Raw genomic sequence first — 230,686 nt, forward strand, 5'->3', positions numbered from 1 at the left:
CAGGAGCGTCTCAGCGGCCGCGGAATTGCCTTGCGCGAGAGCGCTCTCCAAAGCCGTGGGCCCACCATCCCCATCAGTGAACTCCAACGCCGCACCATGCTGCACGAGCAGCTCGATCAGGCGGGGCGAGCCGTGATCGATGACCACTCCATCATGGCCGGGGACTTGTCGGGCCCAGCTCAAAGAAGGATTATCGGAATCCTGGATTTATAACTTTCGGAATCCTTGAATCCATAATTTGACGCAGCGACCTCCAGAGGGAACCCACCCGAACGCGTACGGACGTTGGGAGATGCCCCCTGCTCCAACAGCCATGCGGCTAGTGCTTCGTCCCGGAACGAGCAAGCCGAATACAGCGCTGTGTGCCCCAGGTCATCGACCTGATCGATCGAAACACCGCACATCAGCAACCGTTCCACGCCATCGCGCGAGTAGATCATCTCGATGCAGTCGTCCGGTAGGGTCACATGGGCGCCAGCGTCTAAAAGCTGACGTATGACCTCGCGCGGCGCGTTCATCAACGCGCGCCTCAGCGCTGAGTCGCCAGCCTCGGTACGGGCATGGAGGTCGATCCCGCGACTCAATAGCCATCCAATGCATTTGCGGGGCGCAGGACTTGAAGACGGCATACAGGAAACCGCCTCGTGCAGGGCGGTAGCCCCGTCCTGGCTTCGCCATGCCAGCCCATTCCAGCGCTCCAACCATTGCTTCAGCGCCCTGACATTGTCCTCGGCCAGCACAAGCGACAACTCAAACTGCGGATCTGGGGGAGAGAGAGTCACTCCATCCTCTATCATCTCAACACAGAGGCGAGTTAGACCTAGGCGTGCAGCGTCTACCAAGAGTTCTGGACCACGATTTGCTTTGTTAAGGCAACTACGCCACTTCGCTTCAACCATGGCACATTGAATAACACATAGCGTCGAGGGGTCGCCGCTCATCCTTGCGCGAATTTCGGCGTCGTCAACGCTATATCCATCATCGCTCACGTCATCATCGACATATTTGACGTAAAGAACATCAGCACCTAGTTCAATGAGCCTGGTGCACATGTCAGCGTAGCCACGATAGGCTGCAACCATCAGCGCTGTCGTTTTGCGCGAGTCCAGCATGTTTACACTCACGGGAATCGACAGCAGCCGCCAAGCTTCGGCAATATCCTCAGCACGAAGGGCTTGGATGAGATCGCTGCTGCCAGCTAGACGATCGGACATGTCTATCCTTTCCGTGAGGATGCGGGATCCTCGATCCGCGCAGTCGGCGCGATTGTACAAACTTCATTGCAGCCAGCGCGCTGCCCGTTGTCACTCGCCTCTCCGCGATTCCGGCCACAAGCTCACAACTTGAGCACGTGGCCGTTCGCACAATTTCCTGGCCGACTTCAACGTAGACTCGGGTCTGAATTTTGCAGAGGTGCCGCCGTGGCATGGAAGACGGTCGTTGGATGGTTGTGGAGTGGAACCAAACTTACCGCCAGGGGAGCGACAGGGCTGGCCTATCAGGCCAAAAAGGTGGTGGTAGAAAACAAGGACCCCATCGCAACCGTGGTGGATGTCGGAGTAAGCATCGCCGGGCATGCCACAAAAGCGGGCGGAAAGGTAATCAGATCTGCCGCCGGGGCCACCGCTGGCTATGCGCATGCGGGCTGCTCGTTCAAAATTAGCCCACTCAGGAAGGCTACCTCACGGCGCCTTTGCTGATGATCGTTCGGTTTCGACTTGTGCTGGGTGATGGCCTCGCGTGCGTGATTGGGATGAAGCGAGCGCAGCATTCTCCATAAATGCAGGGAGTCTCCCACTCACGTTTGGAATTTCATCGCAGCGCCTGTCCCCACTGAGCCACGTCCCGTTCCCATGGCGCGCACGACGCCAGCGCCGGAGAAAAGGAGGCCGACGACCAAGGCCGCTCCGGTGACCACATTGAGTCCGGGTATGGAAAGCGCCAAGGTCAGCAGTGCTAGCTTGCCGGCTTTCAATCCGGTGGCGCGCGCGAGCAATTGCTTGAAGCGCTGCAAGCTGATGTCACCGTGCCTGTAGCGCTGCCAGAGTCCCCAAGTCACCAAGGCAATCGATGCTGCAGTGAGCGCCGGAAAGTAGTTCCACAAGCTGTCTTCATCGGTCGCTTCAATCAGCCTGTCGACGACGTCTTCGGTCTTCGCCGTCAACGCCTCGTTGTCCAGGCCCGAAGTTCGCACGCCCATCGCACTAGCCAGCTCATCGGTGACCACGATGTCGCCATCGGGATGCGCGTCCATCCAACTGCGAACATAGGCTTCGTTGTCAGTCGCCTTCAACTGGGCCTCCCAGCGCGCGCCCGTTTCCGTATCAACGAATTGCACGTCATAGCTGGGGTGATTGGTGTCCGTGAAAAGCGAGGCGTAAACGGCATCGCCGTCCTCGTTCTCCAGGCGTACGAACTCCATCTCGTGCAGAACACCCTTTGTGTTGCTCACGACGCCTTGAATCTGCCCATCATCCATCCGGGCCAGCCACTCGCCCAACCCGTGGGGCGAGTCTCCCGCTTGCGGATGGGCCCGCATCATCGCTGCGATGGTGGCCTGCTCCGATTCGGAAAAACTGGGATCCACCTCGAACGCGAGCTTGGAGGCCACCGCCAGAATGGCTGCCTCATCGAAGTTGCGGCGAACGTATTGGACGGCAGGTGCCGCTCGGCCATTACTTGCCATGGTGATCCTTGATTTCGCTCGTCCTGGCCTTGCCTTGGCGTTCACCCTCCTTCTTCGCCTCTGACCATGCTCGCTTGAGTTCGTCGGGCGACAGCTTTCGTCCCTGGACTTGATGGATGAAGTAGAGATCCATGACCTTGCCTATGGCGAATGTCAGTCCGAAGACGACGGGAATGGTCGCCACTCCTCCGAAAATGGGGAAGAAGATCTTGGCCGCGGCGATGCCCAATTGCTGGGCAATCATGCCCGCCCCTACGACGCCCATGATCTCCTTGATAATCGCGGAAGCCTCTTTCTCACTGAGTCGCAGGCCACGGATCGCCGAGATGCGCGTTCCCATGAATGCTTGTAGCGGCGTCAGGATGAAGATGTCAGCGAATGGAATTGGCTGCACCGCCACGCCGGCACAGACGGTCGAAAAGATGACGATGATCTGCGAGACCTTTTGATCGTTGGTTAGATCAGTGCGGTTCTCGATATCCATCACCTCGCGCTGGAGGCGAGCTTTGGCCGTTGCGAAAAAGCCATTGTCGGAGGTCACTGCAGCTTCTCCTCAATAGCTTCATGGCCTGTTCGAAGCGTACCAGCGGAAACCAACAGCGCTGCCGATCGAGAATTCGCGCTTGGGCGGCAGCTTCTCAAGGCGCACGCTCCCATTGTGGAGCGCAGGCAACTATGTCACATCGAGCGTCTCGAGCCGGCCTTAACGGCTATGAAAAGCGCACTGGTTCTGCTCGCTGACGCCATGCTTCTTGGCTACCTCCGGAACAGGGTGCTTGTGCGCTTCGCGGCAAAACGTGACCATCTGTTCTTCAGGGGATCGGGACTTTCGCACACGCGCCTCGTTTGAGGCGGGCGCTGTCCTCTCAACTTTCAACCGGCCGGGGGATCGGCCAGCCGGTCACGCGGTCGGCACCTGCTCATGCTTCGTCGATTGCAGGAAGCTCCAAAAGTGGGGAGCAGATGCGTGAGGACGCCTCACGCAAGACCGCTTCGGCTCGGGGCCAACGAACAAGACTGATCGTCCGCAGCAATCCACACATGTCCGAACCCTTGAAGTATCGGCCCTCGTCCTCTCCCTGCTGCTTGTGCCCGGTGATCTCTCGCCGCAGCACTTGCGGCGCGTCAGCGCGAATCAGTGCTGTTACCACCGAGTGTCGAAGAGAGTGGAACACCACATCTTTCGCTCCGAGTCGTAGCTCACGCCGATATCGACAGAATTTCTTCGTGATGGTTTGACCAAACTTTCCGTCTGCGCCCGATGGAGAAAGTTCGGAGAACACCAACGCGTCACGGTTCTGCGAAGGATTTCCGAGCCAGTCAAGAAAACCGATCTCAGCAACGAACGGATGCACAGGCACCTGACGCCGGGACTTCTCGTTCTTAAGCTGGCACCGCCGCGCAAACCACGCCTGCACCGCACCCGCGCCCCGACTACCGCGCAGTTGACTCACCTGGCTGACACGATCGCGAATCGCGTGTGCCGGCATCTGGCGCGCAAAGGCTGGCTCCAAGGCGAGGAGGAGTCCGTCTTCCTGACCGACAACGCTGGCGGCGACGACAGCATGGACGCGCTGCGGATGAGTTCGATCACCTACCGCATCGCCACCGGCGCGCAGACCGGACGCAAAGTCGTCACCCTGCAAACACTGCCCGGCGACGCCAGTCTGCTGGAAGGCGGTGCCGGCCAGGTCGGCGGATTCTCGCTGCATGCCGGCGTTGCTGCCGAAGCGCACGAGAGCCAGAAGTTGGAAAAGCTGTGTCGGTACATCAAGCGCCTTAGCTTCGGGCGCGATAGTCACCAGCCTCAGGCGCATCGAATGTCTGCTTTATGGATCCAATTCGTCGAGAGCCATGACTGACCGTTATTGGCCGAGGCTGTGTGAAAACTCCCCCCGGAAATTGCGGCTGATCAAGAAGTGATCAAAACGGCCCGCGTACGCGAGTTCCAGGGCGCTCAGACCAAGTGACCGGTCTAGAAATTCACGTATGAGGCGATACTCACTAAGCGTCTGGAGTTTTCACCCAGCCTCGGCCGAAAACGGACATGGATCCCGCGCGCGATCAGCACCGCCGCCAGGATCACCGCAAATGGTCAAGACGGCCCGATTTTTCACCCCCGAAGGCAAGGCGCGTAGGCCAACCACCAGCGCAATTCCAAAGGAAACTCGGCGAATTTTTTTTGGGTGCCGGGCGATTAGGGATGCTTATCGGGGGTAGGGCAGACGTGCGCTGCTCCATTCTGCCGACGGTTGAAGCCGCTTAGACTTCGGTGCGTGTCGCACTAACTTGTACTGGCCAGCGCCTCTCGCCAGTGTGGTTCGGAGACGATGCGCAACGGCACACCGGCCTCACGTAGCTCCACCGCAGCTTCAATCTTTCGGCCGTAAGAGGAATGTCGCCAAGCCTGCGATCCGATCTCGCCGATCACCAGAAAGTTAACCTTTTTGGACACGCTGCTAGCGGCACTCGCTTGCCGGGATTCGAGTGCATCGATCACTTGGCGTCGATTGCCGAACGCAAACGTCCCGGTCACCACGAAGACTGATCCTGCGAAATGGATCGCTGGCGTCGGCTGACACAATGGCAACGCCGACGCCAGGCTGGGCGATGCATGGGCGAAGTCCCTTTGTTCGCCCCCCACCAGATTGACCAACGTCGAGAGCAAGTCTTGTTCTTCGTGTTCGTCGAAAACACCATCGGCCAGTGCACTTTGGAGCTGTCGATAGACGATATCGAACGGAAACGCGTTGGCATGAATGGCGTTGCGCTCAATCCAATCTTTGAGGAACTGAGCTTCCATGGCGCTGACCACACCATCGGACAACATCCCCCGACACAGCCCCACCAATTCGTCCGCGGCGCGGTCTTGCTGCTGCTTCAATGTGAAGCGGCTCGGCGGGTCTTGTCGTACCCGTTCCTCTGGAGCGATTCGTCCGGTTTTGTTGAACATGGCGTTCTCCGCAGCTGCTGCTGATTCAGTGACACCTCAGTACTACCTCCAACGACGTCGACGGCGCACTAAAGGTCGCGCCGCCGTCTCGGCCGATTCCTTGTCCTTGCATGGCATACATACGCGGCCGTGGCCCCCTTCGCCGGATTTCAGCCCCGGATCGAAGAAGGCGTCTAATCGCTGGATTTTGCCGCAACGACTACACGCCTTGAGCTCTCTGCTCGCGAGCCCCGCCGCTTGTTCGAGCACCTGGTTGACCGCTTTCGACGTGGGCTCACCCGCGGCAACTTCAATTAGGGCAGTGAGTCGATCAGACAACGTCGTCACTGGGTCCTTGCCGAGATTGAAGCGGTTGACCCGCAAGAAACGATAACCGTAGCTCTCCAATGTCAGTTGCCGCTCGATGTCGGCCTCGACCAAATAGCGTTGATGGTTGCCGATATGGACCTGCTTGCCTTTCTGGAAGTGATGCTCAAAGCCGTCGTATTCGATGACCACATGGACCGGGCCCTTGGTGGACTGGAAGGTCAGCAAGAAGTCGACGCGCCAATCCGGATGAACATACGTGGGGTCGAGTTGACGCAGATACTCACCTACCGGGAACTGGGGCAAGATCTCGACTTCCTCGGGATGCATCTGAACAAACTCGGTGTTTTGCAGCCACCCCAGAAGTTTCGCTTCCATCGGACTGGCAGGGTCCGTCTGATCGGCACGCACATCCTTCGAGCGGAGCACGTTGAGATAGTGATTCAGGGCTTGGCCAATGGCGCCCTTGTATGTGGAAATGGGCATCGAGTGGACGAACCAGATCATTTCCTGGGCGCGACTGAAGCCGACGTTGAGGCGCTGTACCTTCAGCTTTTCCTCGACCGACTGGGCAGGGTCGGTGAGTGAAACCGGGAAGATGTAGTTGAGCGCGTCGTTGCCCGGCGTGGCCACCAACGAATAGAAGATGATGCTTCGCTCTTCGCCCTGGCAGGAGTCAAAGGTCATGATCTTCAGCCGCAACTTGTCTTCGAAATCCCGACCGCGGGTGTGGTTGAAGAGCAGCTTCGTCAGCAGTGTTTGTTGCTCTCGAAAGGGCGTGATGACACCCACTGTCGGCGGACGTGTCTCATCAACCAATTCCAACAACCGCTCAAGAACAAAATCAGCCTCGGCCGCGTTACTGGTTCGGCTGGTTGCGCGATCGCCGACGGCCACTTGGTCGAAGCAGATGACTTCGTTCAGCGGCACACTGCGAATCTTGATGGCTTGAAGTTGGTGGTTGTAGAACGTCGACGACGAGTAGCCAATGAGCTCGGGATAAGATCGAAAGTGCTTGCGCAGCGTGACCGAGTACGACGCGGCCATGCTGCAAAATTCGAGGATCGATCGTTTGACGTCGAACATTGCCAGACGTTGCAGCGCAGCGGCCTGTCGGGTGACGTTCTGTTCAAAGTATTGAACAAGGTCTGCCCGATATTTGTCGTTGAGCTCGTTGCTGGCATTGGATGATTTGACGTTCGAGAATTGTTTGCTATCGCCAAGCACGACGATGGTCTTGGCTCGCAGCAGCGCCGGGAGCGCTTGGGCGACGGAGACTTGGGACGCTTCGTCGATGATCACCACGTCGAACAAGTCCGGCGCTAGCGGCATGAATTCACCGAATTCGCGGATGCTCGCAATGATTACGGGGAATGAAGTTCGGATGTTCTCGAATTTCTCTTCCGGAAATTTTTGGCGCCGACTGATGACCGCGGCGAGTGCCTTGGCATCTGCACGATGGTTGTCCATAAAGTCGACCAGGCGCCTGTCAACGTGAGCGTTCATCACGGACGTGTTCAGGCGTTCTAGGTGAGTCTTGCTTCCCACGTAGTCGTACTTTGGCGCTTGGTCGAACACCCTACGGGTTGAAAGCCAGCGCCGAAGAAACTGGATGGACAGCGTCCACAATCGCGCGTCGTCCTTCGACTCTTGCAACAGGGCGGCAACGATTTCGGGATCGAGGCGCCGTAGCAGTGTGAGCGCTTTCAGCGCGGCGCACGCAGCTCCACTGGCTACCCGTCGCTGGGCCAGTACGGCATACGCCTCGGAGAACGTCGGACCGACGCCCGCTGTTTCGAGACTCGTGCGCAGAACGTTGGCTGACTCAACCAGCGCACTCAGCAACGCGCCATGCTGTTTCAAAAATGCCGGAGAGGTCGCCGGCAGCGCGTTGAGTTGTTGGTCCAAGACACGGACTGCGCCACCTCGGAATAGGTAGCCGATCACGGGCATCCGCAGCTGTTCAAAACTAACCAGGAGACCGGAGAGGTGGAGCACCTGGGATGCGTCCAATCGCTCAAACTTGGAGAACGCGCTCGTGTCGCGGCCTTCGGAAAACTCATATAGACACGCGTCCCGGCGTACGCGCGTCCATAGCGATTCCGGCGTAAAGTCGGCCGTCTCGAACAGACCGGCCAAGTATACTTCGAGCGCCTCCAGGTCTCCCGCCAGCGCATCGAGTTGCGGCAGAAAGCTGGTATCCGCATGCCGTTGCACACAAGCCATCACGGCAGGGGACAGACTCCCCAAGGTCATCTCGTCGTGGTGCATGGCCTGCAAGTCGACAAGGGCCAAACTGCCGAGAGTCGCAACGGTGCCCTCGATGGCTTGCTTGAGGTGGTCTTTGGTGTCCTGACGTTCGGCTTGGAGTACGGGATCTCCAGCTTTCATCGCACGGGCATAGGCGCTGATCTGGCTCACCGCCTGATTCGATGTGAGGCGCTTGAAATTGGCATTCTGCTGACCGAGGCGGAGAATCGGATTGGGGAAGTCGCGTTCATGCCGGACTCGGCTCATGGCTTCCGACAACTTGGATTGAACGACATCCAACGCCTCGGTCTTGTCGGAAAGCACGAGGCAAGAACGTTGGTTGAAAGCGCAGTCTGCCGCCACAGCAACGATTGTGTGGGACTTTCCGGTGCCAGGCGGGCCCTCCACAACGATTATGCGGCCTTGCGGATTCTTTGTCGCGAGCAAGATCTTGCGCTGCTCTTCGTTAAGCGGAATCGGTGAGTCGAAAACGACTCGATCGACCAGCGGCATTTCCTCCCACGCCGCGGCCACCGACGCTCCAATGCTCACGGGGTTGTCAGTCAAGATTCCGCCGACCAATTTGTGAAAGAGATCGACAATCGCCGATCCGCCGGTCTTTGCCTGATTGATGATCTCTTCGTAGTCGTTGATCAAAGACTCGTCGGATCGCTCGTACGCCGCAAGGTACAACGCACTCGACATGGTCACCCGCGCGGTCGAGGCATCCGGAGAATTCGTAGAGAGCTCGATCTTCCCTGGAAGGTCGACGGCGTTAGCGACTAATCGAAACAGACCACGCGCCACTTCGAACAGGCTTTGTTCGGGTGTGAGGTAGGTAATGCGTTCCCGAATGGGCGCGACCCATGAGCGCTCTTGGGCGGTCGCCAGCTCTTGAAGTACGAAATCAATCGCAGGGCGATTCGCAAACAGCGGGCTTGGCAACAACTTCAACACGTACCCGACCCCTTCGGGAGAGCGTTGTACTTCGACGGGAAGGAAGAACAGCGGATACGTCGCGTTGGCGAATTTCAACGAGCCGACATACAAATAAAGTTGCAGACCGTCAGACGTCGCAACGTAGGTCTCCAGGTCACGGAATTCCTGAAAGGCATCGGCAGCGACGAAACCTTCAAAAAAGGACAAGAGGGCAGCGCGAACCGATTCAAGCGTCAGGAACTCCGTCGACGCTTGACGAACCGGTCCAGGGTCTTGCGTTGCCAAGTACCGTGCCAAGACTTCAGGCAACACGCGATCCAAGCCATCAGCGACGCGCGCAACTAGGTCCGACTCTGCGGCGTACAGCGTGTCCATCACTGAGTACGATTGCTGCGTGAGCGGCCCATCTAGATGGGCGATTAGCGGGCGCACCAACAGTTCGCCGATATCGGAGGCCAGATCGGCGCGAAGGGCGTCTACCCACTTCTCGGGGTTTGTCACCGCCTTCGCAAATGTGGCGGTAGCGCGGTCGATCAGCCCTTGTCGTACAGCGAAGACGCTCGACTCTGGAATCACCGCCACTTGCTCTTCGATGACTCGCTTCAACGTGGGGCTGATTGGTCGTGTGTATCGTCGAGGCTGCATGGCCAGCGACAAGTCGCTTGAGGTCGGCTTACTCAGCAGCTTCCAGATCTCCTTTTGAAGTTCGGGATAACTCCCGACGCGCATGCCTGCCCGGAACCCCGAGTCCGATTGAAGGACGACCCGGCGTCGCGGTGACTGCTGGCGTTTGAAGTCCGATTCAAGGAAGTCGCGGAAATACTGAGAGACGCGAAGCGCGATTTCGCGGAGCGTTGTGGCCTCCATAGGTCAGCCCCACTCCCGCTGGCACGTAGTGGGTGGCCAAGCGGAGGAGCGATTGTGCATGGACGATTCGCGACAGCGGGATATCACTGGTTTCCGAACTCCTCGAAAATGCCCGGTGGTTCTATGAGCGTGGGCAGAATGCTAGAGAACATCCCAATCCGCGCCCGCTCCTGTGGCTCCCGAAACGACTCTGCATCCGTCGCTTTACTTCGAGGCATCTACTGTACTGGCTTCGTCGACCGAGGGCAGAAGCAAGGCCCTCCAGGTCAATTTTCAGCGAGCGTCAACAAGCCGGTGCGAAGTTTCGACAATGCGTCGCTCACGGACTGCTCCAACCGTCGCCTGGCACCCGACGCCGAAGCGTTCACCGACGGCCTCGGCTGCTTCCGCCGCTTCGCCGACACCGGACACGCGCACAACGTCAGCGAGACCGCAGGCGGCCGCGCTGCGACCGAGGTGAAGGGGGCGCGCTGGGTCAATATCGTGCTCGCGGACGTAAAACGATCGATCGGCGGCAGCTACCACGCGTTCAAGCAAGCCAAGTAGGCACGCAGCTATCTCGGCGAAGCCGCCTACCGATTCAACCGCCGCTTTCGACTGCCCGAACTCGGGCCTTGATTGCTGCATGCCATGATCGTCTGCAATCCATGTCCAGAGCGGCTTCTGCGTCAGGCAAGCAACTTTTCTGGTTGAGGGATGGCGCTGATCAGGAAATATTTTCGCCGACTGATCATTAAGTTCCACAGTCTGCTGAAACTATTACAACTCTTGTTGCTTCATTGCCATTGTTATAATGATAAATGTGTTCAAATTTTACTCCGTTTTTCATGAGTGCCGCTAACACTGGCGAAGAGCAGGATTTCTGTTTGACAGTGGGGTATAGGTCTGAACGTAACTCATCGGCACTAAAAGCCGATCCGGAGTGACTCAGAATAACGTAGTAAAATATTAGCCTTTTCCCCGCCCCAATAAACGTCTTGTCGAGCCTGGTCACACTGTCAACCATCATAGGAAGTTGCTTATTGAGCAAATCGGAAGTTTGAGCTAGCGCTTTCTCAATTTCATCGTCGGTTATGTTGACTTGCGCACTGTGAGGCGCAGAATTCATGAGTTTAAGAACACTGAGTGCCGCAATGGCCAATAAGAAAAGGACAATAGATAGCAATTTGCTCATATCAGCACATCCCCGCGGCCATGATACCAACTGTGTAATTTTCAATATGAAATCATTGTTGGTGCTTCCACTTACTATGAATAACAATGCTGTTAGCCATTTGCTGAAACAACGGAAAATATGCTTTGTACCAAACTTGCAATTCTTCAACTGGTTTTCTTGCGCTTTCGCCGACACTGCAACTAAAAAATATCAATTTATTGTCGAAATATGTGATGTATGTAATTTCAATGCTCCGAATTCTAATTCCTGCTGTATCTATTTCGTGGAAAAAGTTAACCCAGGCCGCCGGTTGTCCATCGATAGTAGTCTTTGCGCCCGAAATGAACTTGCCGCCATCTGGGGTGAAATCTCTCAGGCCAAGCGGATCAAAGAGTTCATCTACATCTTGTGGGGTTACGGTCGTGCCGACGGGAATACCTTTGATGACCAAATTGCATAGCTCGAACCCCCTGCCACCTTCACTCGTGACTTGGTAGAGAGTATTCGGCCGCTTTCCATCGGCACCGCCCCAGCTAGCTGGGTAATCGAAGCTGACCTCAACTCCGACTGCCTTCGGATTACCAACCGATGTGTAGGAAGCACGTTTTTCGCTCATAAACTCTTTCCAAGAAACTGGCTGAGCGAATGCGCTATAGGAAACAACTATGCTCATCAAGGCAGCGAGGTTACATAGTTTCATTTGCTATTCTTCCGTAAGTAATCGATCAACCATCGAGCAACATGGGCGGGCAAATTCAACAGTGAAGTGCGCAAACTCAACGACTCGAGTGAGTTGCTTCTCATTCCATTGGAACGGAGCGGATGCTGCGGCACTTGGCACACTCTCATGACCTCGTTAGTCGTTGTACTTCAGAGTTGAACCAGCGGCCTTCCCTCCGCGAACCATGACATGGTCGTCTTTGGTCCCAGTACCAAAGCTAAGCCGTATTGATACTGAAAAATGCGTGAGTCAACCGAAGCAGATGTGAAAGCGCTTACTCGGCTTTTAGCTAGGTCAATTCCTGAAGAATCTCGCTTCAGCTCTATCACGAGCAAGTTGTCTTCTGGCATAAGAAGGCCTCGGCGATGAATCGTGATGTCAGGCCGTACTTTGCCCGACTCAGCATCCATCGTCTTGGAGTCTTCTGATCCACCCTGCCTGTTGTACTCGCAGTCGACGTTCCAGTTCGGAAACGATTGTTCAAAGTAGACCGCCAAACGATGTGCCATCGACCATTCCGAAGCGCCAAGCACCACAAGCGCTCGATCACGGGCATGAAACCGATCGACCGCGTCCCAAACAGCCGCCTCAACCACTGAAAAATCAACTCGTCTCGCCATGGCCGGATACTCAAGGTAGGCAGTGCAACGATATTGCAGGTTTGTGCTCCGTCAAGTAAAGACGTCCCCAGCCCCCGAGATTAGCCACTCTTATTTCTTCTCCTGCTTCACCACGCGCACATGCAGTTCCTGGAGCTGGTTCTGGGCGACGAAGGAGGGGGCGCTGGCGGTTTTCGGGAAGGCGATGACGTCGCGGATCGAATCGGTGCCGACCATCAGGGCGGCGATGCGGTCGAGGCCGAAGGCGATGCCGCCGTGCGGCGGGGCGCCGAACTTGAGGGCGTCGAGCAGGAAACCGAACTTCAGTTCCGCTTCCTCCGCGCTGATGCCGAGCAGATCGACCACCGCGCTCTGCATGTCCGGGCGGTGGATACGGATGGAACCGCCGCCGATCTCGTTGCCGTTGAGCACGCAGTCGTGGCCACGCGACACCGAGTCGGCCGCGTTCGGTTTCAGGTCGGCGACGTCGTCGATCTTCGGCGCGGTGAACGTGTGATGCCGCGCGACGTAGCGCTAGTCGTCGGCGTCGTATTCGAACATCGGGAAGTCTTTGACCCACAACGGCGCCCAACGATTCGCGACCAGGCCCATCTCCTTCGCGACCGACGAATCTTCTGAAGAGTGTGGCGGCACAGAACAGTTGCGTTGACGCATCCTCGACACTCCACTTTGAAGCGGCGCGTGTCGCTCTCTTCACCGCCTTGTTGTGGATCCGGCTGTCTGTTCCAGCGCCCGATCAGATTGTGCTTTCTACGAGCGATCAACTTATCCTTTTCGCCACACGACCGCCGGCTCGTCGCAAGGTCAAGTCTTCGTAACTGCACCAAACCAGTGCCTAACGGCTACTTGAGCAAGCGCGCTGCAGGATTGTCTTCCGCCGCGCCCGATTGGAAATAGCCGATCACGCTCGCTACCGATCGGTGCTCCGTCATCGCCATCACGGCAGCCAAAGCGACTCCTTGTTTGCCGGCCTCTGTAACGAATCCAGACCGCAAGCTGTGACCACCAAAATCACCTTCGAGCCCGGCGAGCAGCGCCCGCCGCTGCACGATGCGCGCAACCGCCGCTGGCGCGAGGGCAGGGCCCAATCGATTTTTCCAAACCCGCCGAAAGATCGCCCCCTCCTTGATACCCGATGCGTCTAGCCATGCGGTCAGTGCATTCGCACTCCGTCCAATCACCGGCTTGTCGGGCGTAGATGTCGCGCTGACGCCGGCCTGCTGTGTCTTGCTGTGTTCCAGGCGATACACGTAGCTGTCTGGCGCGGTTCGTCGCAAGTCCTGCATATCCGCTGCCGCAATCTCGCTTCGACGGCGTCCGCCGCTTGCGAATCCAAAGCACAGCAACGCGCGATCGCGCACGCCCTCGAGCGACTCGTCGCACGTTGCCAGCATCGCTTCGAGACCGGTGCGCGCTATGGCCGTTTTCTTGGCAGGGCGTTCGCCGCGTTTGACTGAAGCACGACGCGCTCGACTGAGAACGGTTCGCACCGTCGGCAGCTCGCATGGATTCGGCAGGCGCTTGAGACGATGCGCCGTCGAGAGCACAACGATTCGATGAGACACAGTCGAGAGCTTTAGTGGACCGAGTTTTGCCTTGAGGCCAGCGGCCACGAGTGCTGCGTCGACGTCAGCGGGAAGCTCCCAGGTCAATCCCGCTTTGCCGCGACGCACGATGTGGTCGACGAGGAACTGGATCACCGCAGCCTCTGAAAGGGGCAGGGCGAGATCGACGCCGTAGCGCGCTTGGTGCCATCCCGCCCAGTAGCGCAGCGCGCTGCCGTAGCTACGCGTCGTATTTGCGGCGGCTGCCTCCGCGAGCAGTTCGCGCACAGCGGTCGCCGCCTGGTGCGCCAGTTGCGTCGGCAGCAACACGTGGACCGCGGGCAGGGCATCGGTGGAAGTGTTCTGTTTTCGTTTCATACTATGTAGTATTTACTACGTAATAGGGCAGATACCCGCGATAATCATCCATTATCGTCGGTACGAAGTCCATAGGGCAGGGCGCTCGCAAGGAGACGAAAAATGGCCAGAACTGGCGTCACGCAAGAACAGATCAACGCCACTGCTGACGCACTGCTGCGCGCCGGCGAACGACCGACGATCGAGCGCGTTCGCGCCGAGCTCGGCACAGGCTCCCCAAACACGCTGATTCGCATGCTGGATGTGTATTGGAGCGAACTCGGCACGCGACTCGCCCGCGTCGAAAGCAAGCTGGCGCTACCGGACGCGCCGGCCGACGTGGCCGCTGCCGCGTCGAAACTCTGGGAGCTCGCGCTGGCGGCCGCCGAGGCACAAGCCAAAACGCATCTGGCCGAATCATCAGAGCAACTCGAACAGGCTCGGGCTGACCTCGACGCCGATCGTGCCGCCTTCGCTGCCCACCAGCAGCGCCTGGAAGCGAGTGGCCGCCGACGCGGCGCACGCTTTGACCCTGGCTGAAGCTCGACTCGCGGAGCATCAGACGCTGGTGGAAAACCAGCGTTTGTATCTAACCGACCTCACGCGCCAGCGCGATGACCTGACCGAGCGCGTGCTAGCGCTCACGCAATCGAATGCGGAGGCGCTGACCCGTTTGAACCAACAAGAGCTGGCGGCTTCGGCCGAGCGTGACGTCGCGACCGCCCACATCAGGGCGACTGAAGATCGAGCCTACTCGGAGGTGGATCGTGCGCGTGAGGAAGCCAAGGCGCTGCGCACACAGGTCGGACACCTGCAGCGCGAACATACCCAAATGGGCACCCAGCTCGCGCGCCAGAAGGAAGAATCCGTGGCGGCCAAGCACCAGCTAGAGCGCGCTTTGGCCAGGCTGCAGGCGCGCAACGAAGTGCTCGAAGAACAACTAAAGCGGGGCACTCAAGAACCGTCGTCCAAGCCGCGGACTACACCGAAGCACACGGCCGCTTCGAAGCCTCGCGCTGCAACGAAAAAACGCTCGTCCTGACGCAACGTGCATCCAGATAGGCGGTGTGAGACCCGCGGGTGTCGCTTCAGCCGCCAGCGCGCGCGATGAGCTGCAGCGAGTGCCAGCCGTTCAATAGCAGCTGCACGAATCTCCGGGGAGAGTTCCGCAGGCAGTCCCGCACCCGATTGGATTCTAGAGCCGGCGCGAGCTCTGCCCGACCATTTTTCTGTTGATCGTGCCTGCGACGGCACTGCCGAGAAATGTCTGCGGTGAACACGCGTTGCCGTCAACGGTGCGCTCGCCGAGCAACGCGTGTTTACGCTGAACAAATTGGCCTGAACACGTTGAATCCGTTGGGTGAGGCGAGAGACCATCGGCGTAAGAGCATGATTGGATGCTCTTAGCGTGACCGCCTAGGACGCAACAAGAATGGGCTTTTCGATTGGAGGGCACGGTGCCAAACGAGCTTGAACGACTACTCGACCTGGCATGCCGGGAACCGGGTTACGCACCGGATTTTTATCGGTGCGTCCTGGCCAGCGAGATCTACGCGCTCATTCCGACCGTGGGCCACGGCATGGACGAAGGCAAACTGCGCTTCGTGATGTGGCGCGGAGCGGATGGCCACGACGTCATTCCGTATTTCACATCTGAAGCGGCAGTGACGCGTGCGATCAAGCCAGGCTGGCAAGCGATCAAACTCAGAGGTCAGAAGCTCTTCGAAGCGACGCGCGGGGCGACTGTCGTGCTGAATCCCAACGAATCGGCGAGCTGCAGGTTGTCGCCAGGCGAGGTCGCCTTGTTGCTGGATACGGGGGCGATTTCCTCTCCGGAGCGAGAGACGTCGACGGGCGATCGCGTGCGCGCATTTCACGCAGTGGCGACTCCACCGACCGCAACGCTCCAGTCCCTGTCGATTCTCTTTTCTCGGCACCCGTCGGTGCATCGAGCGTATTTGGCCTACTGTTTTCCGCCAGACGATCCAGATGCGTGCTGCTATCTAATTGTCGTCCGAATGGACGATCGGGACACGGAGCGATTGGTTCGAGAAAGCGCGCAAGTCATGCAGGACGTGCCGCCGGACCTAGGCATGGATCTGATCACGTGCTTCGACGACGCCAGCGATCTGCTGCGACTGTTCGCAACCTTCGGACCGCCGTTCTACGACCAGGGCTGGGGCAGCCGCATCGTCGCGCCAGAGAGTGCGCGCCCGATTTGAGGCACTTCGCAATGTACGTGCGTAAGACCGTGCGGTAGCCAGTCGTTCTCTATTGCGCAGACCATTGGCACCGCGGAGACCCTTCAAATTGCCGGCAGCTTGTCGGCACCATGACTGAATCAGGGCAGTTTTTCTGGCGAGATTCGAATTCCGGGCGATTGTTGGAGTCAGAAAAGGTGTTTCTTGTCTGCGGCAGGGGCGATTGCTCGTAGGCAGACAACAAAGTGGACTTGGTCGGCCCATAAGGATGGAGTGTCTGAATGCCTTCTGTTGCGAGGTATGGATACAGGATCGGGTTCCTTGATGGTTGTGTATTACGCCGACGACTAGGCCCCCAGAACTCCGGTGCGGGAATAAATTAACGGCGGCGCGATAAATTATCGCCGGCGCGATAATTGGCGATAATTCAGCAAGTCATTGATTATACGTCTGATGACGATCGCTCCGTGGCTCTCCAATTTCGCCATTCTTGGCGCCTGACCGGTTCAATGAGCCATTTGGGCGGGAAAGCGGCAGGTTGGGATCAGCATCGGATCCGCGAGACATGAAATTGGCTAATGCGCCAGGAACTGCCGCATTCAGTTCGGGAGAAGCGACGAATTCACTTCGGAGCGCTCATCAGTGGCAGAGATGGTCCGCAATCCGTGCGGGATGACACGGGGCCTTGAACTCGTCAGTTCGGGAACGCGAGCCGAAGTGCGCGACGTGAATTCGTCAGTTGGTGGCTCCGCGCTCCGAACTGACGCAATTGCTTCCAGGGAAGTGACGGATTCACTTCGGAGCACTCAGTTGCCCAGAACTCGTGCTTCGGACTGTTCAATCATGCCCAGACTCGTCCCCATTGCGTTCACGCCAGCTCAGAATCATCTACCGGCGTTGAACGGTGCGCAAACTGGTCCGCATCAGTTGCGCAGACTATCCGCCGGCATTGCCCAGAGTTGTCTGCGGTGAACACCTCCTGTTGACGGCTGAAAGTGATCAGGGCACCTTATTGATCATGGCCACGAGCAAGGTCGAACTGCCAGAACCGATCCAACGCCTGGTTCGAGGTTTGGCCGACCGTTGGGACCTCAACCCGCGGCTACTCGCGGCAGAACTTGTCGCTGACCCAGATCCGGATGAGGTCGAGCGTCGAATCGAGGTTCTGGGCACTCTGGCAATCCGTTCCTATGCGATTGATCACGCGTTGGGGACCACTGATACCGCGCGGCAAGTCTGGGCCGACGCCTCACCAGATTGGTCGACTGAGTCTCTGAAGTCTCTCCTCGGAACCGGTCATTCGGAAAGCGTGTTGGACAGCGCTGACGACTTTCTGTTCGAAATGAGTGAGTGGATCGAGGGCATTCGATTACCTGGGATTCCGATTGAGCAATCGCTGGAAGCGTTTGTTGCTCGCGTTTTTCCCGCGCCGCCAAGCAACGACTCTTGAAATGCGGGGCATTGAATTTCCCCGTTGATCCCGCGAATTGGTCAGGTAGGGACGTGAAGAGGACAACGGAGGACATCGCGCCGCCAACTGGAACCGGTGCCAAAACTTTGGCCGGTGAACGTAACGGGCAGATTGTTCTCGGACCAAGCGCTTCGATTGCTCGGGATGGCGCGGCTATTTTGGCGATCAGTCACTCATGGAACGTAAGACTTGGCGACCGAACCCCATGGCCCGGCATTTCTGGCGTGGATGGCCCGCATTCTCGGCAGAGTTGGCCCGGATGACCTGACGGACGGCAACCATTGAAGCGCGTCCGCGATGGACCGTGTTGACGCGGATCATCTGCGCCGCCTTCTAAAACGGTGAGAATGTATATTATGTCTATTCAAAGAAGGCTAAGTCCGGGTCTTTGCATCAGCTACGATCTCCCGCAGCCTTGTCTTTGGGGTTCAAGGCGACATTCCGATCATCCATGCCCGCGTGCCGTGCATTGGGCCGCTCGTCGGTCCGACCGGGTTCGAAGGCCGTTTCTGTCTTTGGGGGACATATGCAAGATGCACGCGTGCAGATCGACGGTTCGTCGGATCACTTGATTCGTCCATTGGCGAGCAGCCGATTGACCCAACTCGCGCGCCGCGCAACCTGCATGGTCGCGACCTTGCTGTTCGCCACGGCGGCCTCCGCCCAGGTCAACGTCATCGCCACGGGCGGCACCGGGGCGGCGTCGTACACGACGATCAAGGGCGCGTTCGATGCCATCAATGCCGGCACGCACTCCGGCACGATCGCCATCGGCCTGTCCGGCGACACCACCGAAACCGCACCAGCGGTCCTGAACGCCAGTGGCGCCGGCGCGGCGTCCTACGCGACGATCAGCATCTCGCCCAGCGGCGGCGCGGCACGCACCATCAGTGGTGCCATCGCCGCCGGCAGTCCGCTGATCGACTTCAACGGCGCCGACAACGTCACCATCGACGGCCTGAACACCGGCGGCAATTCGCTGACCCTCGCCAACACCACGGTTTCGGCAACCAGCGGCACGTCCACGATCCGCTTCATCGGCGGCGCAACCAACAATGTCGTCACCAACGCCAACATCCAGGGCTCTGCCAGCGCTTCGGTCGCGACCAACGGCGCCACGATCTTCTTCAGCACCGATGCGGTGACCGCGAACGGCAACGACAACAACACGATCTCGAACAACAACATCGGCCCTGCGGGCGCCAACCTGCCGAGCAAGGCCATCCTGGGCAACGGCTCGACCACGACCACGGCGATCGGCAACAGTGGCATTGTCATCAGCAACAACAACATCTTCGATTACTTCGGCGCGGCCGTCACCAGTTCCGGCATCGCGACCAACGGCGGCTGCAACACCTGGTCGATCACGAACAATCGCCTGTACCAGACCGGCACGCGAACCTGGACCACGGGCGCGCTGCACGCGGGCATCGATATTCGCAGCGCCACAGCAACCAGCGGTGCGCAAGGCTTCACGATCACCGGCAACACCATCGGATTCGCCTCGAACACCCAGACCGGCACCTACACGCTGACCGGTGCCGGCACCGGCGCGAAGTTCCTCGGCATCCTGTTCAACGGCAGCGTCGCCGGCGCCACGACCAACGTGAACAACAACACGGTGGCCGCCGTCAGCATGACCGGCGTCACCGGTTTGGGCACCACCACGGCCAGTCCGTTTACCGGCATTCTGCTGCAGGAAGGCAACATCATCTCCAACGGCAACACCATCGGCAGCCAGTCGCTGGCGGGTTCCCTCACCTTCTCGACCACGACGACTTCGGGGACGGAGATCTACGGCATCCACAACTTCACGTCGAACGCGTGGACGTCGAACAACAATACGGTCGGCGGCATCTCGGTCACCAACCTCGGCGCTTCGGGCACCGTCCTGCTGATCGGCATCCGCGCGTTCACCGGCACGACCGTCACCTGGAACGCCACCGGCAACACGGTCGGCGGCAGCGTCGCGAACTCGATGCAGCTGAACGCGACCGGCGCCGCCTCGCAGGTGCTGGGCATGTTCACCAGCAACGCCCCCGCGGTGCTGACCTCGAACACCGTGCGCAACCTGACCAACAACATCGGCACCGGCACAACCACCACGGCGTCGGTGATCGGCATTTCGATCACCAGCGGCACGCCGAATTCCACGCTCACGCAGAACACCATCTCGAACCTGACCAATACCAACGCTGCGGCAGCCGCGGTCGTCACCGGCATCCAGTTCAACGGCGCCACTGCGAACCTGGTCGCGCGCAACCAGATCTACGGCATTTCCGCAGCGACAAGCAGCGCGGCCGCCGAGATCAACGGCATCCGCATCGCCGGCGGCACCACCACCTACCGCAACAACATGATCGCGATCGGTGCCGGCACCAACAACGCCATCGGCACCGGCTCCACCACCGGCGGCGTCAACGGCATCTTCGAAGCCGGTGGCACCAATGCCATCGTGCACAACAGCGTCTACATCGGTGGTGCACCGACGGCCGGCGTCGGTCCGTCCTACGCCTTCGCCAGCACGCAGACGGCCGTGACGCGCAGCCTGCGTGACAACATCCTGTTCAACGCGCGCAGCAACGCCGGCGCCACCGGCAAGAACTACGTCGTGCGTGTCGCGGGCACGGCGCCAAACCCGGCTGGCCTGACCAGCAACAACAACCTCCTGCTCGCCAACGGTACGGGCAGCGTCTTCGGTTTCTTCAATTCGCTGGACGTCGCCAACCTCGTCGACTGGCGCGGCGTGACCGGCCAGGACCTGGCCAGTTTCGCGCTCGATCCGCAGTTCGTCGCGCCCGCAGCGGCCACGCCCGACCTGCACATCCATCCGACCAACCCGACTCCGGCCGAAGCCAATGGCTTCGACGTCGGCGTGACCGACGACTTCGATGGCCAGACGCGCGCCGGCCTGACACCGACCGACATCGGCGCCGACGCCGGCAACTTCAACGGGGTCGACCTGGCCGCGCCGGTCATCGCCTACACGCCGTTCGGCAACACCACGCTGACCACGAATCGCACGCTGTCGGTCACGCTGACCGATGTCGGCGGCGTCGCCACCGGCGGACTCGCGCCGCGGATCTACTATCGCAAGAACGCCGGTGCCTACAGTTCGCAGGCCTGCAGCCTGGCCAGCGGCACGGTCAACAACGGCACCTGGAATTGCGTCATCAACAACGCCGATCTCGGCGGCGTCGTCACGACCGATTCGGTGTCGTACTACGTGGTGGCGCAGGACCTCAACGGCAACCTCGCCTCCAACCCGGGCGGCGTGGTCGCCAGCGACGTCAACACGATCACGACGCCACCGGCATCGCCGAACACCTATCTCATCGCGCCGTCCGTGTCGGGCACGATTCCGGTCGGCACCGGCGAGACGATTACCTCGTTGACCAATGCCGGCGGCCTGTTCCAGACGCTGAATGGCTCGGTCGCCACCGGCAACATCGTGGTCGACATCACCAGTGACCTGACGCTCGAAACCGGCACCCATGCGCTGAACAGCCTGAGCGAGGACGGTGTCGGCAACTACACGATCACAATCCGCCCGACAGGCGCGGCGCGCGTCATCTCGGGCTCGTTCAACGGCGCGCTGATCCGCTTCAACGGCGCCAACCGCGTGACGGTCGACGGCTCGATCGGCGGCGCCGGCACCGACCGCAGCCTGACCTTCCAGAACAACAGCGTCACCTCGCCTTCCGTTGTCCTGTTCGGCTCGGTCGGCGCGACGCCGATCACCGACGGCGTGCTGAAGAACAGCATCGTCATCAACGGCGCGAATACCAGCAGTGCCGTCGTGATCTCCGACGCCACGACGCTCGGCAACGCCGGACGGTTCTCGAACATCACGATCCAGAACAACGACATTCGGCGCGCGTTCGTCGGCGTATTCGCCACCGGCGGCACGACGCCGCAAGGCGGCGCCAATCTCACGTACACCCAGAACACCCTCAACAGCACCGGGGCGAACGCGATCCGCGACGTCGGCCTGTACATGCAAGGCGTCAATGGCGCGACGATCTCGCAGAACACCGTCGCCAACATCGACAAGGTCAACGACGAAAACGATACCGGCATCTGGCTGGCCACCGGCACGGCGAACGCCACCGTGTCGGCGAACACCGTCAGCGGCATCGGCTATACCGGCACGGGTGCGTTCGGCGCGATCGGCATCAATGTCACCTCCAGCGTGGCCAGTGCCAATGTCGTGGTCACCGACAACATCGTGTCCGACATCTCCAGCAACGGCGGCTCTACCGGTTCGCTGGCGCGCGGCATCGGGGTCGGCGGCGCAACCTCCGACCTGACGATCGAGAAGAACGACGTGCAGGGCATCATCAACACCAGCACGGGCACCTTCCCCGCCTACGGCATCGACGTCGCTGGCGGCAACAACATCACGGTGCGCAACAACTTCGTCGGCAATGTCAGCTTCAACATGACCGGCGGCGCCGCATTCTCGACCCAGTTCGGCGTGTTCGGCATCCGCGTTGCGGCGGGCACCGGTCATCGCATCTACAACAACTCGGTGAATCTGTACGGCGCCCTGCCCGGCACCGCGGCAAACAGCCTGCTGACCGCAGCGTTCGGGCTGGTCGCGACGACGTCGACCGGCGTTGACGTGCGCGACAACCTCTTTGCCAACAACATCACCGGCGGCGGGACCTCGATCGCGCACGTGGCGGTGTATCTGCCGACAGGTGGCACTTCGGCCATGAACCTGACCTGGAACAACAACGCCTACTTCTCCGGCACCGATGTCGCGCGACAGGGCGTGGGCCAGGCAGGCACCACGGCAGGGACCAACTTCTTCACCACCCTCCCCGCCCTGGCGGCCTACACCGGCACACTGTCCGCTGCCGGCACCAACGACAATGCCTCGCAGGCCGCGACGGCTGCCGTGCCTTTCGTCAGCGCGACCGACCTGCATCTGCAGTCGAGCAGTCCGCTGGCCACGGCGGGTGTCCCGCTGCCGGGCGTGACCATCGACATCGACGACGAGGTGCGCTCCGCGACGGCTCCCTCGATTGGTGCCGATGAAGTCGTCACCGACCTCGGCATCACCAAGACCGACGGCGTGACCACGGCGACGCCGGGTGGCAGCGTCACCTACACCATCACCGCGAGCAACGCCGGTCCGGGCAGCACGACGGCAACGGTCGCGGATACTTTCCCGGCCACGCTGACCTGCACCTGGACCTGCGTCGGTGCCGGCGGCGGCACCTGCACCGCGTCGGGCTCGGGCAACATCAACGACCCGGTCAACCTGCCGGTGGGCGGGAGCGTGACCTACACCGCGTCCTGCACGATTTCCGCAGCGGCCACCGGCTCGCTGGCGAACACCGCCACGGTCACCGGCGCGATCGGCGATCCGAACACGGCGAACAACTCGGCCACGGACACCGACACGCTGTCGGCACAAGCCGACCTCGGCATCACCAAGACCGACGGCGTGACCACGGCGACGCCGGGCGGCAGTGTGACCTACACGATCACGGCGTCGAACGCCGGTCCGAGCAATGCGCCCGGCAGCACCGTCGCCGACACCTTCCCGGCCGCGCTGACCTGCACCTGGACTTGCGTGGGCGCCGGCGGCGGTACCTGCACGGCGTCGGGCTCGGGCAACCTCAACGACACCGTGAATCTGCCTGCGGGCGGCAGCGTGACCTACACGGCGAGCTGCGCGATCTCGGCCGCAGCGACGGGTTCGCTGAGCAACACCGCGACGGTCGCGACGGCCGGCGGCGTGACCGATCCGACGCCAGGCAACAACTCGGCGACGGACACCGACACGCTGACGGCACAGGCGAACGTCGGCATCACCAAGACCGACGGCGTCACCACGGTGACCGCGGGCGGCTCGACCACGTACACGATCAGCGCCTCGAATGCCGGCCCGAGCAACACGCTCGCGACCGTCGCCGACACCTTCCCGGCCGCGCTGACCTGCACCTGGACCTGCGCCGGTGCCGGTGGCGGCAGCTGCACGGCCTCGGGCGCAGGGAACATCAACGACGCGGTGACCCTGCCAACGGGCGGCAGCGTGACCTACACCGCCAGTTGCGCGATCTCGGCGGCAGCGGCGGGCACGCTCAGCAACACCGCGACGGTCACCTCCGCAGCCGTCGACCCGGTGCCTGGCAACAATTCGGCCACTGACGTCGACACGTTGAGCCAGAGCGCCGACCTCGGCATTACCAAGACCGACGGTGTGACCACGGCGACGCCAGGCGGCAGCGTGACCTACACCATCACCGCCTCGAATGCCGGCCCGAGCAACGCCCCGGGCAGCACCGTCGCCGATACGTTCCCGGCCTCGCTGACCTGCACCTGGACCTGCGTGGGCGCCGGCGGCGGCACCTGCACCGCGTCGGGTTCGGGCAATCTCAACGACACCGTGAATCTGCCCGTGGGCGCCAGCGTGACCTACACGGCGAGCTGCAGCATCTCGGCGAGCGCGACGGGTTCACTGAGCAACACCGCGACGGTCGCGACGGCCGGCGGTGTCACGGATCCGACGCCAGGCAATAACTCGGCCACGGACACCGACACACTGGGCGCCAGCGCCGATCTGTCGATCACCAAGACCGACGGCGTGACCACAGCGACCCCGGGCGGCAACGTGACCTACACGATCACGGCGTCGAATGCCGGCCCAAGCACGGCGACGGGCGCGACCGTCGCGGATACGTTCCCGGCCTCGCTGACCTGTACCTGGACCTGCGTCGGCGCCGGCGGCGGCACCTGCACGGCCTCGGGCTCGGGCAATCTCAGCGACACCGTGAACCTGCCCGTGGGCGGCAGCGTGACCTACACCGCGAGCTGCGCCATCTCCGCAGCGGCGTCGGGATCGCTGAGCAACACGGCCACCGTGGCCGAACCTGCCGGTGTGACGGACTCGAATCCGGCGAACAACTCGGCCACCGACACCGACACCCTGACCGGCAGCGCCGATCTGTCGATCACCAAGACCGACGGCGTGACCACAGCGACACCGGGCGGCAACGTGACCTACACGATCACGGCGTCGAATGCCGGCCCAAGCACGGCGACGGGCGGACCGTCGGGATACGTTCCCGGCCTCGCTGACCTTCGACCTGCGTGGGCGCCGGCGGCGCACCTGCACTCGGGCTCGGGCAACCTCAGCGACACCGTGAACCTGCCGGCGGGCGGCAGCGTGACCTACACGGCGACCTGCGGCATCTCGGCTGCGGCGTCGGGATCGCTCAGCAACACGGCCACCGTGGCCGCTCCGGCGGGCGTTTCGGATCCGAACCCGGCGAACAACTCGGCCACCGACACCGACACCCTGACCGGCAGCGCCGATCTGTCGATCACCAAGACCGACGGTGTGGCGACGGTGACGGCAGGCGGCACGACCACGTACACGATCACGGCCAGCAACGCCGGACCCAGCAACGTCATCGGTGCCACCGTCGCAGATGCTTATCCGGCCACATTGACGTGCACCTGGACCTGCGTGGGCGCTGGCGGTGCCACCTGCACGGCTTCGGGCTCGGGCAACCTCGGCGACACCGTGAACCTGCCGGCGGGCGGCAGCGTGACCTACACCGCGACCTGCGGCATCTCGGCAGCGGCGTCGGGATCGCTCAGCAACACGGCCACCGTGGCCGCACCGGCCGGTGTGACGGACTCGAATCCGGCGAACAACTCGGCCACCGACAGCGACACCGTGCAACCGGGTGCGAGCGTGAGTGCCAGCAAGACGGTCGCCGGAACGTTCGCAGCGGGCGGCTCGGTCAGCTACACGATCGTGCTCACCAACACTGGCATCGGCACGCAGGCCGACAACGCCGGTCCCGAGTTCACCGACGTGCTGCCGACCGGCCTCACGCTGAGCTCGGCCACGGCGACCTCGGGCACGGCGGTCGCGACCCTCGCCACCAATACCGTGACCTGGAACGGCAGCATCGCCGCCGGCGCCAGCGTCACGATCACGATCGACGCGACCATCGACACCAACGCGACCGGCACCATCGTCAACCAGGGCACGATCGCCTTCGACGGCAACGGCGACAACACCAACGAAAGCACCGGCGTCACCGACGATCCTTCGATCGGCGGTACGGGTGACGGGACGGGCTTCGCCGTGGTCGCCGCACTCGACGACAACGTGCCGGTTCCGACCCTCGGTCGCTTCGGCCTGCTGCTGCTCGCGCTCGGCATGATCGTCCTGGTCGGCTGGCGCACCCGCGGCCACCGATTCGGCTGAAGCGCAGGACCCAAGAATCAAGGGCGGCGATGACCTCGCCGCCCTTCTTTTTGCCATCGCCGCGACTGTCAGCGCTCGCCGCGTTCGCGCACCTTGCGGCGCTCGGCCGCTTGCTCGTCGCGGTCCTCGTCCTTGTCGTTCGCGTCGTCGTCATCGTCGCGCGCATCCTTCCGGGATTCGGCCGGCGTTTCGCGCGGCGCCGGATCGGCGCGACGGGTGTTGCGCTCGAGTTGTTCGGCGGCATTCGAACGGGGTCGCTCGGCAGGTTGTTCCTCGACCGGGCGCCGTTCGATGCGCTGGCGCTCGATCCGGTCCGCATCGTCGCGACGCTGTTGCTCGATCCGGTCCGATGCTTCGCGCCGCTGCTGCTCCAGACGTTCCTGCTCGTCCCGACGCTGCTGCTCCAGTCGACGCTGTGATTCAGTGCGCTCACGGTCGATGCGGTCCGTTTCCGGTTGCTGGACGTCGACCTGCGACGCCTCGTCGCGGCCTCGCGCTCGATCGGCACGGCGGTCGCGGGCCGGCGGGCGTTCCGGTTCGATCGACGGCGCTGTCGTCGGCGCTGGTGCCGGCGTCGACATCGGCGCGGTGCGGTCCAGCGGCGGCAAGGATGCCGGACGGCCGGCGCCGCCCTCTTGCGCGCGCCGCGTAGCCGCATCGCGGGCGTTCACCACCCGCCCCTGCTCACCGATGACGCGGACATTGCGCGCGTTGTGCGTGTCGCGTGACGGCGACGGTGCCACCACCGCGGGCGCCGGCACGACGCCGGGGGATCGCTGCAACACACGTTCGCGGCTGCTGAAGGGCTGGACCACCGGCGGAGGCGCCTCGCGCACGAACACCTCGCGCTGGAACACGTCACGCTGCGGTTGCTTGCGCGCGGCCGTGTCGCTGCCGAGCACGCTGCGCAAGTTCGGCGTGACCGCCGCGAGTTGCGACAACTGGGCACGTGCCGAGGCCGTACGATCGATACGCAGATGCGCATCGCGCACCGATCGCGCGTTGCCGAACACATCTCCCGGCACCACGGTGAAGGCGTCGTCGACGTTGCGGTGGGCATAGTTCAGACCGCTGAAATCGACGCGACCGCGGTCATAACTGTCGTAGACGCGATTCAGGATGGCGCGTTCGATCGCGGTGTTGTGGTCGTTCACGCGACGGAAATAGTCGCGACTGGCCCGGTACGGCGGCACATAGACATCGCGCGGACCCAGCGGGAACCAGCCGACCGGGGAACTGCTGCCACGCGAGAACGACAGGCTCCAGTCGCGGCCACCGAGGAACACGACCAGCGCCGGCGCATACACCGGGCGTACCTGGCGCGGACCCGGGATCCAGCCCCAGCGATTCGAGATCAGCACCCATCGCCCATAATGCGACGGGGCGAATCCCCACGGCGCATCGTCGATCCAGGTCCAGCCCCAGGGTTCCATCCACACCCAATGACCATCGCGATAGGGTGCCCAGCCACGCGCCACGCGCGTCGGGAACCAGACATTGCCGTACTGGCGCACCGAGCTCCAGCGGCCATGCTCGTCGAGGTCGAGAAAGCCGATCATGTCGTCATCGACGTAGCGCAGCGATGCCGACCGTTCGATGCGGCGATCGCGCTCCTGGCAATACGCGTCGAAATCGTCCATGCGCGGCAGGCCGAACAGTTCGTAGTCGCGCAGGCGGCTGTCGTGGAAACGCACGGTATCGCCGCTGCGGAGCGGAAACGATGCACGATCGCCATAGGCGTCGCCCGCCCCCCGCCAGACCACGATGGTGGTGCTGCCGCGGCGCTCGTCGACGTCGATGCGATAACGGCCGGCCTCAGTGATCGTGAACGCGAGCAGCGGCGTCGCCACTTCGATCAGTTCGTCGCGATACAGGCGTCGCACATTGAGGTTGATGGCGCCCTGCGACAACCGGATCTGCGTAAAGTCGTCCCCGAGATCGAGCAATTCGATCCCGGTGAATTCGTCGATACGAACAGCGGCGCTGCCGACTTGCAACTCGGCCCGGGCACGCCCGTCGGCCCACAGGCGATCGCCCCGCGACAGGGGTCGGTTGCGCTCGACGTACAACCAGCGGTCTTCTCCGGCCGGAGCGAAGCTGACCTCGCCCTCGGCATCACTGAGTCGGGCAACGCGCCCGGGCGGATCGAAGTCGTAGGCATGCGCGAACGGCACGAGGCCGATCAGCAGCAACCAGGATCCGAGGATGAACAGCCAACGCGATGGGTTCGACATGAGCAGCTCCCTGATGACTTGCCCGAGCGGCCCGGCGTCCGGATGAACGTCGGCGCTTCGATTTCAGAGTATCGGTGCCGCGATGAATCGGACCTGTGACGCGATGACCAGAAGGATGGCGGCTCAAGCAGCGTTCAGGCTGATCACCTCGATCCGCCATCGAAGCGGTGACCGTGCAGGCTGCGCGGCCAAGCGCGACGAGCATGTAGCGCATCGGCATGGCCCGATTTTCCGGCGCCTTGCGTAATCCGGTACATCGATCCCAACGCCGAGGCCATGAATGTCTCCGAATATCCGCCGTGTTGTCGCTCGCTTCGGCGCAGCGCTCGCCTTCGGCGCGCCGCTCGCCGTCTTGGCCGCCGACCACGGCGTCCTGTTCCGCTTCGAATCCGGCCTGTCGCCCAAACAGATGGGCGCGCAAACGCGGCACGCCGTCTCGGTCAGCCGAGCGCACGCGTCGAATGCGATCGGGCCGGGGCTCGGGATCGAGGTGCCGATGCCGGACGGTCGATCCCGACATTTCGAATACCGCCATCACGAAGCCGCGATCGACGGCAACTGGACGTGGTTCGGACGCTCCGACGAGGGCCTGGATACCGTGCTCACGTTCGGTGAGCGCGCGGTATTCGGACGAATCGATCGCGGCGACCGCGAAGCGTTGCAACTGACCACCGACCACGGTCGCGTCTGGCTGGTCGAGACCGATCCGGCGCGACATGCCCCGGACCAGACGCTGCGTCTCGACGACGACGTGCAGATCCCACCCGGGCACGGCGAGCGCGAAGTGACGGCCTGGACGGCGCTCGAGTCTCCAGCCGAGACCTCGGCAAAGGGGACGGCGCTGGTCGATGTGGTGATCGGCTTCACGGCGGGTCTGGCGACCAAATATGGCGGCCCCTCGGAGGCGACGACCCGCCTGGTGAATCTGGTGGCCTTGAGCAATGCCGGACTGGGCAACAGCCTGGTGAATTCGCGCCTGCGCCTGGTGCATGCCCTGCAGGTCTACTACACCGACGACAACAGCAACCTGCAGGCACTGGAGGCTTTGACGGGGGTCAGCTGCAATCCGACTTGCACGCCGCAATCGGTGCCGGCCGCCCTGCTTCCATTGCGCTCGGCGCGCGACACCTACGGCGGTGATCTGGTGGCGCTGGTACGCCCGAACCGAGCGCCGCAACAGCAGAATTGTGGCCGCGCCTGGTTGCTGGGCGGCGGCGGTTTCAGCATCGACAACAGCGACTCGCCCTATGCCTATGCCGTCGTCAGCGATGGCGTCGACTTGAATGAAAACAGCGGGTTCAGCGAGCTCTGCAACGACCACGCGCTGGCCCACGAACTCGGGCACACGCTCGGCCAGCAGCACAACGTCAACGACAGCGGTGGCAACTCGGGAACGCATGCCTACAGCTATGGGTATCGCGAAGCGAGTTCGACCGGCTTCTACACGATCATGGCCTATCGACTCGCCAACAGCAGCCAGTTCTCGATCAATCACTTCGGCAGCCCGAACGTCAGCTATTCCGGCCGGCCCACCGGTACCGCCGGCGCGGACAACGCACGCAGCCTGAACCTGACGATGCCGCTGGTCGCCCAGTTCCGGGCCAGCGTCGTATCGGAAATCGACCTGTTCGCCGACGGCTTCGAAACCCCGCCCTGAACGACGGTGGCTTGTGCAATGTGTGCCCCGGGCCGGACTCGAACCGGCATGGCTTGTGGCCGAGGGATTTTAAGTCCCTTGCGTCTACCGGTTTCGCCACCGGGGCATGTCGGGAACATTGTCGCGGCGATTGCGCCCACAAAAAAGCCCGCCATTGCGGGCGGGCTTCATGTTGGAGGCCTGGGTCGGAATCGAACCGGCGTACGCGGCTTTGCAGGCCGCTACATGACCACTCTGCCACCAGGCCGGCGGCTCCGGTGCAGGCATTGCTGCACGCACCGGCCCTCTAAACAACAAAACCCCGGTTGCCCGAGGTTTCGCTTGGATCTGGAGCGGGAAACGAGACTCGAACTCGCGACCCCGACCTTGGCAAGGTCGTGCTCTACCAACTGAGCTATTCCCGCTGGGAAGCCGCGCATCTTAACGGCAAAAATTTCGCTGTCAACACCCGATCAATCGTCGCGCGCGCGAATCACCGGCCATGCCGCGCGCATGTAGATCGCCGCCGACCAGATGGTGAGAATCGCCGCTGCAAACAGCAGCCATTGCCCGATTTCGTAGATTGCGATGCCGAGAATCGGTTCGCGCCACAACAGGAACGAGATCGCGACCATCTGCACAATGGTCTTGAACTTGCCGATGCCGGCCACGCTCACGTGCTTGCGCTCGCCGATCTCGGCCATCCATTCGCGCAATGCCGATATCGTGATCTCGCGGCCGACGATGACCGCACAGACGATGGCCATCAGCGGGCTCGGATCGGCCTGCACGATCAGGAACAGGGTGACGGTGACCGTGAGCTTGTCGGCGACCGGATCGAGGAAGGCGCCGAAGGCCGACATCTGCCCGAAACGGCGCGCGATCCAGCCATCCAGCCAGTCGGTGATCGCACCTACCGCGAACATCAACGCAGCGATGATGTGCGCACCCTTGAAGTCGAGATAGAAGGTGCCGACCAGAATCGGCACCAGCGCGATGCGGAACAAGGTCAGCAGATTGGGAATGGTCAGCTTCATGCCGTCCGGCCACAGTTCATGTCATCGATGCAGGTGCGCATAAATCCGTTCCGCGAGTGCACTGTCTATCCCCTTCACTTGCATCAATTCTTCCACACCGGCGCCGGCAATACCCTGCAAGCCGCCAAATTGTTTGAGCAAGGCACTGCGCCGGCGCGCGCCGATGCCTTCGATCTCGTCGAGCACGCTGCCGGTGCGCGCCTTTTCGCGGCGGCCGCGATGACCGCTGATTGCGAACCGATGCGCTTCGTCGCGCACGGCTTGCAAGGCCAGCAAGCCACCGTTGTCGGCGCGTGGCTGCAAGATGCGGCCGGAATCGGCCAACACCAGCTCCTCGAATCCGGGCTTGCGATCCGGACCTTTCGAAATGCCGACGACATTGACGCCTTCGATGCCGAGTTCACGCAGGGCTTCAAGCGCCTTGCCAACCTGCCCGGCGCCGCCATCGATCAGCAACAGGTCGGGCAGATCGGTCTGTTCGTCGACCAGACGCTGGAAGCGTCGCGAGATCGCCTGGTGCATCGCGGCGTAGTCGTCGCCCGGGGTCACGTCGCGGATGTTGAAGCGCCGGTACAGGGATTTCTGCGCGCCGGCCTCGGTGGCGACCACGCAGGAAGCGACCGTGCCCTCGCCCATCGTGTGACTGATGTCGAAACATTCGATGCGTCCCGGCGCTTCCGCGAGACCCAGCAAGGGCACCAGCGCCTGCCAGCGCTCGCGCTGCATGGCATCGGATCCGAGGCGTGTACCCAGCGCGATGTCGGCGTTGCGCAACGCCAGTTCGACCAGTTTGACGCGTTCGCCGCGTTGCGGTCGCAGCAACTCGATCTTGCGCCCCGCCCTGGCCGAGAGCGCGTCGACGATCAGGTCGGCCTGGTCGATGTCATGGCTGAGGATCAGCGTCCGCGGTGCCGGTAGTTCGGCATAGTGCTGCGACACGAAGGCTTCGAGCACCTCGGCGGGACCGGCGTTTTCGCTGGCACGCAACATCCAGTGGCGACTGCCGAGACTGGTGCCGTCGCGGAAAAACAGCGCCTGCACGCAGGCCTGGCCATCGCGCACGACGCAGGCGACCACGTCCGCGTCCTGTTCGTTGCCGGTCACGAACTGCTTGGCCTGCATTTGGCGCAGGCGCGCGATCTCGTCGCGCAATTCGGCGGCGCGCTCGAAGGCGAGATCGGCACTCGCCTGCTCCATCGATTTCACCAACTCGTCGATCACGTCGGTCGAGCGACCTTCCAGGAACATCACCGCGTGGCGCACGTCGCGGGCGTAATCGGCCGGCGACACCAGACCGACGCAGGGACCGGTGCAGCGCTTGATCTGGTATTGCAGGCAGGGCCGCGAACGATTCTGGAAGAAGCTGTCGACACAGTTGCGGAGGCGGAACAGCTTCTGCAAACGGTTGATGCTGTCGCGCACGGCGACCGTACTCGGATACGGGCCGAAGTAGCGCCCACGGGCCTTGCGCGCGCCGCGGTGAAAGGCGATGCGAGGAAATTCCTGACCGCTGATGAAGATCGAGGGATAGCCCTTGCTGTCCTTCAGCATCACGTTGTAGCGCGGGTTCAGCGACTTGATCAGCTCGTTTTCGAGGATCAGCGCCTCGGACTCGGTGCGCACCACGGTCACTTCGATCGCTGCGATCTGCGCCACCATCGCCGCGATCCGCGGTTCCAGCTGCGGTCGCGCGAAATAGCTGCCGACACGCTTCTTCAGGCTCTTGGCCTTGCCGACATACAGCAAGGCACCGCCGGCATCGAGCATCCGGTAGACCCCCGGCGCGGCGGTCAGCTCGCGCGCAAAGGCGCGGCCGTCGAAGCCCGACTGCGCCAGCGTCATCGATTCACTCGCCGATCGGCAAACGCGTCACCTGACCGTTGCTGGTGTCGATGCGCACGACTTCGTGGGCAGCCGTATTGGCCACGAACAGCTTGCCGGGCAGACTGGCGATGCCGGACGGCTGGTGGAACTTGTAGGCCAGATTGATCGACTTCACGCCGCCACCGCGCAACGACACCCGCCTTGAGCTTGTCGTTGTAGGTATCGACCAGCCACAGGATCTGGCCATTGGCATCGGCCGCGATGTCCATCGGATATTGCAGGCGGACCTGGGCCGGTGCCCCATCGACATCGCCGAATTCGTAGAGGCCGGCGCCAACCAGAGTCTGGACGCGACCATCGCTGCGCACGGCCCGGATCGCCGAACCATCGGCATCGACGACGTACAACACCTGGTTCACGTAGGCGAGCCCGGTCGGCTTGGCAAAGGTCGCGAACATGCCGTCGCCGTCATCGCGACCGATCTTGCCGGTGCCGCTATAGAGATTCAGGCGCTTGCGGTTCAAGTCCAGCGCCCAGATCTGGTGCTGGCCGGCCATTGCGATCAACAGCTTTTCGCCGGCCGCGACCAGATCCCAAGGCGAATTCAAGGCGACCTGGCGCGGCTCGTTGTATTCCTGGGTCGCGGGATGGCCATGGACACCGGTCCCGGCCACGGTATCCACTTCACCGGTGATCATGTGCACGCGCCGCACACAATGGTTGCCGCGGTCGGCGACGTACAGCATGTCCTTGATCAGGGCCATGCCTTGCGGATCGTTGAATGCAGAGTCACCGAACTTGCCGTCCAGATAGCCGGTGGTACCGGTCCCGATCTGGCGGATGACGCGGCCATCGTGATTGCATTCGAGGATCCGGTTGTGCCCGGAATCGGCGACGAACAGGGCCGATTCCGTCAGCAACAACTTGCTCGGGAAATTGAGCGCGGTGCGCGGCTCCGGGCGGCTCACCGGCTGCATCGGTTCGTAGAAGCGGATGTCCCGGTTCGCGGCGTCGTCGAGCAGGCTGCTGACCAGGGACTCGAGTTGTGGTCGATGCCCCTCGCCGGCCACGATGCCGGCAACGCGACCCTCAGCATCGAGCACGGCCACCGAAGGCCAGGCCTGGATGCCGAATTGTCGCCACGCCACCCAGTCGGCGTCGTTCGCGACCGGATGACGGATGTACAAGCGGTTCACCGCCTTGAGCACGTTCGCCGCCTGCCGCTCGTGGTCGTATTTCGGCGTGTGGATGCCGATCACGCTCAGGCCATCGTGATGCTTGGCTTCGACCGCACGCAGTTCCTGCAGCATGTGCAGGGAATTCACGTTCGCGGCGTTGAAGAAATGCAGCAAGACCACGCGCCCGCGCAACTTGTCGAGCGCGGGCGCCTGCTGCACGTTCAGCCATTGCAGGGTCGGCGGCAGCTCGGGGGCGATCGGGTTGGCGGCCATGGGCTACTCCGGGAACGTCAGATCGGATTATGCAGGTGCTGGAGCTGTTTGGTCAGTCCCGCGACGCCTTCACGGATCAAGGCAAAGCTGCGTTCGAAGTCGGCGCGGCCGCCGGTGTAGGGATCGGGCACTTCGCCCTGGACCTGACCCGCAAACGACATCAGCAGGCGCACCCGGCCCCAGGCATGGGCCGGCGCAAACTGGCGCAAGTCGGCGATGTTGCGACGGTCCATGGCAATGACCAGCTCCGCGCCATCGATGTCGGCGCGGGTCACTTGGCGGGCACGATGCGCGCCGAGGTCCAGTCCGAAATCGGCAGCCAGGGCGATCGAACGGGCATCGGCCGGGCGACCGGCATGGAAGTCGAGCGTGCCGGCCGAGTCGATCCGCACCCGCTGCGCCAGACCCGCTTCCGCAAAGGCGCGTTCGGCTTCGATCGCCGCCAAGGGCGATCGGCAGATGTTTCCCATGCAGACAAATAGTATTTTAATCATCAAGTTGAATAGATAATTTAATGTTCTTTCTCTTGCCGGAGCAAGGCTTCGACCCGGGCCAGGTCAGCCTCGGTATCGACGCCTGCCGGGAACGCCTCCGGCGCCAGCGCGACCGCGATGCGCTCGCCGGCTTCCAGCACGCGCAGTTGCTCCAGCGACTCGATCCGCTCGAGCACGCCGGTCGGCATCGCGACATAACGACGCAGGAAACCGGCCCGGTAACCGTAGATGCCGATATGCCGCAGGAAGACGACACCCACCGGCAAGCGAGCGCGCTCGACGGCAAAGGCATCGCGGGCCCAAGGCATCGGCGCGCGGCTGAAATACAGCGCATCGCCATTCGTGGCCCGTACCAGCTTCACGCAATTCGGCGAAAACAGCTCATCGACGTCGAGCACCGGTGTCGCCAGGGTCGCCATCGGCGCCGTGCTCGTTGCCAGGGTCTCGGCGACGGCGCGGATGCCGCTGACCGGCGCCAGCGGCTCATCCCCTTGCAGATTCACGACGATGTGCTGGTCCGGCCAGCGCAATTGCTGCGCGACTTCAGCCAGGCGGTCGGTCCCGGACGGGTGCTCGGCGCGGGTCATGCACACGATGGCACCGCTGCCCTGCACGGCTGCCGCGATGCGCGCATCGTCGGTCGCCACCACCACCTCGGCCGCCCCGGCGGCGAGCGCCCGGTCCACCACATGCGCGATCATCGGCCGCCCGTTCAACAATCGCAGCGGCTTGCCCGGCAGGCGACTGGCGCCAAAGCGGGCGGGAATGGCGACGGAGAACGCGATGGTCATGCAGGCGCCTTGAATGCGTGAAGTCGGCGATGGATCAGATCAGCGAATTCGGGCGGCAGTTCGACGTCGATCGGTACCCCCAGATGCGGCCGTCGGCGTGCGGCGCACATTTGCCGGCGTCCTTCTCGGTGATGAACACCGGCCGATCATCGTCGAACCGGAGTTCGCTGCCGTCGAAGGGGTGGTGGTCAGGATATGGATGCGCATCGACCGACAGACCGTGGCTGCGCAACAAGTCGAAGAATCGGCGCGGATTGCCGATGCCGGCGACGGCGTGCACGTGCTGCCCGGCAAACGCGGACAGCGGCTTGGCGTGGGCGAGGTCGCGCAGTGACAGCACGCGTTCGGCGCGCACTTGCATCGCATAGGCACCCTCGCGCTGACCGCCATTCATGACCACGGCATCGACCCGCTGCAACCGCTCGACCGGTTCGCGCAGTGGCCCGGCCGGCAACAGCCGGCCATTGCCGAAGCCGCGCTGACCGTCGATCAGTGCGATCTCGAAATCGCGGGCCAGCGACCAGTGCTGCAGGCCGTCGTCGCTGATCAGCACATCGACGCCGTCGCGCTCGATCAACAGGCGCGCCGCGACGGCACGGCGTCGACCGATCGCGACCGGGCAGCCGGTGGCATGCGCCAACCAGACGGGTTCGTCGCCGAATTCGGCGGGTTCGGCACCCGGCGGCAGTCGCTGCGCATTGCTGGCCGCGGCGCCGTAACCACGGGTGATGATCCCGGGCTGCCAGCCGCGCTGACGCAATTCATTGGCCAGCCAAGCCACCAGCGGCGTCTTGCCGGTGCCGCCAGCCGTGAGATTGCCGACGATGATGACCGGAACGGCCAGGCGAGTGGATCGACGCACTCCGAGCGAATAGGCCCAGCGCCGCAGCCCGAAGACAGTGCGATACAGCCGCTCGCCGAATTCAGCCCACCAAGGCACCGCCACGCCCTCGTACCAGATGCCATTCAGGCGCGCCTCGACGCGCGCACGCAGGCTCATCCCGCGTCCTCGCTGTCGCGGAATTGCAGGCGATGCAGACGCGCGTAGGCGCCGTCGCGGGCGATCAGTTCGGTGTGCGTACCGGCCTCCTGCACGCGTCCGCCATCCAGCACGATCACCTGGTCGGCATGCTCGATGGTCGACAGGCGGTGCGCGATGACGATGGCGGTGCGTTCGGCGAGGATGCGGTCGAGCGCTTCCTGGATCAGGCGCTCGCTTTCCGAATCCAGCGCCGAGGTGGCTTCGTCGAGGATCAGGATCGGCGCGTTCTTCAGGATCGCGCGGGCGATCGCGATGCGCTGGCGCTGGCCGCCGGACAGCAGCACGCCGCGGTCACCGATGCGGGTGTCGAAGCCGTCCGGCAGCGTGTCGATGAATTCGAGCGCGTTCGCGGCACGAGCGGCGGCGATGATGTCGTCGCGGCTGGCGCCGGCGAGTGCACCGAACGCGATGTTCGCGGCAATGCTGTCGTCGAACAGCACGACATTCTGGCTGACCACGGCGATCTGGCGGCGCAATTCATCCAGCCGGTAATCGGCCAATGCGACGCCATCGAGCAGGATCCGTCCGGACTGTGCTTCGTAGAATCGCGGCAGCAATTTCGCCAGGGTGCTCTTGCCGCTGCCGGACCGGCCGACGATGGCCGTGGTGGTGCCGGGCGCGACGCGAAAACTGACGCCGTCCAGCGCACGCCCCTTGCCGCCGGCATATTCGAACGTGACCTGATCGAACACCAGCTCGCCGCGCGCGCGCGCGATGCGGTGCGTCCCGCGATCGACTTCGGCCTCGGCGTCAAGCACGGCGAACACTGACTCGGCGGCCGCAATGCCGCGCTGGATCATGCTTTGCACGTTGGTGATCTTCTTCAACGACGGCAGCATCGCCATCATCGCGCTGATCAGGGCCATGAAGCTGCCGGCGGTCATGCCGTCGCGCACGGCCTCGCGACTCGCGACAAAGACGATCGCGGCCAATGCGCAGGCCGCGAGCAACTGCACCAGCGACGAACTCATGGCCTGGGTCGCAATGACCTTCAGGTTCAGGCGGTAATTGCGCTGCGCCAGTTCGGCGATGCGGGCGCGCTCGACCGGTTGCGCGCCATAGATCTTGATCGCCTCCTGCCCCGCCAAGGCCTGTTCGGCACGATGCGAGAACTGGGCGAAGGCGTCCTGGAGTGTCGTGTTGATGCGCCGGTAGCGCTTGCCGACGGTGGCGACGATCAGCGCGATCAGGGGCACCATGAAGAACATCGTCACTGTCAGCTTGACGCTGTTGTGCAGCATCACGCCGAGCAGGAACAGGATCGTCAGGGCATCGGTCAGCACGATCTTCACCGCTTCGGCGGCGGCGTAGGCGAGCTGCTCGGTGTTGTAGGTCAGACGCGAAATCTGCGCGGCCGGCGCCTCGCGGTCGAACCAGCTGGACGGCATCCGCAGCGACTTCTCGATCAGGTGATCGCGCATGTCGCGGACCACGCCGCGGCCGATACGGGCCATCGCGACATCGGCGGTGAAAGTCGCAAGGCCGCGGACGAGGAAGATCGCGACGATCACGCCCGGCAGCCAGCGCACCACCTTCAGATCGTGGTTCACGAAGGTGCCGTCGATCAACGGCTGCATCAGCCAGGTGAATGCCCCCGCCGCAGCCGCTTCGAACAGCATGCCGATCAACGCGATCAGCGCGATCGGCCAGTACGCCTTCGAGAAACCGAGCAGCCGGCGATACAGCGCCGCGGTGCTCAGACGCGCAGGCGGGATGGCGGGGTCCATGGCTTACTTGGCTTCGGCTTTCGCGGGCACGGTCGCGATCGACAGGCGCGCGAAACCGAGTTGCCCGAGCGCATCCATCGCGGTGACCACGGCCTGATGCGGCGTGCGGCCATCGGCCCGGAGCGTGACCGGGCGTTCACGGTCTTCACCGGCCTCCTGAACGATCGCGTCCTTCAGCGTCGCCAGGCTCGGATTGATCACCTCGTTGGCCCCGATGAAGAAGCGCCCCTCGCGGTCGACCAGGATCTCCAGGGCCTTTTGCGCGGCGGTGGTTTCCTTGCTGCCGGCTTCGGGCAGCGCGACCTTCATCAGCGAACGATGCTCGAAGGTCGCGGTCATCACGAAGAACATCAGCAGCGTCAGCATCACGTCGATCAGCGAGATCACGTTGATCTCGAACTCGTCGTTGGCCGATGCGGAACGCGCGATCCTCACTTCGCGGCTCTCCGTGCCGCTGCGACCTGCACCGGCACCTCGGCCTCGATCACGTCGATCAGCGCCACCACTTCCTTTTCCAGCGCGATGCCGAGCCCGGCGACTTTCGCGCGCAAATGGCGATGGAAGACATAGGCCGGAATCGCGACGCAGAGACCGGCTGCGGTGCAGACCAGGGCCTCGCCGATGCCGCCGGCCATCTGGTTGGCATCGCCGATCCCCGAATTCAGGATCGAGAGAAACATGCGGATCAGGCCGATCACCGTGCCGAGCAGGCCGAGCAGCGGCGAGATCAGCGCAATCGTGCCGAGCGTATTCAGGAATTTCTCCATGTCGTGCATGACATGGCGACCGGCGTCCTCAACGCGTTCCTTGATCGCCTCGCGACCGAGATGGCGTGCGCGCAGCGCTGCGGCGAAAACGCTGCCGAGCGGCGAGGTATCCGCCAGGGCCTTCAGATGTTCGTCATCGAGGCGACGATGCTGGGCCCAGTTGCGCACTTCACCCGGCAGGTTCGGCGGCAGGATTTCCTTGCGACGCAGCGACCAGAACCGTTCCAGCACGATGGCCAGGGTCAATACCGCCGCGATTCCGATCGGAATCATCGCCTTGCCACCCGCAACCAGAAGCTCCCACACGCGCCCTACTCCCGAAGTCCAAAAAACCGGTGGATTCTAACAGCGTGCAGCGTGATTACCGCGATCCCGGCAAGGATTGATCGCTGCCCCGCTCCCGCCAAAACACATCGCTGTCGTCGCGGGCCGCACGGATGAGGTGGCCATCGCGATCGAAGCGGACCGTGACGGCGCCGTCGATCGCGGTGTCGGCGACACGCGTCCCTGCGGCCGTCCAGCGTGCACTGACGTCGGGCGCAGGATGTCCGAAACGATTGCGCCAGCCGCGCGAAAACACGACCGTCTCGGCCGATGTTGCGGCGACGAATTCGGGCGACGACGAGTGCTTGCTGCCATGGTGGGCAGCGATCACGACATCGACATCGATGGCCAGCGGCTGATCGCGCGCCAGACGCTGCTCGATCACCGCGCCGATATCGCCCGGCAGCAATGCGCTGCCGCTATCGGAGGCGACCCGCAGCACGCAGGAATTGTCGTTGTCGAGATCAGGAAAATACGGCGGCGGATGCAAGACCTCGAAGCGCACGCCGTCCCAGGTCCAGTGCTGGCCGGCTTCGCAACGCGGTGCCGGGTCGGCCTCGTTGCCGATGCTTTCGAGCGCATCGGGAAATGCCTGCTTCACCGACTCGCGGCCGCCGGCATGGTCGTCGTCGAGGTGGCTGATCATCAGCCGATCCAGTTCGCGTACCGCAAGCGCGTGCAGGCTGGGAACGACCACGGCGTCACCGAGGTCGAAGTCCGCCGACACTCGCGCACCGGCGTCGTAGAGCAATGCGTGTTCACGCGTCCGCACCAGGGTCGACAAGCCCTGGCCGACATCGAAGACGACCAGCTCGAATTCGCCGTCGGCCAGTTCATCGCGCTGCGGCCACAGCAAGGGCAGCATCAGCAGCACCCCGGCCCAGCGCAAGGGCACACCGCGCGGCAACAAGGCCCAGGCCGCGCCGATCACGGCCAGCACCATCGCCCACCATCCGAACTGGGCGAACTGCCATTGCGCCCACGGCGATGTGGCGGCCGCACCGAGACCCAACCACAGCGGTTCCAGCAAGGCCGCAGCCACGGCATAGAGGCCGCTCCAGCCGCTGATCGCGTCGAGCAGCATCGCCAGCAGGAGCAGGGGCACGATCACGAAGGTGATCCACGGCACGGCGACCAGATTCGCCGCGAAGCCGATGACGCTGGTCTGCGCGAACCACCATGCCCCGATCGGCAACAAGCCGACGCTCATCGCGACCTGGGCACGCCAGAGCCCGCCGAACGAGGCCTCGGACCCGCTCATCGCCCAGATCAGGAAAGCGACACCGACGAAGCTCAACCAGAATCCGGCGCCGAGCAGACTCAACGGATCGATCGCGACGATCACGAAGGCCGCGATCAGAACCGCATCGACGCTGCGGATCCGGCGTCGCAACAGAGTGGCGGACAGCGCTACCGCGATCATCAGCAAGGTTCGCACGACCGGCACGCCGAAGCCGGCCAACAGTGCATAGGCGGTCGCGGTGATCAGCGCACCCACCGCCATCGCCTGGGGTCGCGGCCAACGCAGGCCTAGCCGCGGAAACAGCCGATACAGCAACGCGAACCACCAGGCCCCGAACGCGGCGACGAGACCGACATGCAGGCCCGAGATCGCGACCAGATGACCGGTTCCGGTAGCACGCAGCACGTCCCAGTCGTCGTCGCGCAATCCCCGCACGTCGCCGATCGCCAGCGCACGCAACAGTGACGCGATGGTCGGATCCGCGACTCGGGCATCGATCCGTTCGGCGATGCGCCCGCGCAGTCGATCGAGCCCGCCCACGCGCGACGAGACCACCTCGCCGGTCCGCACGTAGCCCACCGCCGCAATGCGTTCGGTCAGCGCGTGCCGCTCGGAGTCGAAGCCGCCGGGATTGACCAGACCGCGCGGGTGCCGTGGTCGCACGGTGGCCTCGATGAGGTCGCCAGGATTCAGATCCGGTGCGGGCGCATACCAGTTCAGGCGCAGGTTCGCCCCGACGTGCAGGACGTCGGAGCGGACGACCCGGGCCTCGAAGCGAATCTGGCGCTCGCGTTGTTCCGGCAGCCCGATCACTTCGATTTGCATTGGCACGTCGCGACCATCGTGGGCGGCAGGCAGCCGCTGCTGCAAGGCCGCGTCCGCATTGATCCACAACCATGCGCCACCGAACAGGGCCGCCGCGACCGGCACGAGCCATCGCACGCGAAGCACCAGCGCAAGGCAGGCCACGCCGCCGAGCGCGAGCGCCCATGCCATCGAAGGCAACGCCGGCACGACACAGGCCACGACCGCACCGATCAGGAAGCCGGGCGCGATTCGCGACAGGTTCAACATCGATCGCTCAGCGCGAGACCAGCTGGCCGCCGCGCAGTTCGAGCACGCGGTCCATGCGTGACGCCAGTTCTTGCGAATGCGTGACGATGACAATGGCGGTGCCGAGGTCGCGCTTCAGTTCCAGCAACATGCCGCAGATCGCATCGGCGTTGCCGGCATCGAGATTGCCGGTCGGCTCGTCGGCCAGCACGCATTTCGGCGTCGTCACCAGGGCACGTGCGATCGCGGCACGCTGGCGTTCGCCGCCCGACAATTCGCCCGGCTTGTGCTCGACGCGCGCGCCCAGACCGACCCGGTCGAGAATCTGTTGCGCCGCCGCGCGCGCCGCCGCCACCGCGACACCGCGGATCAGCAGCGGCATCGCGACATTCTCGAGTGCGGTGAATTCCGGCAAGAGGTGATGGAACTGGTAGACGAATCCCAGCGCTTCATTGCGCAGGCGACCGCGTGCCGAGTCGTTGAGAGCATTCATGCGCTGGCCGGCAACGGTGATCTCGCCGCGATCCGGCACATCCAGGCCGCCGAGCAGGTGCAGCAAGGTGCTCTTGCCCGCACCGGAAGCACCCATGATGGCGATGGCTTCGCCGGCACGCACGGCGAAATCGATATCGGCGAACACCGGCGTTTCGACGCGGGTTTCGCGATATGTCTTGGCGACGCCGCGGGCGGCGAGCACGATGTCGTTGGACGCGTTCATTCGTAGCGCAGGGCCTCGACCGGATGCGTGCGCGCGGCCCGCCAGGCGGGATACAGGGTGGCGATCAGGCAAAGCACGAAGGCCAGGCCGACGATGCTGCCGACATCGTCCCAGCGCAGGTCGGACGGCAGGTCGCTGATGTAATAGATATCCGCCGGCATCAACTCGAAACCGAAGATCGATTCGAGGAAACGCATCACCCGGGTGACATTGTCGGCCAGCAGCACGCCACCGATCGTGCCGAGCGCGATGCCGACCAGTCCGATGATCGTGCCCTGCACCACGAACACGCCCATCACCGAACGCGGACTCAGCCCCAGCGTGCGCAGGATCGCGATGTCGCTTTGCTTGTCGGTCACCAGCATGACCAGGGACGAGACCAGGTTGAAGGCCGCCACCGCGACGATCAACGACAGAATGATGAACATCACGGTCTTCTCGGTCTGCACGGCGCGGAAAAAATTCGCGTGCTCGCGGGTCCAGTCGCGTACCCGGTAAAAGCCGCCGAGCTGGTCGGCGAGATCGGCCGCGACCGCCTTCGCCTTGAACATGTCGTCGAGCTTGAGCCGCACCCCGGTGACCTTGTCGCCCATCCGGAACAACTTGGCGGCGTCAGCCATATGGATCACCGCCATGCCGCGATCGTATTCCTGCATGCCGGCCTCGAAAATGCCGACGACCTTGAAACGACGCATCTGCGGCAACACGCCCGCCGGCGTCGCCCGCACTTGCGGTGCATAGACGAGCACGTCGCCGCCGAGTTCGGCACCCGCCCAGAGCGCCAGTTCACGTCCGAGCACGATGCCGTATTCGCCCGGCTTCAACGCGTCCCAGGACCCTTCGACGACACGATCGGCAATCTCGCTGACCTCGCGCTCCCGGGTCGGATCGACACCGCGCAGGATCGCGCCACTGACACGTCCGCCCTGCAGCATCGCCTCGCGTTCGATGTAGGGCGCCGCACCGATCACATGCGGCACGGTTTTCGCCTTGGCCAGCGCGGCTTCCCATTCGTCCAGCCCGTCGCCGACACCGGCCACGGTCGCATGCGACACCATGCCGAGAATGCGCGCCCGCAATTCGCCTTCGAACCCGTTCATCACCGAAATCACCGTGATCAACGCCGTCACCCCAAGTGCAATGCCCAGCATCGACACCATCGAGATGAAGGAAATGAAGTGATTCCGGCGTTTGGCGCGCGTGTAGCGCAGGCCGATGAACAGCTCTAGGGGTCGGAACATGCAGGGACTTCGTGGCAGGCCGGCAGTGTAGCGGTGCGGTGTGAACGCTCAATAGCCGCGCGCTGTTCAGTGCGACACGCCGGTTCGAGCCAGCCACACCCGCAATTGCCGGCGCGTCTCGGGTGAGATCGAATCCGGCCAGAGCGCGACGTCGATGCGCTGGCCGGATTCGCTTCGGAAATGCAGCGCGATCACGAAACCGAGGTCATGGCTGCTGTTCAGGGCTACGCGATGCTCGGTCGCACCGAGGCGAACCAGCCAATGGCCGTCGGCCAGGCGCGTGCAGCGTGGTGTCGGGGCCGTGGTCAGCGTGCGCAAAGTCATCGCCGTCGCGATCGCCATCCCTGTGGCGAGTCCGATTTTTGGGCCATACGGCATGCCGCTGGACGCGACCGCTCCCACTGCAAGCACGCCGATCACGAACGCAAGGGTCCGCGCGTGACGCGACGGTCGCGGCTCAAACGAGAGGCTTGGCGCGGATTTCATCGACCAGCGCCTTCAGATCGGTCCGTTCGCAGTCGTAGTAGCCGAGGATCCAGCGCTGCAGTTCGCGATCTTCGCAGGCGAGCACGGCCTCGAATCGGTCCAATGCGGCTTCGTCGGCGGTGCCGGCATGCTCGTCCAGCCAGCGTTCGAGCAGACGATCAAGTTCACGCGTGCCGCGCCGGCAATGCCAGCGCATGCGTTTGAGACGAATCGGATCGACCACGATGGCCAGGTCAGAGCGTGCGGCGCGCGACCATCAGCTTCTTGATCTCCGCGATCGCCTTGGCCGGGTTCAGTCCCTTCGGGCAAGTTTTCGCGCAGTTCATGATGGTATGGCAGCGATACAGCCGGAACGGGTCTTCGAGATTGTCGAGACGGTCACCGGTGTCTTCGTCCCGCGAGTCGATGATCCAGCGGTAGGCCTGCAGCAGCACCGCCGGGCCAAGATAGCGGTCGCCGTTCCACCAGTAACTCGGACACGAGGTCGAGCAGCAGGCGCAGAGGATGCATTCGTACAGGCCGTCGAGTCGGGCGCGGTCGTCCTTCGACTGCAGGCGCTCCTTGTCCGGCGGCGGCGCGCTCTGGGTGCGAATCCAGGGGCGGATAGACGCATACTGGGCATAGAAGTGGGTCAGGTCCGGCACCAGATCCTTGATCACCGGCATGTGCGGCAGCGGATAGATCTTGACCTCGCCGGAGCCGCATTCGTCGATCGACTTCGTGCAGGCGAGCGTGTTGGTGCCGTCGATGTTCATCGCGCAGGAACCGCAGATGCCTTCGCGACAGGAACGACGGAAGGTCAGCGTCGGGTCGATCTCGTTCTTGATCTTGATCAGCGCGTCGAGCACCATCGGGCCACAGTTGCCCACGTCGACATCGTAGGTATCGGTGCGCGGGTTGGCCCCGTCATCCGGACTCCAGCGATAGACCTTGAACTTGCGCACCTGCTTGGCACCCGCCTTCGCGGCATGGTGCTTGCCAGCCGTGACCTTGGAATTCTTGGGAAGCGTAAATTCGGCCATGACGGACCTCAATGCTGATCAGGGTGCTGGCCGGCGAGATTGCGCGCCCAGCCACCGGTGAAGACGAAACGGGGGAAAGTGACGAACTGCTCGGTGAAGATGCGGCCGATCACGTCGAGCGGACCATCGAACGGAATCGGCGCCTCGGCTTCACGCCTGTGGACGATTCCCTGCAGGAGAAACGCAACCGCCGAGACGCCGAGCATCACGGCGGCCTGCACGAACAGCCCGAGCGAGAGCAGACGCAGCGACGACAGCACGCCGGCGATGAAGGCCGGCACCGTGAGGAAATGCACGACGAGACTCAAACGATCGCGGTGGTTGCGCTCGTAGGTCGCCCATTGCCATGCGATGAGTCCGCCGGGACGAGACATCGCGACCTCAGTACTTGCGTTCTTTCGGCGGGATCGGATCGACGCCGCCGAGCGTGTTCATGTGCACCGGTCGATAGTCGAACGAGCAATCACCGCGTTCGCTGACGTTGACGAGCGTGTGCTTCATCCAGTTCACGTCGTCGCGGGTCGCGAAATCTTCGCGGGCATGCGCACCTCGACTTTCGGTGCGGTGTTCGGCCGAGTAGATCGTCGCGACCGCCTGGCCCAGCAAATTCTGCAGTTCCAGCGTCTCGACCAGATCCGAGTTCCAGACCATCGAACGATCCGAAACCTTGACGTCAGCGAACGAGGCGAACACCTCACTCATCCTGGTGCAGCCGTTCTTCAGCGATTCACCGGTGCGAAACACCGCGGCATCGCGCTGCATGGTGCGCTGCATGGCCATGCGGATATCGGCGGTGCTGGTGCCGCCGTTCGCATGGCGCAGGCGATCAAAGTTCGACAACGATGCGTCGAGCGAGTCGCCCGGCAATTCCTTGTGGGTGGCTCCGGCGGTCACGACGTCGCCGCAGCGATTCGCGACGGCACGGCCGAACACGACCAGGTCGAGCAGCGAATTCGAACCGAGGCGGTTCGCGCCATGCACCGACACGCAAGCGGCTTCGCCGATCGCGAACAGGCCAGGCACGACTGCGTCCGGGTTGCCGCCCTGCTTGGTCACGACTTCGCCGTGATAGTTGGTCGGGATGCCGCCCATGTTGTAGTGCACGGTCGGGATGACCGGGATCGGTTCCTTGGTCACGTCGACACCGGCAAAGATGCGCGCCGATTCGGCGATGCCGGGCAGCTTCTCGTGGATGGTCGCGGCGCCGAGATGTTCGAGGTGCAGGTGGATGTGGTCACTCTCGGCACCGACGCCGCGACCCTCGCGGATTTCCATGGTCATGCAGCGACTGACCATGTCGCGTGGCGCCAGGTCTTTCACGCTGGGCGCGTAACGCTCCATGAAGCGCTCACCCTTCGAATTGGTCAGGTACCCGCCTTCGCCACGCACGCCTTCGGTGATCAGGCAGCCGGCGCCGTAGATGCCGGTCGGATGGAACTGCACGAACTCCATGTCCTGCAGCGGCAAGCCGGCGCGCAGCACCATGCCGCCGCCGTCGCCGGTGCAGGTGTGCGCCGACGTCGCCGAGAAATAGGCGCGGCCATAGCCGCCGGTCGCGAGAATCACGGCATGGGCACGGAACACGTGCAACGTGCCCTCGGCCAGATCCCAGGCGATCACGCCACGGCAGACGCCGTTGTCCATGATCAGATCCAGCGCGAAATACTCGATGTAGAAGCGCGCATCGTGCTTCAGCGACTGCTGGTAGAGCGTGTGCAGGATGGCATGGCCGGTGCGGTCGGCTGCGGCACAGGTGCGCTGCGCCGGCGGGCCTTCGCCGAATTTCGTGGTCATGCCGCCGAACGGACGCTGATAAATCTTGCCGGCTTCGGTGCGCGAGAACGGCACGCCGTAGTGTTCGAGTTCGATGACGGCCGGAATCGCTTCGCGGCACATGTATTCGATCGCGTCCTGGTCACCGAGCCAGTCGGAGCCCTTCACGGTGTCGTACAAGTGCCAGCGCCAGTCGTCCGCGCCCATGTTCGCGAGCGCCGCCGACATGCCGCCCTGCGCGGCCACGGTATGCGAGCGCGTCGGGAATACCTTGGTGATGCAGGCCGTGCTCAGACCTTTGGCGGCGAGCCCCATCGTCGCGCGCAAGCCGGCGCCGCCGGCCCCGACGACAACGGCGTCGTACTTGTGATGAACGATCTTGTAGGCGTCCTTCGCCATGTCAGCCTCCAACGGCGATGCGCACGACCGCGAGGGAGGTCGCGAGTGCGGCAAGGAATGCGATCAACCGGACCATGGTCAGCAACGTGACTTCGACCCAGCGGGTATGGATGTAGTCCTCGATCACCACTTGAACCCCGAGCAGCGCGTGATAAAGCGCCGCCAGAACAAGCGCGAGCAAGAGGAATGCGTTCAGGGGCTGTGCCAGCCAGACCCGTGCGTCGGCGTAATCGGCAGCCAGCAGCGGCAACGCACAGAGCATGAACCAGATCGACAGCGGCGCCAGCAACACGGCGGTGCCCCGTTGCATCCACCAATGCGAGGTGCCGTCTTTCGCGGAACCCAGGCCGCGCGCTTGACCCAGTGGAGTACGCAGGCTCATCGCCCACCCCCGAGCAAGGACAGCACGCCCGCCGTGGCGATTACCGCGAATGCGACCACGGCATAGCCACTGGCGTAGGCCGACTTGAGGTCGAACCCCTTGCCTGCGTCCCAGAACAGATGGCGGATGCCATTGCCGAGGTGGTAACAGAGCGCGAACACCGACGTGGCGGCAACGACCTTGCCAACGACGCCATGCGTGAAGGCGGAATACAGCGCGTGGTCGTCCGGGCCGCTGGCCAGCGCCAGCGTCCACCCTATCAGTACGATGACGCCGAGGCACAGGAACAAGCCGGTGAGGCGGTGCAGGATCGACAGCACGCTGGTCAATTGCGGTCGGTAATATGGCCCGATCATGTAGGGCGACAACGGCCGTTGCACGCGCATCGGTAACTCCTGTTCGGAATGAAGGTGGCCTAGAAGTCGATGCAGCGCCCGTCCTTTTCCCAATCGCCGTAACGCGTCGGTTCGGGGCCTTTGCGGCCACCGATTTCAACCGGCGAAATCGGCTGCGGCGGCGCGTTGGGCGCGGCCGGGTCGACGGGAATGGGTTTGGAGAGGGTCTGTTCGTTCATGGCGAAGCCTCAGGAGTTTATTGCCCCGGGGGCGTCAGGGACAAGGTTCGCGAGAGCTTCGTCCACTACGCGTCCACGCGATGTGCAGGCACAATGACGAGATGGAACGCAAAGATTTGTTCGATGTCGTGCAGGTCCGGGGCATTGACGCCCTGCCCTTTTTGCACAGTCAATGTGCTGCCGACCTGATGCCGCTGGCGGATGGCCAGCTGCGCTGGAGCGCGCTGCTGAGCCCGCAGGGGCGCGTCCAGTTCGTGGTCGCGGTGATTCGTGAAAGCAGCGACGCCTGGTGGCTGCTCGTGCCCTTCGAACGTGGCAACGCGCTGGTCGCAACCCTGCGACGCTTCGTGTTTCGACGCAAGGTCGCGATCGAGATCAATGTCGACAAGGCCGTTTTGGCGACCGAAACCGGCCTGGACACAGGCATCGATGGCATCCGACTGTCACTGGTCGATCGCGGATCGGCACCAGCGGCCCTCACTCGGGACGCCCTCGATCGATTCATCAGCGCCGGGTTATCCCTGATCGATGAGGCCGCGGCTGACCGCCACCTGGCCCACTCGCTGCGGCTGGAACGGTTTGACGCGTACAGCGTGAAGAAGGGCTGCTATCCGGGGCAGGAAATCGTCGCCCGCACGCATTTCCTCGGCCGCAACAAGCGGGTATTGGTTCGACTGGCGGCTGATCCGGTGGTCGTTTGGCACAGTGGCGACAAGGTGTACGTCGACGGCACGGAGATCGGCGAAATCGCCTGCGCGGGTCGGGTCGGGGCACTGGCGGTGTTGACGCAGCCTGTCGAGCCTGGCCACAGCCTCCAGCTCGGCACGGATAGGCTGGTCGTCATGGTCGCGGACGTGATCGCGGGCGCAAGCTAGAAAGAGATACAAAGCGTTGCTTTAGTGCGTTGGCAGTATTGGGAATTGGTGCTATAGCAGCAGCAACAGGAGGGAGGCTCCATGAATCGAGTGTTGCGCAAGGGCATGCAGGTGGCGCTGGCGGCGCTGTTCGGGATCTCGGCAACTCAAGGCGCCAGCGCTGCGGAATACAAGCTGCTGGTCGAGCCGAGTTACAACGTGCAGCGTGCGGTCGAGGTCTATCAGCCGCTGGCCGCATATCTGAGCAAGGCCACGGGCCACAAGATCACGCTGGTCACGTCCCGCAACTACCACTTCTTCTGGCGCGACGTCCGCCAGAATGCGCCGATCGACTTCATGTTCGCCGAAGCGCACTTCACCGACTTCCGCGCCAAGCGGTTCCAGTTCGAGCCGATTGCGCGCACCGTCGAGAACACCAGCTACACCCTGCTCGGCAGTGACCAGTTGACCAACACCACGCTGAACGGGCTGATCGGCAAGGGCATCGTGACCATGCCTTCGCCGAGCATGGGTTTCGCGATGCTGCTGCAGCTGTTTCCGGATCCGGTGCGCCAGCCTAATCTGATGTCGACCGCGCAGAGTTGGCGTGATGGCGTCGAGATCGTGTTTGCCGGTGAGGCCGATGCCGCGATCGTTCCGACCTGGCTCAAGGACCAGTACCCGAACCTGATTCCGATCGCGACCTCGACCGAGTTCCCCGGTGCGGCGATCTCGGCCGCGCCCACCGTGCCGCCGGAAGCCAAGCAGGCCGTGAAAGACGCCTTGCTCAAGCTGCACGAAGACCAGGGCGCCTATGAAGTCCTGTCGGAACTGGGCGTGACGCAATTCATCGAAGCCACCGGCGCTGACTACGACGGCGACGAGAAGGTCCTCGAAGGGTTCTTCGGTTACAAGTGATTGGCGACGAGAAGCCCTCATGGAAGGCGCCGAAGGGCGCCTTCATCGTTTGAGCCGGTCAACTTGCGACGGCCTGCAAACCAAAACGCGAATGGCCGGACTGCTCCAGATAGTCGAGCCACTTCGCAAAGAATGCGTTCATCTGCAATCGATGCCGAAACACCGTGGCCGCCGGCGCGCTGCGTCCGAGCACGTCTTCCAGACGCGCGCCGAAATAGCAGGCAGTCACTTCCGCAAGACGTGCATCGCTGAACAGTCGCACGTGCGCCGACGGGTCAGGCTGCCCGGTCAACTCGTCGACCAATTCATAGCTGATGCGCAACTCGGTGGTGAACGGCGCGCGTTCCAGAATGTCGACGACCACCGGCAATCCTGCCGTGCCGGCCGAGCGATACCGCCCCAGCGCCAGTGCCCGCGGACCGAACATGCGCGTGAGTTGCCAGTAATTGGCGCCATACAAGCCCATCAAATAGCCGAAGCGGCTGGGGCGTTGAAGGACGGGGTGCAATGCGCTCGGAGTCATGCAGTCGATGTTAGCGATTCGCATCGTTCCGACCAGCCTGCACAGATGCGCAGATGCGGCGTATAGTGGTTACCCGCGTCAGAACAGGTGCCGCTCGATACCGAGCGCCGACAGCACCTTGCTCGCGATCTCCTCGATCGAGGTGTGCGTGGTGCTCAGCACCGGCAGCCGCTCCCGGCGGAACATCTTCTCGGCTTCGGTGACTTCGCGCCGACATTGCTCCAGCGTCGCGTAACGACTCCCCGGTTTGCGTGCTTCGCGCACCTGCTGCAGGCGCAGCGGGTCGATCGTGAGCGCGAACAGCTTGTGTCGGTGCATCGTCAGGCGACGCGGCAAGTCACCGGTCTCGAGATCATCCGGTGTCAGCGGGAAATTGGCGGCCCTGATGCCGAAATGCAGCGCCATGAACAAGCAGGTCGGTGTCTTGCCCGAGCGCGACACGCCGACCAGGATGACGTCGGCGTCGTTGTAGTTGAAGTCGATGCCGTCATCATGCGTCAGCGCATAGTTGGTCGCATTGATGCGCGCCTCGTACTGTGCGAAATCGACCAGCCCATGGGCCTTGCCGACCCGTGGCTGGCGCTTGGTGCCGAGCTCCTGCTCCAGCGGCGCGATGAAGGGTGCGAACACATCCATCATCAATGCACCGCTGTCGGAAAGGATGCGCGTGAGGTCGGGGTCGACCACCGTGTTCACGACCACCGGTCGCAGGCCCGACTCGAGTCCCGCCAGACGCACGCGCTCGGCGGCCTCCAGCGCCTTGTCGACCGAATCGACAAAAGGGATGCGCATCGTCTCGAATTCGACACTTTCGAACTGCGTGAGCACCGAATGCCCGATGGTTTCCGCCGTGATGCCGGTGCCATCGGAGATGTAGAAGATCCTGCGCGCCATCGAATTGCCCCATCTGCGAGACGCCGAGGATACGCAATGCAGGGCGGCGTCGTGCATGCAAGCTTGCCGGTCCGGATTCAATGGCCGAAAATCAGCGCTTCGCGGCGCCCCGCCCTTGCTTCCGGAGAATTCCATGACCGACCAGGTGCTCTGGCTCGATCGTTTGCGTCTGTCCGATCTCGCACAAGTGGGCGGCAAGAATGCCTCGCTGGGCGAAATGATCGGCCATCTCACGGCACTCGGTGTCTCCGTCCCCGGCGGTTTCGCGACCACGGCCGATGCGTTCCGTGAATTCATCGAGCAGAGCGGTCTCAAGCAACGCATTTTCGACAAGCTGGCCAGCCTCGACATCGAGGACGTCGACGCGCTCTCCAGGGCCGGCACCGAAATTCGTGGCTGGGTCATCGACACGGCACTCACGCCGCGCCTCGATGCGGCGGTCCGCGCAGCGTATGACCAGCTCTGTGCCGACAACGGCGACACCGTCAGTGTCGCAGTGCGTTCGTCGGCCACGGCCGAAGACTTGCCGGATGCCTCGTTCGCAGGGCAACAGGAGACCTTCCTCAACGTCGTCGGCATCGAGGACGTGCTGCATCGGATCAGGGAAGTCTTCGCGTCCCTCTACAACGACCGTGCGATTGCCTATCGGGTGCATCATGGCTTCAAGCATGAGGACGTGTTTCTCTCGGCCGGCGTGCAGCTGATGGTCCGCTCCGACGTGGGCGCCTCGGGCGTGCTGTTCACGCTCGACACCGAGTCCGGCTTTCGCGACGCCGTGTTCGTGACCGCGAGTTACGGCCTCGGCGAAACCGTCGTCCAGGGCGCCGTCAATCCGGACGAGTTCTACGTCTACAAGCCCACGCTGCGCGCAGGCAAACCGGCCATCCTGCGTCGTCAGCTCGGCTCGAAGCAGATTCGCATGGTCTATTCGAATGCAGCGGGCGAACGCGTGCGGACCGAAGCCACGCCGCAGGAATTGCAGAACCGCTTCTCGATCTCCGATGCCGATGTGCACGAATTGTCGAAGCAGGCGCTGGTGATCGAGCAGCACTACGGCCGTCCGATGGATGTGGAGTGGGCAAAGGACGGCATCACCGGAAAACTCTTCATCGTCCAGGCGCGTCCGGAAACGGTGAAGTCGCGTGGCCGCGCCACTCAGCTCGAGCGCTTCCACCTGAGCGGCAAGGGCCCGGTGCTGTGCGAAGGCCGCTCGATCGGCCACAAGATCGGTGCCGGCAAGGCGCGCGTGATCCGCTCGATCACCGAAATGAACAAGCTGCAGCCGGGCGACGTGCTGGTGGCCGACATGACCGACCCGGACTGGGAACCGATCATGAAACGTGCCTCGGCGATCGTGACCAATCGCGGCGGCCGCACCTGTCATGCCGCGATCATCGCGCGAGAACTGGGCGTGCCGGCCGTGGTCGGCTGCGGCAATGCACTCGACACCATCCCGGACGGCCACGACGTCACCGTGTCCTGCGCCGAGGGCGATACCGGTTTCATCTACGACGGCCAACTCGCCTTCGAACGCATCACCGCCGATCTCGAACAGATGCCGCCGGCACCGTTGAAGATCATGATGAATGTCGCGAATCCCGAGCGCGCCTTCGACTTCGCGCAGTTGCCGAATGCCGGCGTCGGTTTGGCACGTCTCGAAATGATCATCAACAGCCACATCGGCGTGCATCCGAAGGCCTTGTTGAACTACGCGCAGCAGGACGCAGCGACCAGGAAGCTGATCGACGCGCGCATGGCCGGTTATGCCGATCCGGTGCAGTTCTACGTCGACCGCCTCGCCGAGGGCATCGCGACACTGACCGCGGCGTTCGCGCCGAATCCGGTGATCGTGCGCTTGTCCGACTTCAAGTCGAACGAATATGCCAACCTGATCGGCGGCAAGCGCTACGAGCCGCACGAAGAAAATCCGATGATCGGCTATCGCGGCGCGAGTCGCTACGTCTCGGCCGACTTCGCCGACTGCTTCGCGCTGGAATGCCGCGCGGTGAAGAAGGTGCGCGAAGAGATGGGCCTGGACAATGCCTGGGTCATGATTCCGTTCGTGCGCACGGTCGACGAGGCACGGCGTGTGGTCGAGGTACTGGCGAAGAACGGCCTCGAACGCGGCAAGGACGGGCTCAAGCTGATCATGATGTGCGAGCTGCCTTCGAATGCCCTGCTCGCCGACCAGTTCCTCGACCACTTCGACGGCTTCTCGATCGGTTCGAACGACCTGACCCAGCTGACACTCGGGCTGGACCGCGATTCCGCACTGATCGCCGACTTGTTCGACGAGCGCAACGATGCGGTGAAAGCGCTCCTGTCGATGGCGATCCAGGCCTGTCGCGCACGCGGCAAATACATCGGCATCTGCGGTCAGGGTCCAAGCGACCACCCCGACCTCGCCGAATGGCTGATGGACCAGGGCATCGAATCGGTATCGCTGAATCCGGACACGGTGGTCGATACCTGGTTGCGCCTGGCCAAGCATCGCAAGGCCTGACGGATCCATGACGGTCGTGTCGCAGGCGCCGCGCATCAGCATCGTGATGACGGCGCGTGAACGCCATGGCCTGAGTTTGCGTTCGATCGACAGCATCTTCGCGAATACGTCATTGCCGTTTCGCCTGATCTATCTCGACGTGCAGTCACCACCGGCGCTGCGGGCTTCGTTGCGGGCGATGGCCGATGATGGACGGATCGAACTGCACAGCTACGACGAACCGCTGTGGCCGCAAGTGGCACGGCAACGCATCGCGCCAGGCCTGACCGGCGAATACATTGTCTTCATCGACAATGATGTCGTGGTCGAATCCGGATGGCTGGAGGCACTGGTGCGCTGTGCCGACGACACGCAGGCGGGCATGGTCGCCCCCCTGTACTTGTGGAGCGACGGCATCGCCAAGCCCAGGATCCACATGGCCGGCGGTCGGATCGTCGAACATCGCGAGTCCTCCGGCCGGGTATTGGATGAATCCCACCATCTGCTGAATGCCGACCCCGAGACCGAATGGGCCACGATGCGTCGCCGGCCCTGCGACTTTGCCGAATTCCACTGCATGCTGGTCCGGCGCGACCTGCTCGGGGACGGGCAACTGCTGGACCCCGCGATCCGTTGCGTCCACGAACACATCGACGTCGCGCTCGCTGTGCGCGAGCGCGGCGCCACGGTGTGGTTCGAACCGGCGGCGATCGTGACGTACCTGGCCTTCGCGCCCTTCACGCTGGATGACTTGCCGATGCTGCGGGCACGCTGGGACGCCTTCGAAGGCGAAGCCAGCATCGCTGCATTTGCCCGGAAATGGAGCGTCATCGACGACGAACGCTCGTTCGGTGGCGTACGCATGTTCCTCGCCCGGCACGTCGCTCGTATCGATCCGATTCGCCCGGACGTTCGAGACCGTGGCGTCCAGCGTGAACCCATGCAGGCGCATGAACTGGCGCAAACTCGCTCTGCCCTGCTCGACCTCGCCCAGCAGCACGGCTATGCCGACAGCGACCTGCGCACGCTGTCCGATGCCTGTGCGCGCGCGCAATTGCTGATGAATGCCGGCTATCGCCCCTGCGGCAGGCCCTTCCTCAATCATCTGATCGGCACCGCCAGCGTGCTCGTCCGCTACGGCTTTCGGATCGAGGTCGTCGCTGCCGGGGTGCTGCATGCCGCCTATACGCATTGCCCGCCAATCAATGCGGGCCCGCAAGCTGCGATCGCGCAGGTCGAGGCCTTGCTGGGTGGCCGCGACCACAGGGTGGAGCGCCTGGTGCACGATTACACGCTGCGCGACACCTCGCCCGAGTCGTTCGAACTGCCCGATCCTGGCGCGATGACCACCCACGAGGCCGACCTCCTGATGCTGGTCGCTGCCAACGAGGTCGATATGCATCTGAGCGGCGAGATCCGCTACTCGGGGCGCACCGATGCCCTGGCTCCGGCCTTGCTGGATCGGATCACCTCGGTGGCGCAGCGTCTTGGCGCGCCAGGGTTGGCCGATACCCTGCACCGTTCGTGGTCGGATCCGCAACCGGTCGACCTTGCCTGGCAGACAGGCGGACGCATCAGCTATCGCATTGGCGGGGGAACCCCGGCGCCATCGAGCATGATCAGTCCGTTGCCGCGCTTGCTGGCCGAACGCGCACGCGGCGAACGCTCGCCCGGTTGACGGGCCTGCGCTTCGCCGCTACGATTCGAACGCCTGTTTGAAGCGTTCGAGCGAGCCGCGCGAATCGTCTTCCAGGCCCCGCGTTCCCTCTGTCGTCCAGGCGCTGCTCCGTGATCAATCCCCACTTTTCGACCAAAGAACGCATCCTCAGTGCGGCCGAAGATCTGTTCGCCAAGTCCGGATTCGCCGGCGCCTCGCTGCGTCAGGTGACGTCGGCCGCCAACGTCAATCTGGCCGCGGTGAACTACCACTTCGGATCCAAGGAAAACCTGATCAACGAGTTGTTCAAGCGTCGCCTCGACGATCTCACCGGTGCGCGCATGGCTGCGCTCGACAAGGTCAAGAGCGCTCGCCAGCCCACGCTCGAAGCGGTCCTCGAAGCGTTCGTGCAGCCGGCCTTGTCGCTGGCCTCCGATCGTGGCGGTGGATCGTCTTTCGTGCGCCTGCTGGCGCGTGCCTTTGCCGAGCATGACCAGCGCCTGCGCCGGTTCGTGTCCGACAACTATGGCCACGTGCTGAAAGAATTCGCCAAGGTGATCGCGCACCTGCTGCCGCATCTGTCGAAGGACGCGCTGTATTGGCGCCTCGACTTCGTCAGCGGTGCGCTGACCTACGCCATGTCCGACTTCGGCATGATCAAGAAGCCGGCCGGCATCAGCGACGAGCAGCACCGTCGCACCGCTGCCGAACATTTCGTCCGCTTTGCAGCCGCAGGGCTGCGGGCACCGTGATTCCCTCCCCCACCGGAAATCCCCATGACTGACGCAACGCTCCGAATCCGCCGGGCTGCCGTGCTCGGCGCCGGCGTGATGGGCGCGCAGATTGCTGCGCACCTCGCCAATGCCAATGTCGAAGTCCTGCTGTTCGACCTGCCTGCCAAGGAGGGCGATCCGAACGGCATCGTCACCAAGGCGATCGCCAACCTCGGCAAGCTCAGCCCGACGCCGTTGGCGGTGAAATCGAAGGCCGGCGAGATCACCGCCGCGAACTACGACCAGCACCTGCCGCTGCTGGCACATTGCGACCTGGTGATCGAAGCGATCGCCGAACGCATGGACTGGAAGCACGACCTGTATCGCAAGATCGTGCCGCACCTGAAAGATGACGCGGTCATCGCCAGCAATACCTCGGGCCTGCCGATCCACAAGCTCGCCGAAGGACTGCCGGCCGAACGCCACGAGCGCTTCTGCGGCGTGCATTTCTTCAATCCGCCGCGCTACATGCACCTGGTCGAGCTGATCCCGATCCGTGCAACCTCACCGGCCATTCTCGAAGCGCTGGAATCCTTCCTGACGACGACGCTCGGCAAGGGCGTAGTGCGCGCCAAGGACACCCCGAACTTCATCGGCAACCGCATCGGCGTGTTCTCGATGCTGGCGACGATGTACCACACCGAGAAATTCGGTCTCGGCTTCGATGTCGTCGACGCGCTCACCGGGCCGGCCATCGGGCGTCCGAAGTCGGCGACCTATCGCACCGCCGACGTGGTCGGACTCGACACCATGGCGCATGTGATCAAGACCATGGCCGACACCCTGCCCGAAGACCCGTGGCATGCGCATTTCACGGCGCCGTCGTGGTTGAAGGCGCTGATCGAGAAAGGCGCGCTCGGCCAAAAGGCCGGGGCCGGCATCTTCAAGAAGGTCGGCAAAGACATCCAGATGATCGACCTGGCGCAAGCTGCCTATGTCGCGCAGACCGGCAAGGTCGTGCCCGAGGTCGAAGCGATCCTGAAGATCAAGAATCCGGCCGAAAAACTCTCGGCACTGCGCAACTCGGCGGAGCCGCAGGCCCAGTTCCTGTGGGCCTGTTTCCGCGACCTGTTCCACTACACCTCGTTTCATCTGGAGGCGATCGCCGACAACGCCCGCGATGTCGACTTCGCGATCCGCTGGGGTTATGGCTGGACGCAGGGCCCGTTCGAAACCTGGCAGGCTGCAGGCTGGAAGCAGATCGCGGAATGGATCCAGGCCGACATCGATGCCGGCAAGGCCATGTCGAGCGCGGCGCTGCCGAAGTGGGTGGTCGATCCGACCCGCGCCGGCGTGCATGCCTCGCATGGTTCGTATGCGCCGCGCGACAACACTTACCGGTCGCGCAGCAAGGCCCCGGTCTATCAGCGCCAATTGTTCCCGGACCCGCTGCTGGGCGAATTGCCGCATCCGGGCACGACCGTGTTCGACACCGCCGACGCGCGCATGTGGCATCAGGGCGACGATATCGCCATCCTGAGCTTCAAGAGCAAGATGAACACCATCGGCAGCGGCGTGATCGATGCGATCCAGCGTGCCGTGGACGAGGCCGAACGTGGCTTCAAGGGCCTCGTGATCTGGCAGCACGGCGAGCCCTTCAGTGCCGGTGCCGACCTGACCGGTGCCATGGGTGCGCTGCAGGCCGGCAAGCTGGCCGAGTTCGACGCGATGATCGATCGCTTCCAGCAGACCTCGATGCGCGTCAAGCAGTCGCTGGTCCCGGTGGTCTGCGCGGTGCGCGGCATGGCGCTTGGCGGTGGCTGCGAGCTGCAGATGCATTCGGCGCGTACGGTCGCAGCGCTGGAGAGCTACATCGGACTGGTTGAAGCAGGCGTCGGCCTGATTCCCGGTGGTGGCGGACTCAAGGAACTTGCCCTGCGCAGCGCACTGAAAGCCGAGGGCGGCGATGTCTTCCCGTTCTTGCAGCGTGCGTTCCAGGCCGTCGCCATGGCGACGGTGTCGGGTTCGGCACTTGAAGCCAAGGAGTTGGGACTGTTGCGGGCATCGGACGTGATCGTGTTCAACAGCCACGAACTGCTGTATGTCGCCAAGAACGAGGCGCGAGCGTTGGCCGAGTCGGGTTATCGCCCGCCGCTGCCGGCGCGTGCGATCCCGGTCGCCGGGGACACCGGCACTGCGTCGCTGCGCATGATGCTGGTCAACATGCTCGAGGGCCGCTTCATCTCCGAGCACGACGCCGAGATCGGCCGCCGCATCGCCGACACGCTCTGCGGCGGCGAAATCGAACGCGGGTCCGCGGTCGACGAGCAGTGGCTGCTCGACCTCGAGCGCAAGCACTTCGTCGCGCTGGCGCAGATGCCGAAAACGCAGGAACGCATCCTGCACACGCTGAAGACCGGCAAGCCGCTGCGCAACTGATCAGGCATTCGGAGAATCCCATGTCCAAGCAAGTCCAGGATTGCTACATCGTTGCCACAAACCGCACTGCGGTCGGCAAGGCGCCGCGCGGCGTGTTCAAGAACACCCGCCCGGATGACCTGCTCGCGCACAGCCTGCGCGGCATACTCGATCCGCTGCCGCAACTCGACCGCTCGCGCATCGACGACATCATCGTCGGCTGCGCCATGCCGGAAGCCGAGCAAGGCATGAACATCGCCCGTATCGGCATGCTGCTGGCCGGTCTGCCGAACACGATCGGCGCGATGACCATCAACCGATTCTGTTCCTCGGGCGTGCAGGCCGTCGCGCTCGCCGCCGATCGCATCCGGCTCGGCGAAGCCGACCTGATGATCGGTGCCGGCACCGAGTCGATGAGCATGATCCCGATGATGGGCCACAAGATCGCGATGAACCCGGCGGTCTTCCAGAACGAGAACATCGCGATTGCCTACGGCATGGGCATTACCGCCGAAAAAGTTGCGGAACAATGGAAGATCACTCGCGACGCGCAGGACCAGTTCGCATTGGCCAGCCACCAGAAGGCGGCGGCCGCGATCGCGGCGGGAGAATTCGCGTCCGAAATCCTGCCCTACGAAATCGATGACCGCCTGCCCGACCTCGACAAGCGCGACGTACGCATCGTCCGCAAGATCATCAAGCAGGACGAAGGTCCGCGTGCCGACACCACGCTGGAAGCGCTCGCTGGCCTGAAGACCGTGTTCCGCGCCGGCGGCTCGGTCACGGCCGGCAACAGCTCGCAGATGTCGGATGGCGCTGGCGCGGTGTTGCTCGCGAGTGAGAGCGCGATCAAGGAATTCAACCTGACGCCGCTCGCCCGCTTCGTTTCGTTCGCGGTGGCCGGCGTACCGCCGGAAATCATGGGCATCGGTCCGAAGGCGGCGATTCCGAAGGCCTGCAAGCAGGCCGGCATTTCGCAGAACGATCTCGACTGGATCGAACTCAACGAAGCCTTCGCGGCCCAGGCGCTGGCGGTGATCCACGACCTCGGCCTCGATCCGGCGAAGATCAACCCGCTCGGTGGCGCGATCGCGCTCGGTCATCCGCTCGGTGCCACCGGTGCCATTCGCGTGGCCACGCTGGTGCATGGCCTGCAGCGCCGTCAGCAGAAATACGGCATGGTGACCATGTGCATCGGTACCGGCATGGGTGCGGCCGGCATTTTCGAGCGGGTCTGATCAGCCCTCGCGCCAGTCCTTGAGCGCATCGCGGCCCTGGTACCACCAATACGTGGCCTGGGCCGCAAGAAACCCGAACGGCTTGCCCGCCCAGGGCAATCCGTAGGGTTGGAAATCGGCGAGCGCCGAGCGATCACCGCAGAGTGCTGCAGCGACGACTTCGCCCGCAGCGGTCGTGGTGGCCAGTCCATGTCCACCGAACGCCTGCGCGTACCAGAGAGCCGGCTCCAGCTCGCCGATCTGCGGCATCTCGTGTTTCGCGTAACTCATCAGGCCGCTCCACGCAAACTCGATCGGGGCGTCCGGAAGTTGCGGGAAGACGCGAGCGATGTCCTGCTGCAGCAGGTGCGCCACTTGATGCGGCGCGCGATCACGGATGGAGATGCGCCCACCCCAGAGCAGGCGCGTATCGGCCAGCGGCCGGTAGTAGTCGAACGCGAAGCGGGAGTCGTACACCGCGGCCCGTGTCCCCGGAAACAGTGCGGCGAGGCGATCGCCGAGGGGTGCCGTCGCGACCACGTAGGTCGCGATCGGCAGGATCGAACGATCGATGGCCGAACGCAGTCCGGCCAGATAGCCGCCGCAACAGAGAACGACGCGCTCGCAATGGAGCGCCACGCCGTCGGCCGTGCGCAGGCGCCAGCCTTGCCCGCCGCGCTGCAGTTCGACAATGCGCGTGCGCTCCGCGACCCGACCACCACCCTCCACCACCGAGTGTGCAAGCCCGCGCGCATACTTCAACGGATGCAGATGCAGGGCGTTGCGTTCGAACAGGGCCGCGCTGTAGCGCGGCGAGTCCAGCATGCCCCGCAATGCGGCACCTGCGATCCATTCCCATTCGGTATCGAAGTGCTGCTTCAACAAGGTGGCGCGATCTCGCAGCACGCGCTCGTCGCGGAACCAGTTGGTCCACAACACGCCTTCATCGACCACGTCGCAATCGATCGCGTGCTCGCGCAAGCGGCGACGGATCAAGTCCACCGCCGTGATCGAGCGCGCATAGACACGCCGGGCCGCCGCCGGGCCGAGTTGGGCGAGCAGGCTGCCCTCGCCCAACGAATAGCCGCCGAACACGAAACCGCCATTGCGTCCCGAGGCACCGAAACCGACCTGTTCCGCTTCGACCACCAGAACGTCGCTGTCGCCGCGGTCGATCAGGCCTCGTGCGGTCGCCAGCCCGGCGTAGCCACCGCCGATCACGATGGTGCGGGCGTGCTGATCGCGATCGATGGCGGCGTGCCCGGAAGCGACCCCGGCACTGGCCTGGTAATAGGTGCGAACACGCTGGTCGGAGGATTGCAGCATCTGGTCGGCTCGGGAGTCTTGGCGCGGCCCTGCATTCTGCGATACTCCGGCGGTCACGTCAGCGAGATCGCACCGATGGCCAAGGCCAAGCTCGATGTTCCGACCCTGATGACCGTCGTTCTGGCGGGTGCTCTGCTTGCCGGTGCGGCCGCCTACATCGCGAAACTGGGCGCCGGTGCCGAACAGGACCTGCCCGCCTTCTTCGCGCAACTGCGCTGGATCCTGCTGGCGACGTCGGGAATTGCCTTCGTGGTGTCCTTCCTGCTGGCGCGACGTCTGGACGAACTCGCCGCCCAGACCGAGCAACAACGTCGCTATCCGCCCGAGGGCCTGGCTGCATTGCCGGATGGCGTGTCCGACCCTTGTGTCGGCGAACCGGCCCTGATGGTGGCAGCGCAACTGCGCGGTTATTCGCTATTGGTGCTGTGTCTCGGCATTGCCGCCGGACTCGCCGGGCTGTTGTTCGCGGTCCGCCTCTGAGGCCTTGCGCGCGCGCTCGCGCAGCAAGTGGCAGCGCAGCAGATCGGATCGCAACGCCGGCAGCACACTCGCCGCGATCGGCGCCGACAACATCGATTGTGCATAACCGCGCGGTTCGGCCTCGGCATCGATACTCAGCGATGTCGCGGCGCGACCGAGCAGCATCGCCGAACGGGCGTAGCCATAACCGAGCTGCTTGTCGCCACGACGAAAATCCGGGGCAATCAGTTCGCCCTCATCGAAACGAAGCCCCTGGGCACCGAGGCGTTCGCTGAATTGAGCCGGCACCGGACCATCCTCGCGTTCGATGACGCCACCGATATTGAGCACGATCTGATAGCCGCCGTCATCGCGACTCAGCACGAGGCTGAGCTCCGCGCCGTCGAAGGCCGGATCGGCGAATGCGAAACGCTGCGGCGGGCTCTCGCAGCGCATCGGCACGGGTGCATCGCGCTGCGACGGCAGGCTGCGCAGCGGACCGGACTCGGGTGCATCCGGCGACCTCAATCCATCCCTGCATTCGCGGCCCTGGAATACCCATTGCCCGTTCGCGTCCTGACAACGGTAGACGCGGGTCTGCGTGCTGGCATCGGTCACCGCCACCATCGCCACGAACGCCACGAGCATCTTCAGACTGCGCATGGCCGGAGCATGCGATATTCCGTCGCGTCCGCCTAGTCGTGGAGTCCCGCATGCCGGCTTTCATCCTCTCGTTTCTTGCACAACTGCGATTCCGCACCCTGTTCCTGGTCACGGCGACGATGTTCGTCACTGATCTGCTGATTCCCGACCTGATCCCGTTCGTCGACGAACTACTGCTCGGCGCCATGACCCTGCTGTTCTCCGCATGGAAGCGCCGCCGCGAACCGATCGCGAATGCGCCGCCGCCGCTGCCGCATGCGCCTGATCGATAGCCATTGCCATCTCGATGCAACGGAGTTCGACGGCGACCGCGACGCGGTGATCGCCCGTGCCGCAGCGACCGGCGTGGTCGCTCAAATCATCCCGGCGGTCGCCGCATCGACGTTTGCTTCGCTGGCGGATCTATGTCGAGGCCGGCGCGATCTGTTCGCCGCCTATGGCCTGCACCCGATGTACCTCGACCAGCATGGCGATGCCGATGTGGCCAGGGTGCGCGCCACGATCCTGCGCGAGGGTGCGGTCGCCGTGGGCGAATGCGGCCTCGATTTCTTCGTCGACGGCCTCGATCCGGAACGCCAGCGCCTGTTGTTCGATGCGCAACTGCGGCTGGCGCGCGAATTCGATTTGCCGCTGATCCTGCACGCGCGGCGTGCAGTCGACGAGGTGATCCTGCGTCTGCGCCGCATCGGTGGACTGCGCGGCGTCGTGCACAGCTTCAGCGGCAGTGCCGAACAAGCGCGACAGCTGTTCCAGCTCGGATTCCATCTCGGCATCGGCGGTCCGGTGACCTACGATCGTGCACAGCGACTGCGCGGCCTTGTTGCGACCATGCCGATCGAGCATCTGCTGCTCGAATCCGATGCACCGGACCAGCCCAACGCCAGCGCCCGCGGCGCGCGCAACGAGCCCGCGACGATCGTCGAGGTGGCCGAGGTGATTGCGCGGCTGCGCGGGGTCGACGTGGCCACGATCGCGGCGGCGACCAGCAGCAATGCGATCCGCCTTTTCCGGCTCGATCAGGCCGACGTCGCTGCCTGAGGTTTTTCCGCGAGCAGCCGATCCAGCGCGCGCCCGACCATGGCCATCGCGAAACCGGCCGTCACGTGCATCGCCGCACCCAACCCGCCACCGCAGTCGAGCTTTCCGGCATCGCCCACTTCCGGACGCAGGCCGCAGACCGTGCCATCTGCTTGCGGATAGCGCACGTTTTCCAGCGAATACACCGCCTGCACGCCGAAGTACCGTTTGGGACCGCGCGGAAAATTGAACTCGTCGCGCAGCTTCTTGCTGATCAATGCGAGCATGGCGTCATGTTCGGTCTTGGACAGGTCGCGCACGATGATCTTGGTCGAATCGATGCGCCCACCGGCCGAGCCCGAGACGATCATGGGGATCTTGCGACGACGACAGAACGCGATCATCTCGACCTTGACGCGGAAGGCATCGCAGCAGTCCAGCACCAGGTCGTAGCCGCGGCCGAGTTGTTCTGCCAACGTCGATGGCGTCACGAAAGCAGCTTCGGCCTGGATCTTCAGTTGCGGTGAAATCTTCTGCAACCGATCGCGCAGGGACTCGACCTTGAGCTTGCCGAACTCGCCCTCAAGCGCGTGCAACTGCCGGTTGGTGTTCGATACGCAGATCTCGTCGGCATCGAACAGCGTCAACCTGCCGACGCCGCTGCGCGCCAAGGCTTCCGCAACCCAAGAGCCGACGCCGCCGACACCGATGACGGCAACATGCTGATTCTGCAATCGTGCAACGGCGCCACGGCCGTAGAGGCGGTCGATGCCGGCAAATCGGGAGACGTGGTCCATGGAGTCGGGGCGGTTTCGGGGCGCGCAGCATAGCGGCAGCGGGTTCCGGCACGATGCGCTGGCCCAGTGACGACGGCGACGCTAGGCTTGGAGCACGAATGCGTCTGCTCAGCGCGACCGCAGACCCGCCAAGGATGCCCCGATGAAACTGTTCTCGATGTTCTCCCGCCCGGCCTGGGAAAGTGCCGATGCCGACAAGCGCGCGCGCGCCGTCGCGACCGTGGTTGATGGCGTTCTGATCGAACGCCTGCCCGACATCGCCCGTCATGATGCCGATGCCAAGGTCCGCCTCGCGGCTGTCAAGCGGATCGACGACCTGTCCCTACTGGGTGACCGGGCCCGTCTCGACCTGTCGCCCGACGTGCGTGATGCCGCCGGTGCGCGCCTGCGTCACCTGCTGCTCGATCCGAAAGTCACGCTGGAATCGCGAATTCGAATTGTGCGGGTGACGGAAAACAACACGCTGCTGGAGCTGATCGCAACGGAGGCGACCGAAGCCGATCTGCGCTCGTGCGCACTGGAACGCATTCGCCGCGTGCCCTTCTTGGCCGACCGGTGTGTCAAGGATCCGGATGCGCGGCTGCGTCTGAGCTTGCTGGATCGCATCGACGACGCGGCGCAACTCGAACGCATCGCCGAACGGGCCCGCAAGACCGACAAGCAATTGTCTCGACTCGCCCGCGAACGACTGCAGGCGGCCCTGCTGGCAGCCGGAGACACGGCCGCGATCGAGGCTCGGGCGAGCGACATCTGCGTGCAACTGGATGCACTGCTGCGTACCCGTGGCCTGGATGCAGCCGAGCGATTGGCGCAGATCGAATCCGACTGGGCGCGGTTGTCGATCCCGCCCGAAGCGGCGATCGCGCGGCGCTATCGTGGTCTGGTCGACACCTTGCAGCACATGCTGAACCCGCCGCCGAAGCCCGAACTGCCGCCGGCGCCGGTCATTCCGGCACCCGTGATCGATGAGGCCGAAGCCACCCCCGCGACCCTCGTGACCGCAGTGCCCGATCCCGCCATCGCCACCGCGAAAGCCGCTGCGGCGGCGGCGCATGAGGCCGAGCAGGCCCAGCGCCGCCAGTGGCGCGAACGCACGCATGCGGCGATCCAGCACTACGCCGCCGCATTGGACGCCGGCAAGTTCGCCGATGCGCGCGCCGCACGCGCGGTTCTGCAGCAGATCGAGACCGAGTGGCCGAAGTCGCATTGGGACGAGGCTCGGCGCTATGCCGACCTCGATGCCCAGTACGCCAAGCTCGAACACTGGCAGCAGTGGTCGTCCCGCGACCAGAAGAAGCGCCTGTGCGAGGCCGCCGAAGCCTTGATCGGCAGCGGGCTGCATCCGGATGCGTTGATCACGCGGGTCCGCGAACTGCAGGGCGAATGGGACCGTCTGCTGACTAGTGACGGCGCAACCGATGCCAACGATGGTTTGACGCGCCGCTTCCGTGCGCTGATCCATCAATCGGTGGCACCGGCTCGCCCGTATCTCGAGAAGCGCAAGGAATTGCGCAGCGAGAAGGGCCGTGCCGTCGCCGAATTCCTCGATGCTGCCGAAGCGGCCTTGGCCGATACCGAATTGCCGCTGCAACAATTGTTGGAATGGCGCAGCAAGTTCAACGAGGCCGGCGCGCAGATCGCCGATTTGGTCGGCAGTGATCGGCGTGACGCCGGGCTGCGTCGCAAGCGTCTCGCCGATGCAGTGCATGCGCGTATCGAGGCTTTCAACAGCGGTGCTGCCGAGGCCAAACAGAAGCTCATCGCGCAAGTGCGCCGCCAACTCGCGAATGCCGATGCCCGCGAACAGGTGAATATTGCCAAGTCGGTGATGCCGCAGTGGAAGTCGCTGCCACGCGGACAGCGCAAGACCGAAGACGCGCTATGGAACGAATTGCGCGCCCTGATCGACCCGGTGTTCGAACGCGAGCGCGACGAAGGCCAGCGCGTACGCGACGAGCGCAATGCACAGCAGCAAGCGGTGGTGCAGGTATTGGCAGAGCTCGACGCGCTCGCTGAAGCTGAACTCGTTGCAGATGCGCTGCGCCATCAGGCCAACGACTTGCGCCAGCGCTTTCAGGGCATCGAAGGCCGCAGTCGCGACGATGATCTTTCGTTCGATCGCGCGATGGCGAAGATTGAACGTCGCATCGCTGCGTTGCGTGCGGATCACGTGCGCGCACAACGTCTGCGACTGCGCGAGCAATCGGCACAACTGGCCGTGATCGAGCAACGCATCGTCGCCGAGTCCGATCTTGCCGATACGGAAACGGCGCTTTCGGCGTTGCGCGAGCAGGGCTTGGGCGCTGAACTCACGGCACGCTTCGATGCCGCTCGTTCCGCCTGCAGCAATGCAGATCGCCGCGCGGCATTGCGTGATGCGCTCGCCGATCAGGCCGCCATCGCCGACCTCGCGATCCGTGCCGAATTTGCAGCGGGCCTGCCGTCTCCGGACGCTTGGCGCGAACATCGCCGAGCCCACCAGATGGCGCGCCTGGCCGACAAGCTCGGCGGCGGTGCGGCCTTCAAGGCGGGCGATGAAAGCACCTCCCTTTGGCGCGAATGGCTGGCGCTTGCCGGCAGTGGCAGCCCCGACCGTGCCGACTTCGACGCGCGGATCGATGCCGCACTGACACAGTTGTTCGGCTCGAATTGAGTGATCGGCGATGCGCATCCGTACTGCGGCGGCGCAGCATCGAAAACACTTGTCAGGATGTGATCTCGCACCGTAGTTTCGGCTGGCACCGAGTGAGTCGGTGATCCAACACCAAACAGGGGATTCGAGAATGAAGCATCTGAGTGCGATTGCGCTGGGTACGAGCTTGCTTGCCGCTGCCGTCGGTCAGGCAGTGGCCGCGAATGGTCCTTCGTCGCTGCGCGTGGACATGGCGCCGGTCATGGACAAGGCCGCGGGCGACTACTTGGGTTCGGTCCGTTTCACGATGAGCAATCCGACCGACAAGGCGGTACGCATCCTGAAGTGGCAGACCCCGTTCTTCGGCGTCGACGCCAACCTGTTCTCGATCAACGTCGGCGGCGAAAAGGTCGCCTATACCGGCCGCATGATCAAGCGCGGCGAACCCGCCGCTCGCGACTACATGACCCTGCGCCCGGGTGAATCGCGCTCGGTTGAACTCGATCTGTCCGCTTTCTACGACTTCGCGAAGACCGGCCAGTACGAAGTCCGCTACGACGAATTCCTGTTCGACAACGTCGGCCAGGCGAAGCGCGTGAACACCACGCCGACCGTCATGTGGGTCGACGGCAACGATCAGTTCCTGGCCCAGGACGCCGGCATGGATCCGTATGCCGGCCTCGGCGTGAAAGCGATCGGCGTGACCCCGAGCTTCACCAAGTGCACGACTACCCAGCAATCGCAGATCGTCACGGCGCTCAACGCCGCGGACAGCTATGCGGGCAATGCCAAGTCCTATTTTGGCTCGCATTCGGCGACCAATATCTCGGCGCGCTACACCACGTGGTTCGGCGCGGTGAATGCAACCCGCTACACCACCGGCAAGAACCACTTCGACGCCATCCAGGCTGCGTTCGCGACCAAGCCGATCACCGTCGACTGTGGCTGCAAGAAGACCTATTACGCCTATGTTTATCCGACCCAGCCCTACAAGATCTATGTCTGCAAGGCGTTCTGGTCGGCTCCGGTCACCGGCACCGATTCACGCGCAGGGACGCTGATCCATGAAATGAGCCACTTCAACGTCGTCGCCGGCACGGACGATCACGTCTATGGCCAGTCGGGCGCCAAGAGTCTTGCGATCAGCAATCCGGACAATGCGCTCGACAACGCCGACAACCACGAGTACTTCTCGGAAAATACGCCCGCACAAAATTGATGTATGTGCGCGTCGAAGCAATGAACAAGAAGCCCGGCACTGGCCGGGCTTCTTGTTTTCGTCCTTTTGACAGACGAAAAAAAACACCGGGATTGCTCCCGGTGTTTCTTGATTCAACCCGTTGGGGCTGGGATCAGACCGGCGTGACCTGATCGGCCTGCAGGCCCTTCTGGCCCTGCACGACCTTGAAGGTGACCTTCTGGCCTTCCTGCAGGGTCTTGAAACCCGTGCCCTGGATGGCGCGAAAATGAACGAACACGTCCGGGCCGCTGTCGCGGGCGATGAAGCCGAAGCCCTTGGCTTCGTTGAACCACTTGACGGTACCAACCTGACGATCTGCTGACATTGCGAAAACTCCAATCAATTATTTAGACCAGGCGATCAAAAGGATCACCGACTTGCTGGAAATGCCCAAAACCGAGGGCGATTCGTCATGCAGATCATCGATCAGACTAGGCGAAGCGGCCGCTGGGGATGCTTTTTCAAGACACCCGAACAAACACAGCACGGGCACCCTAACAGAAATATTCGGGTTTGTGGCGGCATGGCCCAAAATCCCTGGAGATGGTTCATTCGCGCGCCGCATCGGCCACCGCGCCCGGCCCCCTTTTCAGATTCGACGATACGGCGCACCATCGGCCTCCCGACCGAGCGGAGGTTTCCATGGCAAGCGGCTTGTTGAAGGACTTGAAACTGGCGATGCGCGAGATCTTTTCGAGCGGCAAGATCGACGAGAACCAGCAGGTGTCGTTGCAGGTGGTGTTCGGCCTGCTCGGCTATCTGGCGCGCGCCGACAGCATCGTGACCGACGACGAAGCGGCCTTCCTGAACAACCTGATGGATGACATGGACCTGTCGTTGTCGGCGCGCAAGATCGCGGTCGACGCGATGAATCGCGGCAAGGCGCGACAAATCGATATCGCCGTGGAACTGGAGCGTTTCCTGTCGGTGCATCCGGCCGGTTCGCCCGAGGTCGGGCGACTGTACGAAACGCTGCTGAATCTTGCCGGATCGGATGGCCGCGTGCGTCCGCGCGAAAAAGAGTTCCTGGAGCAAGTCACCGCGGGCCTGGGCTTCACGCCGGACATCCTCGATTCGCGCCTCGACGCGATGGCACGTCGCCCCGTTGCATGACCGGCGGACGTCCCGACCTGGCTTTGCAGCAACTGGCGGCCAGTACGGCGCTGGCCGCGCGCTTCTACAGTGATACGTCGGTCATCGCGGTGGAACGCGACCACATCTTTGCGCGCAGCTGGCAGCTGATCGCCGGCGACTCGCAATTGTCGGGTGCAGGTGATCATGTCATCGCCGAGATCGCCGACGTGCCGGTCTTGATCGTTCGCGGCAACGACGGCGAACTGCGCGGCTTCATCAATATCTGCAAGCACCGTGCAGGCCCGATCGCCACCTGCGACGGCCGCGCCGCGAAGGTGCTGCGTTGTCGTTACCACGGCTGGACCTACGGCCTCGACGGCGTCCTCAAGGCGGCCACCGAAATGCAGGACGCCGCCGACTTCGAGGTTGGCACGATCCGCCTCACCCCGATTGCCGTGGCGACCTGGCGCGGACTGGTCTTCGCCGCCCTCGATCCGGTCATGTCCCTCGCGGAACTGCTGGCCGGGACCGAACGACATCTCGGTGACCGCGATTTCTCGCACTACCAGTTCGAACGCAAGGTGTCGTACCCGGTGCCCTGCAACTGGAAGGTGTATGCCGACAATTACCTCGAGGGCTACCACGTCCCGCACGTGCATCCGGAGTTGAACAAGCTGCTGGACTACCGCAGCTACATCACGGAAACCGACCGCTGGCATTCACTGCAATACAGTCCGATGGAAGGTGCCGGCAACTTCTATGGCGACGGCATCGCGTTGTATTTCTATCTCTGGCCGAATCTGATGCTGAACATCCTGCCGGATCGCCTGCAGACCAATCGCATCATTCCGGTCGCCATCGATCAATGCCGGGTCGACTTCGATTTCTTCTACCCGCCCGGTGCGACGCCGGAAGCGATCGCCTTGCGCGAGCGGGACCAGCGCTTCAGCGACGAGGTCCAGGCCGAAGACGCCGACATCTGCGAGCGCGTGCAGCGGGCGTTGACCTGCGGCCGCTATCAGCCCGGCCGACTCAATCCCAAACGCGAGAATGCCGTCTTCCATTTCCAGGAACAGTTGCGCCACGCCTATCGCGACGCGGGCCTGTCCTGATGGCGGACGCAGCGCCTGCGCGCGTGATGGGTTTCTGGTCGGCGGTCGCGCTGGTCGTCGGCAGCATGATCGGCTCGGGTGTCTTCCTGCTGCCGGCGAACCTGGCACCTTACGGCGCGGCGAGCCTGCTCGGCTGGGGCATCAGCCTCTGCGGCGCCATCCTGCTGGCGCTCGTCTATGCGCAATGGGCGCGCGAGGATCCGCTGCCGGGCGGCAGCTTCGCCTACACGCGCGTGACCTTCGGCGACACGCCGGGGTTCTTCGTGGCCTGGAGCAACTGGATCTGCATCTGGGCCGGCAATGCCGCGCTCGCCGTCGCCTGTGCCGGATGCATCAGCGCATTGGTGCCGGCGGTCGCGCAGTCACGACTGCTGTCCGCCGCGATCGCGTTGGCCGCGCTGTGGATCGCCACGCTGACCAACCTCGCCGGCGTGCGCGAATCGGCACGGGCACAGGTCGTGCTGACGGTACTGAAACTGGTGCCGATCGCATTGTTCGCGTTCGTGGCGGTGTTCTTCGTCGACACCGCGAACTACCACCCCTTCTTGCCGGAAGGCGGCGACCTGTTCGAGATCGCCTGGGGCGGCGCGGCGATCACGTTGTGGGCATTCCTCGGCCTGGAAGCATCGACGATCGCAAGCGCCTCCATCCGCGATCCCGAAAAGAACGTGGCGCGCGCCACGGTCGTCGGTACCTTGATTGCCGGGTTTCTGACCATGCTGGCCTGCACCGTTGTGCTCGGTGTCTTGCCGCGAACTCAGATCGCGCAGTCGCCGGCACCGATGGCCGAAGCCGCCGCGCACCTGTTCGGTGCGCCAGCAGGCGTCTTGCTGGCCATCACTGCAGCGGTCGCCAGTTACGGCGCACTGAACGGCTGGGTCATGCTGATGGGTGAACTGCCAGCACAGGCTGCCCAGGCCGGGTTGTTCCCGCGCTCGCTCGGCCTGCGCGACGGCAATGGCACGCCGCGACGCATGTTGCTGGTCGGCACCGTGCTCGGAAGTGTGCTGATCGTCGCGAACTACAGTCGCAGCCTCGTCAAGCTGTTCGAATTCTCGATTCTGTTGTCGACCGCGACCTCGCTCCTGCCCTATGCCGCGGCCAGTGCCAGTGCCCTGCTTCGATCACGACGCTGGCGCAGCCATTCGCCGATGAACCTGATCATCGCGGGCCTGGCGCTGGGTTACAGTCTGTTCGCATTGGCAGGCACGGGCCGCGAGGCCTTGTTCTGGGGCGCGGTGCTGCTGGCGGCGGGTATTCCGGTATCGATGTACGTGCGCATCCGGAAGCGCGGACTGGTCGCGCCGCACTGACATCCATTAACCTTCTGTCACGTCGTTCGAATCACGTGTTCCGGGAGTGTTCGTGTCCAAGTCGCTCGAAAGTTGGCCGTGGTGGGCCAAGTTGCTCATTGTCGTTGTCGGCCTTGCCGGTTTCGCCTATGTCCGTGTGCGCGGCGTCGCGTCCGATGCCATGCAATCGCTGAACCTGGTGGGCTGGGCCAGTTTCGACAGCACCTATGTCGACTGGAATGGCGACATTGGCGCCAAGAACGTTCGCATCTGGCCCTGGGATGGCGATCCGGACACCGACGCCATTACCGCCGAGCGTTTCGTGATCGACACCCCGGGATGGGGCTGGATGCTCAAATCGGCGTTTTCGTTCGGCGGATCGAGCAGCTTGCTGAAGAATCGCGCCGCGCGCTGGGCCGCCAGAGCAGCGGAAAAAGCCAACGAAGGTTCGCCGCTGGAAGACATCCCGGCGATGCCGCGCATCCACGCCCGACTCGAAAACGTGGTGTTCTCGGATTACGCCCAACAGTACATGTGGGAAGACCACGTGCATGGCCTCGCCAGCGGCTCGGTGTTCGAGAGCGAGGGGTGCGGACAGGACCAGTATTGGTCGGAGGGCGAACTGGTCGGCACGATGGACCTGCGCAGTCCCGGCGTGAATTTCGAACTCGACCTCAACGCAACGGGCAGCGAAACCATTTCGATGCGGGTCTCGCTCGATGCGCCCGGCCGTTCCGCCTGGCGCTATGACGCCAATTGGCTGGCGCCCCACGAGGGCAACCTGGTGCTGATCGACTGGGAACAAGCCAAGCTGCGCGACGAACAGTGGACGGTGCAGGACGATGGTTTCGTCGCCGCCCGCAATGCCTACTGTGCCGAACGCGATCACCTGACCGAAGCGCAATTCGTCGAGCAGCACATCGACTACCTGCAGCGCCGGCTGCTGAACTGGGGCCTGTTCGCGAACCCCGCCACGGTCGAGCAGTACCGTCGTTTCGTGTCGACCGGCGGCAATACCCTGACCTGGTCGGCCAAGCCGATCGATCCGGTGGCGCTGGACAAGCTCTACAGTTTCTCGGCCACCGACATGCTGTGGATGCTCAACGCGAACCTCCGCGTGAACGACGAGGCCGCCGCCCCCTTCAAGCTGCATGTCGTCGCTGCCTTGCCGTATCCCGAAACGGAGGACATCGAGTCCGCTCCGCAGATGCGCCAGATCGTCGCGCAAACCCTGGCCTCACTGCCGGCGGACATGCAATCGGCACCCGCCGTCGCGGCCATGGAAACCCCGAATCCCGCGGTGCCGACGATGGTCGTCAGCGCCGAGTCGACCCTGATCGGCGTCGACGGTCAGGTACCGACGGCCGACAAGCCGGTGATCGAGGACGTGAGCTTCGATGACCTCGCCTACATGGTCGGTGAACGCGTGATCATCCGCACCCACTTGCGCTCGACGCGCGACGGCGAGCTCAAGTCATTCAACCGGGCGGGCATCCGGGTTTCATTGCGGAATCGTCCCGGGATGGAGCTGGAAATTCCACGTTCGACCGTGGCCTCGGCGCAAGTCGTATGGACGAAATCGCAGACTGCCGCTGCGGCCGCCGCAGCAGGCAGTCAGTAAGGCCGCAATCAGCGCAGCACGGCGTCCAGATCCTTCTCGATCTTCTCGGGCGTGTCGGTGGGCGCATATCGCTTGACGACGTTGCCGGACTTGTCGACCAGGAACTTGCTGAAATTCCACTTGATCGCGTCGATGCCGAGGAATCCGGATTTCTCGGACTTGAGCCATTGCCACAACGGATGGGCATTCGCGCCGTTCACGTCGACCTTCGCGAACATCGGGAAGCTGACGTCGTAGGTCAGCGAGCAGAAGTTCTTGATCTCGTCCTCGTTGCCCGGTTCCTGGTGACCAAACTGGTCGCAGGGAAAGCCGAGCACCACCAGTCCTTGATCGCGATGCTTGCGATACATCGCTTCCAGTCCGGTGTATTGCGGGGTGAAGCCGCATTTCGAGGCGACGTTCACCAGCAGCATCGCCTTGCCCTTGTAGGTCGACAGCGGCACGTCCTTGCCGTCGATATCTTTCGCGCTGAAATCGTAGATGCTGCTCATTGGATGCTCCGGTTGATTACGCCACGACCACGGGAATCTTGCCGATCTTCGCCTGCCATTCGCGCGGCCCGGTCTCGTGCACCGAGGTGCCCTTCGCATCCACCGCGACCGTGACCGGCATGTCCTGCACGGTGAATTCGTAGATCGCCTCCATGCCGAGGTCGGCGAAGGCAAGCACCTTCGAGGCCTTGATCGCCTTCGACACCAGATAGGCCGCGCCGCCGACCGCCATCAGGTAGACCGCGCCGTTGTCCTTGATCGCACTGATCGCGGTCGGGCCGCGCTCGGACTTGCCGACCATGCCGAGCAGGCCGGTGGCTTCGAGCAACTGGCGCGTGAACTTGTCCATGCGTGTGGCCGTGGTCGGGCCGGCGGGGCCGACGACTTCGTCGCGCACCGGATCAACCGGGCCGACGTAGTAGATGAAGCGGTTGCGGAAGTCGACCGGCATCGGTTCGCCGCGATTCAGCATGTCGATCAGGCGCTTGTGGGCAGCGTCGCGGCCGGTCAGCAGCTTGCCGTTGAGCAGGATGGTCTCGCCCGGCTGCCAGGTCGCGACTTCCTCCCGGGTGATCGTGTCGAGGTTCACTCGGCGCGCGTTCTGCGGGCTGTAGGTGAGCTTCGGCCAGGCATCGAGCGAGGGCGGATCGAGCATCACCGGTCCCGAACCGTCGAGCGTGAAGTGGGCATGTCGCGTGGCCGCACAATTCGGAATCATCGCCACCGGCAGATTGGCCGCATGCGTCGGATAATCCTTGACCTTGATGTCGAGCACGGTGGTTAGACCACCGAGGCCCTGGGCGCCGATGCCGAGTGCATTGACCTTCTCGTACAACTCGATGCGCAGCTCTTCGGCGCGATTGCTCGGCCCGCGCGCGATCAGGTCCTGGATGTCGATCGGCTCCATCAGCGATTCTTTCGCGAGCAGCATCGCCTTTTCGGCGGTACCGCCGATGCCGATGCCGAGCATGCCCGGCGGGCACCAGCCGGCTCCCATGGTCGGCACTGTCTTCAGCACCCAGTCGACAATGGAGTCGGACGGATTCAGCATCGCGAACTTCGACTTGGCTTCGGAACCGCCGCCCTTCGCGGCGACGATCACGTCCACGGTGTCGCCGGGCACGATCTTGACGTTGATGACGGCCGGCGTGTTGTCCTTGGTGTTGCTGCGCTTGCCCGCAGGATCGGCCAGCACCGAGGCGCGCAGCTTGTTGTCCGGATGGTTGTAGGCGCGGCGCACGCCCTCGTTGACCATGTCCTCGACCGACAGCGTGGCGTTCCAGCGCACGTTCATGCCGACTTCCAGGAACACGGTGACGATGCCGGTGTCCTGGCAGATCGGCCGATGGCCTTCGGCGCACATGCGCGAGTTGATCAGGATCTGCGCGATCGCATCCTTCGCCGCCGCGGATTCCTCGCGTTCATACGCCTTCGCGAGATTCTCGATGTAGTCGACCGGGTGGTAGTAGCTGATGTACTGCAGCGCGTCGGCGACGGACTGGATGAAGTCTTCCTGCTGGATCGTGGCCACGGGACTCGGTTCGGCTTGGGGAAAGCTGCGATTTTACGCCCGCGGCCGCGATGCAGCCATGCCGACGCTGCGCCGAAACGTCACAATGGCCGCCATCAGGAATTCGCCATGCAGGTGCAGGTCCAATGAAAACGATGCTGATCGTCTGGCATTCTCAGACCGGCGGCACGGCGCAGATGGTCGAGGCGTTGGCCGAGGGGGCGCGCAGCGTCGAAGGCGTACGAGTGCGCGCGTTGCGGGCGATCGATTCGACTGCGGACGTTGCGCTGGCGGCGGACGCCTTCGTGTTCGCGACGCCGGAATGCCTGGCGATGCTGTCCGGGCAACTCAAGGATTTCTTCGACCGCAGCTATTACGACCTGCTCGATCGCGTGAACGGTCGGCCTTACGCGGTCATGGTCTGCGCCGGCTCGGACGGATCGAATGCGGTGCGCCAGATCGAGCGCATCGCGACCGGCTTGCGGCTGCGCAAGGTGGCGGACGCCCTCATCGTGAACACCGCGGCGCAAACGCCGGAGCGCATCCTCGCACCGAAGCACATCGCCGAATCCGAACTCGCGCGCTGTCGTGAACTCGGTGCGCTGGTCGCGAACGGCCTTCAGCTCGGCCTGTTCTGATCGCTGCAGACGCGATTGCGTCCGCCGTTCTTGGCCACATACAGACCCGCGTCGGTGCGGCGCATCAATGAATCGCGATGTTCACCGGGTTGCCATTCCGACACACCGGCGCTGAAGCTGACCCGCAGCCAGTCGGCCAGATCCGCGTAGTCGGTGCCCACCACGCGTTCACGCAGCAGCTCGACGCTGTTCAACGCACCGGCGAGTGATGTTTCCGGGAGCAGGACCGCGAACTCCTCGCCACCGATCCGCGCAACCAGATCACTGGCGCGGAAGTGTTCGACCAGGATCGCCGCAATGCGCACGAGCACGGCATCGCCGAGTGCATGGCCACCGCCGTCGTTGATGCGCTTGAAATGATCGAGATCGATCAGGGCCAGGCTGAGCGGATGCCGATAGCGCTGCGCGCGCTCGATCTCGGCCGCGATGCGCTCGTCGAAATGGCGCCGGTTGGCGAGCCCGGTCAGTGCGTCTTCCCGGCTTTGCCGTTCAAGCAGTCGACCCTTGCTGCGCAGTTCGACCAGCAGACGCTCGCGTTCGGCCGCCGCCTGCTCCAATGCGGCGGTGCGCTCCGCCACCAGCTCCTCGAGGCGCCCGCGATACTCGTCGAGCTCCTGGAAGGTGAGCGCGTCGGCGATTACCGGCGCCAGATCCTCGGCAATCGCCAACAATGCATTCTTGTCGGTATCCGAATAGGCATTCGCTTCGGCATGCTGGATGCTCACCACGCCCAGCACCTCCCGGCCTTGCAGGATCGGCACCATCAGGATCGAACCGGGACGCTCGTCCGGCGCAATCACGGCATGACGCCTCAGTTCCTCGGCCGCCGTTTCCCAGCGATCGATCAGCACCGGTTGGCGGTGGCGAACGACATAGCCGGCCAGGCCCTTCGCGACCGGGTAACGCCGTCGCGGCAGGCGCTCGCCATCGACCAGTTCGAGCACGGCATCCAGTTCGCCACGTTCGGCATCATGCAGCGCGACGAAGGCGATGCGGTACTGGAAGAGCATGGCGATCCGCGACAACAGGCGTTCTGCGACCTCCTCGATGCGACGGCTGCCGGACAGCGCCTGGCGTGTCGCAGAAGCGGCATCGAGTGCCGTCACGCGGGTCTGTACCTGCTGGCGCGCAGTGACGACCGCATGCAGACTGACCGCTGTCAGCACCAGAAACAGCGTCGACAGCAGCAGCGTGACCGCATCGGTTTGCACATAGATCAGCGCCGCCAGCACCCCGAGCGGCACGAACAATTCGTCCGTGGTCAGATAACTCCAGGTCAGCAGCCGGCGCACGTTGCGACCATCGAGATGGAAGAACAGCGCCATCATCGCCGAGTTCACCAGCTGCATCGCGATCGACGCCAGCAGGATCGCGAGCGCCCCGCGCCCGTCCAGCGCGCGCAAGGGCACGGCGCCGCCCGTCTTGACGTACACCCAGCCCGCCGCGAGCGTGATCAGCGCCAGCATGCAGGCGTTGTGGATGGCGCGCAGCAGGCCGAAATGCAGGGATCCCTGGCGATAACGGTGGTTGATGAACGGCCAGATCAGCCCGGGCAAGGCATTCAGCGCGGCCGCGACCGGCAACGGGAACAACAGGATCGCGGCAATCTGCGGCACGCGCTCCATCGAGGTCATGCCCATCGACGGCACCGGAAAACCGTATTGCCACACGATCAACTGCAGGAGGATGAACCCGGCCACGACCGGCGCGCTTGGCCATTCCGACTGCCAGGGCCAGGACTGGCTCGCAAGCGCCGCGGTGATCGCGACCAGCGCGAGGTTGTAGAGCCACAACCGGCCGTTCTTCGAGCGCATGCCCGATTCTAGGCACGAAATCTGACACCGCAAGCGATGTTTGAAGCATTCCGCTGCGTGCGGCCGCAGATTACGCTCAGCACACATGTCCGCGGCCACGCCCACGCAGATCGAACTCGTCGATGCCTTCGGCGCCGGGATCTATCTGCTGATGCTGATCACCCATGCCGATCTCTGGTGGCATCGCCGCGGTCGAAGCTCACACTTCTGGCTGGCGACCTCGGCCATGGGTGCGCTGATTGTCAATCTCAGCGGCGCGGTGGTCCGCCGTGCCGGAGGCGACGTCCATCACGGGATCAGTGCCCTGAACATGCTGGGCATCGCGCTCGCATTGGTCAGCCTGTTCGAGTTGGCGCAATCGATCGCTGGGCAGCGGAGTACCCGCCTCGTCCGGATCCTGCAGATCGGGACGTTGCTTCCTGCCCTCGCCACCCTTGCGCTCGGGCCAAGCGGCCTGGATGCCGTCCTCTACGTGATGAGTCTCCTCTTCCTCATCGCCGCGATGATCCGGTCCATCCGGTTTGCGCGATCGGGCGACTCCGAATCGCGCGCGCTGGCCATCGGCCTGACCCTGCTGCTGGTGACGCTGATCTACGACATGCTTTCCGAACTCAAATGGATCGCACGGATCGACGGTACACCGGTGCTGGGTTTCAGCATCCTGTTCATCACCGCAGCACGCGCGCTCAGCCTGAGATACGACCGCGAGCATCGCGAACTGGTGGGCCTGCGTGGCGAACTGGAATCCCGCGTGCAGCGGCGCACGCGCGAACTCGAAGCGGCGAACCGGCAGCTGGACGCGCTGTCGCGCACCGACCCGCTGACCGGCCTCGCCAACCGGCGCAGTTTCATCGCGACGGCCACAGAACGGATCCAGAGTGCGCCTTCCGCCTTGCTCATGATCGACATCGACCACTTCAAGCGGATCAACGACAACCACGGTCATGAGGTTGGCGACGGCGCCCTGTGCGCCGTGGCGCGCGCGCTGACGCAAGGCGTGAGCGACGCCGGCTTGCTTGCTCGATGGGGCGGCGAGGAGTTCATCGTCCTCCTGCCGGAACCGGGCGCCGCCGCCATGGCCGACGCATTGCGCCTTGGCGTCGAGCAGATCGCATTGCGTTCTCATGGCATCGATCTAGCGATCACGGCCTCGTTCGGGCTGGTGCGTTGCGGAACCGGTCGTGACCTCGACGAGCGCATCGCCGCCGCCGATCGCGCGCTGTATCAGGCGAAGCAACAGGGTCGCAACCGCGTGGTCGTCGCGACCGATTGAAGGCCCGTGTCCGCATGGATCGGGATTCCGCGTTCCGTGTATCGTCGCCCTGTTTCCCCGGACTCCCGCATGCACCCGCCCAAACGTTCCTACTTCGCCTACATCTCGGCCCTGCTCGGCGTGCTGTCGCTGATCGGCGTGCTCTGTTTCCATTTTCCGGAACTGCTGACCAGCAAGGAATTCCGCAACGCCTACACCGAGGACTTCGCACGCAACCTGATGCTGGTGGGGCTGATCGCGGCCTTCCTGCTCGGCACGCTGGCGATCCTGCGTGGCCGCAACCGGCGTGTGGCGATGCTCGGGGTCGGCACCGCGACCCTGGCGGTCCTGCTCGGCGGCAGCGATGTGCAATTCAACGCGATCGGCCAGACGCCTTACTCGCTCGGCCTCGACTGGTTCGTGATCTCGCTGTTCTTCTCGGCCCTGGTGTTCGTCCCGATCGAACAGTTCCTCGGCGCACGGGCGCAGTCGCCGCTGCGACCGGAATGGCGCACCGACATCGGCTACTTCTTCCTCACCCATGTGCTGGTGCAATTCATCCTGATCCTGGTCACCGCATCGACCACGCAAATCGCGGCATTGGCGCAATTCCCCGGCCTGCAACAGACCATTCAGTCGTGGCCGGTGTGGCTGCAATTCCTGTGCGCGGTGTTCTTCGCCGATCTCGCCCAGGCCACGCTGCACCGCGCGTATCACAACATTCCATGGCTCTGGCGCTTCCACGCCGTGCACCACTCCTCCGAACACATGGACTGGCTGGCCGGCTCGCGCATCCATCTGGTCGAGGTCGTGCTGACCCGCTCGGCCGTGCTGGCACCGCTGATCGTGCTCGGCTTTTCGGCGTCGGCGCTGAATGCCTACGTGATCCTGGTCGGCCTGCAGGCCGTGCTGGCACATGCCAACCTCGGGCTTCGCTTCGGCTTACTCGAATACCTGATCGTGTTGCCGCGCTATCACCACTGGCACCACGTGCGCGACAAAGCCTATGTCGACGTGAATTACGCCATCCACCTGCCCCTGATCGACATGCTCATGGGCACCTTCAAATTGCCGCCGCAGGGTGAATGGCCTCAGGAATACGGCGTGCTCAAGCCTGAGACCGTGCCCGAAGGCATCCTCAAGCAGCAGTGGATGCCGTTCTCGCGGCGCAAGGTCTGGCGGAACACGCCGACACCCTGAATGCGCCTGCTGCGGGCATACTCGCGGCAGGATCACGAGGACCCGCAATGACGGCACTCTGGCAGCTGAGCGCGACCGAATGGCGTGACCGACTCGCGCGTGGCGAGGTGTCGGCGCGCGAATCGGTGGATGCCCAGATCGAACGCATCGAGGCGGTGAATCCGGCGATCAATGCGCTCGTCGTATCGTGTTTCGACCAGGCCCGCGCGGAAGCCGATGCCGCCGATGCGAAACGTGCGCGCGGTGAAACGCTCGGGCCGTTGCACGGACTCCCGGTGAGCATCAAGGAATGCCTCGCGCTCCAAGGCACCGCGGCGACCGGCGGACTGACCACACGCAAGGCCCTGATCGATACCGTCGACGACCCGCATGTCGCGCGACTGCGTGCCGCCGGCGGCATCGTGCTCGGCAAGACCAATGTGCCGCAGCTGATGTCCTTCGTGGAAACCGAGAATCCGCTCTACGGACTCACCCGCAATCCCTGGCACCACGATCGCGCCTGCGGTGGTTCGACCGGCGGCGAAGGCGCCCTGATCGCCGCCGGAGGGTCGCCGCTCGGATTGGGCACCGACATCGGCGGCAGCATCCGCGTCCCCGCGGCCTTCTGCGGCATCTTCGGCTTGAAGCCGGGCAGCGGGCGCGCGAACGACGCCTGCGGCATCGGCTTCTCGAAAGGCCAGCGCGCCATCATTTCCCAGGCCGGTGTACTGGCGCGCAGCAGCGCCGATGTCGAGCTCGGCACCCGCATCGTGTTCGGCGAGTTCGATGCGCACCGCGCCGGCCCGCCGTACGCGCCGCTCGCCCCTGCACGCGACATCGACTGCGCTGCCTTGCGCGTCGCCCTGATTGAAGACGACGGCGTGTTTCCGATCCATGCCGCGGGCCGGCGAGCAGTGCGCGAAGCCGCGGCGCAATTGCGCGCAGCGGGGGTGACCGTCGACCAGTGGATGCCCCCGCCGCTGATCCAGGCGCAGGAAATCTTCTTCCACCTGCTGTCCAGCGACCGCGGGGCCGAAATTCGTCGACAGCTGGTTGGATCGCCGGTCGATCCGCGCATCGCTCGGCTGCGCTTCTTCGCCTCGCGCGGACGCTGGTTCAACGCCGCGATGGCGTCGTTGCTGCGGGCATTCGGTCAAATCAGCGCCGCCGACATGTTGACCTGCTTCGGCCAGGGCGATACCGATCACTACTGGCGCACGATCATGCGCCAACAGGCCTTCGAACAGCGCTTCGACTCGATGCTGCATGCCGCGGGTTTCGACGCGGTGCTGATGCCGGCTTTCGGCACGCCGCCCTACCGGCATGGCCAGGCCATCGATCTCGGCGTCGCCGGTACCTATTCGTCCTTGTGGAACGTGCTCGGATGGCCGGCCGGCATCGTGCCGGTCACCCGCATTCGCGAGGATGAGACGGCCAGCCGCGCGTCGACGCGCGACCGGGCCGTGCAGGCCGCGGTCGAATGCGAGCGCGATGCCACCGGATTGCCGGTCGCCGTGCAGATCGCCGCTCCGGCTTGGCAGGAAGCGCGCGTCCTGGCACTGATGCAGGCACTCGAAGCACGCGTGCGCAACACGCCGGAATTCCCGCTGACCCCGGTCACGCCGGTCGTTGCGCTCGGCTAGGCTTGCGTCTCTGTTCGCAATCAAGACGACCATGATCCCCAACCTCGGCACTTCCGGCATCGCGCATGCCATCCAGCTGGCCGTCGCGCCGGTGTTCCTGCTGACCGGCGTGTCGGCCCTGCTCGGCGTCCTGGCCAGTCGCCTGGCGCGCATCGTCGATCGGGCGCGCCGTCTCGAGGGATTTGCGGATGGTGACGACGCGAAATCGGCGCGTGCTCGCAGCGAACTGCGGGTGATCGCGCAGCGCGGGCGGGTGGTCAGCTGGGCGATCGCGCTCGGTACGGTGACGGCCTTGCTGATCGCCGCGGTGATTGCGCTCATGTTCATCGGCGCGTTCTTCGGATTCGATGCGTCGGTGCCGGTGGCCCTGCTGTTCATTGCGGCGATGCTGTCGATGATCGCCGCACTGGCCCTGTTCCTGCGCGAAGTCTTTCTCGCCACCGCGACCTTGCGTTTCTCCGGCGCGACCTTCCATGAATTGAGCCGGGGTGCACGTCGGGATGCGTCCCGCGATTGATCGGGATCAGGCGCGGCATCGGCACCGGCGCTAGCATCCGGTCAATCAGGGAGCTGCCATGACCCGCACCGACACCATCGGCGATATCGCCACCGCGCTTGAACGCATTCTCGAACGTTGTCCGAAGGACATCGTCGCCGCGATCCCGCTGGGTCTCGGCAAGCCGAACCGCCTGCTGAACGCGATCTACGCGGTCGTGCGCCGTGACCCGTCGCGCTCGCTCAAGCTGTTCACGGCCTTGTCGCTGGCGCGTCCGCAGCCGAAACCGGGGCTGAAAGCACGCTTCGCGCAACCCTTCATCGACCGCCATTTCGGCGCCGACTATCCCGATCTCGACTACGTGCTGGACCAGCGTGCCGGGCGACTGCCGGCGAACGTGTCGATCCACGAATTCTATTTCCAGTCCGGCGCGTGGCTCGGCAACGACACGGCGCAGCGCCACTACGCCAGCATCAACTACACCCACGTCGCGCGCGACATGGCCGCACGCCAGCCGACCCTGCTGGTGCAGATGGTCGCGCGGCGCGGCGATCGCCTGAGCCTGTCCTGCAATCCCGATGTCACGCTGGAACTGATCGAGCGCATGGCCGCGAACGGACAGCCGCGTCCTTACGTGGTGGCCGTTGTGCACCCGGATCTGCCCTTCCTCGGCAACGACGCCGAAGTCGGCCTCGATTTCGCCGACCTGCTGGTCGAAGACCCCGCCGACTCGCACCGTCTGTTTGCCCTTGCCGCGCGAACCGGTGCTGCCGAGCGAACATGCGATCGGTCTGCATGCCGCCAGCCTGGTCAAGGACGGCGGCACCCTGCAGATCGGCATCGGCGCGTTGTCGGATGCGATCGTGCATGGCCTGCTCTGGCGTGAACGCGATCCTGCCGCATTCGCACACACCGTCCGTGCACTGAGCAGCCTGCGCAGCCCGGACCTCGGCATCGAATGCGGACGCTTCGAACGCGGCCTGTACGGCGCCAGCGAAATGGTCATGGACGGCTTCATGCACCTGCGCAAGGCCGGCATCCTGCGTCGTGAAGTGTTCGATGACCTCGGTCTGCAGCGGCTGATGAACGCCGGCTGCGTCGGCCCGGTCGCGGACGCCTCCACGCTCGATCGCTTCATCGAGGCCGGGCTGGTATCGATGCCGCTGGATCGGCCCTCGCTGCGCTGGCTGCAGAAGTTCGGCCTGGTCGACCCGACGGTGGAACTGGTCGACGGCGAATTGCGCTGGCCGGACGGCATGCGCAGCGGCGCCGACCTGTGCGATCGCGGTGCAAGGCGCATGCTGGTCGAACACATCGAAGGCAAGTCGCTCGTCGGAGGTCGCTATCTGCACGGCGCGTTCTGGCTCGGCAGCCGCTTGCTGCAGGACTGGCTGCGCGAGCTCGACGGCGCCGACTACACCGGCCTGTGCATGACCCGCGTCGCGCACATCAACCAGTTGTATGGCGGACGCGAATCGCTCGACATCGCACAACGGCACGACCCGCGCTTCTTCAACACCTGCATGATGGCGACCGTGTTCGGCGCGGCGGTGTCAGATGGTCTGGCCGATGGTCAGGTCGTGAGCGGTGTCGGCGGCCAGTACAACTTCGTCGCGATGGCGCACGAAATCCCGAATGGCCGCAGCGCGCTGATGTTGCGTGCGGTTCGCGACAACGCCCAGGGGCCGCAGTCGAACATCGTCTGGCACTACGGCTACACCACCATTCCGCGGCATCTGCGCGATCTGGTCGTGACCGAATACGGCATCGCCGACCTGCGCGGCGCCACCGACGAGGAATGCGTGCAGCGCATGCTCGCGGTCTGCGACGCGCGCTTCGTCGATGCATTGATCGCGAAGGCCAAGGCGGCCGGCAAGCTGTCGCGCGACTACACCCTGCCCGACGCCGCGCGGGCGAACACGCCGCAGGGCCTGCAGGATCGCCTGAAGGCCAGCGGCGCACTCGCCCACCTGCCGCGCTGGCCGTTCGGCTGCGATTTCGACGAACGCGAGCTGCGCCTGATCGGTGCGCTGAAGCAGCTCAAGGCCAACACCGCCACGCGTGGCGGCAAGCTGCGCACGCTGGCGAAGGCGGTAATGCGTGGTGCGCCACGGGTCGAACAGCACAACGATTTGCAACGCATGCAGCTGGACGCGCCGGCCAACCTCGGCGAACGCATCGAGGCACGGCTGCTGTGCCTGGCGCTGGACGAGACGGACGCGATGAAGCGCGTTTGACTGCCGTCAATCCACGCCGTCGGTCATCCCCTAGAATGCCCCCTGACCCATTGCGCGGCGCCCGCCGCGAAGCCCGAGCATGTCCCCATCTGCCTTCATCAGCGAGCGCGTGCTCGACGTGCGTCATTGGACCGACGCGTATTTCAGTTTCACCGTGACCCGCGACGACGGTTTCCGCTTCGACAACGGCCAGTTCGTGATGATCGGCCTGATGGTCAACGGCAAGCCGCTGATGCGCGCGTATTCGATCGCCAGCGCCAACTGGGAGGAGCAGCTCGAGTTCTTCTCGATCAAGGTGCAGGACGGCCCGCTGACGTCGCGGCTGCAGCACATCCAGCCCGGCGACGAGGTGATGCTGTCGCGCAAGCCGACCGGCACCTTGCTGATCAGCGACGTGCATCCGGGGCGCAATCTGTATCTGCTGGCGACCGGCACCGGACTGGCACCGTTCCTGTCGATCCTCAAGGACCCGGAAACCTACGAGCGCTACGAACGCGTGATCCTGATGCATGGCGTGCGCAATGCCGAAGACCTGGCCTATCGCGACTATCTGGAACGCGAGATGCCGCGCCATGAATTCCTCGGCGACATCATTCGGCAGAAGTTCTGCTACTACCCGGCGGTGAGCCGCGAGCCGTTCCAGCACCACGGCCGCATCACCACGCTGTTCGACAACGGCCAGTGCCAGTCCGACCTCGGCATCGAGCCGCTGGACCCGAAACACGACCGCGCCATGATCTGCGGCAGCCCGCAAATGCTCGCCGACTTCCGCAAGATCCTCGACACCCGCGGCTTCACCGCCGCCCCGCGCATCGGCACCGCCGGCGAATACGTGTTCGAGCGGGCGTTCGTTGACAAGTAATTCAACGGACGGCCCTCGGTCATGCTGCAGTGATTCAAGGCGCGCGTGCGGTACTCGCGGCGGCAAAACGTGCGCAGGCTGCGGGCAAGCCGCTCGATCGTTTGCGCGCCTGGGCGGTCGCGCTCGCCGAACGCCGCGGCTTCAACAAGGCGGCAGTCGGCCTTGCGAACAAAATGGTGCGCATCATCTGGGCGACGTGGCACCACGCACGCAGCTTCGATGCCGACTAAGGCAAACGCTTCGATCAGGAGATCGCGATGACCAGCGCCTGATCGATACCCGCAGTCAACGCAACACACCCTTTCACCACAGAGCGGCACGTCAACGGATCGATCAGATCAACCTCATCACCAGCGGCTCGGCCGCGGTGTGGCAAGGCCGATAACTATGTCGGACCCTCGAGGTCGCTTGAACGATAGGCCCCACACCTGCGGATTCCATGATGTCCCGGCGGATGATCCCGCCACTTCGAGGACGGATAGACGCTTGCACCGATCCACCCGTGATGAAGCAGAACAGGATCAATCAGGTTGACGTAGGGGAGGAGTCCATAGACGCATAGTTAGGCGTGCTGAATCGGAGCGAGTTGTTGCGATCGAACGCGGCGTGGAACCTCATCCAGTATGGACTTGTAGAGAGCGCTATCGGCGGTTCTTGGGTCAAGCCCTTCAGCAAGAAAGACTGTGTCGGTGTACTTTTGAGGAGATTGCGGAGGGCATGTGGTGAGGCGGGCCTTCCATAGGGGGGAAAGGCAAAAACCGTAGACCACGCAAAGCTTCTCCAGCAGCAGGTTGGCTGCGAAGCGTCCGCTGCTTGAGTGGTTAGAAAGGTCGGGCCTACCAGATCGAATCATCATTTGCCCATTTGGCAAGTACGCCAGCTCGGGATTGGAGGAGCGGACCGAGTTTTGGCCAATGCTCAGGAGTACCGATCGAGATATTGGGATGAGGAATCCCGCGCAGCATGTGGCGAGACCTCAGTCCACCGCTACCGATGAAACCAATGCCTGCCGGGTCGGACTCTGCCTCAGACCAGGGAATGAAATCGGTCGGAGATCTCGCAGTAGGCCAGCTTCATCACCCCGTTGGCTCTCGATGGCCCAAATCGATACGTATGGTGCGACATGCCAAGCCGGCCATTCTCCAATTCGGCCGTGAGGAACCTGCTCTTTGGAAAGGTATGACTCAACCTCTTGGCGGCGATCCATGCACCACCGCTCTTCAAGCTCTGGATCGTCGTATTTGAGAGGCAAGTGGACCTTTCTAACAACAATTATCCGACCAAAGAGTCGGGATATTGGCGCGAGTCTGGCTTTGCTTGCGGATAGGGGTCAAGGAACTTCCTCAGTGCGTGCAGATGCGCGGCGAGGCGCGAGGGAGCGATGGTGGGATCCGGTTGCTGCGTCGGGATAAGGACTATTCCAAACAAAACGCCGGGATAACGCGTCACCCGCAGTCATCGAAGGTACTCGACATCCGCGACGGCCTCCCCCGCGTGAACGAGAGGGAGGCCGGGGCGTTGGAATGACTCAGAAGCGTGCGGTGAATTCGACGCCCCAGAGGCGGGGTTCGTTGACGAAGCCGGTGAGGTTGTTGAAGTCGATGGCGCCGACCAGTTCTTCGGCGTCGGTGATGTTGCGGCCGAACAGGGCGACTTCCTTGTTGCCGTATTCCCAGTTGTAGCCGACGCGCAGACCGCCTTCGACCAAGGCATCGCCGTGGAACTCGGCGGACTCGTACAGGAAGAAGTTGACCTCGTCGCGATACGCCCAGTCGGTGAACACGAACCACTCGGCCCCATCGCCGGCCGGAATGCCGTATCGCGCGGTCAGGTTGCCGATCCACTTCGGCGCGTTCGGCAGCGAGTTGCCATCGATCGAGACGGTGCCGGCGCTGGCACCGGCGGGATCAAGCACGGTGCAGCCGCCGCCACACGGCTGGATCGCGAGGCCAGGATCATTGATCTCGGTGTCGTTGTAGCTCGCGCCCACGGTAATCGAAAAGTGATCGGACAGCAGCGCTTCGAGATCGAGTTCGAAACCCTGGCCGTCGGCTTCCTTGGCATTGATCAGGGTATTGAAGTTGGCCGCACCGCCGACCGCAGTCAGCTGCAGATCGTCGACGGTGTAATCGAACACGGCGAAACCGAGACGCGCGCGTTGCTCGAACAGATCGGCCTTCACGCCGGCTTCGAACGACAGCGAGGTTTCCGAATCGGCCACCGAAATCGTGTTGCCGAACAACAGTCGTCCCTGGATGCTGGGCGCACGGAACCCGCGCGCCACGCGGCCGTAGACATTCACCGCATCGTTCAACGCATAGACCGCGCTCAGGTCCCAGCTGACATCGGAATCGGAAGGACTGGCGTACAAGGGCAGCAAGGCCCCGCCGCCGATCGGCGACTGCGTGCGGAAGGCGACGAAATCCTTCTCGTCACGGGTGTAGCGCACACCGGCGCGCAAGGTCAGATCGTCGCTGGCCTGGTATTCGCCCGAGGCAAACAGCGCCCACGCCGTGTTGTCCTGTTCCTGGCGCGCATAGCCGTTCTGCACGCCGCCCGCCAGGGTGTCGTAGTTGAAGCTGTCGATGCTGATCGACTCGTCGTACCAGAACAACCCGGCCTGCCAGTCGAAGTCGCCCCAGTCATTGGATTCGAAGCGGAATTCCTGCGACAGCTGGCGGTGTTCGGGCAAGCCATCGGCCGATTCCGCCGGGAACGGGATGAAGCCCGGACCGAACGGCGGCGCGAACGACGCACCGTAACCGCCGTCGATGTCGCCACGACTAAGCGAATCGGCGCTCTCGTAACCGCTGACCGAGAACAGCGTGACCCGACCGAGATCGAAACGCAGGCGCGCATTGGCGCCGAAGGTGTCGAGTTCCTGCAGGTTGGTGCCGTCGATCGAGATCGATTCGCGGTCGAAGCCGGGAATCAAGTCATTGCTGCCGTGCTGGATGATGTTGGCGCGGAACAGGCGCGCGGTCCCGTCGAGCGAACGGGCGTGGATATTGAACAGCGCCTCGGTGTCGTCCGAGGGCGCGTACAGCAGCTGCACGCGCGCCGCGAATTCCTTGTAACCCTCGAGTTCGTCGTCGCCGGAGGTCTGCGTGTTGTCGACCCAATCGTCGCGGCGTTGATACAGCGCAGACGCGCGCATCGACCACGCATCGTTCAATCCGCCGCCATAAGCGCCTTCGAAATTGGCATTGCCGAGCGCGCCGTAACTGACCTGCGCGTAGCCTTCGGTCTCCTGCGTGGGACGACGCGACTGGAACTTGAGCACGCCGGCCGGCGTGTTGCGCCCGAACAGCGTGCCCTGCGGGCCACGCAGCATTTCCACGCTGTCCAGATCGAACATCGGGAATCCCTTGAGCAAAGGGTTTTCCTGCACGATGTCGTCATAGACGAGGGATACCGGCTGCGATGCATTCAAGTCGAAATCGGTATTGCCGAGACCGCGGATGTAGAAGCGCGGAAACGCACGCCCGAAGCTCGATTCGATGTTCAGGCTGGGCAAACGCCCGGAGAGCACGCGGATGTCGTCACCACCGGAGCCGATCACGTCCAGCTTCTCGTCGGCGATCGTGGTGATCGAAATCGGCACTTCGTTGACGTTCTCGACCCGGCGCTGCGCGGTCACGGTGACGACGTCGAGCTGCGCCGCGCCTTCCTCCTTGGCGGCGGCGGTGTCGTCGTCCTGCGCGTAGGCCGCACCGCTGCAGCAGACCGCGGCGACGGCAAGCGACAGCAGCGAGCGACGGACTGCGGTGTAGGGATTGTGGTGCGTGCGCATGGCGGTCTCCTCGGGGTCGGGGGAAATCGAGGGTAATCCTTTGCCCGGGGCGAGTGAAGCCGGCAGGTGGCATGACGACATGACGAAACGTGAGCCCGAAGGGGCGAATCGCGCCGACCCATGCCGATCCGGCCGCGCAGCGCGGCCCGCCCTCGCCTATCGTGTGCGCCCCGCTGCATCAGGATCCGCCCATGTCTGCCCGTCTGCTCCTCGCCGCTGCCATCGCGCTCGGCCTCAGCCCCTTGGTCCACGCCGAAGCCACCACCGCCATGCAGCAAGTCGCCGCCGCAAACCCGCTGCTCAAGCCGAGCACGCTGGAATACCAGTTCCCGCCCTTCGACCAGATCAAGGACGAACACTATCTCCCGGCGATCGAGCAGGGCATGCGCGAGCAACTGGCCGAAGTCGCCGCGATCGCAACCCAGAAGGAAGCGCCCAGCTTCGACAACACCATCGTCGCGCTGGAGAAGACCGGCCAGCTGTTCAATCGCGCGACGACGGTGTTCTTCAACCTCAGCGGCACCGTCACCAACGACACCATGAACAAGATCCGCGCCGAGGTCGCGCCGAAACTGGCCGCGCACAACGACGCCATCCTGCTCAACGACGCCCTGTTCCAGCGCGTGAAGTCCCTGTACGACCGCAAGACCGAATTGAAGCTCGATGCCGAATCGGAACGCCTGCTGTGGCGCTACTACACCGATTTCGTGCGCGCCGGCGCCAATGTCTCGGGCAGCGGCAAGGAGACGCTGAAGAAGCTCAACGGCGAGATCGCGACCCTGCAGACCCAGTTCACGCAGAACGTGCTCGATGAAACCAATGCCTCGGGCGTGTATGTCGAGGACCGCAAGCTGCTCGATGGCCTCAGCGACAACGCCATTGCCGCAGCGGAATCGGCCGCCAAGGCCGCCGGCAAGGACAAGGGTTATCTGATCGCCTTGGTGAACACCAGCGGCCAGCCTGCGAATGCCTCGCTCAAGGACCGCGATTTGCGCGCCAAACTGCAGAAGGCCGCGGAGCAGCGCTGCGCCGTCGGTGGTCCCTACGACAATCGCGAGATCGTGCTGCGCCTGGCGAAACTGCGCGCCGAACGTGCGCAATTGCTCGGCTACGCCGACTTCGCGAGCTACGTGCTGGAAGACGAGACCGCCAAGACCACGACCGCGGTCAACAAGATGATGGCCGAACTCGCCCCGGCCGCGGTCGCGAACGCGAAGAAGGAAGCGGCCGAAATCCAGAAGCAGATCGACGCGGCCAAGGGCGGTTTCCAGGTCGCGGCTTCGGACTGGTCGTTCTATTCCGAAAAAGTGCGCGCCGAGAAGTTCGCGTTCGACGAGGCCCAGCTGCGTCCCTACTTCGAGGTCGATTCGGTACTCGAAAACGGCGTGTTCTTCGCCGCCAGCAAGCTCTACGGACTGAGCTTCAAGGAGCGCGAGGACCTGCCGAAGTACCATCCGACCGTGCGCATCTTCGACGTGTTCGACCAGGACGGCGCCAAGCTGGCCCTGCTGATCACCGACATGTATGCGCGCCCGTCCAAGCGCGGTGGCGCCTGGATGACCGAATACGTGTCGCAGAGCGGCCTGCTCGGCACGCACTCCGTGGTCGCCCTGCACTTGAACGTGCCGGAGCCGCCGAAGGGCCAGCCGACGCTGATGAGCTATGACGAGGTCAACACGGCCTTCCACGAATTCGGCCATGTCCTGCACGGCATGTTCTCGAACGTGAAGTACCCGCGCTTCTCGGGCACCAACGTGCCGCGCGATTTCGTCGAATATCCGTCGCAGGTCAACGAGATGTGGATGACCAATCCGACCGTGCTCGCGAACTATGCCAAGCACTACGACACCGGCGCGGCGATGCCGAAGGCACTGATCGACAAGGTGCTCGCCACCGGCACCTTCAATCAGGGCTTCACCACGACCGAATACCTGGGCGCGGCGATGCTCGACCAGCAGTGGCATCAGCTGAAGCCGGAGCAGATCCCGACCGATGCGATCCAGTTCGAGCAGGCGGCGCTGAAAAAGATCGGCGTCGACTTCGCCCCGGTGCCGCCACGTTATCGCAGCACCTACTTCAGCCACATCTTCTCGGGCGGGTACGCTGCCGGTTACTACGCCTACCTGTGGTCCGAAGTGCTGGACGCCGACAGCGTCGAGTGGTTCAAGGAACATGGCGGCCTGAAACGCGAAAACGGCGACCACTTCCGCAAGACCCTGCTCTCGAAGGGCGGCTCGGTCGATGCGATGCAGTTGTTCCGCGACTTCCGTGGCGCCGATCCGAACATCGAGCCGTTGCTGGTGCGACGCGGCCTGAAGTGATTCGGTGAACGCGAGGGGCGGTCGCACGACCGCCCCGACTGGTCAGCACCACGTGCTTCCGCTAGTTTGCGCGGGTACGCGCTGTGCGTCGCTTTCCGAGAAATCTCATGTCCGACGCGCCCTTGCCCGTCTCGATCACCTTTGCCGACCTGGGTTTGCCCGAGTCGCTGCTGAAAGCCTTGTCCGACGTCGGCTACGAATCGCCCTCGCCAATCCAGGCCGCGACCATCCCGCCATTGCTCCAGGGCCGCGACTTGCTCGGCCAAGCCCAGACCGGCACCGGCAAGACGGCCGCATTCGCATTGCCCATCCTCGCCAGGCTGCAACCGCTCTCGCGCACCCCGCAGGCACTGGTGCTGGCGCCGACGCGCGAACTCGCGATCCAGGTTGCCGAAGCCTTCCAGAAGTACGCTCACCACCTGCCCGGCTTCCACGTCGCGCCGATCTACGGTGGCAGCGGCTACGGCACGCAGATCTCGGCGCTGCGCCGCGGCGTGCATGTCGTGATCGGAACACCGGGCCGCATCATCGACCACATCGACAAGGGCACGCTCGACCTGTCGCAACTGCGCCATCTGGTGCTTGACGAGGCCGACGAGATGTTGCGCATGGGCTTCATCGACGATGTCGAGAAGATCCTGCAGAAGACGCCGGCGACGCGGCAGATCGCGCTGTTCTCGGCGACGATGCCGGAATCGATCCGGCGCATCGCGCATACCTATCTGAAAGATCCGGCCGAGGTGAAGATCGCGGCCTCGACCCAGACCGCGCAAAACATCACCCAGCGCTACTGGCTGGTCAGCGGCCTGCACAAGCTCGATGCCCTGACCCGCATCCTCGAAACCGAGCCGTTCGACGCGATGATCGTGTTCGCGCGTACCAAGGTCTCGACCGAAGAACTCGCCGAAAAACTCGAAGCACGCGGCTTCCGCGCCGCCGCGATCAATGGCGACATGCAGCAGGCGGCGCGCGAAAAGACGATCCAGAAGCTGAAGGCCGGCGACATCGATATCCTCGTTGCTACCGACGTCGCGGCACGCGGTCTCGATGTCGATCGCATCAGCCACGTCTTCAATTTCGACATTCCCTACGACACCGAAAGCTATGTGCACCGCATCGGCCGTACCGGCCGCGCGGGCCGTGCCGGCGAAGCCATTCTGTTCGTGACGCCGCGCGAACGCGGCATGTTGCGCGCCATCGAGCGCGCTACCCGCCAACCGATCACGCAGATGCAGTTGCCGACCGTCTCGGCCGTGAACGACCGCCGCATCGAACGCTTCAAGGAAAAGATCATCGAGTCGCTGGCGGCACCGAATCTGTCGGCCTTCCAGCAAATCGTCGAGTCGATCGAGAACGACAAGAACGTGCCGGCGATCGAAATCGCCGCAGCCTTGGCGCGCCTGTATCAGGGCGGCAAGCCGCTGCTGCTCGATGCCTACGATCCGCCGCCGGCACGCGAGTACCAGGAGCGCCCGCGCAGCGAGCGTCCGGAACGTCCAGAGCGACCCGCACGCGGCGAACGCACGCCCTTTGCCGAACGTCCGCGCCGTGAAGCTGCCACCGAACGCCCGCAGCGCGAGTTCAGCGAAGACCGTCCCAAGCGCGAATTCGCCGGCGCCGACCGCCCGAAGCGCGAGTTCGCGGAACGTCCGCCGCAGGACCTCGAGCGTCCGCGCGAACCGCGCGTGCGCGGCGAACCCGAAGTCGGCATGGAGACGTTCCGCATCGAGGTGGGGCACGTGCACGGCGTGAAGCCGGGCAACATCGTCGGCGCGGTCGCGAACGAGATCGATCTCGAAAGCAAGTTCATCGGCCGCATCGACATCCGCGAGGACCACACCTATCTCGACCTGCCCGAGGGCATGCCGGATGACGTGATGGAGCATCTGCGCAAGGTCCGCGTGGCCGGCAACATGATGCGCATCTCGCGCGTCGATGGCGTGCCGCCGCGAGCACCGATCCGCAAGCACGGCGGCGACTTCGACCCGAAGCGCAAGCCGCCGCGCCGCAAGTTCTGATCGAGGGGACCGCGCGATGAGCAACGAACACCGCTCCGTCCGCATCGACGCCGAGCATGCGCCGGTGGCGGAACTCGTCCTGCTCGGGCCAGGTCGCGGCAACGCGATGGGGCCGGACTTCTGGCGCGAACTGCCGACAGCGATCGCAGCGATCGATGCCGCCGCCGACATCCGCGCACTGATCGTGCGCGGCTCTGGCGAACATTTCTCCTACGGGCTCGACCTGCCCGCGATGGCGACCGAGATCGGCACGCTGCTCAATGACGGTGCGCGGGGTCGCGCCGAGATTCCAGCCCTGGCCGAACGCATGCATCGCGGCTTCGCGGCGCTGGCGTCGAGCCGCGTGCCGGCGATCGCCGCGATCGATGGCTGGTGCATCGGTGCCGGTATCGAAATGATCGCGGCCTGCGACCTCCGCATCGCCACGAAGTCGGCGAAATTCGCGTTGCGCGAGGTCAAGGTCGGCATCGTGCCCGATCTGGGCGGCCTCTCGCGCCTGCCGCATCTGATCGGCGACGCGTGGACGCGCGAACTCGCCCTGCTCGGCGACGACATCGACGCCGATACGGCGCTGCGCATCGGCCTCGTCACCCATGTGGTCGACGACGCGAACGCGCTGACGCAGGAAGCGCGGCGCCTCGCAACACGGCTTGCCGCCCATCCGCCCCTGGTGGTCGCCGCCATCAAGCGCACGATGAATGCCCGCATCGACGCGGACGTCGCTCGCATCAACCGCGACGCCGCCATCCAGAATGGTCTCCTGATGCAGTCGGAAGACTTCGCCGAAGCCATGCGCGCCTTCATGGAACGCCGCGACCCATCGTTCAAGGGACGTTGAGGCCGTGCCCGCCTCGCTCGCCATCATCGGCGGTGGTCCCGCCGGATTGATGGCGGCGGAGACGGCGCGTGCGGTGGGAATCGAGGTCGATGTCCATGACGCGATGGGTTCGGTCGGGCGCAAGTTCCTGATCGCCGGCAAGGGCGGCCTGAACCTGACGCACAGCGACGACTTCCAGACCTTCGTGTCGCGCTATCACCGCCGCGAACCGGAGTTGCGGCGCTGGCTGGAAGCATTCGACGCGACCGCCCTGCGCACGATGGCCAGCGGCCTCGGTGTCGAGACCTTCGTCGGCAGCTCCGGACGGGTGTTTCCGACCGATCTGAAGGCCGCACCCTTCCTTCGCGGCTGGGTGCGCCGACTACGCGCACAGGGTGTGCGATTTCATGTCCACCATCGCTTCACGGGTTGGAGCTCCGACGGCGCGCTCGTCTTCGCGACACCCGATGGAATGATTCACGTTCGGGCGGACGCGACCCTGCTGGCGATGGGCGGCGGTTCGTGGCCTCAGCTGGGTTCGGACGGCGCCTGGGTCGAGGTGCTGCGCGCGCAGGGCATCGACATCTCCGACTTGCAGCCGTCCAATGGCGGTTTCGAGGTCGACTGGTCGGAAACGATGCGGCTGCGCCACGCCGGTGCACCGCTGAAACGGGTCGCCGCGCGACTGGATGACACCGATGCGGCGCTCGCCGGCGAATGCGTGATCAGCGGCTATGGACTCGAAGGGTCCCTGATCTATGCCCTGTCCGCCCCGCTGCGCGAACGCATCGCGCGCGACGGTGAGGCGCTGCTGCATGTCGACCTGCTGCCGGAGCGCAGTGCGGACGAACTTGCGGCGGCGCTCGCGCGCGATCGTGGCAAGCGCAGCGTCGGCGAGCACCTGCGCCGCTGCACCGGGCTGGATGCCGCCAAGTCGGCACTCGTGTTCGAGCTGCTGCCGCGCCCGGAATGGACCGACGCGGCGCGCGTCGCGGCGACGATCAAGCGGGCCTCGATCCGGCTTCGGCGCCCGCGTCCGCTCGCCGAAGCGATCAGCAGCGCCGGTGGCGTGCGCTTCGATGCACTGGACGATGGACTGATGCTGAAGGCGATGCCGGGCGTGTTTTGTGCCGGCGAAATGATCGATTGGGAGGCGCCCACCGGCGGCTATCTGCTGACCGCGTGTTTCGCCAGCGGTGTCGTTGCCGGTCGCGGCGCGATCGAATGGCTGTCCCATCGGCATTGAACTTGCTTTGACCTCCGGTAACAATCAGCCAACGATCGGATGAGGAACACCGGAATGTCTTTGGAACGGCGCCTCGATATGCCGCGACCGCTCAGGGCGATGGAGCGCGACCTGAATCAGGATCAGCTGATCACCCTGCGCGAACTCGAGCGCTACGGCTGGGAACTGAAGTTCGTGCGCCGGCCGCCGTTCAAGCCTTCGATTCCCATCGTGTTCGATTCCGACCGCAAGGGCCCCGGAACCCGGGGGGGTGGGCCGGCCCCGCGCGGGGGGGGGCGGGGGGGGGGGGGTTTTTTTGCGGGCGCGGGGGCCCCGCGGGGCGGGGGGGGGGGGGGGGGGGGGGGGGGGTTCCGGGGGTCCTGTGGGGGGGGGGCGGCGGCGGGGCCGGGGGGGGGCGGGGGCGGCGGGGGGCCCGGGGGGGGGGCGCCCCCCGGGGGGGGCCGGTCGGGGGGGGGGGCGGTTTTTTTGGGGGCGGGGGGGGCGGGGCGGGGGGGGCCGCGGGGGCCGCGGGGGGGCGGGGGGCGCCGCCCCCGGGCCGGGGGCTCCCCGGCGGGGGGGGGGGGGCGGGGGGCCGGGGGGGGGGGGGGGGGGGCTTGTGCGGGGGGGGGGGGGCCGGGGGGGGGGGGGGGGGGGGGCCGGCGGGGGGGGGGTTGGCGCGGGTCGGGGGGGGGGGGGGGTTCCCGGGCCGGCGGGGGGGGGCGGGCGGGGGGCCTGGGGCGGGGGGGGGGCCGGGGGGGGCTGGTCGGGGGACGGGGCGGGGGGGGCCGGGCCGGGGGCGGGCCGGGGGGGGGGGGGGGGGGGGGGGCGCGGGCCGTCGCGGGCGGGCGCCCGCGGGGGGGGGTTTCCCGGGCGCGTCCCCGCCCGGTTCCCCCGGGGGGGGCCCCGGGGCGGGCCCGCCGGGGGCGCCGGCCCGGGGGGGGGGGGGGGGGGGGCGGCGGGCCCGGGGGGGGGGCGGGGGCCCGGGGGCGCGGGGGCGTCGGGGGGGGGGGGGGGCGGCTTGGGCGGGGGGGCGCGGCCGCCGGGGCGGGGGGGGGGGGGGGGGGGGGCCTCGCCCGCGGCGCGGCCCGGGGGCGGCTTCGGCCGCCGCGGGGGGCGGGCCCCGGGGGGGGGGGGGCCGCCGGGGGGGGGCGGGGGGCGGGGGGGGGCGGCCGGGGCGGCCGGGGGGGGCGGGGGGGGGCTGGGGGGGGGGGGGGGGGGGGGGGGGGGGGCGGGGGGCCCGGGCCCCCCGGGGGCGGGGGGGGGGGGGGGGGGCGGGCCGGCCCCCGGCCCCGGGGGGGGGGGGGGCCGGCGGGGGCGGCCGCTCCCGCGGGGGGGGCGGGGGGGGCCTTCGGGGGGGCGGGCCCCCGGGGGGGCCGGGGCGGGGGGGGGGGCGCCCCCCCCCCGCCCCGCCCCGCGCCGGGGGGGCGCGGGGGCGCGGGGCCCCGGGGGGGGGCCCCGGGGGGGGGGGGGGGGGGGGGGGGGGGGGGCGGGGGGGGGGGGGGCGGGGGGCGGCCGGGAAAACCCGGGCGCCGCCGGCCCGGGGGGGGGGGGGGCCCCGGGGGGAAGTTCGCAGTGCTCAAGGAAGACGGCACGCTCGACGAGAATCCGGGCTTCAACATCCGCGATTGAATACGCACGCACCCGGCGCACTGCGCTTCCTGCAACTCGATGTATTCACCGATCACCCCGGCGGCGGCAATCCGCTGGGCGTGGTGCTCGGCGCCGATCATTGGCGGGGCGCCGAGATGCAGGCCTTCGCGGCCTGGACGAATCTGGTCGAGACCACCTTCCTGCTGCCCCCGACCGACCCCTCGGCCAGTTACCGCGTGCGCATCTTCACGCCGAGCCGTGAGATCGCGTTTGCCGGGCATCCGTCGCTCGGCACCGCGCATGCAGCCCTCGACACCGGTTTCGTCGACGCGCAGGCGAACGCCCTGATCCAGCAATGCGAGGCCGGCCTGCTGCCGGTCGAGATCGATCGTTCGCGCCCGCAGCGCGAGCTGTCGGTGCAGGCACCGAAGTCGCGGGTAGTGCGCGACGGTGCCGACGCGTCTGCAGCACTGCGCGACATTCTCGGCGACGTGCGGCTCGGCGCCCTTGGCGCGGCGATGGTCGAAGGCGGCCGCAAATGGTGGCTGGCCGAATTCGCCGACGAGACCGCGTTGCGTGCATGGCGTCCGGACCACACCGCCATCGGCTCGCTCGCCCGCGCCACCGATACGCTCGGCCTCTGCGCCTTCGCACGCAGCGCGTGCGGCGAATTCGAACTGGCCGTACGTGCCTTCCCCTGCGGCGTCGGCATCCTCGAAGACCCCGCCTCCGGCGCCGCCAACGGCCTCATCGCCGCCTACATCGCCCACGCCGAACCGCAAGGCCCGCTCACCCGCGGCTATCGCGTCAGCCAGGGCCGCGAAATCGGCCGCGACGCCAAGCTCCGCATCCGCATCGACTTGAATGGCAGCGTCTGGGTCGGCGGCTGCACGCAGACGGTGTTCGATGGACGGTTGAATTGGGTGCTTCAGAACGCCTGAGTTAAGCCGCGCCGCGTCGGCTTGGACGAATTGCTATACGGACTCGAGCTGCTTCAGCGTTTGGCCACTTGCGTCTTTCCAAGCAGTGCGGCCATTGGCGGTGCCACCGTGAATCACCGCTGCTGCAGCGCTTGGGCTGGAGAACTCATGATTCTTGGTGAAGACAAAATGCCCATCTGCTTGCTTTAGCACCCCATCTTTGAGGAGCTGCGCGCGCGCGTTGATAACCCAAGGATAGTCTTTTGCGGACGGACGCAGAGATAGGACAGCCTGCGACTGGGCTAGCACCACGATGCCGTTCGGTGTGAGATGGCCGCTGGCTTTAAGGCCACTGATCTCACAGAAAAGGAGGCGCGTCTCGTCCTTTGACTCCGGTGGCGCTGCGATGGGTACAAGAACTTCTACCCCGAGAGCAGGAAGCAACTGCTCAATCTTCTCAAGGAAGATTTCCATGTCGGCGCGATCTGACTCAGGAAGCTTTGAGGTCGTTGCCTGGGAATTCGTGAGGCTCGCCCGGCCCGCTAGCTTCGCAAGCTCAATGAGGCGGCCTTCCAAGTAGCGAATGTGCGACTTGGTGAGATTCTCGTCTTTGCTCGTGAAGTAGACGACGTGATTCCAAAAGTCTTTGTCTACGTGCTGCTTGAGCCTCGACTGGATTGACTCAGCTTCTCCGATGTACACAGCTGGGCCACCAGACAACGGGTCTATGCCGGTGAGCAAGTAAACGCCTACGTTTCCTGCTTCCTCTCGCTTCAGCAGCTGATCCAGTTCCGTACGCGGGCCTGCGACAGCCTTTCCGGACCAGTTGGAAATCTCTCCAGTCCGCAGTCGCTTCGGATCACCGTGGGGAAGGTAGATTTTGATCGTGGCGCTCGGCATGTGTGTGTTCCGTACAACACCCATTCTCCGACCGGATCGTCGGGCGGATGGACTCAGTCTGCGGCGGTCGGTACGCGGGAGTCAACGCGCGAGTGCGATGGTGCGAATTGTCGGGCTGACAACGGCATGATCCCTGGGGTGGTCCCGGCGCGTATGTGCCCTTGAACCCACAAGGACGCCACCGTGCCCCACCGCTTCGCTCTCTTTCTCGCCTTGGCCTGTGTGGCGTCTGCACATGCGTCGGACGCCCCGGACGGCCAGATCGATGCCGGTTATGGCTCGGTGTTCGGGCGCACCGTGATCAGCAGCTTTCCCGGACTGCCGGCGCCCGCACCCTACTTGGGTGCCATGGCCACATCGGCGTCCGGAAAGACCTGGCTGTTCGGCGAGTTCGATGCCATCGCGGCCACCGCCTCCTTGCCGATTGCGCGGCTGATCTCGGCCAACGGCAGCCTCGATCCGGGATTTGGCGGCGGCACCGGCCTGTTGTCAACGACGACATTCCCGCTCGGCGGAACGTGGTATGCCAATTTGACTGCGCTGGTTCAGCCGGATGGCAAGCCCTTGCTCGCCGGTCTCATGCGAACGGCTGCGGGCGACCGCGGCTTCGTCTGCCGGCTCAACGTGGCCGGCAATTTCGATGCCACCTTCGACACCGATGGCTGTCGCGATTTTCGTGCGTTCGCGTTCACGAACGAAGATTGCAGCATCAAGGACATCGCTCTCGGCGCGCCCAACGGCGCGATCACCTTCGTCGGCCAATGCCGGGACCGCAACAGTGCGGGTCGCCGCGTATTCACGGCACGACTGACTGCCCTTGGTGCAATCGACACCGAATTCGGCGCAGGGGCAGGCGTGAACTTGCCGACGCTGGTTGGCAGTGAACTGCATGAGTTGAATGCACTGGCGATGCAGGAAGACGGCCGTTTCGTGGCAGTCGGAAGCACCTTGCGCGCGACCAACGAATACGACGTCGCCGTGCTCCAGTTCAGCAACGACGGCACCATCGACCCGACCTTCGCCAACGGCGCGGGTGAAGCACTGCGTGCCCTGGACATTGCCGGCACCCTGTACGACTTTGGCACCGACATCCTGGTGCGCCCCGACGGCCGGATCCTCGCGAGCGCCTTCGCCGAAGGCTTTGACAACGATGGCGAGATCGCCCTCTGGCAGTTGAATGCGACCGGCCTTCCCGATGCCAGCTTCGGCGCCAACGGACTCGTGCTCGGCTCGGAATCGCTGGTGGACATCACCAACGGCACGCCGCTGCTCGGCCCGTTCTACGCGCGAATGCGTCTGGGCATCGACGATCTCGGACGCGCGGTGGTCGCCGCGCGCACGGGATCACCGGTCGCCGGCAGCGATGCGGACGTTCGCGTCTTCCGCTTCACCGGGAATGGCGCGAAGGATCCGAACTTCGGATTTGCCGCGCGCGGCATCGTCGATATCGACAACGATGTGGCCGTGCCCGGGCCGGGCAGCTCGCACGACATCCCGACGGCAATCAGCATCGAACGCGGACGCATCGTGTTCGGCACGATCTCGATCCGCGACGAGCAAAGACACATGGTGACCCTTGCGCTGACCGCCAATCACCTGTTCGCCGACAGCTTCGAGACGAACTGACCGACACCGGCATCCGGACCGCGTTCAACGCAGCGCGCGTGAGGACCGGCGCCTGAGGTAGGCGGCCGTGTACGAACACACCGGGTCGATGGCCAGCGATCGCGCCGTGGCGTGGGCGATCGCCGCTTCGTTCAGGGCCGCAGCGATGCCGCGCCCTTCAAGGGCGGGTGGAACATTCGTGGAAAGCACGTGCATGACGCCGCCGTCGATGCGGTAGCGCACCACGCTGTCGACACCGTCGACGCTGGCAACGAAGCGTGAATGCTCGGGTTCGTGGCGCACGTCGATGGTGGCGGGGGCGGCCATGTCAGGCTTCGACCGGCGGCACGGCGTGTTCGAGTTGTTCGAGTTCGCGCGATTTTTCTTCGGGCGAGCGCGTGTACGGCGCCAGCCACAGGTAGAACGCCGGCACCACGAACAAGGACAGGAAGGTCGACAAGGTCACGCCGAACACGACGACCACGCCGATCGTGGCGCGACTGGCCGAACCGGGACCACCGGCCAGCACCAGCGGCATCGCACCGGCAACGGTCGCGATCGAAGTCATCAAAATCGGACGCAGTCGCGTCGACGCGGCCTCAAGCACGGCGTCACGTACCGACAGCCCGGCATCGCGACGCTGGTTCGCGAACTCGACGATCAGGATGCCGTTCTTCGCGGCCAGCCCGACCAGCATGATGATGCCGATCTGGCTGAACAGGTTCAGCGTGCCACCGGTGATCGCCAGCCCGACGAAGGCACCGAATACTGCCAGCGGCACTGTCAGCATGATCACCAGCGGATGCACGAAACTCTCGAACTGGGCCGCCAGCACCAGACCACCAGCAGGGCCATCGCGAAGGTGAACAAGACGGCGCTTCCGGACTGCTGGTATTCGCGCGATTCGCCCTTGAAGTCGATCTGTGCCGTTTGCGGCAACTCCTCGCGCGCCACCTGGCCGATCCAGTCGATCGCCTGACCCAAGGTGTAGCCAGGTGCGATCGCCGCCGACACGGTGATCGCACGCAGGCGATTGAAACGATTCAGGTTACCCGGCTCGGCCAATTCACTGAGCGTGACCACACTGGCCAGTGGCACCAGTTCGCCGCTGCTCGCACGCACGTAAAGGTTGCGCAAGTCTGCCGGCGCGGCACGATCATCGCGCTCGGCCTGCAGGATCACATCGTATTCCTCGCCGTCTTCGACATAAGTCGTCACTCGACGAGAGCCCATCATCGTTTCCAGGGTCCGGCCGATATCGGCGAGCGACACGCCCAATGCGGCCGCGCGATCACGATCCACCGACACCCGGATCTGCGGACGGGTTTCCTTGAAGTCGGAATCGACCGAAGACAGGCCCTGGTTCTTTTCCATGCGCGCCATCAGGCGATCGCGCCATTCGGCGAGTTCGGCGTAATCCGGCCCGCCGATCACCACCTGGAATGGCTGGCCCTGGCTGCGTACCAGGCCCTGGCGCATCTGCGCCAGGCCGCGCACGCCCGGCAACGCGTTCATTTCGGCGCGTACCTTGTCGACGACCTCGTTGGTCGACGCCTCGCGCTGCCCAAAGGGCTTGAGCACGACGATGCCCTGCCCCGTGTGCATTTCCTCGCTGGCACCGAAACCGCCCGGCACGCGGATGTTCACGCGCTCGATCGGCTGGCCGTCCCCGGTGTACTTGAGCAACAGCTTCTCGACTTCCAGCACCTGGGTCGCGGTGTAATCGAAACCTGCACCTTCGGGTCCGACCACCGAGAGGAAGAACGCACCCCGATCTTCCGGCGGTGCCAGTTCTCGCGGCACCAGCTTCGACAGTCCGTAACTCGCCGCCAGCGCCGCGATCATGACCAGCACCCAGCGCATCGGACCGCCGATGAGCCTTTCCAGCACCCGCCGATAGCCGCGGGCGAGCGCGCCCAGGTGTTCATCGACGCGTCCGGCAAATCCGCTGACCTGGCCATGCGGACGCAACAGCAACGAGCACATCATCGGGGTCAGGCTGAGCGCGACGAAAGCCGAAATCGCCACCGCCGCCGCCATCGCGACCGCGAGTTCACGGAACAGACGGCCATTGTTGCCCTCGATGAACGACACCGGCACGAACACTGCCACCAGCACCGTCGTCGTCGCGATCACCGCGAACGCGACCTGGCGCGAACCCCTCAGCGCCGCGACCGGCACCGGCTCGCCGAGATCCGCCCGACGTTGCGCGTTCTCCAGCACCACGATGGCGTCGTCGACGACGAGGCCGATCGCGAGCACCAGCGCCAGCAAGGTCAGCAGGTTGATCGAGAATCCGAACACCCACAGCGCGATGAAGGAGGCGATCAGGCACACCGGCACCGTCACCGCCGGCACCAGGGCCGCGCGCACCGAACCGAGGAACAGCCAGATCACCAGCACCACCAGCAGGGTCGCTTCGAACAAGGTCTTGTAGACCTGCTGGACCGCATCGTCGATGAAGATGGTGCTGTCGAAGGTGACGCCGATCTTCATGCCTTCGGGCAAGCCTTCGTTGATGCGTGCGACCTCGGCTTTCACCAGGGTCGCGACATCGAGACTGTTCGCGGTCGAGGTCTTGATCACGCCCAGACCGATCTGCGGGGTGCCATTGCCGCGGAACATGGCGCGACGATCGGTCGACTCGATCGCGACGCGCGCCACCTCGGCGAGCCGGATCACATGGCCGTCGGCGCCCTGGCGCAGGGGTAGCGCCTCGAAATCCCGGGCCTCGACATAGCCGCGATCGACGCGCAAGGTGAAATCGCGCGTATCGGATTCGAGCCGTCCGGCCGGCAGTTCGACATTTTCCGAGCGCAGTGCTGCCTCGACCTCGGCGATGGTCAGGCCGCGCGCGGCCAGCGCATCGCGATCCAGCCAGACCCTCATCGCATAACGCTGGCTGCCGCCGATGCGCAGTTGCGCGACGCCATCGAGACTGGACAGGCGATCGATGATGTAGCGCTCGGCATAGTCGGTCAGTGCCAGCGAATCCAGCTGCGGCGAGCTCAGGTTCAGCCACAGGATCACCTCGGCATCACCCTCGACCTTGGCCACCTGGGGCGCATCGGCTTCCTGCGGCATGCGGTCGGCGACCCGGCTGACGGCATCGCGCACGTCATTCGCGGCACCCTCGATGTCGCGGTTCAACGAGAAGTCGAGGGTGATGCTGGAACGACCGTTGCGACTCTGCGACTGGATCGTCTCGACGCCTTCGATGCCGGAAAGTGCATCTTCCAGCACCTGGGTCACGCGGGTCTCGACGACGCCCGCGGATGCGCCCGGATAGGTGACGTCGACCGACACCACCGGCGGGTCGATGTTCGGCAGTTCGCGCAGCGGCAGGCGCGCGAACGCGATCAGCCCGAGCACGACCAGCATCAGGCTGAGCACGGTCGCGAACACGGGGCGGCGGATGGAGACATCGGAGAGCATCATCGGCCGGCCCTCACTGCGCCGGCGGGTTGGCGCCCGCTTCGACCACCTTGGCACCCGAGCGCAACTTCACCGTGCCTTCGACGACGATGCGATCACCGGCGGCGATGCCGTCGAGAATCTCGACGCGGCCGCGTTCGCGGGCACCGGTCTTCACCGGCACTTGCGCCACCGTGCCATCGGCCGACACGCGGAACACGAAACTGTTGCGCCCGATCTGCAACAAGGCGAGTTCCGGCAATGCCAAGGCCTGACGGGGCGCACGCCGCACATCGACGGTCAGCAGCATGCCGGGGCGCAGACGCCGTTCCGGATTCGGAATGTCGGCACGCGCCAACACTGACCGGGTGACCGGATCGACACGCGAGTCGATGGTCCGCAGCACGCCGGTAAAGACCTGCTCCGGATAGGCCGCACTGAGCGCCGACACCGACTGGCCCGGCGCCAGCGCCGCGATCAGGGTTTCCGGCACCGAAAAATCGAGCTTGATGATCGAGACATCGTCCAGCGTCGTGATCGCCGTGCCCGGCGTCACCAGCGCGCCGGGGCTGACCTGGCGCAGGCCGAGCACCCCATCGAACGGCGCCGTGATCACGCGATCGGACAACTGCGCCCGCACTTGATCCATGCGCGCACGCGCGGCGTCACGGGTAGCGCGCTGGGTGTCGAGCTGACTGCCGGGAATCAGGTGCTTCGCGGCCAGTTCCTCGCCCCGCTTCAATTGCTGCTCGGCTTCCTTGTAGGCGGCACGCGCTTCTTCCAGTCCGGCCAGCTGCACCTGTCCGGTGAGGTCGACCAGCACCTGCCCGGCTTCGACGAAATCGCCGCTGTCGAAAGCAACCTTCTGCACGGTCTCGCTGACCTTGGCGGTGATCGTCAGCGATTCGTTCGCCTTGGCGGTCCCGAGCGCCTGCACGCTGTCCTGCCATTCACCGGGTGCAATCACGGTGCTGCGCACCGTCACCGGCGGCCCTCCGCGTTGTGCCTGCTGCGCTGGGCCGCCGCCGCACGCGGACAGCAGCACGGCCGCGGACACTGCCGCGAGGGAGAGAATGGATCGTGTCGTGGTCATGCCGGCTCCGTTGCATGCATCGACTGCCCGATGCGTCTGTCCTGATCGAACCCCAGATTATGGCGGCGTCAGTCAAAAGGCTGCGAACGGCGCATCACCGTCGACAACGACTCGTCCCAAGCGTGGCAACGCTTGGTTACGCGGCGCGGCGCCCAAGTTCCCGAAGTTCCGCCAGCCACTGGGCGCGACGCTCGACCGACATCGACTCGACCATGCCGACCAGCGTGTTGCGTACCGGCCTGATGCCGCAGAACCGCAGGATGCTGCGCTCCATCGCCTTCAAGCCATGCGCGCCGAACCACCAGCGATAGGCCGGCGCCGGCATGCCCATGGTGATGACGATGCGGGCACTGCGCCCTTTCAGCAGTGCCATCGGGCGCGGCCCGTCGACGCGATGGGCGAAGCCGGGACGCAGCACTTGTTCAAGGAAGGCCTTGAGCAGGGCCGGCATCATGCCCAGCCACAACGGATGCAGGATCACGAGGTGCTCGGCCCAGAGCAGATCCTCCTGCGCGGCCCGGATGACAGGTGCGACTGCGCCGTGTTCGAACTCGTCCTGCGACTTCAGCCAAGCGAAATCGAGCCTGGCGAGATCGATGCGTCGGACCTCGCAGCCGCTCGCGGTCGCGCCTTCGGCATAAGCGTCGGCGAGCGCATGCAGGAAATGCGGCTGCGCGGCGTCGGGATGGGCATTGAGGATCAGGACACGTTTCGGCACGGCAAAGCTCCGCTGGTCAGGCCGGCAGTGTCGCGAAACCGGAAGGACCGCGCATTGCGCTGGATCAACGCGAACGCCGGTTCAACAGTCCGCATACTTCCAGTTGCGGCGCTTGCCCTCGGCCAGCCATTCGAGCGTCTGCGCGAGCCGACGTTCGCGTGTCGCCGGCTGTTTCGCAGTCACGATCCACTCGATGTAGTCGCGCTTCGCACTCGGCGGGAACGATTCGAAGTGCTTGCGTGCGGCGGCGTGCGTCTTGGTCGCGAAGGCGGCGGCAAGTTCGTCGGGTAACGTGTCGTGCGGCGACGTCTTGGCCACTTTCTTGACCTTGGGCGCGGCGGTCGTGCTCGCGCGCGCCGCGAGCGCCGCCTTCACCCAGGCCTTCATCGTCGTCGCGCTCGGCAGTTCCTTCAGCGACGTAATGCGCCCAAGCTGACCCATCGCCTCGTCGCTGGCGGCTTCACCCACGACCGCCTTGCCCGCCCAGAACCCGAACGCGCAATGCGCCTTGAACGCCGCCATGCCGCACAGAATCCGGCCCTCGTGCAGGAAATGCGGCATGCCCCACTTGATCGATTCCTCGACCGACGGCAATGCCCCGTGTACCAGCACGCGCAAGCGCAACAGGATCGGTTGCGCGAACTCGGCCGACTTCGCGATGTAGGCATCGATACGGGGATCAGTGGTGGGCATGGTCGCCTCGGCAATTCCTGAACGTGACCGGATCATGCCAGCAACCGGATTGATATCAAGATATCATCCGACCACATTAAGGAGTGATGCCATGGCCCAGATCCTCGTCAGGAATCTCGATGAAAGCGTAAAAGACGCGCTGCAACAACGCGCGGCACGCCGGGGCGTGAGCATGGAAGCGGAAGTTCGGGACATTCTGAGCCGAGCCGTCATGTCGCCGAAATCCAGGTCCGTGGGCTGGGCGACTCGAATCAACGCGCGTTTCGCCAAGCTCGACATGCCCGAATTCGAAACCGTGAAATCCGGCCCCCTCGCACCGGCCGATCTCCCCGAATGATCCTGTTCGACACCAATGTCGTGTCCGAACTGATGCGCCCACGACCGGATCCCGGCGTATTGGCGTGGATGGACACGCAGGAGATGTCCGCCGTCTGGTTGTGTTCGATCAACGTGCTGGAAATCGAACTCGGCATCGAACTCGTCGAGACGACGGAACGGCGACTGCGACTCCGCCAACTGTGGTTGCAACTGCTCGAACAGGACTTCGGTCGTCGCGCGCTCCAGTTCGACGGCACCGCCGCGACACATACCGCGTCTTTGCTTGCACTCAAGCGCAAACAGGGGCGGACGATTGAACTGCGCGACGCGATGATCGCCGGCATCGCGCAACAACATGGCTGCCCGCTCGCAACGCGCAACGTTCGGCATTTCGAGGATTGCGGCGTCGCGCTGATCAATCCATGGGCGCCCTGAACCCCTTGCACCCGCGCCCAAACGCGCTAAGTTTGCGGGCGTCGCCGCGAGGCTCACAGTCTGTTGCAAGGAGTGGTCATGTTCCAGCGCCTCATCAACGTGTTCAAGGGGTTCTTCGCGATGTTCGTGAAGGATGTCGAGAAACGCAATCCGGAGGCCTTGCTGGAACTGGAGCAGGAAAACCTGCGCAAGCAAATCGCCCAGTACAACCAGGGGCTCGCCGGACACGCCGGACTCGCCGAGCGACTGATGAGCCAGGTGCGCAAGCTCGAGTCCGAAGAATCCGAACTGCGCGCCAAGACCACGGCGCACTTGCGCGCCGGCAACAAGCAGGCCGCGGGCCAGTACGCGTTGCGCCTGCAGACGGTGACGCGCGAACTGGAAGAAAACCGCAAGCAGCTCGAAGCCGCCGAAGGCACCTATCGCGACCTGATCAAGGCCCGTGATGTGGCCGTGAATGCCGCGCGCGCCAAGATCGAGAGCCTGAAGGGCGCGATCAACGACATGAAGATGAAGAAGGCCATGGCCGAAATGAACGAGATGGCTGCGGGCATGATCGGCTCCATCGGCGGATCCGGCGATACCCTGAATCGGCTGCACGACATGGTCGAAGAGGAGCGCACCAAGGCCGCCGGGCGCGCCCGCGTCGCCAAGGACGCCATCGACATGACCGACGTAAACATCAAGGAGACCGAGATGAATGCGTTGGCCGACCAGGCCCTCGCCGACTTCGCGGCCGCGCAGGGCCTGTCGCTCGGCGACGAATCGACACCGGCCGCGACGTCGCGGAGCATGGGTGGCGCGACCGAAAAGCCGGCCGAATCGCAGCAGGGTTGATCGATGCCGATCGAGGGCGATTCGCCCGCCTGGGCCCGTGAACTCGCCCTTGCCTATGAAAGTGGTGCGCAGGGCCAGTTCGTGCTGTTCGGCAATGTCGCCGACCGCTTCCCGAGTCGCGGCCGCTTCGTATCGCTGACCGCTTTCCTCGACGCGCAGCTGCTGTCCGGCTTCGAACTGGTGTTCCTGTACGACCCCGGCAATGGCCTCAGCGTGCCGCGCGCCAGCGACACCTTCCAGAAATGGCCGGGCGCGCAACTGCTCGGCGCGAACACGCGCGAGCCGCGCGCGGCGGTCGAACTGATCACCCGCTACCTGCGATATCGCGCCAACCTCAGCGCGATGGGCCGCGACAAGGTCGAACACATCGCCTGCATCCTGCGCGGCGCCGACCAGATCCTGCCGGCCAACCGCCAAGGCGAATTCGACACCGCCAGCCTCGCCAGCCTGGTCCGTGACTGGGCTGCGGAACCGCCGTTCACGGAACTGCCGTTTGCGAGTTTCCTGATCGCCGACAATTTGAACGATCTGCATCCGCTGATCGCGACGAATCCGCGGGTGGCCCGCGTGCGCGTGCCCCTGCCGGATGTCGCGGTGATCGAACAGGCGCTGGCGCAACTGCGCGTCGATCATCGCAAGGCCTTTGCCGACGACGACGGCACGAAGGCGGCGCCGTTGCTGGCGGGCGTTACCGTCACCGCGTTGAATGCCCTGGTCAAGCTGCGCGAGCACGAAGCCAAGCCGCTGGGCCAGTCCGACTGGGTGGCCGCGAAGAAGCAGATGGTCGAGGCCGATTCCGCCGGACTGATCGAATTCATCGAATCGAAGAAGACGCTGGCGCATTACCACGCTCAGGACGCATTGAAGACCTGGCTGCGACAGGACATCGCGCTATGGCAGGCGAATGACTTGCGCGCGATGCCGATGGGCTATCTGTTCTGCGGTCCGGTCGGTACCGGCAAGACCTACCTGGTCGAATGCCTCGCCGGCGAGGCCGGCGTGCCGGTGGTGAAGCTCAAGAATTTCCGCGATCGCTGGGTCGGTTCCAGCGAAGGCAACCTCGAAAAGATCTTCCGGCTGATCCGTGCACTCGGCCGCTGCATCGTCTTCATCGACGAAGCCGACCAGAGCCTAGGCAAGCGCGATTCCGGCAGCGGCGACAGCGGCCTGTCCGGACGCCTGTACTCGATGATCGCGCAGGAAATGAGCGATGCCTCGAACCGCGGCCGCGTGGTCTGGATCCTCGCGACCTCGCGCCCGGACCTGATCGAAGTCGATCTCAAGCGGCCCGGCCGCATCGACGTCAAGGTGCCGCTGCTGCCGACAACGACGCAGACCGAGAGCGCGGCCTTGTTGAATGCGCTGCTGAAGCGGCTCGACATCGCCATCGACGCCGCCGACATGGCCAAGCTTGAATTGCCGCTGCTGCTCACGCCAGGCGCGGCCGAAGCGCTGTCGGTGAAAGTGTATCGGCGCGTGCGTACCGCCAATGAAACGCCCGCATCGGCACTGGCCGCCTGCCTCGACGGCTACCAGCCGCCGGTCGCTGCGGACGTGCTCGAATTCCAGATGCGGATCGCGATCCGCGAAGCCACCGATACGCAGTTCGTGCCGCCGGCGCTGCGGTCGCTGGCACAAGGCGGCGATGCATGAAGCACTGGTGGGCTGCCTTCAACGCGCGACCGCTGGGCATGCCGGTGCCGCCGAACTGGTTCGGGCTCGCCGCCGTCGCCCTGCTCGGGGCCTTCATCCATCCCGGCCTGTGGCTGGTCGGTGCCGGCCTCGAACTGGCCTACCTGAAATTGCTGGCCGGCAATACCCGTTTCCGCAAGACCGTCGATGCCGGTGACGCCTCGCGCGTGGCCGAAATCGATCCGATGGATGCGCGCTACGACGAGTTCGTCGCGCAACTCGGTTATCCCGAGAAGCGCCGCCATCAGGACATCGAGCGCCGCGCCAGCGACATCCTCGACACCTTGAAGCGCACGCCTCTGCTCGACAGCCAGAGTGACAGCGTCGAACAACTGGTCTGGCTGCACCTGCGCCTGCTGGTCGCGCTGGTCGCGATCAATCGCGTCATCGATACCGCCGCCCGCGAACGTGCGCAACTCGCCGAGCAGGAGAAGCAGATCGCCGCGCGCATCGCCCAAGCCGGCATCAGCCCGGAACTCAAGCGCAGTCTGGAACAGCAGCAACAGGTGATCGACCAGCGCCAGCAGGCCCATGCCGATGCGGCCACGCGCCTGGAACAGGTCGAGGCGGAACTCACCCGCATCGACCACCAGATCGCGCTGATCCGCGAACAGGCGCTGCTCGCCTCCGACGACGACAGTGTCGGCGCATCGCTGAATGCGCTGACCACGTCGTTCAATGAAACCCATCGCTGGCTCAACAGCCAGCGCGACCTGCTCGGCGTGTTCGAATCGAACGCCCCGCAGCGCCTGCCTGAGCGCGTGCGCCACAGCGCGCGCAAGCCACCTCCCCTGTCCACCGGAGCATCGTCATGACCCTACGCTCATCCAGATTCCTGATGCGGGGCAATTCCGCCGGCACGGCACTCACCGTTTTGCTGATCATCGCGCTGATCGGCATGGGCGCATGGCTGATGCTGCGTGACAAGCACGCCGCCGATGCGACCGATGCGCCGGCCACGACGCAGACCGAGACGCCGGGTAGCAATCCGGCACAGCCGGTCGTCAATGGCGATGCACCGGTGCCGATCGAACCGGTCGACGGCCTGCCGACGCTGGATGCCGCCGCGGCCTATCAGCCGGCCGGCAACATCGTCGACGTCGACATCAGCGAGTACGCCGGATACGCCGGCCTGGTCGTCGCCAATGGCGGACTCGATCCGAATCCGGATTCGTTCTTCGCGAAGAACTACGGTTTCCAGGTGCGCCTGACGCTGAGCGAGGAAGAGAGCTGGTCCAAGCTCAACAACGGCAAGGTCGCGGCGAGCGTGACGACCGCGGACGTGCTGGCCGCGCTCGGCCGCCAGTTCGAAGTGACGGTGCCGGCGCAGATCGGTTTCTCGCGTGGTGCCGACATGGTCGTCGTCGATACCGGCATCACCAGCATCAACCAACTCAAGGGCAAGGTGCTGGCGGCATCGCAGTTCAACGAGAGCGAATTCTTCATCCGCTACCTCGCGTCGGAGGCGAACGTGCCGGTGGTGGTGCTGCGCGATCTCGATGCACGTCCGAACCCGGACCAGCTCGGACTGGTGTTCTACGAAGACAACGATGTCGCCTGCGACGCCTACGAGCATGAGTTGGGTTCGACCTTTCGCTTGAACGGCTGCATCGGCTGGTCGCCCCGCACCGACGAGGTCATCGAGGCGTCGGCCGGCAAGGCCAAGATGCTGGTCTCGAACCGCAACTTGTTGATCATCGCCGACCTGCTGGTCGTGAACAAAGGCTTTGCCGCCGCGCATCCGGATTGGGTGAAAGGACTGGTCCACGGCCTGCTCGACGGCAATCGCCGCGTCCGCGACGAGCCCGAGGCGCAGGTCGCGACCATCGCCAAGGCCTTCAAGTGGAGCGATGCCGACACCCGTGACGAACTCTCGAAAGTGCACCTCTCGAACCTGCCCGAGAACCAGGCGTTCTTCGCCGGCACCATCGATTCCGCCGGTTCGTTCAACGGCATTTTCCAGTCCTCGGTGCTGGCCTACGGCAAGCTGATCAAGAACCCGGCCGATCCGGCGCGCTTCATCGATGCGAAGCAGCTTGATGCGCTCAAGGGCAAGGCCGAATTCGCGAAACAGACGATCGCGATCGCGCCGATCAAGACCCGCGATGGCGCATCGCTGGAAGGCGATGCGCTGCTGAGCAAGGACATCCGCTTCTTCTTCGAACCGAACTCGGCCACGCTCGACCGCGATGCCGAAGAGAACCTGAAATACCTCGATTCGATCAAGAACTTCCTGCAGGTCAGTCCCGGCTCGATCGTCGTGTTGCGCGGCCACGTCGACAACGCCCGGGTCGGCGAATTCGAACGTGAAGGCGGTCAGGCCCTGGTGCGGAGCATGGCCCTGAAGGCGATGGAATTGTCGCGTCAGCGTTCGCAGGCGGTGCGCGATGCGCTGCTCAAGAAGCACCCGGGGCTCGCGGCCGACCGCATCGAAGTGGTGGGTCGCGGCTGGGAGGAACCCGCCGGCGCCGACAGCGACCTCAATCGCCGCGTCGAAGTGCAGTGGTTCACCCTGGAGTGAGCACCACGACCGCGTGATCGGCCACGGCGCGCAGAACGGCACGGTCTCGTGGACGGTGCCGAACGACGCGCCGGGGACGCCCTCGCGCTCACGCGTCGACGCGGACCGTCGCATCGCCGTAAAGCGTCGGCGGCAAAGCTCCGAGGGCGTGAGCCGCGACACCGAAGTGCAATGCGGCACGCAGGCATTGCCGGCGCCAGCCGACCGCCGACATCGCCTGCAACACGACGAAGCAGAGACTGGCCACGCATTTCGCGGCAGCCCCGATCGCGATGTACGCGCGACCCTGTCCGCGCATCCGCTGCACGCGGGCATGGGCGTGGCCGGACGCGACGCTGCGCGCCATCAACGTGGCAAAGCCGCTGCGCGCCGGATCGGCAGGTTCGAAGACCACGGCGCGGTCGCGAAACAGCAGCCGTGCCCCGGCGTCATGCATGCTCGCGAAGAACAGCGTGTCCTCGCCGCCGGTCCTGCCGAGTTCGACCTCGAACCGCAGCGCGCCGATGCACTCGCGGCGGATCAGCACGTTCGCGCTATGACCGGTGTCGTATCCTCGCGCGCGCCGCGCCGGCCGCTTTGACAGGAAGTCTCCGCGGCGCAGCCACTCCGGTGCCGCAGCCGGATACCGCGCCTGCACCGGACCGAACACGACGTCGCAGGCGTCGCGCGCGGTGAACAGATTGGCCAGCCAATCCGGTGCCGCGACCTCGTCATCATCGATGAACGCGATCCACTCGGCCGAGGCGGCCTCCAGCAAGGCATTTCGCGCGACCGCGATGTTCGCCTGCGGCGCGTGCAGGACACGCAATTCGAATGGCCAGGTGCCGCTGTCCGCGTCGATCCAGTCCGGCACGACCAGCTGCGCATGGTTGTCGGCAATGAGGACGCGAAACGCCGGTGCATCGACCTGGGCCGCCAGCGATTGCAGGCAATGACGCAGTCCCGCTCTGCGCGCGAAAGCACAGATGCATACGTCGATCCGGATGGCCGCCTCGCTCATGGTCGCAAGTCTAGCCAGCCCCTTGCACGACTTGTGCGCGTCCTGCGTGGCGGCGATGCTAGACGGCATGTGGCCTGCCCTGAAACGCCTGTGGTTCGCGCGTCGCGATGCCCGCGCCTTCGTGCATGAACGCTTGGGTGCGGCGATGCTCACGCACAACCCGCAGCACACCGTCTACGTGCGCGCCTACTACCGCTACTGCGTGGCCTTGTTCCGGGAAGCGCTGCAACGGCGACCGCAGGCGTTGCATCTGCTGTTCGGCGACTATCCGCCGGGTGACTGTGCCTTGCCGCTGCGGCGGATCGCGTTCCAGATCGAACACACGCTGGTGAAGCCGGGCGGCGGCGACAGCGAGGGTTCGCCGGTGTCGCAAACGCCGCTGCCAGGAGCCGAAGGCCACTATCTCGCCCGCCTGCTGCATCGCGCCACGCTCGCGGCCGCGGACCTGGTGATCGACTACAGCCACATCAATCGCGACCATCTGCGCGCCGCCGGCGGCTTCGAGGACGTGCTCGGGCACACCATCGTCATCGCCCCGATGCTGCACGTGCGATGTTTCGATCGCGACGGCCGCGATCAGCCGGTGCTGACCCTGTTCAGCGATGCCGGCGATGGTCGCCGCGGCCGATTCCTGAGCGAAGCGATGTCGCGCAAACTGCCGATCCGCAATCTCAAGCGCTGCTTCGACCGTGCCGCCCTGCAGGCGCAATACCGACGCACGCGGGTCCTGGTGAATCTGCGCCGCAGTGACCACCACGACACCATCGAGGAATTGCGCATCCTGCCGGCCTTGCTGAGCGGCCTGGTCGTCGTCAGCGAAGACGGCCCCTTGCACGACACCCTGCCCTATGCGCGCTTCATCGTCTGGGCCAGGTACGACGATCTGATCGAACGCACGGCCGAGCTATTGCGCGACTACGATCGCTGGCACACGCGGATCTTCGGTGACCCGGAACTGCCGCGCGTGCTCGACGCCCTGAATGCCGCGAACCATGCCGCCATCGACGCCACCCTGGCGGGCTGGGCGAACGCGTCGCACTGACCGCGGATTCGGCTTATTCGAAGCTGTTCATGAACAGCGTGTCGGAGACGACGAAGAAGATCGAGCCGCTGCTCTGATTGTTGCTCCCGTTGGTGTCGGTGGCGTCGCCACGGATGCGCGCCGACCACTGCACTTCCCCGTTCGACTGGCCGGGTTTCAGGTTGACGCGAAAGCCGATCGACGGCGTGGTCTCGCCGAGCAAGGTCGTGTCCGGCAGCGTGCAACGCTTGCCCGGACGATCGGCCGGAAAATCCGGAATCACCATGTCTGTGCATCGCCAGATCGAGGCCCCGCTCGGATTGCTGAGCGAACCGTTCGCACTGACGTCGAGTTCCACCACCATCGACTCGGAATGCTCGACCGGCCCGGTCAGCAGGGTGCCGGTGTTCACCACCGTCGCCTGCGACGAACCGCTCTGAACCGGCGTCTGCGCGGTGTTCGAAAATGCCGTGGTGTTGATACGCACGTCCATGCCCGAGGCTCCGCTGGTACGGCGGATGTAGACCTTGCCGGCATTGCTCTGGCCGCCGACGGTGCGATTGGGAATGCCGATGACGATGTCGTCGAGACCATCGCGGTCGAAGTCGGCGACATGCAGCACCGAGCCGAAGTTTGCATTCGCCACCGAGGCACCGCCGACATCGGCTTCGCGGAAGAATTCGCAGGTCGAACTCGAGGTCAAGCCGCTCGCGCTGCCGTAGATGATGCTGACGATGCCCTCGTCGGTCTGCCCGCCGGCCTCTTCGCCCGGCACGCCGATGACGAGGTCTTCGAAGCGGTCGGCGTTGATGTAGCCGGCCGCGAGCGCGGCACCGAAGCGGTCGCCGGCCTCGGGTGCACCGCAACCGGCGACGGAATTCTGGTGCAGGAAACCGCCCGTCGTGACCGGACGGATCTGGTCCGGGTCGTTGCGCAACAGGTACAGGCGACCGGCGTCGTTGTTGCCGGACACGTCCTTGTCAGGCGCCGAGACCACGGCATCATCGTCGCCATCGCCATCGAAGTCGCCGGTGGCCACGGCCGCGCCGAAGTGGTCGCCCTGGCCGTTCCCCGCCGGCGGCCAGTGAGCTTCCTGCACGAATACCGAGGCCGGCGGGTTGGTCGTCGTGTTCGATGCATATTGGGCCAGCACGACGCCGAGTTCGCCCAGCGAGCCATTGTCGGTATTCGGCGCACCGAATACGACGGTGGCGCCGTTGCCGTTGCCCTTGTTGATGGCCGCAATCGACGCGCCGACGCGCGCGGTGCGGTTGACGTCGCCGAATAGCGTCGCGGGCCGGTATCCGGCGATGCAATCCTGGCCGGAAACGAAAAGGCTCCGGAACCCGCTGACATAACCCGCGGTCTCGTCGAGATTCAAGCCGATGCCCGGCGCGCCGGCGTAGATGTCGCCGTTGCGATTGGCCACGACGCTGGCGCCGAAGTAGTTGTCGTCGGCATCGCCATTGACGCCGCAGCCCACCGAATTCCTGTAGTTCAGCGCACTCGAACTGAGGATCACCTCGGAAAAATCGGTGCCGAAATAGCCGGCGACAATGCCGGTATCGAGGCACGGCGTGCCGATGCTGCCGCAGCCGGCGAAATCGAAGGGCGTGTCTTTGCCCGGCATGCCGACGATCAGGTCGTCGATGCCGTCGCGATCGAGATCGGTCGTCGCCAGACTTGCACCCATGGCCGGCGGAACGCCGAGCGTGTCGTTGTCGGGAATGATCCCGAAGCCGAGGACGTCGCGTGGCAGCCCGCCATCCGGCAAATCATCGGTGCCGAGCAGCACCACGACTTCACCCATGTCGCCGTTTCCACCGCCCGGACGGCCGATGGCCAGATCGACGAAGCCGTCGCCGTTGTAGTCGCCGCTGGAGAACGACGAACCAAGGCGGGAATTCGGGTCCACGTCGGCCGGACCCGCACTCAGGTCGGCACACCAGAACGCGGCATCGCCGTCATCGCTGCACACGGCCCAGCTCGGGCCGGCGGCCAAGGCCAGTCCGCTTGCCATCCAGAACGACATCGTCTGCTGCTTCATCTCGCCACTCCCGAGGGAATCACGGCGCTACGGTGACATAGGCCCGCCACGTGCGGTCCTGACGAACGACAGGTCATCGCATCCCGGGCGTATACTCGCCGCGCTGTCGCAAGCATCGTTTCGTCCACCTCGGAGGTCCGCATGAATCGCAGGCTCGCTATCCGCTGTCTCCCGCTCGTACTGGCCGTCGCGTTGCCTGCCTGGGCTGGCGACGCGGCGCCGAAGATGTCGCCCGAGGAACAGGCGATGATGGAGGCCTTCCAGAAGGCCGGCACGCCCGGCCCGCAGCACGAACGCATGGCCAAGCAGGCCGGGAACTACGACATCACGGTCAAGAGTTGGCAGGCGCCCGGCGCACCTCCGACCGTCGATCAGGGCAAGGTGACGCGACGCATGCTGCTGGGTGGTCGCGTGATGATCGAGGAATCGGAGGCCACCATGGGCGGCCAGCCCTTCACCGGCATGGGCCTCAGCGGCTTCGACAACGTCAGCGGCAAACACTGGTCGACCTGGAACGACAGCATGGGCACCGGCCTCATGGTCGCCGAGGGCGACTGCGATGATCGCGGTACCTGCACCTTCCACGGCAGCTGGAACGACCCGATCACGAAGGGCAAGACCCACGCCCGCATGACCACGATCTGGACCGATGCGAACACCGAGGTCTTCGCGATGTTCACGCCTGGCCCGGACGGCAAGGACATGCAGATGATGGAAATCACTTACACGCGCAAGCCTTAGAAACAATCGTGCTTCACAACGGCACGAAGCTGTAGGCACTGCTGAACCGCTTGGTGCCGTTGCTCTTTTCCGACGTGATCGTCCATGCACCGTCGTCCGCGCGTTCTCCGTTCATCCTGAAGCTGCCGTAGGCGGCCTTGAGGCGCGCGCTGAAGCTGCGATCGGCGGGCTGGTACTTGCCGACGCAAACGAAGCTGTCGGCATCGAACAACGACTTCATGGCGACGGCGGCCGTCAGCCGGCCGCGACTGCTCTGCCACCAGAGGCGTCCATCCGCAGACAGCGCGAGGTAACTCCAGCTCTCGCTGAGCCTCGATTCGTAGACGCCATCGAAACGCAGTCCGGAAATTGCGCACACGGTCGGGCCTCGCGGGGGAATCGCGGGCGGCGCTGGCGTGCGCCCAGCTTCGCTGCCATCCGCGAGATACAGCACATGGCCTTCCGGATCGAACAACTTGAGCTGATGATGCGCCGCGAGGGCGCGCAGCTGCTGCAAACGGGCCGCGTCGAATTCACCCGATTCGAAGACGAGTTCGAGCAGCGGACCCAAAGGGCGACTGTGCGCAAACTCCTCGTGCAGGACATGGCCCTTCGAGCCATCTTCCGGCCAGGTCTGCAGGACGCGAACGAAGAAGGTCGCAATGCGCGCGGTCGGCGCGTCCTGGTTGTCGCGCCATTGCTCGACAAAATCCACGGCCACATCGGCGGTGCTCACGCTCGCCGAGTCGATCGCAAACAGGATGCATTCGCCCACGGATTCTCCTCAACGCCAGTTGGCGTGCGTGCGCCAGAATTCGACGCTGCGTGCGTACGCGGCACGATCGATGGGCACACCCGAGCCGCCCTCATCGACCCCGAGCGCATTGCGCAGCATCGTGATCGGCGCCATCGGGATTTCGTCCGGTTCGCTCGTGTACATGCAGCCGACAACGCCCCAGTCGGCCTCGATCGGCGTGCCCTCCTTCGCCATCTGCGCACGGTCGTACAGGATCACGACGAGATAGTCCGCGACGGGCGGCTCGATGCCTTCGAACCAGCGCACCAGCACCGGCAGCTCGGCGCTGTGGCGCGCTTCGTAGTCGGAACGCAGCAAGTGACGGTTGCCCTCCGTGATCGGCACCGTCAGGCAGCGCGTCGAGGTCCAGTTGCGATGCACGTGCAGCTTGCAGAACGGTGCGTAGCCATCAAGCACCTTCAGTGGCGCTTGATCGTTGAGGTAACGCTCGAATTCGTCCGCCGTGATGTCCTGGATGGTGTTGCGCCGCGGCTCGCGCGGAAACAGGCGCGGGCGCGCGAAATCGGTGAGGACGATGCTCATGCCGCGAGCGCGAAATCCAGTGCCGCGCACACGGCCACGGCCTGCGCCTGGTTGCATTGTTCGGGCGTGGCGCGCGGGCTGTCCGGGTAGACCTCGGTGGTCGTGGTGTAGCGCGCGTCGGTCAGGCCGGCACAGAGGCCGAGCGACTTGAACGGGTATTCGATGACGCCGGGCGCCACGACCTTGTCGCCGATGATCTCGCCCTTGTCGTCCGCGGGCGCGATATGCGTGACCTTGGCAACCGCGTCGATGATGGCGCTCTGGAACACCGGTTGCGGCTTTGCGGCATCGTCAACCAGATAGAAGCCATCGGGAATCGTGCCGGGTTCGTACGGCTGGCCGTCACGCGCCGCCAGCGCCGGACGGAACTCGGATTCGTCGCTGTCGGTGGTTTCGTGCAAGTCGATGTGCACCAGGACACGATCCCGAATGGGCGCCACGAGTCGCATCAAGGCCGCCGCTTCGTCGCACAAGCCGCCCTCCTTGAACGAACGATTCGGGTCGATCGCCTTCGCATTCCAGCGGTGGATGCGCTCATACGCCCACGGGCTGACGCAAGGCGCCACCAGCAGGTTGATGCGGCCGGCGTACCGTTCGGCCTGTTCGTCGAGGAATTTCAGCGCGCCATGGACACCGCTGGTCTCGTAGCCGTGCACGCCGCCGGTGACGAGCGCGATCGGCAACGCGTCGTTCCAGTCGCGGTTGCGCACCGCATACAGAGGATAACGCTCATCGCCATACGCGATCTCGCCGTAGGACTGCACGTCAAAGCGCGCGCGCAGCGCACCGATCTTGCTCACCACCTCGTCCGCATAGCTGCGCAACTTCGTCTGGCGCGCCAGCCACGCCGAATGCTCGGCATCGCCCCAGGGTTGGCCGGGGGTGCCGACGGGATAGAAGGCGGTCATGGACATGGGCACACTCACAATCGGAATCGGGCCGCAAACTTTAGCGCACCCGACACCCCGTTCGCCCTAATCCTGTCGAAGAGCGCCGGGTTTGCCTGTGTCCGGAACGCGCATCTATCCTAAAAGCATGACGCACGCGCCCACCGCCCTCGCCATCGCCGCCCAGGCCGGCATCGACCTCGGCCTGATCAAGGACAACCTGCGTCTGTCGTACGAGGAACGCGTGCTGAAACATCAGGAGGCGCTGAATCGGGTGCTGGCCGCCGAACGGGCCAGACGGGAGCGCCGTCAGCGACGTGCAAGACTGGCGACCCGGTGGCTTCAAGCGACTCGCAAAGCGCCGCACCAGAACTAGCCCACCCCGCTAGTCGCGACGCTCGCCCCACTCCGGCGTTGTCTGCTTGATGATTTCGAGTGACTCAGCCGCGCGCTGACGTTGAGCTTCGGACTCTTCGGGCGTCAGCGTACGAATCACGGTCACTGGCACTGGCGTTCGAGCCGTTGAGGACGGTCGATTCGCGGACTGCGACGGTTTTTGCATTGCAGCCGGTCGTGTCACTGCGGGTCGCGGCTGTGTCACGGATTTCTGAAAGTCCCGTCCCGCCTTGGAAGTGACCGCGATCAAGAAGAAATATGCAACGAACACGATGGCAAGACCGATCGCTGCAGTCACGAGCTTGATGATCAGCACCTCGCGGGGCCTTCGCGTGGATCGACCATGCTCCTGACGCGAATTCGCTGCGCGGTAGCGAGACCTTGACGCGCCGATCGGAGCGGCTGGCTCCGGCAACTCGCCGAGCATGTCGCGCAAGTCGTGACCATTGATCAATCGCACATGACCGTTGCGGGTCGCGGCGTCGATGGCGGCGCGGGTGAACTCGCCGCTAGTCACAAGGATGGCGCCGGTAGCGCCGCGATTGACCATGATGCCGAGCAGCTCATGCACCGGGTTATGCGGCACCTGCTTGACGTTCCAGTGCTTGCACTGCACGAGCACTACTTCATCGTCGCGACGCAAGACCAGATCGACGCCGCCATCAAAACGCCGCCCGGTGCCACCGGTGCCGATGTGTTCGACTTGCCAACCTTGACGGCGATAAAAGTCCGCAAGCAGTCGCTCGAACTCGCGATCGTCAATGCGCGTCAGCGCGTCGTCATATCGATGCCGGTTGTTCTTGAGTCTGCTCATGGTGTCGTCCGACGGCGCTTAGGAAGCACCCTGCTTCGCCGCCCTTTCCTGATTCAACCCGAACAGCCGCTTGAGAATCTCGTCGTCGGCGAGCGGCCATTCCCAGCCGTAGGCGGCGGCAACGGCGGTGTCGAGGTCGCGGTGCAGGAGCGCGAGCCATTCGGGGCGGGCGTTGTAGAGGTTGGTGAGGGTGCGCTTCTTGAGTTCGGCGTCGTGGCCGGGTTTGGCGATGATACGGTCGGGATAGCCGGACACGACTTCGGGGACGCGTTCGGTCCACTCGGGCGGATTGAGCCAGCGCTCGCGCGCGTCGTTGAGTTTGCGCGCGGCGTCGGCGATGCGCTGGGCGCGGGGGTCGTGCTCGTACTGCGCGGCGGGGATGTTCGGCGTCAGTCCTTCGGGAAACGGGAAGGTTCTGAATGTCGTTGTCGATGTGTAACGAGGCCGATCTTCGAGGCTAGTGCCAAGCTTCAGCGCCCACACTGAATGAATCGATGATTGAAGAACTCCAAATGTCGTATCGTCATCTCGGGCGATAGCGACAAGATTCTTGTCGGGAACAATGCCGGTTTGCATCCAGCAGAAAATTCGATGCTTGGACACCTCCGCAGTGACGATGAATCGCACCATCGAAGTTGTTGCGCGAAACATATCGGGCGCGCGCCGAGCAAGCCGCCACCATGACTCGCGTTCGCCCTTTGCATTTGATTTCAGCCTTGCCGGCTTCACCAGTCGCTCAACAGTGGCGAATGGCTCAGCAAATTGCGCGGCTTCATGTTCTGCGAGTTCGCCAAAATTGATGATCCATTTGTCAGGGTCGCGATCGAGCATCGCCTCACCGTTCTTCCAAGGGATGACGACATTACTATTCGAAAGCGAATTAGGATTCCCTGATCTGGCGATCAATTTGCGAGCGTCATCTCCTGAAATATCGAAGCGGCCCTTCTTGGTAATTCCGGTGAACGCTATCGATGAGTTCTCCGAGAGAGGCTGCGCCCGAGTCAGGTCAACGACGGAATCCGACGTACTCGCCGTGATATCCGAGTGGATGATTTCAGCGGTGACCCCATCCAAACACGCATCAGCGTCGTACTTCCCGAAGCAAATCAGCGAGACGCGGACGGCGGCGCCTTCGTTGATCCATTCTTCGTCGCTCCATGCGTTGAAGATGCGCGTCGTGTCGACGATGTGTTTCAGCACTTCGCGATTGCGGCCGCCGCGAATGCTGTTGGTCGCAACCAGGCCGGCGCGTTGCAGCGTGCCGGCGCGGATCGCGTCGTTGGCTTTCTCGAACCAGTAGCAGACCAGATCCGCGCCGCCCGGCACCCGCCCCGCATACGTCTTCCGCAACGTCGCCACGTAGGCATCGCCCAACTCGCGCAGCATCTTCTTGTCGCCCACGAACGGCGGATTGCCGACGACGACATCGGCTTGCGGCCACGTGGCTTCGCTGCCGTCGGCGTTCAGGAGCGCATCGCGGTTCTCGATCTGGTCCAGCGGCTGCAGAATCGGATTGCGCTTGATGCCGAAGCCGTTCTGGATCATCCACTGGATCTCGCCGATCCAGATCGTCACCCGCGCCAACTCCGCCGCGTACGCGTTCAACTCGATGCCCTTCACGCAACGCGGCCCGATCTGCGGATACTGGCGACCCAGCCCCAGCATCTCCGCCTCGATCAGCACCCGCTTCTCGATGTCCTTCAACGCCCGCAACGACAGGTACAGGAAATTGCCGCTGCCGCAGGCCGGGTCCAGCACCGTGAACCCGCGCAGCCGTTCCAGGAACAGGTTGTAGCGATCCTGCGCCGCCTTCGACACCGACTTCTTCGCCTTCGCCAGCAACTCGGTCAGCGCCTGCTGCTCCGCTTCCCACGCCCGCAACCACGGCGCGATCACCACCGGACGCACGATCTTCAGGATCGTCTCCGGATCGGTGTAATGCGCACCGAGCTGGCTGCGCTTGTCCGGATCGAGACCGCGCTCGAACAGCGTGCCGAAGATGCTGGGCTCGATCTCGCTCCAGTCCAGCGTTGCCGCTTCCGCCAGCAGCTTCAGCTCGTCGGATTCGAGCCGCAGCGTGCGGTCGTCCTCGAACAGGCCGCCGTTGAACCAGTCGATGTTCTCGAAGGCCACATCGCCGCCCGCGTGCATCGCCGCGAACAGTTCCCGGCTGCGCTTCTCGAACAGATCGGGCTCGGCCTTCGAACGCTCCACCAGTTTCGTGAACAACTGCCCGGGCAGCAGGCCGATGTCCTCCGCGAACATGCAGAACAGCAGCCGGTTCAGGAAATGTGCCACGTCCTTGGGCGCGTGGCCGCGCTCGCGCAGGGCGCGCGCGAGGCGCGTGAACTTGTCGGCGGCTTCGGCAGTGACGGCGGCGCGCGTCACGCCCGGCTTCAGCCGATCGGGCGCATGGAACACCGATTCCAGAATCTGCCGCGTCTCGAAATCGGCCAGCTGCTCGATATCGAAGCGATACACGCGTTTCACCGCATTGGTGAAGTTGGTATGTACCTCGATCGTCTTCAGGTCCGAGACCACCAGCAGCGGCGGGTTCTGCAGCGCGTCGGCGTACATCTTCAGCTGTTCGTAGGCGCGCGCCAGACTGCGCTGCGTGCCCTTGGCTTCCCAGCCGAAATAGCCGCGTTTCCAGACATCGGCCCAGCCCTCGCCGCCGCTGGTCTTGCTGGCGCCGTATTCGTAGGTAAACCACGTGTGTTCCGGGTCGGCCTCACGCGGTGTCGGATGCCCGACCAGCCGGCACAGGTCCTCGAAAAACGGCTGCGCATCGCGACGCTCGTCGCCGCCACCCTTCCACTTCGCGATGAATTCGTGCGGGGTCATGGGACGTCCTTGTGGGGTGTTCGACCGCTACGGCGACTCGTGGGCCGCCCACAGCGCGTATTGCGCTTCGGCGCGACGATCGAGCTCCCGCTTCAGTGCGCCCGATGCATCGGCAATCGCCAGCATGTCCTCGAAGAAGGCAAATCGCTCGCTGGCGCTCATGCGCAGGCCGTCGCGAAGATGGTTTCGCTCGGCATCCTCGTAAGTGCATTCAAGAGAGAGATCGTCCAAGTTCGATGGATTCACGATTTCTCCCCGCTCAACCGCAGTTCGCGGGCAATCTGCTCCAGTGCGGCAATGTCGTCAAGGTCGCGCGGGCGAGCGGCGGACTGTTTCATCGCCACCAGATGCGCAATCGATGCAATGCGTACCGGTACGCCTTGCACCTCGCGAAGCACCGACTGTGACCATAGCTCCTCGAATCCGAAGGGTTCGCGCACGAAGACATCGACGGAACGACCTGGCACCTCCGGATCCCACAACTGAAAGACCATCATGTTGCGGTTCTCCACCCAGTCGCGGCGGATTTCCGGGTCGGCGAACTGCTGCATGTCCACCGGAAGTCGAGGTCGAAGACCGATCCCGGCCAGCGCGTCGAGGGCACGTCGGCAATTGTCGGGCGCAAGTTCGATCACGAGATCGATATCCGCCGTGCCGCGCAGATGGCCATGCAGGATCACTGCAAGACCGCCCACGACAACATAGCGGGCTTGCGCGCGCTCTAGTGCTTCAAGAACGGAGCCGAAACCCAGCATCACATGTTCCTTCGATATTCCCCACCGACGTCGTACAACGCATGGCTGATCTGGCCGAGCGAATGGGTCTTCACCGCTTCGATCAGCGCGGTGAACAGGTTGTCTCGGCGACGTGCGGTGGCCTGCAGGAACGCGAGGCCATGCCCCTCACCAGCAGCTGCGCCGCTGACTCTCCCCGCGAGCGGTGAGAGTGAGGAACCATTGCGGTTTGACTGGTAGGCCAGCACGTTCGCGATCTGCTGCTGCTTCTCTTCCGGCGTCGAGCGGATCAGTTCGATTTCGGTCGCGACCTCGCCGGCGTGTTCGCGCGGCAAATAGGTGTTGACGCCGATCAGCGGCAGCGAGCCGTCGTGTTTCTTCTGCTCGTAGTACATCGACTCTTCCTGGATCTTGCCGCGCTGGTACATGGTGTCCATCGCGCCGAGCACGCCGCCGCGCTCGCTGATCGCCTCAAACTCCTTGTAGACCGCCTCCTCGACGATGTCGGTCAGCGCCTCGACGACAAAACTGCCCTGCCACGGGTTCTCGCAGAAATTCAGTCCGAGCTCGCGATTGATGATCAGCTGGATGGCCACGGCACGGCGCACCGATTCCTCGGTCGGCGTGGTGATCGCCTCGTCATAGGCATTGGTGTGCAGCGAATTGCAGTTGTCGAACAGCGCGTACAGCGCCTGCAGCGTGGTGCGGATGTCGTTGAACTGGATCTCCTGCGCGTGCAGCGAACGGCCCGAGGTCTGGATGTGGTACTTGAGCATCTGGCTGCGCTCGTTGGCGCCATAGCGTTCGCGCATCGCCCGTGCCCAGATGCGGCGGGCGACACGGCCGATGACGGTGTATTCCGGGTCCATGCCGTTCGAGAAGAAGAACGACAGGTTCGGCGCGAAGTCGTCGATCTTCATGCCGCGCGCGAGGTAGTACTCGACGATGGTGAAGCCGTTGCTCAGCGTGAACGCGAGTTGCGAGATCGGGTTCGCGCCGGCCTCGGCGATGTGATACCCCGAGATCGACACCGAATAGAAATTGCGCACCTTCTGGTCGACGAAGTACTGCTGGATGTCGCCCATCATGCGCAGCGCGAATTCGGTCGAGAAGATGCAGGTGTTCTGCGCCTGATCTTCCTTCAGGATGTCGGCCTGCACGGTGCCGCGCACCGACTGCAGCGTCTCGGCCTTGATCTTCGCGTAGACCTCCGGTTCCACGACCTGATCGCCGGTAACGCCGAGCAGCCCAAGACCCAATCCGTCGTTCCCGTCCGGCAGCATGCCCTGGTAGCTCGGACGATGCCGGCCTTCGTAGAGCTTCTCGATGATGGCGTGGGCCTTGTCCCAACGAGCCTGGTCGGCACGCAGGTACTTCTCGACCTGCTGGTCGATGGCGGTGTTCATGAACATCGCCAGGATGATCGGCGCCGGCCCGTTGATCGTCATCGACACCGAGGTCGTCGGCGCACAGAGGTCGAATCCCGAGTAAAGCTTCTTCATGTCGTCGAGCGTCGGCACGTTGACGCCGGAGTTGCCGATCTTGCCGAAGATGTCCGGGCGCGGCGCCGGGTCTTCGCCATACAGCGTGACCGAGTCGAACGCGGTGGACAGGCGCGCCGCCGGCTGGCCATTGCTCAGGTAATGGAAGCGGCGATTGGTGCGCTCGGGCGTGCCTTCGCCGGCGAACATGCGGATCGGGTCTTCGCCGGTGCGGCGGTACGGATAGACACCGCCAGTGTACGGATACGCGCCCGGCAGGTTCTCCTTCTGCAGGAACTTGATCTGGTCGCCCCAGTCGCGCAGGGTCGGCGCCGCGATCTTCGGGATCTTCTGGTGGCTCAGCGACTCGCGATAGTTCTCGACGCGGATGACCTTGTCGCGGACCGTGTATTCGTTGAATTCGTTGCTGATCGACGCGCGCCGCGCCGGCCATTCGCGCAGCAGGTTGAGCGCATCGTTCGACAGCGACTTGATCGCTTCGTTGTAGCGCTGGCGCAGCGTCGTCAGCGACCGATCCGCCTGCGCCAGCAGCGCTTCCGGCGCATACAGGTCCAGCGCCTTCGGCAACAGAGGATCGTCAAGGTCCCGCAGCGTGTCGTGATAGCTCTGCGCGCGACTGGCGATCTCCGACTGCGAGTCCACGGCACGATTGATGCTGCGCCCCTGCTCAGCAATCTCGGCGAGATAACGCGTGCGTGCACCGGGAATCAGCACCGTTGCGCGCGGTTCCTTGAGCGACGTATCGATCTGCGGCATCCACTTCGATTCCGGCAGTTGCAGCTTGCCGCGCAACAATCGGCACAGGTTCGCGAACATCCAGCTGATGCCGGGATCATTGAACTGGCTGGCGATCGTCTGAAACACCGGCACGTCTTCGTCGGCGAGCTTGAACGCCAAGCGATTGCGCTTCCACTGCTTGCGCACGTCGCGCAGCGCATCTTCGGCACCGCGCTTGTCGAACTTGTTCAGCACCACAAGTTCGGCGAAGTCGAGCATGTCGATCTTTTCGAGCTGGCTCGGCGCACCGAAGTCGCTGGTCATCACGTAGACCGGGAAATCGACCAGGTCGACGATTTCCGAATCGCTCTGGCCGATGCCGGCAGTCTCGACCATGACCAGGTCATAGCCCTGGCCGCGCAGAAAGCCGATGCAGTCCTTGAGCACGACATTGGTCGCGACATGCTGCCGACGCGTCGCCATCGAGCGCATGAACACGCGTTTGCTGCGCAGCGTATTCATGCGGATGCGATCGCCGAGCAAGGCACCGCCGGTGCGGCGACGGGTCGGGTCGACCGAGATCACGGCGATGCGCATGTCCGGGAAACTGGCGAGGAAACGGTTCAGCAGTTCATCGGTCACTGACGACTTGCCGGCGCCGCCGGTGCCGGTGAGGCCGATCACCGGCGTCCTGCCGCCGGCGAGTTGCCATTCCTTGCGCAACGTGGCGAGTTCGCCGTCACTGAACAACCCTTCCTCCAGCGCCGACAACATCTTGCCGACCGAGATCTCGTCGTCCTTGCTGACGCGCTCCGGACGCGCGGTGGCGACACGATGCGACACGGTGCGGCGCACCAGATCCTCGATCATCGCCACCAGGCCCATCGCCATGCCGTCGTTCGGGTGATAGATGCGCTCGACGCCGTAGGCCTGCAGCTCGCGGATTTCCTCCGGCGTGATGGTGCCGCCGCCGCCGCCGAACACGCGGATGTGCGATGCACCGCGTTCCTTGAGCATGTCGACCATGTACTTGAAGTATTCGACGTGGCCGCCCTGGTAGGAACTGAGCGCGATGCCGTCGGCATCTTCCTGAAGCGCGGCACGGACCACGTCCTCGACCGAGCGGTTGTGCCCGAGGTGCACCACTTCCACGCCCTGCGCCTGGATCAATCGGCGCATGATGTTGATCGCGGCGTCGTGGCCGTCGAACAGGCTGGCCGCGGTGACGAAGCGCAGCGGCGTCGCCTCGCTCGAACGCTCGGCGGCGGGCATCTGGCTCGCGGGGGTGCTCATCGGGAACTCCGGTCTGCTGCTTGAGAACCGGAATTCTAGTGCCAAGGCCCCGCCGCAGGCAGCCGTCCGCGTGCCATACGCCGGCGTGTCGTCAGCGCAACGTGGTCAGGCGCACGCCGAAGTCGCTGATCGACTGTTGCGCGCCGGCTTCGTTGCAAATGCGGATTTCGACGAGATTGTCTGAAATCACCCGCAGCGCGGTGATCGACATCGAATCCGGAAGCTGGAACCCGGGCTGGATGGTGAGGATCGGTACGTCGCCTTGATCCACATCGCCGCCAAAGGCGACGTCGTAGTCGTTGCAATCGTTCGCGGCAATCGTCGCCGACAGGGTGTAGTTGCTGCTCTGGCCGAGAAACTTCGACAACGACAGCGTGTTGCTGGCGATGTCCGCGGCGACGATGGCGCCGTCGCCAATCGCACGCGATGACACGGCACCGGTGTTGATGTCGATGTCGTCGATGGCGTAATCGGTGGTGTCGTAGGCGATATCCGCAACTTCCGCGTTGGCTGCCACCTGCGCGTAGGGCGCAACGCTGACCGGCAAATCCGGCAGCAACTGCGTGTAAGCCCCGACCGAACTGCCCGCACGCACGAACAGGGCGATGCGGCGATCGGCACCGGTGAAGACGCCCGTGCCGAAATCGAGCTGGACGGTGAACACGCCATTGCTCACTGGCTGGTCTTCCAGCGTCAGCAAGGGGCCGATATTCGTGCCACCGGTCGATTTGACCTGGAACTGCAGGTCGTACGTCCCGCTCGCCGGCTGACCGTTGTCTTCAAGCGTGCCCTGGAAGCTGATGGCGGTGCCGATCGCCAACGACGGACCGGCGGCGAACAGGGCGAGGAGCAAGGCGGAAATGCGAGAGTGCATGAGTCAACTCCTGGAGATCGGGATCTACTCGAAACCGTCGCGAAACAGCGGCAGGGCGCCGCCACTGGCCGCCGGATGAAAACCGAGGGTGGCGCGAAAACTGCCGCCGAGGGCGACACCGGGCGCAACCTGCCCGGCCGTGGCCGTGACATCGACCGCATCACCCGAGGCCTGTACTCCGCCATCCGCGATCACATACTTGCGCAACACGAAACTGCCGCCGCTGGATTGGGCCGCAACCACCGAGGCGGAAACGATGAGGGCAGCGCCCATGTACAGAGCAACCTTGGACACGCGCGCGATCTCCCGACGCCGGGCGGCATTGTACGACGGCAAACAATCGATCCGAGCGCGAACCCGGTCACGTCTGGACGCACGAAATTCAAGTCGAGCCGCTAAGCTCGAAGGATTCGAGATCACCGACTTGGCTTCCGGAGAACGCTCATGCAAGACGACCGCTTCGATCGCGCCCAACGCCTGATCCGGCGCCTGCGCGCGCACAAGGCACAACTCACGCGTCGCGACGTGATCCGTGCCGCGTTCGCGTTCAGCGCGTCGACCATCGCGATGTCCCTGGCCCCGCGACCCGCGCGTGCCGCCGATGACTGGGCCGGACCACGTTTCACCGGCTATCCATTCACGCTGGGCGTCGCATCCGGCTATCCGCGCCCGGACGGGGTGTCGCTGTGGACGCGCCTCGCACCGGAGCCGCTGCAACCGGACGGTGGCATGGAACCCGACATGATCCACATCGAGTGGCAGGTCGCGAGTGACGAGAAGTTCTCGAACATCATCCGCAAGGGCGGCGTGCGCGCCGTGCCGGAACTTGCGCACAGTGCCCATGTCGACGTGCGCGGGCTCGAACCGGGGCGCTGGTACTGGTACCGATTCATCTGCGGCGACGAGGTCAGCCCGGTCGGCCGCACCCGCACCGCCGAAGGACCGGGCGCCAAGCTCGACAAGCTGCGCTTCGCCGTCGCCTCCTGCCAGCACTACGAGCAGGCCTATTTCGCCGCGCATCGTCATCTGGTCGGCGAAAGCCTGGACCTGATGTTCTTCGTCGGCGACTACATCTACGAAAGCAACTGGGGCGATGATCTGGTGCGCCGCCATGTCGGCCCGGAGGCGAACACGCTGGCGCGTTATCGCGTCCGTCACGCCCAGTACAAGACCGATGCCGACCTGCAGGCCAGCCATGCCGCGATGCCCTGGGCCTTCACCTGGGACGACCACGAAGTCGAAAACGACTATGCCGGCGACCAGGGCGAGAACATCGACCCGGGCTTCCTGCTGCGTCGCGCCGCCGCCTACCAGGCGTTCTTCGAGCACATGCCGGTGCCGTTGACGATGCGCCCCAAGGCAAACGAGATGCGCATCTACGACACCCTCGACTACGGCGAGTTCGCGCGCTTCTATCTGGTCGACAATCGCCAGTATCGCGACCCGCAGGTCTGTCCCGACCCCTACAAGGGCGGCGGATCGACCGACGTCACCGCGAAGGAATGTCCGACGGTCATGGAGCCCTCGCGCAGCATGATCGGCCTGCCACAGGAACAATGGCTGGACGGCGCGATGGCGAACAGCCGCGCGCAATGGAACGTGATCGCGCAGCAGACCATCTTCTCGCGCTTCGGCACCCTGCGCGATGGTGAAATGACGCGCTGGACCGATGGCTGGGACGGCTATCCGGCCACGCGCGAACACGTGCTCGGATCGATCGAGGCGCATCGGGTGCGCAATCCGCTGATCCTCGGCGGCGACATCCATGCGGCCGTCATCGCCGACGTGCACAGCAACCCGGACAAGCTGGAATCACCGGTGCTCGCGGCAGAATTCTGCGGCACCTCGATCGCGTCGCAGGGCTGGAGCGAGGCAATGTTCAACCCGCGTATCCCGCAGAATCCGCACGTGAAGTACGGCAACACCACCAAGCGTGGCTATCTCGCATTCGAACTCGGCAAGCACGGCTGCGACGCCCGCCTGCGCGTGCTCGACAATGAGAAGCGCCACGACTCCGGCATCGCCACGCTGGCCAGTTTCCGCGTCGAGGATGGCAAGCCGGGGGTCGAGAAGGTCTAGCACGTCGTCGCGGGGCGGAGCCCGCTCCCACAGAAGCCAAGATCAGAATACTCAGGGCTCTTGTGGGAGCGGGCTCCGCCCCGCGACAACCGAACCTCAGTTCGGCGCGGCAACCCGGATGTTCGGGTCGTAGGTGTAGTCGACCACGGTCTTGCTCTGCTGGCCCATGGCTTCGCCGTCCGATTCGACCCGCACCGGGTAGCCCGTGTCCTTGTGCAGATAGACGGTGCTGGAACCCGTCGAACGAATGCCCATGACCTTCATGTCGAAGTCGTAGCTGTAGACCTTGCAGGCGACACCGTTCACGTCTTCGTCGCCGAGCGAACGCACGTTGCTCATGGCGTCCATCGAGGCTTTCATCACTTCGGGGGTGTACTGGTCGATGATCTTCTTCATGCTCATCGGAAACTTCATCCAGCCCTGACCTTCGGGCTTCATCCAGGTGCTGTCGCCGATGATGATGAATTCGCTTTCGGCCGACTTCATGTGGAACTTGTTCGGCCAGTTCACGCGCATGTCGGAGCGGGTGACCCGGCCCTTCTTGTCGGTACTGGTGACGACCGCGCTGAACGCGAGGTCGCGTGCGTCGAACATCTTGCGCCATTGCGCGACCAGTTCGGCACGGACGCCGGCGTCATCGGCACGCACGCCGGAGGGGATCACGCTGGCGGATAGCAGGAAGAACGACAACAGCAGGGAACGCAGCAACACGGCCAATCTCCTTGAGCGAGGGTCTGCAAACGATAGCAAGCTCCGGCAAACGACTGTCAAACAGACCACCCTTCCGGCGCCGGGGTGAGGTGGCTACACTTCGCGCCGCTCGCGGTCGGCCCCTGCCCATGCGCGCCTTCGCCGCCGCTTTCCGCCTCATTCCGTTCTGGAGTTCGTCCCATGATTTTCGAAACGCTCGCGTCCACGGGTCACGAGGAAGTCGTCTTCTGCCACAACAAGGACGCCGGTCTCAAGGCGATCATCGCGATCCACAACACCGTGCTCGGCCCTGCGCTGGGCGGACTGCGCATGTGGCCGTACAAGACCGAGCAGGACGCCTTGAACGATGTGCTGCGCCTGTCGCGCGGCATGACCTACAAAGCCGCGGTCTCGGGCCTGAACCTCGGCGGCGGCAAGGGCGTGATCATCGGTGATCCGTCCAAGGACAAGTCGGAAGCGCTGTTCCGCGCCTTCGGCCGCTACGTAAACTCGCTGAACGGCCGCTACATCACTGCCGAAGATGTCGGCATCGACGTCAACGACATGGAATGGGTGCTCAAGGAGACCGATTTCGTTACCGGCGTGCACCAGGTCCATGGCGGCTCGGGCGACCCCTCGCCGTTCACCGCCTACGGCACCTTGCAGGGCCTGATGGCGACGCTGAATGCCAAGTTCGGCAACGAAGACGTGGGCAAGTATGCCTATGCCGTGCAGGGCGTCGGCCACGTCGGCCTGGAATACGTGAAGCTGCTGCGAGAGCAGGGTGCCAAAGTGTTCGTCACCGACATCAACAAGGAATCGGTGCAGCGCTGCGTCGACGACTACGGTTGCGAAGCCGTGGGCCTCGACGACATCTACGACGTCGACGCCGATGTCTATTCGCCCTGCGCGCTCGGCGGCACGGTCAACCACAGCACCATTCCGCGCTTCAAGTTCAAGGTCATCTGCGGCGCTGCCAACAACCAGCTGGCGACCGAGGACTGCGGCGACGAGATCGAGAAGCGCGGCATCCTGTACGCACCGGACTACGCCGTGAATGCCGGCGGCCTGATGAACGTGTCGCTCGAGATCGACGGCTACAACCGCGAACGCGCGATGCGCATGATGCGCACGATCTATCACAACCTCGGCAAGATCTTCACGATCGCCAAGCGCGACCACATCCCGACCTACAAGGCCGCGGATCGCATGGCGGAAGAGCGCATCCACACGATCGGCAAGATCCGTCTCCCGCACATGGGCAACGGCGCCCCGCGCTTCCTCGGCCGCATGCGCGGACTGGGTTGATCGGCATGCGCGCGTTTCCTCTCGGCGAAGACATCGACCTGCTGCGGGACACGGTACGTGCCTTCGCCGAGAAGGAAATCGCGCCGCGTGCGGCACAGATCGACCAGGACAACCTGTTCCCTGCGGACCTCTGGCGGAAGCTGGGCGAACTCGGGCTGCTCGGCATCACCCTGCCCGGCGAATACGGCGGTTCGGAGCTGGGTTATCTGGCGCATCTGGTGGCGATGGAGGAAATCTCCCGCGCTTCCGGATCGGTTGGCCTGAGTTACGGCGCGCATTCGAACCTGTGCGTTCAGAATCTTTACAACAATGCCACCGATGCACAGCGCGCGAAGTTCCTGCCCAAGCTCTGCTCGGGAGAGCATGTCGGTGCGCTGGCGATGAGCGAGCCGGGAGCCGGCTCGGATGTGGTCGGCTCGATGGCCTGCCGGGCCGAACGGCACGGCGATGTCTACATCGCCAACGGTTCGAAGATGTGGATTACCAACGGCCCCGATGCCGACGTGCTGGTCGTGTACATGCGCACCGCACCCAAGGAAATGAAGTCGCGGGCGATGACCGCCTTCATCATCGAGAAGGGCATGCAGGGATTCCGCACTGCGCAGAAGCTCGACAAGCTCGGCATGCGCGGCTCGAACACCTGCGAACTGGTGTTCGAGGATTGCGAGATTCCGGCCGAGAACGTGCTCGGCGACGTGAATCAGGGCGTGAAGGTGCTGATGAGCGGCCTGAATACCGAACGCCTGGTGCTGTCGGGTGGCCCGATCGGCCTGATGCAGGCGGCGATGGAGATCTCGCTCGCCTACTCCCGCGAGCGCAAGCAGTTCGACACGCCGATCGGCAGCTTCGGCATCATGCAGGCGAAGCTCGCCGACATGTACACGGCCCTGCAAAGTTCGCGTGCCTTCGCCTACCAGATCGCCCGCGACTACGACGCCGGCCACAAGTCGCGTGTCGACACCGCCTCCTGCCTGCTGCATGCCTCGCGCTCAGCGGTGCAGGTCACGCTCGAAGCCATCCAGACCCTCGGCGGCAACGGTTACATCAACGAATACCCCGCCGGCCGCCTGCTGCGTGACGCGAAACTTTACGAAATCGGCGCCGGCACCAACGAAATCCGCCAGATGCTCATCGGCCGCGAGCTGTTCGAGGGGCGCGGCTGACTTCCGTTTTCATCGCAGGCTGGTAGGCTCGGGCGACAGCTTGGACTGGGGTCGTTGCAATGGATGAATTGTTCGCGCCCGAAGAAACCACGAGCACCTTGCCGTGGAAGGTGATGATCGTCGATGACGAACCCGAGGTGCACAATGTCACCCGGCTGGTGTTGTCGAATTTCCGCTTCGAAAACCGGCCGTTGCAGTTCCTGCAGGCCTATTCGGCGAAGGAAGCCCGCGGCCTGATCGCGGCCAATCCGGACACGTCGGTGATGCTGCTCGACGTGGTCATGGAGAGTGACCAGGCCGGACTCGATCTGGTGAAGGTCATCCGCAACGAACTCGGCAACCGCTTCGTGCGCATCGTGTTGCGCACCGGCCAGCCCGGCCAGGCCCCGGAGCAGGATGTCATCGCCAACTACGACATCAACGATTACAAGGAAAAGACCGAACTCACGGCACAGAAGCTGTCGACGATGATGTACGCGACCCTGCGCGCGCATCGCGACATCATGACCATCGAGGCCAACAAGCGCGGCCTGGAGCGCGTGATCGAAGCCTCGGCACGAATTTTCTCGCACCAGCATTCGCACGAGTTCGCGTCGGCCGTGCTCGGCCAGCTGACGACCCTGGTCGGCGTCGAGCGTGGTGCGCTCTATTGCAAGGTGCCACGTCCCGCGACCCAGACGCCCGAGCATTTCCTGGTCGCCGCCGCGAATGGCGACTATGCGCGCTTCGTCGACAACAATGCCGATGAACGCCTGCCGCCGCGCATTGCCGACAGCCTGCGCGACGCCTACTCGCGCAAGCGCCACGTGTTCAACAAGGACCACTACGTCCTGCATTTCACCGACAGCCACCGCACCGAAAGCCTGCTCTACGTCGGCGAAACCTGGGACCTGAGCCCGCTCGACATGAAGCTGGTCGAGGTGTTCTGCACCAATGTCTCGATCGCGTTCGAGAACCTGCATCTGCAACGCGAGATGTTCGACTCCCAGGTCGAGATTGTCACCCTGCTGGCCGGCGTCGCCGAAAGCCGTTCCAAGGACACGCTCAACCACGTCAAGCGCGTGGGTCACCTCGCCGACCTGCTGGCCGAAGCCTTCGGCCTCGAATCCCGCGCACGCGAGATGTTGCGGTACGCGGCGCCGCTGCATGACATCGGCAAGATCGGCATCCCCGACGCGGTGCTGAACAAGCCGGGTTCGCACACGCCGCAAGAGACGGAAGTGATGCAGACGCATGCCCGGATCGGTGCGCAGTGGCTGGCCGCATCGCGCCTGCCGTTGCTGCAACTCGCGGCAATAATCGCCGAGGACCACCACGAGAACTGGGACGGTTCGGGCTATCCGCGCGGACTCAAGGGCGACGAAATCTCGATCGGTGGTCGCATTACGGCCCTCGCCGACGTCTTCGACGCGCTCGGCAGCAAGCGTTGCTACAAGGAAGCCTGGACGGCCGACGACATCCGCGGCTTCATCAGCGAACAGACCGGCAAGAAATTCGATCCGCGACTGGTCCAGCTGCTGTTCGACAACTGGCAACGCGCCGAGCAGATCCGCGCCCGTTTCCCGGACTGATCAGCCCGCGTTCGCCAGCTCACCCTGCGGAAAGCGCACCAGGAAACGCACGCCGTTGCCGGGAGTGCTGTCACAGGACACGGTGCCGCCCAGCATCTGCGTGACCAGGTTGTAGACGATGTGCATGCCGAGGCCGGAACCGCCCTGCCCGCGCTTGGTCGTGAAGAACGGCTCGAAGATGCGCGTGCGCACGGATTCGTCCATGCCGCGGCCATCGTCGCGGTAGTCGAGCTCGATCTGCCCGGCTTCGGCCCGCACTGCGATCTGCACCCTGCCCTGTTCGATGCCTTCGAAGCCATGCACCAGTGAATTGATGACCAGGTTAACGATGACCTGATACAGCGCGCCGGGGTAGGTGTTGACGCGAATCGCCGGGTCGCAGTCGACGACCACTTCGTGCTGCGTGCGTTTCAGGCGTGGATGCAGCGAGGTCAGGATTTCGTCGAGGTATTCGGCCAGTTCGATCACGCGACGTTGTTCGCTCGACTGGTCGACCGCGACCTGCTTGAAGCTCTTGACCAGGTGATCGGCGCGCTTGAGATTGCGCAGGATCAGTTCCGAACTGTCGGCGGCAGTGCCGAGGTACATGTCGAGATCGGACCGTTTGAGCGCACCCTCGGCAACCAGCACCTGCACGCGCTTTGACTCCGTTTCCAGATGCGAGGCTGCAGTGACGCCGATGCCGAGCGGTGTGTTGATTTCGTGTGCGACGCCGGCCACGAGTGCTCCGAGCGCCGCCATCTTCTCGGATTCGACCAGTTGCTTCTGCGCCAGCCGGAGTTCGTCGAGCGTGCGTCGCAGCTGCCCGTTCGCGCTTTGCAGATCTCGCGTTCTCGCATCGACGCGATGTTCCAGCTCGGCATTGAGTTTCTGCAGCGCCTCCTCGTGCTGCATGATGTCGGTGATGTCGCGCGACACGCCGATCAGGCGCGTGGCGCGACCGGCGGCATCACGCTCGACCACGCGCCCGTAGGACAACGCCCACAGCCAGCCGCCGCTGCGCGTGGCAATCCGGAAGCTGGCTTTCATGCGCTCGCTCGTCCCTTTGACGGCCGCGTGATAGGCGTCGAGGTAAGCCTGCTGGTCATCCGGATGGACAGCGGAAAAAATGTCCTGCAGGTTCAGGCGCTCGCGATCCGGGATCACGGTTTCCGGATTGGCATTCCGGCGCACGATGCTGCCGCTGGCGAGATCGGCGTCCCAGATTTCGTCGCCCGACGATTCCAGCGCCATGCTCAGCCACTCTTCGCTTTGGCGCAGTCGTTGCTGCTGCTCCAGGCGCGCCCGGGCGAATCTCGCCGCCCGTTGCACCAGGGCCCAGGCCGCGAGCAGTGCCACGAGCCCGTACAGGGACCAGGCCCACCATGACCACCACGGCGCCGGCGACACGACGATGCGCAGCGGTTCGCGCGACTCGATCCAGGCCTTGCTGCCCGGTCCGGCGGCGCGCAGGCGCAGCGCGTAGTCGCCGGCCGGCAAGGCGGTGAAGCTGGCGGTACTCGTGCCGACCGCAAGCGCGATCCACTGGTCCTCGAAGCCATCGAGTTGATAGGCGTAACGCGTCGAGGCCGGATGCGTGAAATTGAACGCCGTCAGGTCGACATTGATCACCTTGTCGCGATGCGTCAGCGCCACCCGGCCGTCGCGCGGCATCAAGCGCCGGCTCGCGGACTCTGCATCGGCACCAACGATGCTGTTCGATCCGAGCACGCTGATGGCCGACACCACCGGCGGCTTCGGCGGCCGGGGCTCGCGCACGGCATCGGGGTGGAACAGGGTCAGCCCCTCCAGGCCACCGAAGTAGATTTCACCATTGTCGTCGTGCGCGACGGCGCCGACGAAATAGCCGAGGCTCTGCGTGCCTTCCGACCAATCGAAATTGACCAAGGTTTCGTCGGCCAGCGACAGTCGCGTGATGCCGGTCGAATGCGAGATCCACAGATGCCCCTCGTGGTCTTCGACGAGGGCGGCGATCGCATCCGAGCCGAGCCCGTCGCTGCGCCGGATCGCACGAAACCGGTAGCGCCCGTCGCTGTCGCGTTCGCCGCGATTGAGACCGCCGCCCTGGGTCGCGACCCAAAGCGTGCCGACCCGATCCTCGAGCAGATAGGTGATGACGCCGCTGCTCAATGCCGCCTCGCCCTCCGGTGCGTAATGCGTGATCGCGCCGCTGACCGGATCGAACCGCACCATGCCCTCGCTGCGCAGGCCGAACCAGATCGCGCCATCGCGCGTCTGGTAGCTGAGATTGACCACTTGCAGCGGGAGATGGCGTCCACCGGTCAGGCTCTCGAATCGCTCGAAGCCGCTGCAACCGGCGCAGCGCCGGACCACGCCGGTGCCGAGGGTGGCGACCCACAAGGCGCCGTCCCGGTCCTCGAACAATCCGGAGACGTTGCGCCCGGGCAGCGATGTCGGGTCGTCCGGAATCGGCAGGAAATGTTCGAAGCGCGAGGCACCGGGCGCGAGCCGCGACAGACCCGCCGTCGGCGAACCCACCCAGAGACTGCCGTCTCGCGTCTGACGCAATGCCTGCACGGTCGATGACCCGATCGAGTCGGGGTCTTCCGGGTCGTGCCGGTAGACCCGCTCGACACCCTTGCGCGGATCAAGCAGGGCCACGCCCCCTTCCTCGTGCATGCCGATCCAGAGCTTGCCGGCGCTCGCAGGCGCCACTGCGATCGCGGTCGGGCGCGGCAGGTAGCGAGGATCATCGGGACGAAACGGGGCCAGGCGGAAACCCGAGCTGTTCGGGTCATGCAGGCTGATGCCATTGGCCCAGGTCCCGACCCAGACCAGCCCGTCGCGATCGATCATCATCGACTCGATGCGGTGCGCACCCAATCCGACCCGTCCGTAGGGGTCGTAACGCCAGTTGTGCAGGCTGCCATCGTGCGCGTCGATGCGCGTCAGGCCAGTCAGGGTGCCGACCCACACGGCGCCATCCTGGCCCACTTGCAGCGCTCGAATGGCATTGCCGGACAAGCCCTCCGGACGCTCCCGCCAGCGGGTCACCTCGCCGTCGGGCCGCATCCGGAACAGGCCGGCATCGCCGGAACCGATCCAGACCGCACCATCGGCCCCCTCATCGACGACATAGCTGTCGAGCGCCCCGAGTTCGGGGTCGTGCCAGTCGCGCACCAGCGCGCCTTCGGCATCGATCTCGCAGGTCCCGAGCCGGGTGGCGATGAGCAGATGGCCATTGCGTCGGGCAGTGATGACGCGGGTCGCGTTCAGGCCGGGCAAGGTGGCGCTGTCGCGCGCCGCTTCGAAGCGGCGTTGTCCGGGCCGGATGCGCTGCAACCCGCCCGCCGACGTCGCCACCCAGATCGCACCGTCCGCGGCTCGCGCCAAGGCGGTGACGCCATCTCCCGCGAGCGAATCGGCAGCCGCAGGATCGTGACGAAAATGTTCGAAGCGATCGGCCTCGGGGTCGTAACGATTCAAGCCGCCGCCACCGGTACCGATCCAAAGGAACCCCTCGGCATCCTCGACCATCGCGGCGACGTGGTTGTCGGAAAGACTGGATGGGTCGTCGGGACGATGCCGGAACACGCGGATGCGATTGCCGTCGCTGCGATTCAGGCCATCGAGCGTGCCGATCCAGACGAAGCCGCGACGGTCCTGCAGGATGGCGCGCACGGTCGGCTGGCTCAGCCCCTGCTCGACCGTGATTGAGTGGAAGCGCACGCTCTCGATCGTCGAGGGTTCCGCCGCGGGCAACACCGTCGCGCCGAGCAGGCCGGCGAGCAGAAATGCGCATGCGACGAACGTTCGATGCATGCCGCGAGGCTATCCGCCATGGGCGATGCCGACAACCGTGACGATTCTTGATTGCCGCGATCATGTTGCACCGCGATAATCGGACTCCCGAACCATCCCTTCCGCTGGAGCTGCCATGTCCGAAAATTCCGTTGTGATCGTCGGCGCGAAGCGCACGGCGGTGGGTTCCCTGCTCGGTCAGTTCACCGGTGTTGCAACGCCGCAACTTGGCGCCACCGCGATCCGTGCGGCGCTCGCGCAAGCCGGCGTGGCCGCCGACCAGGTCGAGGAAGTGCTGATGGGCTGCGTGCTGCCGGCCGGTCTCGGACAGGCGCCGGCACGCCAGGCCGCCTTGGCCGCCGGCATTTCGACCGCCGCGGCCTGCATGACCCTCAACAAGGTCTGCGGCTCGGGCATGAAGGCGATCATGCTCGGCCATGACGCGCTCAAACTCGGCCATGCCAGCGTCGTCGTCGCTGGCGGCATGGAATCGATGACCAATGCGCCGCACCTGTTGCCGGGCAGTCGGACTGGCGTGAAATATGGCAATTTCGAGGCGCTTGATCACATGGCCTGGGATGGCTTGGTCAATCCCTACGACAAACAGGCGATGGGCGTGTTCGGCGAGCAGTGCGCCGACAAGTACGCCTTCACCCGCGACGCCCAGGACGCCTACGCGATCGAATCGGTGCAGCGCGCGCTCGCGGCGCAGGCCTCGGGTGCGTTCAAGAACGAGATCGCACCGGTCACCATCGCCGGGCGCAAGGGCGATGTCGTGATCGATAGCGACGAACAGCCGGGTCGCTGCGACATCGGCAAGATCGGCAGTCTGAAGCCCGCGTTCAAGAAAGACGGCACGATCACGGCGGCGAGTTCGTCGAGCATCAACGATGGTGCGGCCGCCACCGTGATGATGCGAGAAAACGACGCGCTGGCGCGGGGTTTGAAGCCGATGGCGCGCGTGCTCGGCCATGCCACGCATGCACAGGAACCAGGCTGGTTCACGACGGCGCCGGCACCGTCGATCGCGAAGCTGCTGAAACAGGTCGGCTGGTCCGTGGCCGACGTCGACCTGTTCGAGGTGAATGAAGCCTTCGCGGTGGTCGCGATGGCTGCGATGAAGGAGCTCGACATTCCGCACGCGAAGATCAACGTCAACGGCGGCGCCTGCGCGCTCGGTCATCCGATCGGCGCCAGCGGTGCGCGACTGGTCGTGACCCTGATCCATGCGCTCCAGGCGCGCGGCCTCAAGAGAGGGGTCGCGTCCCTGTGTATCGGCGGCGGAGAGGCCACCGCCATCGCGATTGAACTCGTGTAATATCCCGTTTCGGCCTTGTAACGATCCGCGACTGTAGGGCAGGCCAGCCCTGCGGCGCGGTGAGGTCGTGTTTCCAAACCTACTCCTTGGAGAAAGAAATCATGCAACTGAACAAGCTCGCTCTGATCGCCGCTCTGGCTGCCGCTCTGGCTGCTTGCGGTGGTGACGCCCAGCAGGCCGCCGACACGGCCGCGACCGAAGCCACCCAGGCTGCGGAACAGGCTGCCGACGCCGCCGCCGCTGCTGCCACGGATGCTGCTGCCGCGACGACCGAAGCCGCCACCGACGCCGCCGCTGCCGTGGGTGATGCCGCTGCCGACGCCGCGACCGCTGCCGGCGACGCCGCTGCTGCTGCCGCTACGGACGCTGGCGCTGCCGCTGCCGACGCTGCAACTGCTGCCGGCGATGCCGCTGCTGCTGCCGCGACGGACGCTGCCGCTGCTGCGACGACCGACGCAACCGCGCCGGCGACGACCGAAGAAGCCCCGAAGCAGTAATTCGCTTCGCTTCCCGGAAGTACTGAAAACCGCCGGGGCAACCCGGCGGTTTTTTGTTGTGCGCTCGCTAAACTCCCCGCCTCTTCCAGGGACCGGTCCCATGCCCAAGATCCAGTCGAGCCTCGACCCGCGCGCCGCGGATTTCATCGCCAATGCCGAACAGATGCACAGCGTCGTCGCCGACCTGAAAGCGCAGACCGCACGTGCGGCCGCCGGCGGTGGCGACAAGGCGCGAAAGAAGCATACGGAACGCGGGAAATTGCTGGCGCGCGAGCGCATCCGCGCCTTGCTCGATCCGGGCTCGCCATTTCTTGAATTGTCCGCACTCGCCGCGCACGGCATGTATGAGGACCAGGCGCCCGGCGCCGGCGTCGTCACCGGCATCGGTCGCGTGCATGGCATGGAAATCATGGTGGTCGCCAACGATGCCACCGTCAAAGGTGGCACCTATTATCCGATGACGGTGAAGAAGCATCTGCGCGCGCAGCAGGTGGCACTGGAGAACCGGCTGCCCTGCATCTACCTGGTCGATTCCGGCGGCGCCTTCCTGCCGTTGCAGGACGAGGTCTTCCCGGACAAGGAACACTTCGGCCGCATCTTCTACAACCAGGCGCGATTGAGCGCGCAGAACATCCCGCAGATCGCCGTCGTGATGGGCTCGTGTACGGCCGGTGGCGCCTACGTGCCGGCAATGTGCGACGAATCCATCATCGTGCGCGAGCAGGGCACGATCTTCCTCGGTGGGCCGCCGCTGGTGAAGGCGGCCACCGGTGAAGTCGTCGATGCCGAATCATTGGGCGGCGCCGAAGTGCATTGCTCGGTCTCGGGCGTCACCGATCATTTCGCCGAGAACGACGAACACGCGCTCGAGATCGCGCGCGACATCCTGAAGCATCTGAATCGCACGAAGTCGCTGCCGGTGGCGGTGCAGGCACCGGTTGAACCGGCCTACCCGATCGAGGACATCTACGGCATCCTCCCACGCGACACGCGTTATCCGTACGACGTGCGCGAGATCATCGCCCGCCTCGTTGACGGCTCCGAATTCCAGGAATTCAAGGCACGTTACGGCAAGACGCTGGTGTGCGGCTTTGCGCACATCCACGGGTATCCAATTGGCATCGTCGCCAACAACGGCATCCTGTTCGCCGAATCGGCACTGAAGGGCGCGCACTTCATCGAACTCTGCAATCAGCGCAACATCCCGCTGGTGTTCCTGCAGAACATCACCGGCTTCATGGTCGGCAAGAAATACGAGAATGCCGGCATCGCGAAAGACGGCGCGAAGATGGTGACGGCGGTCGCCTGCTCGCACGTGCCCAAGTTCACGGTGATGATCGGCGGCAGTTTCGGCGCCGGCAATTACGCGATGTGCGGCCGCGGCTATCAGCCCAGGTTCCTGTGGATGTGGCCGAATTCACGCATCAGCGTGATGGGCGGCGAACAGGCCGCGAGCGTGCTCGCCACGGTCAAGCGCGACGGCATCGAAGCCGCGGGCGGCGCGTGGCCGAAGGACGAAGAAGACCAGTTCAAGGCACCGATCCGCGAGCAGTACGAAAAGCAGGGCCACCCGTACTACGCCAGCGCCCGCCTCTGGGATGACGGCATCATCGACCCCGCCGACACCCGTCGCGTCCTCGGCCTCGCGCTCTCGACGGCGATGAACGCGCCGATCGAAAGATCCGGCTTCGGCGTATTCCGGATGTGACCGGGTGGGTGACCGCGACCCCTCCGGTTCTTGATCCAAGTCAAATCCATGCCCTTGATTGCGCCTAACATCGTGTCGTGAACCACGATCAATAGCTACATCCTGGGCGAGGGAGTGCCGAACCGAAAGTCCACCGCAACGGGGGCATATCGTGTTCAAGCGGCTGCGCAACTGGATCAGGACGCCCAGTGTTCGCTGGGGCGGGGGCACCCTGATATTGGGCGGCATCCTCGTGGGGGTGCTGGGCTGGGCTGGATTTTCCGAAGTCGTGACGCAGACCAACTCGCTCGAGTTCTGCAGTTCCTGTCACGCCATGCAAGTCGGCGTACTTCCGGAATACAAGGATTCGGTGCATTTCCGGAACCAGTCCGGCGTACGCGCCGTGTGCTCCGACTGCCACGTGCCGCATGCCACGATCCCGAAGTTGTGGCGCAAGTTTCAGGCCACCTACAACGAAATCCCGCACGCCGTGCTCGGCACCATCGATACGAAAGAAAAGTTCGAGGCGCGACGCCAGCAAATGGCCGAGCGCGTCTGGGCCACCATGAAGGCGACCGATTCGCGCGAGTGCCGCAACTGCCACGTGCGCGACGCGATGCGACTTGATCTGCAGAAGCCCCGTGCACGCGGCCAGCACGAGGATGCGCTGAAGAGCGGCGAAACCTGCATCGACTGCCACAAGGGCATTGCCCATCACCTCCCCGCAAGCGCGCAACCGACGGCCCAGCCGGCGGCAGACAGCGAGGACTTCGCGCTCTAGCACGCCTCCGGATCCATCCACCGCGGCTCCAACCGCATGAGGGAAGCACATGAACGCGCAGACGCTCCGCACCGAATCGCTGCAGTTCCGTCCCGTCCTTGCGGGTGTCGCGCTGTTGCTGGCGACACTCCCTGCTGCGGCAATCGACTGGAGTGGCGTCAAGGAGAGGCAGGTCCACCTGCTGTATCCCGGTCAGGCCTCGTGGGAATGGGTGATGACCCAGAGCGATCACAGCGGTGCCGGCAAGTTCCGCGAAGGCAAGAACTGCAGTGGCTGTCATGAGGGTGAGCAGGCGGATATGGGCAAGTCCATCCTGTCCGGATCCCACAAGGCCGAGAGTGCGCCGGCCAAGGGTCGGCCCGGCAGCCAGACCCTGTTCGTCAAGACCGCGCACGATGCCGAACGCCTGTACTTCCAGTTGCGCTGGAAACCGGCGCCCAGCAGCGGCGTCAAGATGTCCGAAGACGCCGCGCACATCACCGTGATGCTCGATGACGGCGGACTCAAGGAGTCGGCCCGCGCAGGCTGCTGGGCGAGTTGCCATGACGACGCGATCGGCATGAAAAGCGCGCCGGCCGGCACCGAGATCACCAAGTACTACGGCGGCTCGCGCGTCAAGCTCACGCGCCAGGGCGGCGGTACCAACACCAAACCGGCCGCCGATCTGGAAGCCGCGCTGAAGAACGACGCCTATTTCGAGTATTGGCAGGCGGTGCTCAATCCCGGACAAGCGGCCAAGCCCGTGGCCGGCCACATCCTCGACCAACGCAAGCCGCACCCTGCATCCAGGCTTGAAGCCCAGGCGGCGTTCGCCAACGGCGAATGGACCGTGACGCTCAGTCGTCCGATGGCGCCTGCGGGTCCCGGCGAAAAAGCGATCGTGGCGGGCAAGGACTACAGCATCGGCTTCGCGTTGCATGACGATCATGCCGCGCATCGCTTCCATCATGTTTCCCTTGGCAATTCACTGCGACTCGACAGCGGCGCCGCCGATTTCGTGGCCACAGCCAAATAGTTCCCACGACAGACGTCGGCGCCACGGCGCCCGCAGGCGACAGGAGAACGACCATGCGCGGATCGACCCATCCACTGCTGATGCGATGCGGCCGCTGGGCCGCGTTGCTGCTGATGGCGGGCACTGCCCTTGCCCAGGAGAACGACACCGCAGCCGCATCGTCGCCGGCCGCCGACGTGCAGCGGACCTGCACGCGCTGCCATGACGAGACCGATCCGGGCGGCGTGCTGAACATGCTGAAATCCAAGCACGCGATGCGTGGCGATGCGCGCACCCCGTTCGCGGACAAGGCCTGCGCGACCTGCCATGGCGACTCCGAAGACCACATGAAGGCGCCGCCGGAAGGTCAGGAACGCGCGTCGCCCGATCGCGTCTTCGGCGACGGCAAGCATGCTTCCGACGCCATGACACAGAATGGTGCCTGCCTCAGCTGCCACCAGGGCGGCCTGCGCATGCATTGGCGCGGCAGCGCGCATGAACGCCAGGACGTCGCCTGCACCTCCTGCCACAAGTTGCATGTCGGCGATGATCCGGTCCTGGCCACGAACACGCAGCCGGCGGTCTGCATGACTTGCCACAAGGAAAAGCGCGCCGAATTCCATCGCCCGTCGACCCATCCGGTGATGGACGGGCAGATGACTTGCAGCGGCTGCCACAACCCTCACGGCAGCACGGGCCCGAGCCTGCTGGCCAAGGGCACGCTCAACGAGACCTGCTACCAATGCCACGCCGAGAAGCGCGGCCCGTTCCTCTGGGAACATGCGCCGGTTCGCGAAGACTGCAGCAATTGCCACAAGCCGCACGGCTCGGTGAACGCATCGCTGCTCAAGCAGCGCACGCCATGGCTGTGCCAGCAGTGCCATCTGGCGCCGCAGCATCCGAGCAGCGCCTACAGCGGCACCGGCCTGCCGACCGCGGCGACTCCGTCAGGCGCCCAGCAATTGCTCGGGAAGTCGTGCCTGAACTGCCATTCGCAGGTGCACGGATCCAATCATCCCTCAGGCGTCCGCAAGACGCATTGATCGACCCTCGAGTCATCCTTGCAGTTGAGGTGTGCCATGACCACTCGCGCTTCGCACGGAATACCGACGCACCGCATGTTGCATGCGGCGATCCTGTTGTCGTTGTCGACCTTGGCCTGGGCCCAGGACAGCAGCGACCCGGGCGACGAATTCAGTCTTGAGGAACCGACCACGCCAGCGCCCGACCCGCAGTTGTTGCGCGATCTGACCGAGGTCGCGAGTTGGCTCGAAGTCGGCCTGCTCTATGTCGACGATGATTCGTTCCGCTTCGGCCGCTATCGCGGTCTCGAGGACCGCGGCGGTTACGGCGTGCTGAATCTCGACTGGTACCGACGCGCCGCCTACGACGCCGAAGACCCGAGCTATGTTCGCGTTCGCGGCCGCAATCTCGGGCTCTCGACCCGCACCGCATCCGTGGAATTCGGTCGTCAGGGCGACTACCGCGTACGCCTCGATTACGCCCAACTCCCGACCACGCGCTCGGACACCGGCAGCACCGTGTTCGACGGCGTCGGCAGCACCCAACTGACGCTCCCCGCGAACTGGGTCGGCGCACAAAATACCGCCGGCATGAGCCAGCTGTTGCCCAACCTCGATTCCCTGGAATTGCGCAGCGAGCGCAAGCGCATCGGCGTCGGTCTCGAATACGAACTGGCGCGGGGCTGGGGCATCGACACCCATGTGCGTCACGAGCACAAGGACGGCATCAAGAGTCTGGGTGCAGTCATCGGCAACAGCGGCGGCAATCCGCGGGCAGTGATCCTGCCCGAGCCGATCGACTACGACACCCGCGAGGCCGACGTGACGCTGAGTTATGCCGACGATCATCGGCAACTCGAGTTCAAGTATCTGGTGTCGCTGTTCGACGACGGCAATGCTTCACTGATCTGGCAAAACCCTTACACCGCGATCAATGGCTGGAATGCCGCGGCCGGCTTTCCGACCGGCGAAGGCCAGATGGCGCTGCCGCCCGACAATCAGTTCCACCAGTTCAGCATCACCGGCGGCTATTCGTTTGCCAACGACGTGCGTGCCAGCGGCAACGTGGCGGTCGGCCGCATGACCCAGGACGACCCGTTCCTGCCCTACACCGTGAATCCGGTGCTCGCAGCATCGATCACGCAGCCGCTGCCGCGCGATTCCCTGGATGGCAAGATCGACACCACGGTCGCCAGCCTGCGCATCGGCGGACGTCCGATCACCGCACTGTCCTGGAATGCCTCGGTCAATTTCGATGATCGCGACAACCAGACGCCACGGGACGAGTATGTCTACATCGGCGGCGACTCGACGACCCAGAACGTGTCCGCGACCAGTTCGAACCGACGCTTCAACGAGCCCTACAGCTATCAGTCGACCAAGCTGAAGCTGGACGGCGCCTGGCACGCGGGCCGCACGACGAACGTCAATGCGGCGCTGACGCGCAGCGAGACCGAACGCACCTATTCCGAACGCGAAAGCGCCGACGAAACCGCGTTCAGCATCAACCTGCGCCACGCCGTCGCCGATTGGTTCAGCGGTGCCTTGCGCTTTGAACGTGCCGATCGCAGCGGCTCGACCTACCACGGCAACGAACCGTTCCTGTCGGGCTATGCGCCGGGCTACACCAGCACGGTGCCCGGGCAGTTCGAGAATCCGCCGGGCTTGCGCCGATTCTTCCTCGCCGATCGCGTCCGTGATCGCATCGGCGCGAACCTGAGCTTCACCCCGCATGAGCAATGGAACATCAGTCTCGATGCATCCACGATCGAGGATGACTACGACCAGTCCGAACTGGGCGTGACATCGGCCAGGAACAGCGTCTACACGGTCGACGTCGCCTACGTGCCGTCCGCCACATGGTCGATCTATGCGTTCCATTCGCGCGAGAAGATGGACCTCGACCAGAACGGCGTGTCCATCGGCGGCGGCACCCGCGTCGGCGACGCCGACAACCCGAATCGCGCCTGGTCAGCCTTCCATCGCGATGCCGTGCACTCGAACGGCGCCGGCACCCATTGGACGGTGGTCGACAGGAAGTTCGACGTCGGCGCCGACTACCTGCACCTGAAATCCCGCAACGCGATCTCGCTGACGACCGGCAGCCTGCTTACCTCGGCGCCGCTGCCGATCAATCACACGCACCTGAGTTCGCTCAGCGTCTACGGCAAGTACCACATGAACACGGACTGGGACCTGCAGGCGAGGTTGTGGCAGGAACAGTTCCGCGCCAGCGATTTCGCGCTCGATGGCATCGAGGCGAACCAGCTCGCGAATGTCATCCTGCTCGGCGAACAAAGCCCGAACTACAAGGTCAACGTGGTCACGCTGATGTTCGCCTACCGCTTCTAGCCGGCTCGCCGTGTCGGCGCTGCCGGCTTGGCATCGCCGCAGCCGTTGCACGAGTTGCTGCCGCAGGCGCCGGACGACTGCCGCTTCGGGGCAAGCCAGCGGCCGAGTTGTCGCTCGAACCTGCCGGCGTTCGGTTGCAGGAACATCAACGCAAGCATCGTGCGGGCTCGGCGCACGGCATTCGGGGCGAGTTTGCCCATGGCGTAGATCGCGCTGGCGACGATGGCCAGCACGATGATCGTCCATTGCATGGCGTCGTAACCGCTCATGCCAGCCATGCCGTCAACTGGAAGGTGATCAGCGACGCGAGATACGCGAGCCCGAACAGATAGGTGGCGGCGATGCCGACGTGCCTCCAGCCATTGGTTTCGCGACGGATCACTGCCAGGGTGCTCAGGCACATCGGCGCGTACACGTACCAGACCAGCAGTGACAGCGCCGTCGCCAGCGACCACTCGTTCGCGACGATGCCGGTCAATTGCGCGATCGCCGCATCGTCGTTGGCCGCCGACAGCGCGTAGACCGTCGCGAGGGACGACACCGCCACCTCGCGCGCGGCCAGGCCCGGGATCAGCGCGATGCAGATCTGCCAGTTGAACCCGAGCGGCGCGAACACCGGCTCCATGAAATGACCGATGCGACCGGCGAAGCTGTAATCGATCGCCGGCCCGACGGCATCCGCCGGCGCAGCCGGAAACGACAGCAGGAACCACAGCAACACCGTCAGCGCCAGGATGATGCCGCCGACCCGCTTGAGGAAAATCATGCCGCGCTCGTACAGGCCGATCGCGAGGTCGCGCACGTGCGGCACGCGATACGCCGGCAACTCCAGCAACAGCGCGTGTTCACCCTTGTCGCGCCGGAATTTCTTCATCACGAACGACACCAGCAGCGCGCTCAGCACGCCGGCCATGTACAGCGCGAACAGCACCAATCCCTGCAACTCGAATGCGCCGCCGACTTTCTGGCGCGGAATGAATGCGCCGATCAGCAGTGCGTACACCGGCAGCCGCGCCGAGCAGGTCATCAATGGTGCGACCAGGATTGTGGCGATGCGATCGCGCGGATCCTGGATCGAACGCGTCGCCATGATCCCCGGAATCGCGCAGGCGAAACTGGACAGCAGTGGAATGAACGAGCGCCCGGACAGGCCCGCGACCGACATCATGCGATCGAGCAGGAATGCCGCACGCGGCAGATAGCCGGACTCCTCCAGGAGCAGGATGAAGGCGAACAGGATCAGGATTTGCGGCAGGAAGATCACGACACCGCCAAGGCCGGCAATGATGCCGTCGGCGAGCAGGCTGGCGAGTGGTCCTTCCGGCAGGGTCGCGTTGACCCAGGCCGCCAACGCCGCGGTACCCGCATCGATCGCTTCCATCAGCGGCGCCGCCCAGGCGTACACGGCCTGGAAGATCAGGAACATGATCGTCGCCAGCAATGCGAGGCCGAACACCGGATGCAGCACGACACGATCCAGCGCGTCTTCCACCGCCGTGCTTTGCACCGGCAATTGCACCGCGGCGCGCATCAGCCGTCGCGTTTCCGCGTGCAGATCGAGCGCCGGGATGACCGTTGGTGCAGCCGGGGGCGCGGTATCGATCGCGCTCCGCAATGCATCCACGCCGTTGCGCTTGACGGCAATCGTCGCAATCACCGGAATGCCGAGTTCCGCCTGCAACCGGGCGATATCGACGCGGATGCCACGCCGCGCGGCCGCGTCCATCATGTTCAATGCCAGCAGCATCGGCTGGCCCAGCTGGCGCACTTCCAGCACGAAGCGCAGATGCAGGCGCAGATTGGTGGCGTCAGCCACGCAGACAAGCAGGTCCGGTTTCGGTTCCTCCGGGTGATGGCCCTTGCAGACATCGCGCGTGATCTGCTCATCCGGACTGGTCGCATCGAAACTGTAGGCACCGGGCAGATCAAGCACGCGCACCTGCTGTCCGGACGCGGTCGTGAAGCGTCCTTCCTTGCGTTCGACCGTTACGCCGGCATAGTTCGCGACTTTCTGGCGGCTACCGGTGAGCTGGTTGAACATCGCGGTCTTGCCGCAGTTCGGATTGCCGACCAGGGCGATCTGCCGAGCGACCGTCGCGCGCGCGGCATTCATGGGGTCTGATCCTGCAGGCGCACGCGGGCCGCTTCGGCACGCCGCAACGCGAAGCGGGCGTCGCCAATGCGCACCAGGATCGGTTCCGACCCGACCGGCCCGAACGCCAGCACGCTGACCGCCTCGCCGGAAACGAAGCCGAGATCGCGCAGGCGCCGCGCAATCGCGTCATTCGGTCCATTGGGTTCCACGTCGATCACGATGCCACCGCCGCCGCGCGGCAATTCCGACAGTTTCACGAACGGGTCCGTCCGATACAAATGAGAATGGTTCGCATTATACGCACAACCATGGGCGAAGTGATGACCTGAATCAGTTCGTCGCGATCCGGCTGATGGGTCGGCGCCGCTATCATCCGCGGCCCTGCCCGACCGGATCTGCCATGACCTCGTCCATACGCATCGAACGCCGTGGCGCGACGGCTGATCTGGTCATCGACCGTGCGCCGGTCCACAACGCCTTCGACGATGCCCTGATCGCCGAACTCACGGCCGCGTTGAAGCAGCTCGATGGCGACGACAGCGTGCGCGCCGTGGTCCTGACCGGCGCCGGCAACACCTTTTCCGCCGGAGCCGACCTGAACTGGATGCGGCGCATGGCCCAGGCCACGGCTGACGAAAATCGCGACGATGCCCTCAAGCTGGCGGAATTGATGCGCACGCTCAACTATCTCGGGAAACCGACGGTGGCGCGCGTCAACGGCTCGGCCTATGGCGGCGGAGTCGGTTTGATCGCCTGCTGCGACCATGCGATCGGCGTCCCGGAAGCCAAATTTTCGCTGTCGGAAGTGAAGCTCGGCCTGGTGCCGGCAGTGATCTCGCCGTATGTCGTCGCGGCGATCGGACTGCGCCACGCTCGCCGCTTGTTCGTCAGCGGCGAAGTCTTCGATGCCGACTATGCGCTGCGCGCCGGCCTGATCCACGACCTCGTGCCCGCGAGCGAGCTCGATGCCGCGGTCGAGCGCGCCCTGCACTTCCTCGGCAAGGGCGGACCGGTCGCGCAACGCGAAGCCAAGCAACTCGCGCTGCGCCAGGCCGGCATGACCCCCGAATGGCAACTGGCCCGCGACCGCGACAACGCCGATCTCATCGCCCGCCTGCGCGTCTCCGCCGAGGGACAGGAAGGACTCACCTCATTCCTCGACAAGCGCCCGCCGCGGTGGGTGGGTTGAGCCCTACAATCGCAGCCCCCGCAAGGAGCGCCTCGTGTTCCGCAAAGTCCTGATCGCCAACCGCGGCGAAATCGCCTGTCGCGTGATTCGCACTTGCCGTCGACTCGGCATCGCCACCGTCGCCGTCTATTCCGATGCCGACGCGAACGCGCAGCACGTGATCCAGGCCGACGAAGCCGTGCATATCGGCGGTTCGCGCCCGGCCGAGAGTTATCTGCGCGGCGACGTGATCCTCGACGCTGCGAAACGCACGGGCGCAGAAGCGATCCATCCCGGTTACGGCTTTCTGTCGGAGAATGCCGATTTCGCCGAAGCGGTCGAAGCCACCGGTCTCGTGTTCATCGGCCCCGGCGCGGCCTCGATGCGCAAGATGGGCTCCAAGGCCGGCGCCAAGAACCTGATGCAGGACCACGGCGTGCCGGTGGTCCCTGGCTACACCGGTGAGAACCAGGATGCGGCGCTGCTGCAACGCGAAGCCGACCGCATCGGTTATCCGCTGATGATCAAGGCCGCGCACGGCGGCGGCGGCAAGGGCATGCGCATCGTGCGTGCATCAAGCGAATTCGCCGCGAATCTCGAGAGCTGCCAGCGCGAGGCCAAGAATGCCTTCGGCCGCGATCGCGTGCTGCTCGAACGCTATGTCGAAACCCCGCGCCACATCGAGATCCAGATCTTCGGCGATGCGCACGGCGAGGTGATCCACCTCAACGAACGCGAATGTTCGGCGCAGCGTCGTTACCAGAAGGTCATCGAGGAATCGCCTTCGCCCTTCCTGACGCCGGCACTGCGCGCGCAAATGGGTGCCGCCGCAGTCGCCGCCGGCAAGGCCATCGACTATCGCAATGCCGGAACGGTCGAGTTCATCGTCGGTCCGCGCGGCGATTTCTACTTCATGGAAATCAACACCCGCCTGCAGGTCGAGCATCCGGTGACCGAACTCGTGACCGGGCTCGACCTGGTCGAGTGGCAGCTGCGGATCGCGGCAGGCGATCCATTGCCGCTGCGCCAGGATCAAGTCACCACGCGCGGCCATGCCATCGAGGTGCGGCTGTATGCCGAAGACCCGGAACACGGCTTCCTGCCCGGCTCCGGTCGCATCACACGCCTCGCGCTGCCGCAGCCGGATGCCCGAGTACGCATCGACGGCGGCGTGATCGAAGGCGACACCGTCTCGATCTTCTACGACCCGATGATCGCCAAGATGATCGTGCACGACATCGATCGCCCGGCCGCATTGCGCCGCCTCGCCGAAGCGCTCGCGCAGTGTGACGTGCTCGGCCCGAAGTCGAACATCGACTTCCTCGAACAACTGATCCGCCACCCGGCAGTCGCGAACGCGACCATCGACACCGGTTACCTCGATCGTCATCTCGACGAGGTGCTGGCGACGCCGACCGAATTGCCCGAGCCCGCGATGATTGCGGCGGCGTGCGCCGAACTGCTGGCCGAGGAAGCCGCAGCCATTGATGCAGCCCGCGCGAGCGCCGATCCGCACAGCCCATGGGCGCGCGCCGACGCCTGGCGCCTCGGCCATGTCGGCAAGCGCGTGGTGCGTTTCGAATGGCGCGGCCAGCGCTTCGTCCTCGTGGCACACGGATCGAACGGGCGATACGCGCTCGATATCGAGGGCCGCCATGTCGAGGTCGAACACGCGCTGCACGACGGCGAATGGCTGAGCGCGCGCCTCGGTGATCGCGCACTGCGCGTGCGCGTGCGTCGATCCGGAGACGACTGGCTGGCCTTCGTCGACGGTCGCCGCTACCGATTGCACCCGAGCAGCCCGTTCGCGTTCGAAGCCGGTGTGACGCATGGCGCCGACGCGATCAAGGCACCGATGCCGGGCCGCATCATCGCGGTCAAGGTCGCGCTCGACGCGACAGTCGAGGCGAACCAGGAGCTCGTCATCATGGAAGCCATGAAGATGGAGATCACGCTGCGCGCGCCGCATGCCGGCAAGGTCGTCGACCTGCGCGCTACGCCTGGCGATTTCGTCGAAGCCGATGTCCTGCTCGCCAAGGTGGAGGCCGCATGAATTTCTCGCTGATCAAACCCGTTCTGTTGGCTGCGCTTGCGGCGTTCGCGCTGTCGGGCTGCGAACAACTCACCGTCGAATCGATTCCGACCGGCGAGGTCATCGCCTGTGACCAGGCTTTTACTGGCTGGTGGCGCGTCCAAGCAGAATCCGTGGACGGCGATAACGACGATGCGCTCCATCTGCATGTGTCCGACGATTGCACGCGTTGGGTCACGGTCGAGACGGACGCGGATGGCCAACGCAAACAAGAAGACCTGTCGTCACAGATGCGTTTCGACTTCCGCCGTATCGGCGACATCGGCTATCTGGCCGTGTCCGATGTCCCGAACAACCCGGACGGCAAGCGCGAGGTGGGCGAAGGCTTTGCACTGTTGCGCTATGTCGTGCGTACCGACCGCATCGACCTGTTCGACGGCGACCCGCGCCGTGAAGCGCATCGCATCGCGGAAGGGCTGGTGCGCGGCAAGGTCGAGTCGGGCTCGCAGTCGCAGTGCGGGACGGACGGCAACTGCAACGTCAACACGACGATCAGCGGCGATGGCGATGCCATTGCTGATTGGCTCAAGCGTTTCGATCCGATCGATCGCGCCTTCTTCGAGCTTCGCCGTCTCGACGACAAGACTGCGAAAGAGCTCGGCGCCCTCTTGAAATCGGCACCCACCGACGGCAAACCCAAGCCCCATGAGTGAGCGCATGAGTCCGCCTGTGAGCCATGACAGCGTCCGCATCGTCGAAGTCGGGCCGCGCGACGGCCTGCAGAACGAGAAGACCATCGTCCCGGCCGCGACCAAGATCACGCTGATCGACCGTCTCTCCGCCGCCGGTCACCGCAGCGTCGAAGCCACGAGTTTCGTCAGCCCGAAGTGGATCCCGCAGCTGGCCGATGCCGCGGAAGTCTATGCCGGTATCCAGAAACACGAAGGCGTCGACTACCCGGTGCTGGTGCCGAACCTGCAGGGCTACGAGCGCGCGCTTGCGGTCGGCGTGCGTGAAGTTGCGGTGTTCACGGCGGCGTCAGAGGCGTTCAACCGCCGGAACATCAACGCCAGCATCGACGAATCGATCGAACGCTTCGCGCCCATCCTCGAACGCGCGCACAACGACGGCGTCAAGGTGCGTGGCTATGTCTCGACCGTGCTCGGCTGCCCGTATCAGGGTGACGTCGACCTGCGCGACGTGGTGCGCGTCGCCAAACGCATCCACGCACTCGGCTGCTACGAAGTCTCGCTCGGCGACACCATCGGCATCGGCACGCCAGCCAAGGCGCGCGCGATGTTGCGCGCGGTCGCCGACGCGGTGCCGATGGGCGCGCTCGCCGTGCATTTCCACGATACCCGCGGTCAGGCGCTGGCCAACGTGTTCGCCTGCGTCGAAGCCGGCGTCCGCGTCGTCGACGCCTCGGTCGCCGGCCTCGGCGGCTGCCCCTACGCGAACGGCGCGACCGGCAACGTCGCCAGCGAAGACGTGGTCTACCTGCTGCACGGCATGGGCTTCGCGACCGGCATCGACCTCGACGCACTCGTCGCCGCCGGGCAATGGATCAGCGCCGAACTCGGCCGCGACAACGGTTCGAAACTCGGGCGCGCATTGGCGCCTGCTGCCGCGTGCGCATGACGGCGAACCTGCTGGCGCGCGCCCATGCCGCCTTTGCCGCGACCGACTATGCGACGGCACTGCGCGAGGTCGAACGGGTGCTCGCGCACGAACCCGGTCAGTTGCAGGCGCTGTCGATCAAGGCCAATGCCGCGATCAAGCTGGACGATGCCGACGCCCTGCTGGAAGCCCTGCAAGCCCTGCACGCCTTGCGACCCGATGACGCGGCGATCCGTCGCAACCTCGCGACGACCCTGAACCGGCGCGGCAATCGCGCATTGGAATCCGGCCAGTTCGCGAGGGCGGAGAGCGAGTGGCGCGCGGCCTTGGCGGTATTCCCTGCGCATCGCGAAGCCCGCTTCAACCTGGCCGGTTCGCTGCGCCGGGCGGGCGACGCGCAGGCGGCGCTTCCGATCTACGAAGCCCTGGATCGCGAAGCCCCGGAGCCAGCCGTCTCTCTCGGGATCGCCGATTGCCTGAGCGACGCCGGGCGTGACGACGACGCAGCCGCACGATTGCGCGCAACCCGCATCACCGACGATCTGCGCGATTCGGCCATCAGCATCGCCACGCGCTGTGGCGCGATCGATGTCGCCGACCGTCTTCTCGCCAGCGTCGAATCGACCGAAGCGCGAGTCGCAGCCATCGTCGGCGCCCAGCGAGACGCGATGGTGCATCGCCGCAGTGCCGAGCCGCTGTTGGCCCGCTGCACCGACCCGGCCCGCTTGGGCGAGCGGTCGCCGGAGCTGCAGATCGCGCTGACCCGAGCGATGGCGCTGCCCGACACCCTGCTCGATGCCGGCGAACTCGACCAGGTACGCACCGCATTTGCCCAAGGCTTGCAGGACCTGACCCGTCACTACGACGAACCCCGTCTCTTGCGCTGCGAACCGCGGGTCGCACAGGTGGTATGGAGCAACTTCCTGCTCGCCTATCACGGCCGCGACGACCGCGAACTCCAGAGCCACTTCGGCGACTGGCTGCATCTCGCGACCTCGGTGTTGGGTCGCCAACTGAAACCGCTCGACGAACGCCGCCGCCCCGGCCGCAAGCGCGTCGGGCTGGTATCGGCGAACTGGTACTACTGCACGGTCGGTTCCTATTTCGGGCGCTGGATCGACTTGCTCGCCGGCATGGACCTGGACCTGCATCTGGTGCAATTCGGTCCGCGCGAGGACGGACAGACGAAGGAATTCGCGACGCGCGCGCCCACCTTCCATCTGCTCGGCCCACACGTCGACGATTTCATTGCGCAGGTGCGGGCGCTCGACCTGGACCTGGTGATCTTCCCCGAGCTCGGCATGGACCAGCGCCTGTTCGCGGCCGCGGCCGCAGGCCTGGGTCGCCAGCAATGGATGGCCTGGGGACATCCGGTGACGTCCGGGCTGCCGCGCGTCTCGCATTACCTCACCTGCGGCGACATGGAACCCGCACAGGCGCCGTCCGCGTATCGCGAGACCCTGCTGCCGTTGCCCGGTCTCGGCACCCGTTTCGCGTTGCCGCCGAAGCCGGCGCTGCGGACACGATACGAACTCGGCTTGCCCGAGGGCCGTTTGGCGGTGGTCCCGCAATCGATCTTCAAGGTGTTGCCGGACAACGATCCGATCTACGCGCGACTGCTCGATGGCGATGGCACGTTGCGCCTCGCCTTCTTCGGCGCCGATCTGACCGCGGATGCCGCACGGTTTCGCGCGCGCCTGAGTCGTGCCGTGGGCGCCGCTGCGGCGAAGCGTCTGCATTTCCTGCCGGAACTGTCCCGGACCCGCTTCCTCGAAACGATCGCCAGCTGCGATCTGATGATCGATACCCTGGGCTGGTCAGGCGGAAACTCGGCGCTGGACGCCCTGCGTGCCGGCCTGCCGATCGTGACCTGTGCCGGCGAATTCATGCGTGGCCGCCAATGCGCCACGATGCTGCGCCTGCTCGGCATTGAAGGCGCGCAGGCCGACTCGCCCGAGGAACTGGCCGAACTCGCGTTGCAGCGCATCGGCGACGGCGACTTCCGCGCCGACTTCCGCGACCGTGTCGATCGCGGCCTGAACGACCTCGTCGACCATCCGGACTGCGATCGCGCACTGATGACACATATTGAAAACGCCCTGGGGGCGTAGCCGCCCCGAGGTCGGCCAAAGTGTTATCTTCGTCACAGTTTTCGCTGTTCGGGAGCCAGTGGCCCGGTCATGAAGCCAGATGCGAACCGCGATATGACGTCCGCCCAGACGACGATCAAGCAGGCTTGGGAGGATGCGATTGCGCGTCTCGCCGATGCCATTGCGGCCCTCGCCGTGGACGAGCCGGCGGCGATCCCGCTGCGGCGCACGCGCGAGCGCATCGAGGCCCTGCTGCGTGCCAGTGACGCGCTCGAATCGCGCTACCGCAGTCTGCTCGATGCAGTGCCCGAGGCGGTCACCGTGCATGACCGCCACGGGCATATCCTCGAAGCCAACAAGACCGCCGAATCGGTCTATGGCTATCCGCTCGACCAGCTGCGGCGATTGCGCATCCAGGACCTGAACCCGGCGCTGCCGGACGGTTACATCCCGCAGTTGTTCGACACCTTCCAGGTCGGGCGCACCGAAACCGTCGAAACCACCAATCGCCATGGCGACGGCCATTATTTTCCGATCGAGGCGCATTCGCGCATGTTTCTCGACGGCGACGACATGCGCATCATCGCGGTCGTCCGCGATGTCAGCGCGCGCCATGCCGCGGAACGCGAGTTGCGCGATTCCGAGCGCCGCTACCGGGAACTGCTCGATGCCATCGACAAGGGCATCCTGGTGCAGGACCGCAATGGCCGCGTGCTGTCGGCCAATGCCGCGGCCGAACGCATGCTCGGGATGTCGGAAGCGGACTTGAGCGCGGAAACGCTGAGCGTGGCGGACTGGCGCTTCGTCGACGAGCATGGCCAGCCGCTGAAACCGTCGGCCTTGCCGCCGAATCGTGCGCTCTCGGAAGGACGGGCCATCGATTCGACCGTGATCGGCATCAACAGTCCGGCGCTGGGCGGCTATTCCTGGTTCTCGGTGACCGCCGTGCCGCAACACCGTGAAGGCGAAGCGGGCGCCTTCCAGGTCATCACGATGTTCAGCGATGTCACTGCGCTCAAGCTCGAATCGATGCTGTTCGACGAAGTCCAGTCGCTGGCCAGCATCGGTGGCTGGCATTACGACTTCCGTCGCGACCGCATGTACGGATCGCGCGAACTGCATCGCCTGCTCGAATTGCCCGGCGAAGGCCGGCTGGACCGCGACGGCGTCTATGCCTTGTTCGTGCCCGGCGACCGCGAGCGCATGCGCAATGCGATGGACGCGGCACGGCTGCGCAACGATGCCTTCGATCTCGAATTGCGGGTCGTGACGATGAACGGGCAGCGGCGCTGGCTGCGCGTGATCGGTCAGCCACAACTTCAGCGCGGCGTCGTCGAGAGCGTGATCGGCACGGCGCAGGACATCACCTCGCGCAAGCGCCAGGAAGAACAGTTGCGGCGCCAGGCGCTGACCGATCCGCTCACTGGCCTGAGCAACCGCGATGCGCTGATGCGCCAGCTGGCACTGGCTCTGGACGAAGCGCAGCCGGGCACCGGCCCGGCCCTGCTCTATGTCGATCTCGATCGCTTCAAGGTGATCAACGATCTGCTCGGCCATGCCGCCGGCGATGGCCTGCTGGTCGCGGCGGCGCAGCGCTTGCGGCGCGCGGTGGGGGCCGAGACGCTGCTCGCGCGTTTTGGCGGCGACGAATTCATGGCGATGATCGCGCCCTGCCCCGGCGATCACTTGCCGCGCGACATGGCCCTGCGCATCACCGAGGCCTTCGCCGAACCGTTCCCGCACAGCGGCGAGGAATTCTCGATCACCGCGTCGGTCGGCATCGCCCAGTATCCGCAAGATGGCGCGACCATCCAGCAGCTCATCAATCACGCCGACGCGGCGATGTTCGATGCCAAGCGCAGGGGCCGCAACAACTGGCAAGCGTTCACGCCGGCACTGGCGCGCAAGCTCACCGACCGCCTGCTGGTCGAGACGCAGCTGCGACGGGCGCTCGACAATCAGGAGTTCTACCTGCGCTACCAGCCGCAGGTGGATCTGGTCAGTGGCAAGGTCACGGCCGCCGAAGCACTGATCCGCTGGCGCAACCGCATGCTCGGCGAATTGGCGCCGGACCTGTTCATTTCGCATGCCGAAAACACCGGCGACATCGTGCGCATCGGTGCCTGGGTGATCCGCGAAGCCTGCCGGCAACTGCGGGCCTGGCGGGATGCCGGCATCGCCGTGCCGCGGGTCGCGGTCAACGTGTCGTATCGCCAGTTCCTGAGCGACAACCTGCCGGAAGTGGTCGCCTCGGCCTTGCACGACCACGGCCTCGACGGCGATGCGCTGGAACTCGAAATGACCGAGCGCGTGCTAGTCGAGGATGTGCCGGACACGCTCGACATCTTCAACGCGATCAAGGCGCTCGGCGTATCGCTGGTCATCGATGACTTCGGCGAAGGCTATTCGGCGCTGAACTACCTGCGCCGGCTGCCGTTCGACGGACTCAAGATCAGCCACCATTTCATGCAGGGCATCCCGGCCACGCCCACCGACACCGCGATCTGCGAAGCCATCATCCGCATTGCCCAGAGTCTCGGCATGCTGGTGGTGGCCGAAGGCGTCGAGACGGAGACCCAGCGCCAGTTCCTCGTGCGCCAGGGCACGACCCTGGCGCAGGGCTATTTGTTCTCGCGCCCGATTTCACCCGAGGAACTGGTCGATTTCGTGCGGTTGCACGGCAGCGCCGGCTGACCGCAGTTGCCCAATCGCCCAGGATTGGGCACGCTCGGGGGATGAGCCACCTCATTCGCCCGATCGAACCGGCCGACAATGCCGCCGTCGCCGCCATCATCCGCTCGGTCATGCCCGAATTCGGTGCCGACGGCCCGGGCTTCGCGATCCACGATGCCGAAGTGGACGATATGGCCTCGGCCTATTCGATTCCACGCGCGGCCTATTTCGTCGTCGAACACGAGGGCGTCGTCATGGGGGGAGGCGGCATCGCGCCCCTGATCGGCGGCAACGGCGACACCTGCGAATTGCGCAAGATGTACTTCCTGCCGTCACTGCGCGGACTCGGTGCCGGCAATGCGTTGATGCAGACTTGCATCGCCAAGGCCCGAGAATTCGGCTTCGACCGCATCTACCTGGAAACACTGACCGGCATGGACGCGGCCAAGAAGCTCTACCGCATGTCAGGGTTCGAACCGGTCAAGAACCCGCTTGGACGAACCGGCCACTTCAGCTGCGACAGCTTCTTCGTTCGCAAGCTCTAGTTCACGCCACCAAGGCGGCCCATGAACTGCCGGTAATAGCGCAGTTCGGCGACCGATTCGCGGATGTCGCTGAGTGCGGTGTGCGTGCCTTCCTTCCTGAATCCGTCAAGGAGTGCGGGATTCCAGCGGCGCACCAGTTCCTTGAGCGTCGACACATCCAGATTGCGGTAGTGGAAATGGTCCTCGAGCTGCGGCATGCAGCGCACGAGGAAACGGCGGTCCTGGCAGATCGAATTGCCGCAGATCGGCGACTTCCCTTTCGGCACCCAGGCTTCAAGGAAACGGAGGGTGTCGGCCTCGGCTTCGGCCATCGTCACCGACGATTCGAGCACGCGCTGCCACAGGCCGGTCTTCGCATGGGTGGTGCGGTTCCACTCGTCCATCGCTTCGAGCCGTGGCAACGGGTGCGAGATCGCGAACTCGGGCCCCTCGGCGAGGACATTCAGGTCGCTGTCGGTCACCAGCGTGGCGATCTCGAGGATCGAATCGCTGTCCGGATCCAGCCCGGTCATTTCCAGGTCGATCCAGATCAGGTGTTGGTCATTGGCCATGGTCATGCGCGATTCCAGTAGCTCAGGACGCGGATTAGAGCTCAGCCTTGCCGCGTTTGCGACGGAAATAATTCGTCAGCATTCGGCTGGATTCGTCGGCCAGTACGCCCTCGCTCACCTCGACGCGATGGTTGTGCACCGGCGACGCCAGCAGGTCGAACACGCTGCCGGCAGCACCAGTCTTGGGATCACGCGCCGCAAAGACGACGCGATGCACGCGCGCATGCACCATCGCCATCGCGCACATCGCGCAGGGCTCCAGCGTCACGTACAGGGTCGTGCCGGGCAATCGATAGTTCCCTTCGTGCCGACCGGCCATGCGCAACGCGACGATTTCGGCATGCGCACTCGGATCGCAGTCGCTGATCACGCGGTTCGAACCTTCGGCGATCGCCTGCCCACGTTGATCGACGATCACCGCGCCCACCGGAATCTCGCCATCCCGGGTGTCGGCGAGCTCGGCCAGATGCAGTGCGTGCTGCATCCAGTGCGCGTCGATCGCGGATTGCGTTGCGGTCATTCCCACTCGATCGTCGCCGGCGGCTTGCCGGAAATGTCGTAGACGACGCGGGAGATGCCGCGGACTTCGTTGACGATGCGGCGCGCGACATGGTCGAGCAGCTCATACGGAAGATGCGCCCAGTGCGCGGTCATGAAGTCGATGGTTTCTACCGCGCGCAACGCGACCACGGGTTCGTAGGCGCGCGCATCGCCGACGACGCCGACCGAACGCACCGGCAACCAGACCGCGAAAGCCTGGCTGACACGGTCGTACCAGTCGTGCTTGCGCAGTTCCTCGATGAAGATGGCATCGGCACGGGCCAGCGTATCGGCGGCTTCGCGCGTCACTTCGCCGAGGATGCGTACGCCGAGGCCCGGTCCCGGGAACGGATGCCGATACACCATCTCGCGCGGCAGGCCGAGTTCGACACCAATGCGCCGCACCTCGTCCTTGAACAGTTCGCGTAGCGGCTCGACCAGCTTGAGGTGCATGCGCTCGGGCAGGCCACCGACGTTATGGTGCGACTTGATGACATGCGCCTTGCCGGTCGCGGAACCAGCGGATTCGATCACGTCCGGATAGATCGTGCCCTGAGCCAGAAAGGCGACGCCCTCGAGCTTGTTCGATTCCTCTTCGAAGATCTCCACGAACAGACGACCGATGATCTTGCGCTTGGCCTCCGGATCGTCAACGCCCTTGAGTTCGGCGAAGTAGCGATCCGCGGCATTGACGCGGATGACGTTGACGCCCATGTGCTCCGCCATGGTCGCCATGACCTGGTCGCCCTCGCGATGACGCAGCAGGCCGGTGTCGACGAAGACGCAAACAAGTTGATCACCGATCGCGCGTTCCAGCAGGGCCGCGACGACCGAGGAATCGACACCGCCCGAGAGCCCGAGCAACACCTTCTGAGTGCCGACGTGGGCGCGCACGCGCGCAATCGCGTCCTCGATGATGTTGGCGCTGGTCCATTGCGTCGCGCAGCCGCACAGGTCGACGACGAAGCGACGCAGCAATTCGGTGCCGAATTGCGTGTGCGTGACTTCGGGATGGAACTGCACCGCGTAAAAGCGGCGCGCTTCATCCATCATCGCGGCGATCGGCAAATCATCGGTCGCACCGATCGTCGCGAAGCCCTCGGGGATACGCACGACGCGATCGCCATGCGACATCCACGCGGTGAACGCATCACCCTCGGCCTGCAGCAGCGGATTGGCGCGATCGATGCGGAACCGCGCCAGTCCGAACTCGCGGTTGTGACCGCTCTCGACCTTGCCGCCGAGCTGTTCGGCCATGGTCTGCATGCCGTAGCAGATGCCGAGCACCGGCACGCCGAGCGCGAACACTTCGTCCGGCGCACGCGGCGAATTCGCCTCGGTCACCGATTCGGGGCCGCCGCTGAGGATGATGCCGGTCGGAGCAAAATCGGCGATGCGTCCGGCGGCACGATCCCAGGCCCAGATTTCGCAATACACGCCGATCTCGCGCACGCGTCGCGCGATCAACTGCGTGTACTGAGCACCGAAGTCGAGAATCAGGATCTTGTCGTGATGGATATCGGTCATGGTCCCTACTGCATCCGGTAATTCGGCGGTTCCTTGGTGATCGTCACGTCGTGCACGTGCGACTCGCGCATCCCGGCCGCGCTGACGCGGACGAACATCGGCTTCGTGCGCATCTCGGCGATCGAGGCGCAACCGACATAGCCCATCGACGCACGCAAGCCACCGGCCAACTGGTGCACGATGTTGCGCAGCGGACCGCGATACGGCACACGGCCCTCGATCCCTTCGGGCACCAGCTTGTCGGCGTCGGACGCGTCCTGGAAATAGCGATCCTTGCTGCCCTGCTGCATCGCGCCGAGCGAACCCATGCCGCGATAACTCTTGTAGGACCGTCCCTGGAACAGTTCGACCTCGCCCGGCGCCTCTTCGGTGCCGGCGAACAGGCCGCCAATCATCACCGCGCTTGCACCAGCGGCAATCGCCTTGCCGATGTCGCCGGAATAACGAATCCCACCGTCGGCAATCAGCGGGATGCGATCCTTCAATGCGGTCGCGACCAGGTCGATCGCGGTGATCTGCGGCACGCCGACACCGGCCACGATGCGCGTGGTGCAGATCGAACCCGGGCCGATGCCGACCTTGACTGCATCGGCGCCATGATCGGCCAGCGCGATCGCCGCTTCGCCGGTGACGATGTTCCCGCCGATCACGCACAGGTTCGGAAACTGCTTCTTGACCCAGGCGACGCGCTCGAGCACGCCCTGCGAATGGCCATGTGCAGTGTCGACGACGATCACGTCGACGCCAGCTTCGACCAGCGCAGACACACGCTGCTCGGTATCGCCGCCGGTACCGACCGCGGCGCCGACCGCCAGACGCTCGGCCGAATCCTTGGCCGCGTTCGGATTGTCGCGCGCCTTCTGGATGTCTTTCACGGTGATCAGGCCACGCAGCTTGAACTGCTCGTTCACGACCAGCACTTTCTCGATGCGGTGCGTGTGCATCAACTGCAGCACCTCGTCGTCGCTGGCGCCTTCGCGCACGGTGACCAGGCGATCCTGCTTGGTCATGATGCGGCTGACCGGTTCATCCAGTTGCGTCTCGAAGCGCAGATCGCGGCTGGTGACGATACCGACCAGATGCCCGCCCTCGACCACCGGCACCCCGGAGATATTGCGTGCCCGGGTCAGGCTCAGCACATCGCGGATGCTGGTTTCCGGCGCGACCGTGATCGGGTCGCGGATGACGCCGGCCTCGAACTTCTTGACCAGGGCGACTTCGGTCGCCTGCTGCTCGACCGTCATGTTCTTGTGGATGATGCCGAGACCGCCGAGCTGGGCCATCGCGATCGCGAGTCGCGATTCGGTCACGGTGTCCATCGCCGCAGCAACGATCGGCAGGTTCAGCAGCAGGTTTGGCCCCAGGCGTGTCGCCAGATTCACGTCGCGCGGCAAGACGATGGAATGGGCGGGGACAAGGGAAACGTCGTCGAAGGTCATTGCTTCGGCCAGGATGCGCATGGTCACTCCCGAAAAAGATCGCGCATTTTAGCCGCTGGCGCCGGCTCGCGCCGGAGCCCCGGCGCGCTGCCCACGAATTGCCACGACGGCTGGTTTCAGTCGATCCAGACCAGCGACAGCGACGGGAAATAGGTGATGACCAGCACGCAACCCAGCAGCAGCCAGAAGAACGGCAGGCAGGAACGGGCCAGGGTCAGCACCGGCTTGTCGAAACGGTAGCTGGCGATGAAGAGATTCATGCCCATCGGCGGCATGAAGTAGCCGATTTCCATGTTGGCCAGGAACATGATGCCGAGATGCACCGGGTGCACGCCGTAGTGCATCGCGATCGGCAGCAGGATCGGCACCATGATGACGGTGGCCGAGAACACATCGAGCATCATCCCGAGCAGGAGCAGGAACAGGTTCAGCAGCAGCAGGAAGGCCAGCTTGCTGTCGACGTGCGCGCTCACCCATTCGATCAGCCGCGCCGGAATCTCGGCATCGATGATCACGTTGGTCAGCGCCAGCGATACGCCCAGGATGAGCAGGATCGCACCCACCAGCATCATCGAATCGCGCAGGACCGACGGCAATCGCACCAGCGAGATCTCGCGCCGCACCACGACGGTGACGAACAACACGTACAGCGCAACCACGGCGGCGGCTTCGGAGGTCGCGAACACGCCGCCGTAGACGCCACCAATCAGGATGACCGGCAAGGGCAATTCCCAGCGCGCGTCCCATACCGCGGCACGCGCTTCGGCCAACGAAAACGGAATATCGTGCGAGCGCTTTGGCGCACGCCACATGCTGTAGGCCGACACGACGGCAATCATCATCAGCCCCGGCAACACGCCGGCTGCGAACATGTCGTTGATGCTGACGCTGGGCGTGGTGCTGAGCTGTTGCGCGACAATGCCGTACAGGATCAGCGGTACCGAAGGCGCGAACAGCATGCCGAGGCTGGGTGCCGTGGTGACCACGCCATAGGAAAAACGCTCGGGATAGCCCGCCTGGCGCAAGGCCGGCAGCAGCAACGCACCGAAGGCGATGATGGTGACGCCGGAGGCACCGGTGAAGGCGGTGAAGAATGCGCAGACGAGCAGCGCAACGATCGCCAAGCCCCCATGCAACCAACCGAGCAAAGCCTCGGACAGACGCAACAATCGCTGTGGCGCCTTGCTCTCGCTGAGCAGGTACCCGGCCAGCGTGAACAGCGGAATCGCGATCAGCACCGGCATCTCGGTGAGACTCCAGAACTGTGCCGCGAGCAGGGTTTCGTCATAACCGGCCGAGTGCAGGCCGAGCCAGGCGACAGCAGCGACCAAGGCAAACAAGGGCGCACCCAGCGCTGCCAGAAGCAGGATCAGCAACGCAATCAGCAGCGTCGTCATGGCGCCATCACCGATCGTTCAGGTACCGCGAACGCACGCAACGCGAAGCGCAGCGTCAGCATTCCGAACGCGAACGGGAGGATCAGTTCGGCCCACCAGGTCGGCACCGTGCCGAACAACATCGTGGCCGATTCGCGGTCGATCTCGATCAGGCCGAGCGAGGCGCGCAACAGCGCGAACGACATCAACGAGGCGAAGCCGAACGCGAACACGCGCGCGACACGCAGGGCCTTGCCGTGCAGCAACTTGCCGACCACGTCCAGACTGATGTGCTTGTCGCTGCGCGCCGCCGCGACGGCACCGAGCAAGGCGACCCAGATCACCAGCACGCGCAGCAGCGGGTCGAGCCAGATCAACCCGTGGTCGAGCAGACGCAACACGATCTGCAGCCCGGACAGCACGATCAGCGCCAAGGCCAGCGCGGCGATCAACACGTTCTCGACGGTGTTGATGAGCCTGAGCGCACCGCCGATGCCGGATTTCACGGCTTCGCACCTGCCGCCGGCGCCGTTTTGGCCCGATACTCGGCGCGCGCCTGCAGGATGGCGTCGAGCAACTCCTTCGAAATCTCGTTGTTCGCGAGCATCTGCTTCAAGGTCTGCTCGCCGATGCCGTGCCAATAGCCGATCTCGTCGGCACTCGGCACCTTGAACACGATGCCCTGCTTGGTCAGCGCAGCGCGTGCTGACTCGTTATCGCGCTTGCCTGCGGCGTCGAGTTCGGCAAACGCCTTCGCGAATTCCTCGCGCACGATCGGCTGGTCGGCCGCGGTGACGCGATTGAACGCTTTCTGATCGATCGCAAGCACGCCGATCACGTAGGTCAGCGGCAAGTCGACCGCATGCTTCACCTTGGTGTGCCACTGGAACGCGATCGCGCCGCTGGTGGTGATGCCGACGGTTTCCAGCAGACCCGTCTGCAACGAGGTGTTGACGTCGCCCAGCGGCAACGCGATCGGATTGACCCCGGCCTTTTCGAACGCGACCTGGGCGATGCGGTCGTTCTGCGGCACCCACACCTTTGTCGCGCGCAGATCGTCCTTGTTCGCGATCGGCTTGGTGCTCATCAGATAGGCAAAGCCGCCGCCGGACAGGCCGACCGCGACCAAGCCGGACTTCTCGAAGCCGGCACGCAGCAGCGGATCGATCTTGCCGCGCACGTAGTCGACTTCGGCGAGATCGTTGAAGATAAACGGCAAGCTGTAGATGCTGGCGTCGCGATAGATCGGCGACAGCTCGGCCCCGGACAGCGCCCCGCCCTGCAATTGGCCGAGCTTGATCTTTCGCAACACCGCAGTGTCGTTGCCCATCACGCCACCAGGGAAGAATTTCACCTCGACCCGGCCCGCGGTCCGGGACTTGATGCTCGCGCCGGCCGCGCGCATTTCCTTCATCCACACCGTGCCTTCCGGCGCCAGCGTGGCGATTTTCAGGGTTTGCGCTTCGGCCGCGGTGGCGGCCAATGCGACGATCGCGATCATGAGACGCTTCAGCATCGGGAGTTCCTCAGAAATAATCCTTGCCGGATTCGACCAGTTCGGCCGCACGGCGTTTTGCAATGGTGTTCGACAAGGTCAGGCCGGGAACGTTCGCGTCCGCCGCCAGCACTTCCGCGAGCATGCGGTCATGGGCCTCCTGATCGAACAGGAGACGCGCGCAGTATTCCGAATTCAGCACCTTCGGTAGCAGATTCTTGCCCGCATCGACGGCATCGGCCGCGGCGAGGCGCTGCTGGCCGCGCGCCGGACGACCACCCAGCGATTCAGGACGCAGGCAGTCGAGCACGCCGAGGTAGGCCAGCACATTGCCGTGATCGTGGGCCGGCGACAGCGCGTCGACCCGATTCAGCAGCGCCTCGATCCGCGGCAGATCGGCGACGCGATCGAAATCGGCGCTGTCGGCGCGAAGCCAGCCGACCCAGCTGGTCGCCAGGATGTAGACGGCATCGATGTCGTCCGGGCCGATATGTTCGACGACGAAGGCATTGAAACGATCGAAATCCTTGTCGTCGAACTGGCGGCAAAAAGCGTCGTCACGGGCGCAGATGCCGCGCTTGGCATAGGCGAAGCTGCGATCGGACAAGCGCTTCACCCGGTCGCCATCGACCACGAAGCCGCCGGCATAGGTGCCATAGAGTTTCGCCGCCGAGAGCAGCAGCGACGCATTCTGCGGATCGCCTTCGATGAGTCCATCCAGCAGCAGCAGGTAGGCCGGCAGGCCATCGGCAACGGTCTCGATGTCGTCATGGTTGCTGACGCCTTGCGTGAGACCGGCACTCAGGCCATCGGCGGCGCGCTGGACCAGGGCCGCACAACCGGACAGCGCCACCAGTGCGGCCGCCAGGATCGGTAGTCGGGGATTCACGGGCATGCACGAACCGTTGATCGGGAGCGTGGATTGTAGGCGAGCGAGGATGACAATGGCTCAATCGCCCCGCATCTCGGTGGCTTCGAGGGTGTTCTGCATCAGCATCGCCACCGTCATCGGCCCTACCCCCCCCGGCACCGGGGTGATCCACGACGCTCGTGCCGCGGCGGCCGCGTACTCGACATCGCCGGTCAAGGAGCCGTCCGCGAGCCGGTTGATGCCGACGTCGATGACCACCGCCCCCGGTTTCACCCACTCGCCCTTCACCAGGCCGGGTTTCCCCACGGCCACGGTCAGCAGGTCGGCCTGGGCGACCTGTTCCGCCAGGTCACGGGTAAAGCGGTGGCAGGCCGTGACCGTGGCGCCCGCCAGCAGGTATTCGAGCAGCAAGGGCCGACCGACATGATTCGACACGCCGACAATCACGGCATGGCGTCCGCGGACGGGTTTGTCGGTGTGCGCGAGCAGGGTCATGATGCCCTTCGGCGTACACGGGCGCAGTCCTGGCTGACGCAGCGCCAGGCGACCGACATTCTCGGCGTGAAAGCCGTCGACATCCTTGTCCGGGCGGATGCGCTGGATCAGGTCGGTGGCGTCGACGTGGGCAGGCAGCGGCAGTTGCACGAGGATGCCATCCACTTCGGGGTCGGCATTGAGGCGGTCGATCAGCGCATAAAGTTCGGCACTGTCGATCGTTGCCGGCAAGTCGAAGTCCTTGGTCACGAAACCGACGCGCTCACAGGCGCGGCGCTTGTTGCGGACGTAAACGGACGAAGCCGGATCCTGGCCGACCAGCACAACCGCCAGACCCGGCCGACGCTGCCCGCGCGTCACCCGCGCCCGCACGCGCCCGGCGATGCCGTTCAGCACCTCGTCCGCGATCCGCTTTCCATCGAGAACCCGCGCCGCCATCGGACCTCCAGCAAAGGTCGCCATTATCCCCGAGCCCGGCTTGCAAAGTGCAGGCGGTTTGCTGGCGCTGCCGGACGCAGCGTCATGGTGGCGATCCCGGGGCGAACGCGTGGTTCGCCCCAGTGACCTGACTCAGATCGTCGGACTCATTGCACCGCCGGCACGTAGGGATACGGCACGCGCGGCAAAACCGTCTCGAAGCCGTCGATAAACAGGCTGTCCGGACCAACCTCGTCCAAGGTCGTATCGGTGTTGTTGCCCGGCAAACTGTCGACATAAGGCGTCGTGACCGAAATCGTGGCAGTCGTGGCGATGTCGTCACCCTCCAGCGCCGACCCCGGCACATCCGCGCTGATCAGATAGGCCAAGCCCGTACCGCCGTTCAGGCTGACGCCATGCGACGGCGCACCATTGCCTCCCGGCGGGCACGACGCGCCCACATCAGCGACGCAGATCCACGAGACATTGGTCAAGCTGGGCGGCAAGCTGAACACGAATTGGGCAGTGGCAACGTCGGCCCCCACCGTCAGGTTGTCGCCCAAGACCTCGTAGGTGATGCGCTGTCCGGGTCCGATCTGGCCGGTGATCAAGGCACTGGTGACTACCAGATCGACGCTCAGCGTGTCGTTGTCGGTGATGTTCGCCGTGACATTGGCAATGCTGACGCCGGTGTAGCCGCCGCCACTCGCACTATGCGTGATCGCGTCGTTCATGGCGGTCACGGTCTGCGCGACATTCCAGTCCGGAAAAAAGAAGGGCCATTGAGCGGAACCCAATGACCCTTCTCGATTTTTACTGGCGCGCCCGGAGGGACTCGAACCCCCGACCACCGGGTTCGAAGCCCGGTGCTCTATCCAGCTGAGCTACGGACGCACTGAAACCCGACTACTTGCGCTCGCCGTGCGCGAGGATGCTGCGCGAGCGGGCGTAGGCAAAATACACGATCAGACCAATCACTGCCCAGATCAGGAACAGCTTGATCGTGTACCAGCCGAGGCTCACGAACAGCAACGCGCAACCTGCCATGGCCAATGGGCCGACGATCCAGACCAGCGGCGTCTTGAACGGACGGTTTCGGCCAGGTTCGCGCAGGCGCAGTAGCATCACGCCGGCGGCCACGACAAAGAAGGCGAACAAGGTGCCCGAGTTCGAGATGTCGGCCAACGCATCAACCGGAAACATGGCGGCAAACAGGGACACCGCGATGCCAGTGACGATCGTGACCTTGTGCGGCGTGAAGAAACGCGGATGCACGTCCGAGAACATCTTCGGCATCAGGCCATCACGCGACATCGTGAACAGGATGCGTGTCTGACCATAGATCATCATCAGGATGACCGAAGGCAGCGCAACGATCGCGGCGATGCCGACCCAGTTGCCAAGACTCGGCCAGCCGAGGTTGCGCAGGACAAAGGCCAAGGGCTCCTTGGACTGCGAGAGCGCCCCGCCCGGCTGTGCGCCGGTGGTGCCGATGGCCGCGTAGGACACCAGCAGGTAGAAGACCGTGCAGATCGCCAGGGAACCAATCAGCCCGATCGGGATATTGCGGTTCGGATCCTTGGTTTCTTCCGCAGCGGTCGAAACGGCATCGAAACCGACGTAGGCGAAGAAGATCGACGCCGCGGCACCGAGCACACCGGTACCGGACAGCGGCGTACCCCAGCCATTCGGCAGCATCGGTTCGAAATTCGCGCCATCGACGGCCGGCAGGGCCACCGCCACGAACGCGATCAGTGCAGCGATCTTGACCAGCACCAGCACCGCAGTGACTTTCGCGCTCTTCGACGTACCGATGACCAGCAACCAGGTGATCAGCAACGAAATCAGGCAGGCGATCAGGTTGAACGCGCCGTTCGCGGTCGTGCCATCGGCCAGCGTGATGGTGTCCCCCGGACCGGCCGTCAATGCCACGGGCAAACCGAAACCGATCTCCCGCAGGAAGCCGTTCGCATACCCGGACCAGCCCACGGCCACGGCACCGGCGGCCACCGCGTATTCGAGAATCAGCGCCCAACCGACCATCCACGCGATCAACTCGCCGAGCACTGCATAGGAATAGGTGTATGCGGAGCCTGCGACAGGCACCATCGCAGCAATTTCGGCGTAGATCAGTGCGGTCAAGGCGCAGACGATGCCGGCGATGACGAACGAATACATCATGCCCGGCCCCGCCTTGTTGGCGGCCACTGCAGTGAGCACGAAGATACCGGTGCCAATGATGGCGCCGATGCCGAGCATCGTGAGGTCAAATGCACCGAGCTGGCGCTTGAGGCCTTTCTTTTCGGCCGCTTCGAGGATCTGGTCCAGCGGTTTGACGCGTTCGAACAACATTCGGTGCTCCCCGTGAGAATTCGTACTGCTGCCACCCGGGAGCGCTCCCGGGCGGACAGGTCATGCGCGCAGTCCACAGGTCGACCGGCTTGCGCCGTCGCGACTCCGCCCCTGCAAAGCGCCGGTAACATACTGTTGCCCACCGCAGGCGGCAAGCCCGAATGTGACCGGGCGCACCTTCCCCGACACGACTTTCGGTATGAGCGCATTCGAACTCCGGGCCGCATTGAGCCATTACACCTCCGGCGAACCTGACGAATGCGCCGCGTGCATCCGCTTCCTCGAGCTGATCGTCGCCGAACCGCGCTGCCTCTGGCGCGATGCGTTTCCGGCGCATTTCACCGCCTCGGCCTGGCTGGTGTCCGCCGACGGCGAGCGTGCCCTGCTGATGCACCATCGCAAGCTCGACCGCTGGCTGCAGCCCGGTGGCCACGCCGACGGCGATGCCAACCTGCCGCAGGTCGCGCTGCGCGAGGCCGACGAAGAGACCGGGCTGCACGGGCTCTCGGTCGATCCGTCGATTTTCGATCTCGACGCGCACGAGATCCCGGCACGCATGAGCGAACCCGCGCACTGGCATTACGACGTGCGCTTCGTCGTGCGCTGCACGGGATCGGAGGCCTTCAACGCGAATGACGAGTCCCGCGCGATGACGTGGCGCCCGGTGTCGGGCATCGCCAAAGACATGCACATCGATCCGTCGATCCGACGCATGGCCCGACGCTGGCTGGCCCGGACGCGCTGACCTCAGCCGATTTCGCGCTGCAACGCCGCACAACTGGCGGCATGCAGGCCGAGCAGGCGCATGCGCCGATCCGGATCGAGGCGACCGACGCCCATGCGCGCGTCGGTCTCGATGTCACGACACAGGTCGGCGAGATCGCCCGCACCGAAACTGGCGGCATTGGATTTCAGGGTGTGGCTGGTCACGCGCAGCTTCTCGACATCCCCGGCATCGCTGGCGGCTAGCAATGCGGTGATCTGATCGCCGGAGCCCTTCACGAACATGCCGATCATCTGCACGAGGATGCCGGGCTTGCCGGCGCGCTCCAGCATGCGGAACTGGTCCAGCATCGCCTGGTTGATCACCACATCGCTCATGTCGCGTCACCCTCGCCGTCGTCCTCGTCATTGTCGGCGATCGGCAGCAGATTGCGCAGGTCGCGGCTGCTGCGGGCGCCGAGTTGACGAAGCTTTTCGACTTGCCCGACCAGATGTCCACGCCCGGTCGCGAGTTTGCCGATCGCGGTATCGATGCTCTCGCGCGCCTTGCCGACCTGCTCCGATGCGCGCTGCAAGTCCTGCACGAACGCCGCGAACTTGTCGTACAGCAGACCGGCGCGCTCGGCGATCTTCTCGGCATTGCGACTGCGCGCCTCGGCCTTCCAGACATGATCGACGGTGCGCAACACGCCGAGCAGCATGCCCGGACTGACCACGACGACATCGCTGCGCAAAGCCAGTTCATACAGTTTGGGATCGACCCGGATCGCTTCCAGATAGGCCGCCTCGATCGGCACGAACATCAGCACGATGCCGTTCGACGCGAGGCCGCTCGATCGCGCATAGCCGCGCTTGCCCAGGTCGTCGATATGCCGACGCATCGAACCGAGATGCTCGGCCAGGTGCCTGTCGCGCGCGGCCGCATCCGTGTCATTGCACCAGCGTTCGAATGCCGTCAGCGACACCTTGGCATCGATCACCACATCGCGACCGCCAGGCAAGCGCACGACCACATCGGGGCGGCGGGTTTCATTGCCTTCGTCGCGCAACACCACCTGCGTCTCGTAGTCGCGACCTTCGCTCAACCCGGACGCCTCGAGCAGGCGTTCCAGCACCAATTCACCCCAGGCGCCCTGACTCTTGGTGTCGCCGGTCAGTGCCCGCGCCAGGTTCATCGCGTCGCCGCTCAGACGCTCGTTCATCTGACGGAGTTGGACGATTTCGGTACGCAGCACCGCTCGGCTCTCGCCTTCCTGCGCGCGCGATTCGACGACCAGTTGCTGGAACTGCTGCAACTGCTCGCGCAGCGGCGCCATCAACGCGCCGACCTGTTCGTTGTTGCTCGCGGCAAACCGCTCGGACTTGGCATCGAGAATGGATGCCGCGATTGACTGGAACTGCTGCGCCAGTTGCTCGCGGGCGGCGTCGATCCAGCGCAGCTTTTCGGCGTGGGCACTGGCCGACTCGTCCATGCGCGCCGCGAGCGCCGCGCGTGCCTCCGCCGCGGCCTGAGCCACGACGCGCGCCTCCTGGAGGGCCTTCTCGCTGCTGCCGAGGCGCGCTTCCAGTCCAGCGAAATCGTCGTCGCGGCTGACGCGACCGGCATCGAATCGTCGCTGCGCATGGCGCGCCGCCCAAAACGACATCGGCGCGGCCACGAGGGCAGCGCCGATGAGCATTCCGATCAACAGGCTCACGACATCCATGCCGTGAAAACTAGCAGAGGCGGCGCAGGGCGTCGCCTCGTTCGACGTCGATCATGCCTTGGCGGCGTAGGCCGCGCACCAACCCTTCGCATTGACGGTCTTGCCCGGGAAGATGCTGCACGGACGCCATGCATCGGCATCAGCCCCCTGCACCAGCTTGCAATTCGCGCAGGCCTGCGTCGGCTTGTGATTCGGATATTTCGCGGCATCGACCTTGCTGCTGTCGTGCTTGTAACCGAGTGCAGCAGCGGTCGGATCAGCCTCGTCGATCTGCGGCAATGCGCCCTGGGCGCGGGCGACGCGCGGGGCGATGGCGGCAGCGGCAACGGCGGTCACGCCGATGGCCAGGAACTGGCGGCGGCTGGTCTTGATCTCGTTCATGTAGCGACTCCTTCTGGGGACTTGTCCGGGACGGATGATGCACCATCTTCGGGTATAGTCGCGCGCCCTCGTTTGATCCCGGTCAAGAATGCTTCAGCCTATGCAAACCCTTGATGCGAATGGTTTTCAATACGCAGCGCAAGCACTGGCCGACGCCGCCCGCGAACTCGCGCAACTGGGCTGGACACCGGCGACGAGCAGCAACTTCTCCTCGCGCCTCGACGACGTTTCGGCGGTCATCACCATTTCGGGTCGCGACAAGGGCCGGCTCGGCGTCGACGACTTCATGGTCGTCGATTTTGACGGCCGCGCGGTCGGTTCCGAACATCGACCATCCGCCGAAACCCTCCTGCATACCCAGCTGTACGTGCACGACGCGAACATCGGTTGCGTCTTGCACACCCATTCTCGGGTACAGACCGTGTCGTCGCGCCTGTTCGCCGACCGGGGCGAGATCGTGCTTGCCGGCTACGAATTGCTGAAGGCGTTCCGAGGCTATGACACCCACGAAGCGACCATGCGGCTGCCGGTGCTGCCGAATTCGCAGGACATGCCGGCGCTGGCAGCGCTGATCGAACCCTGCCTGAAACGCGAGCTGCCGCTGCATGGCTACCTGATCGACGGCCACGGCATTTACGCCTGGGGTCGCGACCTCAAGGAAGCCCGCCGCCATCTCGATGCCTTCGAATTCCTGCTCGCCTGCGAGCTTGATCTGTGGAACCTGCGCCGATGAGCCGACTTCGCATCTTCAACGAGTCCGACGCCACGACCGTCATCACCGAAACCCGGGATCACGCCCTGATCGCCGAACTGCTGGCCCGCGAAGCCGTGCGCTTCGAACGCTGGGCCGCGCACGCGCCGGTGCAGCCGGGTGCGACGCCGGACGAAGTGATCACCGCGTATCGTCCGGATATCGACCGCATCATGGCCGAGAAAGACTACAAGGCCGTGGACGTGATCAGCCTGAGCCACGATCACCCGCAGAAGGATGCGTTGCGGCAGAAATTCCTGAACGAACATCGCCACAGCGAGGACGAGGTGCGTTTCTTCGTCGCCGGTTCGGGCCTGTTCACCCTGCACCTCGACACGCGCGTGTTCGAAGTGCTGTGCGAGCAGGGTGATCTGATCAGCGTGCCCGACAACACCCGGCACTGGTTCGACATGGGTCCGCATCCGCACTTCATCGCGATCCGCATCTTCAGCAATGTCGAAGGCTGGGTCGCGAACTTCACCGGCGACGACATCGCGCAACGCTTCCCGCGGTACGAGAACTGATGGCACGCATCGTCCTCACCGACATCGAAGGCACCACCAGCGCCATCGACTTCGTTCACCGCGTGCTGTTTCCGTATGCGTGCGAGCGCCTGCCGGCCTACGTGCGTACTCATGCATCCGATCCGGACGTGCGCGCCGCGCTCGACGCGGTGCGCGCCGAGACCGGTGATGCGGATGACGAGGCGGCGATCGCGACCTTGCTGCACTGGATCGACATCGACCGCAAGGCCACGCCGCTGAAGACGCTGCAAGGCCTGATCTGGGAAACAGGCTACGCCGAGCGCCACTTCACGGCGCATGTCTATGTCGATGCCTACGACCAGTTGCGTGCCTGGCATGCAGCCGGCGTACCGCTGTACGTGTATTCGTCGGGCTCGATCGCGGCGCAGAAACTGTTCTTCGGCTACTCGGTATTCGGCGACCTGTTGCCCTGGTTCCGTGGCCATTTCGACACGACCAGTGGCGGCAAGCGCGAAGCGGATTCGTATCGGCGTATTGCCGCGGCGATTGGCGTCGCGGCCTCGGAGATGTTGTTCCTGTCCGACGTCGAAGCCGAACTCGATGCGGCAAGGGAAGCTGGCATGGGCACGGTCCAACTGTGCCGACCGGACACGCATCCGGAATCGCACGGCCGCCACGACTGCGTCGCGAACTTCCGCGATATCCGGCCCTGATGCGTCGCGGTTTCTGGCTCGCATTCGTGCAGCCGACGATGCCGGCGCCGCTTGCGGGGCGACGCGAGGTGATCCAGGCGGGCCTGTGTTGCGTGTTCGCCGGTCTTGCCAGCGACTACCTTCACCGCGGCGACGCCGACGTGTTTACGCCGTCGGCGCTTGCTGCATACGCTCTGCTGTTTCTCGCTGCGGGAACGACCGGGTGGATCGCCGCGATCCTGTTGCAATGGCGTGCCGTTGCCGGCTCGGTCTGGTCAGCGATGCTGTTGGCCTGCGCCTTCGCACTGCCACTGATCGACGCTCGCGGCACGGCGATCGGCGGCGATATCGACCCTGACTACGGTTTTGGGCCGCTGTGGCTCTATGCCACACCGATCAGCGCCTTCGTGCTGGCGCTCATGCTGCGTCGCTGGACCCCGCAGGCCTCGTGGTGGCGACGCCTGATCGCCGCCATCGCGACGCCGGTGCTGGCCTTGTGGCTGTCGTTCCAGGCGGATGCCTGGTCGTCGTTCTACTACTCGGACATCGAAGAGGATGCGGAATCCGCTGTCGCGGAACGCGCCGACGCCGCGCTCGACTACGATCCCGAGGACCTGCTGGCGCTGCAGGATGGGCTGGTCGACGCGCAGATCGCCGCACTGTTGCCGCAACGCCCCGGTCAGGTCGATCTTTATCTGGTCGCGATGGCGGGCGATGGCGCCGAAGATGTGTTCCGCAATGAAGTCGTGCTGGCAACGACCGAGTTCGACGAACGCTTCCGGACTGCAGGGCGCAGCCTCAGTCTGATCAATCACGTCGACACCCTGCCCCAGGTACCGATGGCGACACGGCGGAACCTGATGCGTACGCTGGAAGGCGTCGGTCGCATCATCGAACCGGCCGAGGACATCGTGTTCGTGTTCATGACGTCCCACGGCAGCGAACAACACGACTGGATCGTGCAACTCGGCGATCTCTCGCTCACCCAGATCACGCCGGACGACCTGATCGAGGCCTACGACAATGCCGGCATCCGCTGGCGGGTCTCCGTCGTTTCGGCCTGCTACTCCGGTGGTTATGCCGACGTGCTCGCAGCACCGACGAGCCTGGTCATCTCCGCGGCGCGCGCAGATCGAACCTCGTTCGGCTGCGGCAGCGACGCCGACCTCACCTATTTCGGACGCGCCTACTTCGCCGAGGCGCTGGCACAGACGCCGGATTTCGTCGCAGCCTTCGGCATTGCCGCGGCGCGCATCCGCAAGCGCGAGCAGCAAGACGGCTTCGAGGCATCGGAACCACAGCTCCGCAGCGCCGAGCCGATCGAACGACAGCTCGCCCTCTGGCGCGGCACGCTCACGACGCTGCGCGACCGATAGCGTCACGCGCGAGCACCGCGGTGCCGGGAAAGTCCGCGAACAGGGCATCGACACCGAGCTCGAACAGCGCACCCAGTTCGGCCTGCACATCGGCGAAACCCGGCATCACCTGATCGTCGCGCAGGGTCCACACATGCACTTGCCAGCCGAGATCATGCGCTGCAATCAGCAGGTCCGGATCGCCATTCGCGCCGATCAGCGCCGATTTCGGCAAAGCAATGCCATCGAGCCAGGAATGGCGTGCACGCAACGCGCGTAGCCAGTCGACAGCACCGATATCGCCCGGTTCGACCAGAAAAAATACCGGCAATGCCAGCGCCTGGTGAACGCGGCGCAGCGGTTCGATCTCGAAGCATTGCAGCCAGACGGCGTCGTGTTTCCCGCCATGACCACGACCGCACAACAGGTCGATACAGATCGCGGTCACGTCGATCCCCTGCGCGGCGAAGAACGCAGGATGTTTCAGCTCGGGATAGACACCGATCCGGCGTGCCGGTGCCGAACCCGCTGCAGCGATGTCGAGCACCTCGGCGAACGTTGATAGCGGGAATCGCGAATCGAAGGCGCGACTGCGCCGACCGAACGGTTGCACCGCACACAGTGCAGCAATGTCGTCGCGATCAAATCGATGTACCGGCCAATCGCGGCGACCGTTGCGATCCCGCGTACTGCGTGCCGCAAAGCGGGCGCGGCGGGCGATGTCGGTACTGCGCGCCAGGCCGGCATCATGACGCGCGTACAGCACGCCATCGCGACTCGGCACCAGATCGGGCTCAATCAGGTCGGCGCCCTGTGCGATCGCCAATTCATAACCGGCGCGCGTGTGCTCCGGACGCAGCCCGGACGCGCCGCGATGCGCGATGATCCGCGTCGGGCGGCCATCGAGCGTGCGCCAGTCCATCTCAGCGATGCCGCTCGCGCAGCACGCGCAGAACGTCGTCGAAACCGCGCCCGCGCATGCGCAGTGCAACGCCGAGGTGATAGATCAGATCGGCCGCCTCGCCAACCAATGCATCTTCATCCTGCACGACGGCAGCCAACGCTGTTTCCACACCTTCTTCGCCGACCTTTTGCGCAACCCGCCGGATACCGGCCTCGGCGAGTCGCGTGGTGTAACTGCCTTCGGGGCGATCACGCAATCGCTGGGCGATCACCGCATCAAGCCTCGCAAGTTCCGACATCAGCGGCCGATCACCGGGATCGAAGCACGATTCACAGCCCCGATGACAGGTCGGACCATTCGGACGAGCCAAGATCAGCAAGGTGTCGGCATCACAATCAAGTGCGATCGACACCAGGTCGAGCGTATGCCCCGAGGATTCGCCCTTGGTCCACAATCGTTGCTTCGATCGCGACCAGAACGTGACCTTGCCGCTGGCCAGGGTCGCGTCAACCGCGGCACGGTCCATGTAGCCGAGCATCAGCACGCTGGCGCTGCTCGCGTCCTGCACGATCGCAGGCACCATTCCGCCGCCCTTGGCGAAATCGATGCGTGAAGGATCAAATGAAGTCGGGGTCATGGTCGGATCGCGATGCCCTGCGCGCGCAGGAACGACTTGAGTTCGGGGATCGGCAGCGTACCCGAATGGAAGACGCTGGCGGCCAGCGCGCCGTCGGCATCGGCATCGCGGAACACGTCGGCGAAGTGCTGCGCCATTCCGGCGCCGCCGGAGGCGATCAAGGGCACCGGACAGACGGCGCGGACCGCGCGCAACTGCGCGATGTCGTAGCCATTGCGGGCACCATCCACGCTCATGCAATTCAGCACGATCTCGCCGGCACCTCGCGCGACGACTTCACGCACCCACGCCGTGGTTTCGACCGGCGCGACACGCGTACGCGTCGGGTCGCCCGTGTATTGATGGACGCGCAGCTCGCCCTCGACGAGCTGTGAATCGATGCCGACGACCACGCATTGCACACCGAAGGCTTGCGCCAGTTCGCTGATCAGTTCGGGACGTTCCAGGGCCGGCGAGTTCACCGAAATCTTGTCGGCACCCGCGTGCAGGATGCGTTCGGCATCCGCCACCGAACGGATGCCGCCGGCCACGCAGAATGGAATATCGAGATGCCGTGCCACCCGGCGTACCCAATCCGGATCGGCCGCACGTCCCTCCGGGCTTGCGGTGATGTCGTAAAACACCAGTTCGTCCGCGCCCTCGTCGCGATAACGCAGCGCGAGCTCCTCGATCCCGCCCATCACGACGTGATCCCGAAAACGCACGCCCTTCACAACCTGGCCGTCGCGCACATCGAGGCAGGGAATGATGCGACGGGTCAGCATGCATTCGCCTCGGCGACACCGAACCGGCCTTCGAGCAAGGCGCGACCGATGATCGCGCCGTCGACGCCGATCGCGCGCAGCGCGGTCAATGCCATGACCGAATCGACCCCGCCCGAGGCCTGGATGCGCGCCCGCGGATACGTGTTCCGCAAGGCTTGATAGAGATCGAGGCTGGGCCCGTTCATCATGCCATCGCGGGCGATATCGGTGATCAGGAACTGGTCCAGTCCGGCGTCGAGATACAGCGCGATGCGGTCGTGCAGGTCGACACCGCTGGCTTCGGTCCAGCCATGCAGGGGCAAGGTCCAGCGGCCGTCGATCTCGCGAGTATCGAGCGCGACGACGATGCGGTCGCGCCCGAACACGCGCGCCCATTCGATCACACGCTCGGGATCTCGCACGGCCACGCTGCCCACCACGGCAGATGCGACGTGTCCGCGGAACAAGGCATAGAGGTCCGCTTCGTCGCGTACGCCGCCGCCCGCCTGCACTGGTACGCCGAGGCGCGACGCGATGTCGCAGATCGCGAGCCGGTTGCGGCTTCCGCCATCACGGGCGGCATCGAGGTCGACGACATGCAGTCGCTGCGCCCCGTCGGCGACGTAACGTTCGGCCAGCGCAACGGCATCGACGTCGTAACTGCGCTGCTGGTTGTAGTCACCCTGGGTCAGGCGCACGACGCGACCCTCGCGCAGATCGATGGCAGGAATCGGAATCATTGCAGCTCCAGAAAATTGGCCAGCAGGCGCGCACCCACCGCCGCAGATCGCTCCGGATGAAATTGCGCGCCATGAAAGTTGCGTTCGGACACGACCGCGGCAAACGCGCCCCCGTAGTCACAGCTGGCCACCGTCGCCGCGGTCACCGGTGCGGCGTAACTGTGCACGAAGTAGGCAAATGCATCGCGCTCCAGTCCGGCCAACAACGGCGACGGCTTGATCGTGTCGACGCGATTCCAGCCCATGTGCGGCACACGCCCGCAGCGCGCTCCGTCGAATCGCGACAGCTTGCCGCGCAGGATGCCGAGGCAGGTCGTGTCGCCTTCCGCACTGGCATCGAACAACAGTTGCATGCCGAGGCAGACACCGAGCACCGGTTGGGTCAGCGTCGGGATCAATCGATCCAGCCCGGCCTCGCGCAGTCGCTGCATGCCGGGTGCCGCTGCACCGACCCCGGGGAGCACGACATGGCTGGCGCGACGGATGCGGTCGACATCACGCGACAACTCGGCACGCACGCCCAGCCGTTCGAATGCGTACTGCACCGAACCGAGGTTGGTGCCGCCGGAATCGAGCATGACGACATCGCGACTCACAACGTCCCCTTGGTGCTCGGAATCGCATCGCCGTCGCGACGAATCGCCTGGCGCAGCGCGCGCGCGAACACCTTGAAGCAGGCTTCGACCATGTGATGCGTGTTCTCGCCGCGCACGCTCAGGTGCAGGTTGGCTCCGAGTGCGTCGCACAAGGAACGGAAGAAATGCGAGACCAATTCGGTCGCCATGCCGCCGACTTCGCTGCGCGGGAACGCGCCATCGAACACCAGGCAGGCGCGTCCCGACAAATCGAGCGCGGCGCTCGCCAGCGTCTCGTCCATCGGCAGCGTGAAGCCGTAGCGACCGATGCCGCGCTTGTCGCCGAGCGCCTTGCGCAGCGCTTCGCCCAGCGCCAGCGCCGAGTCCTCGATGCTGTGGTGCTCGTCGATGTGGGTGTCGCCGGCGCAGGTCAGGGTCAGCGCGAAGCCACCATGGCGCCCGATCTGTTCGAGCATGTGATCGAAGAATCCGATCCCGGTGGCCACTTCGGCCCTGGCCTCGCGATCCAGATCCACCTGCACGCGGATCCGCGTTTCGCTGGTCACCCGTTCGACCGAGGCGATGCGCGGCGCCTCGGCGATGCGGTGCGCGATCGTCGCCCAGTCATCATGATCCGGACCGAGACGAAAACCGCGCACGCCGAGATTCCGAGCCAGTTGCAGATCGGTCTCGCGATCACCGATCACTGCACTCTGAGCGAAGTCGAGGGTGCCCGAGCGCAAGTAGTCGAGCAGCATGCCGATGCCGGGTTTGCGAGTGGGCGCGCCTTGATGCTCGAAGTGCGGATCGATGTGGATCGCGCTGAACCGAATGCCCTGCGATTCGAGAATCTCCAGCAGCAGCCGCTGCGGCGGTTCGAAATCGGCGACGGGAAAACTGTCGGTGCCGAGTCCGTCCTGGTTGCTGACCATCACGAACTCGTAGCCGGCCGCTTTCAGCTTCAGCAAGGCCGGGATGACGCCGGGCACCAGCCTGAACTTCGCCAGCGCATCGATCTGGAAGTCGGCGGGTTCCTCGATCAGGGTGCCGTCGCGGTCGAGGAAGAGAATCTTGCGCAGGCTCATGCGACCTCCCGATCTGCGGCGAATGCTGCCAGTACGGCATTGTTCTCGTCGGGCGTCCCGATCGAGATGCGCAAGGCATCGTCGAGCCCCGGATACTTCATCAGCTTGCGCACAATCACGCCGGCCTGCGCGAGTTGTCGATAGCGGCGTTCCGGATCATCGAAACGGACCGCAAGGAAATTGGCCTCCGAAGGCAGGATCTCGCGCACGCCGGCATAGTCCGGAAGCGCAAGACGCATGCGCTCGCGTTCGCTGCATACCTGGGCGATGCGTTCTTGCGTGAGCCTCTGATGGTCCGGGGACAGCGCCAGCATCGCTGCGGCGGTGCTCGGTTCCGGCAGCGGATACGGCGCCATGATCCGGCGCAGCAGTCCGATCACCTCTGGCGCGGCGATCGCCGTACCGATGCGCACGCCGGCCAGTCCATGCGCCTTCGACAAGGTGCGCAGCACGACCAGGTTGTCGGGACTGCCCGCGCGGGTGACAAGCGAGTCTCGCGACGAAAATTCGATGTAAGCCTCGTCGACGACGAGCAGTGCCCGGTCATGCAGACGTTCGGCCAACGCCAGCAGCAATGCAGGATCCGTGCTGTTGCCGGTCGGATTGTTCGGGGTGCAGGCATAGACAATCCGGGTGCTGGCATCGACTGCCGCAAGGATGGCGTCCGGATCCAGCGCGAATCCGGCTTCGGGTCGCAGCAGGACCGTGCGCTGTTTCGCGCCTTGAACCTGGGCGGCGACCGCGTACATGCCGAACGTGGGCGGGGCGATCAGGACCGAGTCGATGCCGGCGCGGCAGAACGCACGCGTCAGCAAGTCGATCGGTTCGTCCGAACCGCGACCGACGAAGAGGTGCGAGATCTCGACACCGTAGAGACTCGCCAGTGCCGCGAGCAACTGTGGTGGCTGCGGCTCGGGATAGCGGTTGATCCGTCCGAGCTCGATCGGATTCCACGGCGATTCGTTCGCGTTCAACCAGATGTCGCCGCCGGCAGCCTCCATCCGCGCCGAGGAATACGGGGCCATCGTCAACAACTCGGGTCGGGCCAGGCCAAGTACGCTCATGCCGATCGCTCCAGGCGCAAGCGCACCGCATTGGCATGGGCGTCCAGTCCTTCGATGCCGGCCAGGGTCACGGCGCATGGACCGATCGCGCGCAAGCCGGCGGCACTGACTTCCTGCACGCTGATGAAGTTCAGGAAGCTCGCCAGCGACACCCCGCTCCAGCCACGTGCAGCGCCATTTGTCGGCAATACGTGATTGGTACCCGAGCAATAATCGCCCAGCGACTCTGCGGCGTAAGCGCCGAGGAAGACCGAGCCGGCCGCACGAATCTTCGGCAGCAGCTCGCGCGGCGCATGTGTCTGCACGATCAGATGCTCTGGCGCGTAGGCATTGGCGATCGCCAGCGCATCGTCGAGCGTGTCGACGCGGATCAGCAGGCTGTTCGCCAGAGCGACCCGCGCCGTGTCGGCACGAGACAGGCGCGCCAGCTGCGCCGCGACCTCGCGCTCGACCGCGTCGATCAGTCCGGCATCGGTCGCGACCAGCACGACCTGGGAGTCGGGACCATGCTCGGCCTGCGACAACAAGTCCGAGGCGACGAACGCAGCATCCGCCCCGGCATCCGCGATCACCATGACCTCCGACGGCCCGGCAGGCATGTCGATGGCCACGCCCTCGGCTGCCACCTGCAACTTGGCTTCGGTGACATAGGCATTGCCGGGACCAAACAACTTGTCGCAGCGCGGTACCGAGTCCGTCCCGAAGGCCATCGCCGCGATCGCCTGCGCACCGCCAAGCTTGAACACGTCGGTGATGCCGCAACGCTGCGCGGCATACAGTACATGCGGTTCGACCCGGCCGTCCTTGGCGGGCGGCGAGCACAACACCACACGCTCGCAACCGGCCAACTGTGCCGGGACACCCAACATCAGCGCCGACGACGGCAGCGGCGCCGATCCCGCAGGCACATATAGACCGACACTGCAGATCGGTCTCGCGATGCGTTCGCAGACGACACCCGGCGCGGTCTCGACCCGCAGTGGTTGCGGCTGCTGGGCGGCATGAAAGAGGCGGATGCGATCGCGGGCTTCATCGATCGCCGCCCGCGCCGCTTCACTGATCGAGTTCGCTGCCTCGACGAATTCGGATGCCGGAACGCGCAGGTCCCCGAGCTCCACGCTGTCGAACTTGCGCGTCAATGCCCGCAGGGTCGAATCGCCATCGGCGCGCACTTGTTCGATGATGCGCGTGACCGACTTGCGCATCTCCGCATTGCGCTGGCTTTCCGGGCGACGCAACACGGATTCACGTGCCACCGGGTCCAACGCATTCCACTCGACTCGCTTCATGCCAGCATCCTCTCGACCGGCAGGACCAGCATCTGGCGCGCGCCGGCGCGACTCATCGCCTCCAGTTCCGGCCAGCCGACCGGTCGCGGCACGATCGCCTGCACCGCGACATCGATGCCCTCGCCATCAATGAGGGTCAAGGTCGGCAACGAACCCAGCGGCAGGGTATCGCGCACTGCCGGCCAGTCTTCACGGCGCGTGCGCAGCATCAGCATGCGCGTCTCGCGCACCGCCAGCACGCCATCGAGGCGGCGCATCAGCATCGTCAGGATGTCATCGCGCTCATCGCCGAAAGCCGTCGTCGAGCCGGCCAGGATCGCTTCGCTCTTCAGGATGATCTCGGCTTCCTTCAACTGGTTGGCGACCAGGGTCGCGCCAGACGACACCAGGTCGCAGATCAGGTCGGCGGTCCCGAGTCGCGGCGCGATCTCGACCGAACCCGACAAGGTCACGACGCCCGCGGCGACACCGCGTTCCGACAGGAATTTCGTCAGCAGTCGCGGGTAACTGGTGGCGATGCGGCGACCCGCCAACTGTTGCGCATCGACGAAGTCTTCTTCCTGCGGCACCGCGATCGACAGGCGACAACCGCCGAATCCGAGTGCGCGGACTTCGCGCAGCACGCTCGTGCCCTTGGAGGCGAGCTGGTCGAGACGCGCCTCTTCCAGCACGTTGCGACCGAGAAAGCCGAGGTCGCAGACGCCGTCATCGATCAGGCCGGGGATGTCGTCGTCACGCACCAGCAGCAGGTCGATCGGCTGGTTCTCGCCGAAGCAGAACAACTTGTCGCGGCTCTGTCGGAAGCTTAGGCCGCATTGCGCCAGCAAATTCTGCGACGGCTCGGAGAGCCGTCCGGATTTCTGCACGGCGATGCGCAATCGATCGCGGGTTTTCATCGGAGTTTCCGTTTCATTGAAGTCTTGGCGACGGGCGCGATCCAGCCCAATCGCTCCGCAGCGGTGCGATAGCCGCCCTCGCCCATCTGCAGGCAGCGCGCGACGCGACCGATCGTGGTCACGCTCACCGCGGTGCGGTCGTGGATTTCGCGATAGGGCACGTCGCCAGCGAGCAGCGGCACCACGCGCCAGCGATCGCGCAGGGCCTCGAGCTCGGCCGGCGTGCACAGATCATGGAAGAACGCATGCAGTTCCGATTCGCTGCGCAGCGTCAGCAGCGCCGCATACAGCGACGCCTCGGCGACCTCGGCTGGTGCATCGGGCTGGATCGATTTGCGCTTCATGGTCGACGAGATTGGCTATGCGTTAATGTGATAGCGCATTGTTACATGCATAGCGATACACACGCAAGCCAAGGATTGTTTCCTGCCACTTCCGGCGCTCCGGCACCGCTATGCTGCCGGCATCCGGGAGCCCCGCATGCCGCGAATTCTCGCCCTGATCTTGCTCTGCATCGCACTGCTCTGGGTCCAGCCGGGGCACGCCGGCAACGATCCGCTCAAGCTTCACGCCGGCCAGTCGACGTTCACGCCGACGAGCAATCTGCGCTACTGGGTCGACCCCGATCCCGCATCAACCGAGCAGGATGCCGAGACCGCCCTGCAAGCCGGCCGCTTCCAACCGGTCGTGCGCTGGCCGCCGACCTTCGGTTTTGCCGAGGGGGTGCACTGGTTCGCCCTCGACTTGCACAATGTCGACCATCCCGACGAAAGCTGGCTGTACGTCGTCGAATACGCCCTGCTCGACCATCTCGACCTGCATTTGCGCTACAGCAACGGTCGCGAGCAACGCTTCGTCTCCGGCGACCGCGAACCCTATGCCGCGCGCAGCGTCGATCACCGTCATTTCAATTTCGCGCTGAAACTGCCGCCGGGGCAAAGCGTGCACAGCCTTCTGCGCGTGCAGACCGAAAGTTCCGTGCAGGTACCGATCGCCATCTATTCCGACCACGCCTTCCTCGAAACCCATCAACGATCGCAACTCGGCCTGGGCGTCTACTACGGCGTGCTGATCGGCCTGCTGCTTTACAACCTGCTGATCTTCCTGTCGGTACGCGATCGCAGCTATCCGTACTACATCGGCTATGTCGCACTGTTCGGACTCGCACTCGCCTGCCTGAACGGCATCAGTTACCAGATCCTTTGGCCCACATGGCCGGTGTGGGACGACGCGATGCTCTTGCTTGCGATCGGCGGTTCCCTGACCTGCATGATCCTGTTCACGAACAGCTTCCTGGAACTGCCGACCCGACAGCCGAAGCTTGCGAAGACCTTCCGCATGGCCGCCTGGTTGCTGGCGGCCATCACCCTCGCCTCGCCGTTCATCACCTATCGCCACGCGATCCTGCTGGAGACCGCATCGGTCTTCCTGCTTGCATTCATGATGATCGGCGCCGGCCTCAGCGCCTGGCGCCACGGTTATCGGCCGGCCTACTATTTCCTGCTGGCTTGGAGCTTCATGGTCGCCGGCATCGTCGTCTATGCCTGCGTGTCGTTCGGATTGCTGCCCAAGAATTTCGTCACCGAATACGGCATCCAGTTCGGGTCGAGCATCGAGATGATCTTGCTGTCGCTCGGACTGGCCTATCGCTTCAAGCTGCTGCGCGAGCAAAACCTGCAGTTGCAGCTGGAGGCCACCGAACGGCTGGAAGTCCGAGTGGCGGAACGGACGACCGAACTGAATCGCGCAATGGGCGAGTTGCGCACCGCGAACCGGCGCCTGCACGAATTCAGCCTGCGCGACGGCCTGACTGGCGTGCACAACCGCCGGTACCTCGACGAATCGCTGGCGCACGCGGTCAGTCAGGCGCGCGAGCGCAAGGCGCCGATCGCCCTGCTGATGCTCGACATCGACCACTTCAAGCGCATCAACGACAGCTACGGCCATCTCGCCGGCGACGACTGCCTGCGTGCGGTCGCCGACGTGCTGCGCAATCACGTGCGCGAAGGCGACGACTTCGTCGCCCGCTATGGTGGCGAGGAGTTCGTGGTGCTGATGCCGGGCGCCACTCGTGACGACGCCGCGCGCCGCGCCGAGATTCTGCGCAGCGAAGTCGCGGCACTCCGGGTCGATGGCCACGGCGAGACCATCACGCTGACGATCAGCCTGGGCCTCGCCGCACTGGACGGCGGCGATCTCCACTCCGGTCCGGACAAGCTGATCCGCGCCGCCGACGCGGCGCTTTACCGGGCCAAACGCGACGGGCGCAATCGACTGGTGATCGCGGACTGAAGTTCGTGCCGACTCAGATCGCGTCGAAGCCGCCGCGATGGACCAGGAGGCAGATGTCACGAATGTCGCCGTCCATTGCCCGATCGCGGGACATGAACGGAATGCGTGTGCGGATCAGCGCCAAGGCCGCAGCAACGCGCGGCGACGGATGGAACGAATCCGCCGTCGCCAATGCCTTCAGCAACTCTCCGCTTTCGGCCGCGAACGCTTCGGTTTCGGGCGTATCACCGCGCGGTGCGTTACTGATCTTGCTGCGCAGCACATCCAGATCGCCACGTGCGGCGAGGCGCCGCGCGGCATTGAGCATGTCCTGACGATATTCGAGTGCCTGTGCGGCGGTGTAGAGCTCCAGCGCGATCACGCGTTCGAGGTCGTCGCACATGTCGAGCACGTGGCGTGCTTCGTTGGCGCCCATCGAGACGTGGTCCTCGGCATTGGCACTGGTCGGAATCGAATAGACCGAGGCCGGATGCGCACGTGTCGCGAGATCATTGACCAGTGCCGCCGCGGTGTACTGCACGATCATGAACCCGGAGTCGGTCGCGTCCTCGTTGCCGATCAGGAAGGCCGGCAAGCCGTCGTTGTTGGCCGGGTCGACGAGCTTGTTGGTGCGTCGTTCGGAAATGCTGGCGAGCACCGGGATCGCCACCTTGAGGTAACTCATCGCGAGCGCGAGCGGCATGCCATGGAAGTGGCCGGCGGAAATCACCTGGTCCTCGATTTCGCGCGCGTCCGGCTGATCCGGGAACACCAGGGGATTGTCGGTAACTGCATTCAACTCGATGTCGATCACGCGCGCCGCCTGCGCCCAGGCGTCGCGTACCGCACCATGCACTTGCGGGATGCAGCGCAGGCAATAGGCGTCCTGCGGCTGATGCTTCTTGCCGCCCTTGAACGGCAGGAAGCGGGTGTAGAACTTCTCGCGTCCATGACGCTGACTGGAGGGCACCCAGTCCCAGCTGATGTCGAAACGCTGGGCCTGATCTTCCGGTGCCTGCCAGGCATCGGCCAGCCAGGTCCTGAATCGCGGCACCAGATGGTAGGGAATATCGACCAGGGTCGAACCCTCGATCAGCGCGCGCATCGACGCTGCCGCCTCGACTTGTCCCGGATGCGGGCGCAATGCATGAACTTCCGCACGGAACGCACCGGAGCGGCCTGCGAAGGCCTCAAGTGTCATTGCCGCTGCCAGATCGGCGGTCCGGATCAATCGCTCGATCCGCTGCAAGGCCAATGCCCCGAGCGCCAGCATTTGCGTGGTGCCGTTGTTCAGTGCCAGCCCCTCCTTGAACGACAAGCGCACCGGTTCGATGCCGGCACGATGCATCGCCTCGGCGCCGGCCATGCGTTCGCCTCGGTAGAAAGCTTCGCCACCACCGAGCAGCACGATCGCGAGATGCGACAGCGGCGCGAGGTCGCCTGAAGCCCCGACCGAACCCTTGGCTGGTATGACCGGGATCACGCCCCGATTCAGCATCGCCGCGAGCGATTCCAGCGTCGATACGCGAATGCCGGAATGACCGCGCAGCAAGGTGTTGATGCGAATGCCCAGCATTGCCCGCACCACCGGCTCCGGAAACGGCTCGCCGACACAGACCGCGTGCGTGATCACCAGGTTGTGCTGCAGCTCTTCCATCAAGCTGCGCTCGCTCGGCTCCGGATTGCCACCGGGCAGGTCATCGCGGGCGCGACGTGCACCGAGCAGCTTGTCGGCATTGCTGCCGAAGCCGGTGTTCACGCCATAGATCGGCTCTTCGGCCGTGACTTTTCGCGCCAGAAAATCGGCGGCGTGGGCGACGCGCTTGAGCGCTTCCGGCGCCAGCGAGACCGCTGCGCCCTCGGACATCGCCGCGACATCGGCGCGTGTCAGCGATCGTCCATCGAGCCGGATCATCGACGCGCTCACGGGGTCAGTCCTTTCGGCATCGCCGCCAGCTGTTCGATCTCGACGCGCAGGGTTTTCGCGAGTTCGGCGCGCGGCACCTCGTACTGCAATTCGCGCGGCATGTCCTTGACCGACACCGTGTTCCTGGCCAACTCGTCCTCGCCCAGCACCAGCACGAAGCGAATCCCCGCCTTGGAGGCATACTGGAACTGTTTGCCGAGTTTCTTCGGTTCGAGCTGCACTTCGGTATTGATGCCGGCGGCACGCAACTGGTTCGCGAGTTCGATGTATTTCGGCAAGTCGGCCTCGTTCATCAAGGCGACCATGGCCTGCACGCTGCTGCGCGCCATGCCGATCAACCCGGCCTCGCGCAATTGCCAGAACAGTCGCGTCAGTCCGATCGAGATGCCGACACCCGGCAGCTTCGACTTCGTGTAGTGCGACGCCAGGTTGTCGTAGCGACCGCCCGAACAGATCGAGCCGATCTGCGGATGATCGTTCAAGGTGGTCTCGTAGACGGTGCCGGTGTAGTAATCGAGGCCGCGTGCGATCGAGAAATTGATCGCGTAGTTCGATTCCGGCACGCCAAGCGCACGCACGAAGGCGAGCACTTCCTTGAGTTCGGCGACGCCGGATTCCAGCATCGCATTGCCGCCGCCGAGTGCGTCTAGCTTGGCGATCGCATCATCGTGTCCGCTCGATCGCAGCGAGATGAAGGCCAGGATCCGGGCGACTGCCTCGGCCGACAACTTGAAGTGTTCGCCGGTCAGGGTGTCTCGGACATACTGTTCGCCGCGCTTGTCGATCTTGTCGACCTCGCGCAGCACCAGACCTTGCTGTTCCGGATCGACGATGCCGGCGCGCTCGAAGAAGCCACGCATCAGCCTGCGATTGTTCATCTGGATGGTGAACGGCCCGATCGCGAGCTCCGAGAAGATGCCATGGATCACCGCGGGCAACTCGGCATCGAAACGAACCGACAGCGCGTCCTTGCCGATCACGTCGATGTCACATTGGTAGAACTCGCGAAAACGACCGCGCTGCGCCGACTCGCCGCGATACACGCGCTGCATCTGGTAGCGCCGGAACGGAAACTGCAATTGGTGTTCGTGCTCGGCCACGTAACGCGCAAGCGGCACCGTCAAATCGAAGCGCAGTGCAAGTTCGGGCTCGTCGCCCTGCTTCAGACTGCCGGTCGACTGGACGAAATAGACTTGTCTCTCGGTTTCGCCGCCGGTTTTGGTCAGCAGCACGTCGGTCAATTCGATCGCGGGAGTTTCAACCGGCAGAAAGCCGAAGCGCTCGAAGTTCCGACGGATGAGATCGAGCGTGCTCTGGAACGCGATCTGCTCGAGCGGCAACAGCTCGAGCACACCGGGCATGGTGCGGGGTTTGGTCAGGCTCATGGGTGCGGCGCGAGGCAGTCCGGAAGACCGCGAAGGCTAGCAGAATGCACAATGGCACCGATCAGGTGTTGCCAGTTCCGTCATGCCTCGCTAAGATTCGCGCCCTTCGGGGTGTAGCTCAGCCTGGTAGAGCGCTACCTTCGGGAGGTAGAAGTCGCAAGTTCGAATCCTGTCACCCCGACCAATCCAGACGACAACGCCACCTTCGGGTGGCGTTGTCGTTTTCGGAGCCGGCGTTACCAGGGAATGTTGTTGAAGCGCTGGATCATGCGGCCGTATTCGGCCTTGCTCTGCTCGGTCTTGGCTTCGCTGGCGGCGATCTGGGCCATGCCCGAACCCGGGTGAACGGTGCGCATGACCAGTGGCCACGGCGACTCGTGCCGCATGAACGAGCAGAACTCGGCCGCGCACAGCAGGATGTTCCAGAGATTGGGGCGAGTGCTGCTGATCGCGTCGAGCTCGATCGGCGCAGTCGCCTCGACGAAATGCACGCGCGGGATACGCTGTTCGTTCAGGCGTCCGATCCATTCGCTGTCCAGATGCCAGCGATACGACTCGTCGAAGCCGCCGACGCGGTCCAGCGTCGCTCGCGGCATCACCCACGACGAAGGTGTCGGGTAGTCGAGAATCCGGACGACGGTACCGTCGACCGTTCGTTCCAGATGCGTCGACGAGGCGAACTGGAATTTCCCGAACTGTGCGATGGCCCGCTCCAGATAGGTCGGCTCCCACAGGTCGTCGTCTTCGATGAAGGCGACAAAGTCGCCCGATACCCTGGCCAAGGCCGCGTTCAGCGCCGAAGACTGCAATCGCTCCGCCCCTTCGGCGACCAGGATCGCTGGGTCGAGGCGCTGTTGCGCGAGCAAGGCCATGCCGGGATCGACGCCAATGATGATTTCGGGCACGAAACCCGGCTTGCGGAAGATCGACTGGCCGCGGACACAGGCGATCGAACGTTGCACGAACCACGGCCCGGCGGGGTCATCCCGTTGCGGGCCCTGCAGTCTGGATGGAATGACAACTGAAATTCGGGGCATGACTTGTTCGCTCGCCAAACCGCCATGTTACCGAATGCAAAACGACAACAACCCACGAGCAGTGCTCAAATCGACACCTGCAAGGCCGTGAGGCGGACCTGCAACTGCGTCATCCCCAGGTCGCCAGCCGCGCCCGGCGATGTCCGTGCGGCAAGGCTGCCTTCCGGCGTGCGCGCCACTCGATCACTCCCGACATCCGCCGCCTGACGATAGGCCTCGCGGAACGGCACGCCGGCTGCAGCCAGTTCGATCGCCCGATCGGTCGCGTACATTCCGGCATCGATCGCCGCGCGCATCCGTTCCGGCTTCCACGCGACGGCCTCGAACACTCGCGCGGCAATGGCGAGCGCATCGAGGCCATGCGCAAAAGCACGCAATACCGGGCCTTTTCCGGCCTGCATGTCACGGTGATAGCCCAGCGGGAGCGCGGACAAGGATTGCAGCTCCAGCATCGCGCCCTGCACGACCGACGGACTGGCGCGCAACAACTCGACGACATCCGGATTGCGCTTGTTCGGCATCAGCGACGAACCCGTGGTGAAGGCATTGGGCAGCGCGACGAAATCGAACTCGGCACTGGTGAACAGGCTCAGGTCCCAGGCGAAACGACGAACATCATTCAGCGCCTGCGCCAGTGCGGCCAGCGCCTGCCATTCGTACTTGCCGCGCGACAGCTGCGCCGCAATCGGATTCACCAAGGTGCGTGCGAAGCCGAGATCGGCCGTCACGCCCTCGCGATCGAGCGCCAGATTGACGCCATAACCGGAGGCCGTACCGAGCGGGTTGGCGTCGACCCACGCCAGCGTGCGTGCCGCGAGTTCGGCGTTGTCGATGAAGGACTCGGCCATGGCCGCCCACCACAGTCCGGTCGACGACACCATCGCGCGTTGCAGGTGGGTATAGCCCGGCATCGGCAGATCGCCCTCGCGCTGTACGCGCGCCAGTGCAAGACCCGCGATCGCGACGCAGCGCGACTGCAGCGCGCGCAACTGCGCCTTCAACCACAGCCGCAAGGCCACCAGCACCTGATCGTTGCGACTTCTTCCGGTGTGGATCTTGCGCCCCAGGTCACCGAGCTTGTCGGTGAGCCAGGACTCGATCGCGCTATGCCCGTCTTCGAAGCGCGCATCGAGCACGAAGGATTCCTCCGCAAATGCCGAAGTCAACGCCGCCAGTTCGGCCTCAAGTTGCGCGCACTCGGCCGAGGTCAGAATCCCGACACGGACCAGGCCACGCGCATGCGCCGCGCTGGCGGCGATGTCGTGCACGAACAGCTCGCGATCGAGACGTACGTCTTCGCCAGCCATGAAGCGCATCAGGTCGGCATCGATCTCGACGCCACGCTTGTTCCAGATCGGCGCGGTCACAGTTCGATGCCCCTCAACTCGTCGAAACCGAGCGCGAGATTGAGATTCTGCATGGTCTGGGTGGCGGCGCCCTTCAGCAAGTTGTCGAGCACGCACACGATCACGGCACGACGCTGATCCTCGGCGACGGTGATGCCGCCGATCAGAACACCGTGGCGACCCGCGATGCTGGACACCCATGGCGGCTCGTCGCGGATCGAGATCAATGGCTCGTCGTCGTATCGGTCGCGGAAGCGCTCGTACAAGGTCTCGACATCGCAGCGATCCGACAAATGCGCATTCACCGTCATCGTGATGCCGCGAAAATGCGATGCCACATGCGGCATGAACTCGACTGGATGCCCGAGATGCCGGGAAACTTCGCGCTCGTGCAGATGCCCGATCAGGCTGTAGGGCATCAGATTGTCCTTGAGCTTGAACGGATCGTTCTTGTCGCTGGGCGTGGTGCCGGCGCCGCTGTAGCCAGAGACGCCAAAACATTGCGCCGGCATCGACAGCAGATCGGTGATCGGTGCCAGCGCCAATTGCATCGCCGTCGCGTAGCAACCGGGATTGCTGATCCGGCGCTGGCCCTGCGCATTGAACCGGGTCAATTCGGGCAGCCCGTAATACCAGCCATCGTCGAAGCGGTAATCGGCACTCAAATCGACCAAGACGGGATCGCGACCCGCGGCGTCCAGCGCCACGACATAATCGTCGGCGCGACCGTTCGGCAAGGCCAGCACGATGGCATCGACCTCGCGCCGGCAAATCGCATCGGGATTCAAGTTTTCGTAGCGTAGTCGGCCGAAAGGCTTGTCGTCACCAACGACGACTTCCTGCCCCGCCCATTCCCGAGACACGACGAAGTCGAGTTCGAGCTGGCCATGCGCCGCGACAAGGCTGAGCAGTTCCTGGCCGACATGGCCGCGAGCGCCGACTACCCCGATCCGCTTCATCGTCATCGTTGTCCACCCGACTCCAGCAAGAATTGCAGATTGCGCTTCACCGCCAACCACTCCGACTCGATGATCGAGAACACCACCGTATCGCGATAGCCACCACCCGGCAGCTTCATGTGATTGCGCAGGATACCGTCCTGCTTCGCACCCAGTCGCGCGATCGCTGCCCGCGACCGATGGTTCATGAAACTCGTGCGCAACTCGACGACGCCGGCGCCCAGCGTCTCGAACGCATGCGTGAGCAGCAACAGCTTGGCTGCGGTATTCAACGCGCTGCGCTGCACCCGCTGCGCATACCAGGTCCAGCCGATCTCGACGCGCTGGTTGGCCGCGTCGATGTTGCAGTAGCGCGTGGTACCGACGACCTCGCCCGACGGGTCTCTTACGACGAAGGGTACCGCCCAACCGGTGCGCTGCTGATCCAGCGCCTGTTCGACATACTGCTCGGCGCTAGCGGGCGTGGGCACCGAGGTATAGAACAGCCGCCACAATTCGCCGTCCGTTGCGGCGCGGCCCAATGCCTGCGCGTGTTCCGGCAACAACGGCGCCAGCGAAACATGCGCGTTCTGCAACGTCACCGGTTGCACCCACCAGGTCGGATCGATGGCTCCGAGCATGCTCATCCCTTCAAGGTCGCGGGCCGCGCGCGGCAATGGACGACGGCGCGCTCGATTTCATCAAAGGATTCGAGTCCATACCAAAACACGGTCCATTTCTCGCCCTTGAGGCAGCCATCGCATTCGTCGGCATAGAACTCGTTGACGGCATTGTCGGGACGCGAGCGCCAGAACAGCTTCGGCGTCTCGGCACGCATCACCTGCCAGGCCGCCTTGCCGAGGCCCTCGCCCTGCGCATCGTCGGCGACCGCGAACTTGTCGAGATGCGGCAGACCCTCGTCCCGCGTGATCACCAAGGGGGCACGGTAATTCTCGGACACGTAGCAGCGCAGCAGCCGCGTCTTCTCGAACCAGTCCGCAGTGAGCTTGCGTCGGAAACCGGATTCGATCAGCGCTTGAAGCTTTTTCTTGTCGAGCGTCGACCACTTCGTGTGCACCCGGATCTTCTCGCCCTTCCGCACCAGCGTGCCGGAACCGCGATGCGTGAACAGCTCCTTCGCGAGTTCGGCCGGGCGCGTGATGGAGACGGAACTGGAGAGCGGCAGCCGATCAAGCAGGTCGGCGATTTGCTCGATCTTCAGGCGCATGCCCGAATGCAGCCAGGAAGCGGAACGCAAGGCTTCCAGATCGGTGCTGAGGTTGATCGAGTCGATCAGTTCGCCGTCGCCATCGAGCAGGCCGCCGGTGCCGGTCAGGAACACGATCTTGTAGGGCTTCAGGCGCACCACCAGTTCGTTCGCGGCCATGTCGGCATTGATGTTCAGGATCTGCCCGCCCGGGGTTTCACCGAGCGAGGCGATGATCGGAATCGAACCGGCACGAAGGGAGGCTTGGATCGGTGTCAGGTCGATGTTGGTGACCTTGCCGACGAGGCCGAATTTGCGCTTGTTCAGCAGGTCTGCCTCGAACACGCCGCCGACGATCGCGCTCGCACGCGCACCCACCGCGTGCAGGGCTTCGACCAGCTTCAGGTTCTCGGCATGAAAGACGCGACGCACGACCGCCAGCGCCTCCGGCGACGTCACGCGCAGACCATCGACAATCGGCGTGACGATGCCGGCAGACGCGAGTTCGTCATTCAATTGCGGGCCGGCGCCATGCACCACGATCGGCGTCAGCCCGACCTGCTGCAGGAACGCGAGCGCGGATGCGAGGTCATCGATCTCGTCGCGCAGGATCGCGCCACCGACCTTCACGACGGCGAAGCGCGCGGCATCGAGTTGCGAGAAGCGCTTCAGGTACTGGTTGATCTCCTTCGCGCTGCCGATGCCCGAGAGCAGCCGCAGGATGACGGGGCGCACGTCCTTAGCCGAGTCCATGTTGAATCACCTTCGAATAATGCAGTGCAGCGCGTTCGAGTTGATCGATCGCTACCCATTCGTCCGCCGTGTGTGCCTGACGGATATCGCCGGGACCAAACACCAGCGCCTGGTACCCGGCCTGCGAGAACAACGAGGCCTCGGTCCAGAAATCCACGGCATTGCCGATCGGCAGGCCAAGCGCATCGGCGGCGTCGCGCGCCGCCAGGCGGCGTTCTTCGGCCGTCGCCACGTCGCCGCTCGGCAAGGAAGGACCACGAAACATCTCCTGATAGACCGCACGTTCGGCCACCGGCAACATCGCGCGAAAATCGGCATGCAATCGATCGATGTCCTGCGACGGCAAGGGCCGGAAGCCGAAACGCAATTCGGTGGTCGGCGCGATCATGTTGGCCTTGATGCCACCTTCGATGCGACCGATGTTCAAACGCAATCCGGTCAAGCCGCCGAAACGCAGTGCCTTGTCCGTATCGACGCGATCGAGCAACGCCCCCGAGAAGCGCACGGCCTGATGCAAGGCCGAATCGAGCAGCGCATTCGCGCCGCTGGCATGTCCGGCGTGGCCGCTGAAATTCACCAGTACCGAGCTGATGCCGCGATGCGCGAGCACGGCCTCGCAGTTCGTCGGCTCGGCGACGAGCACTGCGTCGAAGGCATGGCGTTCGGCCAGAAACGCGGCGACCCCTCGGGGGTCGTTGGCCTCCTCGTCGCTGGTGAACAGCAACGCGATGTCGCCCGGGACGTGGTGCACGACGGCGAGCAAGGCGGCGGCCGCGCCCTTGATGTCGCAGGCGCCGAGTCCGATGGCACGATCGCCGGCCACGCGCAGCACATGCGGATCCGCCGTCCACGCCGGACTCGACGGCACGGTGTCGAGATGCACGTTGACCAGCACCCTTGGCGCGCCCCGGGTCGCGAACAGACTGACCGAGCCGGCGCCATGATCGCGAATGCGAACATCGAAGCCCGAGAGCTGCGATGCGCAGTACGCAAAGATGCCCCCCTCGTCGATCAGGCGCGGCGGGTTGCGCGTATCGAACGACACCAGGTGTCGGAGCTGGGTCAGGATCGCGTCACGCACCCTTGGCCCTGCCCTTTTCCGCCCACAGGCTCGACGACATGCCGTAGAGCTGGATGAAACCCTCGGCCTCGGCCACGCCCCAGTCCGCCGACTGCGCATACGTGGCGCCGCGACTCGTCAGCAGGTAATCGGAGACGATCTTGATCGCATCGACCTTGGCGCCGTAGGTCTCGACCGTCACCTCGCCGGTCACGCGCGCCTGGCTCGACGCGATGAAGGCCTCGCAGTCGCGCTTCAGCGGATCGTGGAAGAAGCCTTCGTAGGCGAGTTCGACCCACTTCTGCCCGACCAAGGGCTTGAAGCGGTTCTGCGCCTTGGTCAGCACGGCTTCCTCCAGCGCATTGTGCGCGGCCGCCAGCACGGTCAGGGCCGGCGCCTCGTAAAGAATGCGACCCTTGAGGCCGATCGTGGTGTCGCCGGTGTACATGCCGCGGCCGACACCATATTCGGCGAACTCGCGATTCAGCTGCGCCAGAATCGCGGCGCCGCTCATCACGACGCCGTCGATGGCGACCGCGACGCCCTGCTCGAAGCGGATCGTGCGACGCAAGGCCTGCGTCGGCCATTGCGCACGCGGCTTGCACCAGCCGCGTGCACCGACGCCGGGTTCTTCCCAGCGATCGATTTCGCCGCCGGACATGGTCACGCCGAGCACGTTCTCGTTGATCGTGTAGGCCTTGACCTTGTCGCGCACTCCGAAGCCGCGCGCTTCGAGGTATTCGCGCTCGTACTTGCGCACTTCACCGACCTCGCGCTGGATCTCGCGGATCGGCGCCAGAATCTCGTAATCGCCCAGTGCCTTCACGGTCAGATCGAAACGCACCTGGTCGTTGCCCATGCCGGTGCAGCCATGGGCGAATGCCCGGGTGCCCAGTTCGTCGCAGCGCTTCAGCGAATGCTCGACAATCAGATAGCGGTCCGACACCAGCAGCGGATACTGGCCCTGGTACCACTGTCCGGCCTGGATCAACGGCACGACGAACGAATCCCAGATCGGCTGCGCGATGTCGACGGTGCGATGCGTCGCGGCGCCGAGCTCCGCCGCGCGCTGCTCGATGTAGGCGCGCTCTTCGGCATCGACGCCGCCGGTATCGGCGAACACCGTGTGCACCTCCCAGCCGCGCTCCTGCAGGTAGGGAATGCAGAAGCTCGTGTCGAGTCCGCCCGAGAATGCGAGGACGACGTGCTTGGTCATGACTTAGCTCCGGATTGCCATTGAATGAGTTGTTTCATCACCGCCTTCTGCACGTGCAGGCGGTTCTCGGCCTCGTCGACCGCGACGCAGTAGGGTGCGTCCATCACGCCGTCGGTCGCCTTGATGTTCCGGCGCAGCGGCAGACAATGCGAAAACAGGCCGTTGTTGGTCAGCGCCATTTTTTCTTCGTCGACGATGAAGTGCTTGAGCATCGCGCGCATCGGCGCCTCGCCCTCCCAGGCACCGAAATACGGCAGCGCGCCCCAGCTCTTGGCGTAGACGACATCGGCGCCACGATAGCCATCCTCGATGTTGTGCGTGATGCGGAAAGAACCACCGGCCTCGCCGACATTCTGCCTGGCGATGTCGATGTAACGCGGGTCGAGAATGTAGTCGGGATTCGGGCACAGCAAGGTCACGTCCATGCCGAGCCGCGTGGCGATCGTGAGCGCCGAATTCGCGACGGCGGTATTCAGCGGTTTCGGGTGCCAGGTCCAGGTCAGCAAATACTTCTTGCCGCGCAGGTCCCGGCCGAACTTTTCGCGCAGGGTGAGCGCGTGTGCGAGCTCCTGACAGGGATGCGTGATGGTCTCGAGATTGATCACCGGCACGCGCGAATGTTGCGCGAACGCCTTCAGCACCTTGTCCTCGCGGTCGTAGGCCCAGTCGCGGAACTTCGGAAATGCGCGTACGCCGATCAGGTCGCAGTAGCGCGACAACACCTGCGCAACTTCGGCCACGTGCTCCTCGGCATCACCGTCCATCACCGCATTCGGCTCGAACTCGATACCCCAGGCATCCTTGCCCGGCGCCAGCACGACGGCATGCGCCCCCAGCTGCCAGGCTCCGATCTCGAACGACGTGCGCGTGCGCATCGACGGGTTGAAGAACAGCAGCGCGATCGTGCGCCCTTCAAGATCCTTGCCGAGCGGCGACTGTTTCAAGCGCGCGGCCTCGTCGAGCAGGGCATCGAGTTCGGCGCGACTGAGGTCCTGAGTGTTGAGGAAGTGGCGGATCATGGATGCTCCATTGCCTTGTGGTTTGGATCACGAAAACGACGAAGCCCGGCACTGGGCCGGGCTTCGTCGAAAAAACGGAATGCCGGCCGGTTCAGTCGGAACGACGGCGCGCGCGCGAAGTCATGCCCGAGGCCTGATAGGCCGAGCTGTTGAAGGAGACGGTGGCAATGATTTGCTGCATGGCGTCATTGAAACATGCGTTCGGGCCAAAAAGCAAAGGGGCCGCACATGGCGGCCCCGAACGTTCACGATTCAACGTGAATCAATCGGCCGGAGCGATCGCGACACGGACGCGCATGCGTTCACCCGGATCGTAGTCGAGACGGGACATGAACACTTCGCCGCGATAGCGGTATTCGACGTCATAACCGACGACCCGGCGCTCTTCGCGCTGGACTTCGACGACGCGGCAGGTGGTGCCACCGCGTTCGTAGCGACCGCCGGCCGAGCCGTTGTGCTTGTCGACATCGCGACCGATGGCGCCACCGATCACGGCGCCGGCGACCGTTGCAGCCTTGCGGCCATCGCCCTTGCCCACCTGGTTGCCGAGCGCGCCACCGATGATGGCGCCGAGCACGGTGCCGCCCGTCGGGTCGCCACCGGAGCGTTCGCGATACTGGCCCTGACGCTCGTAGCACTCCTCGCGCGGCTCGCTCGTCATCACCGTGTCGTAAATGGGATCGACGCGAAGGACGTCGGCATATCCGTAACTGATGTTCTCCACCGCCGGGCCACCCTGACGGCCACCAAAATTCGACTGGGCAAAGACGACCGGAGCGGTCGCCAACAGGATCATCGGGAGCAGGATGCGTTTCATGGTGTGAGCCTATCGGATTGAACCGGGAAAATTACAGCACGACTCGACTGAATGGCTGCCAATGCGCCGCCCATTGCCGGCTAGAATCGGCAGTCCGCCACGGTTGATTGCAATGTCCCTGAACCTGTTCAACTCCTTGAGCCGCAGCGTCGAACGCTTCGAACCCCGACACCCGGACCGCGTCAGCATGTATGTCTGCGGTCCGACGGTCTACAACTACGTGCATATCGGCAACGCGCGCGGGCCGGTGGTGTTCGGCGTGTTGGCGCGACTGTTGCGCCGGCATTACCCGAAGCTGGTTTATGCCCGCAACATCACCGATGTCGACGACAAGATCAATCAGGCGGCGATCGAGCAGCAGGTCCCGATCAGCGCCATCACCGGCAAGTTCGCCGATGCCTATCGCGCGCACATGGGCGCGCTCGGCGTCGACCTGCCCGACCTCGAACCGCATGCGACCGCGCATATCCCGCAGATCATCGCGATGTGCGAGCGCCTGATCGAGGCCGGGCATGCCTACGCCGCCGACGGGCACGTGTTGTTCGCCGTCGATACCTATCCGGACTACGGGCAGCTGTCGCGTCGTTCCACCGACGAAATGCTGGCCGGCGCCCGCGTCGAAGTGGCGCCGTACAAGCGCGGCGCGGGCGATTTCGTGTTGTGGAAACCCTCGACGCCCGAATTGCCGGGCTGGGATTCGCCCTGGGGCCGCGGCCGACCGGGTTGGCACATCGAATGTTCGGCGATGTGCGAGGCCGCGTTCGGCGACACCATCGACATCCATTGCGGCGGCATCGATCTGCAGTTCCCGCACCACGAGAACGAGATCGCGCAGTCGGTGTGCGCACATGGCGGGCAACCCTTCGCGCGCTTCTGGCTGCACAACGGCATGCTGAACATGGACGGGCGCAAGATGTCGAAGTCGCTCGGCAATGTGTTCCGCATCGACGAAGTGCTGGCCACCCATCCGGCCGAAGCGCTGCGCCTCGCGCTGATCTCGGCGCACTATCGCCAGCCGCTGGACTGGACCGACGGACTGATCGAGCAATGCGTGCGCACGCTCGACCGCTTCTACGGCACCTTGCGCGATCTGGCCGACGTCGATGCGAGCATCGGTGCGATTCCGGAGACGGTCGAGTCGGCCTTGTGCGATGACCTGAACACGCCCCAGGCATTGGCGGCCCTGTCCGCCATCGCCGCCGACGCGCGCAAGGCCGACCACGATGCCGATCGTGCACGACTGAAATCGGCGTTGTTATCCGGCGGTTTCGCGCTCGGGCTGCTGCAGCAAGACCCGGCGAGCTGGTTTGCACGCGGCACCGGATCAGGCGATCTGGATGCGGCGGCGATCGATGCATTGGTGGCCCAACGCCAGAGCGCGAAGCAGGCGCGTGACTTCGCTCGCGCGGACGCGATCCGCAAGCAACTCGCCGACCAGGGGATCGAGATCGAAGACACGCCGCAAGGTTCGCGCTGGAAGGTCGCTGCGAAATGAGCGACATCGTGCTTACCGATCCGCTACAGCAGGAGATCGCCGAGGAGTTCTCGTTCTTCGGTGACTGGAGCGAACGCTACCAGTACCTGATCGACCTCGGCCGGAAGCTGCCGGCGTTTCCCGACGAATGGCGCGTCGAGGCCAATCGCCTGCACGGCTGCCAGTCGATGGTTTGGGTCGTGGCGGAAGGTAATGCCGAGCGGCTCGTGTTTCATGCGATCAGCGATTCGTCGATTGTGTCCGGGCTGGTCGCGCTGACATTGCGCGTTTACTCCGGTCGCAGTGCGGCCGAGATTCTCGCCACCGAACCGGTGTTCATCGAGGCGATCGGTCTCGGCAAGCATCTATCGGCCACGCGCGCCAACGGGCTGGCCGCATTGATCGCCCGGATCAAGGATACTGCCGCAGGTTTCATCTGAACCGGAGTTCGTGGTGCACCAGCTGCCGTATCGAAAGCCTACGCTCGGACGCGACTACTGGATCGTCGACGACGTCTTGCCGGACGTTCAGGCCGTGCGCGACCGCACCCTGCAGCGTGACGACTGGGCGGCGGGATTTCCGCACACGAAGGAGTCGTGGCCGGGGCACCGGGTGATGCCGGGCCTGCTCGCGGACGAGTTGGACACGGTCGAAACGGCGATGCGTCGGGTCACTGGTGTCAGGAAGCTCTGGATCGGTGACACCGGTGACGGTCGTACCCTCAATCACAACTGCATCCAGGTGGTGGGGCGTCACGAGGGCCAGGTCCGGCCTCACACCGACTCGCGCCTGCTTTGTCGTTACGCTGGCGTGCTGTATCTCAGTCCTGAGGTACCGGAAGCCTGTGGCACCAGCTTCTTCCGGATGCGGACGCCGACCGGCCAACTCGGGGGCAACACGGTGCCGGCCCCGAACGCCACCCTGGTCGATGCGCTGGGCACCCGCTACGTGCCGCAAGATGCGTTTGCCGAAGACGTGCGCGTGCCTTACCGCTTCAACCGATTGCTGGTCTATGCGGCCAACATCATCCACAGCGCCAGCGCCTACTGTGGCGAGCACTTCGAGGACATGCGCATGGCCGGCGTATTCTTCTGGATGAGTTGAGCGCTTGGCCGCAGTTCGTAAAAAACCCCGCCGAGGCGGGGTTTTTCATGGCGGCGGTCGGAGATCGGAGCGCTCAGTCGCCGATCTGGCGCTGACGATGCTCCCAGCGCTCCTGCGCATCGACCGTGCGTTCCGCTGTCGGACGCGCTTCGAGACGATCCAGACCGATGTCTTCGCCGGTGTCGATGCAGAAGCCATATTCACCGTCGTCGATGCGGCGCAGCGCATCGTCGATCTTCGAGATCAGCTTGCGGTAGCGGTCACGCGTGCGCAGCTCCAGCGAATTCTCGGTCTCGCGCGTCGCGCGTTCAGCTTCATCGCCGACATCACGCACTTCATCGCGCAAGTTGTCGATGGTCTGCTTCGACTCCTCAACCAGTTCGCTGCGCCAGTTGCCGAGCTTCTGGCGGAAATATTCAACGTGCATATCGTTCATGTACGGCTCTTTCGCACTCGGCTTGTAGCCGGCGGGGAGGGCCACGCGAACGGGTTTCTTCTTGTCCAACGGACGTACTGGCTGCATCGGGCTCTGCTGTTTCTTCGGATTCTTGTCCGACTTCGCGGCCACGGCCGTGGCCTTGCGCACGTTCGTCGCAGGCTTGGGCGCTGGCGCAGGGGTCGGGACGGACTTGACGGCTTGCGCCGCAGACCTGCCCACAGGCAAGGACTTGGTCGCGGGCGTCGGCGTCGGCGTCGGCGCCGGAACTTTGGCTGCCGGCTTCGCAACGGGCTTGGACGCGGGCTTGGGTAGCGGTTTGGCGACCGTTTTCGCGACAACCTTCGGTGTCGGCTTCGCCGCCGGCTTCACGACCGGCTTGGCCGCAGGCTTGGCGACCTTCTTGGCCGCGGGTTTCGCTGCCGGCTTGGCGGCCACTTTCCTCGCGACCGGCTTGGGCGCCGCCTTTTTTTTCGCGACAGGCTTCGCCGGTTTGGAGGATTTGGCCGCTTTCGCCGATTTGGCAGCCGGCTTGGCCTTGCCGAGCAAGGCCTGTTTCAGCTTGCTGACCAGGCTGGGCTTGGCGGCCGGTTTCACGGCCGATTTCTTTGCAGGGGTCTTGGCAACAGGTTTCTTGGCGACCGGCTTCTTTGCCGGTTTGGCGGCGGGTTTCGCGATTTTCGCCTTGGCGGCGAGCTTCTTTGCGGGCTTTGCCATGATCGGACAACCTCCAACCTGTTGCTTGCAACCGGAATGCCGGAAAATCCGACACGCCAAAGGGGGCGCTTTATAGCGGATGCCGGGATCAGTCACAACCTCGGCGCGCCCGCTAGCATGTTCTCATGCTCGAACGATTCTTGATCATCTTGCTCCGCGGCTACAAGCGTTTCCTGAGCCCGCTGCTCGGCCAGCGCTGTCGATTTCACCCGAGCTGCTCGGTCTATGCGATGACCGCGATCGAACGCCACGGCGCGATTCGCGGGAGCTTGATGGCCGGCACGCGCCTGTTGCGCTGCCAGCCGCTGTGCGAAGGCGGCATGGACCCGGTACCGGAACGATTCACCTCGCGCTTCTGGGCGCGCAACCCGACGGCCGATCCGCCGCCGGATGCACCAGACCGCTAGAATTGCGGCTCCACGAATCGAGCCGTCCATGAGCGAACCGCGCTGGCTGATCACGAATGCCCTCCTCGTCAACGAGGGTCGCACCTTTCACGCCGATGTCCGTGTCCGCGATGGCCGCATCAGCAGGATCGAACGCAGCCTCGTCGCCGGTGACGACGAAACCGTGATCGACGCCAGCGGCCTCTGGCTGCTGCCGGGCATGATCGACTCGCAAGTGCATTTCCGCGAACCGGGGCTCACGCACAAGGGCGACCTGACCAGCGAGTCGCGTGCCGCCGTGGCGGGCGGCATCACCAGCTACATGGAGATGCCGAACACCAGGCCGCCGGCGATCACGATCGATGCGCTGGAAGCAAAATATAAGCGTGCCGCCGAAGTCTCGGCCGCGAACTACGCGTTCTACATGGGCACAACGAACGACAACCTCGACGAGATCCGCCGTGTCGATCCGACGCGCGTGCCTGGGCTGAAAATATTCATGGGCGCGTCCACCGGCAACATGCTGGTCGACAACCCCGAAACCCTGGACGCGATCTTCCGCGAGGCCCCCTGCACCATCATCACCCACTGCGAAGACACGCCGATGATCGACGCCAACGTCGCCGCGGCGAAGGCGCGCTACGGGGACGACATCCCGGTCGAACTGCATCCGGAGCTGCGCTCGCGCGAGGCCTGCATCAAGTCGACGCGACTCGCGATCGAACTGGCACAACGCCATGGCAGCAGCCTGCACGTGCTGCACATCTCCACAGCGGACGAACTCGCGCTGTTCGCGCCCGGACCCATCGAACAGAAGCGCATCACCGCCGAAACCTGCGTGCATTTTCTGCACTTCGACAGCGGCGATTACCTGCGCCGCGGCAACTTCATCAAGTGCAATCCGGCGATCAAGCACGCGTCCGACCGCATCGCCATCGTGCAGGCGCTGTCCGAAGGTCGGCTCGACGTGCTGGCGACCGACCATGCGCCGCATACGCTGAAGGAGAAGTCGCAGCACTACGGTGCCGCACCTTCCGGCTTGCCGCTGGTGCAACACGCGCTGCAGTGTGCGCTGGAGCGTGTGTTCGACGGTGACTTTCCGGTGACGACGCTGGTCGAACGCTTCGCGCACGCGGCGGCCAAGCGCTATCGCATCCGCGATCGCGGCTTCCTGCGCGAAGGCGGTTGCGCCGATCTGGTGCTGGTCGATCCGAACCGCCCGCAATTCGTGCGCCGCGAAGACACGCTGTCGCGCTGCGGCTGGTCGCCTTTCGAAGGCGAGACGTTCCGTTCGTCGATCCATTCGACCTTCGTCAATGGCCGCCGCGTCTGGCACGACGGCGCCTTCGATCAGTCGCCGCTGGCGATGCGCCTGGAATTTGCGGTCGCATGAGGCTTCGTACCTTGCTGATCGCCGTGCTTGCGGCGGTGCCGACTATCGCAGCGGCAATACCACGCACCGAACTGCCCGCATCGACGACGCCCGGCGCACTGGTCATCGGCCGCACTGAACCCGGCAGCATCGTCACCTTTTCCGGCCGGACGCTGCGTGTCGCGGACGATGGCAATTTCCTGTTCGGGCTCGGCCGCGACGTCAGCGGTCAGGCCCGGATCGACGTGCGTTATCGCGATGGCACGGCGCAGACGCTGTCGATCCCGATCCAGCCGCGCGAATTCGCGATCGAACGCGTGAACGGCCTCCCCGAATCGACCGTGAACCCGGATCCAAAACTCGCCGAGCGTATCGCTCGCGAACAGGCGCAGGTCACCAAGGCGCGCGAACGCGACGATGCCCGCCAGGACTATCGCTTCGGTTTCACCTGGCCGAACACGGGCCGCATCAGCGGTGTCTACGGCAGCCAGCGGATCCTCAATGGCACGCCGAAGAACCCGCATTACGGCGTCGACATCGCCGTGGGCACCGGCACGCCGATCCACGCGCCTGCCGGCGGCGTCGTCAGTTTCGTCGCCAAGGATCTGTATCTGACCGGAGGCACCGTCGTCATCGACCACGGACATGGCCTGTCGAGCGTCTTCGTGCACATGAGCCGCATCGACGTGAAGCCCGAGCAACGCATCGAACAAGCTGCTGTCATCGGCGCCGTCGGTGCCACCGGCCGCGCCACCGGCCCGCACCTGCACTGGGGCATGAACTGGTTCGACACCCGACTCGACCCGCAACTGGTCGTGGGACCGATGCCGAAGTAGAGATCGCGGGGCGGGGCGCCGGCCTGCAAAAGCCACGCCAGCTCCTGGGGGGTTGGGGGAGCGGCGGGGACCCAGACCGGGGCGGGGCAGAACGCAACTGCTTGCGGGGGGGGTCACCGCCTGAGACCGCCGCGTCAACCCTGCGCACCGCGGCATCCATGCCAGCGCTGTAGCCATTTGCGACTCCCTTGGTGGCGATGGCGATGGCATTGTGCGGATGCAGGCTTTCATAATGACTGGCGCGTACCCAGAAATCGGCGATGCGGTCGTCGGCATCGAGGGCTCTCTGCATGCGCCGGGCGGCGTCCTCGCAGAACATCAGGTTCTCGCCGTTGAGGCGCGCGAAGGCCTGTTCGTCGGCGCGCTTCACGGCGGTCTGCACCGGCGTCTTCAGTGCGCCCTCAATGCGGTCGATCAGCGCCACCAGGGGGAACGAGTCGAAGCTCGGCACCAGGCGTACGCGCACTTCGGCACCGGAACGCTGGCTGTGCGGCGTCGCCACGATGCCCTGCTCGGAACCCAGCCAAGCCACGACACGCTCGTAATCGAGTCCGTCATCGGCCGAGAAGTCGGCCTTGAACTGGTCCTGGATGATCTGCCGCGCCAGCGCCGCCGAACAGGGACAGGTGCTGGAGTAAGTCACTTCAAACGCGGTCTCGATCGTGAACTGGCCGCGATCGAGCAGGCCGGAGATCACCACCGGATAGGACTTCCATCCGCTGTTGTCGCTGACCAGGGCCGGGCGACGCACCATGTAGTCGAAAGCGACACGCAGCAGCGCGCGGCTCGACAAGTCGGCATGCGAGTCGACGAATTCGCGCAGCACCTTGCGTACCGAACACGGCGTCAGCACTTCCGACCCGAGCAGACGATCGACCAGCAGGTACAGCCTCGACATGTGGATGCCACGCGCCTCCGGCTTCTGCAGATTCACGTACGCGGTGACCCGCGCATGCGCATGAATCGGCGTGCCGTCCGGCCCGGCAACGCGCACCGGCAATTCGATGTCGCCCATGCCGACCCAGTCCAGCAGGCCGGCCACCGCGGGCTGCGCCTCATTGGCAATGTCCGGCAGCAAGCGCGCCGCGGCAGGGATCGTGCTCATGCGAGTTCCTTCAAGGTCTGCGCCGCCGGTCGGCAACGGTTCCGGAGTAGCCGGTGCTGCATGGTCAATGGGGACACGTGATCGGCACGTCAAGCGCAAGGTCAAGCATCGTCACAGTGTATCGGCTCATCGCAGTCCGGCCACCGACCACCACGCGGCCAGCGTGCTGCGCCAATTCGCGCCAGGAACGGCGCGGCCTGCGGCGAGTGCGTCGATCACGCCGAGGGCGCCGTGGTTCAACACGCGCAGTCCGCGCTGCCCCTGCCATTCGGCGCGCGGCAGGCTGCGATATCGCGCCCGCAATTCGTCGCGCCAGGCCAGCGCCAGCGTGGCGACCAGCGCATCGAGGGCGATGCCGGTCGCGGCACTGGCCACGGCATGGCGGGCACGCAAATCCAGCGGCGCATGCGCGAAGGCAGAAGGCTGGCCGTCACGCAATGCGAGGAGAAACATCGCCGCCGCCGACGCCTGTGTCGCAGCGACCGCGATCGGGGCATCGTGTGTGTTTTCGGCCAGGCGCTGGATGCGCGTCAGCGTCTGCGAAGGACTCGCGGGCGTCGCGTCGTCGAGCGAGTGCAATGCATGTTCGGCCAGGCGTGTCGACAATTTCAATCCGGGCGCAGCCTGCAGGAGCGGGTGGCGCGCCCTGCCCTCTGCATGCAGGCGCAATTCATCCAGCCACCACGACAGCTTGTGCATTCGCACCGTAGGGTCGCGCAGCACCCAGCAGGCCTCGGCAATCTCGAACAGCGTGCCGACGCGCGCGCGCAGCAGTGGCCATTCTCCCTCCGAGGCAAACAGCTGCGCGCCGCGCGCTGCCGGCCAGGCTTCGGCCCACTTCGCGAAGAAGCTCTCGGCATCGCGCTCGATGGTCTCGCTGTCCATCGCCATCAATCGAGATAAGCAATCAGTTCGTGCGCGCTGCGCACCAGCACATCCGCGCCCCAGCGGCGCGGATCGTCGCCGGCATCGATGTAACCGAAGGCGGCCGCGACGGTGCGCGTGCCGGCCGCTCGGCCCGCCTGGATATCGCGCAGGTCGTCGCCGAACATCCAGGCATCGGCCGGTGACACCGCCAGCTGTTTCAGGGCATGCAAGACCGGCGCCGGATGCGGCTTCTTCTCGGCCAGGGTATCGCCGCTGACGATGACCGCGAATTCGCGATGCAGATCGAGCGCGTCGAGCAAGGCATCGGTCAGCCAGCCGGGCTTGTTGGTGACGATGCCCAGCGCGATGCCCTGGACACGGCACACGGTCATCAGGTCCAGCATGCCGTCGAAGGGCCGTGTCGCAACTGCGATGTCGGCGCGATAGCGGTCGAGAAAAGGTTGCAAGCGCTGTTCGCGCGCAGCGTCGTCGAGATGCGGAAACGCCGCACGCAGGATGGCGCGACCGCCCTTCGACACGAACGGGCGCAAATCCGCCAGCGGCAGGGCGTCGAGACCATCGTCGGCACGCAACGCGTTGGCCGCGGCAATCATGTCCGGTGCGGTGTCGAGCAGGGTGCCGTCGAGATCGAACAGGAGCGCGCGCGTCTTAACCGGCAACGGACTTCTCCGCATGCGCGAGATAGTTCACGCCGACATCGCTGTTGCGCCAGGCCTTGCGCCGGAACGGGTCGTAGTGCAGACCTTCGAGCGTGCGCAGTTCGAAACCGGTCTGGCGCAACCCGGCCGCGAGTTCGCTGGGACGAATGAACATCGCATGTCGGTGGGTGCCCTTCGGCAACAGCTTCAGGACATGTTCGGCGGCGACAATGGCCAGCGCGAAGCTGCGCGGGTTGCGGTTGATGGTGGACAGAAACAGTTGCCCGCCCGGCTTCAGCAACGACGCGCAAGCCGCGAGGATGCGCTCCGGCTGCTCGACGTGCTCCAGCATTTCCATGCAGCAGATGGCATCGAAACTGCCCGGCATCTCGTTGGCGAGTTGCTCCGCATCGACATGGCGATACTGCGCCGCCGAGCCGGATTCGAGCGCATGCAGCCTGGCGATCTCGATCTGCTCGTTGGCCGCATCGATCCCGAGCACATCGGCACCTTCAGCCGCGAGGGCTTCGGTCAGGATGCCGCCGCCGCAACCGAGATCGAGCATGCGCGAACCCTTGAGCACGACACGCTCGCGCACGAAGGCGACACGTTGCGGGTTCAGTTCATGCAAGGCCCGCGACGGGCCCTCCGGGTCCCACCAGCGATGCGCCTGTTCATTGAATTTCGCGATCTCGCGCGGATCAGCCGTCTGCATCTCAATCCTTCCGGCGCATGCGCACGCCCCAGCTGCGGGCGGTTGCGGTCAATTGTTCGGTGTCGAAACCGGTCAGTCGTCCGCCATCGAGCTTGCGTTCGCCGCGCACCCAGACATCGCGCACGTCGCGACGATTGCCGGCGTAAACGATCTGCGAAATCGGATTGTAGACGGGCAAGGCATCGAACTCATCGAGCGCGATCAGGGTCAGGTCCGCATCCTTGCCGACCTCGATCGAACCGATGCGCTCGTCCCAACCGAGCGCCCGCGCGCCGCCCATGGTCGCCATATACAACGCTGACGCGGCATCGAGCGCGGCGGCATCCCGCGCTACCGCCTTGGCCAGTTGCGCCGCGGTCTTCATCTCGCCGATCAGATCGAGGTCGTTGTTGCTGGCGGCGCCATCGGTACCGAGCGCGATGTTCACGCCAGCGCGGCGCAGCGCCTCGATCGGCGCGAAGCCGCTGGCCAGCTTGAGATTCGATTCCGGACAATGCGCGATGCTGACACCGGCTTCCGCACACGCCGCGATCTCCGCTTCGGTCAGCTGCGTCATGTGGACCGCGATCAGGTTCCGGTTCACGAGGCCGAGCCGCTTCAGGCGCGAAAACGGCCGCTCCTTGTGCTGGCGCAACGCGTCTTCGACCTCGAATGCCGTCTCGTGCACATGGACGTGCACCGGGATGTCGAGTTGATCCGAATACATCCGGATCTTCTCGAAACTCGCGTCCGATACCGTGTACGGCGCATGCGGCGCCCAGCAGGTGCGCAACATCGACTCATGCTTGAGTTCGTCGGCAAGCGCCAAGCCCTTGTCGATGTATTCGTCGGCATGACTGGCCCAGGCCGACGGGAACTCGATGACCGTGAGCCCCACGGCCGCACGCAGGCCGACGCGCTTCAACGTGGCCGCGGCGACTTCCGGGAAGAAGTACATTTCGTTGACGCAGGTGACGCCGCCGCGGATCAGCTCTGCCGCCGCGATCAGGGTGCCGTCTGCGACCATCTCGGCACCGACGAACTTCGCTTCGGTCGGCCAGATGTGGTCCTGCAACCAGGACATCAGCGGCAGGTCGTCGGCGAGACCGCGCATCAACACCATCGCCGAATGGCAGTGGATATTGACCAGCCCGGGGATCAGCGCATGCCCCGGCCGCGAGACCACTTCGCGCGGCGCATAACGACGTCGGGCCTCGGCCCGGGGCAACACCGCGACGATGCGCCCCTGGTCGACCGCGACGGCGTGGTCGTCGAGGACGACGCCGTGCGGCTGCACCGGAATCACCCACTCGGCTTCGATCAGCAGGTCGACCGCGATCTTGTCCATGCGGGCTCCGGAGGACGACTTACTTGACGCGCGAGACGTATTCGCCGGTGCGGGTGTCGCACTTCAGCACTTCGCCGTTCTGCACGAACAGCGGCACGCGCACGACCGCGCCGGTTTCGAGCTTGGCGGGCTTGCCGCCGCCACCCGAGGTGTCGCCGCGCACGCCCGGGTCGGTCTCGACGATCTGCAATTCGACATAGGTCGGCGGGGTGACGACCAGCGGTGCGCCGTTCCACAGCGTGACCATGCACATCTCGTTGCCCTTCAGCCACTTCACGGCCTCGGTCATGGCCGATGCGTCAGCGCTGACCTGTTCGTGGCTGGTCGGGTCCATGAAGTGCCAGAACTCGCCATCGCCGTACAGGTATTCCATGTCCGTATCGATCACGTCCGCGCCCTCCAGCGAATCGGTCGCCTTCATCGTCATTTCAACGACACGGCCCGACTTGATGTTGCGGTACTTCACGCGGGTGAAGGCCTGGCCCTTGCCCGGCTTCACGTACTCGGTGGCGGTGATCACGCACGGATAACTGTCCACGATGATCTTCATGCCGTTCTTGACGTCGTTCATGCCGTAGCTGGCCATGCAAAGCTCCACTGCGAAGAGCCGCATCGGGAATGCGGCTAGAATGAGAAATCCCGAGAAATTCCGAAGGTCCGGACGCGCTGCGTCCGGCGACAGGGCGCGCATGATACCGATAACCCCGCTTTCCTTGCAGCCCAAGGGCTGGCAGCAGCTTTGGCGCGAGGCGGTGACCGACCCGTCCGAACTGCTGGCCATGCTCGGACTCGAACACCTGGCGCCACAGCTGGCGGCGGCTGGACAAGCCTTTCCGCTGCGTGTCCCGCGTGGCTATGTCGCGCGAATGCGCCATGGCGACCCGAACGACCCGCTGTTGCGCCAAGTGCTGCCCTTGGACGACGAAGACCGTATCGTGCCGGGCTTCAGCCTGGATGCGGTCGGCGATCTGGCGTCACGGGAAGCGCCTGGCCTGCTGCACAAGTACCGGGGACGCGCCCTGCTGATCACCACCGGCAGTTGCGCCATCCACTGCCGCTACTGCTTCCGCCGGCATTTCCCCTACGGCGAGGAACTGGCCGCACGTGGCCAGTGGCGCGATGCGGTGGCCGCCATCGCCGCGGATGAGTCGATCGACGAGGTCCTGCTCAGCGGCGGCGATCCCTGGTCGCTGTCGACTGCCAAACTGGGTGAACTGACCGACCAGCTTCGCGCCATTCCGCACCTGAAACGGTTGCGCATCCATACCCGTCTGCCGATTGTCCTGCCGGAACGGGTCGATCCCGAACTCTGCCGCTGGCTGGGTGAGCTGCCCTGGCCCGTGGCGGTGGTCGTACACGCCAACCATGCTCGCGAGATCGATCCCGCGGTCGCGACCGCGTTCGCCCGCCTGCGCGCGGCCGGCACGACCCTGCTGAACCAGAGCGTGCTGCTGGCCGGCGTGAACGATGAGGTCGAGACCCTGGCCGACCTGAGCGAATCCCTGTACGCCGCAGGCGTGCTGCCCTATTACCTGCACCTGCTCGATCGCGTGCAGGGCGCCGCACATTTCGAGGTCGAGGAAGCGCGGGCACTGGACCTGCAGGCGCGGCTGAGAGCGCGGCTGCCGGGCTATCTGCTGCCGAGACTGGTCCGCGAGATCGCCGGGGAACCGTCCAAAACGCCCGTGGGATGAATCCCGTCAAGCCCGTTCATCGGCAAAACGCTGGCCTCGGGCGGCGCGAATACGGTAAAAAGACAGTCCAGAGTGAACCGGGGATGTCATGGCGCCAAAGGATCAGGTCGTTCGGCTGCTGATGGTCGAAGACTCGATGGAAACCGCCGAGCAGCTGATCAGCGCGCTGCGCAACGGCGGTATTCCCGTGCGCCCGGTACGTGCCGAAACGGCCGAACAGCTGGCCGCACAGATCGAGGAACACACGCCGGACATCATTCTGGTCGACGCCGCGAACAAGTCACCGACGCTGATCGAGACCGTCGCCGCCGTGCGCAAGTCCAGCAAGGACATCCCGGTCGTCGCGCTGATCGCGGAAGTGACCGAGAAGACCGTCATCGACGCCACCCTGGCGGGCGCGCGTGCGTGTGCGCTGCAGTCGCGAGCTGATCACCTGCAGATGATCGTCAAGCGCGAGGTCGCCGACGTGACCACGCGGCGCGCCGTGCGTCGCCTCGAGACCAGCCTGCGCGAGGTCGAGAAGCGCTGCGACGCCCTGCTCGATTCGTCGCGCGAACCGATCGCCTTCGTCCATGAAGGCATGCACGTGCGCGCCAACAAGGCCTACCTCGAAATGTTCGGCTACGAGGACTTCGAGGAAATCGAAGGCACGCCGATTCTCGACATGATCGCCGGCGACGCCGCCGACGGCTTCAAGATCCTGTTGCGCAAGATGTCCAAGGGCGACAAGCCGCCGGAGCGTCTGGAAATCAAGGCCAGCCGCAACGATGGCGCGGTGTTCGATGCGATCATGCAATTCGACGAGGCGACGTTCGAAGGCGAACCCTGCACCCAGATCACGTTCCGCAGCCAGGAAATCAATGCGGAACAGGCCGCCGAGCTCGATCGCCTGCGCTCCCAGGACCTGGTCACCGGGCTGTACAACCGTGTCAGCTTCCTGGCGGAACTCGACAAGGTCGCGGCCGAGGCTGCGGCCGGAAAATCGGATCTCACCCTGTTCTTCATCGAGCCGGACAACTTCCGCAAGGTCCTCGACACGGTGGGCATCGGCAATGCCGACCTGCTGCTCGCCGACATGGCCAAGATGCTGAAGTCGCAGTTGCGCGCCCACGACATCCCGGCCCGCATCGGCGAATTCAATTTCGGTGCGATCCTCCCAAGGCTGTCGCACGAGAAGGCCGAACTGGTCGCCGACAGCTTGCGCAAGGCCTTCGAAGAGCACGTATTCGAGTTGAACGGCAAGTCGGTGAACCTGACGATCAGCAACGGCGTCGTGTTCATCGGCGAAAAGATCGCGAATACCCAGAGCATGCTGTCCGAGGCGACCGGCGCACTGAAGTCGGCACAGGGCGAAGGTGGCAATCGCTACACCGTGTTCGATCCGGCAGCGCAGGACAAGGCCGACGCCGAGAAACAGCGCGCCTGGCTGAACCTGGTCAAGGATGCGCTCGCGCACGATGGCTTCACGCTGTATTTCCAGCCGATCATCAGCCTGATGGGCGAGGAAGGCGAGTTCTACGAGATCCTGTTGCGCCTGAACAGCCCGAAAGGCGAGATCTCGCCCGGGCATTTCCTGCCGATCGCCGAGAAGCACGGCCTGATGCCGGCGATCGATCGCTGGGTGATCGCCAAGGCCATTCGCACAGTCGCCGAACGCGAGCGCGAAGGCCGCAAATGCACCTTCTTCATCAAGACCACGCCGCACACGATGGAAGACCCGGCCATCCTGCCGTGGATCGCGACGCAGCTTCAGGCGGCCCGCCTGCGCGGCGACGCGCTGGTGTTCGAGGCACCGGAGAGCAAGGTCGTCACCAACCTGAAGGCGGCGCGCACGTTCCAGAAGGGGCTGGAGCAGTTCCACGCGCATTTCGCGATCGAGCAGTTCGGATCAGGCCTGAATTCGATGCAGCTGCTCAAGCACGTCGATGCGAAATACCTGAAGATCGATCGCACCTACATGGCCGAATTGCCGAAGAACAAGGACAACCAGGCCAAGGTCAAGGAAATCGCCGACCAGGCGCGCGGCATGGACAAGATGACCGTGGCCGAATTCGTCGAAGACGCGGCGTCGATGTCGATCCTGTTCTCCTGTGGCGTCAACTTCGTGCAGGGCAATTTCCTCCAGGAGCCCGAGAAGGTGATGTCCTACGACTTCGGGTGATTCCGCAGGCGCGATCGGTGACTCGCTGACGTCGCCGACGCCACGAACCCGGTCCCGCCGTCATTCATCGACAGCCCTGCCGCTCGAACCCCAACATCGTCGGCGCAATCCCGAAGACCCGTCGGCACGTCCGCGTGAAGTGCGCCGCATCGGCGAAACCTGCGTCCTGGGCGGCTTTGGTCCAGGACAGGCCGCGGTGTGCGGCGGCGATGGCGTGTTCGGCACGGGCCCACAGCAACCAGGCACGGAAGGACGTGCCAGTCTGGGCGACGAAGAGGTGTCGGAATCGGCCGGGAGAAAGGTGCACGCGGGTTGCGACGTCGTCGAGCCGCAGCGTGGTCGCGAGATGTTGATGCATCCAGCGGATTGCGGCGGTGATGCGCGGATCGGAGCTCGGTGCGGTACGTGAGTCGCCAGCGATGCGGCAGATTGCGGCGCGCGCGAACTGAGCGAGGCGCTCATCGGATGCGTCAGACAGGAATTCGTCGCGCAGACCGGAAGCACTCGCGCCGGATTCGGATTCGGAAAGCAGGCTGACGTCGCGTCCACCGAAGCGTTCGCGCAATGCGGCGCCGGGCCTCGAATTCGGCTCGACGAACAGGGTCGCGAGCGTCCCGTCGCAGCCATCGAGCTCATGCGGCTGGTCAGCCATCACGACCATGCCCAGCGCCATCCGCGATTCGGGCCACGATGTCGCGCGCACACGGAATGGCCCCGCGAGGGACAGGGAAATCTGGATGGCGTGGTGCGCGTGCGGCGGGACTCGTCCGACGTGGCGCCCAACCCACACGCTGCCGCCCGGCCAGACCAGCACGCGTCCGATGCCGGCGAGCGATCGCTTCGACGTGGCGTTGGCGACTTCAGTCATCGCGGGAGTTCCCGAGGTCAGCCCGAATATTCAAGACCCAGGCGCCAAGAGTGCCCAAACTTCTCGCCACTGGCCACTTCGGCCAGCACCCACCGACCAAGGAAACGCGATGAACACCGATATCCAGACCTGCAACTGCAACCCCTGCGTCGGCGCCGCCTGCACCTGCGGTTGCCAGACCCCGAATCCGCAGCCGTCGACCTGCGGTTGCGGCTGCCAGCAAGGCAAGGGTTGCGACTGCGGCACGCGCTGAACCCCCGAGGCCGCTGCCCCTGCGAGCGGGGCAGCGCCCCGGTCACCGATCCAGCGTCAGACCATCGTGGAGTCCGTCATGGCCTATCTCGTCGGCATCATCCTCGCGATCCTCGTCGCGGCATTCGCGCGCTGCGTCGGCCTCGATCGCGACCGCGCGTTCTATCCCACCGTGCTCGTCGTCGTCGCCTCGTACTACGACCTCTATGCGGTCATCGGCGGTTCGATGTCGGTGCTCGCCGCGGAACTCGCCGTCACCTGCATCTTTCTTGCCGTCGTCGTCGTGGGCTTCAAGCGCGACCTGCGCATCGTCGCCGCCGGACTCGTCGGACACGGGCTGTTCGATCTCGTGCATGGCCACCTGATCGACAATCCGGGCTTGCCTGCGTTCTGGCCAGCGTTCTGCATGTCGTATGACCTGGTGGCCGGAGGCCTGCTGTTCTGGATGCTGCGACCACATCGGCCAATGCGCGCCTCAAGCCGCGGGTCCTCGCGCAACGGCGCGCGAGAACCCGGCGTCGCGGCGCGATGACCGCGAGATCAGGACCTATCCGACCACGTTCGTGCGCGGCATCTGCTCCAGCGCGGCAATGCGATCGGCGATCGGCGGATGCGTCAGGAACAGCGCACGCAGACCGCCGGCCTTGCCGCCGGAAATGCCGAAGGCTTTCACTTCGTCCGGCAGCACATGGTCGTTCGGATCGCCGGCCAGTCGACGCAAGGCCGAGACCATGCTGTCGCGCCCGGCCAGGCTGGCGCCACCGGCATCGGCACGGAATTCGCGGCGACGCGAGAACCACATGACGATGATCGATGCGACCAGGCCAAGTGCGATCTGCAGCGCCATGTAGACCACGGTATGCACGATCGAATCGACCACGCCCGGACCGTCGTCGTCGCCGCGGCGCAAGGCCGAGCTGACGATCGATGCGACGATGTTGCTGATGAAGACCACGAACGTGTTCAGTACGCCCTGAATCAGGGCCAGGGTCACCATGTCGCCATTCGCGACATGCGATACCTCATGCGCGAGGACCGCTTCGACTTCGCGCCGCTGCATTTGCCGAAGCAGTCCGGTGCTGACCGCGACCAGCGCGTCATTGCGATTCCAGCCGGTCGCGAACGCATTCATTTCCGGCGCCTCGTAGATCGCCACCTCCGGCATGCCGATGCCGGCCTGTTCGGCCTGGCGGCGAACCGTGGACAACAACCAGGCTTCGGCTTCGCTGCGCGGCTCGGTGATGACCTGCGCGCCCGTGCTGCGCTTGGCCATCCACTTCGACACGAACAGCGAAATGAACGAGCCGGTCATGCCGATCACCGCGGACATCGCCAGCAACCCGGTCAGACTGCCGTTGCGATTGAGCCCGAAGACCGAGCCGAGCAGGCCCAACAGCACCATGATGGCGAGATTGGTGCCGACGAAGAGTGCGATGCGTAACATGCGAGGTTTCCGTGGCTGACTGCCGACATCGGCATTGCCGCACATACTGCGGCTTCCGCGGAAGGATTCAAGCGCTTCCTGCACCTGCGCCTGGCAATCGTCGTGATGGAGACGTGAACAGATGAGCGACTACCGCGGACGCTTCGCCCCCTCGCCCACTGGCGACCTGCACTTCGGGTCCCTGGTGGCGGCAGTGGGGAGCTGGCTGCGCGCCCGCGCCAAAGGCGGCGTCTGGTTGGTCAGGATCGAGGACCTCGACCCGCCGCGCGAAGTGGCCGGAGCAGCCGAGCGCATCCTCGCGACGCTGCAAGCCTTCGGCATGGCGCCGGACGAGGCGGTCGTCGCCCAAAGCCGGCGCCATGTTCACTACGCAGCAGCCTTGGACCAATTGATCAAGCGCGGGCTCGCGTTTCCCTGCTGCTGCAGTCGCAAGCAGCTGGAAGCGTCGGGTGGATTGCATCGTGCGCCCTGTGCGCGACCGGCGTCCGGCGTGCCGTGTGCGTGGCGCGCCCGCGTCCCGGACCTCGACGTCGCATTCGACGACGCCGTGGTCGGGCGCTATGCCCAGTCGCTGCGACAAGACGTCGGCGACTTCGTGCTGAAGCGCATCGACGGCCTGTATGCCTACCAGCTTGCCGTCGTGGTCGACGATGCCGCGCAGGCGATCAGCGAGGTCGTTCGCGGCGCCGACCTGCTGGACTCGACGCCACGCCAGATCTGGTTGCAGCGTGCGCTGGACTTGCCGACACCGGCCTACCTTCACCTGCCGCTGGTGCTGGATGAACATGGCCACAAGCTGGGCAAGTCGCACGCCAGCATGCCGGTCGACGCCACCGATCCGTTGCCGGCACTACGTGCGGCACTGCGCTTCCTTGGCCAGCCCGAACATCCCGATTGCCATAGCGTCGCTGCACTGTTGAGGTGCGCTGCAACATCGTTCGATGTCGCGAAAATACCTGCGTCCATACCCTCCCGCATCGCCGGACGCAGCGACTAGAATCCTCGCGTTACCGCAGCGGCGGACAATGGAGAAGCACATGACGCAACGTATTGCACTCGTCACCGGCGGCACCGGCGGCATCGGAACGGCGATCTGCCAGCGCCTGTCCAAACTCGGCCATCGCGTCGCCACGAACTATCGCGACGAAACCCGCGCCCGTGCCTGGCAGGATGAACAGAAGCGCCTCGGCTACGACTTCGCGATCGCGCCCGGCGACGTGTCCGATGCGACCGCGGCGGCGGACATGGTCAAGGCGATCGAGGCACAACTGGGTGCCATCGATATCCTCGTCAACAACGCCGGCATCACGCGCGATACGACCTTCCATCGCATGAGCGCGTTGCAGTGGCACGAGGTGATCAATTCCAACCTGAACTCCTGCTACAACGTGACGCGAGCGGTGATCGAAGGCATGCGCACGCGCCAGTGGGGCCGCATCGTGCAGATCTCCTCGATCAACGGCCAAAAGGGCCAGTATGGCCAGGCCAACTATGCGGCCGCCAAGGCCGGCATGCACGGTTTCACCATCTCGCTGGCACAGGAAAGCGCGAAGTTCGGCATCACCGTGAATACGGTTTCGCCCGGCTATGTCGCGACCGACATGGTCATGGCCGTGCCCGAGGAAGTGCGCGCCAAGATCGTCGCGCAGATTCCGACCGGACGTCTCGGCAAGCCCGAGGAAATCGCCTACGCCGTGTCCTTCCTGATCAACGAGGAAGCGGCCTGGATCACGGGTGCCAACCTGTCGATCAACGGCGGCCACTACATGGGTTGGTGACCCGATCTGAATCTTTGTGCCGCGTACCGGATTCTTGATCTGCATCTGGTGCGCCGCACAAGGCTTCTGCTAGTTTCGGACCATGACCAAAAGCCCGCGCATCATCAAGAAGTATCCGAATCGCCGGTTGTACGACACCGAGATCTCGAGCTACATCACCGTCGACGAAGTGCGTCAGCTCGTCGTCGATGGCGAGGACTTCGAAGTCCGCGATGCCAAGACCGGCGACGACCTGACCCGCACCGTCTTGCTGCAGATCATCAGCGAGCACGAAGACAAGGGCCAGCCGCTGTTCAGTACCAAGCTGCTGTCGCAGTTCATCCGTTTCTACGGCGACTCGATGCAGGGCTTCATGGGCAGCTACCTCGAACGCAGCATGCAGGTCTTTCTCGATCAGCAGGGCCAGTTCCGCAGCCAGATGAACAACATCCTCGGGCAGACGCCGTGGTCGGTCCTGAACGACATGACCGAGCGCAACCTCGAACTGTGGAAGCAGATGCAGTCGAAATTCATCGGTGACGCGGCGGCAGCCAAGGCAGCACCGAAACCAGGCGACAAAAAGCGCTGATTTTCAATCCGGCACAGCCACTGGCCGTTCGTCGTATGGATTTTTCTGCGGCGCAGCAATAAATTCCGGTTTCTCGAATCATTTCAGGGGCTCAACTCATGTCGCAGCGCGTCGCCATTGTCACGGGTGGTATCGGCGGTCTCGGTTCGGCGATCTGCCGCAAACTGGCCGAATCCGGCCGCACGGTCATCGCCGCCGATCTCGGTGCACGCGAAGATCGCATCGCCGAATTCCGCGCCGAGATGGCCGACCTCGGCGACCGGGTACAGTTCGAAGCCTTGAATGTCGCGGACGAAGCCTCCTGCAACGATCTGGTCGCCCGCGTGGTTGCGAAGCACGGCCGCGTCGACGTACTCGTGAATGCCGCCGGCATCACCCGCGACACCACGCTGCGCAAGATGACGACGGCACAGTGGCAGGACCTGATGCGGGTGAACCTGGACGGCGTGTTCCACATGAGCCGCGCTGTCGTCGAAGGCATGTGCGAACGCGGTTTCGGGCGCATCGTCAACATCTCGTCGGTGAACGGCCAGACCGGCCAGTTCGGGCAGACCAATTACTCGGCATCGAAAGCCGGACTGCATGGTTTCACGATGGCGCTGGCCCGCGAGGTCGCGCGCAAGGGTGTCACCGTGAATTCGGTGTCGCCGGGCTATTGCCGCACTGCGATGGTGATGTCGATCCCGGACAACATCCGCGAACAGATCATCAGCCAGATTCCCGTGGGCCGCATTGGGGAACCCAGCGACATCGCCCGCGCGGTCGATTTCCTCGCGGCCGAGGACGCCGGTTTCCTGACGGGCGTGAACCTGCCGGTCAATGGCGGACTCTTCATCAGCTTCTGACCCCGCCCGGGATCAGTCGCGCGAGATCAGTCCGGCTTCGATCAGTCGCTCGCGCATCGGCGCGACATGTGCGGCGTAGGGCTGCCAGGCGCCGACGCCGCGGCCGTGAATGCGCTCTAGCCCCTGCACGATATTGGGGGTCGCGACCGCCTTGTCGTTGCCGTACGGATCTTCCGCGCCGTTGACCCAGTCGAGTCCGCAGAATCGGTACAACGCGCGCGTGACCAGTCCCGGGACGCTGACCAATTGCTCGTATCGGAGCGGAAACACGCGCTTCGGCAAGGCCGACTCGCAGCGGCGCATCCAGCCGGCATAGCGGATGCAATGTGCAGCGATCGCCTGCTGATCATAGGCATACGGGTAGATCGCACCGAACAACTCGCTCCAGATGCCGAAGCAGGTATCGAGCGGATCGCGCACCACATGCACGATGCGCGCCTCCGGCAAGGCCGCAGCGATCGCATGCACGTAGAAGGTGTTGCCGGGCAACTGGTCGGTAACGAACCCGCCGCTGCCGAATCGTTCGCGCAGACGCTCGCGATAGGCGTTTCCGACACGCTGCCAGTCGACTTCGCCGAGACGCGCCGCAATCCGCAGGTCCATGAACGCGGCGGCTTCGATGCCGAGTTCGCGCTTGACGCTGACATTGAAGTCCTGCAACTCGCCGCCCAGGCGCACGTCCGGATGATTGCCGAGCAAGCGCTCGACCAGACTGGCGCCGGAACGCGGCATGCCGAGCACGAAGATCGGCACCGGTGCTTCGGCGCGCGTCGCCGCGACATCCGGCGCAATCGAACTCAACAGCGTATCCGCGTGCTTGTCCAGAAGAGCGAAGAGTTCGCCCTCCCGGGAAGAATCGAAACGCACGATCCCGCGCATGGTGCTGTTCGCGTTTGCCAACGCCTGTGCGGCGGCCAGGTACTGTCCGGCGCGATCGAGTTCCTTGAACAAGGCGTTGTCGAGTATTGCCATCGGCTCGCTGTCGGGGACGAGCAGCACGCGCGCCGCTTCCAGACGCGCGATCCGGCCAGCGTCCGACGGCGTCTGCGCCAAGTCGGCCATTGCCCAATGCGCCTTGGCGAAATCGGGAGCGAGTTCGATCGCGCGCTCGAATTGGACTCGTGCTTCATCCACTTGGCCCAGCACCCGCAGCGCCGTACCGTGGTTGAAATGGAGGGTCGGGTTGGCGGCATCGATCGCGATCGCCTGCGCGAACAACGGCAATGCCGCAGCCGCGTCGCCGAACTGGGTCAGCACCGTTGCGACGCGATCGATCAGCGGCACGTCATCCATCGGCAGGCTCGCCGCTTTTCGCACCGCGAGCAGGGCGAGATGCGCATCGCCGCGCAACATGTGGCAGCGCGCCAGGTGCGCGAAGACTTCCGGTCGATCCGGCTCAAGTGCCGCCGCGCGTGTGGCACTGGCCACGGCGTCCAGCAGCCGCGCTTCTGCCGCTTCGGCCAGCGAACGGTAGAACCACCCGAGTCCGAACTGCGGAAATTGCCGAGTCAGCGTTTCGGCCACAACGCTGGCCGCCAGCGAATTTCCCTGATCCAGGTAATTGCGCGCCCGGCGCAGTTCACGCTGGATGCGGATGACATTCGGCGGCACGGCTACGGTCGATGTCATGGCGGGTCGTGATGAACTCGAACACTCGGCATCGGAGCATACAATACGCCGAACATCGCCCTCGTCATCTTTTCCCGTTCATTAACAATGCGATACGCAAACATCTGGCGGATGGAGTGGGATTCGAACCCACGGTGACATCGCTGCCACGCCGGTTTTCAAGACCGGTGCCTTAAACCGCTCGGCCATCCATCCGTATCGATTGTCCCGCACCCTGCCCGCTTACCGCTGACGCGCGGCGAGGGGCGGATGCGAGGAAGTTTAGCTGATCGTGTTGCGGTAACGATCAGGCGATGACGTCCACGCCGCCCATGTACGGGCGCAGCACGTCCGGAATCGCGATCGAACCATCCTCGTTCTGGTAGTTCTCGATGACGGCGATCATCGCGCGGCCGACGGCGACGCCGGAGCCGTTGAGCGTGTGCACAAGTTCGGGCTTGCCGGTCTCGGGGTTGCGCCAGCGCGCCTGCATGCGGCGCGCCTGGAAGCTTTCGCAATTCGAGCAGGAACTGATTTCACGGTACTTGTTTTCCGAGGGCAGCCAGACTTCAAGGTCATAGGTCTTGGTGGCGCCGAAACCCATGTCGCCGGTGCACAGCAGCATGCGGCGATACGGCAGCCCGAGTTTTTCCAGCACCACTTCCGCGCAGCGCGTCATCCGTTCGTGTTCGTCGTAGCTTTGCGCCGGCGTGGTGACGCTGACCAGTTCGACCTTTTCGAACTGGTGCTGGCGGATCATGCCGCGGGTGTCGCGACCGGCGGAACCGGCCTCGGCGCGGAAGCACATCGAATGCGCGGTCATGCGCAGCGGCAGCGTTTCCGCGGCGACGATCTCGTCGCGCACGATGTTGGTCAACGGCACTTCCGAGGTCGGAATAAGGTAGCGGCGATCTTCGCCCGCGGTCGCGAACAGGTCTTCCTCGAACTTGGGCAACTGGCCGGTGCCGCGCATGCTGGCGGCGTTGACCATCAGCGGCACATTGGTTTCGAGATAGCCGTGTTCCTGCGTATGCAGGTCGAGCATGAACTGCGCCAGCGCGCGATGCAGGCGCGCAAGTTCGCCGCGCAGCACGGTGAAACGCGCGCCGGACAATTTCGCCGCGGTCTCGGCATCGAGCCAGCCCTTGCGCGCGCCGAGATCGACATGATCCTTCGGCGTGAATGCGAACTGGCGCGGCGTGCCCCAGCGGTGCTGCTCGGCATTGCCGTGCTCGTCCGCGGCGGTCGGCACCGACTCGTGCGGGATGTTCGGCACGTTCAGCGCCAGCGTCTCGATTTCCGCCAGCAGTTCGGCCTGGCGCAGCTCGCTCGCCTTCAGCTCGTCGCCGATATTCGCGACTTCGGCCATCAGCGCCGCGGTGTCCTCGCCCTTGCCCTTGGCGATACCGATCGCTTTCGAACGCGTGTTGCGCAGGTTCTGCAGTTCCTGCGTGCGGGTCTGGATGCGCTTGCGTTCGGCCTCGACCGCTTCGAAGGCGGCAACGTCGATGACGAAGCCGCGTTTGGCAAGCAGCAAGGCCGCGGTGTCGGCCAGTTTGTTGCGGAACAGGACGGGGTCGAGCATGGCGAATCCCATGAAAAAGGCCGCGGATTATATCGTCCGCGGCCCGGGTTCCGCGCAGCCAACTTCCTAGCCGTTTGCGGGTTTCACAAGTTTGGCGAGGATCAAGCCCGCCAGCAACGCGCCCACCCCGTGCTCCAGCGCGCCGACGAAGGCGAAATTGCGCGGGAAGTAGTACCAGGTGAATTGCGGTACCGAGATCGACAGCCACGCGAACAGGCCGATGACCGTCGCGACACCGACGCGCTTCGCATAGCTGCCGGGCACCGCGCCCAGCACGACGGCAAGCAGGAAGGCCGCGATCGTCGACGTCAGCAACTGGTGCAAGATCTGCGGACCCATCGCGGCCGGATCGCCCGGAAGTCCGTTCGCCTTGTAGACCACCCATGCATACGGGCCGGTCTTGGCCTTTTCTGCCCAAGCCTTCGCGGCGGCCTCGTCGCCATGGTCCACGAGGTTCATGCTGGGCAGGATGTAGATGCCATCGCCCTGGGTAAACTCGGCCTTCATCGCCGCCATCACCGCCTGTTCGCCAGCTACTTCGTTCTTGAAATCCACGGTGCCGAACGGCGTCAGCATGTGGAACACCGCACCCCACATCCACACCACAATGCCCGCGAGCACCGCGGCCAGCAGCTTCCTCATGTCGATCTCCCCCATCGAGCGCAAATCGCGCAGGAGGAAACTACGCCATCGAACGAAGCTGTCAATGGACGAAGGTCATCTGACCGAGTTTCCAGCCAACCGACACCGCCAGCACGCCGATGCCGACATGCGCCAGCATGGTCCATGCGAACAGGTCGATGCGGTTCGCGCGCAGCAACTGGAAACCTTCGACGCCGAGCGCCGAGAACGTCGTCAAGCCGCCGAGGAAGCCCACCATCAACAGGTTTCGCCACCACACCGCATCATGCAGCCGCGTGTCGAGCCAGACCAGCAGCAGGCCGGCCAGGAAACAACCGATCGCGTTGACCGCGAAGGTCGCCGCCGGCAAACCGTACCAACCGTGACGCACGAACAGCAGGTTGACGCCGTAGCGCGTGCTCGCACCCAGCGCACCGCCACCGGCGACCGCGAGCAGATTCGTCCAGCTCATCGCTGCACCGCCTTCGCGCGCTCGGCGCGGATCTGTTCGAGGCGTTCGCGGATACGTGCCTCGATGCCATTGCCGGTCGGCGCATACAACCGCCGTTCGCCCAGATCGTCCGGAAAGCAGCGCTGGTCATACGCGATGCCGCCTTCCACGTCCGGGTCATACTGATAATTGGCGCCGTAACCGAGTTCCTTCATCAGCTTCGTCGGCGCATTGCGCAACGCGACCGGCACCGGTAGCGAACCAGTGTCGGCGACCAGTTTCTTCGCGGCACCATAGGCTGAATAGGCGGCATTGCTCTTCGGCGCCATCGCGAGATAGACCGCGACCATGGCCAACGCGAGATCCCCCTCCGGACTGCCCTGCCGGTCGTAGGCTTCCCACGCCGCGATCGTCTTCTCCAGCGCGGAGGGATCGGCCAGCCCGACATCCTCGACCGCCATGCGGGTGAGCCGCCGCGCCAGATAGGCCGGGTCGCAGCCGCCGTCGAACATCCGCGCGATCCAGTACAGCGCAGCGTCCGGATTCGAATTGCGCACCGACTTGTGCAGCGCCGAGATCTGGTCGTAGAACGCTTCGCCGCCCTTGTCGAAGCGACGTACGCGATCGGCCAGCACCTGATCGAGTACGGTCGCTTCGATGCGTCCGTGCTCGGCCAGTTCGCCGGCGATTTCGAGCAGGGTCAGGCCGCGACGCACGTCGCCGTCGGCGGCACGCGCGATTTCCGTCAATGCCGCGTCGTCGATCTGCAGATCAAGTTCGCCGAGGCCGTGTTCGCGATCCGCGAGCGCGCGTCGCAACGCCGTCACGATGGCCTCGACCGAGACCATGTCGAGCACATGCACGCGGCAGCGCGACAGCAGCGCAGAGTTCAATTCGAACGACGGATTCTCGGTCGTCGCACCGACGAAGACGATGGTGCCGCGTTCGATGTGCGGCAGAAACGCGTCCTGCTGCGCCTTGTTGAAGCGATGCACCTCATCGACGAACAGGACCGTGCGTTTGCCCGCGGCGAAGTGCTGGGTCGCTTCGGCCAGCGCCGCGCGCACCTCCGCGAGACCGCCGAGCACGGCCGAAATCGACAGGAACTCGGCATCGGCATAACGCGCCAGCACCCGCGCCAGGCTGGTCTTGCCGCAACCCGGCGGCCCCCACAGGATCATCGAATGCACGCGCCCGGATTCGATCGCGCGCCGAAACGCCGTGCCCGGTGCCAGCAACCGGTCCTGCCCGACGAAATCGTCCAGCGACCGCGGCCGCATGCGCTCGGCCAGCGGTTTCAGGGTCTCGGGTTCGGGCAACAGATCGGGCTGCGGGCTTCGGCGTTTCGTCATCCGCCGAGTGTAATGCTCACTGCAATGGAATGGCCTGGGCGGGTTCGACCGCTTCGCCAATCACATCCACTCCGGCGGGTGGCACGAACTTGAAGGTGTCGACGGCGAGCGTCGGGTTGCGCAGCCACTTCGAGAACGCCCACTCGGTGCGATTGCCGAGCAGGTCCTCGAGCAGCATGCGTTGCGGACTGTTGCCGTCGAAGCCGATCTCGACACGCTTGAACGGCGGTTCCTTGGCACGCGACGTCAGGCCGAGCCAGGCGAGACCATCATGGTCCTTCAGGTTCTGCACGACGTAGTCGCGATCGAGTTGTGACAGGTCGACGAGCACGGTCAGCGGCGATTGCGACTCCTCAGTGCTCTGGTTGCGCACGGTGACCTGTTCGAGGTCTTCATCATGGATCCAGACGTTGTTGCCATCGGCCACGATCAGTTGCGGAAACGGGTCGTCGTACTGCCAGCGAAACTGGCGCGGCGCGGCCAGCGCCAAGGTGCCTCGCGATTCTTCCTGGACCTCGCCGTTCGCATCTGACGTGGTCTGCGTGAATTCGCCGCTGAGCGCGTTCAGGCCGTTGGCAAACGCTTCGAGGCGAGCGCGGGCATCGGCGGCCAGCACCGAGTTCGAGAGCAGCAGGGACAACAGAAACATTCTCATCGATAGGCTCCGAGGCGCTCGAGATCGCGGGGCGGAGCCCGCTCCCACAAAAGCCCGCCTCTACATGACGTCCAGACAAACTTCACCGGGAACTTGTGGGAGCGGGCTCCGCCCCGCGACGCAGATACTGCAGGCCAGGCGCTGAACCCGCGCTGGCGGCTCAATCCTTCGGTGGCGGCGGGGCCAGCACTTCGCGGTTGCCGTTGTGGCTGGGACCACTGACGATGCCGGCGGCTTCCATTTCCTCGATCAGGCGCGCGGCGCGGTTGTAGCCGATCTTGAGTCGACGCTGGACCCCGGAAATCGACGCGCGCCGCGACTCGGTGACGATGCGCACGGCCTGATCGTAAAGCGCGTCCGACTCGCCGCCCTCGCCTTCGGCATTCGCCTCCGGCAAGCCGGTCGCGCCGATCACCTGTCCGTCGCCGAGCATCTGGACCTCATCGAGCACGCCCGGGATGTAGTCAGGCTTGTTCGACATCGAGCGCAGGTGCTTGACGACGCGATGCACCTCGTCGTCGCTGACGAAAGCGCCGTGCACGCGTTCCGGCGTGGCGGTGCCTGGCGGCAGGTAGAGCATGTCACCGTGCCCAAGCAGTTGCTCCGCGCCACTCTGGTCGAGGATGGTCCGCGAGTCGATCTTGCTGGAGACCTGGAAGGCGATGCGGGTCGGGATATTGGCCTTGATCAGGCCGGTGATCACGTCGACCGATGGCCGCTGCGTCGCCAGGATCAGATGGATGCCGGCGGCGCGCGCCTTCTGCGCCAGGCGCGCGATCAGTTCCTCGACCTTCTTGCCGACGATCATCATCATGTCGGCGAACTCGTCGATGATGACGACGATATAGGGCAAGGTTTCCAATGCCTCCGCCGACAACTGCGGCATGTCCGGCACCGGCTTGAACAACGGATCGAGAATCGGATGACCGCTGTTTTCGGCATCCTGGATCTTCTTGTTGAAACCGCCCAGGTTGCGCACGCCGACCGCGCTCATCAGCTTGTAGCGGCGCTCCATTTCAGCCACGCACCAGCGCAGGCCATTCGCGGCCTCCTTCATGTCGGTCACGACCGGTGCCAACAAATGCGGAATGCCCTGATACACGGACAATTCCAGCATCTTCGGGTCGATCATCAGCATGCGCACGTCTTGCGCCGTGGCCTTGTACAACAGCGACAACACCATCGCGTTCAAGGCCACCGACTTGCCGGAGCCGGTGGTGCCGGCGACCAGCAGATGCGGCATCTTGGCCAGGTCGACCACGCTCGGTCGCCCGCCGATGTCCTTGCCGAGCGCCAGCGCCAGCGGCGAGGTCAGCTTGTCGTATTCCTTCGAGCGCAGGATTTCGGAGAGATAGACGATCTCGCGATTGACGTTCGGTATTTCGAGGCCGATCACCGACTTGCCGGGAATCACGTCGACCACGCGCACCGACTGCACGCTCAAGCCGCGCGCAATGTCCTTGTCGAGGTTGCTGATCTGGCCGCCACGCACGCCGGGCGCCGGTTGCATCTCGAACCGCGTGATCACCGGCCCCGGATAGGCGCCGACCACCTGGGCATCGATCTTGAAATCTCGCAACTTGAATTCGACCTGGCGCGACAGCGTCTCCAGCGTTTCCTCCGAATAGCCCTTCGGCTGCGGCTTCGGATCATCGAGCAGGGACAGCGGCGGCAATTCGCCGGCCGGCAACGAGGTGAACAGCGGAATCTGCAATTCGCGCTCGGCGCGTTCGCTTTTTTCGACCAGCGGTGTCGGCTGCTCGATCTTCAATGGCTCGCGTTTGGCCTGCTTGACCTTCTCGACCTTGCGGACCTCCTCGCGCTCTTCGCGCACCTCACGCACGGCACGGCGTTCCTCGCGGCCTTCCCAGAAGCTGCGCAGCGTCGCGATAGCACGCAAGACGGCGTCGCCGATCGCCTCCATCAGGCGGAACCAGGAAATGCCGGTGAACAGGGTGAGCATCACCAGGAAGACGGTGAACAGGAACAGGGTCGCACCCAGTTCGCCCGCGGCCGATCGCAGCAAATCGCCGAACAGGGCGCCGACCACGCCTCCGGCGTTCGCCGGCAAGGGCGACGCGGCTTCGAAGAAATGCAGATGGGCAAGCCCCGCGCCACTGGCGATCCAGCCCGCGGCGCCGAGCAGCAGCCACGCGGAATCGTGTTTCGTGCCGGGCAAGGCTGTTTCGTCGCGGATCAGGCGCCAGGCGATCGCGGCCAGCATCAGCGGGAATGCGAAGGCCATGCCGCCGAAGAAATACAGGCTGAGGTCGGCGATCCAGGCGCCGACGCTGCCGCCGAGGTTCTGGATCGGCGCATCCGAGCCGGCATGCGACCAGCCCGGATCGCCCGGTTGATAGGTGTAGAGGCAAACGCCGAGATAGACGATCAACGGGATCAGCATCAACACCGCGGCTTCGCGCAGGCGCTGTTCCCAAACGGATGGTTCGGCCTCGGCGGCCGGCTCCTTGCTGCGATTCGTCACGAGTTCCCGATGCGTTGGGGATCATGGCCGCGTCGACCGACGACCGCCATCATCCGAGCCTTGATATCGATGCCGCGCACCCGCATGCTGCAGGCTTGTCGCCGCACGCCGGCACCCGAACGTCACCACGGAATCATACATGAGCACTTCGAAGCACTGCCGCCTGCTGATCCTCGGCTCCGGACCGGCGGGCTACACCGCCGCCGTTTACGCCGCGCGCGCCAACCTGAAGCCGGTGCTGATCACCGGCATGGCGCAGGGCGGTCAGTTGATGACCACCACCGAGGTCGACAACTGGCCCGGCGATGCCCACGGACTGCTCGGTCCGGACCTGATGACGCGCATGCAGGCCCATGCCGAACGCTTCAACACCGAAATCATCTTCGACCACATCCACACTGCCGACCTGCAGACGCGTCCGTTCCGATTGATCGGCGACAATGGCGAATACACTGCAGACGCGCTGGTCATCGCGACCGGTGCGACCGCGAAGTACCTTGGACTGCCTTCAGAGGACGCCTTCAAGGGCAAGGGTGTTTCCGCCTGCGCCACCTGCGACGGCTTCTTCTACCGCGACCAGGACGTGGCCGTGATCGGTGGCGGCAACACCGCTGTCGAAGAAGCGCTGTACCTGTCGAACATCTGCCGCAAGGTGACGCTGGTCCATCGCCGCGACAAACTCAAGGCCGAGAAGATCCTGCAGGACAAGCTGTTCGAGAAAGCCGCGGCCGGCAAGATCGAACTGATCTGGGACCACACGCTGGACGAGGTCTTGGGCGACGATTCCGGCGTCACCGGCATGCGCATCCGCCATGTCGACCAGAACACGACGCGCGAGATGCCCTTGATGGGCGTGTTCATCGCCATCGGCCACTCGCCGAACACCCAGCTGTTCGACGGCCAGCTCGACATGAAGAACGGCTACCTGCGCGTGCGCACGGGCATTGACGGCGGTGCAACCGCGACCAGCATTCCCGGCGTGTTCGCGGCCGGCGATGTCGCCGACCAGGTCTATCGCCAGGCCATCACCTCGGCCGGCTTCGGCTGCATGGCCGCGCTCGACGCCGAGAAATATCTCGATCAGATCGGCCTGAGCTGAATCCGGCGTGTCCGTCGCCGTCCGCTGGCTCGATCGCATCGCGCCGTGCCGGCGGCGGA

The 230,686-nt window shown here is 64.6% G+C and carries 201 protein-coding genes, 6 tRNA genes and 3 pseudogenes (1 of these 210 running past the window's edge); 88 read left to right on the top strand and 122 right to left on the bottom strand.

Annotated elements, in window-relative coordinates:
• Nucleotides 1-179: 179 nt before the first annotated feature.
• The 4 genes from IPP28_11505 to IPP28_11520 form a co-directional block, all read right to left on the bottom strand.
• Nucleotides 180-1,214 (bottom strand): hypothetical protein, encoded by a 1,035-nt coding sequence (locus tag IPP28_11505; protein ID MBL0041643.1) that lies wholly within the window; start codon nt 1,212-1,214, stop codon nt 180-182.
• A gap of 584 nt (nt 1,215-1,798) precedes the next feature.
• On the bottom strand, nt 1,799-2,686 hold the full coding sequence (locus IPP28_11510) for a hypothetical protein (GenBank protein MBL0041644.1): 888 nt from the start codon (nt 2,684-2,686) through the stop codon (nt 1,799-1,801).
• Nucleotides 2,676-3,170: a DUF697 domain-containing protein gene (locus IPP28_11515; protein MBL0041645.1), complete on the bottom strand. Its 495-nt coding sequence runs from the start codon at nt 3,168-3,170 to the stop codon at nt 2,676-2,678. The genes IPP28_11510 and IPP28_11515 overlap by 11 nt, the downstream gene beginning before the upstream one ends.
• Before the next feature lie 436 nt (nt 3,171-3,606).
• Nucleotides 3,607-4,041 (bottom strand): hypothetical protein, encoded by a 435-nt coding sequence (locus IPP28_11520; GenBank protein ID MBL0041646.1) that lies wholly within the window; start codon nt 4,039-4,041, stop codon nt 3,607-3,609.
• Nucleotides 4,042-4,083: 42 nt separating this feature from the next.
• Between IPP28_11520 and IPP28_11525 the strand changes: the two are divergent.
• A pseudogene (locus IPP28_11525) lies at nt 4,084-4,458 on the top strand (transposase).
• Nucleotides 4,459-4,970: 512 nt separating this feature from the next.
• On the opposite strand, the gene IPP28_11530 reads toward IPP28_11525, so the two are convergent.
• The gene (locus IPP28_11530) at nt 4,971-5,639 is read right to left on the bottom strand and encodes a BRCT domain-containing protein (GenBank protein MBL0041647.1); all 669 of its coding nucleotides are present in this window, start codon (nt 5,637-5,639) and stop codon (nt 4,971-4,973) included.
• Nucleotides 5,640-5,681: 42 nt separating this feature from the next.
• Entirely contained in the window at nt 5,682-10,001 is a 4,320-nt protein-coding gene (locus IPP28_11535) for a hypothetical protein (protein ID MBL0041648.1), read from the bottom strand.
• A gap of 138 nt (nt 10,002-10,139) precedes the next feature.
• On the opposite strand from IPP28_11535, the gene IPP28_11540 reads away from it, so the two are divergent.
• Nucleotides 10,140-10,547 carry a transposase gene (locus IPP28_11540; GenBank protein MBL0041649.1) on the top strand — a complete coding sequence of 136 codons (408 nt, stop codon included), beginning with the start codon at nt 10,140-10,142 and terminating at the stop codon, nt 10,545-10,547.
• Nucleotides 10,548-10,734: 187 nt separating this feature from the next.
• On the opposite strand, the gene IPP28_11545 is transcribed toward IPP28_11540, so the two are convergent.
• The 5 genes and pseudogenes from IPP28_11545 to IPP28_11565 all read right to left on the bottom strand — a co-directional run bounded on the left by IPP28_11545 (nt 10,735) and on the right by IPP28_11565 (nt 14,420).
• The gene (locus IPP28_11545) at nt 10,735-11,175 is read right to left on the bottom strand and encodes a hypothetical protein (protein MBL0041650.1); all 441 of its coding nucleotides are present in this window, start codon (nt 11,173-11,175) and stop codon (nt 10,735-10,737) included.
• 52 nt (nt 11,176-11,227) lie between these two features.
• Entirely contained in the window at nt 11,228-11,773 is a 546-nt protein-coding gene (locus IPP28_11550; GenBank protein ID MBL0041651.1) for a hypothetical protein, read from the bottom strand.
• A 254-nt stretch (nt 11,774-12,027) separates the two neighbouring features.
• Nucleotides 12,028-12,498, bottom strand: coding sequence for a hypothetical protein (locus IPP28_11555; protein ID MBL0041652.1), 471 nt, complete (start codon nt 12,496-12,498; stop codon nt 12,028-12,030).
• Between the two features lie 90 nt (nt 12,499-12,588).
• Nucleotides 12,589-13,152, bottom strand: a pseudogene (locus tag IPP28_11560) (hypothetical protein).
• Nucleotides 13,153-13,340: 188 nt separating this feature from the next.
• Entirely contained in the window at nt 13,341-14,420 is a 1,080-nt protein-coding gene (locus IPP28_11565) for a site-specific integrase (GenBank protein MBL0041653.1), read from the bottom strand.
• A gap of 102 nt (nt 14,421-14,522) precedes the next feature.
• On the opposite strand from IPP28_11565, the gene IPP28_11570 reads away from it, so the two are divergent.
• The 5 genes from IPP28_11570 to IPP28_11590 all read left to right on the top strand — a co-directional run bounded on the left by IPP28_11570 (nt 14,523) and on the right by IPP28_11590 (nt 26,307).
• Entirely contained in the window at nt 14,523-14,939 is a 417-nt protein-coding gene (locus IPP28_11570; GenBank protein MBL0041654.1) for a DNA-binding protein, read from the top strand.
• Nucleotides 14,902-15,441 (top strand): hypothetical protein, encoded by a 540-nt coding sequence (locus IPP28_11575; GenBank protein MBL0041655.1) that lies wholly within the window; start codon nt 14,902-14,904, stop codon nt 15,439-15,441. Before IPP28_11570 ends, IPP28_11575 begins: the two co-directional genes overlap by 38 nt.
• Before the next feature lie 415 nt (nt 15,442-15,856).
• Nucleotides 15,857-16,621 carry an enhanced serine sensitivity protein SseB C-terminal domain-containing protein gene (locus IPP28_11580; GenBank protein MBL0041656.1) on the top strand — a complete coding sequence of 255 codons (765 nt, stop codon included), beginning with the start codon at nt 15,857-15,859 and terminating at the stop codon, nt 16,619-16,621.
• An 883-nt stretch (nt 16,622-17,504) separates the two neighbouring features.
• Nucleotides 17,505-18,050, top strand: coding sequence for a hypothetical protein (locus IPP28_11585; GenBank protein MBL0041657.1), 546 nt, complete (start codon nt 17,505-17,507; stop codon nt 18,048-18,050).
• A 547-nt stretch (nt 18,051-18,597) separates the two neighbouring features.
• On the top strand, nt 18,598-26,307 hold the full coding sequence (locus tag IPP28_11590) for a DUF11 domain-containing protein (protein MBL0041658.1): 7,710 nt from the start codon (nt 18,598-18,600) through the stop codon (nt 26,305-26,307).
• Between the two features lie 68 nt (nt 26,308-26,375).
• Here the strand turns inward: IPP28_11590 and IPP28_11595 are convergent, their stop codons facing one another.
• Nucleotides 26,376-28,541 carry a hypothetical protein gene (locus IPP28_11595; GenBank protein ID MBL0041659.1) on the bottom strand — a complete coding sequence of 722 codons (2,166 nt, stop codon included), beginning with the start codon at nt 28,539-28,541 and terminating at the stop codon, nt 26,376-26,378.
• A gap of 280 nt (nt 28,542-28,821) precedes the next feature.
• Between IPP28_11595 and IPP28_11600 the strand changes: the two genes are divergently transcribed.
• Entirely contained in the window at nt 28,822-30,198 is a 1,377-nt protein-coding gene (locus IPP28_11600; GenBank protein ID MBL0041660.1) for a hypothetical protein, read from the top strand.
• A gap of 23 nt (nt 30,199-30,221) precedes the next feature.
• On the opposite strand, the gene IPP28_11605 is transcribed toward IPP28_11600, so the two are convergent.
• The 23 genes from IPP28_11605 to IPP28_11715 form a co-directional block, all read right to left on the bottom strand.
• Nucleotides 30,222-30,304: transfer RNA gene (locus IPP28_11605), tRNA-Leu, on the bottom strand.
• 67 nt (nt 30,305-30,371) lie between these two features.
• Nucleotides 30,372-30,445 (bottom strand) — tRNA-Cys (locus IPP28_11610).
• Nucleotides 30,446-30,526: 81 nt separating this feature from the next.
• Nucleotides 30,527-30,602: transfer RNA gene (locus tag IPP28_11615), tRNA-Gly, on the bottom strand.
• Between the two features lie 48 nt (nt 30,603-30,650).
• Nucleotides 30,651-31,214 carry a CDP-diacylglycerol--glycerol-3-phosphate 3-phosphatidyltransferase gene (gene pgsA / locus IPP28_11620; protein MBL0041661.1) on the bottom strand — a complete coding sequence of 188 codons (564 nt, stop codon included), beginning with the start codon at nt 31,212-31,214 and terminating at the stop codon, nt 30,651-30,653.
• A 21-nt stretch (nt 31,215-31,235) separates the two neighbouring features.
• Nucleotides 31,236-33,056, bottom strand: coding sequence for an excinuclease ABC subunit UvrC (gene uvrC, locus IPP28_11625; GenBank protein MBL0041662.1), 1,821 nt, complete (start codon nt 33,054-33,056; stop codon nt 31,236-31,238).
• On the bottom strand, nt 33,053-34,489 hold the full coding sequence (locus IPP28_11630) for a hypothetical protein (protein ID MBL0041663.1): 1,437 nt from the start codon (nt 34,487-34,489) through the stop codon (nt 33,053-33,055). Before IPP28_11630 ends, uvrC begins: the two co-directional genes overlap by 4 nt.
• Nucleotides 34,490-34,506: 17 nt before the next feature.
• Nucleotides 34,507-34,935: a low molecular weight phosphotyrosine protein phosphatase gene (locus tag IPP28_11635; GenBank protein ID MBL0041664.1), complete on the bottom strand. Its 429-nt coding sequence runs from the start codon at nt 34,933-34,935 to the stop codon at nt 34,507-34,509.
• 65 nt (nt 34,936-35,000) lie between these two features.
• Entirely contained in the window at nt 35,001-35,774 is a 774-nt protein-coding gene (gene kdsB / locus IPP28_11640; protein ID MBL0041665.1) for a 3-deoxy-manno-octulosonate cytidylyltransferase, read from the bottom strand.
• Between the two features lie 34 nt (nt 35,775-35,808).
• Entirely contained in the window at nt 35,809-36,774 is a 966-nt protein-coding gene (locus IPP28_11645) for a tetraacyldisaccharide 4'-kinase (protein ID MBL0041666.1), read from the bottom strand.
• Entirely contained in the window at nt 36,771-38,543 is a 1,773-nt protein-coding gene (msbA, locus tag IPP28_11650; protein MBL0041667.1) for a lipid A export permease/ATP-binding protein MsbA, read from the bottom strand. The genes IPP28_11645 and msbA overlap by 4 nt, the downstream gene beginning before the upstream one ends.
• A gap of 3 nt (nt 38,544-38,546) precedes the next feature.
• Nucleotides 38,547-38,972 carry a biopolymer transporter ExbD gene (locus IPP28_11655; GenBank protein MBL0041668.1) on the bottom strand — a complete coding sequence of 142 codons (426 nt, stop codon included), beginning with the start codon at nt 38,970-38,972 and terminating at the stop codon, nt 38,547-38,549.
• Between the two features lie 2 nt (nt 38,973-38,974).
• Nucleotides 38,975-39,616, bottom strand: coding sequence for a MotA/TolQ/ExbB proton channel family protein (locus IPP28_11660; protein ID MBL0041669.1), 642 nt, complete (start codon nt 39,614-39,616; stop codon nt 38,975-38,977).
• A gap of 55 nt (nt 39,617-39,671) precedes the next feature.
• Nucleotides 39,672-41,951 (bottom strand): DNA internalization-related competence protein ComEC/Rec2, encoded by a 2,280-nt coding sequence (locus IPP28_11665; GenBank protein ID MBL0041670.1) that lies wholly within the window; start codon nt 41,949-41,951, stop codon nt 39,672-39,674.
• 7 nt (nt 41,952-41,958) lie between these two features.
• Nucleotides 41,959-42,648, bottom strand: a complete 690-nt coding sequence (gene lolD / locus IPP28_11670) for a lipoprotein-releasing ABC transporter ATP-binding protein LolD (protein ID MBL0041671.1) — start codon at nt 42,646-42,648, stop codon at nt 41,959-41,961.
• Nucleotides 42,645-43,889 (bottom strand): lipoprotein-releasing ABC transporter permease subunit, encoded by a 1,245-nt coding sequence (locus IPP28_11675; protein ID MBL0041672.1) that lies wholly within the window; start codon nt 43,887-43,889, stop codon nt 42,645-42,647. The genes lolD and IPP28_11675 overlap by 4 nt, the downstream gene beginning before the upstream one ends.
• A 66-nt stretch (nt 43,890-43,955) precedes the next feature.
• Nucleotides 43,956-44,213 (bottom strand): hypothetical protein, encoded by a 258-nt coding sequence (locus tag IPP28_11680; GenBank protein MBL0041673.1) that lies wholly within the window; start codon nt 44,211-44,213, stop codon nt 43,956-43,958.
• A 133-nt stretch (nt 44,214-44,346) separates the two neighbouring features.
• Nucleotides 44,347-44,598, bottom strand: coding sequence for a succinate dehydrogenase assembly factor 2 (locus IPP28_11685; GenBank protein MBL0041674.1), 252 nt, complete (start codon nt 44,596-44,598; stop codon nt 44,347-44,349).
• A 10-nt stretch (nt 44,599-44,608) separates the two neighbouring features.
• A complete protein-coding gene (locus IPP28_11690; GenBank protein MBL0041675.1) occupies nt 44,609-45,397 on the bottom strand; it encodes a succinate dehydrogenase iron-sulfur subunit in 789 nt (262 codons plus the stop codon).
• An 8-nt stretch (nt 45,398-45,405) separates the two neighbouring features.
• Entirely contained in the window at nt 45,406-45,771 is a 366-nt protein-coding gene (locus IPP28_11695; protein MBL0041676.1) for a DUF962 domain-containing protein, read from the bottom strand.
• A gap of 7 nt (nt 45,772-45,778) precedes the next feature.
• A complete protein-coding gene (locus IPP28_11700) occupies nt 45,779-47,569 on the bottom strand; it encodes a succinate dehydrogenase flavoprotein subunit (protein MBL0041677.1) in 1,791 nt (596 codons plus the stop codon).
• 1 nt (nt 47,570) lies between these two features.
• Nucleotides 47,571-47,951: a succinate dehydrogenase, hydrophobic membrane anchor protein gene (sdhD, locus tag IPP28_11705; protein ID MBL0041678.1), complete on the bottom strand. Its 381-nt coding sequence runs from the start codon at nt 47,949-47,951 to the stop codon at nt 47,571-47,573.
• The gene (sdhC, locus tag IPP28_11710) at nt 47,948-48,337 is read right to left on the bottom strand and encodes a succinate dehydrogenase, cytochrome b556 subunit (GenBank protein MBL0041679.1); all 390 of its coding nucleotides are present in this window, start codon (nt 48,335-48,337) and stop codon (nt 47,948-47,950) included. The genes sdhD and sdhC overlap by 4 nt, the downstream gene beginning before the upstream one ends.
• A gap of 29 nt (nt 48,338-48,366) precedes the next feature.
• Entirely contained in the window at nt 48,367-48,525 is a 159-nt protein-coding gene (locus IPP28_11715; GenBank protein ID MBL0041680.1) for a DUF1674 domain-containing protein, read from the bottom strand.
• Between the two features lie 101 nt (nt 48,526-48,626).
• On the opposite strand from IPP28_11715, the gene IPP28_11720 reads away from it, so the two are divergent.
• Entirely contained in the window at nt 48,627-49,400 is a 774-nt protein-coding gene (locus IPP28_11720) for a hypothetical protein (protein MBL0041681.1), read from the top strand.
• A gap of 81 nt (nt 49,401-49,481) precedes the next feature.
• Entirely contained in the window at nt 49,482-50,297 is an 816-nt protein-coding gene (locus IPP28_11725; GenBank protein MBL0041682.1) for a PhnD/SsuA/transferrin family substrate-binding protein, read from the top strand.
• A gap of 58 nt (nt 50,298-50,355) precedes the next feature.
• Here the strand turns inward: IPP28_11725 and IPP28_11730 are convergent, their stop codons facing one another.
• Both IPP28_11730 and IPP28_11735 read right to left on the bottom strand, forming a co-directional pair.
• Nucleotides 50,356-50,763 carry a DUF1249 domain-containing protein gene (locus tag IPP28_11730; protein ID MBL0041683.1) on the bottom strand — a complete coding sequence of 136 codons (408 nt, stop codon included), beginning with the start codon at nt 50,761-50,763 and terminating at the stop codon, nt 50,356-50,358.
• A gap of 135 nt (nt 50,764-50,898) precedes the next feature.
• Nucleotides 50,899-51,714, bottom strand: a complete 816-nt coding sequence (locus tag IPP28_11735) for a kinase/pyrophosphorylase (GenBank protein MBL0041684.1) — start codon at nt 51,712-51,714, stop codon at nt 50,899-50,901.
• 133 nt (nt 51,715-51,847) lie between these two features.
• Here IPP28_11735 and ppsA point away from each other — a divergent pair, with 133 nt between their 5' ends.
• The 5 genes from ppsA to IPP28_11760 all read left to right on the top strand — a co-directional run bounded on the left by ppsA (nt 51,848) and on the right by IPP28_11760 (nt 60,222).
• Nucleotides 51,848-54,217: a phosphoenolpyruvate synthase gene (ppsA, locus tag IPP28_11740; protein MBL0041685.1), complete on the top strand. Its 2,370-nt coding sequence runs from the start codon at nt 51,848-51,850 to the stop codon at nt 54,215-54,217.
• Between the two features lie 7 nt (nt 54,218-54,224).
• Complete coding sequence (locus IPP28_11745) at nt 54,225-55,874, top strand: glycosyltransferase (protein ID MBL0041686.1); 1,650 nt, start codon at nt 54,225-54,227, stop codon at nt 55,872-55,874.
• Nucleotides 55,875-55,984: 110 nt separating this feature from the next.
• Nucleotides 55,985-56,605: a TetR family transcriptional regulator gene (locus IPP28_11750; protein ID MBL0041687.1), complete on the top strand. Its 621-nt coding sequence runs from the start codon at nt 55,985-55,987 to the stop codon at nt 56,603-56,605.
• A 24-nt stretch (nt 56,606-56,629) separates the two neighbouring features.
• Entirely contained in the window at nt 56,630-59,005 is a 2,376-nt protein-coding gene (locus IPP28_11755; protein ID MBL0041688.1) for a 3-hydroxyacyl-CoA dehydrogenase/enoyl-CoA hydratase family protein, read from the top strand.
• A 20-nt stretch (nt 59,006-59,025) separates the two neighbouring features.
• The gene (locus tag IPP28_11760; protein ID MBL0041689.1) at nt 59,026-60,222 is read left to right on the top strand and encodes an acetyl-CoA C-acyltransferase; all 1,197 of its coding nucleotides are present in this window, start codon (nt 59,026-59,028) and stop codon (nt 60,220-60,222) included.
• Here the strand turns inward: IPP28_11760 and IPP28_11765 are convergent, their stop codons facing one another.
• Entirely contained in the window at nt 60,223-61,527 is a 1,305-nt protein-coding gene (locus IPP28_11765; GenBank protein MBL0041690.1) for an FAD-binding oxidoreductase, read from the bottom strand.
• 75 nt (nt 61,528-61,602) lie between these two features.
• Here IPP28_11765 and IPP28_11770 point away from each other — a divergent pair, with 75 nt between their 5' ends.
• Nucleotides 61,603-62,007, top strand: coding sequence for a hypothetical protein (locus IPP28_11770; protein MBL0041691.1), 405 nt, complete (start codon nt 61,603-61,605; stop codon nt 62,005-62,007).
• On the opposite strand, the gene IPP28_11775 is transcribed toward IPP28_11770, so the two are convergent.
• Nucleotides 61,942-62,649 carry a hypothetical protein gene (locus tag IPP28_11775; GenBank protein MBL0041692.1) on the bottom strand — a complete coding sequence of 236 codons (708 nt, stop codon included), beginning with the start codon at nt 62,647-62,649 and terminating at the stop codon, nt 61,942-61,944. The two genes, IPP28_11770 and IPP28_11775, sit on opposite strands and share 66 nt — an antisense overlap.
• Nucleotides 62,650-62,699: 50 nt before the next feature.
• Between IPP28_11775 and IPP28_11780 the strand changes: the two genes are divergently transcribed.
• Both IPP28_11780 and IPP28_11785 read left to right on the top strand, forming a co-directional pair.
• The gene (locus IPP28_11780; GenBank protein MBL0041693.1) at nt 62,700-62,921 is read left to right on the top strand and encodes a hypothetical protein; all 222 of its coding nucleotides are present in this window, start codon (nt 62,700-62,702) and stop codon (nt 62,919-62,921) included.
• Nucleotides 62,905-63,687 carry a TatD family hydrolase gene (locus IPP28_11785; protein MBL0041694.1) on the top strand — a complete coding sequence of 261 codons (783 nt, stop codon included), beginning with the start codon at nt 62,905-62,907 and terminating at the stop codon, nt 63,685-63,687. The genes IPP28_11780 and IPP28_11785 overlap by 17 nt, the downstream gene beginning before the upstream one ends.
• Here the strand turns inward: IPP28_11785 and IPP28_11790 are convergent.
• Nucleotides 63,666-64,463: a tRNA threonylcarbamoyladenosine dehydratase gene (locus IPP28_11790; protein MBL0041695.1), complete on the bottom strand. Its 798-nt coding sequence runs from the start codon at nt 64,461-64,463 to the stop codon at nt 63,666-63,668. The genes IPP28_11785 and IPP28_11790 overlap by 22 nt on opposite strands.
• A 142-nt stretch (nt 64,464-64,605) precedes the next feature.
• On the opposite strand from IPP28_11790, the gene IPP28_11795 reads away from it, so the two are divergent.
• Both IPP28_11795 and IPP28_11800 read left to right on the top strand, forming a co-directional pair.
• Nucleotides 64,606-67,116 (top strand): hypothetical protein, encoded by a 2,511-nt coding sequence (locus IPP28_11795; GenBank protein ID MBL0041696.1) that lies wholly within the window; start codon nt 64,606-64,608, stop codon nt 67,114-67,116.
• A 154-nt stretch (nt 67,117-67,270) separates the two neighbouring features.
• On the top strand, nt 67,271-68,314 hold the full coding sequence (locus IPP28_11800) for a peptidase M35 (protein ID MBL0041697.1): 1,044 nt from the start codon (nt 67,271-67,273) through the stop codon (nt 68,312-68,314).
• 133 nt (nt 68,315-68,447) lie between these two features.
• Here the strand turns inward: IPP28_11800 and IPP28_11805 are convergent, their stop codons facing one another.
• Nucleotides 68,448-68,660: a cold-shock protein gene (locus IPP28_11805; GenBank protein MBL0041698.1), complete on the bottom strand. Its 213-nt coding sequence runs from the start codon at nt 68,658-68,660 to the stop codon at nt 68,448-68,450.
• Nucleotides 68,661-68,977: 317 nt separating this feature from the next.
• Here IPP28_11805 and IPP28_11810 point away from each other — a divergent pair, with 317 nt between their 5' ends.
• From IPP28_11810 to IPP28_11825, 4 genes are read left to right on the top strand one after another with little or no spacing between them, the layout of a single operon-like run.
• A complete protein-coding gene (locus IPP28_11810) occupies nt 68,978-69,448 on the top strand; it encodes a TerB family tellurite resistance protein (GenBank protein ID MBL0041699.1) in 471 nt (156 codons plus the stop codon).
• Nucleotides 69,445-70,521 (top strand): aromatic ring-hydroxylating dioxygenase subunit alpha, encoded by a 1,077-nt coding sequence (locus IPP28_11815; protein MBL0041700.1) that lies wholly within the window; start codon nt 69,445-69,447, stop codon nt 70,519-70,521. Before IPP28_11810 ends, IPP28_11815 begins: the two co-directional genes overlap by 4 nt.
• Nucleotides 70,521-71,834: an amino acid permease gene (locus IPP28_11820; GenBank protein ID MBL0041701.1), complete on the top strand. Its 1,314-nt coding sequence runs from the start codon at nt 70,521-70,523 to the stop codon at nt 71,832-71,834. Before IPP28_11815 ends, IPP28_11820 begins: the two co-directional genes overlap by 1 nt.
• A 52-nt stretch (nt 71,835-71,886) precedes the next feature.
• Nucleotides 71,887-73,434, top strand: a complete 1,548-nt coding sequence (locus IPP28_11825) for a hypothetical protein (GenBank protein ID MBL0041702.1) — start codon at nt 71,887-71,889, stop codon at nt 73,432-73,434.
• An 8-nt stretch (nt 73,435-73,442) separates the two neighbouring features.
• Here the strand turns inward: IPP28_11825 and IPP28_11830 are convergent, their stop codons facing one another.
• Nucleotides 73,443-73,925, bottom strand: coding sequence for a glutathione peroxidase (locus tag IPP28_11830; protein ID MBL0041703.1), 483 nt, complete (start codon nt 73,923-73,925; stop codon nt 73,443-73,445).
• Nucleotides 73,926-73,941: 16 nt separating this feature from the next.
• The gene (locus IPP28_11835) at nt 73,942-75,456 is read right to left on the bottom strand and encodes a fumarate hydratase (protein MBL0041704.1); all 1,515 of its coding nucleotides are present in this window, start codon (nt 75,454-75,456) and stop codon (nt 73,942-73,944) included.
• Nucleotides 75,457-75,581: 125 nt separating this feature from the next.
• On the opposite strand from IPP28_11835, the gene IPP28_11840 reads away from it, so the two are divergent.
• A complete protein-coding gene (locus IPP28_11840) occupies nt 75,582-76,073 on the top strand; it encodes a flavodoxin family protein (protein MBL0041705.1) in 492 nt (163 codons plus the stop codon).
• Here the strand turns inward: IPP28_11840 and IPP28_11845 are convergent.
• The gene (locus IPP28_11845; GenBank protein ID MBL0041706.1) at nt 76,055-77,887 is read right to left on the bottom strand and encodes a sensor domain-containing diguanylate cyclase; all 1,833 of its coding nucleotides are present in this window, start codon (nt 77,885-77,887) and stop codon (nt 76,055-76,057) included. The two genes, IPP28_11840 and IPP28_11845, sit on opposite strands and share 19 nt — an antisense overlap.
• An 85-nt stretch (nt 77,888-77,972) precedes the next feature.
• On the opposite strand from IPP28_11845, the gene IPP28_11850 reads away from it, so the two are divergent.
• The 7 genes from IPP28_11850 to IPP28_11880 all read left to right on the top strand — a co-directional run bounded on the left by IPP28_11850 (nt 77,973) and on the right by IPP28_11880 (nt 85,786).
• Nucleotides 77,973-79,160, top strand: coding sequence for a GGDEF domain-containing protein (locus tag IPP28_11850; GenBank protein MBL0041707.1), 1,188 nt, complete (start codon nt 77,973-77,975; stop codon nt 79,158-79,160).
• 69 nt (nt 79,161-79,229) lie between these two features.
• Nucleotides 79,230-80,339 (top strand): sterol desaturase family protein, encoded by a 1,110-nt coding sequence (locus IPP28_11855; GenBank protein MBL0041708.1) that lies wholly within the window; start codon nt 79,230-79,232, stop codon nt 80,337-80,339.
• A 47-nt stretch (nt 80,340-80,386) separates the two neighbouring features.
• Nucleotides 80,387-81,961, top strand: a complete 1,575-nt coding sequence (locus tag IPP28_11860; protein ID MBL0041709.1) for an amidase — start codon at nt 80,387-80,389, stop codon at nt 81,959-81,961.
• 31 nt (nt 81,962-81,992) lie between these two features.
• Nucleotides 81,993-82,478 carry a DUF2721 domain-containing protein gene (locus IPP28_11865; GenBank protein MBL0041710.1) on the top strand — a complete coding sequence of 162 codons (486 nt, stop codon included), beginning with the start codon at nt 81,993-81,995 and terminating at the stop codon, nt 82,476-82,478.
• 728 nt (nt 82,479-83,206) lie between these two features.
• A complete protein-coding gene (locus IPP28_11870) occupies nt 83,207-84,694 on the top strand; it encodes a hypothetical protein (protein ID MBL0041711.1) in 1,488 nt (495 codons plus the stop codon).
• A gap of 79 nt (nt 84,695-84,773) precedes the next feature.
• Nucleotides 84,774-85,556, top strand: coding sequence for a ferredoxin--NADP reductase (locus IPP28_11875; protein MBL0041712.1), 783 nt, complete (start codon nt 84,774-84,776; stop codon nt 85,554-85,556).
• Nucleotides 85,557-85,585: 29 nt separating this feature from the next.
• Entirely contained in the window at nt 85,586-85,786 is a 201-nt protein-coding gene (locus tag IPP28_11880; GenBank protein ID MBL0041713.1) for a hypothetical protein, read from the top strand.
• A gap of 746 nt (nt 85,787-86,532) precedes the next feature.
• Here IPP28_11880 and IPP28_11885 read toward each other — a convergent pair.
• Nucleotides 86,533-86,808 (bottom strand): DUF4826 family protein, encoded by a 276-nt coding sequence (locus tag IPP28_11885; protein ID MBL0041714.1) that lies wholly within the window; start codon nt 86,806-86,808, stop codon nt 86,533-86,535.
• A gap of 276 nt (nt 86,809-87,084) precedes the next feature.
• Complete coding sequence (locus tag IPP28_11890) at nt 87,085-89,349, bottom strand: TonB-dependent receptor (protein ID MBL0041715.1); 2,265 nt, start codon at nt 89,347-89,349, stop codon at nt 87,085-87,087.
• Between the two features lie 191 nt (nt 89,350-89,540).
• On the opposite strand from IPP28_11890, the gene IPP28_11895 reads away from it, so the two are divergent.
• The 5 genes from IPP28_11895 (at nt 89,541) to IPP28_11915 (ending at nt 98,261) form a co-directional block, all read left to right on the top strand.
• Entirely contained in the window at nt 89,541-91,670 is a 2,130-nt protein-coding gene (locus IPP28_11895) for a M3 family metallopeptidase (protein MBL0041716.1), read from the top strand.
• Between the two features lie 107 nt (nt 91,671-91,777).
• Entirely contained in the window at nt 91,778-93,688 is a 1,911-nt protein-coding gene (locus IPP28_11900) for a DEAD/DEAH box helicase (GenBank protein ID MBL0041717.1), read from the top strand.
• Between the two features lie 16 nt (nt 93,689-93,704).
• Entirely contained in the window at nt 93,705-94,526 is an 822-nt protein-coding gene (locus IPP28_11905) for an enoyl-CoA hydratase/isomerase family protein (protein MBL0041718.1), read from the top strand.
• Nucleotides 94,527-94,575: 49 nt separating this feature from the next.
• Nucleotides 94,576-95,751 carry a TIGR03862 family flavoprotein gene (locus IPP28_11910; protein ID MBL0041719.1) on the top strand — a complete coding sequence of 392 codons (1,176 nt, stop codon included), beginning with the start codon at nt 94,576-94,578 and terminating at the stop codon, nt 95,749-95,751.
• 1,604 nt (nt 95,752-97,355) lie between these two features.
• Nucleotides 97,356-98,261, top strand: a complete 906-nt coding sequence (locus tag IPP28_11915; GenBank protein MBL0041720.1) for a PhzF family phenazine biosynthesis protein — start codon at nt 97,356-97,358, stop codon at nt 98,259-98,261.
• 33 nt (nt 98,262-98,294) lie between these two features.
• Here the strand turns inward: IPP28_11915 and IPP28_11920 are convergent, their stop codons facing one another.
• Complete coding sequence (locus IPP28_11920; GenBank protein MBL0041721.1) at nt 98,295-99,140, bottom strand: GIY-YIG nuclease family protein; 846 nt, start codon at nt 99,138-99,140, stop codon at nt 98,295-98,297.
• A 183-nt stretch (nt 99,141-99,323) separates the two neighbouring features.
• Here IPP28_11920 and IPP28_11925 point away from each other — a divergent pair, with 183 nt between their 5' ends.
• Nucleotides 99,324-100,766 (top strand): hypothetical protein, encoded by a 1,443-nt coding sequence (locus IPP28_11925; GenBank protein MBL0041722.1) that lies wholly within the window; start codon nt 99,324-99,326, stop codon nt 100,764-100,766.
• Between the two features lie 24 nt (nt 100,767-100,790).
• Here the strand turns inward: IPP28_11925 and IPP28_11930 are convergent, their stop codons facing one another.
• From IPP28_11930 to IPP28_11950, 5 genes and pseudogenes are all read right to left on the bottom strand, one after another.
• Nucleotides 100,791-101,072: an N-acetyltransferase gene (locus IPP28_11930; GenBank protein ID MBL0041723.1), complete on the bottom strand. Its 282-nt coding sequence runs from the start codon at nt 101,070-101,072 to the stop codon at nt 100,791-100,793.
• A gap of 1 nt (nt 101,073) precedes the next feature.
• Nucleotides 101,074-104,183: pseudogene (locus IPP28_11935) on the bottom strand (efflux RND transporter permease subunit).
• Nucleotides 104,184-104,193: 10 nt separating this feature from the next.
• Nucleotides 104,194-105,252, bottom strand: a complete 1,059-nt coding sequence (locus IPP28_11940; GenBank protein MBL0041724.1) for an efflux RND transporter periplasmic adaptor subunit — start codon at nt 105,250-105,252, stop codon at nt 104,194-104,196.
• A 136-nt stretch (nt 105,253-105,388) separates the two neighbouring features.
• Nucleotides 105,389-105,970: an NAD(P)H-dependent oxidoreductase gene (locus IPP28_11945; protein ID MBL0041725.1), complete on the bottom strand. Its 582-nt coding sequence runs from the start codon at nt 105,968-105,970 to the stop codon at nt 105,389-105,391.
• 81 nt (nt 105,971-106,051) lie between these two features.
• Nucleotides 106,052-106,663: a YdeI/OmpD-associated family protein gene (locus tag IPP28_11950; GenBank protein MBL0041726.1), complete on the bottom strand. Its 612-nt coding sequence runs from the start codon at nt 106,661-106,663 to the stop codon at nt 106,052-106,054.
• Nucleotides 106,664-106,754: 91 nt separating this feature from the next.
• On the opposite strand from IPP28_11950, the gene IPP28_11955 reads away from it, so the two are divergent.
• The 6 genes from IPP28_11955 to IPP28_11980 all read left to right on the top strand — a co-directional run bounded on the left by IPP28_11955 (nt 106,755) and on the right by IPP28_11980 (nt 112,466).
• Complete coding sequence (locus tag IPP28_11955; GenBank protein MBL0041727.1) at nt 106,755-107,000, top strand: pantothenate metabolism flavoprotein; 246 nt, start codon at nt 106,755-106,757, stop codon at nt 106,998-107,000.
• Nucleotides 106,997-107,416: a type II toxin-antitoxin system VapC family toxin gene (locus tag IPP28_11960; protein MBL0041728.1), complete on the top strand. Its 420-nt coding sequence runs from the start codon at nt 106,997-106,999 to the stop codon at nt 107,414-107,416. Before IPP28_11955 ends, IPP28_11960 begins: the two co-directional genes overlap by 4 nt.
• Before the next feature lie 78 nt (nt 107,417-107,494).
• Nucleotides 107,495-108,253, top strand: coding sequence for a PspA/IM30 family protein (locus IPP28_11965; protein ID MBL0041729.1), 759 nt, complete (start codon nt 107,495-107,497; stop codon nt 108,251-108,253).
• Between the two features lie 3 nt (nt 108,254-108,256).
• A complete protein-coding gene (locus tag IPP28_11970; protein ID MBL0041730.1) occupies nt 108,257-109,906 on the top strand; it encodes an AAA family ATPase in 1,650 nt (549 codons plus the stop codon).
• The gene (locus IPP28_11975) at nt 109,903-110,760 is read left to right on the top strand and encodes a hypothetical protein (protein MBL0041731.1); all 858 of its coding nucleotides are present in this window, start codon (nt 109,903-109,905) and stop codon (nt 110,758-110,760) included. Before IPP28_11970 ends, IPP28_11975 begins: the two co-directional genes overlap by 4 nt.
• On the top strand, nt 110,757-112,466 hold the full coding sequence (locus tag IPP28_11980) for an OmpA family protein (GenBank protein ID MBL0041732.1): 1,710 nt from the start codon (nt 110,757-110,759) through the stop codon (nt 112,464-112,466). Before IPP28_11975 ends, IPP28_11980 begins: the two co-directional genes overlap by 4 nt.
• 88 nt (nt 112,467-112,554) lie before the next feature.
• On the opposite strand, the gene IPP28_11985 is transcribed toward IPP28_11980, so the two are convergent.
• Complete coding sequence (locus IPP28_11985) at nt 112,555-113,535, bottom strand: glycosyltransferase (protein MBL0041733.1); 981 nt, start codon at nt 113,533-113,535, stop codon at nt 112,555-112,557.
• Here IPP28_11985 and IPP28_11990 point away from each other — a divergent pair.
• Entirely contained in the window at nt 113,534-114,508 is a 975-nt protein-coding gene (locus IPP28_11990) for a hypothetical protein (GenBank protein MBL0041734.1), read from the top strand. The genes IPP28_11985 and IPP28_11990 overlap by 2 nt on opposite strands.
• 13 nt (nt 114,509-114,521) lie before the next feature.
• On the opposite strand, the gene IPP28_11995 is transcribed toward IPP28_11990, so the two are convergent.
• On the bottom strand, nt 114,522-116,534 hold the full coding sequence (locus IPP28_11995; protein MBL0041735.1) for an FG-GAP repeat protein: 2,013 nt from the start codon (nt 116,532-116,534) through the stop codon (nt 114,522-114,524).
• 141 nt (nt 116,535-116,675) lie between these two features.
• Between IPP28_11995 and IPP28_12000 the strand changes: the two genes are divergently transcribed.
• On the top strand, nt 116,676-117,275 hold the full coding sequence (locus IPP28_12000) for a DUF1579 domain-containing protein (protein MBL0041736.1): 600 nt from the start codon (nt 116,676-116,678) through the stop codon (nt 117,273-117,275).
• A 13-nt stretch (nt 117,276-117,288) separates the two neighbouring features.
• Here the strand turns inward: IPP28_12000 and IPP28_12005 are convergent, their stop codons facing one another.
• The 3 genes from IPP28_12005 to IPP28_12015 are packed head-to-tail and all read right to left on the bottom strand — an operon-like array spanning nt 117,289 to nt 119,507.
• On the bottom strand, nt 117,289-118,029 hold the full coding sequence (locus IPP28_12005; protein MBL0041737.1) for a hypothetical protein: 741 nt from the start codon (nt 118,027-118,029) through the stop codon (nt 117,289-117,291).
• A 9-nt stretch (nt 118,030-118,038) separates the two neighbouring features.
• The gene (locus IPP28_12010) at nt 118,039-118,593 is read right to left on the bottom strand and encodes a DUF3228 family protein (GenBank protein ID MBL0041738.1); all 555 of its coding nucleotides are present in this window, start codon (nt 118,591-118,593) and stop codon (nt 118,039-118,041) included.
• A complete protein-coding gene (locus IPP28_12015; protein MBL0041739.1) occupies nt 118,590-119,507 on the bottom strand; it encodes a M14 family metallocarboxypeptidase in 918 nt (305 codons plus the stop codon). The genes IPP28_12010 and IPP28_12015 overlap by 4 nt, the downstream gene beginning before the upstream one ends.
• A 91-nt stretch (nt 119,508-119,598) precedes the next feature.
• Here IPP28_12015 and IPP28_12020 point away from each other — a divergent pair, with 91 nt between their 5' ends.
• The gene (locus IPP28_12020; GenBank protein ID MBL0041740.1) at nt 119,599-119,856 is read left to right on the top strand and encodes a hypothetical protein; all 258 of its coding nucleotides are present in this window, start codon (nt 119,599-119,601) and stop codon (nt 119,854-119,856) included.
• Nucleotides 119,857-119,865: 9 nt separating this feature from the next.
• On the opposite strand, the gene IPP28_12025 is transcribed toward IPP28_12020, so the two are convergent.
• From IPP28_12025 to IPP28_12055, 7 genes are all read right to left on the bottom strand, one after another.
• Nucleotides 119,866-120,690, bottom strand: a complete 825-nt coding sequence (locus IPP28_12025) for a restriction endonuclease (GenBank protein ID MBL0041741.1) — start codon at nt 120,688-120,690, stop codon at nt 119,866-119,868.
• A gap of 18 nt (nt 120,691-120,708) precedes the next feature.
• Nucleotides 120,709-123,534, bottom strand: a complete 2,826-nt coding sequence (locus IPP28_12030; GenBank protein MBL0041742.1) for a class I SAM-dependent DNA methyltransferase — start codon at nt 123,532-123,534, stop codon at nt 120,709-120,711.
• Nucleotides 123,535-123,561: 27 nt separating this feature from the next.
• Entirely contained in the window at nt 123,562-123,780 is a 219-nt protein-coding gene (locus tag IPP28_12035) for a hypothetical protein (GenBank protein ID MBL0041743.1), read from the bottom strand.
• Nucleotides 123,777-124,289: a hypothetical protein gene (locus IPP28_12040; protein MBL0041744.1), complete on the bottom strand. Its 513-nt coding sequence runs from the start codon at nt 124,287-124,289 to the stop codon at nt 123,777-123,779. The genes IPP28_12035 and IPP28_12040 overlap by 4 nt, the downstream gene beginning before the upstream one ends.
• Nucleotides 124,289-127,780: a methylmalonyl-CoA mutase family protein gene (locus IPP28_12045; protein MBL0041745.1), complete on the bottom strand. Its 3,492-nt coding sequence runs from the start codon at nt 127,778-127,780 to the stop codon at nt 124,289-124,291. Before IPP28_12045 ends, IPP28_12040 begins: the two co-directional genes overlap by 1 nt.
• A gap of 91 nt (nt 127,781-127,871) precedes the next feature.
• On the bottom strand, nt 127,872-128,654 hold the full coding sequence (locus IPP28_12050; GenBank protein ID MBL0041746.1) for a hypothetical protein: 783 nt from the start codon (nt 128,652-128,654) through the stop codon (nt 127,872-127,874).
• Between the two features lie 24 nt (nt 128,655-128,678).
• On the bottom strand, nt 128,679-128,948 hold the full coding sequence (locus IPP28_12055; protein MBL0041747.1) for a hypothetical protein: 270 nt from the start codon (nt 128,946-128,948) through the stop codon (nt 128,679-128,681).
• A 150-nt stretch (nt 128,949-129,098) separates the two neighbouring features.
• Here IPP28_12055 and IPP28_12060 point away from each other — a divergent pair, with 150 nt between their 5' ends.
• Nucleotides 129,099-130,733 carry an alkaline phosphatase D family protein gene (locus IPP28_12060; GenBank protein ID MBL0041748.1) on the top strand — a complete coding sequence of 545 codons (1,635 nt, stop codon included), beginning with the start codon at nt 129,099-129,101 and terminating at the stop codon, nt 130,731-130,733.
• Nucleotides 130,734-130,829: 96 nt separating this feature from the next.
• On the opposite strand, the gene IPP28_12065 is transcribed toward IPP28_12060, so the two are convergent.
• Nucleotides 130,830-131,444, bottom strand: coding sequence for a hypothetical protein (locus tag IPP28_12065; GenBank protein MBL0041749.1), 615 nt, complete (start codon nt 131,442-131,444; stop codon nt 130,830-130,832).
• Between the two features lie 180 nt (nt 131,445-131,624).
• Here IPP28_12065 and IPP28_12070 point away from each other — a divergent pair, with 180 nt between their 5' ends.
• The 3 genes from IPP28_12070 to IPP28_12080 are packed head-to-tail and all read left to right on the top strand — an operon-like array spanning nt 131,625 to nt 135,465.
• Nucleotides 131,625-132,731, top strand: coding sequence for a Glu/Leu/Phe/Val dehydrogenase (locus IPP28_12070; protein ID MBL0041750.1), 1,107 nt, complete (start codon nt 131,625-131,627; stop codon nt 132,729-132,731).
• Between the two features lie 5 nt (nt 132,732-132,736).
• Entirely contained in the window at nt 132,737-133,894 is a 1,158-nt protein-coding gene (locus IPP28_12075; GenBank protein MBL0041751.1) for an isovaleryl-CoA dehydrogenase, read from the top strand.
• 59 nt (nt 133,895-133,953) lie between these two features.
• Nucleotides 133,954-135,465, top strand: coding sequence for a DUF3369 domain-containing protein (locus IPP28_12080; GenBank protein MBL0041752.1), 1,512 nt, complete (start codon nt 133,954-133,956; stop codon nt 135,463-135,465).
• Here the strand turns inward: IPP28_12080 and IPP28_12085 are convergent, their stop codons facing one another.
• The gene (locus IPP28_12085) at nt 135,466-139,248 is read right to left on the bottom strand and encodes a PAS domain-containing protein (protein ID MBL0041753.1); all 3,783 of its coding nucleotides are present in this window, start codon (nt 139,246-139,248) and stop codon (nt 135,466-135,468) included.
• A 115-nt stretch (nt 139,249-139,363) separates the two neighbouring features.
• Between IPP28_12085 and IPP28_12090 the strand changes: the two genes are divergently transcribed.
• The 7 genes from IPP28_12090 (at nt 139,364) to IPP28_12120 (ending at nt 147,878) form a co-directional block, all read left to right on the top strand.
• Complete coding sequence (locus IPP28_12090) at nt 139,364-140,545, top strand: acetyl-CoA C-acyltransferase (protein ID MBL0041754.1); 1,182 nt, start codon at nt 139,364-139,366, stop codon at nt 140,543-140,545.
• Between the two features lie 101 nt (nt 140,546-140,646).
• Complete coding sequence (locus IPP28_12095) at nt 140,647-141,042, top strand: hypothetical protein (GenBank protein ID MBL0041755.1); 396 nt, start codon at nt 140,647-140,649, stop codon at nt 141,040-141,042.
• A gap of 100 nt (nt 141,043-141,142) precedes the next feature.
• Nucleotides 141,143-142,750, top strand: a complete 1,608-nt coding sequence (locus IPP28_12100; GenBank protein ID MBL0041756.1) for a methylcrotonoyl-CoA carboxylase — start codon at nt 141,143-141,145, stop codon at nt 142,748-142,750.
• A 148-nt stretch (nt 142,751-142,898) separates the two neighbouring features.
• Nucleotides 142,899-143,510, top strand: coding sequence for a NapC/NirT family cytochrome c (locus tag IPP28_12105; protein ID MBL0041757.1), 612 nt, complete (start codon nt 142,899-142,901; stop codon nt 143,508-143,510).
• A gap of 49 nt (nt 143,511-143,559) precedes the next feature.
• Nucleotides 143,560-144,525: a cytochrome c-552 precursor gene (locus IPP28_12110; protein MBL0041758.1), complete on the top strand. Its 966-nt coding sequence runs from the start codon at nt 143,560-143,562 to the stop codon at nt 144,523-144,525.
• A gap of 53 nt (nt 144,526-144,578) precedes the next feature.
• Complete coding sequence (locus IPP28_12115) at nt 144,579-145,547, top strand: DmsE family decaheme c-type cytochrome (protein ID MBL0041759.1); 969 nt, start codon at nt 144,579-144,581, stop codon at nt 145,545-145,547.
• A gap of 36 nt (nt 145,548-145,583) precedes the next feature.
• Entirely contained in the window at nt 145,584-147,878 is a 2,295-nt protein-coding gene (locus IPP28_12120; GenBank protein MBL0041760.1) for an MtrB/PioB family decaheme-associated outer membrane protein, read from the top strand.
• Here IPP28_12120 and IPP28_12125 read toward each other — a convergent pair.
• Genes IPP28_12125 through IPP28_12135 form a run of 3 tightly spaced genes read right to left on the bottom strand, consistent with a single transcriptional unit; the run spans nt 147,875 to nt 150,230 of the window.
• Nucleotides 147,875-148,147: a hypothetical protein gene (locus tag IPP28_12125; GenBank protein ID MBL0041761.1), complete on the bottom strand. Its 273-nt coding sequence runs from the start codon at nt 148,145-148,147 to the stop codon at nt 147,875-147,877. The two genes, IPP28_12120 and IPP28_12125, sit on opposite strands and share 4 nt — an antisense overlap.
• Nucleotides 148,144-149,991 (bottom strand): ferrous iron transport protein B, encoded by a 1,848-nt coding sequence (gene feoB, locus IPP28_12130; GenBank protein MBL0041762.1) that lies wholly within the window; start codon nt 149,989-149,991, stop codon nt 148,144-148,146. The genes IPP28_12125 and feoB overlap by 4 nt, the downstream gene beginning before the upstream one ends.
• Entirely contained in the window at nt 149,988-150,230 is a 243-nt protein-coding gene (locus IPP28_12135) for a ferrous iron transport protein A (GenBank protein MBL0041763.1), read from the bottom strand. The genes feoB and IPP28_12135 overlap by 4 nt, the downstream gene beginning before the upstream one ends.
• Nucleotides 150,231-150,373: 143 nt before the next feature.
• Between IPP28_12135 and IPP28_12140 the strand changes: the two genes are divergently transcribed.
• The 7 genes from IPP28_12140 to IPP28_12170 all read left to right on the top strand — a co-directional run bounded on the left by IPP28_12140 (nt 150,374) and on the right by IPP28_12170 (nt 160,098).
• Entirely contained in the window at nt 150,374-151,162 is a 789-nt protein-coding gene (locus IPP28_12140; GenBank protein MBL0041764.1) for an enoyl-CoA hydratase/isomerase family protein, read from the top strand.
• Between the two features lie 34 nt (nt 151,163-151,196).
• Entirely contained in the window at nt 151,197-153,194 is a 1,998-nt protein-coding gene (locus IPP28_12145; GenBank protein ID MBL0041765.1) for an acetyl/propionyl/methylcrotonyl-CoA carboxylase subunit alpha, read from the top strand.
• On the top strand, nt 153,191-153,886 hold the full coding sequence (locus IPP28_12150) for a hypothetical protein (protein MBL0041766.1): 696 nt from the start codon (nt 153,191-153,193) through the stop codon (nt 153,884-153,886). Before IPP28_12145 ends, IPP28_12150 begins: the two co-directional genes overlap by 4 nt.
• Before the next feature lie 4 nt (nt 153,887-153,890).
• Nucleotides 153,891-154,811 carry a hydroxymethylglutaryl-CoA lyase gene (locus IPP28_12155; protein MBL0041767.1) on the top strand — a complete coding sequence of 307 codons (921 nt, stop codon included), beginning with the start codon at nt 153,891-153,893 and terminating at the stop codon, nt 154,809-154,811.
• A complete protein-coding gene (locus IPP28_12160) occupies nt 154,808-156,901 on the top strand; it encodes a tetratricopeptide repeat protein (GenBank protein MBL0041768.1) in 2,094 nt (697 codons plus the stop codon). The genes IPP28_12155 and IPP28_12160 overlap by 4 nt, the downstream gene beginning before the upstream one ends.
• A gap of 93 nt (nt 156,902-156,994) precedes the next feature.
• Nucleotides 156,995-159,574 (top strand): EAL domain-containing protein, encoded by a 2,580-nt coding sequence (locus IPP28_12165; protein ID MBL0041769.1) that lies wholly within the window; start codon nt 156,995-156,997, stop codon nt 159,572-159,574.
• 41 nt (nt 159,575-159,615) lie between these two features.
• Nucleotides 159,616-160,098, top strand: a complete 483-nt coding sequence (locus tag IPP28_12170; GenBank protein ID MBL0041770.1) for a GNAT family N-acetyltransferase — start codon at nt 159,616-159,618, stop codon at nt 160,096-160,098.
• Here IPP28_12170 and orn read toward each other — a convergent pair.
• The 12 genes from orn to IPP28_12230 form a co-directional block, all read right to left on the bottom strand.
• The gene (gene orn / locus IPP28_12175) at nt 160,095-160,655 is read right to left on the bottom strand and encodes an oligoribonuclease (GenBank protein MBL0041771.1); all 561 of its coding nucleotides are present in this window, start codon (nt 160,653-160,655) and stop codon (nt 160,095-160,097) included. The genes IPP28_12170 and orn overlap by 4 nt on opposite strands.
• A 28-nt stretch (nt 160,656-160,683) precedes the next feature.
• On the bottom strand, nt 160,684-161,169 hold the full coding sequence (gene tadA / locus IPP28_12180; GenBank protein MBL0041772.1) for a tRNA adenosine(34) deaminase TadA: 486 nt from the start codon (nt 161,167-161,169) through the stop codon (nt 160,684-160,686).
• On the bottom strand, nt 161,166-162,716 hold the full coding sequence (gene guaA / locus IPP28_12185; GenBank protein MBL0041773.1) for a glutamine-hydrolyzing GMP synthase: 1,551 nt from the start codon (nt 162,714-162,716) through the stop codon (nt 161,166-161,168). The genes tadA and guaA overlap by 4 nt, the downstream gene beginning before the upstream one ends.
• A 5-nt stretch (nt 162,717-162,721) precedes the next feature.
• Nucleotides 162,722-164,176 carry an IMP dehydrogenase gene (gene guaB, locus IPP28_12190; protein ID MBL0041774.1) on the bottom strand — a complete coding sequence of 485 codons (1,455 nt, stop codon included), beginning with the start codon at nt 164,174-164,176 and terminating at the stop codon, nt 162,722-162,724.
• Nucleotides 164,177-164,271: 95 nt separating this feature from the next.
• The gene (locus IPP28_12195) at nt 164,272-165,552 is read right to left on the bottom strand and encodes a TRAP transporter large permease subunit (GenBank protein MBL0041775.1); all 1,281 of its coding nucleotides are present in this window, start codon (nt 165,550-165,552) and stop codon (nt 164,272-164,274) included.
• Nucleotides 165,549-166,037 (bottom strand): TRAP transporter small permease, encoded by a 489-nt coding sequence (locus IPP28_12200; protein ID MBL0041776.1) that lies wholly within the window; start codon nt 166,035-166,037, stop codon nt 165,549-165,551. Before IPP28_12200 ends, IPP28_12195 begins: the two co-directional genes overlap by 4 nt.
• Nucleotides 166,034-167,047: a TRAP transporter substrate-binding protein DctP gene (gene dctP, locus IPP28_12205; GenBank protein ID MBL0041777.1), complete on the bottom strand. Its 1,014-nt coding sequence runs from the start codon at nt 167,045-167,047 to the stop codon at nt 166,034-166,036. Before dctP ends, IPP28_12200 begins: the two co-directional genes overlap by 4 nt.
• A 10-nt stretch (nt 167,048-167,057) precedes the next feature.
• Complete coding sequence (locus IPP28_12210; GenBank protein MBL0041778.1) at nt 167,058-167,921, bottom strand: hypothetical protein; 864 nt, start codon at nt 167,919-167,921, stop codon at nt 167,058-167,060.
• 54 nt (nt 167,922-167,975) lie between these two features.
• Complete coding sequence (folD, locus tag IPP28_12215) at nt 167,976-168,830, bottom strand: bifunctional methylenetetrahydrofolate dehydrogenase/methenyltetrahydrofolate cyclohydrolase FolD (protein ID MBL0041779.1); 855 nt, start codon at nt 168,828-168,830, stop codon at nt 167,976-167,978.
• A 146-nt stretch (nt 168,831-168,976) separates the two neighbouring features.
• The gene (locus IPP28_12220) at nt 168,977-169,543 is read right to left on the bottom strand and encodes a hypothetical protein (protein MBL0041780.1); all 567 of its coding nucleotides are present in this window, start codon (nt 169,541-169,543) and stop codon (nt 168,977-168,979) included.
• A gap of 83 nt (nt 169,544-169,626) precedes the next feature.
• Nucleotides 169,627-169,703, bottom strand: a tRNA-Arg gene (locus IPP28_12225).
• A 12-nt stretch (nt 169,704-169,715) separates the two neighbouring features.
• Nucleotides 169,716-171,161 carry an amino acid permease gene (locus IPP28_12230; GenBank protein MBL0041781.1) on the bottom strand — a complete coding sequence of 482 codons (1,446 nt, stop codon included), beginning with the start codon at nt 171,159-171,161 and terminating at the stop codon, nt 169,716-169,718.
• A gap of 199 nt (nt 171,162-171,360) precedes the next feature.
• On the opposite strand from IPP28_12230, the gene IPP28_12235 reads away from it, so the two are divergent.
• Nucleotides 171,361-171,906, top strand: coding sequence for an NUDIX hydrolase (locus IPP28_12235; protein MBL0041782.1), 546 nt, complete (start codon nt 171,361-171,363; stop codon nt 171,904-171,906).
• 2 nt (nt 171,907-171,908) lie between these two features.
• On the opposite strand, the gene IPP28_12240 is transcribed toward IPP28_12235, so the two are convergent.
• Genes IPP28_12240 through IPP28_12250 form a run of 3 tightly spaced genes read right to left on the bottom strand, consistent with a single transcriptional unit; the run spans nt 171,909 to nt 173,962 of the window.
• On the bottom strand, nt 171,909-172,262 hold the full coding sequence (locus IPP28_12240) for an Hpt domain-containing protein (protein ID MBL0041783.1): 354 nt from the start codon (nt 172,260-172,262) through the stop codon (nt 171,909-171,911).
• A complete protein-coding gene (locus tag IPP28_12245; protein MBL0041784.1) occupies nt 172,259-173,581 on the bottom strand; it encodes a DNA recombination protein RmuC in 1,323 nt (440 codons plus the stop codon). Before IPP28_12245 ends, IPP28_12240 begins: the two co-directional genes overlap by 4 nt.
• 60 nt (nt 173,582-173,641) lie before the next feature.
• The gene (locus IPP28_12250; protein ID MBL0041785.1) at nt 173,642-173,962 is read right to left on the bottom strand and encodes a high-potential iron-sulfur protein; all 321 of its coding nucleotides are present in this window, start codon (nt 173,960-173,962) and stop codon (nt 173,642-173,644) included.
• Nucleotides 173,963-174,071: 109 nt separating this feature from the next.
• On the opposite strand from IPP28_12250, the gene IPP28_12255 reads away from it, so the two are divergent.
• Genes IPP28_12255 through IPP28_12270 form a run of 4 tightly spaced genes read left to right on the top strand, consistent with a single transcriptional unit; the run spans nt 174,072 to nt 177,275 of the window.
• Nucleotides 174,072-174,704: a methylthioribulose 1-phosphate dehydratase gene (locus IPP28_12255; GenBank protein MBL0041786.1), complete on the top strand. Its 633-nt coding sequence runs from the start codon at nt 174,072-174,074 to the stop codon at nt 174,702-174,704.
• Complete coding sequence (locus tag IPP28_12260) at nt 174,701-175,246, top strand: cupin (protein MBL0041787.1); 546 nt, start codon at nt 174,701-174,703, stop codon at nt 175,244-175,246. The genes IPP28_12255 and IPP28_12260 overlap by 4 nt, the downstream gene beginning before the upstream one ends.
• Nucleotides 175,243-175,920, top strand: a complete 678-nt coding sequence (mtnC, locus tag IPP28_12265) for an acireductone synthase (protein ID MBL0041788.1) — start codon at nt 175,243-175,245, stop codon at nt 175,918-175,920. Before IPP28_12260 ends, mtnC begins: the two co-directional genes overlap by 4 nt.
• Nucleotides 175,920-177,275, top strand: a complete 1,356-nt coding sequence (locus tag IPP28_12270) for a hypothetical protein (GenBank protein ID MBL0041789.1) — start codon at nt 175,920-175,922, stop codon at nt 177,273-177,275. The genes mtnC and IPP28_12270 overlap by 1 nt, the downstream gene beginning before the upstream one ends.
• On the opposite strand, the gene IPP28_12275 is transcribed toward IPP28_12270, so the two are convergent.
• From IPP28_12275 to IPP28_12320, 10 genes are read right to left on the bottom strand one after another with little or no spacing between them, the layout of a single operon-like run.
• The gene (locus IPP28_12275) at nt 177,253-178,176 is read right to left on the bottom strand and encodes a glycerophosphodiester phosphodiesterase (GenBank protein ID MBL0041790.1); all 924 of its coding nucleotides are present in this window, start codon (nt 178,174-178,176) and stop codon (nt 177,253-177,255) included. The genes IPP28_12270 and IPP28_12275 overlap by 23 nt on opposite strands.
• Before the next feature lies 1 nt (nt 178,177).
• Entirely contained in the window at nt 178,178-178,795 is a 618-nt protein-coding gene (locus IPP28_12280; protein MBL0041791.1) for a bifunctional phosphoribosyl-AMP cyclohydrolase/phosphoribosyl-ATP diphosphatase HisIE, read from the bottom strand.
• Nucleotides 178,792-179,559, bottom strand: a complete 768-nt coding sequence (hisF, locus tag IPP28_12285; GenBank protein ID MBL0041792.1) for an imidazole glycerol phosphate synthase subunit HisF — start codon at nt 179,557-179,559, stop codon at nt 178,792-178,794. Before hisF ends, IPP28_12280 begins: the two co-directional genes overlap by 4 nt.
• Nucleotides 179,553-180,278, bottom strand: a complete 726-nt coding sequence (locus IPP28_12290; protein ID MBL0041793.1) for a 1-(5-phosphoribosyl)-5-((5-phosphoribosylamino)methylideneamino)imidazole-4-carboxamide isomerase — start codon at nt 180,276-180,278, stop codon at nt 179,553-179,555. The genes hisF and IPP28_12290 overlap by 7 nt, the downstream gene beginning before the upstream one ends.
• Entirely contained in the window at nt 180,275-180,856 is a 582-nt protein-coding gene (hisH, locus tag IPP28_12295; GenBank protein MBL0041794.1) for an imidazole glycerol phosphate synthase subunit HisH, read from the bottom strand. Before hisH ends, IPP28_12290 begins: the two co-directional genes overlap by 4 nt.
• A gap of 14 nt (nt 180,857-180,870) precedes the next feature.
• Nucleotides 180,871-181,932: a bifunctional histidinol-phosphatase/imidazoleglycerol-phosphate dehydratase HisB gene (gene hisB, locus IPP28_12300; GenBank protein MBL0041795.1), complete on the bottom strand. Its 1,062-nt coding sequence runs from the start codon at nt 181,930-181,932 to the stop codon at nt 180,871-180,873.
• Nucleotides 181,933-181,934: 2 nt separating this feature from the next.
• Nucleotides 181,935-183,002 (bottom strand): histidinol-phosphate transaminase, encoded by a 1,068-nt coding sequence (hisC, locus tag IPP28_12305; protein ID MBL0041796.1) that lies wholly within the window; start codon nt 183,000-183,002, stop codon nt 181,935-181,937.
• Nucleotides 182,999-184,291 (bottom strand): histidinol dehydrogenase, encoded by a 1,293-nt coding sequence (gene hisD / locus IPP28_12310; GenBank protein ID MBL0041797.1) that lies wholly within the window; start codon nt 184,289-184,291, stop codon nt 182,999-183,001. The genes hisC and hisD overlap by 4 nt, the downstream gene beginning before the upstream one ends.
• A complete protein-coding gene (locus tag IPP28_12315; protein ID MBL0041798.1) occupies nt 184,288-185,187 on the bottom strand; it encodes an ATP phosphoribosyltransferase in 900 nt (299 codons plus the stop codon). The genes hisD and IPP28_12315 overlap by 4 nt, the downstream gene beginning before the upstream one ends.
• Complete coding sequence (locus tag IPP28_12320) at nt 185,184-185,531, bottom strand: hypothetical protein (GenBank protein ID MBL0041799.1); 348 nt, start codon at nt 185,529-185,531, stop codon at nt 185,184-185,186. The genes IPP28_12315 and IPP28_12320 overlap by 4 nt, the downstream gene beginning before the upstream one ends.
• Nucleotides 185,532-185,667: 136 nt before the next feature.
• Between IPP28_12320 and IPP28_12325 the strand changes: the two genes are divergently transcribed.
• Entirely contained in the window at nt 185,668-187,479 is a 1,812-nt protein-coding gene (locus IPP28_12325) for a GGDEF domain-containing protein (GenBank protein MBL0041800.1), read from the top strand.
• A 13-nt stretch (nt 187,480-187,492) separates the two neighbouring features.
• Here IPP28_12325 and IPP28_12330 read toward each other — a convergent pair whose 3' ends face one another.
• A complete protein-coding gene (locus IPP28_12330) occupies nt 187,493-189,373 on the bottom strand; it encodes an aromatic amino acid lyase (GenBank protein ID MBL0041801.1) in 1,881 nt (626 codons plus the stop codon).
• Nucleotides 189,374-189,381: 8 nt separating this feature from the next.
• Nucleotides 189,382-190,764 carry a histidine--tRNA ligase gene (locus IPP28_12335; protein MBL0041802.1) on the bottom strand — a complete coding sequence of 461 codons (1,383 nt, stop codon included), beginning with the start codon at nt 190,762-190,764 and terminating at the stop codon, nt 189,382-189,384.
• Nucleotides 190,765-190,877: 113 nt separating this feature from the next.
• Here IPP28_12335 and IPP28_12340 point away from each other — a divergent pair.
• A tRNA-Pro gene (locus IPP28_12340) sits at nt 190,878-190,954 on the top strand.
• Between the two features lie 52 nt (nt 190,955-191,006).
• Here the strand turns inward: IPP28_12340 and IPP28_12345 are convergent.
• From IPP28_12345 to IPP28_12385, 9 genes are all read right to left on the bottom strand, one after another.
• Entirely contained in the window at nt 191,007-191,732 is a 726-nt protein-coding gene (locus tag IPP28_12345) for a glycosyltransferase family 2 protein (GenBank protein MBL0041803.1), read from the bottom strand.
• 140 nt (nt 191,733-191,872) lie between these two features.
• Nucleotides 191,873-193,174 (bottom strand): argininosuccinate lyase, encoded by a 1,302-nt coding sequence (argH, locus tag IPP28_12350; protein ID MBL0041804.1) that lies wholly within the window; start codon nt 193,172-193,174, stop codon nt 191,873-191,875.
• Nucleotides 193,171-194,112, bottom strand: coding sequence for an N-acetyl-gamma-glutamyl-phosphate reductase (locus IPP28_12355; GenBank protein ID MBL0041805.1), 942 nt, complete (start codon nt 194,110-194,112; stop codon nt 193,171-193,173). Before IPP28_12355 ends, argH begins: the two co-directional genes overlap by 4 nt.
• Nucleotides 194,113-194,114: 2 nt before the next feature.
• Nucleotides 194,115-194,732: a GNAT family N-acetyltransferase gene (locus IPP28_12360; GenBank protein MBL0041806.1), complete on the bottom strand. Its 618-nt coding sequence runs from the start codon at nt 194,730-194,732 to the stop codon at nt 194,115-194,117.
• Between the two features lie 2 nt (nt 194,733-194,734).
• Complete coding sequence (locus IPP28_12365; protein MBL0041807.1) at nt 194,735-196,051, bottom strand: acetylglutamate kinase; 1,317 nt, start codon at nt 196,049-196,051, stop codon at nt 194,735-194,737.
• Nucleotides 196,038-197,231, bottom strand: a complete 1,194-nt coding sequence (locus tag IPP28_12370; GenBank protein MBL0041808.1) for an acetylornithine deacetylase — start codon at nt 197,229-197,231, stop codon at nt 196,038-196,040. The genes IPP28_12365 and IPP28_12370 overlap by 14 nt, the downstream gene beginning before the upstream one ends.
• Nucleotides 197,125-198,327: an argininosuccinate synthase gene (locus IPP28_12375; GenBank protein ID MBL0041809.1), complete on the bottom strand. Its 1,203-nt coding sequence runs from the start codon at nt 198,325-198,327 to the stop codon at nt 197,125-197,127. Before IPP28_12375 ends, IPP28_12370 begins: the two co-directional genes overlap by 107 nt.
• The gene (locus IPP28_12380) at nt 198,324-199,346 is read right to left on the bottom strand and encodes an N-acetylornithine carbamoyltransferase (GenBank protein ID MBL0041810.1); all 1,023 of its coding nucleotides are present in this window, start codon (nt 199,344-199,346) and stop codon (nt 198,324-198,326) included. The genes IPP28_12375 and IPP28_12380 overlap by 4 nt, the downstream gene beginning before the upstream one ends.
• A 262-nt stretch (nt 199,347-199,608) precedes the next feature.
• A complete protein-coding gene (locus IPP28_12385) occupies nt 199,609-200,163 on the bottom strand; it encodes a glycine zipper 2TM domain-containing protein (protein ID MBL0041811.1) in 555 nt (184 codons plus the stop codon).
• Nucleotides 200,164-200,275: 112 nt separating this feature from the next.
• On the opposite strand from IPP28_12385, the gene IPP28_12390 reads away from it, so the two are divergent.
• The 3 genes from IPP28_12390 to IPP28_12400 are packed head-to-tail and all read left to right on the top strand — an operon-like array spanning nt 200,276 to nt 202,741.
• On the top strand, nt 200,276-201,658 hold the full coding sequence (locus IPP28_12390) for a cysteine--tRNA ligase (protein MBL0041812.1): 1,383 nt from the start codon (nt 200,276-200,278) through the stop codon (nt 201,656-201,658).
• On the top strand, nt 201,655-202,077 hold the full coding sequence (locus IPP28_12395; protein MBL0041813.1) for a SufE family protein: 423 nt from the start codon (nt 201,655-201,657) through the stop codon (nt 202,075-202,077). Before IPP28_12390 ends, IPP28_12395 begins: the two co-directional genes overlap by 4 nt.
• Complete coding sequence (locus IPP28_12400; GenBank protein ID MBL0041814.1) at nt 202,055-202,741, top strand: hypothetical protein; 687 nt, start codon at nt 202,055-202,057, stop codon at nt 202,739-202,741. Before IPP28_12395 ends, IPP28_12400 begins: the two co-directional genes overlap by 23 nt.
• A gap of 73 nt (nt 202,742-202,814) precedes the next feature.
• Here the strand turns inward: IPP28_12400 and dksA are convergent, their stop codons facing one another.
• The gene (gene dksA / locus IPP28_12405; protein ID MBL0041815.1) at nt 202,815-203,894 is read right to left on the bottom strand and encodes an RNA polymerase-binding protein DksA; all 1,080 of its coding nucleotides are present in this window, start codon (nt 203,892-203,894) and stop codon (nt 202,815-202,817) included.
• A gap of 125 nt (nt 203,895-204,019) precedes the next feature.
• Here dksA and yidD point away from each other — a divergent pair, with 125 nt between their 5' ends.
• From yidD to IPP28_12420, 3 genes are read left to right on the top strand one after another with little or no spacing between them, the layout of a single operon-like run.
• Nucleotides 204,020-204,301: a membrane protein insertion efficiency factor YidD gene (gene yidD / locus IPP28_12410; GenBank protein MBL0041816.1), complete on the top strand. Its 282-nt coding sequence runs from the start codon at nt 204,020-204,022 to the stop codon at nt 204,299-204,301.
• A gap of 28 nt (nt 204,302-204,329) precedes the next feature.
• Nucleotides 204,330-205,673 (top strand): dihydroorotase, encoded by a 1,344-nt coding sequence (locus IPP28_12415; protein MBL0041817.1) that lies wholly within the window; start codon nt 204,330-204,332, stop codon nt 205,671-205,673.
• Nucleotides 205,670-206,488, top strand: coding sequence for a M23 family metallopeptidase (locus tag IPP28_12420; protein ID MBL0041818.1), 819 nt, complete (start codon nt 205,670-205,672; stop codon nt 206,486-206,488). The genes IPP28_12415 and IPP28_12420 overlap by 4 nt, the downstream gene beginning before the upstream one ends.
• On the opposite strand, the gene IPP28_12425 is transcribed toward IPP28_12420, so the two are convergent.
• The 6 genes from IPP28_12425 to efp form a co-directional block, all read right to left on the bottom strand.
• On the bottom strand, nt 206,373-207,593 hold the full coding sequence (locus tag IPP28_12425; protein MBL0041819.1) for a GTP cyclohydrolase I FolE2: 1,221 nt from the start codon (nt 207,591-207,593) through the stop codon (nt 206,373-206,375). The genes IPP28_12420 and IPP28_12425 overlap by 116 nt on opposite strands.
• A 126-nt stretch (nt 207,594-207,719) precedes the next feature.
• Entirely contained in the window at nt 207,720-208,478 is a 759-nt protein-coding gene (locus IPP28_12430) for a hypothetical protein (GenBank protein ID MBL0041820.1), read from the bottom strand.
• Nucleotides 208,479-208,483: 5 nt separating this feature from the next.
• Nucleotides 208,484-209,155, bottom strand: coding sequence for an HAD-IA family hydrolase (locus IPP28_12435; protein MBL0041821.1), 672 nt, complete (start codon nt 209,153-209,155; stop codon nt 208,484-208,486).
• Nucleotides 209,130-209,834 (bottom strand): bifunctional 2-polyprenyl-6-hydroxyphenol methylase/3-demethylubiquinol 3-O-methyltransferase UbiG, encoded by a 705-nt coding sequence (gene ubiG / locus IPP28_12440; protein MBL0041822.1) that lies wholly within the window; start codon nt 209,832-209,834, stop codon nt 209,130-209,132. The genes IPP28_12435 and ubiG overlap by 26 nt, the downstream gene beginning before the upstream one ends.
• 1 nt (nt 209,835) lies before the next feature.
• Nucleotides 209,836-211,161, bottom strand: a complete 1,326-nt coding sequence (locus IPP28_12445; protein ID MBL0041823.1) for a TRZ/ATZ family hydrolase — start codon at nt 211,159-211,161, stop codon at nt 209,836-209,838.
• A gap of 19 nt (nt 211,162-211,180) precedes the next feature.
• A complete protein-coding gene (gene efp, locus IPP28_12450) occupies nt 211,181-211,747 on the bottom strand; it encodes an elongation factor P (GenBank protein MBL0041824.1) in 567 nt (188 codons plus the stop codon).
• Nucleotides 211,748-211,850: 103 nt separating this feature from the next.
• Between efp and epmB the strand changes: the two genes are divergently transcribed.
• Together epmB and IPP28_12460 are read left to right on the top strand one after the other, a co-directional pair.
• Nucleotides 211,851-212,855 (top strand): EF-P beta-lysylation protein EpmB, encoded by a 1,005-nt coding sequence (epmB, locus tag IPP28_12455; protein MBL0041825.1) that lies wholly within the window; start codon nt 211,851-211,853, stop codon nt 212,853-212,855.
• Nucleotides 212,856-212,943: 88 nt separating this feature from the next.
• Nucleotides 212,944-215,016: an EAL domain-containing protein gene (locus tag IPP28_12460; protein ID MBL0041826.1), complete on the top strand. Its 2,073-nt coding sequence runs from the start codon at nt 212,944-212,946 to the stop codon at nt 215,014-215,016.
• 64 nt (nt 215,017-215,080) lie between these two features.
• Here IPP28_12460 and IPP28_12465 read toward each other — a convergent pair whose 3' ends face one another.
• On the bottom strand, nt 215,081-215,884 hold the full coding sequence (locus tag IPP28_12465; protein ID MBL0041827.1) for a helix-turn-helix transcriptional regulator: 804 nt from the start codon (nt 215,882-215,884) through the stop codon (nt 215,081-215,083).
• Between the two features lie 109 nt (nt 215,885-215,993).
• On the opposite strand from IPP28_12465, the gene IPP28_12470 reads away from it, so the two are divergent.
• Nucleotides 215,994-216,137 carry a hypothetical protein gene (locus tag IPP28_12470; protein MBL0041828.1) on the top strand — a complete coding sequence of 48 codons (144 nt, stop codon included), beginning with the start codon at nt 215,994-215,996 and terminating at the stop codon, nt 216,135-216,137.
• 78 nt (nt 216,138-216,215) lie between these two features.
• Nucleotides 216,216-216,668 (top strand): hypothetical protein, encoded by a 453-nt coding sequence (locus tag IPP28_12475; protein ID MBL0041829.1) that lies wholly within the window; start codon nt 216,216-216,218, stop codon nt 216,666-216,668.
• A gap of 15 nt (nt 216,669-216,683) precedes the next feature.
• Here IPP28_12475 and htpX read toward each other — a convergent pair whose 3' ends face one another.
• Nucleotides 216,684-217,580 (bottom strand): protease HtpX, encoded by an 897-nt coding sequence (gene htpX / locus IPP28_12480; protein ID MBL0041830.1) that lies wholly within the window; start codon nt 217,578-217,580, stop codon nt 216,684-216,686.
• A gap of 121 nt (nt 217,581-217,701) precedes the next feature.
• On the opposite strand from htpX, the gene gluQRS reads away from it, so the two are divergent.
• The 4 genes from gluQRS to phbB (IPP28_12500) all read left to right on the top strand — a co-directional run bounded on the left by gluQRS (nt 217,702) and on the right by phbB (IPP28_12500) (nt 220,771).
• Nucleotides 217,702-218,577: a tRNA glutamyl-Q(34) synthetase GluQRS gene (gene gluQRS / locus IPP28_12485; protein MBL0041831.1), complete on the top strand. Its 876-nt coding sequence runs from the start codon at nt 217,702-217,704 to the stop codon at nt 218,575-218,577.
• Nucleotides 218,578-218,617: 40 nt separating this feature from the next.
• The gene (gene phbB, locus IPP28_12490; protein ID MBL0041832.1) at nt 218,618-219,358 is read left to right on the top strand and encodes an acetoacetyl-CoA reductase; all 741 of its coding nucleotides are present in this window, start codon (nt 218,618-218,620) and stop codon (nt 219,356-219,358) included.
• An 82-nt stretch (nt 219,359-219,440) separates the two neighbouring features.
• Complete coding sequence (gene phaR / locus IPP28_12495) at nt 219,441-219,926, top strand: polyhydroxyalkanoate synthesis repressor PhaR (protein MBL0041833.1); 486 nt, start codon at nt 219,441-219,443, stop codon at nt 219,924-219,926.
• Between the two features lie 98 nt (nt 219,927-220,024).
• Nucleotides 220,025-220,771, top strand: a complete 747-nt coding sequence (gene phbB / locus IPP28_12500; protein ID MBL0041834.1) for an acetoacetyl-CoA reductase — start codon at nt 220,025-220,027, stop codon at nt 220,769-220,771.
• Between the two features lie 12 nt (nt 220,772-220,783).
• Here the strand turns inward: phbB (IPP28_12500) and IPP28_12505 are convergent, their stop codons facing one another.
• The 8 genes from IPP28_12505 to IPP28_12540 form a co-directional block, all read right to left on the bottom strand.
• Nucleotides 220,784-222,400 carry a sulfotransferase gene (locus IPP28_12505; GenBank protein MBL0041835.1) on the bottom strand — a complete coding sequence of 539 codons (1,617 nt, stop codon included), beginning with the start codon at nt 222,398-222,400 and terminating at the stop codon, nt 220,784-220,786.
• Nucleotides 222,401-222,505: 105 nt separating this feature from the next.
• Nucleotides 222,506-222,595 (bottom strand) — tRNA-Ser (locus IPP28_12510).
• Between the two features lie 91 nt (nt 222,596-222,686).
• On the bottom strand, nt 222,687-223,964 hold the full coding sequence (gene serS, locus IPP28_12515; protein MBL0041836.1) for a serine--tRNA ligase: 1,278 nt from the start codon (nt 223,962-223,964) through the stop codon (nt 222,687-222,689).
• 66 nt (nt 223,965-224,030) lie between these two features.
• Complete coding sequence (locus IPP28_12520; protein ID MBL0041837.1) at nt 224,031-224,606, bottom strand: hypothetical protein; 576 nt, start codon at nt 224,604-224,606, stop codon at nt 224,031-224,033.
• 61 nt (nt 224,607-224,667) lie between these two features.
• Nucleotides 224,668-225,057: a CrcB family protein gene (locus tag IPP28_12525; GenBank protein MBL0041838.1), complete on the bottom strand. Its 390-nt coding sequence runs from the start codon at nt 225,055-225,057 to the stop codon at nt 224,668-224,670.
• A complete protein-coding gene (locus tag IPP28_12530; protein MBL0041839.1) occupies nt 225,054-226,388 on the bottom strand; it encodes a replication-associated recombination protein A in 1,335 nt (444 codons plus the stop codon). Before IPP28_12530 ends, IPP28_12525 begins: the two co-directional genes overlap by 4 nt.
• 16 nt (nt 226,389-226,404) lie before the next feature.
• Complete coding sequence (lolA, locus tag IPP28_12535; protein ID MBL0041840.1) at nt 226,405-227,043, bottom strand: outer membrane lipoprotein chaperone LolA; 639 nt, start codon at nt 227,041-227,043, stop codon at nt 226,405-226,407.
• Between the two features lie 160 nt (nt 227,044-227,203).
• Nucleotides 227,204-229,447, bottom strand: coding sequence for a DNA translocase FtsK 4TM domain-containing protein (locus IPP28_12540; protein ID MBL0041841.1), 2,244 nt, complete (start codon nt 229,445-229,447; stop codon nt 227,204-227,206).
• 220 nt (nt 229,448-229,667) lie between these two features.
• On the opposite strand from IPP28_12540, the gene trxB reads away from it, so the two are divergent.
• Together trxB and IPP28_12550 are read left to right on the top strand one after the other, a co-directional pair.
• Nucleotides 229,668-230,627 (top strand): thioredoxin-disulfide reductase, encoded by a 960-nt coding sequence (gene trxB, locus IPP28_12545; protein MBL0041842.1) that lies wholly within the window; start codon nt 229,668-229,670, stop codon nt 230,625-230,627.
• A 24-nt stretch (nt 230,628-230,651) separates the two neighbouring features.
• Nucleotides 230,652-230,686 carry the start of an N-acetyltransferase gene (locus IPP28_12550; GenBank protein MBL0041843.1) on the top strand. The gene runs 1,075 nt beyond the window's last position, so 35 of the gene's 1,110 nt are visible here — the first part of the coding sequence; it begins with the start codon at nt 230,652-230,654; its stop codon lies beyond the right edge, outside the window.

Source organism: Lysobacterales bacterium, assembly GCA_016721845.1.
In the GTDB taxonomy this organism is placed as follows: domain Bacteria; phylum Pseudomonadota; class Gammaproteobacteria; order Xanthomonadales; family Ahniellaceae; genus JADKHK01.

What these genes read in the sequence shown, in the direction of transcription:
- IPP28_12460 (MBL0041826.1), top strand. Translation starts at nt 212,944, where the DNA reads ATGGCGCCAAAGGATCAGGTCGTTCGGCTGCTGATGGTCGAAGACTCG.
- IPP28_11545 (MBL0041650.1), bottom strand. Translation starts at nt 11,175, where the DNA reads ATGAGCAAATTGCTATCTATTGTCCTTTTCTTATTGGCCATTGCGGCA.
- IPP28_11535 (MBL0041648.1), bottom strand. Translation starts at nt 10,001, where the DNA reads ATGGAGGCCACAACGCTCCGCGAAATCGCGCTTCGCGTCTCTCAGTAT.
- lolD (MBL0041671.1), bottom strand. Translation starts at nt 42,648, where the DNA reads ATGAACGCGTCCAACGACATCGTGCTCGCCGCCCGCGGCGTCGCCAAG.
- IPP28_12010 (MBL0041738.1), bottom strand. Translation starts at nt 118,593, where the DNA reads ATGAGCATCGTCCTCACCGATTTCGCGCGCCCGCGCCTGTTTCCGCGC.
- IPP28_12320 (MBL0041799.1), bottom strand. Translation starts at nt 185,531, where the DNA reads ATGAAGCGCAAATCGATCCAGCCCGATGCACCAGCCGAGGTCGCCGAG.
- IPP28_12115 (MBL0041759.1), top strand. Translation starts at nt 144,579, where the DNA reads ATGCGCGGATCGACCCATCCACTGCTGATGCGATGCGGCCGCTGGGCC.
- IPP28_11840 (MBL0041705.1), top strand. Translation starts at nt 75,582, where the DNA reads ATGAAAACGATGCTGATCGTCTGGCATTCTCAGACCGGCGGCACGGCG.
- IPP28_12085 (MBL0041753.1), bottom strand. Translation starts at nt 139,248, where the DNA reads ATGCATCGAACGTTCGTCGCATGCGCATTTCTGCTCGCCGGCCTGCTC.
- IPP28_12165 (MBL0041769.1), top strand. Translation starts at nt 156,995, where the DNA reads ATGACGTCCGCCCAGACGACGATCAAGCAGGCTTGGGAGGATGCGATT.
- IPP28_12435 (MBL0041821.1), bottom strand. Translation starts at nt 209,155, where the DNA reads ATGCGGAGAAGTCCGTTGCCGGTTAAGACGCGCGCGCTCCTGTTCGAT.
- IPP28_11745 (MBL0041686.1), top strand. Translation starts at nt 54,225, where the DNA reads ATGACGGTCGTGTCGCAGGCGCCGCGCATCAGCATCGTGATGACGGCG.
- yidD (MBL0041816.1), top strand. Translation starts at nt 204,020, where the DNA reads ATGCTCGAACGATTCTTGATCATCTTGCTCCGCGGCTACAAGCGTTTC.
- IPP28_11700 (MBL0041677.1), bottom strand. Translation starts at nt 47,569, where the DNA reads ATGGCGAAGGACGCCTACAAGATCGTTCATCACAAGTACGACGCCGTT.
- IPP28_11965 (MBL0041729.1), top strand. Translation starts at nt 107,495, where the DNA reads ATGTTCCAGCGCCTCATCAACGTGTTCAAGGGGTTCTTCGCGATGTTC.
- IPP28_12280 (MBL0041791.1), bottom strand. Translation starts at nt 178,795, where the DNA reads ATGACCCCGACTTCATTTGATCCTTCACGCATCGATTTCGCCAAGGGC.
- uvrC (MBL0041662.1), bottom strand. Translation starts at nt 33,056, where the DNA reads ATGACGCTGGCGCAGTCGGGCTTCGACGGCCGCGCCTTTGCGCGCGAG.
- IPP28_11960 (MBL0041728.1), top strand. Translation starts at nt 106,997, where the DNA reads ATGATCCTGTTCGACACCAATGTCGTGTCCGAACTGATGCGCCCACGA.
- IPP28_12395 (MBL0041813.1), top strand. Translation starts at nt 201,655, where the DNA reads ATGAGCGACATCGTGCTTACCGATCCGCTACAGCAGGAGATCGCCGAG.
- sdhC (MBL0041679.1), bottom strand. Translation starts at nt 48,337, where the DNA reads ATGCGCGTGCAACGGCCGTTGTCGCCCTACATGATCGGGCCATATTAC.
- IPP28_12520 (MBL0041837.1), bottom strand. Translation starts at nt 224,606, where the DNA reads ATGAGGAAGCTGCTGGCCGCGGTGCTCGCGGGCATTGTGGTGTGGATG.
- IPP28_12525 (MBL0041838.1), bottom strand. Translation starts at nt 225,057, where the DNA reads ATGAGCTGGACGAATCTGCTCGCGGTCGCCGGTGGCGGTGCGCTGGGT.
- ubiG (MBL0041822.1), bottom strand. Translation starts at nt 209,834, where the DNA reads ATGCAGACGGCTGATCCGCGCGAGATCGCGAAATTCAATGAACAGGCG.
- IPP28_11665 (MBL0041670.1), bottom strand. Translation starts at nt 41,951, where the DNA reads ATGTTGAACCTGTCGCGAATCGCGCCCGGCTTCCTGATCGGTGCGGTC.
- IPP28_11770 (MBL0041691.1), top strand. Translation starts at nt 61,603, where the DNA reads ATGGCCAAGGCCAAGCTCGATGTTCCGACCCTGATGACCGTCGTTCTG.
- IPP28_11785 (MBL0041694.1), top strand. Translation starts at nt 62,905, where the DNA reads ATGCGCCTGATCGATAGCCATTGCCATCTCGATGCAACGGAGTTCGAC.
- IPP28_12270 (MBL0041789.1), top strand. Translation starts at nt 175,920, where the DNA reads ATGCGTCGCGGTTTCTGGCTCGCATTCGTGCAGCCGACGATGCCGGCG.
- IPP28_11815 (MBL0041700.1), top strand. Translation starts at nt 69,445, where the DNA reads ATGACCGGCGGACGTCCCGACCTGGCTTTGCAGCAACTGGCGGCCAGT.
- IPP28_11865 (MBL0041710.1), top strand. Translation starts at nt 81,993, where the DNA reads ATGATCCCCAACCTCGGCACTTCCGGCATCGCGCATGCCATCCAGCTG.
- IPP28_11565 (MBL0041653.1), bottom strand. Translation starts at nt 14,420, where the DNA reads ATGAAACGAAAACAGAACACTTCCACCGATGCCCTGCCCGCGGTCCAC.
- IPP28_11795 (MBL0041696.1), top strand. Translation starts at nt 64,606, where the DNA reads ATGAAACTGTTCTCGATGTTCTCCCGCCCGGCCTGGGAAAGTGCCGAT.
- IPP28_11975 (MBL0041731.1), top strand. Translation starts at nt 109,903, where the DNA reads ATGAAGCACTGGTGGGCTGCCTTCAACGCGCGACCGCTGGGCATGCCG.
- IPP28_11765 (MBL0041690.1), bottom strand. Translation starts at nt 61,527, where the DNA reads ATGCTGCAATCCTCCGACCAGCGTGTTCGCACCTATTACCAGGCCAGT.
- IPP28_11550 (MBL0041651.1), bottom strand. Translation starts at nt 11,773, where the DNA reads ATGAGCGAAAAACGTGCTTCCTACACATCGGTTGGTAATCCGAAGGCA.
- IPP28_11855 (MBL0041708.1), top strand. Translation starts at nt 79,230, where the DNA reads ATGCACCCGCCCAAACGTTCCTACTTCGCCTACATCTCGGCCCTGCTC.
- IPP28_12325 (MBL0041800.1), top strand. Translation starts at nt 185,668, where the DNA reads ATGCCGCGAATTCTCGCCCTGATCTTGCTCTGCATCGCACTGCTCTGG.
- IPP28_11875 (MBL0041712.1), top strand. Translation starts at nt 84,774, where the DNA reads ATGTCCCCATCTGCCTTCATCAGCGAGCGCGTGCTCGACGTGCGTCAT.
- IPP28_11820 (MBL0041701.1), top strand. Translation starts at nt 70,521, where the DNA reads ATGGCGGACGCAGCGCCTGCGCGCGTGATGGGTTTCTGGTCGGCGGTC.
- IPP28_11790 (MBL0041695.1), bottom strand. Translation starts at nt 64,463, where the DNA reads ATGGACCACGTCTCCCGATTTGCCGGCATCGACCGCCTCTACGGCCGT.
- IPP28_11595 (MBL0041659.1), bottom strand. Translation starts at nt 28,541, where the DNA reads ATGTCGAACCCATCGCGTTGGCTGTTCATCCTCGGATCCTGGTTGCTG.
- IPP28_12015 (MBL0041739.1), bottom strand. Translation starts at nt 119,507, where the DNA reads ATGTCCATGACCGCCTTCTATCCCGTCGGCACCCCCGGCCAACCCTGG.
- IPP28_12380 (MBL0041810.1), bottom strand. Translation starts at nt 199,346, where the DNA reads ATGATCCGCCACTTCCTCAACACTCAGGACCTCAGTCGCGCCGAACTC.
- IPP28_11900 (MBL0041717.1), top strand. Translation starts at nt 91,778, where the DNA reads ATGTCCGACGCGCCCTTGCCCGTCTCGATCACCTTTGCCGACCTGGGT.
- ppsA (MBL0041685.1), top strand. Translation starts at nt 51,848, where the DNA reads ATGACCGACCAGGTGCTCTGGCTCGATCGTTTGCGTCTGTCCGATCTC.
- lolA (MBL0041840.1), bottom strand. Translation starts at nt 227,043, where the DNA reads ATGAGAATGTTTCTGTTGTCCCTGCTGCTCTCGAACTCGGTGCTGGCC.
- IPP28_12075 (MBL0041751.1), top strand. Translation starts at nt 132,737, where the DNA reads ATGCGCGCGTTTCCTCTCGGCGAAGACATCGACCTGCTGCGGGACACG.
- IPP28_12290 (MBL0041793.1), bottom strand. Translation starts at nt 180,278, where the DNA reads ATGATTCCGATTCCTGCCATCGATCTGCGCGAGGGTCGCGTCGTGCGC.
- IPP28_12160 (MBL0041768.1), top strand. Translation starts at nt 154,808, where the DNA reads ATGACGGCGAACCTGCTGGCGCGCGCCCATGCCGCCTTTGCCGCGACC.
- IPP28_11905 (MBL0041718.1), top strand. Translation starts at nt 93,705, where the DNA reads ATGAGCAACGAACACCGCTCCGTCCGCATCGACGCCGAGCATGCGCCG.
- IPP28_12095 (MBL0041755.1), top strand. Translation starts at nt 140,647, where the DNA reads ATGCAACTGAACAAGCTCGCTCTGATCGCCGCTCTGGCTGCCGCTCTG.
- IPP28_12080 (MBL0041752.1), top strand. Translation starts at nt 133,954, where the DNA reads ATGGATGAATTGTTCGCGCCCGAAGAAACCACGAGCACCTTGCCGTGG.
- IPP28_11810 (MBL0041699.1), top strand. Translation starts at nt 68,978, where the DNA reads ATGGCAAGCGGCTTGTTGAAGGACTTGAAACTGGCGATGCGCGAGATC.
- IPP28_12430 (MBL0041820.1), bottom strand. Translation starts at nt 208,478, where the DNA reads ATGGACAGCGAGACCATCGAGCGCGATGCCGAGAGCTTCTTCGCGAAG.
- IPP28_12125 (MBL0041761.1), bottom strand. Translation starts at nt 148,147, where the DNA reads ATGAGCGGTTACGACGCCATGCAATGGACGATCATCGTGCTGGCCATC.
- dctP (MBL0041777.1), bottom strand. Translation starts at nt 167,047, where the DNA reads ATGCTGAAGCGTCTCATGATCGCGATCGTCGCATTGGCCGCCACCGCG.
- IPP28_12120 (MBL0041760.1), top strand. Translation starts at nt 145,584, where the DNA reads ATGACCACTCGCGCTTCGCACGGAATACCGACGCACCGCATGTTGCAT.
- IPP28_12385 (MBL0041811.1), bottom strand. Translation starts at nt 200,163, where the DNA reads ATGAAACGCATCCTGCTCCCGATGATCCTGTTGGCGACCGCTCCGGTC.
- IPP28_12030 (MBL0041742.1), bottom strand. Translation starts at nt 123,534, where the DNA reads ATGACCCCGCACGAATTCATCGCGAAGTGGAAGGGTGGCGGCGACGAG.
- pgsA (MBL0041661.1), bottom strand. Translation starts at nt 31,214, where the DNA reads ATGAAGCTGACCATTCCCAATCTGCTGACCTTGTTCCGCATCGCGCTG.
- IPP28_12530 (MBL0041839.1), bottom strand. Translation starts at nt 226,388, where the DNA reads ATGACGAAACGCCGAAGCCCGCAGCCCGATCTGTTGCCCGAACCCGAG.
- msbA (MBL0041667.1), bottom strand. Translation starts at nt 38,543, where the DNA reads ATGGACCCCGCCATCCCGCCTGCGCGTCTGAGCACCGCGGCGCTGTAT.
- dksA (MBL0041815.1), bottom strand. Translation starts at nt 203,894, where the DNA reads ATGGCAAAGCCCGCAAAGAAGCTCGCCGCCAAGGCGAAAATCGCGAAA.
- IPP28_12140 (MBL0041764.1), top strand. Translation starts at nt 150,374, where the DNA reads ATGACCTCGTCCATACGCATCGAACGCCGTGGCGCGACGGCTGATCTG.
- IPP28_12390 (MBL0041812.1), top strand. Translation starts at nt 200,276, where the DNA reads ATGTCCCTGAACCTGTTCAACTCCTTGAGCCGCAGCGTCGAACGCTTC.
- IPP28_11805 (MBL0041698.1), bottom strand. Translation starts at nt 68,660, where the DNA reads ATGTCAGCAGATCGTCAGGTTGGTACCGTCAAGTGGTTCAACGAAGCC.
- IPP28_11645 (MBL0041666.1), bottom strand. Translation starts at nt 36,774, where the DNA reads ATGAGCCTGCGTGCGCGCGTCGAGGCGCGCCTGAATGGCATCTGGTAC.
- IPP28_11920 (MBL0041721.1), bottom strand. Translation starts at nt 99,140, where the DNA reads ATGCCGAGCGCCACGATCAAAATCTACCTTCCCCACGGTGATCCGAAG.
- IPP28_11715 (MBL0041680.1), bottom strand. Translation starts at nt 48,525, where the DNA reads ATGAACGAACAGACCCTCTCCAAACCCATTCCCGTCGACCCGGCCGCG.
- phbB (MBL0041832.1), top strand. Translation starts at nt 218,618, where the DNA reads ATGACGCAACGTATTGCACTCGTCACCGGCGGCACCGGCGGCATCGGA.
- phaR (MBL0041833.1), top strand. Translation starts at nt 219,441, where the DNA reads ATGACCAAAAGCCCGCGCATCATCAAGAAGTATCCGAATCGCCGGTTG.
- IPP28_11955 (MBL0041727.1), top strand. Translation starts at nt 106,755, where the DNA reads ATGGCCCAGATCCTCGTCAGGAATCTCGATGAAAGCGTAAAAGACGCG.
- feoB (MBL0041762.1), bottom strand. Translation starts at nt 149,991, where the DNA reads ATGAATGCCGCGCGCGCGACGGTCGCTCGGCAGATCGCCCTGGTCGGC.
- IPP28_11940 (MBL0041724.1), bottom strand. Translation starts at nt 105,252, where the DNA reads ATGACCACGACACGATCCATTCTCTCCCTCGCGGCAGTGTCCGCGGCC.
- IPP28_12170 (MBL0041770.1), top strand. Translation starts at nt 159,616, where the DNA reads ATGAGCCACCTCATTCGCCCGATCGAACCGGCCGACAATGCCGCCGTC.
- IPP28_12025 (MBL0041741.1), bottom strand. Translation starts at nt 120,690, where the DNA reads ATGAGCAGACTCAAGAACAACCGGCATCGATATGACGACGCGCTGACG.
- IPP28_11510 (MBL0041644.1), bottom strand. Translation starts at nt 2,686, where the DNA reads ATGGCAAGTAATGGCCGAGCGGCACCTGCCGTCCAATACGTTCGCCGC.
- IPP28_11850 (MBL0041707.1), top strand. Translation starts at nt 77,973, where the DNA reads ATGTCCGCGGCCACGCCCACGCAGATCGAACTCGTCGATGCCTTCGGC.
- IPP28_12540 (MBL0041841.1), bottom strand. Translation starts at nt 229,447, where the DNA reads ATGCTGATCCCGTTGATCGTCTATCTCGGCGTTTGCCTCTACACCTAT.
- IPP28_12375 (MBL0041809.1), bottom strand. Translation starts at nt 198,327, where the DNA reads ATGACCAAGCACGTCGTCCTCGCATTCTCGGGCGGACTCGACACGAGC.
- IPP28_12110 (MBL0041758.1), top strand. Translation starts at nt 143,560, where the DNA reads ATGAACGCGCAGACGCTCCGCACCGAATCGCTGCAGTTCCGTCCCGTC.
- folD (MBL0041779.1), bottom strand. Translation starts at nt 168,830, where the DNA reads ATGGCGGCGCGGGTTCTCGATGGAAAGCGGATCGCGGACGAGGTGCTG.
- hisH (MBL0041794.1), bottom strand. Translation starts at nt 180,856, where the DNA reads ATGCTCGATTCCGGCGGCACCAACCTCGGTTCGGTGCAGTACGCATTC.
- IPP28_11895 (MBL0041716.1), top strand. Translation starts at nt 89,541, where the DNA reads ATGTCTGCCCGTCTGCTCCTCGCCGCTGCCATCGCGCTCGGCCTCAGC.
- IPP28_12420 (MBL0041818.1), top strand. Translation starts at nt 205,670, where the DNA reads ATGAGGCTTCGTACCTTGCTGATCGCCGTGCTTGCGGCGGTGCCGACT.
- hisD (MBL0041797.1), bottom strand. Translation starts at nt 184,291, where the DNA reads ATGAAGCGAGTCGAGTGGAATGCGTTGGACCCGGTGGCACGTGAATCC.
- epmB (MBL0041825.1), top strand. Translation starts at nt 211,851, where the DNA reads ATGATACCGATAACCCCGCTTTCCTTGCAGCCCAAGGGCTGGCAGCAG.
- IPP28_12155 (MBL0041767.1), top strand. Translation starts at nt 153,891, where the DNA reads ATGAGTCCGCCTGTGAGCCATGACAGCGTCCGCATCGTCGAAGTCGGG.
- IPP28_12210 (MBL0041778.1), bottom strand. Translation starts at nt 167,921, where the DNA reads ATGCCCGTGAATCCCCGACTACCGATCCTGGCGGCCGCACTGGTGGCG.
- IPP28_11630 (MBL0041663.1), bottom strand. Translation starts at nt 34,489, where the DNA reads ATGGCCGCCAACCCGATCGCCCCCGAGCTGCCGCCGACCCTGCAATGG.
- IPP28_12365 (MBL0041807.1), bottom strand. Translation starts at nt 196,051, where the DNA reads ATGGACTCGGCTAAGGACGTGCGCCCCGTCATCCTGCGGCTGCTCTCG.
- phbB (MBL0041834.1), top strand. Translation starts at nt 220,025, where the DNA reads ATGTCGCAGCGCGTCGCCATTGTCACGGGTGGTATCGGCGGTCTCGGT.
- IPP28_11600 (MBL0041660.1), top strand. Translation starts at nt 28,822, where the DNA reads ATGTCTCCGAATATCCGCCGTGTTGTCGCTCGCTTCGGCGCAGCGCTC.
- hisF (MBL0041792.1), bottom strand. Translation starts at nt 179,559, where the DNA reads ATGCTGACCCGTCGCATCATTCCCTGCCTCGATGTGCGCGACGGCCAG.
- IPP28_12060 (MBL0041748.1), top strand. Translation starts at nt 129,099, where the DNA reads ATGCAAGACGACCGCTTCGATCGCGCCCAACGCCTGATCCGGCGCCTG.
- IPP28_12235 (MBL0041782.1), top strand. Translation starts at nt 171,361, where the DNA reads ATGAGCGCATTCGAACTCCGGGCCGCATTGAGCCATTACACCTCCGGC.
- IPP28_11830 (MBL0041703.1), bottom strand. Translation starts at nt 73,925, where the DNA reads ATGAGCAGCATCTACGATTTCAGCGCGAAAGATATCGACGGCAAGGAC.
- IPP28_12040 (MBL0041744.1), bottom strand. Translation starts at nt 124,289, where the DNA reads ATGCTGGGTTTCGGCTCCGTTCTTGAAGCACTAGAGCGCGCGCAAGCC.
- IPP28_11760 (MBL0041689.1), top strand. Translation starts at nt 59,026, where the DNA reads ATGTCCAAGCAAGTCCAGGATTGCTACATCGTTGCCACAAACCGCACT.
- serS (MBL0041836.1), bottom strand. Translation starts at nt 223,964, where the DNA reads ATGCTCGACCCCGTCCTGTTCCGCAACAAACTGGCCGACACCGCGGCC.
- IPP28_12255 (MBL0041786.1), top strand. Translation starts at nt 174,072, where the DNA reads ATGCAAACCCTTGATGCGAATGGTTTTCAATACGCAGCGCAAGCACTG.
- IPP28_11515 (MBL0041645.1), bottom strand. Translation starts at nt 3,170, where the DNA reads ATGGATATCGAGAACCGCACTGATCTAACCAACGATCAAAAGGTCTCG.
- IPP28_11555 (MBL0041652.1), bottom strand. Translation starts at nt 12,498, where the DNA reads ATGGCGAGACGAGTTGATTTTTCAGTGGTTGAGGCGGCTGTTTGGGAC.
- IPP28_11730 (MBL0041683.1), bottom strand. Translation starts at nt 50,763, where the DNA reads ATGGGCTTGTATGGCGCCAATTACTGGCAACTCACGCGCATGTTCGGT.
- IPP28_11775 (MBL0041692.1), bottom strand. Translation starts at nt 62,649, where the DNA reads ATGCGCAGTCTGAAGATGCTCGTGGCGTTCGTGGCGATGGTGGCGGTG.
- tadA (MBL0041772.1), bottom strand. Translation starts at nt 161,169, where the DNA reads ATGACCGCAACGCAATCCGCGATCGACGCGCACTGGATGCAGCACGCA.
- IPP28_11910 (MBL0041719.1), top strand. Translation starts at nt 94,576, where the DNA reads ATGGCGGCGGAGACGGCGCGTGCGGTGGGAATCGAGGTCGATGTCCAT.
- IPP28_12415 (MBL0041817.1), top strand. Translation starts at nt 204,330, where the DNA reads ATGAGCGAACCGCGCTGGCTGATCACGAATGCCCTCCTCGTCAACGAG.
- IPP28_11530 (MBL0041647.1), bottom strand. Translation starts at nt 5,639, where the DNA reads ATGTTCAACAAAACCGGACGAATCGCTCCAGAGGAACGGGTACGACAA.
- IPP28_12330 (MBL0041801.1), bottom strand. Translation starts at nt 189,373, where the DNA reads ATGATCCGGCTCGATGGACGATCGCTGACACGCGCCGATGTCGCGGCG.
- kdsB (MBL0041665.1), bottom strand. Translation starts at nt 35,774, where the DNA reads ATGACCATCGCGTTCTCCGTCGCCATTCCCGCCCGCTTTGGCGCCAGT.
- htpX (MBL0041830.1), bottom strand. Translation starts at nt 217,580, where the DNA reads ATGTTACGCATCGCACTCTTCGTCGGCACCAATCTCGCCATCATGGTG.
- IPP28_12000 (MBL0041736.1), top strand. Translation starts at nt 116,676, where the DNA reads ATGAATCGCAGGCTCGCTATCCGCTGTCTCCCGCTCGTACTGGCCGTC.
- IPP28_11570 (MBL0041654.1), top strand. Translation starts at nt 14,523, where the DNA reads ATGGCCAGAACTGGCGTCACGCAAGAACAGATCAACGCCACTGCTGAC.
- IPP28_12505 (MBL0041835.1), bottom strand. Translation starts at nt 222,400, where the DNA reads ATGACATCGACCGTAGCCGTGCCGCCGAATGTCATCCGCATCCAGCGT.
- IPP28_11990 (MBL0041734.1), top strand. Translation starts at nt 113,534, where the DNA reads ATGTGGCCTGCCCTGAAACGCCTGTGGTTCGCGCGTCGCGATGCCCGC.
- IPP28_11890 (MBL0041715.1), bottom strand. Translation starts at nt 89,349, where the DNA reads ATGCGCACGCACCACAATCCCTACACCGCAGTCCGTCGCTCGCTGCTG.
- IPP28_12425 (MBL0041819.1), bottom strand. Translation starts at nt 207,593, where the DNA reads ATGAGCACGATCCCTGCCGCGGCGCGCTTGCTGCCGGACATTGCCAAT.
- IPP28_11780 (MBL0041693.1), top strand. Translation starts at nt 62,700, where the DNA reads ATGCCGGCTTTCATCCTCTCGTTTCTTGCACAACTGCGATTCCGCACC.
- IPP28_11695 (MBL0041676.1), bottom strand. Translation starts at nt 45,771, where the DNA reads ATGTCTCGTCCCGGCGGACTCATCGCATGGCAATGGGCGACCTACGAG.
- IPP28_12090 (MBL0041754.1), top strand. Translation starts at nt 139,364, where the DNA reads ATGTCCGAAAATTCCGTTGTGATCGTCGGCGCGAAGCGCACGGCGGTG.
- IPP28_11985 (MBL0041733.1), bottom strand. Translation starts at nt 113,535, where the DNA reads ATGCCGTCTAGCATCGCCGCCACGCAGGACGCGCACAAGTCGTGCAAG.
- IPP28_12275 (MBL0041790.1), bottom strand. Translation starts at nt 178,176, where the DNA reads ATGGACTGGCGCACGCTCGATGGCCGCCCGACGCGGATCATCGCGCAT.
- IPP28_12315 (MBL0041798.1), bottom strand. Translation starts at nt 185,187, where the DNA reads ATGAAAACCCGCGATCGATTGCGCATCGCCGTGCAGAAATCCGGACGG.
- IPP28_11980 (MBL0041732.1), top strand. Translation starts at nt 110,757, where the DNA reads ATGACCCTACGCTCATCCAGATTCCTGATGCGGGGCAATTCCGCCGGC.
- IPP28_12445 (MBL0041823.1), bottom strand. Translation starts at nt 211,161, where the DNA reads ATGGACAAGATCGCGGTCGACCTGCTGATCGAAGCCGAGTGGGTGATT.
- IPP28_12475 (MBL0041829.1), top strand. Translation starts at nt 216,216, where the DNA reads ATGGCCTATCTCGTCGGCATCATCCTCGCGATCCTCGTCGCGGCATTC.
- IPP28_11675 (MBL0041672.1), bottom strand. Translation starts at nt 43,889, where the DNA reads ATGTTCCGACCCCTAGAGCTGTTCATCGGCCTGCGCTACACGCGCGCC.
- IPP28_12470 (MBL0041828.1), top strand. Translation starts at nt 215,994, where the DNA reads ATGAACACCGATATCCAGACCTGCAACTGCAACCCCTGCGTCGGCGCC.
- IPP28_12260 (MBL0041787.1), top strand. Translation starts at nt 174,701, where the DNA reads ATGAGCCGACTTCGCATCTTCAACGAGTCCGACGCCACGACCGTCATC.
- IPP28_11540 (MBL0041649.1), top strand. Translation starts at nt 10,140, where the DNA reads ATGCTAGAGAACATCCCAATCCGCGCCCGCTCCTGTGGCTCCCGAAAC.
- sdhD (MBL0041678.1), bottom strand. Translation starts at nt 47,951, where the DNA reads ATGAGCCTGCGTACTCCACTGGGTCAAGCGCGCGGCCTGGGTTCCGCG.
- IPP28_11755 (MBL0041688.1), top strand. Translation starts at nt 56,630, where the DNA reads ATGACTGACGCAACGCTCCGAATCCGCCGGGCTGCCGTGCTCGGCGCC.
- orn (MBL0041771.1), bottom strand. Translation starts at nt 160,655, where the DNA reads ATGACCATGGCCAATGACCAACACCTGATCTGGATCGACCTGGAAATG.
- IPP28_12465 (MBL0041827.1), bottom strand. Translation starts at nt 215,884, where the DNA reads ATGACTGAAGTCGCCAACGCCACGTCGAAGCGATCGCTCGCCGGCATC.
- IPP28_12070 (MBL0041750.1), top strand. Translation starts at nt 131,625, where the DNA reads ATGATTTTCGAAACGCTCGCGTCCACGGGTCACGAGGAAGTCGTCTTC.
- IPP28_12220 (MBL0041780.1), bottom strand. Translation starts at nt 169,543, where the DNA reads ATGAACGACGCGATCACGCATAGTGCGAGTGGCGGCGGCTACACCGGC.
- IPP28_11735 (MBL0041684.1), bottom strand. Translation starts at nt 51,714, where the DNA reads ATGGCGCGCAGGATCTTCTACATCTCCGATGGCACCGGCATCACGGCG.
- IPP28_12360 (MBL0041806.1), bottom strand. Translation starts at nt 194,732, where the DNA reads ATGCTCGGAGCCATCGATCCGACCTGGTGGGTGCAACCGGTGACGTTG.
- IPP28_12240 (MBL0041783.1), bottom strand. Translation starts at nt 172,262, where the DNA reads ATGAGCGATGTGGTGATCAACCAGGCGATGCTGGACCAGTTCCGCATG.
- IPP28_12370 (MBL0041808.1), bottom strand. Translation starts at nt 197,231, where the DNA reads ATGCGCAGTCGGCGGACTGGGGCGTGGCCGAGGCCGAGGGTTTCATCC.
- guaB (MBL0041774.1), bottom strand. Translation starts at nt 164,176, where the DNA reads ATGCGCATCCTGGCCGAAGCAATGACCTTCGACGACGTTTCCCTTGTC.
- hisC (MBL0041796.1), bottom strand. Translation starts at nt 183,002, where the DNA reads ATGAGCGTACTTGGCCTGGCCCGACCCGAGTTGTTGACGATGGCCCCG.
- guaA (MBL0041773.1), bottom strand. Translation starts at nt 162,716, where the DNA reads ATGACCGATATCCATCACGACAAGATCCTGATTCTCGACTTCGGTGCT.
- IPP28_12150 (MBL0041766.1), top strand. Translation starts at nt 153,191, where the DNA reads ATGAATTTCTCGCTGATCAAACCCGTTCTGTTGGCTGCGCTTGCGGCG.
- IPP28_12100 (MBL0041756.1), top strand. Translation starts at nt 141,143, where the DNA reads ATGCCCAAGATCCAGTCGAGCCTCGACCCGCGCGCCGCGGATTTCATC.
- IPP28_11690 (MBL0041675.1), bottom strand. Translation starts at nt 45,397, where the DNA reads ATGGCCGAATTTACGCTTCCCAAGAATTCCAAGGTCACGGCTGGCAAG.
- efp (MBL0041824.1), bottom strand. Translation starts at nt 211,747, where the DNA reads ATGGCCAGCTACGGCATGAACGACGTCAAGAACGGCATGAAGATCATC.
- IPP28_11950 (MBL0041726.1), bottom strand. Translation starts at nt 106,663, where the DNA reads ATGCCCACCACTGATCCCCGTATCGATGCCTACATCGCGAAGTCGGCC.
- IPP28_12045 (MBL0041745.1), bottom strand. Translation starts at nt 127,780, where the DNA reads ATGAGCACCCCCGCGAGCCAGATGCCCGCCGCCGAGCGTTCGAGCGAG.
- IPP28_11995 (MBL0041735.1), bottom strand. Translation starts at nt 116,534, where the DNA reads ATGAAGCAGCAGACGATGTCGTTCTGGATGGCAAGCGGACTGGCCTTG.
- IPP28_12355 (MBL0041805.1), bottom strand. Translation starts at nt 194,112, where the DNA reads ATGAAGCGGATCGGGGTAGTCGGCGCTCGCGGCCATGTCGGCCAGGAA.
- IPP28_11590 (MBL0041658.1), top strand. Translation starts at nt 18,598, where the DNA reads ATGCAAGATGCACGCGTGCAGATCGACGGTTCGTCGGATCACTTGATT.
- IPP28_12230 (MBL0041781.1), bottom strand. Translation starts at nt 171,161, where the DNA reads ATGTTGTTCGAACGCGTCAAACCGCTGGACCAGATCCTCGAAGCGGCC.
- IPP28_11970 (MBL0041730.1), top strand. Translation starts at nt 108,257, where the DNA reads ATGCCGATCGAGGGCGATTCGCCCGCCTGGGCCCGTGAACTCGCCCTT.
- IPP28_11860 (MBL0041709.1), top strand. Translation starts at nt 80,387, where the DNA reads ATGACGGCACTCTGGCAGCTGAGCGCGACCGAATGGCGTGACCGACTC.
- IPP28_11725 (MBL0041682.1), top strand. Translation starts at nt 49,482, where the DNA reads ATGAATCGAGTGTTGCGCAAGGGCATGCAGGTGGCGCTGGCGGCGCTG.
- IPP28_11930 (MBL0041723.1), bottom strand. Translation starts at nt 101,072, where the DNA reads ATGGCCGCCCCCGCCACCATCGACGTGCGCCACGAACCCGAGCATTCA.
- trxB (MBL0041842.1), top strand. Translation starts at nt 229,668, where the DNA reads ATGAGCACTTCGAAGCACTGCCGCCTGCTGATCCTCGGCTCCGGACCG.
- IPP28_11505 (MBL0041643.1), bottom strand. Translation starts at nt 1,214, where the DNA reads ATGTCCGATCGTCTAGCTGGCAGCAGCGATCTCATCCAAGCCCTTCGT.
- IPP28_12050 (MBL0041746.1), bottom strand. Translation starts at nt 128,654, where the DNA reads ATGCACTCTCGCATTTCCGCCTTGCTCCTCGCCCTGTTCGCCGCCGGT.
- gluQRS (MBL0041831.1), top strand. Translation starts at nt 217,702, where the DNA reads ATGAGCGACTACCGCGGACGCTTCGCCCCCTCGCCCACTGGCGACCTG.
- IPP28_11845 (MBL0041706.1), bottom strand. Translation starts at nt 77,887, where the DNA reads ATGCGCTCGAAGAACGGCCGGTTGTGGCTCTACAACCTCGCGCTGGTC.
- IPP28_12195 (MBL0041775.1), bottom strand. Translation starts at nt 165,552, where the DNA reads ATGACGACGCTGCTGATTGCGTTGCTGATCCTGCTTCTGGCAGCGCTG.
- IPP28_11680 (MBL0041673.1), bottom strand. Translation starts at nt 44,213, where the DNA reads ATGACTTTGCGCACGCTGACCACGGCCCCGACACCACGCTGCACGCGC.
- IPP28_11720 (MBL0041681.1), top strand. Translation starts at nt 48,627, where the DNA reads ATGGAACGCAAAGATTTGTTCGATGTCGTGCAGGTCCGGGGCATTGAC.